The sequence below is a fragment of the Bradyrhizobium sp. CER78 genome (assembly GCF_029846235.1).
In the GTDB taxonomy this organism is placed as follows: Bacteria; Pseudomonadota; Alphaproteobacteria; order Rhizobiales; family Xanthobacteraceae; genus Bradyrhizobium.
In genome coordinates this window covers 1-230686 of the sequence record NZ_JARVWP010000011.1, presented here as the reverse complement: position 1 = coordinate 230686, position 230686 = coordinate 1, and the positions used below count along the sequence as shown (strand labels likewise).

Below are 230686 nucleotides of genomic sequence, written 5' to 3'. Positions count from 1 at the left end.
TTAGACGAGCTACAACCCTTTGATATCCCCTGAAAATTCCATCCTGCGCCCGGCTGCGCCGGCCGGGCTGGCGCGAATTTAATGTTACGGCCACGTGACGCCAGCCGTGCTTGCTGATTGATCGCAGCTCCAATTGCGGCGATCATTCACCTGGGTTAACCGGCGGGGCCCATGCCCAATTCGACACAAGCGACGATGGCGCTGCGAAAGCTAGGCATTGCCTTCAGGCTTCACACCTATGTCTACGATTCCAATGCCGAGAGCATCGGGCTGCAGGCGGCGGAGGCGCTCGGGGTCGACCCGAACCGCATGCTCAAGACGCTGATGGCGGAGGTCGACGGCAAGCCGGTCTGCGCCGTGGTGCCGTCCGACTGCGAGGTCAGCATGAAGAAGCTCGCCGCGGCACTCGGCGGCAAGTCGGCCAAGATGATGCGCCCGGCCGATGCCGAGCGGCTGACCGGCTATCATGTCGGCGGCATCAGCCCGTTCGGCCAGAAAAAGAAAGTGCCGACCGCAATCGACGAGACTGCGCTCACCCATGTCACGGTGTTCGTCAATGGCGGCCAGCGCGGCCTGCAGATCGAGATCGATCCGAACGACGCCGCGCTTGCCGCCGGCGCCTCGATGAAGGCGCTGGTGGCGACGCAGGACTGATCCCAAGGCTGATCCCGAGACTGATTCCTCGGACCGACTGCCGCAATCAATGCGAGGATTTGTCCCTGGCAAACTCCGCGCCAACGAAGTCGGATAGGCCGGTCAATTCCTCTGCCGAAATATCGTTGACGTTGAGCCTGAGCTGCATGATCGCGAGGTCGAGCAGATGCGCGGCAAAGCTCGCATTGGCCGCCCGCACGATGTTGCGCTGCTCGATCAACACCGCGATGACGTCGCGCAAACTGCGCACTTGCACTTGATCCATGGCCCTTTGCCCGATGCTGGCCGTTGTTATCTGAGTTGTCATTGGGATACCGATTGCAGTGTGCTGATGGACGCCGCGCTGGCGGCTGGGATGTAGGGCAGTTGCTCGGCTTCCTCGCCGAGATGCGGGATGCGCGAGCGGATCTCACGGACTTCGATGTCGATGGTCATGGGGGGCGGCACGAGCGTCACCGATGCTTTCGGCCACGGCGCCGGATTCGGACTGACCCCGGTGAAGCGATAGGCCGCCGCGATCTCGAGCGCGAGCAGTTGCAGCTCGAGCATCGCAACCCCCATCCCGGCGCAGGCGCGCGGACCGGCGCCGAACGGGATGTAGGCGTCGGTGTTGTAGCGCCGCGTCATCAGGAAGCGGTCGGGCTCATCGAAGTGCCTCGGATCGCGCTGCAATTGCCAGGGGCACAGCAACAGCGAGGTGCCGACCTTGAGGTCGCGCCCGCCGATCGTCACCGGCTGCATCACCTCGCGCGAGAACCACCAGGCGCTGGGATAGAGCCGGCAGACCTCCTTGACCAGGGTCGCGCTGACATCCGCACGCCTGACGGCATCGACGCGCAATTCGCCGTCGTCACCGATGCAGTCGGCGGCCTCGTCCGCGATCTCGTCCATCAGCGCGGGATCGGCCGCCATGTGATAGAGCACCCAGGCGGCGGTCGATCCAGTGGTGTGGTGGCCGGCCAGCAGCAGCGTGAGAATTTCGTCGTGCAGGTCGCGATCGCTGAGGCCGAGCGCTTCGAGATCGCGCAGCGCACTGGTCGAGCCGGCGCTGCTGCGCAGCCGCTGCACCACGGTCGACATCGCAAGCTTGGCGCAAATCCGGTTCTGCCGCCTGCGATACCAGGACACCGGTCCAAGCGGCAGCACGCGGAACATCTCGTCGGCCAGATCATCCTCGATGGTGCCGACCGCCTGCACCAGGGCCTCCTCGTCGCCGGACGAGATGACCTGGGCGCCGAACACGGCGATGCAGATCGTGCGCAGCGCCAGCGTCGCGGTGAAGCGATGCGGATCGAACGCACCGAGCCGCGCCAGCCGCGCACCGACCGCGCGGATCTCGGCGCACATCTGCGGCAGGTATTTTTCGACGCTGCCCTTGGCCATGTGCTTGTGCAGCACCGCACGGCGCCGCTTGTGCTCGTCGCCATGTAGCATCAGCGAGCTCTGGCCGAGCACCGGCGAAAGCTTCTTGATCAGCCGGCCCTTGCCGACGTCGGTTTCCGGCGCCTTCAGGATCGGGCGGATCAGATCAGGATCATTCACCAGCAAGACCGGCGCGGGCCCGAGATGGAGCGGCACCAGCCCGAGCGGCGACGCGTTGCCGCGCTCAAGCAGGAATTTGAGCGGGTCGCTCCGAAACGCTCGAACGTCCGAGAACATGTGTGGCATCGTGGATCTCCAATTGCCGTCCAAGGTCGAGGAATTTGGTCAGGCCGGGATTGCCGGCGATATCGAGCGGGATCTCGCCGGCGAGCGCCGTCAGCGGGCGGCCGTAGCGGTCGTTGCCGATCACCTGCGGCGGACCGTAACGGTGGGTGCGGATGCCCATCCGCGCGAGGAAGCGCTCATAGGTGAGGTCGGCCATCGCCACCAGCGCCGCCGCGCCGCGCAGCTCGGCGAAGCGAAACATCAGCGCATAGTTGGCGCGCGCGGCCGAAGCGGTTGCCGCCCCCGGCAGCACCCCGAACCGGCTGATCTCCCAGGCGTCACGGCGGCTCGGAAAGCGGCGCTGCGCGAGCTGCGGGAAGACCGACCTGGTGAGATAGGGATAGTCGGTGCGGATGGCGCGGAAGCCGCCGATCAGCTCCGAACCGAGAAACAGCAGGCAGTGTTCGGTATACCAGACGTCGAACTGGTCGCGCTCGACGTCGCCGGTCGTGGTCAGAAGCCAGCCGCAATGATCGACGAACAGCCGCTTGCGCAGCCTCAGCATCGCCTGAACATGTGCCGGATAGCGCTCTTCGGTCGTGACGAGCGCGTGGTATTCCCCCCAATGCTGCGACATTCCCTCCGCCTCCAGATGTCGTCGGCATCTGGGACAAAAAGGCTTAATTGTGGTACCCCCGAAAACCGGGGGTTTTAGTAATGGTCCTGGAAGAAGCGATTTCGAGCATCGAGGCGTCGGGCACGATCGACGAGCTTCGACTGTCGCTGCACCGGGTCATCCAGAACTACGGCTTCTCCGGCTTCGCCTTCATCGATGCGGGGCGGCCCGAGCTCGACCTGCCCTACCATACCGGCACCTATCCTCCAGCCTGGGAGCGCGCCTACATCCAGAACGACTTCGTTCATTGTGATCCGGCATTGACGCGGGTGCGGCGAACCAACACGCCGTTTCACTGGGGCGAGCTGAAGTTGCCGGAGCGGCAAGGGCGCAAGCGTCCGCCCGAGCTGAAGATGATGGAGGCCGCGCGGGATCACGGATTCCGCCAGGGCTTCGTCGTGCCCTTCCACTATCGCGACCGGCTCGGCGCCGTGCATTCGAGCTCGACGGTGTTCTTCTGGGAGGACGAGCCGCGCGACTTCGACAAGCTGTTCATCTGCCATCGGCATGAACTGCATCTCTTGATGATCTACTGGGTGCAGCGGGCGATGGACATCGTCAACCGCGACCAGCGCAACGCGCCGACCATCCTGAAGCCCGCCGACGCCGCCGAAACCATCAAGCTCACGGGGCGGGAGAAGGAAGTGATCGCCTGGGCGGCGCGCGGCAAGACCGTGGCCGACACCGCGCAGATCCTCGGTATTTCTCCGGAGACGGTGGAAGGCTTCATCAAGCAGGCGCTGCGCAAGCTCGAGGCATCCAACAAGACGCACGGGGTGGCGAAGAGCATCGCGCTCGGGATCATCGACTTGTGAGCCGTGCCGCGCGCGATCGCGGCGCGCTTGGGGCCGCTGCCGTGCCCATGGCGCCGCGTTCGGAGGAAGCGCCGCGATATGTGGCGAGGTCACACATCCGGGTTGGATTTATCGCAGCCGTCGCCCCTAGATTGCATTTGCGCACGGTCTTGATAAGAAGATCAGAGCCGGATGACGCCAATGCGGGCATCTCGGACCACGGGTGCGCATCGCAGAGCCTGCCCGGTGCAGCGGGACCATTGGTCGATCCGGCTGATCCGTAAAAGTCCCGTCGCGACGAACCACGGTTCCATTTGCTACCAATCATTGTCGCGGACATGCTGTCGACGGACGTAGCTGGAGATCGCCGAAGCGCACCATGAGCACATCGCAGGACGACCAGATCAATCAACTGGTGCAGGCGCGCTGGCGCGCAATCGGACTGTCCCAGGCAGATCTCGCCGAGATCCTGTGCTCGGGCGCCTCCTTACAAAAGAACAGCGTGGACGGCACGGTGAAGGTCGATAGCGGCCGCCTGGCGACCGTCGCCGAGATGCTCGGGATCGCCGCCGACATGCTCAATCGCCGGCCTGCCACGACAGCGCCGACACAGACCGGCCAGGCGGCAGAATCGCTACAATCTCTGCTCGAACTGCGCATGCTGCGGGTGTTCCGCGACGTGCAGGACCCCGACACCAAGCGGATCCTGATCGAGCTTGCCGAGCAGATCGTCAAGCGCCAGACCACTCCGCCGGAGGGCGGCTAGACACGATCCGGAAAGTGCGGGGGGTCTTCCGGAAGGGGGCCTTCGCGCATGGTCGCGATGCGTCCATCCCCATTGATGGAATGGCGGAATCCGTGTCTGTGAAAAGGGCCGGGGAAATCCATACCGGCCCGGCGACAGCAGCCGGGCGGGCCACGGCGTTGTGAACCCGGGCCTCATCGCATGTCTGCCTCCGACTCCACCGCAACGCCCGCGTCCAGCTCCTGGATCGCCAACCAGCCATATCTGCTGCTGTGCATCACCGCGATGTGCTGGGCCGGCAATGCGATCGTCGGCCGGCTCGCCGCCGGCCACATTCCGCCGGTGACGCTGTCGTTCCTGCGCTGGTCGGCGGCATTCCTGATCATCCTGCCGTTTGCCTGGAAGCACCTGGTCCGCGACTGGCCCGCGATCCGCACCAATCTCGGCATCATGGTGCTGATGTCGGTCACCGGCATCGGCGCCTTCAACACGCTGCAATACTGGGCGCTCGAGTACACCCAAGCGCTCAACACGCTGCTGTTGCAATCGGCAGCGCCGCTGATCGTTGCGTTGTGGTCGCTGATCCTGCTCGGCACACGGCTGACGCTGGCGCAGCTCTGCGGCGTCCTGCTGTCGCTGTGCGGAGTGCTGGTCATCCTGCTGCATGGCGACCTCACGACACTGTCGAAGATCGACTTCAACAAGGGCGACCTGATCTTCATCGTCGCACTGGTGATCTTCGCGCTGTATTCGGTGCTGACGCTGAAGCGGCCGAAGATCCACGGCCTCTCGGTCGCGGCCTTCACCTTCGGCTGCGGCGCGCTGTTGCTGGTCCCGCTCTTGATCTGGGAACTCGGCGCGCGTCCGGTGATGCAGCTCACGGCCAACAACTTGCTGTCGCTGTTCTATGTCGCCGTGTTCCCCTCGACGGTGGCTTATCTGTGCTTCAACCGCGGTGTGCAGCTGATCGGCGCCAACCGCGCCGCGCCGTTCTTCCACATGGTTCCGGTGTTCGGCACCATCATGTCGATCGTGTTCATCGGCGAGCATCCGCAGGCCTTCCATTTCATCGGCTTTGCCCTGGTGCTGGCCGGCGTGTTCGCGGCTTCGCGGAAGCAGTCGGCGGCCTGATCCCGCTGCCCGAGGCGCGGTGACTATCGGCGGCAAATCCGTTATCTGTTGCAATCTGCTTCGCGGACAGGTCCCAAACGCATGGCGCGCGCCAGCAATCTCGTGATCGGCACCCTGACGCTGGCCCTGATCGCCGGCTCGCTCGGCGGCTGGCTCGGCTATCAGCGCTATGCCGGCATCAAGCGGATGGTACCGTTCCGCGTCGTGTTCGAGGGCTCGGCATCGGGGCTGCGCCGCGGCGCCAGTGTCAATTTCGCGGGCGTGCGGATCGGCGAGGTGGTCTCGATCCGGCTCGACCGGCACCGCGTGGTGGCGATGACGCGGATCGAGGGCAACGCCCCGATCAAGAAGGACACCCAGGCCGGCCTCGAATTCCAGGGCCTGACCGGGATCGCCTCGATCTCCTTCACCGGCGGCACCGACGATGCGCCGCCGCCTGCGGTCGGCGCCGACGGCATTCCCGAGCTGACGGCCGACGCCGAAGGCACGATGGGCATCCAGGAGAAGCTGCGCGTCGCGCTGCGCAATGTCGACCGCGTCATCACCGAGAACGAGGCCGACATCAAGGACTCGCTGCTCGGGCTCGAGAACTTCACCAACTCGCTGTCCGGCAATGGCGAGCTGATCGCCGGCTTCATCGACGCCGCCGACGACGGCATCAGCACGGTCGACGCCAAGCTCGCCTCGGCCGACAAGTTCCTGAAGAGTTTCGGCAGCGACAAATATGGCGGCGAGCTGCTGCCGACCGTGATCTCGCTGCGCGAGCTGATCCAGAGCTTCGACAAGAAGTCCGGCACGATGATCGCCGAAACCCGCAAGACGCTCGTCGACGTCAGCCAGTCCGTCAACGCGTTCAACGAGAAAATTGCCGGGCGCGGCGGCAGGCGCTAACGTCGGGCCCCAACCAAGAACCAAGAACAACGGAAACGCCCAACGTGCACGACCGGACCGCAGCGCCCTCCCCGCCTCCCGCAACCGTCAACCGCGCGACGAGCGCCGTGCCCCGGCATTTGCGCCGCTATCTCACGCTCGACGATTTCGAGCCGCGGGCGCGGCAGCTGTTGCCGAAATTTCTCTACGGCTACATCTCCGGCGGCGCCGAGACCGACACGGCACGGTCAGACAATCGCCGGGCCTTCGACGAATACGGCTTCGTGCCGCGGGTGCTGCAGGACGTCTCCGGCCGCGACCAGACCACGACGCTGTTCGGCAAGACCTACGCCTCGCCGTTCGGGATCCCGCCGATGGGCTCGTCCGCGCTGTGCGCCTATCGCGGCGACATCGTGCTGGCGCGCGCCGCGGCCGCCGCCAACGTCCCGATGATCCTCTCGGCCTCCTCGCTGATTACGCTGGAGGACGTCCGCGCCGCCAATCAGCAGGTCTGGTATCAGGCCTATCTCGCCGGCCTCCCCGAGCGCATCGAGCCGCTGGTCGATCGCGTCGCGGCGGCCGGCTACGACACCTTCGTCGTCACCGCCGACGTGCCGGTGCCGCCCAACCGCGAGAACAACATCCGCAACGGCTTCCAGGTGCCGCTCGAGATCACGCCGCGGGTGTTCTGGGACACCATCACCCATCCGGACTGGCTGCTGAACACCTGGGCGCGCACCGTGTTCAATCACGGCATGCCGCATTTCGAGAACATGGACGCCAAGCAGGGCCCGCCGGTGCTGTCGAAGAACTTGATGCGCAACATCGGCAGCCGCGACCAGCTCGCCTGGAAGCATGTCGAGCTGATCCGCAAGCGCTGGCCCGGCAAGCTCGTGGTCAAGGGGCTGATCGCACCGGAGGACGCGCGGCTGGCGCGCGAGCACGGCTGCGACGGCGTGATGGTTTCCAACCATGGCGGCCGCCAGCTCGACTACACCGTCTCCGCGCTGCGCACGCTGCCGGAGATCGCCGCGCAGAAGGGCAACATGACGGTGATGATGGACGGCGGCATCCGCCGCGGCACCGACGTCATCAAGGCGCTGGCGCTCGGTGCGGACTTCGTCTGGATCGGCCGTCCGTTCCTCTATGGCGCCGTGGTCGCGGGCGAGGCCGGCGTGTCGCGCGCGATCTCGCTGCTGCACGCCGAGATCGACCGCGACCTCGCGCTGCTCGGCATCCGCAGCCTGAAGGAGATCACGCCGGACCTGGTGCGGAAGTTCTAGAGAAGTTGCATCCGCAACGGGACTGCCCCCTCTCCCGCTTGCGGGGGAGGGTTGGGGTGGGGGTGTCTCCGCTTGCGAGCGAATCGTTGGGTGGCGAGAGCCCCCACCCGCTGCGCCCTTCGGGCACAGCGACCTCCCCCGCAAGCGGGAGAGGTAGGAAAAAGTCACGCGTAGCGCGCCGCGCCCATGCAGAGCGCGGTGATCGCGAGCAGCCCGGCGGCGATGCGCTGGGCGACGGCGAGCCGCGAACGTGCGGCAGACGGATCGGTCACACCATTGCGGAGCTGCCTGACAGCGCCGCCGCCGACGATGATCTGCACGGCGATCGCGGCCAATGCGGCGATCGCGCCACCGGCTAAAATCTGCTCCGACAGCGCGAACGAGCCTTCATGGACCAGGCGCCACAGCGTGGCGCCGGTCGCGATCGCAACCGTCGCCGCGCCGATTTGCGGGCCCAGCAGCCTTTCGCCACCAAGGCCGCCGGTGCGTGCCAAAGTGAAGCTGGAGCCGGCCCAAAACACCGATGACAGGACGTGAAGGGACAAGGCTATGATGAGGGCAGTCTGCATGACGTTGCTCCAAATGGGCATTGGAAATTAGATATACATAATGTATAATCAATCCGACGAAAGCAAGGCAAACCGATGCCGCCGCGCAGCTATGTGAGCCCGGCGCGCAGCGCCGCCGCCGCCGAGACCCGCGAGCGCGTGATCGAGGCCGCCTCGCGCACGCTGCGCGAAGGCGAGAGCATCGCGCGCTTCTCGCTGGATACGGTGGCGAAGGCGGCCGGCGTGACGCGGCTGACGGTCTACAACCAGTTCGGCTCGCGGCGCGGACTGCTCGAGGCCGTGTTCGACGAGATCGCGCGCCACGGCGGCCTGCATCAGCTCGCCGACGCCATGGCGATGGCCGATGCACACGCCGCGCTCGACCGCATGGTCGAGATCTTCTGCGGATTCTGGAACCGCGATTCCGCGGTCGGGCGCCTGCACGACGCGATGGCGACCGATCCCGAATTCGCCGAAGCGGTGCGCGAGCGCAATGAGCGCCGCCGCCGCGGCGTCACCGCATTGATCGACCGCATCGCGGCCAAGCAGGCATCGCCGCAGGCCCGCAAGGATGCCGTCGACCTGATCTTCGCGCTGACCAGCTATCCGACCTTCGCATCGCTGAGCGCCGCCGGGCGGTCGCGGGATGAGGTCTGCCGGCTGGTGCAGACGGCCTGCCACGCGGCGCTGCAGCCGCTTAAGCTCTCAAACCCGTCATCCTGACGAGCGCGCTTTGGCGCGCGTCTCGAAGGATGAATCGGCCACAGTCGGGCCGTCGACCCTTCGAGACGCGCTTCGCGCTCCTCAGGGTGACGGATAACGTCTTAGGCAAGCGGCTCAGTCACCCCAGCTTGAACTTGCTGTAGGCCTCGCGCGTCGCGATGATGACGTGCTCCTCGCAGCCGTTGCGGCGGTGCGGGTCGCAGCGGTTTTCGTAGTCGGCCGAGGTCATCATGTCGAGGAAGGCCGCAACGCTCGGGTAATAGACCAGCGCGAGGTAGTCCCAGCGCTGGCCGGCCGGCTCGCCGAGCGCGACCGCCTCGGCGCTGCCGGTCCAGAGCAGCGTGCCGCCGCGCGCCTTGATCATGGGGACGGTGAGCGCGCTGTAGCGCAGATACGCATCCCAGCCCGAGCCGTCGCCGTCGAGCGAGCGCTGCCGAAATCGCATCAGATTGACCATCACGACGGGAGCCGCTTGATCCAGTTCGCTCAGGCCTTTGACGTTCAGGAGATCGACACCCATCCACCAGCTCCCACACAAGGTCGCATCAGTCCGGGCCGGGTCGGTCCGGCCGCAACGATTATGTCACATCGTCGGACTACCCTGAAATGCTGGCAGGCCGTAAGCTCGCCACCCGATCTCGGAGGTCAATGCCGTGATGACCCTTCCCGAACTTGCGGCCGACGCGCTCGGCAAATTCCTCGGCGAATACATGCAGCGCCGGTTCGGCTCCTCGCAGACCCAGCTGGTGGAGATGGTGCCCTCGATCGCGCGGATCGCGATCGAATGCATCGGCAACAGCGACGCGCTCTACCACAATGTCGAGCACACCATGCTGGTGACGCTCGCCGGTCACGACATCCTGCGCGGCCGCGCGCTGCACTCGCACATGAGCGCCGAGGACTATGCTCACGTCATCATCGCCTGCCTGACCCATGATATCGGCTATGTGCGCGGGCTGTTCGATGCCGACGACCAGAACGGCTATCTGGTCGCTGCCGATGGTCGCAAGGTGATCCTGCCGCGCGGCTCGTCGGATGCGGCGCTGATGTCCTATCACGTCGACCGCTCCAAGATCTTCGTGATGGAGCGGCTCAAGGGCGTCGCGCTGCTCGACAAGGAGCGCATCGCGCGCGCCATCGAGGGCACACGCTTTCCGCAGAGCGCGCCGGACGGGAATGAGGAGTTCGGAGAGGAGGCCATCCTGCTGCGGGCCGCCGATTTGATCGGCCAGCTCGGCGACCCCCATTACATCCGCAAGGCCAACGCGCTTTACATCGAATTCGAGGAGGCCGGACTGAACCGTCAGCTCGGCTACGATTCGCCGGCCGATCTCGTCGACCTCTATCCGCGCTTCTACTGGGACAGCGTCGCCCCGCATGTGCAGAAGGCGATCCGCCACCTCAACATCACCTCCAGCGGGCGGCAATGGATCGCCAATCTCTACAGCAACGTGTTTCGCGCCGAGCGCGACATCTCGCTGTCCGGACCACAGAAATAGGCAGGGCCGCGCGCGCGAACGATCACCGTCACCCTGAGGAGGCCGCACCGCGGCCGTCTCGAAGGATCGACGGCCACCAGCCGGGCCGTGCATCCTTCGAGACGCCGCTCCGCGGCTCCTCAGGATGACGGGGACAGTCTTGTTATTCGGCGTTGCGCCGTCCGCATGATGACATCTCGGGCGGTTCGTCTGAACAATCGATTGCGGCCACGCGCGCATGGCTCCAATCCACTCTTTCGTCTTGTCGCGGCGGCGGATTCGGGCACAACATCCACCAGATAATGACCGCTTTGCCCGCACCTGCCGCAACCCCGCGCCGCACCCCGCTGCACTGGCTCAACAACCAGCCCTATCTGCTGCTCAGCCTGACGTCGCTGTTCTGGGCTGCCAATATCGTGCTGGCGCGGCATGTCGGCAGCCATGTGCCGCCAGTCACCCTGACCACGATCCGCTGGTTCGGCGTGTTCCTGATCCTGTTGCCATTCGCCTGGCCGCATCTGAAAGAGGACTGGCAGAAGCTGCGCAAGGCGCTGCCGCTGATGCTGCTGCTCTCCGCGGTCGGCTTCGCGTTCAACAACGCGATTTCCTACTGGGCGATGCAGTACACCGAGGCGCTGAACGCGCTGCTGATCCAGTCAGCCGGGCCGCTGTTCGTGGCGCTGTGGTCGCTGGTCCTGTTCGGCGTCCGGCTGACGCCGGCGCAGCTTGCCGGCATCGCGATCTCGCTGGCCGGCGTGCTGACCATCATCCTGCGCGGCGACTTCTCGGCGCTCGCCAGCATCAGCTTCAATCGCGGTGACATCATGTTCGGCGCCTCGCTGGTGTCGTTCGGGCTCTATTCGGCGCTGATCCCGCGGCGGCCGAAAATCCATCAGCTCTCGCTGATCTCGTTCACCACCTGCTGTGGTGCGCTGATGCTGTTGCCGGTGGCTATCTGGGAATTCGCCAATGGCGTGACGCTGAAGCTCGACCTGCTGACGTTCGCAACGCTGGGCTACACGCTGATCTTCCCGTCCACGCTCGCCTACCTGTTCTTCAACCGCGGCGTCGCATTGGTCGGCCCGAACCGCGCGGCGCCGTTCTTCCATCTGGTGCCGGTGTTCGGCTCGGCGATGGCGATCCTGCTGCTCGGCGAGACGCTCGCGCCGTTTCACCTGATCGGCTACGCACTGGTGCTCGCCGGCGTCATCATCGCTTCGCGGCAAGGATCAGCCAAGGATCAGCTAAGGGATCGGCGAAGCCCTAGCTGACGCCGCGGATTTGGCTAGCCCACCTTGCGCAACCCGGCGGATTTGCGTGGCGAATGTGGCTTTGCCGCCAGCGTGTCCGTGATGAAGTCGATGAACCGCCTCACCTTGGCCGGCACGTGGTTGCGCGAGGCGTAGTAGACGTAGAGCGGAAACCGCTCGTCGGGCCAGTCCGGAAACAGCTCGATCAGCGCGCCGCTCTTGAGGTGATCGTCGAGCCCGATATCGATCACCTGCGCGATGCCGAAGCCGGCGAGGCAGGCGCCGAGCTTGGTTCCTGAGTCGGTCACGGTGAGCCGCCCGTTGACCGCGACCGGCACGACCTCGCCGCCGCGCCGAAACTCCCACTCGAAGGGACGCCCGGTCGCCGCGTCGATTGCATGGATGCACTGATGGTCGCGGCTCGTCAGCTCGCGTGGATCAAGCGGCCGGCCGTGTCGTGCGAGATAGATCGGCGAGGCCACGGTGAGCACGCGCGCATCGAGCACGCGGCGCGCAATCAGTGCCGATGGCGCCGGCTCGCCGAAACGCACCGCCAGGTCGAAACCGTCGCTGACCAGGTCGGCGATCCGGTCGCGGGTCTCGATACGCAGCTCCATGCCCGGATTCTGCAGCAGGAACTCACTCAGCTTCGGCGATAGCACCATGCGGGAGAACAGCGGATCGACATTGACCCGCAGCCTGCCGCGGACCGCTTCGCGCGATTTCGAGGTTTCCGCCGCCGCCTCGCCGATCCCGGCCAGATGCGCGGCAACCCGCTCGACCAGCGCGCGTCCTTCCTCGGTGAGCTCGACGGCGCGGCTCGTGCGGTGAACCAGCCGCGTGTCGAGGCGCGCCTCGAGCTTTGCGATCGCCTTGCTGACCCCGGATTGCGTCATGCCGAGCCGTTCGGCGGCGCGGCCAAAACTGCGCGCATCCGCCAGCGCCGCGAGGACCACCAGGCCGCCAACCAGCCGACCGTCAACTTCGTCCATGCCGATGCCTCTCAGTCATCCAAGAGATGACCGTCCAGTCGTAGCACTCCGCCACCATATCGGCCACTGTCGACGCAGATCACCGGTTCGATCCGGTGCGGCCACCGCCACGTCATCGCCCAAGGAGAATTTGCAATGAGCGACATCCAGGCCATCGCATCCGCGATCGATGGATATTTCGACCTGATGTATGACGTCAACGACAGCCGGTTCTACGACGTCTTTGCCGATGCCTCCATCGTGCACGGCATCCGGGACGGCAAGCACACGGTGCGGTCGGCCGCGGAATTCCTCGACTTCATCCGCAGCCGTCCGTCGCCGGCATCGATGAAATCGCCGCGCGAGGAGGCCATCATCAGCATCGACCAGACCGCGCCCGATCTGGCCATCGCCAAGGTGCGCATCAGGAACGGCCAGACCGGCTTCATCGACCATCTGGTGTTTCATCGGATCGACGGCCGCTGGCTCATCACCACCAAGGCTTTTCACGTCGCGCAGGTCTTCCCGGAGGGATCGTAGCGCATCCCTCCGCGACCCAGGCATTTGTATATCCGTCATCCTGAGGAGCCGCGAAGCGGCGTCTCGAAGGATCGACGGCCACCGGCCGGGCCGTGCATCCTTCGAGACGCGCGCAAGAGCGCGCTCCTCAGGATGACGGGAAAGGGAGTCCGTCCTCGCTCGTTGAGCTGCGGCGGACGTAGTCGACTACCCCACCCTACGCCTCGGCCTTACGCCGCACGGACCTTCTGCAGGAACTCGTCGACCGCGTTGCGCAGCATGCCGGACTGGGTGTCGAGTTCGCGTGCATTCGACAGCACGTCACCCGCTGCGGTGCCGGTGGCTGCGGCCGCGGTGGTGACGCCGCCGATATGGGCGGAGATCTCGCTCGAGCCGGCCGCGACCTGCTGGATGTTGCGCGCGATTTCGCGCGTCGCATCGCCCTGCTGGTCGATCGCGGTCGAGATCGACGCCGTGATCTCGCTCATCTGCGCGATGGTCGCGGTGATGCCGCCGATCGAGGTCACCGCCTCGCCGGTGGATGCCTGCATCGCGGCGACCTGCGCCGATATCTCCTCGGTCGCCTTCGCGGTCTGGTTGGCCAGCGCTTTCACCTCGGAGGCGACCACCGCGAAGCCGCGGCCGGATTCGCCGGCGCGCGCCGCCTCGATGGTGGCGTTGAGCGCAAGCAGATTGGTCTGCGCCGCGATCGAGTGGATCAGCTTGACCACCTCGCCGATCTTCTCGGCACCGGTGGACAGCGCCTGCACGGTCGCGTTGGTGCGCTCCGCATCGGCGACCGCCTGGCTTGCAACTTCGCTGGAGCGCGCGACCTGGCGGGAGATTTCCGCAACCGAGCTGGAGAGCTCCTCGGCGGCAGCGGCGACGGTGCCGACATTGTTGGACGCGCTGTCGGACGCAGCGCCGACGGTCGCGGCACGCGCGCTGGCGTCGCTGGCGGTTGCGGTCATCGACTGTGCGGTGGTCTGCATGCCGGCGGCGGCGGAAGCCACCGTGCGGACGATGCCGTTCACGCTGCGCTCGAAATCGCTCGCAATATTCTCCATCGCGTTGCGGCGATCGGATGCGGCGCGCGCCTGCGTCTCGGCTTCGGCCTGCTCGAGGCCGCGGATGCGGATCGCATTGTCCTTGAATATCTGAACGGTCGCCGCCATCCCGCCGACCTCATCGCCGCGGCCGACGCCCGGGATGTCGCCGTCGAGCTTGCCGTCGGCAATGTCGCGCATGCGGCTGCCGAGCAGATTGAGCGGCCGCGAGATGCTGCGGCCGATCAGCCAGGCGACCGAGCTCGAGATGATGCCGATGCCGAGGATCGCGAGGCCAAGCAGCCAGGCGATGGGGCGCATCTTGGCGTCGATGTCGTCGAGATAGGCGCCGGTGCCGAGATACATGTCGAAGCCGGGGACCGCGACGGCGTAGCCGAGCTTGCGGATCGGCGTCTCCTGGCCGGGCTTCACGTACTCGTAGAACAGCAGGATGTCACCCTTCGACTTCACGCCGTCCATCAGTTCCTGCGAGAGCTTGCGGCCATTGGTCACGACGTCCATGCGGTTGGTTCCGACCTGCTTCGGATCGGGCGCCAGCACCGTGATGCCGTTGTAGTCGGTGCCGAACAGATAGCCCGAGCCGTTGTCATAAGTCATGGCGTTGGCGCGCTTGCCGAACTCGGCCAGCGCAGCCTCCTTGGTCATCTTGCCGGCGTCGACGTCCTTCTTCAGGTTCGCCGCCATGTTCTTCGCCATCTCGACGATGGCCTTGGCCTGGTCGATGCGAGCATTTGTCATCTCACGCTGCATCAGCTGACCGGCGAGGATGCCGGCCGTGCACAGACCAAGGAGGGTCACCGCCACCAGAATGCCGAGCTTGGGGGTGATCTTCAGATTTGACAGCTTCACGGGGATCTCCAGAAGAGGCGGGGAACGCGGCGCGATTGGCGGATTGATTCCGCTCACCGTAATGTGAGACCCTTTACCTGATGGTTACGGTGGTTCCCCGTAGTAGCCCGGAGAATCGGGCCGCGGACCTACCGGCAATTGTGGAGAGGACCACCCAGCTCGCGTACAAGTAGGCGAAAGCGACGAAGCGAGCCGCGCTCGGAGAAGCAAGAAGATCAAGAAGCGAACCCAGCAAGAAGCAACAATCAAGAACAGAAGACCTCACATCGGGAGCAGACAATGTCGAAATTCAGGGTGGTGACGCCGAAGGGCGCAAGCTTCACGGTCGCCGGCGGCGGCTACGATTATGAGCGCGAGGCGCTCGATCCGATCGGCGCCGAGATCGTCGAGGCGCCGGCCAACGAGGCCGAGTTCATCGCCGCTGCAAAGACCGCGGACGCGATCTACGCCAAGGGCATGCCGATCACCAAGGCGGTGATCGACGCGCTCGAGAACTGCAAGGTGATCACGCTCGGCAGCGTCGGCGTCGACTCTGTCGACGTCAAGGCCGCGACCGCGCGCGGCATCCCGGTCACCAACATCCCCGACACCTTCATCGAGGAGGTTGCCGACCACGCCATGATGCTGCTGCTCGCAGGCTTCCGCCGCCTGATCGAGCAGGACAAGATGGTGCGCAGCGGCCGCTGGGCCGAGGGCCGCCCGGCCCTGTTGAAGATTCCGCGGCTGATGGGCCAGACCCTCGGCTTCATCTCGTTCGGCCGCGTCGCCCGCGCGGTGGCGAAGCGCGCCGCGCCGTTCGGCCTCAGAATGATGGCCTACGATCCCTTCATCCAGGAAACGCTGATGTACGACCACGGCGTGATCCCCTCGACATTGTCGGAGGTGCTGTCGCAATCGGACTTCGTCTCGATGCACGCCCCGGCGCGGCCCGAAGTGCACCACATGCTGACCGAGAAGCATTTTCGCCAGATGAAGAAATCGGCGATCTTCATCAACACCGGCCGTGGCGCCACCGTCGACGAGGACTCGCTGATCAAGGCGCTGCAGGAGGGCTGGATCGCCCACGCCGCGCTCGACGTGCTGGAAAAGGAGCCGCCGTCGCACAACAACCCGATGCTCGGGATGGACAATGTTACCTTGACCGCCCACGTCGCCTCGGCATCGGCACGTTTTGACGAGGCGCGCAAGCGCCGGGTGGGCTACGAATTGTCACTAGTGCTGCAAGGCATGTGGCCGGTAAGCTGCGTCAACCCGTCGGTGCTGCAAAACACCGCGCTGCGCCGCTGGCAGCCCGTCAGCATGGATCGCGGTCCGAACAGCTGAGGCGGGATGACGCTTGTCGTGCGGAGGTCCGCCTGATGCGGGCCTTTCGCGCGGCGGCGTGCCGAGACCACAAGACCCTTCACCGGCGGCCAAACCCCGGGAAGAAATGACAACAACGAAACAATAAAAACGGGAGTGCGAACGACATGAAGTACGAGATCACGCGTCGCGACGCGCTGGCGCTGGGGGCATCAGCGGCGGCACTGGCCGTCACCGGCGCATCGGCGCAGGAGGCGTCGAAGGTCAAGGCGGCCGACGTGGCGGCGCCGTCGCTTCCGATCGAGAAGGGCGCGACCCTGCGCATGCTGCGGCCGGTGCGCTTCGTGCAGGCCGACGAGGACGTGTTCCGCGCCAATGCCAAGCGCTTCACCGACAAGACCGGCGTCGAGGTCAAGGTCGACTTCGTCGGCTGGGAGGACATCAATCAGCAGACCGCGGTGACCTCGAACTCCGGCGCCGGCCCCGACATCATCATCGGCTTTGGCGACGCACCGCATATCTATATCGACAAGCTGATCGAACTGACCGACGTCGCCGATTATCTCGACAAGCGCTACGGCGGATGGCTCACGCTGGCAAAGCGCTACGGCATGCGCTCGAAGTCGAAGAGCTGGGTCGGCCTGCCGTTCGGCGCCTCCGGCGGCCCGCTGGTCTACCGCAAGTCGCTGGTCAATGCGGCCGGCTTCGACAAGGTGCCGGAGGACCACGCCGGCATTCTCGAGCTCTGCAAGAAATTGAAGGCGGCCGGCAAGCCGGCGGGCTTCGCGCTCGGCAACGCGGTCGGCGACGGCAACGGCTTCGCCAACTGGCTGTTGTGGTCGCACAACGCCGCGCTGCTGGATGAGGAAGGCAACATCATCATCAACAGCAAGGAGACGATCGCGGCGCTGAAATACCTGAAGGAGCTCTATCCGACCTTCATCGCCGGCACGCCGTCCTGGAACGACGTCTCCAACAATCGCGCCTACTCGTCGCAGGAAATCGGCCTGACCGCCAACGGCGTCTCGCTGTACTTCTCGCTGAAGAACGATCCCGCCACCAAAGCCGTTGCCGACGACACCGAGCATCAGTTCCTGCCCAAGGGACTGGCGTCGAGCTCGCCGATGTCGGGCCTGACCCTGAACGCGATGGCGTTCAAGCACAGCCCGTATCCGAATGCGGCGAAGGCGTTCCTGCAGTTCATGCTGGAGAAGGAGCAGTACGAGCCGTGGCTCAATGCCAACTCCGGCTATTGGTCGCAGCCGCTCGCGGCTTACGCCGACGCTGCGGTGTGGTCGGGCGATCCCAAGGTCTCGATCTTCAAGGAGACGATGAAGAGCGCCTATTACAACGGCTACAAGGGACCGATCTCGACCGCGACCGGTGCCGTCACCGCCGACTACGTGCTGGTGCAGATGTGCGCCTCGGTCGCGACCGATGCGGCAACGCCCGAGGCCGCCGCCGCGGAAGCCGAGCAGCGCGCCAAGCGCTACTTCCGCCGGCAGAACCGGTGACGACGGTCATTGAACTGCGAAACCTAAATCAAGCGTCATTGCGAGCGAAGCGAAGCAATCCATCGCGCCACAAAGGAGAAATGGATTGCTTCGTCGCTTCGCTCCTCGCAATGACGACAAGACGAGCATTCAATGTCCGTAACCACCCTCCCTTCACGCGGCGCGACGCTTCGCCAGCCCGGCTGGCTCGCGCGCCTGTTCGACTACAAGCCGTTCCTGATCGTGATGTGCCTGGCGCCCGCGATCGGCCTGCTGCTGGTGTTCCTCACCTACCCGCTCGGCCTCGGCATCTGGCTCGCCTTCACCGACACCACGATCGGCCAGCGCGGCATCTATATCGGGCTTGAGAACTTCCAGTACCTGCTCAAGGATCCCCTGTGGTGGAACGCGGTGTTCTACTCGATCTTCTACACCGCGGTCGCAACTTTCGGAAAATTCGCGCTCGGCTTCTGGCTGGCGCTGCTGCTCAACAACCATTTCCCGTTCAAGAGCCTGATCCGCGCCATCGTGCTGCTGCCGTGGATCGTGCCGACCGTGCTCTCCGCACTGGCGTTCTGGTGGATCTACGATCCGCAGTTCTCGATCATCTCCTATCTGCTGGTCGACGTGCTGCATTTGCGCGACAGCAATGTCGACTTCCTCGGCTCGCCCTGGCCGGCGCGATTCTCGCTGATCGCGGCCAATATCTGGCGCGGCATCCCGTTCGTCGCGATCTCGCTGCTGGCCGGGCTGCAGACCATCTCGCCCTCGCTCTATGAGGCGGCAATGCTCGACGGCGCCACCTCCTGGCAGCGCTTCCGCTACATCACCTTCCCGATGATGATGCCGATCCTGGCGATCGTGATGACGTTCTCGATCATCTTCACTTTCACCGACTTCCAGCTGGTCTACGCCATCACCCGGGGCGGCCCGGTCAACTCGACCCATCTGCTTGCGACCTTGGCGTTCCAGCGCGGAATCGCCGGCGGCGAGCTCGGCGAGGGCGCAGCGATCGCGGTCTCGATGATCCCGTTCCTGGTGTTCGCAACGTTGTTCAGCTACTTCGGCCTCGCCCGCCGCAAATGGCAGCAGGGAGAAGCCAATGACTGACGTTGCAGCCCAATCCAACGTCGCCAGCGCCACGCCCGACACGATGGCGTGGGATAGCCGCGCCCGGCGCGTGGTGATGATCTATCTGCCGCTCGCCTGCTTCATCCTGATCCTGCTCTTCCCGTTCTACTGGATGGCGATCACCTCGTTCAAACCGAACGCGGAGCTCTTGAACTACAAGGAGCACAATCCGTTCTGGATCACCTCGCCGACGCTCGCGCATGTCAAGCATCTCTTGTTCGACACCGCGTATCCGCGCTGGCTGAAGACCACGATGCTGGTCGCGATCGGCTCGACCTTCCTGTCGCTGTTCGCCTCGACGCTCGCCGCCTACGCGATCGAGCGGCTGCGTTTCCGCGGCAGCCCCTATGTCGGCCTCGGTATCTACCTCGCTTATCTGGTGCCGCCGTCGATCCTGTTCATTCCGCTCGCCACCGTGATCGTGCAGTTCGGTCTGTTCGATTCACCGCTCGCGCTGATCCTGGTCTATCCGACCTTCCTGGTGCCGTTCTGCACCTGGCTCCTGATCGGCTATTTCAAGTCGATCCCCTACGAGCTCGAGGAATGCGCGCTGGTCGACGGCGCGGCGCGGCTGCAGATCCTGTGGCGGATCACGCTGCCGCTCGCGGTGCCCGGCCTGATCTCGGCCGGCATCTTCTCCTTCACGCTGTCCTGGAACGAGTTCATCTACGCGCTCGCCTTCATCCAGAGCGGCGCCAACAAGACGGTGCCGGTCGCGATCCTGACCGAGCTCGTCACCGGCGACGTCTACCAGTGGGGCGCGCTGATGGCGGGCTCCCTGCTCGGCTCGCTGCCGGTCGCGCTGTTCTACTCGCTGTTCGTCGACTACTACGTGTCGTCGCTGACCGGCGCGGTAAAGGAGTAGCTGAGCTTGCGGTGAAGGCCTCCGTCACGCGGCGGTCTTCGCCCGCTCGGTGATCAGCACAGCAAAACCCTCGAACTTCGGGTGGCCGAGATAGAGGCTGCCGCCGGTCTCGTTGCCGGCGCGCGAATGGGCGCGGCGGAACGCATCCGACCTGGTCCAGTCCTCGAACGCGGTCTTGCTGGCCCACACCGTATGGGTCGCATACAGCGTGTGGTCCTCGGCCTCGGGACCCCTGACCAGATGAAATTCGATGAAGCCCGGAACCTCGCCGAGATAGGAATCGCGCGTGTTCCAGACCGTCTCGAACGCCTGCTCCTTGCCCCTGATCACCTGGAACCGATTCATTGCGATGAACATGAAAACATCTCCTGTTTGGCGGCGGATGCCCGCCGGCGCCCCGGTTGATCTCGTTGATATCATAAACGACGGGCCGCGCCGGGGGCAGCAGCTTCAGTGAAGGCGGTGACAGGGCCGGGCACGACGGACCGAGGCGACGTAAGGCCGCAAGCCTTATCCCGTCGCAACATCGGCGATTCACAAAACTGTCAGCCGGCTGTAACAGGCGCCTCGGAGAACACCGCATCGTTTATCTCGTCGTATCTTTCCTTTGGGAGATCAACCATGCGCCTGTCCCTGCTCTGCTCCGTCGCCTCGATCCTGCTCGCCACGTCGGCGTTCGCGCAGAGCGAGGGCGAATTTCCGGCGACGCTGGCAGGACACGCCGTGATGCCGGCGGAGAGCTTCATCGATGCTCCAGCCGATGCGCCGCCAGACCTGAAGACCTCCGGCAAGTACACCACCGGCAAGCGCGTCGACGCCATCGGCACCGTGATGGGCAAATCCTACGAGCGGCCGACCGGCGTGTCGCTGCCGTTCAAGGGCCAGCCGCTGCAGGGCCATTCCGGCATCAAGGCGATGCCCGACGGCACGTTCTGGGTGATCACCGACAACGGCATGGGCTCGCGCTACAACTCGGCGGACTCGATGCTGTATCTGAACCGCTACAAGATGGACTGGGCGGGTGGCAAGATCGAGCGCCAGGAGACCGTGTTCCTGCACGATCCCGACAAGAAGGTGCCGTTCCGCATCGTGCATGAGGACACCGCCAAGCGTTATCTCACCGGCGCCGACTTCGACACCGAAGGCTTCCAGATCATCAACGACATTTTCTGGATCGGCGACGAGTTCGGGCCCTACATCCTGAAGGCCGACAAGACCGGCAAGATCCTCGCGGTGTTCGAAACCGTTGCCGACGGCAAGCCGGTGCGCTCGCCGGATCACTGGGCGGTACAGTCGCCCGGCGCGCCGGGCGCTTCCTACACCAATGTCAATCTGCGCCGCTCCAAGGGCTATGAGGGCTTCGCCGCCTCCAAGGACGGCAAATTCCTCTACGGCCTGCTCGAAGGACCGCTGTGGGATGCCGACAAGAAGGATTGGGAGAAGGTCGACGGCAAGGAAGCCTCGCGCATCCTCGAATTCGACGTCGCCGCGGAGAAGTTCACCGGCCGCTACTGGCAGTATGTGTTCGAGCAGAACGGCAATGCGATCGGCGACTTCAACATGATCGATCCGACGCAGGGCCTCGTGATCGAGCGCGACAATGGCGAAGGCACCGCCGACAAGGCCTGCCCGCAAGGCCAGCGCGGCGAGAACTGCTTCCCCGATCTCGCCAAGTTCAAGCGCGTCTACAAGATCGAGCTCTCCGACGCCAATGTCGGCAAGCCGGTGCGCAAGATCGGCTATATCGACCTCTTGAAGATCCGCGATCCGAACAAGAAGGCCCGCAAGCCGCTGAATGACGGCGTCTACACCTTCCCGTTCTTCACCATCGAGAATGTCGACCGGGTCGACGAAACCCACATCATCGTCGGCAACGACAACAACCTGCCGTTCTCCTCGAGCCGCGACCCGAACAAGGCCGATGACGACGAGTTCGTGCTGCTCGAAGTCGGAGACTTCCTGAAGGCGAAGTGAGTCTGCTGCGCTCGCCGCACACAACGGTGTCGTCGCCCGGCTCGACCGGGCGACCCAGTATTCCAGAGGCGGTCGACTTCAACGGATAGGCCGCGGCGTACTGGATGCCCCGCTCAAGGCGGGGCATGACAGCGAATATGTGGAAGCTCGTCCCGTTCTCCTCGCACCTGATAGCGCGTGGCCATCAGATCAGGCTCAACCCAAAGGTTGTCCGACAAATGCACTTCTAGCAACGCGCTAGATGATGCTAGCCTCCGCCGATACTTGAGTCGCTTTGGGGCAAATCATGCAAGAGAAATCCAGCCTGACCACCATCGAAGCGCTGATAGCTGCGGGCTTCGTTGTGTACCTGACCTGGGATCAAAGCTGGGGCCTTCCGCCGGCATGCATCGCCCTGATACTCGGCGTGATCGTCTACTTTGCCTATCTGTACTTGATGCGCCGATTGGTGAGGCTTCATCAGAACAGCTACGGTGTTGTGGCCACGATATTGGCCCTTGCATGGGCTGTATTGGCTTACTTCGCAATGAGCGCGCTGCAGGCGGGGTTTGCCAGCCAGATACCCGACACATTGCTGATGCATCTATGGCCCTGGATCGCAGCGATCGCCGCTTTCATCGGCGCGCTCGCCAGCAAGGTGCGCTTCATGGACGATGTTCGCGACTATGTCCTCGGCCGTCGCGCGCACTGGGACAACCAGCACTGGCTGGAGGAGAACGCCGGCTTCTAACGCGTTTTCAAGCGAAGTGGACACCGGTTCGCGTGAAGAAAACGCGTCAATATAGCGAGCGTTCACTGAGCAAACGTCACTCCTTCCTGGTCCGGTAATCTCCGAACGTGGTGTCGCGCTGGTCGAGCTGGGCCTTCACGCTGCCGCCGTCGCGGCGGAAGCCGGCCATGTAGGCCTTGCTCGCCTCGGTGGTGAAGGCCAGCGCCTGGATCTCGGTGCCGGCGCGCATCGCGGCGCGGGCGCCCATGATCTCCATCGCGCGATGCACGCTGCGCTTGTTGAGCTGCTGCAGCTCGATCGGCACCTTCGCCGCACGTTCGGCGAAATCCAGTGTCTTCGCTTCCAGCTCTGCGAGCGGAAATGACCGGGTCGCGTAGCCCCACTCGGCGGCCTCACGGCCGGACATCGCGTCTCCGGTCAGCATCAACTCCATGGCGCGGCGCATGCCGACAAGCCAGGGGTGATACTGCATGTCGGGCGGGCTCATCAGCCGCACCGGCGGATAGCCGATCTGGGCATCGTCGGCGACATAGACCACGTCGCAAGCGGTCGCGAGCTCGGTGCCGCCGGCGAGGCAATAGCCGTGCACCTGTGCGATCACGGGCTTTGCGAGATCCCAAATCGAGAACCAGCCCTCGACGACATGGCGCGACCATTGGCCGGGGCCGGATGCCGAATGATAAGGCTGGTCGACGCGGTTGTCGGCGGAGAGATCATAGCCCGCCGAGAAGCACGGCCCCGCGCCACGCAGAATCGCGATCGAAATATCGGGATCGCGGTCGGCCTGCTCCAGCACCGCGAAGATCTCGCCGCGCAGGCGGTTGTTGAGCGCATTGCGCTTCTCGGGGCGGTTTAGCGTGATACGGCGGACGCGCGGACGCGGATCATCGACGATGATGTGCTGGTAGCTCATGGATCCTCCCGATCTCAGGCATTTTTGCCGTTAGCAAAGTGATGCCCGAGATCGGGAGCTGTGTCATCGGCTGCCAGCGCAGATCACCCCGCCGGCACCATCACGACGCCCTTGTCCTTCGGCCAGCGCATCCGCCAGGCGAAATTGACGTCACGAACTTCGCCGGCCTTGGCCTCGAACGCCCATTCCAGCACGCCGCGCTTGTCGCGCAAATTGGTGGTGGTCGCCGGCGTCGACGACGGCAGCATCTCGACCACGATGTCGTCGTTCTCGCTGACCGGGAGCTGATCCTGGATCGCGACCTTGATCGGGAAGTCGTGACCGTTGCGTACCGTGGTCTTGAACGCGCGCTCGTCGGTCTTCGACGTCGTCACGATCAGGCCGGCGGAGCCCTCGTTGCGCTTCACCACCGTGCGCTCGATCTTGACCTTGTCGTCGGCGCCAAAGCCGAGCCGCACGGTCTCGTCCTTGGCGGCGGTGGCCATCCGGCTGCGGCCGACAAATATGCCATCGCGGTAGATCGAGACCTGCCCCGGCAACAGCGGCGCGTCATCGGCCTGCACGAAGCTCGCCTCCAGGAATGCGGTCGGATCGATCACCGGGACGGCGCGGACCGCGAGATCGGGGGTGATCGTCGCCGTCGAGATGCGCAGGCTCTTGGCGCCCTCATTGGCGGCAACGCTGACGCGGCCGGGAACCTTGAAGGAAGCCTGGAAGGCGCCGACCTCGGCTGTGGCATCCCGCTCCTCGGCCTGCTTGGACAGATGCTGCTCCATCGGCGGCGCAGCCGGTGCGGGCATCAGCGCCGAGGGCTGTTGCACGCTGTCGAACGCTCGGCCCGCAGCCAGCGGCCGCGGCGGCAGCGGATATCTCACGACCAGCGAATTGAGATCGGGCGCGTTGCCGCCGCGGGCGACGCGCACGGTGGAGACGACGAGCGCCACGTTCGACCAATCCTCGCCGGTCGACTGGGTGATCTCGGCACGGCGCACCAGTTCGATCGCCGGCTTGCGATCCTTGGCGCCGGTGTCGAGACGAGCGTCGTAAATCGGCATCCAGCGGGCATTGCGCACCGCATAGGTCACCCGCAATGTCGCGCGGGTCGCGGCGGCGGAGGCCAGCTCGATCCGCACCTCGAGCTTGCTGGGTGGCTTGGCGGCACGATCGGCCTCAAGACGCGCGATCTCGCGATCGATGTCGCGCTGCTTGCGCGTGGCGTCGCGGATCGCGTTGTCGGCGGTTGCCACTTCGTCTCCGACCGCCGAGAACGCGGCGCGCCACTCGCTGACCGGACGCGCCTCGCCCTTCTCGCCGATCCCGACCGGCGAGGCCTCGGCAAAATGTTCGGCGAATTTGCGCCGCGCTTCGGCCGCGGTGATGATCCCCTGCAGATCCTCGCGCTGATCCCTAAGCGCCTCGATCCGCTTGTCGATGTCGGGCAGGTTCGCCGGCGGCACCGGGCGCGGTGGCCGCGCGTCGATGGCTCCGATCGTCAGCCGGTCGCCGGCCTCGCCCTCGACCCGCAACGAGGTCGGATCGAGCCCCATCGGGAAATCCTTCGCGACGAGCGTGTTGTCGCCGGCGGGCAGATCCAGCGTGATGACGCGGGTGACATTCGCGCCATCGGGATAGACGGTCACGGCGTCGACCTGCGACGCCGCGTCGAGATTGGCCGCATGCAGCGGCCCGGCAACCAGCGCTCCCGCCAGCACCAGGCTGGTGGTCACAAGACAATTCGCAATCCTTCGCATCACACATCCCTCCGGGAAACATCGCTTCGCGCGCGAGACGAACCGCGCGCCCGACTCAAGGCGCGCCGTTTCTGGTGGTGAGACGCAGCGAGGAAGGGACTGGTTCGATTGAGGTTTCCCTGCGGCACGAGCATGGCGTCGTCGCGGCTGCTGTATGGCGCGGCGATGTCGGATGGTCCCTTCTGCCGTCAATGCACGAAAGGCGGCACAAAAAAGCACGGCGCCCTGAGGCGCCGTGCTGCAAATCTTGAACGATCGGGCCGAGCCGAAGGCTCAGCTGTAGATCTCGAACAGACCGGCGCCGCCCTGACCGCCGCCGATGCACATGGTCACGACGCCCCACTTGGCCTTGCGGCGACGGCCTTCCTGCAGGAGGTGGCCGGTGAGCCGGGCGCCGGTCATGCCGAACGGATGACCGATCGCGATCGAGCCGCCGTTGACATTGTACTTCTCGGGATCGATGCCGAGCTGGTCGCGCGAATAGAGGCACTGGCTGGCGAAGGCCTCGTTGAGCTCCCAGAGGTCGATGTCGTCGACCTTCAGGCCGTGGCGCTTGAGCAGCTTCGGCACGGCAAACACCGGACCGATGCCCATCTCGTCGGGCTCGCAGCCGGCCGAGGCCCAGGCCACGAAGCGGCCGAGCGGGTTGAGGCCGCGCTTCTCGGCGTCCTTGGCTTCCATCAGCACCACGGCGGCGGCGCCGTCCGACAGCTGGCTGGCATTGCCGGCGGTGACGAACTTGCCCGGGCCCTTGACCGGCTCGAGCTTGGCAAGGCCTTCCAGCGTGGTTTCGGGGCGGTTGCACTCGTCGCGATCGACCACGTAGTCGACGATCGACTCGGCCTTGGTCGCCTTGTCGACCACCTTCATCTTGGTCTTCATGGGGACGATTTCGTCCTTGAACTTGTTGGCCTGCTGCGCGGCCGCCATGCGGCGCTGCGACTCCAGCGAATACTCGTCCTGGTATTCGCGGCTGAGCTTGTAGCGCTCGGCGACGATGTCGGCGGTGTCGATCATCGCCATGAAGATGTCGGGCGCGGTCTTGAGCAGATCCGGATCGATCGATTCCTTCGGCGAACCGCCGCCGGGAATCGAGATGCTCTCGACGCCGCCGGCGACGATGCAATCGGAGCCATCCGAACGAATGGAGTTGGCGGCCATCGCGATGGTCTGCAGACCCGACGAGCAGAAGCGGTTCACGGAGACGCCCGCGGTCGACTTCGGCAGGCCGGCGAGCAGCGCGGCCTGGCGGCCGATGTTCGGCGCGCCATGCGCGCAATTGCCGAGATAGCAATCCTCGACATATTCCTTGTCGACGCCGGCGCGGTCGACCGCGTGCTTGATGGCGTGCGCGGCGAGCGACATCGGCGGGGTGATGTTGAATCCGCCACGGCCGGACTTCGCCAGGCCGGTGCGCGCGTAGGAAACGATTACGGCTTCACGCATTGTTTTCTCCCTCTGAGATGACGGTCATTGTGGCGCGTCGTGGCCCGTTCGTACACATTTTTCGTGCGGCGCAACAGCAATACCGGAGACCCTGGAACGACAAACGCCGTCTCCGGGGCCGGAGACGGCGTCATGTTCCGCAGATCGGAATTTGGGTGTGTTTGAACGAGATCAGGTGATGACCACGAGCGCGCTTTGGCTCCCTCTCCCGCTTGCGGGGGAGGGTTGGGGTGGGGGTATTTCCGCAATCGAAAATCTTTGTGAGGAGAGAGCCCCCACCCGGATCGCATCTATCGATGCGATCCGACCTCCCCCGCAAGCGGGAGAGGTGAAGCGCGGCAGCGGATCAGCCGTCGGATTGCAAACTAAAACGTAAGGGCCTTGGCCTGCTTCACCTGCGGCAGCGATTGCACCTTGGCGAGCAGCTCCGCCGGCACCGCGCCGTCGACCTCGACCAGCGCAATGGCGTCGCCGCCCTGCTTGACGCGGCCGAGATGGAAGGTCGCGATATTGATCTTGGCGTCGCCGAGCAAGCTCGCGAACGCGCCGATGAAGCCCGGCTTGTCCTCGTTGGTCACGTAGATCATCGACTTGCCGAATTCGGCATCGACGCGGATCCCCTTGATGTCGACGAGGCGCGGCTTGCCGTCAGCATAGACGGTGCCGGACACCGAACGCTCCTGGCGCTCGGTCGCGACGGTGACCGTGATCAGGCTTTCGTAGTCGCTCTGCGCAGCGCGGACCACCTCGTCCACCACCATGCCGCGCTCCTTGGCGACGACCGGCGCGGATACCACGTTGACCTCGCCCAGCATAGGACGCAGCAGGCCGGACAGCACCGCCGAGGTGATCGCCTTGATCTTCATCTCGGCGACGTGGCCCTCATAGGTGATCGTGGTCTTGAGGATGCCGCTCTCGGTGAGCTGGCCGGCGAACGAGCCGAGCTTCTCGGCGAGCTCGATGAACGGCTTCAACTTCGGCGCCTCTTCCGCCGTGATCGAGGGGAAGTTGACCGCGTTCGAGATCGCGCCCGACAGCAGATAGTCCGACATCTGCTCGGCGACCTGCAGCGCGACGTTCTCCTGCGCCTCGGTGGTGGAGGCGCCGAGATGCGGGGTGCAGATCACGTTGGGATGACCGAACAGCACGTTCGTGGTCGCCGGCTCCTCGACGAACACATCGAAGGCGGCGCCCGCGACATGCTTGGAATTCAGCGCATCGACCAGCGCCTGCTCGTCGACCAGGCCGCCGCGGGCGCAATTGATGATGCGCACGCCCTTCTTCATCTTGGCGATCGCCGCCGCGTCGATGACGTTGCGGGTCTTCTCGGTCAGCGGCGTGTGCAGCGTGATGAAATCGGCGCGCTTGAGCAGGTCATCCAGCTCGACCTTCTCGACGCCGATATCCTTGGCGCGCTCCGGCGACAGGAACGGATCGAACGCGATCACCTTCATGCGCAGGCCGAGCGCGCGGTCGGCGACGATCGAGCCGATATTTCCGCAGCCGATCACGCCCAGCGTCTTGGCGGTGATCTCGACGCCCATGAAGCGGTTCTTCTCCCACTTGCCGGCCTGGGTCGAGGCGTCGGCCTGCGGGATCTCGCGCGCCAGCGCCAGCATCAAAGTGATAGCATGCTCGGCGGTCGTGATCGAATTGCCGAACGGGGTGTTCATCACGATGATGCCCTTGGCGGTCGCAGCCGGAATCTCGACATTGTCGACGCCGATGCCGGCGCGGCCGATCACCTTCAGCTTCGTCGCCTTCTCGATGATCTTGGCGGTCGCCTTGGTGGCCGAGCGGATCGCGAGGCCATCATAATTGCCGATGATCTCAGCGAGCTTGTCCTTGTCCTTGCCGAGGTTGGGCTGGAAGTCGACCTCGACGCCGCGATCCTTGAAGATCTGCACGGCGGCGGGAGACAGCGCGTCGGAAATCAGAACCTTGGGTTTTGTCATGTGACTGTTCCTCTGCCCTGCAACGGGCGGGTCTCTTGGACCAATGGGGTGAAGTCTCTGATCACTTCTCCCTCTCCCCGTTCTTACGGGGAGAGGGTTGGGGTGAGGGGCGGCCACGGGCGAGGAACAAGCCGAGAGGGCCCCTCACCCGGATTGCTGCGCAATCCGACCTCTCCCCGTAAGGACGGGGAGAGGTGACAAGAGAAAGCTCAAGCAGCCTTGGGCAGCGCCGCCTTGGTCTCGGCGAAGGCCCAGTCGATCCACTGCGTCAGCAGCTCGACGTCCTTTGCCTCGACGGTGGCGCCGCACCAGATCCGCAGGCCCGCCGGCGCATCGCGGTAATACGCGAAGTCGAAGCCGGCGTTCTCCTTCTCCACCAGCGCGACCAGCTTCTTGCAGAAGTCGGCCTGCGCATCAGCGGGAAGCGAGGTGATCGCGGGATCGGTGAACTTCAGGCACACCGAGGTGTTGGACCGGATCGCGGGATCCTTGGCCAGGAAGTCGATCCAGGGCGTCCGCGCCTTCCAGTCGGCGAGCGCCTTGGTGTTGGCGTCGGCGCGCGCAATCAGGGCCTTCAGGCCGCCGATCGACTTGGCCCAGTTCAGCGCGTCGAGATAGTCCTCGACGCAGAGCATCGACGGCGTGTTGATGGTCTCGCCTTCGAAGATGCCCTGGTTGAGCTTGCCGCCCTTGGTGAGGCGGAAGATCTTCGGCAGCGGCCAGGCCGGCTTGTAGGTCTCGAGCCGTTCGACCGCACGCGGGGACAGGATCAGCATGCCGTGCGCCGCTTCACCGCCGAGCGCCTTCTGCCAGGAGAAGGTGACGACGTCGAGCTTGGCGAAATCGAGCGGCTGCGCGAAGGCGGCCGAGGTCGCGTCGCAAATCGTCAGGCCTTCGCGGGTTGCGCTGATCCAGTCGGCGTTCGGCACGCGCACGCCCGAGGTGGTGCCGTTCCAGGTGAAGACGACGTCAGAAGCAGGATCGACCTTGGAGAGATCGGGGATTTCACCGTAAGCCGCGTTCAGCTTGGTGACGTCCTTCAGCTTCAATTCCTTGACAATGTCGCTGACCCAACCCTCGCCGAAGGATTCCCAGGCGAGCGTGGTGACGGGGCGCACACCGAGCAGCGACCAAAGCGCCATCTCGACCGCGCCGGTATCCGACGCCGGCACGATGCCGATCTTGTAGTCCGCAGGCACCTCAAGCACTTCGCGCGTCAGTTCGATCGCGAGCTTGAGCTTGGCCTTGCCGACCTTCGCACGGTGCGAACGGCCGAGGGCGGCATCCTTAAGATTGTTGGGGTTCCAGCCGGGGCGCTTGGCGCAGGGGCCGGAGGAGAAATGCGGCACGTTGGGCCGCGAAGCGGGCTTCGCTGCAGTCATAATCTACCCTTCCAGATAGCTGCCTCTCGGTGGGGAGAGGTTTCCCGCGGTCGGAGATAGTGGAAGGGTACCCAAACGTCAAGGAAGTTCAGACTTTTCCGGAACGATCGGGAGATCACGGCTGATTGATGGGGCGTTCTCGACCTGCTGCATCGTCTCCTGGTCGAGCAAGTCTGCCGCCAGAGTCATGATCTTAACTGCCTTGCGCCGGCTCGATATTTTCAAAATGCTCTTATCGCCGGCCAGCACGATGTACTCGTTGCCGACCCGCACGATCGAATATTCCGACATTCCAATCCCCAGTTGCCCGCCGCCCCGTGGGAGACGTCCGACATACCGGACTCGTTCCGCCCCGTAAAATCACGGAGGCCGGCTTAGTTTATTGGCTGTTAACCGGAACGCGCAGCAGCGGCTACCGCAGACGTTGCCTTGTGAGCGGCACAGCTTAGTGCGCGCAGCTCAAAAGCGCAGCGTCATGCCGACATGGCTGCGCGCAAATCCCAGCCGCTCATAGAAGCGCTGCGCGTCGACGCGGGTGTGATGCGTCAGCAACTCGACGAGCATGCAGCCTTGCGCACGCGCCTCGGTCACCGCCCACTGCACGAGCTGCTCGCCGATGCCGCGGCTGCGGCAGTGCTTTGCAACGCGGACGTCCTCGAGCAGGCCACGCGAAGAGCCTTGCGAACTGAGGCCGGGCAGGACCGCGAGTTGCAGGCAGCCGACGATGGCGCCCTCCCCGTCGACGGCGACGACGAGCTGCAGGTTTGCATCACGCGCGACCCGTGCGAAGGCATCGTAGTAGCTTTGCGGCAGCGGGTCCACGATCCGCTCGCGTGCGCTGCCGAGCGGATCGTCCGCCAGCATGCCGACGATGGCGGCGACATCCTCGCGCCGTGCGCGGCGGATCGTGATCGATGAGGCTTCAGTCATATCGATGTTCACCAAAAGTCAGCGCACCGCCGGCAGGCCGAGCACATGCTCGGCATCGGCGATCCAGCGGCGGATCATGGGATAGCGCGCGAGTTCGAGGCCGCCGTCCTCCGCCATGCGCGTATAGGCGAGCAACGACACGTCGGCGAGCGAGAACGCATCGCCGACCAGGAACTGCGTGCCGGCAAGGTGCCGCTCCAGGTGATCGAGCGCGACATAGCCGCGCTTGATCAGGTTCGGATCGATCTCGGAGACGGCCTTGCCGAGATACACGATCTGAAAACGGCAGACGGCGACATAAGGCTCGTGGCTGTTCTGCTCCCAGAACATCCAGGCATCCATCCGCGCCGCGCGATAGGGATCGGCGGGGATCAGATCGCTGCCGCGCGCGAGGTAGCGGATGATGGCATTGGATTGCGCGAGCGTGCGTCCGTCATCGAGCTCGACCGTCGGCACCTGACCCCAGCCGTTCAGCTTGAGGAATTCCGCCGTCCGGCTGCCGCCCTTCATGGTGTCGATCTCGACCCATGTGTATGGCAGCGCCAACTTGTCGCACACCCATTTCACCTTCAGGCAATTGCCTGAATTGGCGTCGCCATGGATTTTCATGTGAGGTCGCTCCGCTTGCGGAGCAACATCGGATCAGCCGCACATTGCGGTGTCAAGCGACGCGGCGTTCGTCAGAACTTGTAGCCGATCGCCGCACGTACGCTGTTCTGTGTGACCGACGTGTTCTTGACCGGCATGAACTTGACGTATTCCCACTCGCCGCGCAGGAAAACACAGTTCCACAGCATGTATTCCAGGCCGAGACCAGCGGTCCAGCCTGCAACGTAAGCGTCCGTCTTCGCGTCCGTTGCGGTTTGGGAAAACTGCGGGAGTACAAAGGTGGTCGAACTTCCGTCAGCAAAGTTGATCGTTCTGTTCACCGAGCTCGTGACCGTGCGCGAGACATCCATTCGGCCGACCGCAAGGCCGCCGAACATGTAGGGCAGAAAGTCACCGGTTGCCCAACCCGCCCGGCCGCGGAATGTCACCTCGTCCTTGAGCTTCATTGAAGCGCTTCCATTCAACGTCACGCCGTCGGCGGCAGAGGCACCGGCCGGCAGGACCAAGGTGGGTTGCGCGACTTGAATCGGACCCAGGCTTCCGAAGGTCGATGCCGTAAGGCCGGACCAATGGGTATAGTTTGCTTCGACACCCACCACGGCGTCGTCATACTGCCAGTTGCGTCCGACAAATGCTCCGAAGCCCGAGCTTTGCGAATTGACCCGGCCAAGCAGATTGAATTGGGACGTCGGTCCCTGCAGCGTCGTGTTGCGAAATATGGAATTGGTCAGGGGCGCAACCGAGCCGCCAAAGTCGGTGTTGATCCATGTCTGGCTGACCTGACCGCCGACATACCAGCCGTCCCAGTTTCTGGTGGGTGCGCTGGACGCGGGCAGACTGCCGCGAAGGAACTCCGGCATGTCGGCCGCCTGCGCGCCGGTCACCGCCCCGAACATCATCGCCGCCAGCAAGAACCTACGCATCGCAACGCTCCATCCCACTCATCTAATGCGCGTTGATCATCGCCTGTTAACCTTAACCAATCGTTGTCGCTGGCCGTCTTCGACCACGCAAGTTGCACAAAGCTCGCGACATGGCGCGGCAACGGAAAACGGCGCGGGATGATCCCGCGCCGTTTCAATCGTTAACCGTGAAGGGACGAAATTAGCCCTTATTAGCCCTTGCGGATCAGGGGGGGCGGCGGGGGCGGAGGCAGCACGTCGCAGCAAGGCAAGGCGAAGCGCACACCGAGCTTCACGTCTTGCGAGGTGATGTCGCGGAACTGGAAGCTCGAGGGACCAGTCCGTGTGCCGTCGAAGAAGTGCCCCTGGCCTTGACCGGCGGTGCCCATGTCGAGGTAGCGATAGGCCAGTTCAACCGTGAAGTTGTTGGTGACCTTGTAGGCGACACCGGCATGCACCGCCCAGGCGAAGTTGGTCTTGGTGGCGCCGTCGGCGATGAAGGAGCTGGTCAGGCCCGACCCGCTCGGGAACGTGGCGATGTCGGAGAACGCCGAGGTCTTGAGCACTGCGGCACCGACACCGGCGCCGACGAACGGGGTCAAGCAGCCCCAGGTGCCGAGATCGGCGTAGACGTTGACGAGGCCGACCCAGCTCTGGACGCCGCCATGGTAGGTGTCGCCCAAGGAGCTCGGCCCAGGGAACGTGAAGAAGTCGGTGCCGTTGAAGCTCACCTTCGAGCGATACTCACCGGTGATGTCGGCGCGGAACCAGCTGTTGAACTGATAGCCGACGCCGATGCCGTAGAGCATGCCGCCGTCGAAACCGTGGCCGAATTGATTGAAGGCAGTGCCGGCCGGCAGCGTATCGTAGGCGTTGACGTGCAGCCTCGCCTTGGTGTTGGTCATGCCGATATCGCCGCGCAGATACCAGCCGCCGAAATCCTGGACCGGAGGAGGCGCATACGCCATCGGGGGCGGCGGCATGATCGGCATGTCGGCAGCGAACGCCGCCGAGGACAACAGAGATGCCACTCCCGCGGCAATCAGGGTCTTTACGCTACGCATTGGCTTCGTCCTTTTGGGCCAAGTGAGGCGACACGAAAGGCCCCACGTCTGAAACTCACGGGCGGACGATGGCAGCAAATGTTTAAGCGGCACTTAACCCTAATTTTTAAGGTTGATTTTCTCTCACCGATTTCTGCGGCTGTTGCTTATGGGCCCATAAATGCGCGCACGCAGCGGCGAAAGATGGCGATCTCGCCACAGATGCTAATGAAGCGTTGACGCGGGGCGCGCGTTTGCAGCCCACGCGAGCCGCGGTGTTAGCGAATGCTTAATGCGGGAACCGCTGCTGCCCGCCTCACTGCCGGGAGTTCAGCGAACGGCCTTCGGCATCTTCGGCAGGAACACCGCGAGCAGGCCAATCGCCGGCAGGAATGCGCACAGCTGATAGACGAAGGCAGCGATGCGCGGTGTGGCAGCTGCCGTGGGCGAGAACACCATCACCGTCACCCTGAGGTGCGAGCGGAGCGAGCCTCGAAGGGCGACGGCCACCGGCCCGGCCGTACATCCTTCGAGGCTCGCAAGAGCTCGCACCTCCAGCGCAAGGCTAGGCCTTTGCGCGGGGATGACGGATCCGGCAGGCTCTCTTTGTAAATCAAGCCGCGGCGGCGTGGCCGAGTGCGCTGACGATGTTGTCGACGATCTCTTCCACCAGGATGCGGTCGTCGCCCTCGCCCATGACGCGGATCACCGGTTCGGTGCCGGACGGGCGGATCAACAGACGGCCATGGCCGTTGAGGCGCTTCTCGCCGTCGGTGATCGCGGACTTGACCTCGGCGGCATCGAGCGGCTTGCCGCTGCGATAGCGTACGTTCTTCAGGATTTGCGGCAATGGTTCAAAACGCCGGCAGATCTCCGACACTGGGCGGCGCAGCTTCTGCACCACCGCCAGCACCTGCAGCGCCGCGACGAAGCCGTCGCCGGTAGTCGAATAGTCCGACATGATGATATGGCCGGACGGCTCGCCGCCGAGATTGTAGCCGCCGCTCAACATCTGCTCGAGCACATAGCGGTCGCCGACCGGGGTACGGACCATCGAAAGCCCGTGGCCCTGCAGGAAGCGCTCCAGCCCGAGATTGGACATCACGGTCGTGACGATGCCGGGCTTGGCGAGGCGTCCCTCTTCCTTCCAGCTCTGCGCGATCACCGCGAGCAGCTGGTCGCCGTCGACGATGTGGCCGCGCTCGTCGACCAGGATGACGCGATCGGCATCGCCGTCGAGCGCGATGCCGATGTCGGCGCGCATCTCGCGCACCTTGCGCGACAGCGCTTCCGGCGAGGTGGAGCCGCATTCCTTGTTGATGTTGAAGCCGTCGGGTTCGACCCCGATCGGCACCACGTCGGCGCCGAGCTCCCACAGCGCTTCCGGCACCACCTTGTAGGCGGCGCCGTTGGCGCAATCGACCACGACGCGCAGGCCGTCGAGCGAGAGGTCACGCGGCAGGGTGCGCTTGGCGAATTCGATGTAGCGGTCATGGACGCCGTCGATGCGGCGGGCGCGGCCGAGGCTCGCGCTCTGCGCCAGGCGGCGATCGAGCGATTCGTCGAGCAGCTGCTCGATCTGCTTCTCGACATCATCGGAGAGCTTGAATCCCTGCGGGCCGAACAGCTTGATGCCGTTGTCCTCGAAAAGATTATGCGACGCCGAGATCATGACGCCGAGATCGGCGCGCATCGACTTGGTCAGCATCGCGATCGCCGGCGTCGGCATCGGGCCGACCAGCAGCACGTCCATGCCGACCGAGGTGAAGCCCGCCACCATGGCGTATTCGATCATGTAGCCGGACAGCCGCGTGTCCTTGCCGATCACGACGCGATGGCGATGGTCGCCACGCTGAAATACCAACCCTGCGGCCTGCCCCACCTTGAGCGCGAGCTCCGGCGTGATCAGTCCATTGGCGCGGCCCCGAATTCCATCGGTCCCGAAATATTTGCGGCTCATATAACCCCCAACACGGACCTCTCGAACCACACGGCGAGAGAGTCCCGAACGCCTACCAGTGTAGCGTGCATCGGCCTTATAGACTGCCAGGCGCTAAGATGACTTCAAAAAATATGATGAATCATTACCACGGCCGAACCGCCTTTTTCGGCCTTAAGGCGCTGAAAAATATAACATTCCGGTCGTTCAGACAATCCCCGGGGGAGGCGCGCTATCCCCTACCCTTTGCCGTTGCGCTTGACGTGCTGGTCGCCCTTGGTGGGGGCCGGCTGGGTCACATTGACGGGGTCGGAACCGGGGAACGTCTCCTCAAGGCCCTCTTCCAGGGCCTCGTCGAGCCGGCGCTTTTCGGCGCTGTCGTCGGCCTTCGGCTTGGTGCCTGATTGCATCATCATGCTCTCCCATCCGTCTTCGATTTGGCGGGCCATCCAACCATGCTAGATGACGGCGAGACCGAACAGCTGCAAGGCTTACCAACAGGGCTTGCTCGAATAGACTTGCGACAAGAAGAAGGGCCGGGAACGTCCATGAAGCACATTACCTGCATCGAAGATTTGCGCCAGCTGCACAAGCGCCGCGTGCCGAAGGCGTTTTTCGATTATGCGGACCGCGGCTCCTACACCGAGGACACGCTGCGCGCCAATTCCGAGGACCTGCAGCAGATCAAGTTCCGCCAGCGCATCCTGGTCGATGTGTCCAAGCGTACCCTGGCGACCACGATCCTTGGTGAGCCCGCGGCGATGCCACTGATCCTGGCCCCGGTCGGCCTGCTCGGCATGCAGCATGGCGACGGCGAAATCCACGCCTGCCGCGCCGCACAAGCGGCCGGCATTCCCTTCACCCAGAGCACGATGTCGATCTGCTCGATCGAGGACATCGCGGCCGCCGTCGACAAGCCGTTCTGGTTCCAGCTCTACGTCATGAAGGACCGCGGTTTCATCAAGTCGCTGATCGAGCGCGCGATCGCGGCGAAATGCTCGGCGCTGGTGTTGACCGTCGACCTGCAGGTGATCGGCCAGCGCCACCAGGACATCAAGAACGGCATGACGGTGCCGCCCGAATGGTCGCTGTCGAAGCTGATCGACTTCGCGACCAAGCCCGCCTGGGTGTCGGGCGTGCTGCAGGGCAAGCGCCGCACCTTCGGCAACATCGCCGGTCACGTCAAAGGCATGGACGACATCGTCAAGCTGTCGGAATGGACGGCGTCGCAGTTCGACACCACGCTGAACTGGAAGGACATCGACTGGATCCGCAGCATCTGGCCGGGCAAGCTGATCCTCAAAGGGATCCTCGATGTCGAGGACGCCGAGCTCGCCGCCAAGACCGGCGCGCAGGCGATCGTGGTCTCCAACCATGGCGGCCGCCAGCTCGACGGCGCACCATCCTCGATCGAGGTGCTGCCCGAGATCGTCGACGAGGTCGGCTCGAAGCTCGAGATCATGTTCGACGGCGGCATCCGCACCGGCATGGACGTCATGCGCGCGCTCGCGCTCGGTGCGAAGTCCTGCATGATCGGTCGCGCCTATGCCTACGGCCTCGGCGCCGGCGGCCAGGAGGGCGTCGCCAAGGCGCTCGACATCCTGGGCAAGGAGCTCACCACCACCATGGGCCTGTGCGGCGTCAACACCATCGCCGAGATCGACGACAAGGTGCTGGCGGTATGAGGCAATAGCCATCCCGCCTATAGGCGTCGTCCCGGCGAAAGCCGGGACGACAGCGGAGCCTGCGGATCGAGATCCCCCGATGCGCAATTGCGCATCTGAGGTTCGATGCTACGCATCGCCCTGGATGACACTTCGTGTCACATCGGCGGTGCGATGCCGTCGCGGCCGACATTGACGCGGTTGGCTTCCAGCGTGCCGTCGTCCTTCTTCACCGCGCCGAAGATGATGATCTTGGCACCGGGCTTCAGTTCCGACTTGTCGCCGGAAACGAACGTCACGACCGGAGTGCCCGGCGGCACCACGACCTTCTTCTCGCCGTCCTTGTATTTCACCGTGATGTTCTGGCCGTCGGTACCCTGCACCGTCTCGGCGACGGTGGCGTTGGTCATCGTCGAATTGGCGCGCAGGTCCCAGGGACGAAAACCTTCAGCGGCGCCGCGCTGGTTTTCCGGGAAGATGTGAACCGCGATCGCCTTCTGCGTCCCGTCAGGCTCGGGCATCGCGGTGACGCCGATATAGGAACCGGACTTGATCTCGGACAGATCGGTCTTGGCGACGCCGAACACAGCAACGTTATCGGTGGTGCGCACCTTCATGTCGGCGCCGTCGCGCGACTTGATCGAGAGCATCGCGCCGTCGACGGCCTCGATGGTGCCGCGAATGCGTACGGCCGGCGGCTGCTGCGCGGAGGCAGCCGAGGCAAAGGCAACGAGAAGCAATGCAGCGAGTGGCAGCGATTTCGGCATGGTGTTCCTCATGGGTTTGGCTGGCGATTCAGGGAACACCGGGAAGTTGAAGGTATTCCGTGCGGCTACCTCCCCTTCGCGGTAGAGATAGCTCGCACGACGACTACGCACCGAATGAGGATGCCGTTACTGCGATAACGAAACTGTCATCCTGTAGCCCGGATGGAGCGCAGCGCAATCCGGGACGATCGTACCGCGGAGACAGAACCCGGATTTCGCTTCGCTCCATCCGGGCTACCAACGTGTTCACATCGGCGGCGTGAGACCGTCGCGGCCTACGCTGACGCGATCGGTCTCAAACGAGCCGTCGGGCAGCTTCTTCATGAAGGCGATGACCTTGGCGCCGGCCTTGAGGTCCGCCTTGTCACCGGGAACAAAGGTCACGACAGGGGTGTCGGGCGTGATCTGCACCTTCTTCTCGCCGTCCTTGTACTTGACCAGCAATGTATGGCCGTCATTGCTGACGACGGATTCCGCGACGGTGGCGTTGGTCATGCTGCTGTTCGGTTTCAGATCGTAGGGCCGCGAGCCCTCGCCGGTGCCGCGCATGTTCTCGGGGAACACATGTACCTCGACCGCCTTCGGCACGCCGTCGGACCCGGGCACCGTGGTCGTGCCGATGAAGGAACCGACCTTGATGTCGGCCAGGGCGATCTTGGTCAGCCCGAGCACCACCATATTGCCGGCCATATGCAGCCTGACGTCTTCACCACTGCGCGACTTCACGGCCAGCGTATCGCCGTCGACGCTTTCGACGGTTCCACGCACCCGCGTCGGCGTCGGCGGCTGCTGGGCAAGCGCATAAAGCGTGGACGCCGTCACCATCGCAAGCGCGACGAACGGACGAATGAGATGGGAACGGCTGGCAGGCATCAGTGATCTCCGGGAGGGAACGCGGGGGGACTAACACCAGACCCCGTTCCGGAGACGCTATTCCAGCCCTCAAGTCTTTGTGAGATCGGCTTCCACGATCGCACGTAGCTCCGCCGTTATCTGCGGGCGCTGCCCGAACCAAAGCTCGAAACCGCGTACCGCCTGATGCAGCAGCATGCCGAGCCCGTCGGCGGTCTTCAGCCCCCGCGCCGTTGCCGCCGCAAGCAACGGCGTCACCAGCGGCACGTAGACAATGTCGGAAACAACCGCGCCCTCCGGCAACAGGCCGACATCGATCACCAACGGAGGCTGGCCGTGCTGGCCGAGCGACGTCGTGTTCACCAGCAGCCCCGCGCGCGGCAACAACTCGCCGACCGTGTCCCAGGTCGCCGGATGAACGCGCGCGCCGTACAGGTCGGCAAGCGCGCGGGCGCGGTCGATGGTGCGGTTGACGAGGTGCACGCGCGCAATCCCGCGCTCGATCAGACCGAACACCACCGCGCGCGATGCGCCGCCGGCGCCGAGCACCAGCGCGTCCTCGGTCTTGTCCCAGCCGGGCGCGCAGGCATCGAGATTGTTGATGAAGCCCTCGACATCGGTGTTGGTCGAGCGCAACTCGCCATCGGCGAACCACAGCGTGTTGGCGGCACCGACGGCGCGGGCGCGCGCATCCGGTACCGACAGCGCCAGCGCCTGCTCCTTGTGCGGGAGGGTGACGTTGGCGCCGACGAAGCCGCGCAGCGACAAGCGGAACAGGAAGTCCTTGAAATCCTCCGGCGGCACCGCCTCGATCACATAGCCGCCCTCGATGCCGAGCGTGCGCAGCCAGTAATGGTGGATCAGCGGCGAGCGGGAATGCGCCGCCGGCCAGCCGATCAGGCACGCGGCGCGGGTTTTGCCTTGGGATGGCATGCTTGAGGATGTCATGACCGTGACATCGGCCAAGGCACGTGCGCTGTCAATCCATCCGCTTCGCGTTCGCGAAAACCAGCGCACTGAGGATGAAGGCGGTGCCCGCGGCGAACCAGATCGCGGCGAGGTTGATCCAGTGGTAGGCAGCGGCCCCCGCCAGCGCGCCTGCCACCAGCGCCGCCCACAGCAACAAATTGGGCAGCCAGGCCCAGCCTGCGCCGCCGGTCAGTGCGGCGGCGATCAACTGGCCGACCTTGACCAGCGCCCCGGTGACATAGGTGAGGCCCAGCCCGGCCCCGCCTTCAAGCTGGAACACGGCGTTCTCGAGCCCCATCGCCAGCACGATGGCCGCGACGGCGGCGTTCGGCAGGTCATAGTTATAGGCCAACGCCGCGGCCGCCAGCAGCAGCGCCTCGACGAGCAGGATGAGGGACTGGCGATGCGCGATGCGGCTGAGCACGACCAGGCTGCCGGCTGCGGCACCCGCCACGAACAGCACGATCAGCGCCAGCGCCTCCAGCGCATGCTGCCAATGCCCCGCGGCCAGCGTCACACCGAGCCGCGTCGAGTTGCCGCTCATGAAGGAGACGAACAGTCCGCCGAGCTGCAGATAGCCGATGGCATCGACATAGCCGGCCAGCGCGCTGAGCGCGCAGGCCAGCGCCAGGTTACGGCGGGATTCCAGCATGATGTCCTTGCGCCCCCATAGGGACGCAAGCTAGCTGGCCCGGACCATCCTGCCAACGATCACGCCCGCGGGGGCGTGATCACAGCCAGCATCACGCCGCGTCGCGATGCGCGGCGATGATCTGTTCGGCAGCGCGGCCCGTCACTTCGGCCATGCGGTCGAACTGGCGGGTGAAGGTGCCGGCGCCGGCGGTGGCCGAACGCAGCTCGACGATGAGGTCGCCGATCTCGGATTCCGGCATCGTGGCGCGGACGCAGTCCCAGCCGCTCCAGCCCTCGCGGGTGTCGAAGCCGAGGATCTGGCCGCGGCGCGCCGACAGGATCGCATTGACCTTGGCGGTGGCGTCGGTCGGACAGACGATCTCGACCATATGGATCGGCTCGAGCAGCACGGGCTGGCACTGCGGCAACCCTTCGCTGACCCCGATCCGCGCCGCGGTGCGGAACGCGAGATCGGAGGAATCGACGCTGTGATAGGAGCCGTCGGTCAGCGTGACGTCGACGTCGATCACCGGGAAACCGAGCGGGCCGCGCGCCAGCGCGTCGACGACGCCCTCTTCCACCGCACCGATATAGTTGCGCGGCACCGCGCCGCCGACCACCTTCTCGTGGAATTCGAAGCCCGAGCCGCGTGGCTTCGGCTTGATGTCGAGCACCACATCGCCGAACTGGCCGTGGCCGCCGGACTGCTTCTTGTGCCGGCCGCGCTGGGTAATGGCTTTACGGATGGTCTCCTGGTAGCCGATCGCCGGCGGATGCGATTTGACGTTGACGCCGTAGCGGTCCTTCAGCCGTTCCTGGGCGACGCGCAGATGCATCTCGCCCTGCCCCCACAGCACGGTGTCATGGGTGCGCGGGTTCTGGATCATCGTCAGCGAGGGGTCCTCCTCGTTCAGCCGCAGCAGCGCCTGGCCGAGCTTGACGTCGTCCTTGCGGTCGGTCGCTGATATCGAGATCGACAGCACGGCCGCGGCCGGCTCGACCTTCGCCAGCGAGGTTGGGGCCGTCTTGCCGCTCGAGACCGTATCGCCGGTCTTGATTGCATCGAGCTTGCCCAGCGCGACGGTGTCGCCGGCCTCCGCCGACGGCCGCTTGCTGTCATGGGTGCCCGAGACCGCGAGGATGCCGGAGACGCGTCCGCTGTCGCCGCTTGAGGATTGCAGCGTCGCGCCGTCGTCGAGGTGGCCCATGAGCACGCGCGCCAGCGACAGCTTGCCGCCGTGCTGCAGGTGCACGGTCTTGAACACATAGGCCAGCGCATCCTTCTGGTCCTTGATGCCGAGCCGGCTGGCCGTCTCAGTGACACCGGGCGCCTCGTGGCGCAGCGCCTTCATCAGGCGAAGCACGCCGTTCCCGCGGCTCGCGGCACCAAGCAGCACTGGACAGATTTGCCCTTCACGCAATTCGCGGGCGAGGTCGTCGAACACGGCATCGCGCGGCGGCTGGATGTCCTCCAGCAATTGCTCCATCAGCGCGTCGTCGTGATCGGCGAGCTTTTCCAGCATCGAGAAGCGCGCTTCCTTCTCGCGGTCGAGATTGCCGCCCTCCAGCGCCATCACTTCCGAAGGCTTGTGCTCGCGATAGACGAAGGCGCGCTCCAGCGCGAGGTCGACGAAGCCTTCGATCAGATCGCCGTTCCAGATCGGAATCTGGCGCAGCACCAGCGGCACGCGCGACGCCGGCTGCAGCGTCGAGAGCGTCTCGCGGACGCGCTTGTTGGCGCGGTCGATCTTGTTCAAGAACAGGAAACGGGGAATCCCGAGCTCCTCGAGCTCGCGCAGGATGATTTGCAGCTGCGGCAGCTTCTTCTCGTCAGCTTCGCAGACCACGACCGCGGCATCGACCGCCGGTAACGCGGCACGCATGTCGTGCGCGAATTCGATCGAGCCGGGACAATCGATAAAGGTGTAGCTGTCCCCCATAAAGGTGGTGGTGGCGGCGGTCAGGCCTACGCCCATCTTGTGTTGACGCGCCTCGGGGCTGGCATCGCCGACGGAGGTTCCGGCATCGACGCTGCCGGCAGTCTTGATGGCGCCAGTGCGCGCCAGGATCGCTTCCAGAAGTGTGGTTTTACCGCTTTGGAAAGGGCCCACCAATGCGATGCACCGTGGACCTCGGGGACTTCTGACGTCTTGTCCCATTGCCGCCTCCTCGTGCTGGAGCTCGGCCCATGATTGGGTCGGCGACCGTTCATGCTCTGCCTGCGTTTGACATTTGGCAAGCGGGAAAACGTCGCTGCGGTGCGGCGTCGCGGACGTTTACGATCGCGGAGCCGTGCGCCGCCGCTCTCCGGAAAAATTGCGTCCGATGCGCCAGTTCCCTAGCGCGCGACCCCTGGAGCGATCTCGTGCCAGCGCGCGGCGATGTCGACCAGGCGCTGCACGGCAGGCGATGCATCTTCCTCACGCCACGCAATCGTGAGCGGGGCCGTCACCACCGGTGCGGAAAGGCTAACGTAAGCGACGCCGCGACCGGTCTGCGCGCGCGCCGCGGCCTCCGGAACGAGCGACACACCGACACCGGCAGCGATCAGACCGATCGCGGTTTGCAGATGCAGAACCTCCTGCGCCAGCCGCGGCGTGAAGCCTGCCGCCTGGCATGCGTTCACGATCAGGCCCGTGACCGAAGGCTCCGGCCGTGCCGGATACAGCACGAAGGCATCGTCGGACAATTCGGAAAGCGCAATGTCGCGCCGCGCCGCGAGAGGATGCGCGCGCGGCAGCGCTGCAACATAGGGCTCCTCCAGGAGGAGGCGTTGGGCAAACCCCGTCTCGGCGAGCAGTGCCGGACGTGCGAAGCCGACATCGATCCGGCGGCGGCGCAGCGCCTCGGCGATCTCCGCCGCCAGCATCTCGTCGAGCACGAGCTCGACATCGGGACAGGCGTCACGATAGGCGCCGACGATGTCGGGAAGGCCGGCAAACATGGCAGAGCCGACGAATCCGATTCCGAGTCTGCCGGCCTGGCCGCGCCCGACGCGCCGCGTGTCGGCAACCGCATTCTCGAAACTTGCGAGCACCGTGCGTGCGCGCGCAAGAAACAGCTCGCCGGCCTCGGTGAGCCTGATAGGGCGGCTATTCCGCTGCAGCAGCGTGACGCCGAGCTCATCCTCGAGCTGACGGATCTGCTGGCTGAGCGGAGGCTGCGCGATGTGCAGGCGTTCGGCCGCGCGGGTGAAATTCAATTCCTCGCCGAGCGCCACGAAGTATCTGAGGTGTCGCAATTCCATGCCACCGCTATAGCACGGCGGCCGGCGACGGCAGCCATACGCAATAGCTCTGCAACCGTATCGAACGAGTATTGGACCGGACGCGCCAACGCGGACAGCCTGCGGCAAACCACAGGAGGTCGCAATGACGGCGCTGGAAAAAGCCTTCGCGGACGCAGCCGCGGCAGGCATCACGCAACAGAAGATCGATATCGGCGGCCTGCGCGTCAACGTCGCGCGCTTCGGCAAGGGCCCGCCGCTGCTGCTGCTGCACGGCTGGCCGGAGTTCTGGCTGGTGTGGCGCCCGCTGATGCTGCGCCTCGGCGATAGTTTCGAGCTGATCGCCCCCGACCTGCGCGGCTGCGGCGACACCGGCAAGCCGGCGCCACGACCCGATGCCTCCGCGACCGCGGAGCGCCACGCGCAGGATATGTTCGCGGTCATGGACGCGCTCGGTCATGACCGCTTCGGCGTGATCGGCGGCGATCTCGGCGCCTATGTCATGCAGGCGATGTCGCATCGTCAGCCGCAGCGGCTGACGGGTACGCTCTATCTGTGCACGCCGTATCCAGGCCTCGGCCACCGCTACGGCGAGCCCGCTCACCTGATCGAGGTCTGGTATCAATACTTCCAGCAGCTGCCATGGGCGGCGCAACTGGTCGGCAACTCGCGCGAGTCATGCCGGCTCTATTTCCGCCACTTCCTCGACCATTGGTCGGGCGACGATCCCGCCGTGTTCGGCGACCTGCTGGAAGCCTATGTCGATAACTTCATGAAGCCGGGCAACATCCAGGGCGGCTTCGACTGGTATCTCTCGTCCGCGCCCAATCGCCGGCTCTGGCTGGAAGGCAAGCTTCCGGCGCAGCCGCGCATCGAGGTGCCCTCGCGCTTTCTCTGGGGCCGCCGCGATCCGCTGATCTCGCCCGAATGGTCGGACAGGCTGGGGGACTATTGGAGAGAACCTTCGATCAGGTTCGTCGACACCGGACACTATGTTCACGCCGAGGCGCCCGGCATCGTTGCCGAAGAAGCCCGCGGCTTCTTCGGCAGATTGGAGAACGGTCCGCGCGGGCGTTAGCGCCCCGGACGCAGTTCCAGGCTCTCGAGGCCGGCGGCGATGTTGACGCCAACCTGGCCCTGCACGCTGAGCGGCTGCAACGCGATCGTGTTGTCGGAGCCGCCGACCAGCACGTTGCCGCCGACGCCGACGCCAAGCGTCGCGCTGCCCTGCGCACCGGCATAGTTGCCGGAAAGCGCACCCGGCCCGAGCCGCTCCACCGGCGCGTAGACGCCCCAGGCCAATGCCGATTCCTGGGTGATACCGAGATCGATGCCGACCTTCTGGATGGTCGCGATGTACCGATCCTCGGGCAAACCGTTGGCGCGCAGCACGCAGCCGAGATGGGTCACGGACCCGACGATGAAGCCGACGCTCGCGCCACCGCGGCATTCCAGGACGCCGACCTGTACGCGCTGGCTCGGCTGTTGGGCGTCGGCGCCAACGATTGCGGTCAGCGTAGCGATGGCGGCAGCGGCGAGGAGAGTGAAGCGACGCATGTTGGGGAGTCTCCGGCTGAGAGGCATGACGCGAGCAGAGAACAGAACGGCGCCGTGTCTGCGGCGCCGTTCGCATCCTATGCCATAACATCGGATGGTCGGCCAGAATTTGCGGTGCTCAGCCACCGATTGTTGGGGGATGTGGCGCTATTGCTATGTTCCTTCGGGGCTGAAGTTTGGTCAGCAATGGACAGCAAACAACAGGCCGCAAAAAAAGAGGCCCGCTTTCGCGGGCCCCTTTGATCGAACACCAACCAGCCTAGAGCGTTTTCGAGCGAAGTGGATACCGGTTCGCGTGAAGAAAACGCGTCAAGACATAATCTAGTGGTGGTGATGATGACGGTGGTGGCGATGATGCCGGCGCGGACCGTTGGTGCGGACCGGCTCGAGATCGATCCCGGCGATGCCGGCCGCGACGTTGAGGCCGGTCTGGCCCTGCACGCTGATCGGCTGCAGCGCATAGGCGTTGTTCGGGCCACCGAACAGGAAGTTACCGCCGGCGCCGAGGCCGACCGAAGCGTTGACGCCGACGCCGCCGTAGCTGCCGGCAAGCGCACCGCGCGGCACCACCGTGGTCGGCGCACTGACGGCCCAGGCGAGCTGGGTCTGCCCGGTGAAGCCGAGGTCGACGCCGATCCGCTTCACGGTCGCGAGATACGGCTCGGGCCGGCGGCCGCCGCTCTGGAACACGCATTCGAGGCGGGCGACAGAGCCGACGACGAAGCCGACATTCTCGCCGCCCTGGCACTGCAGGACCCCGGCTTGAACCTGTTGAGGCGCCGCGTTGGCGGTGGCGAACGGCGCCAGCAACGCAAGCGCTGCAAAGGTGAGGGTCGAAAGTCGCATTGGTCTGTCTCCGCAAGGTGAACTGAATTGCAAATTTGCGCGGCGGACAGAAAGCAAGGGTCGTGTCCAAAACAAGGCAGTTCGCAAAGAGGCCGTAAAAACTTCCCGCGTGTGGCATCGATGTTCGTACACACGCGCGTGAGATGAGCGTGATGTGATTTGACCCTGCGATTTTACCGGCAGGCGATCTCAGCGCATCAACGAAAACGCTCCCGCACCTGGTGCGGGAGCGTTTTTTGGTCTCTCGGTTCGGAATCGACTATCGCAGATTACCGCAGAAGCGCTGGATGCGCTTGCAGGCATCCTCGAGATCCGAGGTCCTGGTGGCGTAGGAGATGCGGAACGCCGGGCCGAGCCCGAACGCCGAGCCCTGCACGACAGCGACGCCTTCGCTTTCGAGCAGCTCGGTGACGAAGGCCTCGTCGTTGTCGATCACCTTGCCCGACGGCGCGGTCTTGCCGATCGTGCCGGCGCAGGACGGATAGACGTAGAACGCGCCTTCCGGGCGCGGGCACTCGATGCCGCTCGCCTGATTGAGCATCGACACCACGAGGTCGCGGCGTTCCTTGAACACCTTGTTGTTCGCGGCAATGAAGTCCTGCGGACCGTTGAGCGCCTCGACCGATGCCCACTGCGCGATCGACGACGGGTTCGAGGTCGACTGCGACTGGATCGTCGCCATCGCCTTGATCAGCTGCGCCGGGCCGCCGGCATAGCCGATGCGCCAGCCGGTCATGCAGTAGGCCTTCGACACGCCGTTCACGGTCAATGTGCGATCGTAGAGGCTCGGCTCGACCTGTGCCGCGGTGGTGAAGACGAAGTCGTCATAGACGAGGTGCTCGTACATGTCGTCGGTCATCACCCACACATGCGGATGCTTGACCAGCACGTCGGTGATCGCCTTGAGCTCGCTCCTGGTATAGGCCGAGCCGGTCGGGTTCGACGGCGAGCACAGGATCACCCATTTGGTCTTCGGCGTGATCGCCTTCTCGAGATCTTCCGGGCGCAGCTTGAAGCCGGTCGATGCCGGGCACACCACCGGGACCGACTCGCCGCCGGCGAGCGCGACCATCTCGGGATAGCTGACCCAATACGGCGCCGGGATGATCACCTCGTCACCGGGATTGATGGTCGCCATCAGCGCGTTGTAGAGCACCTGCTTGCCGCCGGTGCCGACGATGATCTGGTTCGGCTTGTAGGTCAGTCCGTTCTCGCGCGAGAACTTGTTGATGATGGCTTCCTTGAGCTCCGGAATGCCGCCGACATCGGTGTACTTGGTCTTGCCGGCCTCGATCGCGTGGATCGCAGCCAGCTTGATGTTGGCGGGCGTGTCGAAGTCAGGCTCGCCGGCGCCGAGGCCGATGACGTTGCGGCCCGCGGCTTTCAGCGCGCGTGCTTTGTCCGTGACCGCGATCGTCGCGGACGGCTTCACACGGTCGAGCGCAGCGGACAGGAAGGCCATTATCATCTCCTGGCAAACGTCGTGAGCCGTTCGGCCACGACTTGATTTGAATGGGATCGCGGCACCCTAGGCCTGTCGCCGCTGCATCGCAAGAAGCTTGGCGGCAAAGCACGAAAACTTTCCCGCATGGCGCGCGACATGCGCAATATTCCGCAAGTTCCGCCGCCAAATGACTCATATCCGGCAAGCCCTGTCACGGCCGCTTCAGCCTAGCCGGCAAGGCTTCCGGCCTCGTGCTCCAGCGCGGATTGCTCCGAGGACAATGTGCCGCGCGGCGATCCGGATGCCGCGTTAACGTTTCTGAATTGCAGCAGGTCGGCCACGGCCACAGGTGGCATCGACCGGCACCGTGCACAACGTCGCAGAGGCGTGATCCGAGTTGTTCTGCCGTGTTGATGGAATCGTTCTGCACGCGTGCAGTGCGGTAGACGTTTCGACTTTTTCCACATTGCAGGGCTTGCGACGCACCCCTGTCGGCATCATTGTTTAGCGGCGTTGCGGTGTGACAGGCCGCGCAGATTTCAAGCGTACCGTCTCATGCAGTCCGTCTTCCTGATCGAGTGAACCCCGACGCAATGTACAAGCTCTATTCGATGCAGCGCTCCGGCAACAGCTACAAGGTCCGGCTGGCGCTTGCCGTGCTGAACACGCCGTACGAGGCGATCGAGATCGACATCCTGCGCGGCGAGAGCCGGACCCCGGAATTCCTGGCCAAGAATCCGAGCGGCCAAGTGCCGTTGCTCGAGGTCGCCGAAGGCCGCCATCTCGCCGAGTCGAACGCCATCCTCTGGTATGTTGCGATCGGCACGCCGCTGGCGCCGGAGTCGCGGATCGAGCGCGCCGAGGCGCTGCAGTGGATGTTCTTCGAACAGCACGCGCTGGAGCCGAATATCGGCGCCGCCTATTTCTGGCTGTCGCTGGTCAAGGGCGGGCGCGACCTGCAAACGCACGCGCTGGAGGACTGGATGGAGCGCGGTTATGCGGCGCTGCAGGTGATGGAAAATCACCTCAAGAACCACACGTTTTTTGCCGCCGAGCAGTTCACCGTCGCCGACATCGCCCTCTACGGCTACACCCACGTCGCCGATCGCTGCGACTTCGACCTGACGACCTTTCCGTCGATCCGGGCCTGGCTGAAACGGGTCGAGCAGACCCCCGGATTTGTCTCGATGGATTGGCAGCCGGGTCCCGAAGCCGAGCCTCGGGCCCGCCTCGTGGCAGGCGTTTGAACAACGGGTCTGAATTCCGGGAATAGCGGGGAAATTGCCCAAATTGCGGGCAAAACACCCGCATAGGCCGCATTTTCGCCGCTTTCAGAGGGCGCCGCCGCCGCAATGTTGCCGGTGACGGTCGGCAGATTCACTCGGATGTCGCGAGTGATTCGCTCGCGGCCTGAGGGATTTAGACCATGAAACGGTGGTCCGGCACGGCAGGCTTCCATGGCCGCCCTGCCCCGGTGGCATCATCCCGGCTGACCAACGCGATCGCAGCGTCGCTCGCGCTCGGCGCGCTGACGCTGTGCCTGGTCGTCGCCGTGACGGTGCTGTCGAGCAACATCAGCATGGCAACACCGATCCCGGCGTAATCAAGCAATTTCGATTTGGCACCTTATCCGCGGCAAGGCGCGGGAGAGACAGCGGCGCGACATGATGAAGACCCCCGTCGGACTGGTGACCGTGACGCTGTCGGCGGCGATCCTGCTGGCGGCATCGCTCCTGATCGTGACCGGCACGCAGGGCGAAGACCGCGCGCACCCCGCGCACGTCACGACGCCTGCAGCCAAGCAGGCGCCGCGCCACTAAGATCTTTTTTGAACATCATCTTTTCGGAAAACCGCTTCGCACTTTTCCGGATCATGCTCTAGCTCCATTTGTGGAAGATGAAGAACGCACCGGCGGCGATGAAGGCGAAACCGAGCACGTGATTCCAGCCCAGCGGCTCCTTCAGGTACAGCACCGAGAAGGCTGCGAACACGACCAGCGTGATCACCTCCTGCATGGTCTTGAGCTGCGCCGCGCTGTAGACCTCGCTGCCCCAGCGATTGGCCGGCACCGCCAGCCAGTATTCGAAGAACGCGATGCCCCAGCTCACCATGATGACGATGGGGAGCGAATGATCCTTGAACTTGAGGTGGCCGTACCAGGCGAAGGTCATGAAGACGTTCGAGGCGAACAGCATCAGGATCGGCAGCAGCGAAGGTGAAATGGCGGGCATCGATGTCCTCTTGCAAGCAAAGCACCCGGTAACCCGCAGGCACGGAACCGGGTTCCATGCCGATCTCCATATCATTTGATTTGAAAGCAGCGAAAGCTGGTTCGGACCACGCAAGGGCCGCTTAACGGTCGGGGCGGAAATCCCGGCGCCGTTGCGGCTCTGTCGTCAAACTGCGGCTTTATCGTTTGTTCGACACATAGCGAGAACGCGCATGCGGTTCGACTGGCGTGCAATTTCAGGTCCTGCGCTGACGGCGATCATTGCGCTCGCCGCCTTCTTGATCGATCGCCTCGTGGTCACCGTCCCCAATCCGGCGCCGCTGTTCGTCTGCATCGTGGCGCTGGCCAGCTCGATCAGCGGCATCACCTCCGGGCTGATCTCCGCCGCGATCGCGGTGGCCGGCTCGGCGCTGTTCTTCCTCGACCATCGCGCGCTGCCCGGTTACGACGCAGCCGACGTCGCGCGGATGCTGCTGCTGGCGGCAACCACAGCCGGCACCGCCCTGATCACCGGAATGCTGCGGCAGAAATGGATCGACGCCTTTGCCGCGGACCAGCAGCACCACGCCACCTCGGAGCGGCTCGCCGCTGCGCTCGACCAGGTCGACATCGGCATCGTGCTGCTCGACGCCGACACCCGCGCCGAATTCATCAACCGTGCCTTCCGCGACTATTTCGCGCTGTCCGATGCCCAGGCCGACAGCAAGCCGCCCTTCGTCGCGCTGATGTATCACGGCCGCGACACCGGCGCCTATCGATTGCCGGAAGACGAGATGAGCGCGTTCGTCACCAAGCGCATCGAGATGATGCGCGCAGGCGATTCCACGCCGATCAATCTCGATCTCGCCGACGGCCAGGTGCTGCGCTTCAGTTGCACGGCGCTGCCCGACGGCGGCCGCATGCTGAGCTATACGCCGGTCACCGACCTCGTGCGGCACACCGACGATCCCGCCCGCGCCGACGAATACCGGGCGCAGCGCGCCGGCCGCGAGCGCCATCTCGCAAGGCTGATGCGCGCCGCCGAGTGAGCCGCGACCGCGCCGCAATTGATCCCGCGAGATAGCGACGCCACTTTTGGGCATGATCTCTTCGGAAAACCGCTTCACACTTTTCCGGATCATGCTCTAGAACGTTGCGAGGCGATGCGCAGACATCGCATCACGCGGGATCATCCAGGGATCGCTCATGTCCAACGACGTCACCATCCGCTTCGTCACGCGCGACGATTACGCCCAGTGGCTTCCGCTGTGGGACGGCTACAACGCCTTCTACGAACGGTCCGGACCGACCGCGCTCGCGCCCGAGATCACCGCGATGCGTGGGAGCGCTTCTTTGATGCCTATGAACCGATGCATGCGCTGGTCGCCGAGGCCGGCGGCAGGCTGGTCGGGCTGACGCATTATCTGTTTCACCGCTCGACCACCGCGATCGCGCCGACCTGCTATTTGCAGGATCTCTTCACCAGCAATGCGGCGCGCGGCAAGGGCGTCGGTCGTGCCTTGATCAACGGCGTCTACACGCAGGCCAGGCTCGCGGGATCGCCGCGCGTCTACTGGCAGACGCATGAGACCAACCACACCGCAATGCAGCTTTATGACAAGGTCGCGGACAAGCCCGGCTTCGTCATCTATCGCAAGATTCTCTGAGCGCACATTCGCACCCTGTGGATTGCACAGAGGTGTCACCGGCACGTTACAAAGCCCGGCTACGCTTCCGCTCGCGTAAGATCAGGCCCCCCGTCTCAGATCTTCGCCCCGAGCGGTCCCCGTCAGTCGCCGCGTCTGACCGGGACCGCTTTTTTTGTGACACCGCGTCCTTTGCGACGCCGCATGTTTTGTGACACTGCATTTGTCGCGACATTGCCATGCGTGACCGGCGGTAGGGCGGCACCTTGCCGGCCTGCGTCGTGCGCGTCACAATCCGCGCACTCCCTCGCCTATCCCACAGGATTGTCTCATGGAAATTCGTAATCTCGGCGGCTCCGGCCTGCGCGTATCCGCAGTCGGCATCGGCTGCAACAATTTCGGCCAGCGCACCGATCTGGAAACCTCGCGCAAGGTGATCCACAAGGCGATCGATCTCGGCATCACCCTGTTCGACACCGCCGACATCTATGCGGGCATGGGCGGCTCGGAAACCGTCCTCGGCACCGTGCTGGGCGATCGCCGCAAGGACATCGTGCTCGCCACCAAATTCTCAAAACCGATGGCGACCGACGGCACCAGGCAAGGCGCCTCGCGGCGCTACATCATGTCCGCGGTTGAGGCGAGCCTCACCCGCCTGAAGACCGACTACATCGATCTCTACCAGCAGCACGATTACGATCCGCTGACGCCGATCGACGAGACGCTGCGCGCGCTCGACGATCTCGTGCGCCAGGGCAAGGTGCGTTATATCGGCAACTCCAACTTCCCGGCGTGGCGGATCGCCGAGGCGGAGTATGTCGCGCGCGAGATGAACGTGAACCGCTTCGTGTCCTGCCAGGACGAATACAGCCTCGTGGTGCGCGGCATCGAGAAGGACCTGCTGCCGGCGGCGCAGCAGTACAATCTCGGCCTGCTGCCGTTCTTCCCGCTCGCCAGCGGCCTCTTGACCGGCAAGTACCAGCGCGGCGCCGCTGCGCCCGCCGACACCCGCTTCGCCAAGGCGCCGGCCCTGAAGGATCGCTACGTCACGCCGCGCAACGAGGACATCGTCGAGAAGCTGCAGGCCTTCGCGAGCGAGCGCGGCCACACCATGCTCGAGCTCGCCTTCTCCTGGCTCGCCGCCCGCCCGCAAGTCGCAAGCGTCATCGCCGGCGCCACGCGCCCCGAGCAGATCGAGCAGAACGTCAAGGCGATCGGCTGGAAGCTGAGCGCGGAGGAGATGGCGGAGATCGATCGGATTACGAAGTAGCAGGCCGACTAAAGCAACCAAAACAACTGTCGTCCCTGCGAAAGCAGGGACCCATAACCACAAATGAGCGTGGTTGCGCTGTGCTGGGGCCCCAGCGTGCTCCAACACGAAGAACGGTGGTTATGGGTCCCGGCTCGCGCTTCGCTTGGCCGGGACGACGCAGTGATTGGGGTTGGCCCTTACACCACCAACCCCTTCATCGGCTTCGCCGGCGCGCTGTCCGGAAACACCGTCTCCGCCAGCACGCGCTCGCCGAGGCCGAACTGATCGTGCAGCACGCCCTTGATCACGGCGCGGAGGTCAGTGGTCGGGGCGAGGTCGCGGGCCTGGTAGAGATTAGCTACCTTCAGGCCCGGCCAATCGGTGATCATGCGGCCGCCATTGACGGCGCCGCCGGCGAGCAGCGCGATGGTGCCGGTGCCGTGGTCGGTGCCCTCGGTGCCGTTGATGCGCGCGGTGCGGCCGAACTCGGTGGCGACCACGATCACGGTGTCGCGCCAGCGCGCGCCGAGACCGCTCTGGAATTCGGCCAGCGCGCCGTCGAGACCGCCGAGCAGTTGCGCAAGCCGGCCGACCGGACCGCCCTCATTGGCATGGGTATCCCAGCCGTCGAAGGCGAGCGCGCCGATCCGCGGGCCGTCATCGGCCGCCATCAGCTTGGCGGCGCCGCGCGCCACCAGCCGCATCGCCGCCACGCCGCCGCCGCCGGGCTTCGGCTTCATCTCGTCGCCCTGCGCCTGCTTCTCCAGCTGCAAGCCCTGCGTCAGTGCGCTCGCGAGCGTCGGATCGCGATGCTGATAGAGATCGAGCAGCCGCATCGCGGTGTCGTCGGCGGCCTGCGGCAGCGCGGTCGGCGCCCAGCCGACGGTTGGCGCTGTGCCACGCAACACCAGCGGCGTGGTCGGGCCGACCGCGAGCGCACTCGTCACCCGTTCGCCCTTCGGCAATGCTTCGAGCGCGCGGTTGAGCCAGCCGGATTGCACGCGGCCGGGACCGGGGAAGCCGCTCTCCAGCACATCCTGGCCATCGAAATGCGAGCGGTCGCGATAGGAGGTCGCCACCGCATGCACCACCGCGGCCTGCTTGGCGCGATACATCCGCGCGAATTCCGGCATCGCCGGATGCAGCCCGAAGAACGGATCGAGCATCACCGCCGCGTTCGGGCCATCGGCCTTCAGCGCAATCGCGCCATGCAGGCCGGCATAATCGGGGTCGCCGATCGGCGCAACGGTGGCCAGGCCATCGAGCGCGCCGCGCAGGATGATGGTGACGAAGCGCGGATCGCGGCCATCGGCGGCGCGCGCGAATTTCGGCAAGTAGGCCCAGGCCGCGAACGAGGCGCCGCCGAGCAGCAGCGCGCGCCGCGACGTCGCCTGCATCGTCAGGCTCTCGGAGCAATCCATCGTCATCTCCTCTGGAATTCCGGCGACATCAACAGCAGCGCCAGCGCCTGCTGCCGCGATTCAGCGCGCTCGATGGTGCGCCGCGTCTCCGGCGCGGCGGCATCCGCGGCAACCAGTTCGAGCAGGTCGCGCGGGTCGAACCGGTCGGCGAGCTGGGAGGCGAGCTGCGCCGAAATGTCGAGCCTGAGCTTGATGCCTTCAGGCGCCGCCCATGCCGCCGCAGTGTCCGGGAAACCGTTCGGCCCGGCCGGCGACCACAGCGGCTGGCCGAGCAAATTGAGGCCGTTCAGATAACGGCCCGGGTCCTCGGGATTGCGCGCCAGCAGCCGGCCGGAGGCGAGCAGGAATTCGTAAGGCGAGCGCATCTTCGTCAGCGGCGCCTGCCACGCCTCGTTCGACTGAACGAGCGCGGTGGTGAGGGCCCTGAGATCGCCGTCCGTCCTCGTGAAGCTGTCCTGCAGCCTAGCCACCAGCGCCGGCGGCGGATCGTCGGCGACGAAGTGACGGACGAACTTGGTTGCGATGAACTTCGCGGTCGAGGGATGGCGCGCGATGTCGGACAGCACCGCCTCGCCCTGCGCGATGCCGGCCTGCGCATAGGTCTTGCCCAGCACCTGCTGCGGCCCCGGCTGGTGTGCATTGGCGTTGAACACGAAGCTGCCGGGCGTGCCGAGCTGGCCACGGCGGCCGGCGAAGGTCCAGCCGGTGATGACGCGCGCCAGCGCCGTCACGTCGTTCTGGGTGTAGCCGCCGCCGACGCCGAGCGTATGCAGCTCCATGATCTCGCGCGCGAGGTTCTCGTTCAGGCCGCGATTGCGGTTGATGCCGGCGCGCGACTCCGGTCCGAGCGATTGCTGGTTGTCGAGGAAGAACAGCATCGCCGGATGCTGCTCGACGGCTTTCAGCATGTCTGAGAAACGGCCGAGCACGTGGGGGCGGATCGCCTCGCGCTCGAACGAGCCGGCCCACATCCGCGCCAGCGCGCCCTTGTTGGCTGAGATGCAGAAATGGTTGGACCAGAACACCACCAGCCGCTCGACGAAGCCGCAATCGGCGACCACGCCGCGCTGCAGCCGCGCCAGCGCCTCGGCGCGAAAGGTCTTCTGGATGATGTTGAGCGGCTGCGCCGGCGGCTTCGGCGGACCAGCCACTGGCTGCATCGTCGAAGGCTGCATCGTCGCGGACGGCGTCATCGCCGCATTGGCACCATCGGCGGCCTGCGGCTGCATCGCCGGATCCTTCCCAGCGATCTCCTTGGCGGCTGTCGACAGCGACAGATTGTGCCGCGGCTGCGGCTTCGCGTCCTGCGGCGGCGTCTCGCTCGCACCTTGCTGCGCAGCCTTCGCGGCGTTGCGCGCCTGCTGGATCTCGAACTGATAGTCGAACACCTGCTTGCCGAGCTCCGGCGTCGAGAGCAGGCCCGGCACTTCGAGCAGCGCGCCGTTCGGGCGCGCCAGTTCCGCCAGCACGAAACCGCGCGGATCGGAGGCTGCGTTGATGAAGTCGCCGGACGCCCCGCCGCGGGCGCCGAATCCAAACCGGTTGAGCGCAATCAGCGCGGCTTGCGAATCACGGGCCATCAGAATTCCCTTAACGGCCTATCCCGGCTATATCAGTTGCCGGCATCATAGCGCGGTCCGGGATGAACCCGAGATTAATTCGCGCATTAAATCGCGGTTAGAAATGGACCTCTCGTCAAGCGATCGTTCCGAACAAGCATCACCGCGCCGGCTTGCCTGCACGGCCTGCGGCAGCGAATTCTCCTGCTCGCTCACGGAATCGTGCTGGTGTTCCGACGAGAGCTTTCGTCTGCCGATGCCAACCGACAGCGCCGACTGCCTGTGCCCGACCTGCTTGCGGAAACTGGCGGAACAACAAGCCGCAGCGAGCGGCAAGTGAACATACAATTGAACGCACCCTGGACCGTCGACGCTGTCCTGCTCGACATGGACGGCACGCTGCTCGACACCGAGAAGGTTTACTTCAAGAGTCTGGTCGCGGCGCTCAATGCATGCGGCTACACCGACGACGTCGTTGCGCTGTGCCATTCGATGGTCGGCCTCCCCGGCCCGGCCTGCGAGGCGATGCTGCGCGATCATTACGGCACAGCGTTTCCGCTTGCCGAGGTCAATCGCGCCTTCATCGTTACCCGCGATCGCATGTTCAACGCCGGCCTGCCGCTCAAGCCCGGTACGATCGAGCTGCTCGACGGCCTTGCCGCCGACGACTGCCGGACCGCGATCGTGACCTCGTCATCGCGCCGCACGGCCGAGCGCCATCTCACCCTCGCCGGGATCCGCGATCGTTTCGACACGCTGTTGACACTTGACGACGTGACGCATGGCAAGCCGGATCCGGCGCTCTATCTCAAGGCCGCCGCGCGGCTTGGTGTGACGCCGGCAGCCTGCATCGCGGTGGAAGACTCCAACCACGGCGTCGCCGCCGCGCATGCCGCCGGCGCGATCACATTGATGGTCCCCGATATGGCGCCGCCGACAGAAGAGACCCGCGCGAAATGCGCAGCCGTGCTGCCCGACCTCAACGCGGTGCTGGCGCTGTTGCAGGAGCGCGGCGCGCTTTAAGCGCAGTTCGGGTACCACGCTGGCGGATTACGCCGGAGCCGCCATCGGACCGTGCTTTTTGCGGAGATCCGGTGGGCTAACCCACCATACGCACCATCGCGAGCCCGCTCAGGTCGTTCGCACCTTCGATGACTTCGCGGTCTTTGCGCGTTTCACCGCGGCGCGATTGTCGTGCGCCGCGTGGCGGCCGCGCGTCTTCGCGTCCAGCGCCGCCTGCCGCGTCTTGCCGCCACCGCGGTGATCGGCATATTCCTTGCCATCGATCGGCGCCAGATGGGGCGGGTCAAAATCGAGATAGGGGCGCGCGACGCCAAACTCCTTGCCGTGCGCGTCGACCCATTTCCAGAGCTTTTCCGACGATCTCCAACGCTCGTCGCGTGTCGCGCCGTCGACGCTGACGATGTCGGCCGCGAGCCCATGGCCGTAGCCGCCACGGAAGCTGCCGCCGTGATACGACTTGTTGCTGGCCGCCTTCAGCCCGCTTGCAATCGACTGGCGGTAGTCATCGCGGAAGGCGCTGGTGATGCCGGGCGACAGGCCGGCCTGTTCCGCCGCGAGAAGCGCATGAAAGAGCTTCAGCTTGAAGCTCCGATCGACGCCTCCCAGGACGTAGTCCATCATCGGCATGCCAGCTCTTTCGGCCGCCTTGGTGTCCTTCCACGCGAAATCCTCATCGACGAGCCTGGTGAAGGTTCTGGTGACCGTTACCATTTTCTTCTTTCTCTTGACTGTCACCTGCCTCTGCTCAGGCACCTTGATGGTGTCTTCCTTGGGCGTCCTTTGATAGAGCGCCCACAGAAAGCGATCGACGCAGGCGTTGACGTCCCAGCACTCGTCGAGGATTTCGACGGAGTCCACCGCCGGCTTGACCGCGCGAGGCTCCGGATCCGGTGTGTTCGCTGCCGGCGCCTGCGGCGGTTGAATGTCCGGCGGCAGCGCCGGATCGGTCAACGCGGCCTCGACGACAGGTTCCGTCTCGTGCACGGTCGGCGCAGCATGGGCGGTCGCCACCGCTTCCTGTTCGCTCATGGCCGGTGCATGAGGGTCGTCGACGGCAGCGTTCGACGCGGCAGTTGCCGGTGATGTCGCCGATATGGCATCGGCGACGACAGCAGGTGCGCCGGACTCATCAACTGACGCACCGGTGACTGACGCATCGGTGACTGACGCACCGATCTTCTCGATGCCAGCCGGACCGAACGCCGCAAACCACGAGACAATACAGCCCGACAGAACGACTGTCCCGCCCAACGCCGCCGCCCGCACCCGCCGCGAGTTCATCATCCCAGCCTCCACGGGCTCCTCGGGAGCCAGATTGCAAGCATGTGACGATGCGATCATCTGCTCAGGGCGTGGTCGCGCAATGGCGAATGAAGGTTAACGCCCCATCTTTCCGGACGATGTTGCCCGAATGCAACTCACGCCCTACCCCCGTTTTCGCCCCGGCTTCGCCAGCGCCGTCTCGATCAGCGTGCGCGCGGCCTCGCTGGCGGTCTCCATGTAACTGGCATCGCGATGCAGCAGCACGACGGCGAACGAGCCGTCCAGCAGCAGCAGGATCTGCCGCGCCAGCTTGAGCGGATCGGCGACCCCGTGCTCCGCGAAGGTCGCGCGCAGCCAGTCCTCGAACTTCTTCTTGTGCGCGGCGCCGATCCTGATCGCGGGATGGCCGGGCATGTTGGCAAGCTCCGCGGAAGTGCGCAGGAACCCGCAGCCCTTCCATTTCGGATGCCGCGCCGAGCGCGCAAGGTTCTTGAAGATCGCCTCGACCTTCGCCGACAAGCCGCCCTCGGCCTCCGCGAACCAGGTCCGGAACAGCGCGAGGTTCGGCTGATCGCGCGCGGCGAGATAGGCGGCGACGAGGTCGTCCTTGCTCTTGAAGTGATAATACAGGGTGCGCTTGGTCAGGCCGGCCTTGGCGGCGACCTCGTCGACGCTGACGCGGCGGATGCCTTCATTGTAGAACAGCGCGCTCGCAGCCTGGACGATGCGCGCGCGGGTCGGCTCGGAGGGTCTGGGCATCCAGCGTATGTATACTAACCAGTGAATATACACAAATTGCAGCTCACCCTACATTCCACTCCGACACGCACGAATGCCGGAGACTGCACCATGCCCGAACCCATCCTGCTCGAAATCAAAGACGGGATCGCCCTGATCACCCTGAACCGTCCTGAGCAGCTCAACGCGCTGAGCTACGCGCTGATCGATCAGCTGATGGCGGCGCTCGACCGCATCGAGGGCGACGCCGGCGTACGCGCCGTGATCCTGACCGGCGCCGGCGAGCGCGCGTTCTCGGCAGGCGCCGACATCAAGGAATTCTCTGACAGCGCCAAACAGGGCGCGGCTGTCGCGGTGCGCGACTTCGTCCGCCGCGGACAAGCCATGACCGCACGGCTCGAGGCGTTCAAGAAGCCGGTCATCGCGGCGGTCAACGGGCTCGCCTTCGGCGGCGGCTGCGAGATCACGGAAGCCGTGCATCTCGCCATCGCCAGCGATCGCGCGCTGTTTGCAAAGCCCGAGATCAAGCTCGGCATGCCCCCGACCTTCGGCGGCACGCAGCGGCTGCCGCGGCTGGCGGGCCGCAAGCGCGGACTGGAGCTGCTGCTGGCGGGCGATCCGTTCCCGCCCGAGCATGCGCGCGAGATCGGGCTGATCAACCAGATCGTGCCGCACGATCAGTTGTTGTCGGCTGCGCGCGAGCTCGCCGGCCGCATCACCAGGCATTCGCCCGGCGCCGTCGCCAGCACCATCACCGCGGTGACGCGCGGGCTCAACATGCCGATTGCCGAGGGGCTATTGGTCGAGAGCGAGCAGTTCGCCGCGCTGGTGCGGAGCCGCGATCTCGCCGAGGGGCTCGCGGCGTGGAAAGAGCGGCGGCCTGCGAAGTATGTCGGGGCGTAGCCCGCGCTAGTCCTACATCCGTCATTCCGGGGCGATGCGCAGCATCGAACCACAGGTGCGCAATTGCGCACCGGGGAATCTCGAGATTCCGGGTCTGGTGCTTACGCACCATCCCGGAATGACGAATTGGCTGAGACCTTCGCCCTACCGCACCACGGCCGCGGTCTGTCCGAACAGCAGCTTGCGCTCTTCCTCGGTGCGGATCGCGGGCTGGCCGAAATTCGGATTGACCTCCTTCGCCTTGGCATAGGCGCGCTCGGTCGCCGGGCGCTTGCCGATGGTCTCCAGCCAGCGCTTCAAATGCGGGAAGTCGTCGATCTCCTGGCCCTGGTTCTTGTAGGGCACGACCCAGGGATAGCTCGCCATGTCGGCGATCGAATAGTCGCCGGCGACGAATTCGCGGTCGGCAAGGCGCTTGTTGAGCACGCCGTAGAGCCGGTTGGTCTCGTTGACGTAACGATCGATCGCGTAAGGCAGCTTCTCGACAGCGTAGTTGCGAAAGTGATGGTTCTGCCCGGCCATCGGCCCGAGCCCGCCCATCTGCCAGAACGTCCACTGGATCGCGTCATAGCGGCCGTAGAGATCTTCAGGCAGGAATTTTCCGGTCTTCTCGGCGAGATAGAGCAGGATCGCGCCGGATTCAAACAAGGAGATCGGCTTGCCGCCGCCCTTCGGGGCGTGATCGACGATGGCCGGAATGCGGTTGTTCGGCGCGACCCGCAGGAAGTCCGGCTTGAACTGATCGCCCTTGCCGATGTTCACCGGGAAAATCCTGTACTCCAGGCCGGTCTCTTCGAGGAACATCGTTATCTTGTGACCGTTCGGCGTGGACCAGTAATGGAGATCGATCATGGGCGTAATCCTGCATTTCCAAGGATAGCTGATGGATTGCTGACGCATCCGTGAAAAAGATGCGAATGCATGAAGTTGGGCGCAAAGCAGCAGACAAGTCAATGGCGGCGCGTTGCACAGCGCGCGAATGTGATCTGCAATCAACGCAAGCGACCGATTGAGCCGCGCCCAGATTGCTCCTAGGCTCCGCGTGCTTCGTATTGAAAAAATTTCAGAACAAGGGGGATTATGATGACACGTGATTTGGCACGACGCGAATTCCTGAAGGGCTCGGCGGCGATCACCGGCGCCGCGGCCGCCGGCGCATTCTCCTGCGTCGAGATCGCGAGCGCGGCACCGATCGAGGTGCCGACCGTCGACAAGCTGTCGATCCGCGTGCTGGTCGATTCCAGCTTCGACATCTTCTTCAAGCCGAAACAGGCCAACGGCGTCTCAATCGTTCCGGCGTCGCGCAACGCCGACTACCAGCGCTCGCTGCACAATGAATGGGGCCTGTCGCTGTGGCTGGAGTCGGAGGCCAAGGGCGCGCAGCGCACTCTGATGCTCGACTGCGGCTATACCCCGGACGTCCTGCTCAACAACATGGCGCTGGTCGGCGTCGATCCGTCGAAGCTCGACGCCCTGATCGTGAGCCACGGGCACTACGATCATTTCGGCGGCCTCAACGGCTTCCTCGACAAATTCCGCGACAACGCCGGCCGACGTGAAGCTCTATGCCGGCGGCGAGGATAATTTCTGCCACCGTGTCAGCCCGACCCCGACCAAGGGCCAGTTCGCCGATTTCGGCACGCTGGATCGCCGCCAACTCGCCGCGCAACGCGTTACCACCGTGCTGTGCGAGACGCCGACCGTGATCGCCGGCCATGCCTTTACGACCGGCAAGATCACTCGCCGCAGCATCGAGCGCGTGCTGCCGCAGACCTGGGTCGAGTTCGGCATCAAGGACGGGCTCGGCTGCAATGCCAGCCACTATCTGCCGGCCGAGATGGAAGGCAAGATCGTGCCCGACGAACACATCCACGAGCACGCGACCTGCTTCAATGTGAAGGATTTCGGCCTGGTCGTGATCTCGTCCTGCGGCCATGTCGGCATCGTCAATTCGGTGAAGCAGGCGCAGGAGGTCTCGGGCATCCAGAAGGTGCACGCGATCGTCGGCGGCTTCCATCTCGGACCGGCGCCGAAGGACTACCTCACCGAGGTCGTCGCCGAGATCAAGAAGTTGGATCCCGACGTCGTGGTCCCGATGCATTGCTCCGGGCTCAACTTCGTGCAGGAGGCGACCGCGCAGATGGGCGACAAGGTGATGGTCACCACCACCGGCAGCCGCCTCTCCTTCGGCATATGATCCGGCCGATCCTGCGCGCAATGACGTGCGCCGGCGCCGGCCTCTGGCTGACGCTGGCGCCGGCACTCGCCGGCGATGCGGCACAGCAATCAGCGCGCTCGGCCGCCGAGATCATGGACATCCTGATGTGGAACAGGGAGCCGGTCGGTGGCCCGTTCACGCTGACCGATCAAGCCGGCCATGCGCGCACCGACAAGGAATTCCGCGGCCGGCTAATGCTGGTCTATTTCGGCTTCACCTATTGCCCCGACGTCTGCCCGACCGATCTGCAGGCAATCGGGCTTGCGCTCGACAAGCTCGGCCCTGACGGCGATCAGGTGCAGCCGGTCTTCATCACGGTCGATCCCGAGCGCGACACCGCCAGCCATCTCGCCGAATACGTGCCGATGTTTCACCCGAGGCTGATCGGACTGACCGGCAGCGCTGACGCGATCCGCCAGGTCGCCGATGCCTACAAGGTCTACTACGCGAGGGTCCCGCTGAAGGACGGCGACTACACCGTCGATCACACCGCCTACATCTATCTGATGGACCGCGACGGCAATTATCTCGGCTTCTTTCCGCCGGGCACATCCGCCGACCGCATGGTCGAGATCATCCGGCCGAGGCTCGCCGAGCCGGCGCGTTGAGTTGGCATCACCGGCGCCGCATCGGGACTACTCCCCCTCTCCCGCTTGCGGGGGAGGGCCGGGGTGGGGGTTTCTCCACGAGTCATCTTGTGGAGAGAGCCCCCACCCGGATTGCATCTACGATGCAATCCGACCTCCCCCGCAAGCGGGAGAGGTGAAGAAGGCATCACCGGGATACGTCCTCAATGCATCCGCCCATGCGCGCGCAAAAAAGTCTCGCCGGTTTCCGTCACCATTACCCGCATGCCCTCGACGGAGGGACGGCGCGCGACATAGCCGCGATCGACCGCGTCCTCCCAGATCGTCAGCCGGGGGCATGAGGTGCGCCAGACCTCGAGCACCTCGGCATAGCGCCGCGGCTCGCGGGCGACCCATTCGACGAGATCGAGCACCAGGGCGTCCGTGGTCTCAGTCATTGGGTCCTCGCCGGGTCAGCAGGGATTGTCTGCATATTTCTGCGCTGCTTGGCCTCTGCCCGCAAACTGAGTTATCTTGCCCTTGCATCAGTTTTCCTGAGGGTTCATGCGGCGGCTGCTCTTTCTCAACGGCATCAAGGCATTCGAGGCCGCGGCGCGCACCGGCAGCTTTGCGGCGGCGGGCGGCGAGCTCAACGTCTCGGCCGCCGCGATCAGCCGCATGGTGCATCTCCTGGAAGAGCGGCTCGGCGTCGCGCTGTTCGAGCGCAAGGCGAACCGCCTTGTCACCACACCGGCCGGCCGCGCCTATCAAGGCGGGCTGACGCCGATCTTCGACGCGCTGGCGAGCCTCACCGCGCAGGTCACGGCGTCGGCCAGTTCGCGGGTGCTGACCGTCGGCGTCGGGCCGACCTTTGCGATGAAATGGATGATCCCGCACCTCGCCGAGTTCCGCAAAGCGGAGCCCGACATCGAAGTGCGGATCACGACCGGCGGCATGGCGGTGCCGTTCGCTGACGACTGGAGCTGCGGCATCCAGCTCGGCGACGGCCAATGGCCGGGCCTCGTCGCCGAGCCGCTGTTCGCCGCCGACCTGATGCCGGTGTGCACGGCGCGGCTCGCCAACGGCTTGAAGCGCCCCGCCGATCTCAAGGGACCTAGCCTGATCCGCGTCGCGCATTCGCCCGACGATTGGCCGTCCTGGCTGAAGGCCGCCGGCGTGCCGCGCCTGACCGCGCGCGGGCCGGAATTCCAGTTCTACGGCCAGGCGCTGCAGGCAGCGAGCGACGGGCTCGGGATCGCGATGGGGATCCGGCCGTATATCGATGACGATCTCGCCGCCGGCCGGCTGGTGGCGCCGTTTGCGCTCAGCGTGCCGAAGGGGATGCGCTGGTATCTGGTCTATCGCGGCTTCCACGCCGAGCAGCGCGATTTCGCTGCGTTCCGGCGCTGGATCATCCGCGCCGCGGCAGAACCGGCCGCGCGCCGCAAGGGAGCGCGCAATGCCTGACGAGACGGTCGACACGCTGGTGATCGGCGGCGGCCAGGCGGGGCTCACCATGAGCCATCGGCTGCAGCGGCGCGGCATCGGCCATCTGGTGCTGGAGCGGCGGCGGATCGCCGAGCGCTGGCGCAGCGAACGCTGGGACGGATTGATGTTCCAGTTTCCGAACTGGTCGGTGCGGCTGCCGGAGTTCGCGTTTCCGCACGGCGATCCCGACGGCTTCTCGGACACCGCCTCCATCATCGCCTTCATCGAGGCCTACGCCGCCTTCGTCGCGCCGCCGATCCGCTGCGGCGTCGAGGTCACCAGACTGCGCCGCGATGCCGGCGGCTTCCTTGCCGAATTCGCCGGCGGCAGCATCGCCGCCCGCAACGTCGTGATCGCCACCGGCCCCTATCAGCGGCCGCTGCGGCCCGACGTGCTGCGCGAGCATCCCGGCCTGTTTCAGGTTCATGCCAGCGGCTACAAAAATCCCGCGCAACTGCCTGACGGCGCGGTGCTGGTGATCGGCGCCGGTGCCTCGGGCGCGCAGATCACCGAAGAGTTGATGCGCGCCGGCCGCGATGTCTTCCTGTCGGTCGGACGTCACAACCGCCTGCCGCGCCGCTATCGCGGCCGCGACCTGTTCTGGTGGCTGGCCGAGATGCGCGTCGACGAGACGCCGGTCGAGCAGCGCGGCCCCTCGCGCCTGCTGCCGGTGATCACGGGCGCCCATGGCGGCCACACCATCGATTTCCGTCGTTTCGCCGCCGATGGCGTGACGCTGCTCGGCCGCGTGACGGCGGCGCGCGACGGCGTGCTCGCGATCGCGCCCGATCTTGCCACCAACATCGCCAATGGCGATGCCTACTACGCGACATTCCTCGGCATCGTCGACGACTTCATCGCCGCACGCGGCCTCGATCATCCACACGATCCCTTGGCGCGCCTCCGCCTGCCCGATCCGCCCTGCCTCACTGCGCCGCTCGCAGCGATCGACCTCAACGCCGAGCGGATCGGCAGCGTGATCTGGGCCACCGGCTATGGCCTCGATCTGGACTGGATCGACATACCGGTGCTGGACGCCAATGGGGTACCGCGGCACCGCCACGGCGTCTCCGAGGTGCCGGGGCTCTATTTCCTCGGCCTGCAATGGCTGTCGAAGATGAAATCCTCGTTCCTGTCCGGCGTCGGCGACGACGCAGCCGTGCTCGCCGATCATATCGCGGTCCGCGGCTAGAGCATGATCCGGAAAAGTGCGAAGCGGTTTTCCGAAAAGATCATGATCAAACAAAGAACTAAAGCGCGATGACGATTCAGCCTCAACTCGTCGCGCTTTAGCGCGTTTTCATCCGGTTCGCCCCTAGAAACCGCGGCAAGACAAAAAGCTGGAACTGCTTTGCACCGCGGAAATAAACCGCGCGACTTGTGATCTGGTTCACATAGGGCGCCGCGCGCCCGTGCTTCCTTTGAGAAGGGCATCGCGAGGTCGCCATGATCTACAGCGGTTTTGAGATCAAGTCGTTTGAAGTGGGGAAGGGGCAATGGCACGCCAGGATTCAACGGGTCGATCAAAGGCCGGTCGTCATCGATGGCATGCCGTTTCCGATGCTCGACATCGGCTTTGCGTGGTCCGATCCGGATGCGGCGATCGCCGACGCGAAGCAAACTATCGACCGGTTCCCACAGCGCTATGGCATGACGATTCCGGCAACCGAAGCGTCGGCGTGACGGGCAACGTGGTGCTCGCCGTGGTCCCGCAATGCGAGCCGGATCCGGTCTGGCCGGCGCAGGTCCGCACCAGCTGCCCGGAATGCGCCGCCCGGCTGTCGCTGCTGCGCGTGATTCCCGGCCGCGCCGCCGAATACTGGACGATGCGCTGCGACGGCTGCGGCGGGATTCATCTCGACATCGTCGACCTGCCGCGCGCGTAACTCTCGCCACGTTCTCCGTGTAACCTCTCCCGCTTGCGGGGGAGGTCGGTGCGCGCAGCGCGCCGGGTGGGCTCTCCACGATACGACTCGCGGCGAGAGCCCCCACCCCAACCCTCCCCCGCAAGCGGGAGAGGGAGCCGAGTTCCGATGCTGCCTCGTCACCGCCCGATCCAATCAGCGAGCCTGCTGACACCCTGCTGTCAGCAGCATCGCCTGCGCTCAGATCGGGGCGCCATTTGCCCTTTTCTCGCTGCCGGACTCGTCCCATATTCCGGCCATGGCGAAGACACCGAACACTCCGAAAAAGCCCGGCAAAACCCCAAAATCCAAGGCACACCGTCCCGAGGTCCAACCGATCGGCCCGGCGCTGGCTGAATTGCTCAATCCCGCGATCAATCGCGGCGATGCCGGCATGGGTTCGGGCACCGGCCTGCAGCCGCCGCCGGACAATTCCTGGGACCGCCGCGCCGGCGGCGAGGCCGCCGCGCATCGCGCGCGGGCGTCGACGCGCGAGACCAGCGAGGGTGTCGCCAAACGTGATGCGAAGCGCGACGCGTCCGGCCTCGAGGAGGCCCCGCAGGCCAATTACGGCACCTCGGCCACCATTCCGACGCTCGATCCGGAACTGGCGCGGCAGCTCGGGCTGCCGACCGCCGAGGACGATGACGAAGCCCTCGCCCGCCCGCCGCGCAGCAAGATGGAGGCACTCGGCGTCAAGGCGACCGCCGACGCGCTGGAAAACCTGATCCGCGACGGCCGCCCGGAGTTCCGCAAGGATGACGGCTCGATGCGGGTGTGGACCCCGCACCGGCCGCCGCGCCCGGAGAAATCCGAAGGCGGCGTGCGGTTCGAGATCAAATCGTCCTACGAGCCGAAGGGCGACCAGCCGACCGCGATTGCGGAGCTGGTCGAAGGCATCGGCCGCAACGACCGCACCCAGGTGCTGCTCGGCGTCACCGGCTCGGGCAAGACCTACACCATGGCCAAGGTGATCGAAGCGACGCAGCGCCCGGCGCTGATCCTGGCGCCGAACAAGACGCTGGCCGCGCAGCTCTATGGCGAGTTCAAGAACTTCTTCCCCGACAACGCGGTCGAGTATTTCGTCTCGTATTACGACTACTACCAGCCGGAGGCCTACGTCCCGCGCACCGACACCTATATCGAGAAGGATTCCTCGATCAACGAGCAGATCGACCGCATGCGCCACTCGGCGACGCGCGCGCTGCTCGAACGCGACGACGTCATCATCGTCGCTTCGGTGTCCTGCATCTACGGTATCGGCTCGGTCGAGACCTACACCGCGATGACCTTCGCGCTGAAGAAGGGCGAGCGCATCGACCAGCGGCAATTGATCGCCGACCTGGTCGCGCTGCAATACAAGCGCACCCAGGCCGAGTTCACCCGCGGCACCTTCCGCGTCCGCGGCGACGTCATCGACATCTTCCCGGCGCACTATGAGGACCGCGCCTGGCGCGTGAACCTGTTCGGCGACACCATCGAGACCATTGAGGAGTTCGATCCGCTCACCGGCCACAAGCAGGACGAGCTCGAATTCATCAAGATGTACGCCAATTCGCACTATGTGACGCCACGGCCGACGCTGGTGCAGGCGATCAAGTCGATCAAATCGGAGCTGAAGATCCGGCTCGACCAGCTCAACGACCAGGGCCGGCTGCTGGAAGCGCAGCGGCTCGAGCAGCGCACCACCTTCGACCTCGAGATGATGGAAGCAACCGGCAGCTGCGCCGGCATCGAGAACTATTCGCGCTATCTCACCGGCCGCCGCCCCGGCGAGCCGCCGCCGACGCTGTTCGAATACGTGCCCGACAACGCGCTGATCTTCGCCGACGAGAGCCACGTCACGGTGCCGCAGATCGGCGCCATGTTCCGCGGCGACTTCCGCCGAAAGGCGACACTCGCCGAATACGGCTTCCGCCTGCCCTCCTGCATGGACAACCGCCCGCTCCGCTTCGAGGAATGGGACATGATGCGGCCGCAGACGGTCGCGGTGTCGGCGACGCCGAGCGGCTGGGAGCTCAACGAGAGCGGCGGCGTGTTCGTCGAGCAGGTGATCCGCCCGACCGGGCTGATCGATCCTCCCGTCGATATTCGCCCGGCCCGCACCCAGGTCGACGATCTCGTCGGCGAGGTGCGCGCGACGGCGGCGGCCGGCTATCGATCGCTGGTTACGGTGCTCACCAAGCGCATGGCCGAGGATCTGACCGAATATCTGCATGAGCAGGGCATCCGCGTCCGCTACATGCACAGCGATATCGACACGATCGAGCGCATCGAGATCATCCGCGACCTGCGCCTCGGCGCGTTCGACGCGCTGGTCGGCATCAACCTGCTGCGCGAGGGTCTCGACATTCCCGAATGCGCGCTGGTCGCGATTTTGGATGCCGACAAGGAGGGCTTCCTGCGCAGCGAGACCTCGCTGATCCAGACCATCGGCCGTGCCGCACGCAACGTCGACGGCAAGGTGATCCTCTATGCCGACGGGATGACCGGCTCGATGGAGCGCGCGATCGCCGAGACCAATCGGCGCCGCGAGAAGCAGGTCGAGTACAACGAGGCCCACGGCATCACGCCGGAGAGCGTCAAGAAGTCGATCGGCGACATCCTCAACTCGGTCTACGAACGCGACCACGTGCTGGTCGAGATCGGCGACGGCGGCATGGCCGATGACGTCATCAGCATCGGCCACAATTTCGAGGCCGTGCTGAGCGACCTCGAAACAAGGATGCGCGAGGCCGCCGCCGATCTGAACTTCGAGGAAGCCGCCCGCCTGCGCGACGAGGTCAAGCGGCTGCGCGCCACCGAGATGGCGGTGGTCGACGATCCCACCGCGAAACAGCGCAATGTGCAGAAGCAGGCCGGCGCCTATGCCGGCACGAGAAAATACGGCGATGCCGCCAACCTTCCGGTCAGTGCATTGAAGAACAAGTCCGCGCAGACCTCGCTCAAGGCGAGCCGCGGTGGCGGCAAGTCCGACTCCCGCGTGCACAAGCCCGATCTCGACGAGATGCACGGCCCGGAATCGCTGCCGTTCCGCCCGAGCGGCGCGCTGCCGGCCAAGCCGTTCGGCACCACGAGCCGCATCATCCAGCCGACGGATTCAAGGCAGTCCGGGCCGGAGTTCGGGCCCTCGCCGCGGAGCAGCGGTGGGGCGCCGGGGAAGCGGGGTGGATGGAAGAAGCGGTAGAAATTCACAACTATTCACAACTAACACTTGTATAAGCACCGACCTTGCCACATCGTCCATTATCTCAACGATTCCATTCTGACATGCATAGGTGTCTCGCGCATGCCTTCACTGCCTTACGTCAGTTCGCCCGGAAACATTGTAAAGGCCCTCAACGGCATTAAGACCGCCGCAGTTCCTGATCGCGTTAGCCAGGATTTTGTAAAGACGATCCTCAAGATACCCGGCGGATCAGGCGACCAAATGACCACCTTCTTGAAAAAATTGGGATTGACGAATCCTGATGGCTCACCAAACGAGGTCTATAGAAAATTTCGGAATCCGGCGTCGAGTGGTTTAGCGATGGCCGCGGCCATTCGTTCGGCATATGCGCCCCTGTACGTCCGAAACGAATTCATGCATGAGCTAAATGACGCTGATTTACTAGGACTAGTCGTTGAAGAGACTGGCGAAGCGCACGATTCAAATCCTGTGAAGTTGACGGTAAGCTGCATCAAACATTTGAAGCAGTTTGCCAATTTCAATAGCAAATCGGAACAAGAGCTCACTCCAATACTGAAGTCCGATGAACCGGCGCGGGAAAAGTCCGAGCCCACGCAAGAACAACTTCCGAGCAGAGCTTTCGGCATCAATCTAGGCTACACGATCAATCTCAACCTGCCGGCGACAGCCGATCCAAACGTTTTCGATGCGATCTTTAAGAGCCTAAAAGAGCATTTATTGAGAGCTCAAGATGGCTAGTCGACCAGATGGTTTTATTCGAGCATTTGGCATGGCCGGCTTACAAATATCGTTGAGCATGTCGAAGATCGAACGTGAGTTCGGGATAGACCTAGGGCACGAGACGAAGACCGCAGCAAAGAATCGTAAAGCCGCCGAATATGAGCAGTTCGAAGCAATGCTTCGATCAGAGGCGGCACAGATGTCAGAGTTCTATGAGGTATTCTATTGCCTGGAGAATTCGATAAGAAAGCTTGTCGCTGACGTCATGGTCGAAGATGCCGGTGCTGATTGGTGGAATGGAACGCGCGTCGACGAGGACAAAATTCGTAAGCCAGCAGCATCTCGCCGAAAAAAGGAGATTGATAGCGGAATTACTCCGCGGTCTGATCGGCTAATAGATTACACGACGTTTGGGGAGCTATCTCAGCTAATTACGGATAATTGGGAACTGTTCGATCCGATATTCCAGTCAAAGACCGCAGTTAGCAATGTCTCAAATCAACTAAATCTTTTGCGCGGGCCAATCGCTCATTGCAATCCAACGGATGAGCTTGAGCAAGAACGTCTCAATCTCGCCGTGCGCACCTGGTTCAAGATTATGTCGTAGCACAGAGACTTACAAAATTCCCTTCTCTACCCGCCTGCAAGCTGAGGAATTTCTGGCCTCGACTGAGTTCGAGTAGCGACCGCAGCCGAAGCACCGCTGGGTACCTAAGAGCAGTCGCTCACCCCACACTCACCACAGCGACCGCCAGCAGCGACATCATGATCATCGTGGTCATGAGCTGCAGCGAGACCGTGGGCTGGCTCCGCCATCGCGCGATCTTCTCGGGGAACGTCAGGCCGGCATCGAAGAACACCGGCGCGTAGGCGTGCGCGAGACGGTTCGGGAATTTCGCGGCGAGCCATGGCGTGATCGCGGCATAGACCAGCGACGCCAGCACGACGTAGATCGCGGCGCCAAAGCGTTCGCCGACGATTTCCGGGGCGTCCATGATCTTCAGCACCAGCACGGCGGCGGCGAAGATCGGCAGGCCCTGCAGCATGGCGGTGAGCGCAAAGCCTTCGAGCCGGTTCTGCGCGGATGATTTCGGTGCGGCGATGGCGTTCATGGCGACGTTTCCTTGGCAGTCGGGTGATCCGATGCCGCCAATCTAGCCGCGCGTGCCCGCCTGCGACGTGATGCGCGTCACGCCGGCAGCGGGCCGCGGCGGACATATTCCGATTTTCGGAATTTAACTTGACGCGGGACCCAACTCAGATGTTCAATGTGCGCGTCTCACCCGACACGAGGGGCGGGTCGCGATCGTCACGAACGCGGTGTGAGATGCGGTGGACGCGGAATGCGCAGTCGACGAATGCGCGTGAAGCGGACGGTGAAGTCGTGTGGTCCTGACGCCCTCATGGTAGGTGTCTCTCGAATTGCGCGGTGCGCGTTGCGGAGACGGTGACAACAAAGCCCAGTCTCGCCGGGGAGAGCACGAAGTAAGCCGCACTACCATCGCGCAGGGAAGGCCGGGATGTTTCCGGTTACACCTGTGGTCCTACCCCCGTGCTTTCTACCCATTGCACGGGGCCCATGGGTGCGATCGGCACCCGGTCTTCCCTGCGCCCTCTGTTCAGACGGAGGGCAAACGAAATGCAAAGCTCGGGCGAAACGCGCCGCGAGAATGCGAAGCTGCGTCACCATTCCCAGCCGTCATCGCCCGGCTCGCCGCCTTCGCTAAAGCTCCGGCGCGCCAGGGACTCATGGCCTCGTCGAAGCCTTGGCGAAGACGGGACCGGGCGATCCAGTACGCCGCGGCCTCTCGATTCAAGCACCGCCGCCTCTGGAATACTGGATCACCCGCATGCGTGGGTGATGACGCTGAGCACGCTGTTTGACAGGTGAATCGGATTCCCACCGTCGTCCTGGCGAAGGCCAGGACCCATTACCCCAGATGTGCATTGTTGCGCGACGCTGGGGCCAGACTCCCTCAATAAGCTATAGCGGTGGTTATGGGTCCTGGCTTTCGCCAGGACGACAGTGAGGATGTGGCGCCGCCACGCCCTACCCCGACCGCCGGTTGCTGGTGTTCTGGGTCAGATTGCCGTGCGCGGCCTGCTCGCGGATGTTGTGCTTCTCGTCGTCGCGATGGCCCTTGGTGGTGTCGAGGGGAACGCCGGGGGTGCTGCCGGGACCCTTGTGGCTCTTGTTGTCGTCGGGAACGGGCTGGATGGTCTTGGTTTTTGGTTTCGTCATCATCGTCTCCGTTGCGCAACAAGACAACGCCGCCCCTGCGGGCGGCGTTCCGGAAACGCGACTTCACAATAGACCGGGCCTTACAGCTTCTCCTGCTGCGAAGGCTGCGCCGGTTGCGGCTGGCGCTGACGTTCCTGCTCCTTGGCGTGATGGCGGCCGTAGAGGCATCCGGCGGCGGCGCCGAGCATGCCGTGATGGCCGGCATAATGGCCGGCGACACCGCCGACGACCGCGCCCTTGATGCAGCCCTTGGCGTCGGCGGGCGAAGTTGCGGCAAGCGCACTGACGGCAATAATGGATGCGACAAGAATGGATTTCATGATGCGGCTCCAATGGAATTGTCAGGCATCAACGGCCAAGCCACCCTGCCGGTTCCCGCCCCGTCGCCGCAGAAATACGCTGCGCACAGGCCTCGATCATGCTCTAAATGCCGCCGCATTGCGGGCAGTGTTTTGAAGATCATGCGGACATCACATATCGGCTTCCTCGCGCCGGCACTTGGCGCGGCGATCCTGTTCGTCACCAGCCAGTTCATCTCCAGCCCAGCGCACGCAGAAGAGAGCGACCGCGCGCTGCTCGCGACGTTCTGCGCGAGCGCCAACATCAAGGGATCGACCTGCACGCGGGCGAAATCCTATCCCGGCGGCCGGGCGTGCGACGTCAAGCTGACCAAGGAGCATTACGCCGGACGCTTCCTCGCCGCGAGTAGCGCGCTGCTCGTCGTCAACTATGAAAGCGAGTGCGAGCCGCACGCGACCGATTTCGGCGGCGTCGCGCTGTTCGAGCAGGACGGCAAGACCACCCGCTTCATCCGTTTCCTGCCCGGCGCGCAAGGCCACGACTGCATCGTTGTGACCAAGGACACGCAGCAGGACGTGCTGGTCTGCACGGTCGGCCACATGGGCCAGGGCATCCTCGAAAGCGCGGTGGCGCGGATGGAGTTTTCCGGCAAGCCCGGCAAGCGGATCGAGATCACGCCGGACTTCCTGCTCCGGGCCGAGGACGCGGTCAGCGCCTATGGCGCCAATGTCGTGACGTGCAACGAGGGGCCGAAATATTTCGGTCTCTCCAACCTCGCCGCCGGCCCGCGCCGCAACACGGTTGCGGTCGACGTCGACTATGCCGACGACGAGATCATCCGCACCGCCTGCGGCGAGGGCTTTCCGAAGTCGAAGGAGCTCTATTACGACCTCCAGGCCGGCGAGGCCTTTGTGCCGGAGGGCTCGGAGCGGAAGAAGCGGTTCATCATCGACCTCGTGACCGGCAAGGCCGCGCCAGCGAATTAAAGGCCGCGCCAGCGAATTAAAGGCCGCGCCGGCCGATTAGCGCGCCGCGACAGCGAGCCGGCGCGATCTACCGGCCGGCCCCGGAGGAGCTCAAGGCCTCGACCGGCGCCAGCGCCGGCTCACCGTCGCGCGGCGCGCGCTCTTGATTGGCTATTTGGAGGCAACCGGCATGACGGCGACAGCAAGCGGCACGGTGTTTCTCATCAGGAACTCCTGGTCGCGGATGCGTCGCCCGTGCGAGTCCAACCGGGGGTCTGCGCGGAGGTTTCATTAATTCGAGGTCACCTGCCGCCGCGCGCTTCACGTCTTCGAGACGCGGTCAGCGCGGCGCCGCCCGGCTCTCCCAGCAATTTGTGCCACAATGCACGCACTGGTTGCTGAACCTAATCCGCTTTCGCACGTCAAACATGTGTTTGATAGTGGAACGCACGGGTTCAGAATGTGGAACCAGGGCGAGTCGGATGGAACCGGCGGAGTCGATCATGGGCGAGGATTTGAACCGGCAACGCGTCCTGAACTTCCTCGATGTCTATTATGCCGGCGGCATCGAGGGCGCGCTCGAGCGCTGCAGCGACGATGTCGCGTTCCTTGCCAACGCCCCGATCGACATTCTCCCGCATATGGGCCAGCACCGCGGCAAGGCCGCGCTGCGCCAGATGTGGACCACGATCCACGAGCGCTATTCCGCCATGCGCTATGAAGCGCCGATCGTGGTGGCCGAAGGCGACAAGGTCGCAGCGCAGCTCCGCGTGTTCTTGCGCAAGCGCACCAACGCCCGCGTGGTGCAGTTCGACGTCGCGGTTTTCTACACGCTGCACGACGGCAAGATCACCGAGATCCGCGAGATCATCGACACGTTCGACCTCGTCCAGCAGGTGCTGGAGCGTGACGTCGCGGCAGCGCTGACCGGACAGAAGGTGGACTAGCTTCCCTGAAACTGCGGCAATGCATTCCGCCACCCTGCCCGGCAAATTCGCAACGACTGCGTTGAACCCTCGAAGGCCCGCCGCTGACCTATCACTGGGCTTGTTGCGGTCGGGGCTGGAATCACCATGAAAGTCGCATTGCTCGCTGTGCTTGGTCTTGCACTGGGCGCCCTCGGCGGCGCCGCTCTCGGCATCGGAGCCGGGCTCACCTGGATCGGAATGGCCAGAACCTCAGGCCTCGACAGCGGAACACTGGTGTTCTTCACTTTCATGCCGCTCGGCGCCGCGATCGGCGGCGTCGGCGGTGCGCTGCTGTTCGCCGTGGTGGCGATCCGCGACGCCGAGATCGTGATCGAACGGCAGCCGGTGCGGCAGCGCGACCGCTGAATTTGCGGCGACCGGAGCGCTTTCGAGCGAAGTGGCTGCCAGTTCGCGTCAAGAAAGCGCGTCAAACCAGAGTCTAGAAGCCCAGTTTTGATTCCACCGGCACGGGGTTCTGCGTGCGGGCGGTCACATTCCGGCCGGATCGGGCGCAATTTCCGGCCAGATCGGGCGCAATTGTGCATTGCAAAAAAGTCATTTGCGTTTTGGCCGTTCCGCACTATTTCAGCCGGCAATAGCGATGTGCAGCAACCTGGCAAGGCGTCGGCGCTGACCGCCTGCCATCCGTTTGCTTTGAAAATCCAGTTTCAGGACGAGACCAAAATGACAGAGCATAGCCTCTGGCGTTTTTCGCGCGCATTGCATCGCGCGATCAACGAACGCCAGCTTGCAGACATCGAGCTCATGCTCGATGACGAGGTCGAATGGGCCATCTACGGGCCGATCGACCTGTTTTCCTTTTTCGGCTCGCGCCGCGGCAAGGCCGCCGTGCTTGAGGTCATCAGGCAGATCGGCGAGAATCTGCGGGTGCACCGCTTCGACCGGGAGTCGATCATGCTTGGCGTGGATTCCGCGGCGTCGATGCTGCGCTATTCGCTGACGGCGCTCGACTCCAACAAGCCGATCTCGCTCAGGATCGCGCATTTCGCGCGGTTCAAGGCCGGCAAGCTCACGAGCTTCCGCGTGCTGGTCGACAGCTTCGACCTGGTCGAGCAGACCGTCGGCTACCCGATCCATCTGCCGCGCATCGCGGTCTGACGGCTGCCTGATTTCACGCCTTCGTTATGTCCGGGGCCGCACCTTCGTCGAGGCGCCCCGGCAGCGCGGCCTGTTGTGCCAGCCCCGAACGGCCGCGCCCGGACGGCGTGATGCGCGAACGCGCGCGCTGGCCCCGAACAGGGCGATCACGCGTCTATCACTTGCTTTCGCGGTGCCGTTGCCGCAATTTTGCGCCACGGCAAATGCATGCTGCCGCTTTGGAATTTGCGGGCTGGGAATGACTTCCACATTGCGATTTGGCTGGGCGAGGCTGCCGGTGCTGGCGGCCGGCTTCAGCGTGGCGATCACGTTTTCGGCCGCCGCCCAGAGCTCACCATGGCAGATCGCTCCCGCTGTCCAGGAGACTGCGAAAGACGCCGCAAAAGACACTCCGGCCGACAGCGCCGAAGCCGGCGAGGCGCCGCCGGCGGCCGATGCCAATGACGCCGACATCCTGAAGGACATCGACCAGAGCAAGCTCGACTGGAGTCAGCTCGACACCGATTCCACCAGCCTGCCCACGCTGGCGCCGAAGAGCGCGGCCAAGCGCGGCAGCGTCGCCGGCAACGATCCGTCCTGGACCACCAACAACAACGCCAACGGCTCGTCGGCGGTGTCGGTCAAGCAGTCGATCTCGCCGTTCCTCGACACCCGCGTCGGCGCCGACATGACGGTCGCCAAACAGGGCGCGACGACGGCGTCGGAGCAATTGTCGGAGCGGCTCGCCAATGGCGGCAGCCTGCCGCAATCCGGCGGCTCGGCCTGGGCCTCGATGTCCGCGCCCGGCGTGGCGTCGATCTGGGACAAGACCTCGGTCGAGGCGCGGGTCGATCCCGGCGCCGACCAGAGCAAGGTCGGCACCTCCCTGAGCAAGTCGGTCCCGCTGTCGGAGCAATATTCGCTGACGCTGCAGGGCGGCTATAATTTGATCCAGCAGGGCGTGGTCCCGGTGCCCGGCATCATCGGCACCCCCTCGCGCAGTTACGACACCGATCAGTCAGCACGGCTGTCCGTTACCGACACCGGCACCAGCATCACCGCAGGCCAGACGCTGTCGTCGACCTCCGACGACCGCTGGCTGCGCCGGATCGGCGCCGAGCAGAAGCTGTTCGACGGCGTCACCGTCTCGGGGTCGGTCGGCGAGACCGCCCAGGGCACGATCAACAAGAGCATCGGCGCCGGCTACAAGCACTCATGGTGAACGATCTGTTAGCCCTGTCGCGCTAATGATCAGGCATTGCCCCAACTTGGCCCAGATGCGGTCAAATTCGGCGGCACTGATAGGTCCGTAACTTCATCAATTCGTCGTGCGGGGGACAAGCCGCGCTTCGCTATTGCGAACCAGGGGAAAGCCGATGAACGCCACCAACCGTACCGAGGAAGCCACAGAGGCGACTTCCGAGGTCGACACCAACCTCGCTGCGGTCTCGGAAGTCGAAGCCGGCATCCGCGATTTCGTGCGCAACGATATTGCCTATCTGCGCCGGCCGGTGGCGAGCCCGGAAACCGCGCCGACCGACACCAATACCGATGCCACCGTTAGCAACGTCAACTCGCTGATCCAGCGCGTCGCCGGCACCTCGCTGGCCGAGATCGAGAAGCTGATCGGCGAGCTCGAGAGCCTGCGCGACCTGCTGCATGCCGAGGGCCAGCGCGTCCAGCGCGAGATCTCCGGCTATGCCCAGCTCAGCCAGGCCGCGATGAAGTCGACGCGGATGATCGCCGACAACGTCTCGCAGTGGAAGCGCGCCGCCGACGGCCTGCGCAACAGCTGATCCTGATCCATTCAAGAAGCCGGCGCCGCCGCCTCCCGACCGGGAGGCGGTGGCTTCGTTCTGCGTGGCGGATTCAACGCGGAACGTTTCGTTATTCAGCGCAGTGCAAACTCCGCGGCGTCAATTCTTGCAGAAGCCGATTTGAACTTTCGGTGCCGAGTCCGCGTCCAATCCGGAATTCCTGTCCGGACCGCGCCTGGCGCGGCATCCATTTGGAGAGAATTCATGCAGAGCGTCCGGCCGGATAACGCCGATCCGATACCGCTGCGCCAGCCTCAGCAGGGCATCGGCACGATCATGATCCGGTTCATCGGTATCCTGGTCGCAGCGACCGTGGTGATGGTGCTGATCTGGAATCGCTAAGGCATGCTCCGGGCCCCAAGGGCCTCGTTGGAGCCGAGTGCAAAGCGGCCTTCCTAAGGATGATGCCCAATCAGGAAGCTTCTGGAAGAAGTGTGACGCAGCCTGCCGAGGGGTCACATTGATAAGCGCAAATGCGCGCATTAGGCGCTGCCGGCAGCGCCCGGAGTTACAGACGGTCGATCAGCGATCGATGCTCGCCGTGGTCTCGAAGGAATAGTTGCCGTCGGCAAAACCCTTCACGACCATTCCGGTCGCCAGCATCACGACAACCGTTACCGTCGCGAAGATAATTCCGACGAGTTTCAGCGCGCTGCGATCTGCCATGGTATCCCCAGTGGTGCTTGCCCAGATGTCCGTGCCCTCGAACATAAGGCAGGGACAAAGGTTCAAAATGCGTTAGCAAAAAATGAGTTCCACGCAACGCACAACTGCGTCGGCGGCAGACTTAGTCTGCCACCATGGCGTCCGTGCAACATCAGAGGCGCGGGGGCAACATCAGGAACCGGGATTCCGGCGCGGCACGAAGGCGGTCGCGAGGAACGAGAACACCACTTCATTGCGCTGATTGACGCCGGTGTTGCGCGCCTGAAGGATGCCCCATTCGGGGCGCTTCTCGGACGTGCGCTTGGTTTCGACCTGGTTGGCGAAGCTGATCGTATCGCCTGCCAGCACCGGGCGGATCCAGCGCAGTTCGCGGAAGCCCGGCGAGGGCCCCCAGACCGCGACCTCCTCACCGCGCGCGGCGGCTTCGGCGGCGAGCCGCTTGCCGTCGGCGACCAGGAGCTTCATGCAGACGCTGGCGACATGCCAGCCTGACGCGGCAAGCCCGCCGAACAACGAGTTGCGCCCCTCCTCCTCGTCGAGATGGAAGCGCTGCGGATCGAACTGCGCGGCAAAGCGCTTGATGTCCTCGGCGGTGAAGGTGAAGGAGCCGAACTCGCGCCGCGCCCCGATCTCGATATCTTCAAAGAAACGCATACGGTCTATGTCCTGAGCATGATCTTTGCGGAAAACCGCTTCGCACTTTTCCGGATCATGCTCGCTTACCCGCGCCGTCCCGGCGGCTGACGATGATCGGCGACTCCATCTCGCACAGCATCTCGCCGCGCGCGTTGCGGATCGTGCCTTTGAACGTGACGATGCCGGTCTCCGGCCGGCTCTTGGAGACGCGCGCCTCGACCACGTCGACGTCCAGCGTCAAATCGTCGCCCGGACGCAGCGGCGCCACCCAGCGCATCTCGTTGACCCCGGGCGAGCCGAGCGAGGCGGTGCGGCCGATGAAGCCATCGAACAGCATCCGCATCATCAGCGAGCCGAGATGCCAGCCGGAGCCCGACAGGCCGCGGAGCATGGAGTTCTTCGCCGCCTCCTCGTCGAGATGCATCGGCTGCGGGTCGAATTCGGCGGCAAAGGCGAGGATTTCCTCGCGTGAAACATGGCGAGGGCCGAACGTGCCGAAACGGCCGGGCTTGAAGTCTTCGAAGGTCAGCGTGGTCATTGGGTGAGGATATGCTGGAAGGAAGCCCGATTGTGGCCGTTATTTGCAGCAATCACAACCGGCCCACTCGCATAGCTCGCCCCTGGACTGCCGGCGCCCGGTCCGGGGCGCGCCCTTGGCGGGACCGATTGGGCTCCTGCGGTATCGATCCCACAGGTCGCGAAGGCGCTTTGGCGCCGTCCCGTACCGTGGCCCGGCGAAACGCCTCGTCCCGATGGACGCCTCCCCGCAGGCTGCCGGGACGAAGTGATCACGCCGGGGGTGACGCAGTAGGATGAACGAGACGCGAATCATATGTCGGCTGGCCGGGAGAACCATGATGTTCGATTTCCAGGATCTGTTTCAGTGGGACCGCTTCATCACGCCCACGATCATCAAGACGTTCTACTGGCTGGTGATCGCGGTCATCGTGCTGTTCGGGATCTCCGGCATCCTGTGGAGCCTCACCGCGATGGCGATCAGCCCGTTCGTCGGCTTCATCCAGCTGCTTGCGTCGATCGCCAGCGTCTTCGTCGGCATCGTGTTCTCGCGCATCATCGCCGAGTTCATCCTGATCGTGTTCCGGATCAACGAGCATCTCGGGGCGATCCGCGACCGCGACGCGGGAATGCATTGAGGCTCAGCCTCCGGCCGGAGGCCCGCCGCCCATGCCGTGGTTAATCCGAAGTAGTTCCCGCGCACAAATGCCAGCGAAATTCCAGCCGGGATCTTAAATCCGCTCGCGTATCACCCCTGCATTGCCAAGACCAACGCGGGGGCGTCGTGACTTCCAGGAATGGTTTTATTGCCGTGAGGCCGGGCACTGCGCCGGGCTTCACGACCGAGGATATTCTATGGGCTGTCGGCATCTGGTCGGTGATCCTGACCCTGGCGCCGGTGATCGTGTTCTATCTGCTGATGGTGGCGTAACGCTTAGTCATTCCGGGGCGATGCGCAGCATCGAACCTCAGATGCGCAATTGCGCATCGGGGAATCTCGAGATTCCGGGTTCTCGCTTCGCGAGCCCCGGAATGACTCCAGCATTCACGCCGATAAAAAACGCGCGGGTACCGCGCGTTCTTTCCAGTTCGAACCAAGGCGGCGTTGTTACGCCGCCTGCTTGTGCATCGCGCCGGACGCCGACGCCGTGCCGCGGATCGCCTTGATCGAACGTTCGATCGCGGCCCACAGCCGATTGATCTCGGCCGCGGCGCGGCCTTCCGCGTAATATTCGCGAGCGCCTTCACCCTGGCCGAGCGCCATCAGAAGATCGGCGCGGTTGGTGATCTGGCCGCTCCACACTGGTGCGCGGAATTTCGCCAGCGCCTCGCGCGCGATCGCGACGATGCGGCTTTCGGCGCCGTCACGCTGCGCGGGCGCGCCGTTGATCACGACGGCATAGGGCTTGCGCATCGAACGGCAGGTCTGAATGGTTTCCTGCACCGCGTTGACGTCGAACACGCCGGGTCGCGCCGGAATGATCACCATCGTCGCGTTCTTGATGGAGTCGTCGACCACGGCCGACAGATTCGGCGGCGTGTCGATGAACACCCACTCGATGCCGTCGCGCTTGGCTTGTGCAATGATGCCGCTGACCGAGTTCACCGCGGTCTTGATCGCCGGCTCGTTGGTGCCGCGCAGCTTGTGCCAGAGCGTAAGCGAGCCCTGCGGATCGGCATCGATCAGCAGACAGGGCTTCGTCGCCTTGTGCACTTGCGCAGCGAGGTGAGCAGCCAGGGTACTTTTTCCCGAGCCCCCCTTACGCGAAGCGAAAACAATCACGTTCATACGTTGGCCTCCAGATTGACCCCAGGAGGCGAAAATGAATCAGCACGCTGATTCGCGAAAGAAAAAATTTCTTGCAATCCGCAAAGTGGCCAAGATTACCGGTGCATTTTGCTTTTTGAGTCACACCATACTTATGACGCAACCGCAAATGGAAGCGCTAAGCGTTTGATATGACTCACGCCTAACGCTTTTCGGCAGTTTTGGCGCGCTCACGCGCGATCCATTTGCGCTCGATCCAGCCGAGCAATTGCGCCGTCGGCTTCTGCAAGAACGGCACATCCTGCGCGAACAAAAGGAGTCCGAGCGGCAGCATCCAGAGTCCGAGCACCGGCAGGAAGCTGAAGATGCCGCCGATGATCAGGAGGATCGCGAGCGGAATCCGCACACAGCGCGACGACGGCCTGCGCAGCCACGCGACGAAGCGCGCCGGCTTCTCCGGAAGCTTGGCCTCGAACCAGGCGAAGTGCCGATCGATCTCTTGCTGGTAGTATTCGCTCACGCGCCTCACTCCATCCGTTACACAGGCGGAACGGATTTGGCAAACAACACAAGCCTCAGAGATGATGCTGCGTGACAGCGTCACAAGGCGTCAGTCTGTCGCGCATCGCAATCTTGAAATCGCGGTCAGGCGATCCAAGCGCGTTTGCGCGAGAAGTGACGTCGGTTCGCGTGAGGCCAACGCAGCAAGCGAGCGATGCTTGCGTGCGCGCAATGGGAACCAGGTCAGTGCGTGGACTTCTTCGCCTTGTGCGATTTGTGGACCTTCCGCTTGACTGCGACCGGCCGCTGCTCCTCGCGCTCGCTCGCCTCACGCGGCTCAGGGCCGCCGCGGAAGAACACCCGGCACGCCGGCGATAGCTGCGCCTTATTCCTGATCATGCAGGCCGTGATGCGATCGACGTCGGGAATCTCGGGGCCACAGAGCCGGAACGCATCCGGCGTACAGGCCTGCTGCTGGTCCGGCGTATAGGCCTCGCCTCGGCTTGGCAATAACAGCGCTGCAAATCCGAGCATCAACGCAAACGAAAAACTCCGTGAACCGGCGGTCCCCATGCGTCCCCCAAGATGGCACTCAGGCATCGTTAAGGCGTCGTTTCGCGGAGTGTGGGTGATGCGGCGAAGAAGTGCAAGCGGACGAGGTGACACGCTGGCGGCGATCAAGGAAGCGGCGAGCGATCTCGCAATAGCCTCAGCTGGCGATGTCCCACTGGGTGATGATTGTGGATGGTACAGTTGGGTGGGCTCGAACCACCGACCTCCTGTTCCACAGAGACGGCAAGGGCTCCGCCGATGCCACGCCATTGCCGCCTTCCGTACGAAAATTGTAGCATTATCAACAAATAAGCCCGCCGTTCCCCGCCTTGCCTGCGCTGCAATTGGCGCTATGGTGGTAGCTACAGAGGCGACAGATGGCAGTTTCGAGTATTACGATCCGAGCAGTGCAAGCACTCAAGCCCGGCGAGACTATTTGGGATGGGGACCATCGCGAAGCGGTACGGGGCTTTGGCGTTCGGCGCCAACGCGATCAGGCGACCTACGTCCTCAAGTACCGCGTATTTGGTCGGCAGCGCTTCGTCACGATCGGTCCTCACGGCGCGCCGTGGACACCCGAGCTGGCACGCAAGGAAGCCAAGCGGCTCTTGGGCCTGGTTGCCAACGGCAAAGACCCCGCGGACGAGAAGGCCAAGGCGCTCCTGCAGGCGGCCGACACGCTTTCGGTAATCGCGGATCAATATCTCCGGAACGCCAAAGAAAGGCTGAAGCCCCGGACCTATTCGGAAGTCGAACGCTACTTGTTGGTCAGCTGGAAACCCCTGCATCCGATCTCGGTGTTCCAGCTCACCCGTCGTCACATCTCGGCTCGCGTTGCTGACATGGTCTCAGCTCATGGAGCGGTCTCAGCGGCCCGCGCCCGGACAGCGCTGTCCTCAATGTTCAACTGGGCAATACGCGAGGGCCTCGACATTGCCGCGAACCCGGTTCTCGGCACAAACCGGCCCGCGCAGCCGGGAAGTCGGGAGCGGGTCCTCACCGAAACGGAGCTCTCAGCCATTTGGCAGTCCTGTGGCGACGACGATTACGGACGCATCGTGCGTCTGTTGCTACTCACAGCCCAGCGCCGTGATGAAGTAGGTAGTATGCAATGGCCCGAACTTGATACCAGTTCGGGACTGTGGACGCTGCCAGCCACCCGGACCAAGAACCATCGCGAGCACGTGCTGCCATTGGTTCCCGCCGCCTTGGCCCTACTCCCGCCTCGCCGAGATGGCCGAGACTTCCTCTTTGGGGACGGCCCCCGTCGCAGCGGTGACCGGCAGCGCGGGTTCTCCGGCTGGTCAAAGTCGAAGTCGGCGCTTGATGCGCGCATTGCGGAAGCCCTGGGCGAACCCCTACCCCATTGGACCGCTCACGATCTTCGCAGATCAGCGTCCACGGTGATGGCCGACCAGCTAGGCGTCTTGCCACACATCGTGGAAGTGATCCTAAACCATGTCAGCGGTCACCGGGCCGGCGTTGCCGGGGTATATAACCGCGCTCGGTATGCGAGCGAGATGCGCGAGGCGCTTCAACGCTGGGCAGGGCACGTTGAGGCCCTGTCAGTCCGAAGGCTGGGAAAGGTTGCCGCGTGATCGCGGGCGTCGACCTTTCTCTTTCATTTCAATACGGGAACTGGACGAGGAGTTTGCAGTTTTTTGGGTCGTCTCTAACGGCTCAAGGACCACGCCATGGGAGAGCGGCGCTGCAGGGTTAAACAAACCCGTTTCTTTGAAGAACGATTGACCGAACAGGCCGCTAAGCGCAAACAACGAGCTGCCTACCTCCCGGCTAGCACGGAGCGCGAGGGTCTTCTTCGAAAGACCCGTTTAGCCGAGGCTGGTCCGCACTTGACCGATTGGATCACCTCCCCGGACTTCAACGGCCGAGGTAAGATGCTGGGCGCGGTTACGATGGTTCGCGACCTAGAAGGCGTTGAGCGAGAACAGGTCCGTGCGTGCGGGGCGCGCCCGCCACCATCCGAACAACCCGCTCTGATATGATGCTCGCGCCTACAACTGGAGCTAGTCGCAAACCAGAATGCGCCGATAACGCCCGTAGACATGCTGGCAGTCACTGCCGGAATCGTAGCCGTAGCGGGAGCTACCATAGGCATAGCCAGCGTAAGCGCCGGCTGCGTATGCACCTGCAGCATGAGCTGCGCGATAGTCGTATCGCGCTCCACCAACATGATAGCCATAGGCTCCGGAGCGGCTGATGTTGACCAACGCGGCCCGCGCCGAGTTTGCGACCGCCGGCGCACCGCCGATGCCTCGGGTCGCGGCGAGGTCAGCGCGCAGACCAGCCGCTGGACCACCGAGGCCGGCACGAGGGCCAAGCTGAGGAGGGCCTGCGAAGGCCGGCGGACCTGCGGCGGGCATCGGGAGAGCCCCGGCGGGCGGCATAAGAGGGGGCGGAGGAAATTGCGCCATGGCCGCAGTGGGCACGAGCGAAGTCACTGCAAGCGCCACACCGACGGCAAACGTCAATTGTCTCTTCGAGGGCATCGTCGTCTCCGTTCTAGATTTGCGTCTCGAGCACCGGCTCTGGCGCATCGTGAGCGGCTACCTGTTCGGCCGGCGTTTCATGCGCAAACGCTTCGGGTTCATGGGGCGATCCATCGCCTTGTTCAGGCTGGATTCGGAACCAGGCCACATAGAGTGCCGGCAGGAACAACAGCGTCAGCAGTGTGCCGACGATGATGCCGCCCATCATCGCGTAAGCCATCGGTCCCCAGAAGATCTCGCGCGCGATCGGAATCAGCGCGAGACTTGCGGCCGCCGCGGTCAATAGGATCGGCCGCATGCGATGCTCGGTCGCCTCCACGACGGCCTCCCAGGCTGGGCGCCCCTCCTTCTTCAGATCCTCAATTTGCACGATCAGGATCACCGAGTTTCGGACCAGAATTCCGATCAGGGCGAGCACACCGAGGATGGCAACGAATCCGAGCGGCGCTCCGCTCGGCAGCAGGGCCATGACGACCCCGATCACGGCGAGCGGCGCGACCGCGAAGACCAGGAATAAGCGATGGAAGCTCTGCAGCTGGATCATGAGCACCGTCGCCATGACGAACAGCATGAGCGGAACGACGGCGACGATCGGCGCCTGGCTCTTGGCGCTCTCCTCGACGGAGCCGCCGATCTTCACCGAGTAGCCCGCCGGCAGTTCCTTGGTGAACTCCGCGACCTTCGGCGCGAGCTGATCCACGATTGTCTTCGGCTGCACGTTGCCAGCGATGCCGGCCTTCAACGTGATGGTGGGAATCCGCGCGCGCCGCCAGATTGTCGGCTGCTCGAGCTCGTAACGCAGATTGGCCACCGCCCCGAGCGGCACGGATCGACCGCCGAGCCCCGTCAATTGCAGATCGCGCAGGGTGTCGATGGAAGCACGTTCCGGCGCGGTCGCCCGTCCCGTGACGTTGACGAGATAGATGCTGTCGCGCACCTGGGTAATCGGCGAGCCTTCGAGTACCGAGTTCAAGGTCGTGGCGATGTCCTCCGAAGTCACGCCGAGCTGGCGCGCCTTGTCCTGGAGAACGTCCACCTTGACGACGCGCGCCGGCTCCATCCAGTCGAACACGACGTTGCCCAAGTCGGGGCTGCTGCGGACAATCCCGGCGAGCTTCTGCGAGAGATCCCGCACCTTCGCGATATCAGGTCCACTCAAGCGGTACTGCACAGGGCGTCCCACCGGCGGACCGACCTCCAGCAGCTTGACGTAGGTGTCGGTGCCGGGGAACGTCTTCTTGAGGTAATCCTCGAATTGTGCCTTGACTTGGTCGCGCGCTTTGATGCCTCCCTTGGTCACGACGACCATTTGACCGAACCAGGTGTTGGCGGTCTGCACGTCGAAGGACAGGACGAAGCGCGGCGAGCCGGTACCGACATAGGTCGACCAATGATCGACCGAATTATTGTCCTGAAGCTGCTCGCGCTCGAAGCGCGCCATCTGTGAATTAGTATCGGCAATGGAGGCGTTCTGCGGCAAATTCCAGTCGATCACGAGCTCAGCGCGATCCGAGGACGGGAAGAACTGTTGCTGGACGAAATTCATGCCGAACAGTGCCAGCAGAAAGGCTGCAACCGTAACGCCGATCGTCATCCAACGATGATGCATACAGAACAGCAAGAGGCGCCCGAACAACTGCGCTACGCGCCCCTTCTCCTCATGATGCCCCTTCGTTTTGGCGGGCAGGATGGTGACGCCAAGCAATGGCGTGAACAGCACTGCCACGATCCAGGAGACGATCAGGGAGACGGCGATGACCACGAACAGCGTGAAGGTGAACTCGCCCGCATTACTGCTATTGAGCCCGATCGGAATGAAGCCGGCAACGGTTACCAGGGTTCCGGTCAGCATGGGAAAGGCGGTCGAGGTATAGACATGCGTCGCCGCTTTTTCGAGGGGATCGCCGATCTCAAGCCGCGCCACCATCATCTCGACCGCAATCATGGCGTCGTCGACCAGCAGGCCGAGCGCGATGATCAAGGCGCCGAGCGAAATTCGCTGAAGCGAAATTCCGGCATAGGCCATCACTACGAAGGTGATGGCGAGAACCAGCGGAATCGCAATCGCGACGACTAGGCCAGCGCGCATCCCCAGGCTGAGAAAGCTGATGCCGAGAACAATGATCACAGCCTCGAACAACGCCTCCGTGAAGCCGGACACGGCGTGCTCGACCACCACTGGCTGATCGGCGACGAGATGCACGCCGACCCCGATCGGCAGGTCGGCAATGATCTTCGTCATTTCCTCTTTCAGCGCCTCGCCGAAACGCAGGAGGTTGGCACCGGACTTCATGCCGATCGCGAGCGCGATCGCGGGCTGTCCGTTGTATCTGAGCAGGGTTTTGGCTGGATCGACATAACCGCGCGTGATGTTTGCAACGTCGGTCAACGGAAAGAAACGGTCGTTGATGCGGAGGTTGATCGCCTTCAGGCTTGCCTCTGACGTGAACTGGCCGTTCACCCGCACGCTGATCCGCTCGGGCCCTTCCTGGAACACGCCGGACGGCGCGACCGCGTTCTGTCCCTGCAGAGAAGCCATGATGGCGTGGACGTCGAGGCCAAGGGCCGCGATCTTGCGGGTGGAGAATTCGAGATAAATGACCTCGTCCTGCGCGCCCAGAATATCGACCTTGCCCACATCCGGCACGGTCAAGACCCTGGCGCGGATGTCCTCGACCCGGTCACGGAGCTGACGCTGGCTCAAGCCGTCGCTGGTGAAGGCGTAGATGTTGCCGAACACGTCGCCGAAGCGATCGTTGAAGCCCGGTCCGATCACTCCTTGGGGAAACTCGCCCTTGATGTCCGCAATCATATTGCGGACGCGAATCCAGGTCGACTTCACATCGGCTGCCTTCGTGGTGTCACGCAGATAGACGAAGACGGTGGTCTCGCCGGCAACAGTGACGCTCTTGGTGTAATCGAGCGATTCCAGCTCCTCGAGCTTCTTCTCGATCCGGTCGGTGACCTGGCGCGTCATCTCTTCAGGCGAGGCGCCCGGCCACTGCGCCTGAATCACCATGGTCTTGATGGTGAAGTCGGGGTCTTCCTGCCGCCCCAGCTGGAGATAGGCAAAAAGGCCCGCCGCCATGAAGGCAATCATGAAGTACCAGACGAGCGAACGATGGCCGAGCGCCCAGTCGGAAAGATTGAACGACTTCATGGCTTTTCATCCTGTTCGATACGGACTTGCTGTCCCTGCTTGAGGCTGTGGATCCCGGCGGTTACTACGCGCGCACCGGGGCCAACTCCGCCGACGACGCGCGCGCCGGTTTGATCGACGACGACATCGACCTTTTGCAACGACACCGTGCTGGTGGGCTGATCGACGATCCAGACGAAGTTTGCGCCGTCCTTGGCGAGCAGAGCCGACGCGGGCAGGCGCAATATCCGGGCTTGCCCCTTGTCAAGTTTCGCGGTGATGGTCGTGCCGAGGCGGAAGCCTTCAGGCGGGTTGTTGAGCGCAATACGGACTCGCCGCAATCGCGTCACCGGATCGGCTTGCGGCGCGATCTCGCGAATGCCGCCGTGCACCTGGACGGCGGGCAAGAGCTGCAGGCTGACCGTGAATGGCAGGCCAATCTCCAGCGGCAGCGGAAAGTCCGGTCCGATATCGACGACGGCTTCGCGAACATCGGGTCTCGCAACCGTCACCACGCTTTGGCCGGGAGATACCACCTGGCCGACTTCCGCCCCGACCGCGGTGACCACACCGGCGAAGTCGGCCCTGATCTGCGAATAGCCGAGCTGCTCGATCGCCTTGGTCAGGTTTGCCTGAGCCTGCGCCACCGTCGCTTCCGCGCCGGCGCGCGCCTGCTCGGCGTTATCCAGCGTCTGCTTTGTGGTCGCGTCGGTGGTGATGAGCGTTCGCTGCCGTTCCTCCGTCGCTCTGACGGTCGCGAACTGCGCCTCGGCCTTGGCAAGCTCCCCTTTGGCCGCGCGGACCACGAGCTCGAGGGCCGTTGAGTCGATGTTGCCGACCGTCTGTCCTTCATGCACGAGGTCACCGACATAGACTGGACGCGCTGTCAGCCGTCCCAGCACGCGGAAACCGAGATTAGTTTGGTAGCGCGGCTCGATAACGCCCACCGCGACCGCATCGTCTGCGTGGTCCACTTCGAGAAGCACCGATTGGACCGGGCGCACGGGCTCCGGCGCCTTTGTTTCCTGCTGACATCCAGCAAGTACAAGCGCGCATGCAAGCGGGCCCGCCACAATTATTGCGCGGCTCATCATGAGGGATCTCCTGCATAAGTGACGGGCTGGCCCACGCTCAAAAGCTTGCCGCCGTCGACGACGACGCGCTCGCCGGGCTCGAGACCCGCCTTGATCAATACTTCTCCAGCCTCGTAGCCATCGACTGCTACCGGCTTCAGCGAGGCTGTCCGCGTTGCCGGATCGACAATCCAGACCGCGGGCCTGGTGCCCGCGGCCATCAATGCACTCCAAGGCAACGCGATCTGCCGCTGGGGATGCACTTTCACAGTTCCTGCGACGGGGCTTCCAAGCGTCATTGCGGCAGGCGGGTCCTTGATCGCCACCTTCACCCGAATGGTCGAGCTCTTGGCGTCAACGGCCGGGGAAACCTCCCGAACGTGGCCGCTTGCAGTCACGCCCGGATCGGAGACGAGCGCCAACGAAACGCTGCGGTCGTCGGCATTGCCGAGGAAAATGGACTCGTAGACCTCAAATACAGCGTCCCGCTCTCCATCCTGCGCTAGCGAAAATGCCGGTTGCGCAGCCTGCACGACCTGACCGGCTTCCAGGTTGCGTGCGGTAACAACACCGTCCGCCTCGGCTCGCAGCGCGGTGTAGCCAAGGGCCTCCTTTGACGTCCCGAGCTGCGCTCTTGCCGCTTCGAGCGCGCCTTCCGCGGTTCGCAATCCTTCCTGCGCCTGGTCATAGGTCGTGCGCGTGGTGAAGCCGCTTGCGATCAGAGTCTTTTGCCGCTCAAAGGTCGCCTTCGCCACACGCAGTTGGGATTCTGCGGCGAGAACGGCAGCGGTCGCGGCATCGACATCGGCCTGTTCTTCGGCGGGGTCGAGAAGGGCCAGCACCTCGCCGGCCTTGACGTGGGTCCCGACGTCGACATAGCGCGCGATCACACGTCCGCTGACACGGAACGACAAGTCGGCGCGGAAGCGGGGCTGCACCTCGCCGGTCAGGGTGATCGAGGCTTGCCGGGCCTTCAGCTGGACGACCTCCGTGCGCACGAACGCGGCGCGCGCGGGCGGAGCATCGCCGCGATCATTGCAGCCGCTCAGCCCGGCTGCGGCAAGCGCGAGCGCCAAGCCCGCCAGAGGCTTAAGCAAGCGCTCCGCTCGACCGATTACGGTGTGGTTTGAACAGCCTGGTTTCATAGCGCGTCCATGCGGTGAGAGGGGGACAGCAGATCGCCCAAGACGTCTGAGCCCTTGCTGGGCGGGGCCGGTTCATTCGGATACGCTCGCAGCATCTTTGGATCCGCTCCGATCGCGCGCGGGCGCTCGACCTGATCCGAGAGGCCGAAGCCCGAGCCGGGCGTGCCGGACGACTTCGCCTTCCGCGGGCGCTGCGACCTCATGCGGCGCGCCGCCATCGACCAGTTCGCCTGCCGCTCCCGCTCGCTCAAGAGAAACGAGAAAACGACTGATGTGAACTCGGCGGCAAAGCCGTGCTCAATTCGTCCGCCCAGCCCCCTGGCAAGGTCACTACTGATCTGGAGCTCACGAGCCAGGGCTGCCCGCGCCAACCGGGAGCCGTTATCCAGCACCACGCAGTTCACCACCGCGCCGATGCGCGTCAGCTTGACTTTGATCTCGCCGGCGCGCGCATCGAAATACGCATGCTTCGCTGCGCTTACGATCAGGTCGTGGACGATCAGGCCAAGCCGCCAGCACCGCTCTGATTGGACGGGAAGAGATTCAGTGGCGAACGTCAGCCGGATCTCCATTCGATCCAACAGGGACTGGCGCAGGGCGCAGCCAAGTTTGCGAATGTAAGTCGCGGCGTCATGAAGCGCTTCGCCCTGGGGCATTGCGAGCGCCCGATGCAGCGCGGCATGTCCGTGCAGCAGCTCGACCACATCGCTCAGGGCGGTCTTTGCTTCCGCACCGTCGGCCCGGATAACCGCGGCGGAGACCAGATCGATCGCCGAGGCGATCCCTCGATCGACCCTGTGATGCAATTCGCGCAGCAGGACGCCGTCTTGTGGGCGGTGCGGGTCCGGGCTCAACACAGTCACTTTACTCTCCTGAGGTGGATCGGGTGATCGGGGGCCAGCGCATACAGACCGTCCGGAACGCCGTCGCAGGTCTTGGCAGCCCACGCCGTAAATAAACTATACCGTATATTTTCTTTTTATTGCCTTTTTCCACGGAGCGTGTCAAGTGCGGTCTGCGCGCGCACAGAGTCGTGATTGGGAGATCGACGGATGACGAAGAAGACCACCCCGAAACGGGGCAGACCGCCCAAGGACCGCGCCGGTGACGTCCAGGCCCGGATCCTTGATGCAGCGCAGCAACTCTTTCTCGAGAAGGGCTACCGTAGCGCCAGCATCGATGACATCTCCGAGCTGGCGCCGGCGAGCAAACCAACCATCTACGCCCATTTTCCCGGCAAGGAGGCACTGTTCGCGGCGGTGGTGGCCCGCACCATTACCGGGCTGACGGATTTCGAAGGCTTCGAGCCCGAGGGCCGCACCCTTCAGGACAAGCTGTCGAGCCTCGGCACCGCCGTCGTGGAGAAGGTGATCGAAGAATCGTTGGGCATGGTCCGCGCCACGATTGCAGAGGCGCAGCGTTTCCCGGAGTTGAGCCGCAACGTCCACGATGCTGCACGCGATCGCTCCGTCAACGCCATTTCCCAACTCCTGAATGAAGCGACGCAGAAGCTGGCGCGCTCTTCAAAAGGTCCCTTCAGTGGCAAGCGAAGCCTTGCCACCGCTCAGATCTTCCTGGATCTGATCCTGTTACCGATGCTGTTTCGTTCGTTGGTGGGGGAAACACCCAAGGACCTGAGACGCGAGCTGCCGTCTTTCGTGCGCGAACGGGTTGGCTTTTTCCTTGCGGCCTGCGAGGCAGACTGGACGCCGTGAGCCGGCGATCGCCAAACGCTAGGCGCGACAGGGAAGCTTGTAAGCTAAACCGGCCCGAATGCTGGTCACTTGCGAGGGCGCCGCGTCAACGAACGCTGCGTTGCTAAGCGCCCCCGCGCAAAAGTTCATCAACTCGTCGAAGGCCGGCCGAAGAGCGGCCGCCTTGATACGGGACGGATTGAGGTAAGCGTCCATCGCGTCCAGCAGGCAGCAGGCCAGCGCCATCGGACTCCCTGCTCGAAATTCGCCACCGGCCTGCCCGCCCGCGATGACCGACTGCACAACACCGCGAAGGCGATCCGCATGGGATAGGCTGGCCGGCCAGTTTTCCTGTGCTGCGGCGACCACCAGTTCGTGCAATCGAACATTGTTTGCCAACCGATCTTCATGCATCCGGGAGACCACCCTAAAGGCAGCATTTAACCGTTCCAGGCCCGAGCGACCGCTTCGCGCTGCACTTGCAGCTGCCGCGGATACTTCCTCAAGCAGTTCCGCCACAACGACCTCTTCGAGCGCTCGACGGCAGGGATAGAACCGATAGAGATTTGCGGGGGACATTGATGCGTCGCGAGCGACGTCGGCAACGGTGGTCTTCCGGTACCCGATCTCCCGGTACAAGCGGATCGCAGCCTGCACAATTCGTTCGCGAGTGCATGACGAACCAACCTGACGGGTAGTCTGCGCCATTGGCATGCCCGGCCTCAGCGCGACGGAATCGCGTGCATTTCACGCCGGCATGCCTCGCCGAATTCACGCAACGGATCCATCTCTTCCATGAAGCCTGGCAGGTCGACGAACGACGTGTTCGGTGCAAGGTAGGTCTCGATGATCAGCCGGCCTGCCCGCTCCGCGGCCTGGACCACTTCGTCGTCGGACAGAATCCGCATACGCCCGATAAGCGCATACAAATTCACCAGCGCCGGGATCTCTGACTTGTCGCTGGTCAGCGCGTCCGCATAAAGCCGGGACGCCTCCTCAACGAAGCTTCGATACAGCTTTTCACGCTTGGTTACCGCGTGGGCATGATGGCGTTCGCGGACCCTGCGGCGACGGGTCACCCACCCGGTCACGATCGTGGAGATCGCTCCGAAGGACGAGCCGCCGAACGCGGCGAAAGCGGGAATATATATCGTGTTCATATGATCAATCCTCATCATTTGCGCCGCGATACCACTGCGATCCTATGGTCCTGACCGAAGCAGTTGGCGCTGCGTGCTCGAAGACGGCTCTGCAAGCATCGCTGAGGTCCGACTTCTTTTGCCTGAGACAGGCTTCCACATTCGCGGCGTCAGGGATGTAGCCGGCGCACAGACGAAACGCATCGGGAGCGCATGCCGCCCTCTGCTCAGGTGTGCCGCGGTCCTCCTGCGCGCGGGTGGCCGCCGCGCCCATGGAAATGCAAACCAAGACCGCGAATACCAGCCGGTTCTTGAACATATCGGATCCTTTCTCAAAGTGAGGCATCTGCTTTCCGATCGAACCAGGTCTCGCGACCCAGGTCCTCTCCATCCAACCAGGACGTACACGGGCTTTTGAATCTCTGCTCTTGACACATCCCGCTATCCGCGCTGTATATGAAATATACGGTATAGTTTATTTAGGAGATGACAGATGTCAAGCCTGTTCTTGGCGCCCGTGCGGGAAAATCCCTGGCCCGGAATCGCCGTCGCATCGCTCAATTTGATCGTGGCCGTGTCGCTCGTGGGCGTGAGCCTACTGCTGGGTATCACGATTTCGATAGTCGCCTGGGTGCATGCGCTCGCCGATCGCGAGCCGGCGCCGGTGCAAAACCGCGTCGCGCGGAGAAGCCTTGCATGACACCGATGCTGCTGCTGTCGCGTGACTGCATCATCTGTTGGGTGAGTATCTGGATCGCGCCCGTCGAATGCGTGTTCGACCTGATCGAATCGGAGCTGGTGCGCAGAGGAATTGCGCTCGAAGCAGCCGACCAGATCGCGCCGCGCACGGCCCGATTATCATGACCGAGGTCCTGACATGCTGGATTTCGTCGAGGTCTTCGACGTCATGGACGCCCTGCCGCTACGCGCTCATGTCCTCGCACGCGGACTAAACGACCTGCCGTTTTGAACCCTGGGATCTAACCGAATGTCGAAGAAGCACCTGTTCGCCCTGATCGTATGGTCTGCCACATTTGCCGCAACGGGCGCGCTCGCCGATGCCGCCCAAAGGCCGGGGGATGGCGATCCCGTCGGCGTGGCGGAACAAAGCGGCTCCGAGGAGGTAGCGATCCGCCGCGCACTCGAGCAATTCCGCACCACGCACGTCCCGCTCAGCCAGGTCCTGACGATCGCAGAGCATTTGCACGACGGCTCCAGAACCGCGGATATCAGCTTCGAATCATCCGGTACGCCCGTCTACCGCGTGCGCACGATCAAGAACGAGCATGTGTGGGAGAACGTCATTGATGCAAACACCGGCAGCATCACGGGCAAGGAGATCGCATCTTCTCTCAAGGAGCTCGATCGCGAAGACCTCGCCAACGTCGTTGCCCTGAAATGGATCAAGCAGGAGATGGCGGATGCGGTTCAGGTCGCCGAAAGAGCTGCAGCGGGCAGCGCCCTGGCTGGAGGGCTGATCAGGCAGGACGGCAAGCTCAATTTCGTGATCGTCGTCGCCAGTGGCGACCATCTGAAGGAGGTCACGCTCGAGCCGCCCAAGGTCGGAAGGTAAGGGTCGTCCCGCCATTAGCCGCAATAGGCAATCGCGTTCGGCAAACTTAGGAACGTTCGCCACTCCACAAGCAAGAGCACATCAAATCATGAACTTTCAACCGCGAGCACAGTTCACAACCGCGCAGCGACGGCTGCCCTTCGACTGCATCGCCCTGCTCCTGCAAGGCGGCGGCGCGCTCGGAGCGTATCAGGCAGGCGTTTACGACGCGCTGTCCGAAGCCGGTATCCATCCGGACTGGGTCGCCGGCATCTCGATCGGCGCCATCAACGCCGCCATCATCGCCGGCAACCCACCCGAAACCCGTGTCGACCGGCTCCGGGATTTCTGGACTCAGGTGACCTCGACCGGTCCCTGGGATTGGTCCGGCAATTCCCTTTTTGATTGGGCCCGGAGCGACGCCACGCGCAATCTCGCCAACCAGATAAGCGCGGGTCTCGCCGCGGCCTGCGGCGCGAGTGGCTTTTTCTCCGCGCGCCCGATGCTGCCCTGGCTGCAGGCTGCCGGGAGCAGCGATGCCACCAGCTTCTACGACACCGGCGCGCTCAAGAGCACGCTCGAGCGTCTGGTCGATTTCGATCGTCTCAACGCCGGAATGACGCGCTTCAGCGCAGGGGCGGTCAATGTCCGGACGGGCAATTTCGTCTATTTCGACAACACGACGCATGCGATCCGGCCGGAGCACATCATGGCGAGCGGCGCGCTGCCGCCGGGCTTTCCGGCCGTCGAGATCGAAGGCGAGCATTACTGGGACGGCGGTCTCGTCTCCAACACACCGTTGCAGTGGGTGATCGAGTGGGGTGCCCCGCAGGATATGCTTGCCTTTCAAGTCGATCTCTGGAGCGCGGGGGGCCAGGTTCCGCGCAACATGGGCGAAGTCGCGACGCGGCAGAAGGAGGTTCAGTATTCGAGCCGTACGCGCGCAAGTACGGACCAGTTCAAGCGCGTTCATCGTCTGCAGCGTGCCCTCGCCGCTCTGTTGCGACGCCTGCCAGAGGATCTTCGCGAGCACGAGGACGTGAAACTCCTCAGCTCGGCCTCGTCCGATCATGTCTACAACATCGTCCACCTGATCTATCGCGCGCGCAATCACGAAGGGCACTCCAAAGATTACGAGTTTTCCCGTCTGTCGATGCAGGACCATTGGCGCGCCGGCTATCACGATGCGCTGCGCACGCTGCGCCATCCCGAGGTGCTCGCTCGTCCCACCAGCCCGGACGGCGTCTTCACGTTCGATCTCGAGCACGATGGCCGCGAGTAGACCGATCGCTACTGTCTTACGGAGAACCCAAAATGCGCGAGAATGACGTCCTCAAGCGGGCTTTTGCAATGCCGCTGACCAGCCCGGCCTATTCGCCGGGACCCTATCGTTTTGTCGACCGCGAGTACCTGATCATCACCTATCGTACCGATCCGGCAAAGCTGCGCGCAATCGTGCCCGAACCGTTGGAATTCGACGAGTGCGAAGCTCTGGTCAAATATGAGTTCATTCGGATGCCGGACTCCAACGGGTTTGGCGACTACACGGAAAGCGGCCAGGTCATCCCCGTCTCTTTCCGCGGGCGCAAGGGCGGCTATACGCATTGCATGTTTCTCAATGACGAGGGGCCCATTGCCGGTGGACGCGAGCTCTGGGGCTTTCCGAAGAAGCTCGCGCAGCCGACCTTGCGAACCGAGATCGATACCCTGATCGGTACGCTGGACTACGGCCCGCTGCGGGTCGCAACGGGAACGATGGGCTACAAGCATCGCGAGGTCGAGCTGGCGCATGTCAACGCCGCTCTCAAAGAACCGAATTTCCTGCTCAAGATCATTCCTCACGTCGACGGCAGTCCTCGGATCTGCGAGCTGGTCGAATACCACCTCGAGGACATCGTGCTGAAAGGCGCCTGGACCGGGCCCGCAGCTCTCGCCTTGACGCCCCACGCTCTGGCACCCGTTGCCGAGCTCCCGGTTCTGGAGATCGTTTCCGCCGTTCACATCCGTGCAGACCTCACGCTCGGTCTCGGCAAAGTGGTCCACGACTATCTGCGACAGCCGGCTCGACGCTCGCTCCGGGCCGACGAGAGAGCGCTGGTCTTCTGAGTGCAACGTCGCGCCAAGCCGGGATAAGTCGCGGCTTAGAAAGTTTCGGTTCTTTCCTTACGAGACACAGACGAAGGTAATCAAGATGGGAATTCTGAAGGGTAAAACGGCCGTTGTGACCGGCTCGACCAGCGGCATAGGCCTTGCGTGTGCCCGTGCGTTCGCCGGTGCCGGCGCCAATATCGTGCTCAACGGGATGGGTGCGCCGGCCGATGTCGAGAGGGAGCGCTCCGCGATCGAGCGCGACTTCGCCGTCAAGGCGATCTATTCCCCCGCGGATATGGCGAAGCCGAGCGAAATCGCTGGGCTCATCGCACTCGGAGAGAAGACCTTCGGCAGTGTCGATATCCTGGTCAACAACGCCGGCATCCAGCACGTCTCTCCTGTCGATGAGTTTCCGATCGAGAAGTGGGACGCGGTCATCGCGATCAACCTGTCGGCCGCATTTCACGCCATCCGTGCAGCCGTGCCGGGCATGAAGAGGCGCGGTTGGGGCCGCATCATCACCACAGCCTCGGCGCATTCGCTGGTCGCTTCGCCCTTCAAGTCGGCCTACGTCGCCGCCAAGCACGGCATCGCGGGTCTCACCAAGACGGTGGCGTTGGAACTCGCCAGATCGAAGATCACCTGCAACTGCATCAGCCCCGGCTACGTCTGGACGCCGCTTGTGGAGAAGCAGATCCCGAACACGATGGAGGCACGTCGGATGAGGAGAGATGAGGTGATTCATGATGTCTTGCTCGCTGCGCAGCCCACCAAAGAATTCGTTACGGTCGAGCAAGTTGCCTCGCTTGCGCTGTTCCTGTGCAGCGACGATGCCGCGCAGGTCACCGGCACCAACCTACCCGTCGATGGAGGCTGGACGGCCGCGTAAGGCGATGCGGGCATTCTTGCGGACTTCGAAAAGCACGGCACCAAGGGGGTTGATTTGCTTGCCCTCGCCCCCTCGCAAAAACACGAGAACGACTAATTGGCTGAGTCGGTTGATAATCAAGAACAAGAGCCCTCTACCTGGCAATGATCTCCTGCATCGCAGGTGCCTGCGAGAAACGGGACTGCGGCACATGTTTGCATTGCGCACCGACGGAGTTGCAAACGAACCATCGCCCCTGCGAGAGGACAGCCACGGACTCGTCATTTTGACAGCTCGGCTCGTCGTCGAGTGGACGCCACGGTGCTGGTCGGCGCCGATACGGCAAGTCGGAATTATTCCGTTAAGCGTTTAGGGCTGGCTCTCGTCGAATGCCTTTCTATATTCGACTATCATTTCCCGAACGGTCGGGACCCAATGACGCCAGAACATTCAACCTATCCCGTGTGCCAGGCATGCTACTGCGATCGCCTCGACGATGCGCTGGTCGGGACTGGCGTAACCACTCCGATCGCCCTTTGCATGCGCCAATTGGATGATCGCAAGGCTCGACGACGCCGCCACGACGGTCGTTTGCCGCCCGGTCCCAGTTCCTGCTGTTCGCCCGGAACAGTTAGAGTTGGCCTTTCGCTCGGAAGCTCGTGTCCGACAAGGTGACGGCATAGCGCGGTGACTACGATTGAAAGTATCCATTGATTCATCCGAGCGGCTTAAAAGTCCGGACCGAACACATCGTTATTGAACTCGGCCGAGGCCTCGTCGTCGTCCATGCTGTTGATCAGGTTCTGCTCGGGATCCGTAAAGCCACCTGCTGAAAGCGTATCTGCCGGCAATACGCCAAAGCTGGCGCGATATTTGTTCATCGCGGCCACGCTGCCGACATACGCACAGGTGCATCCGGTGGGATCGGCGTAGACATAGTAGGGTCGCCCGCCCTTTTGCCGCAGCTGGAATTGATTGGGCGGAAACGACATCAGTCGTTTCAGCATCTCCGGCGTGGCGGCGGCGATGGGATTGAAACCTGACGATATCAGCAATTGGCCCGTCGATTGCTGAGCGTAGACGCGGGCGCCCGAATATACCTCGGTGAGAAGAACGACCGAGACGATGGTGGCAGCGGTGCATGCAGATCGAAGACTCATTTTCTCCTCCGGGATGCCTAAGTGGACCACCGATTCGAGCCGGGAGTGAAACGGAAGGCGTCTATAGATATGCCGTGTACGAACCGATCCATACCAAGATCGACATGAGCAAGCCGATGACGCCGGCGTTGTCCGCGAACACGGTGGCGGTGCCGGGCATGCCGAGCCTGAGCTGACTGCGGTCGATGGTTTTCGGTACGGAAATGGCGGCCGGATAGACCTTGGCGCCGCCGATCGAGCCGACGCGCGCCAGCGTACCCGAGACCGCGATCTGGCCCTGCCCCACGCCCTGCGGGATAGCCGTTACCGTCGCTTCGTGGATGCGGCCGGGATCGTCATCGAACACGAGCTTGACCCGCGCACCAGGCTTGATGGTCTTGAAGCCATTGGGCGAGAACGTGCCAGCGATGAGGATATCGTCCGTGACGATGAACGACATCGCCGAGCGCGCCGGGTTGGTACGGTCGCCGACGGCCAGGGCCATGATCGTAACGACGCCGTCGCCGACAGCATGGATCGTCGTTTGCTCGAGCTCCCATTTGGCCTGGTCAAGCTGTGCCTGGATCTGCGCGACCGTCGTGTTGACCCCGCCGATTTCCGACTCCATCCCCAATTGCGCACTCAGTTGCGCCGCCTTGGCCGCCTGAAGCTGAAACTCGACCGTGTCGTATTGCACCTGGACGTCTTGCAGACGAAACTCGGTCTGCGCCTGCTCGCTGGTGAGCTTTCGGTAATCGGAAAGCCGCTGGGCGTGAAAGGCAAGTTGCTTGGTCAGCCCGTCGACATTTGCAGTCGCCTGCTGGTAACTGGCCGTCAATTGCTTGACCTGCTGGCGCGCCTGGGCGAGCGAGGCTTCAAGTTGGTTGACCTTGTACTGGAACGGCGCTGGATCGATGCGGAACAGCACGGCGCCGGCTTTCACCGGTTCGTTAGGCTTGACCGGAATGTCGATCACCTCGCCGGAGACATTCGGCGTAACCTCCATGACGCGGGAAATCACGACAAAGCTTCCCGACGGGGTGAGGTAATTGAACATCGCGAGGAACGTCGCGAGGATGAAGGCGCCGAACAGTCCTGCGACGGTGCCGGACGCCCAGCCCCATCGCACCAACTTGATCCTGAAGAAGACGAGCCACACCAGGATCAAGTACAGCGTCAGGATGATGAGCACGATCGAATTCCTCTAACTGGCGAGTACCGGATTGCGCACCAACAAGCCCGGTAGCACGGCAGTATCGGCCAAATGCTTGCATCCACGACTGTCGCCTCGCATCTAGCCGACCCAGATGCGATCTCTATGAGAGTCGCTTGAAGCCGGGAGAACTTCGACGTCCCCTCACGAGCCTTCAGAATCGATGGCGGCGTGGTTACTCCCTTTCCGTGGTGGACGGGCCTGACACGCTAAGCGCCATCTCGTCCGCTAGCCAAGCTACCGAAAATGCGGCGACCCGCTATGCAGATTCGGCAAGCCGCGACTTCCGGCCGCGGCGTCCGATCTGTTGCCCGGGCTCGGCCTTCAAACCCGTAGTGCGCGCGCCGGATAGATCCAGCGCGGGCGTCAGACCGAAACTGGCCCGGCCTGGCGCAAGAACGCCGGGCCAGGTTACGCGCAGTTCCGTTAATAGCATGGAGGATAAGGATAGTACCCGCAAACGGGTGGCCGATAATACGGGCCGTACGCGTAAGCTGCTGCGGCACCGGCCGCGGCGGCGGCTCCAGCGTAATACGCACCCCGATAGGCCGTGCGTCGCGCAACACCCGCGAATGAAAGCGGCGTAAAGGGAAGGCCGATGATGTCGATGAAGACGGAGGCAGGGCCATCGGCGCCCTTGATGTCACCTTCGAGAAGGTCGACATCGAAGGCAAGGTTGTCGCCTTCGAGCTTGGGATTTTTCAAGGTAACAACAACATCGCGCACGGTGTTGCCGTCCTTCTGGAATACGGACACTGTGGCGTTAGGCGGATTCTTTGCAAAATTGTCGCTGCCGGCTCCCCAATCTTCAACGATATGACTGGTCAGGTCATGGCCAGCCGAGCGAACCGGCCGATCCGCAAATATGATCGCATTTGGCGCAATGCCAGTAAGAACCAGTTTGCCCGGCTGCAGGTTTGCTCCCCTGGAGTTGAAGACGATCAGCGATGGAACGATCTCGGGCTTGCTGGCCCCGATCGTCTTTAGCGGTGCATGGGGCGCAGTATCCTGCGCTAGGGCCATGTTTGCGACCGTCAGAGCACCGAGAAAAGCAACTGCACGCATCGTATTCGACAACATGATTCAACTCCAAAATCAGGGATAGTCCTGCCGAGGCATGATGGGAGAGAATGGAGGCCGGCCGAGCCGGCCGGCCACCTTTCTTCATTAGTAACCACCGAACTTGTAGTTGAGGCGAACTGCGAGAAGATTCGCATCCGTCTTCGTGTTGGTGGTGATCGACGCGATGGGCGCCAATGACGGCGTCGAGAAAGTGTTGCTCTCGTTCACCCGCCACAGATAGTCGTACTCGATGCCGGCCGTCCAATTCGGAGAGAAGCCGTACTCGAAGCCGACGCCCACGACGCCGCCCCAGCGGGTCCGCTTCGCGAAAGCGAGGCCCGTGCCGGTCACGCTGTCGAGGACGGCAAAGTCCTGGCTACCAACCGCGCCGCCACCCTTGACGTAGAACAAGGCCTCGTTGACCGCGTAGCCAATTTGAGCCGTGAAGAGGCCCAAGCCGGCGAGGGTCGACTTGTACGCGCGGGCCGGATCCTGAGCACTGATGCGCGTGTTGCGGATGTTGGCCCAGTCGCCCTGCGCTTCCAGACCGTACACCAATTGTCCGGCCTGCCAACGATAGCCAAGCTGGCCACCGACGATGCCGCCGCCTTTGCTATTGCAACCTTCCGCGAAGACACCGCCAATTCCGTTGATGGCGGTGAGATCGACACACTGGTTGCTCCAGCCATATCCGGCGTTCGCGCCGAGATAGAAGCCGGACCAGTTATACATCATCGGCGCCGGGATCGGAGCCGCCTTGTAGACCGGCCGCTGCGGAAGGTCCGCGGCCTTTGCAATACCGGTGAACGCAACGGACATCACCGCCGCCGTGGCAAGCAAACCAACTTTTTTCATAACCTGACAACCTCATCGAAGGTGGAGAACACATGAGCCATGTGCCATCGACCTTCACTCAGTTGGTATGCAGAAACTGTCATAGCCGGCCAATTCACTGTGGTGTTGCACCAAAACACCACTCCAAACTCACAGCGATTTGTCAGGCCTCAATGCGCTAGACCGGCGATGTGCCTCGGATGGCAACTCGCCGAACAGCCACCGGTAGCGGCCGGCAAACCTGCCGAACTCGGTAACGCCATGGGCTACCAGGATATCGACGAGCCTGCCGGCCGAACCCATGTGACGGATCTCATGGTAAACCAGATTTAACTGCCGCAGCTTCAGATAGTGCTTGGGCGAGAAGCCTAGATAGCGCTCGAAAGCGCGCAGCAAGGTTCGGTACTCCACCTTGGTAGCTTTTACGATATCCTTGATATGGATGATGCTTTCCGGATTTTTCCTCACGAACTCGAGGGCCTCCAGAACGATACGCTCGGACCCGATCGTGTATTTGTTGGGCAGCAGGGCTTCGCTTGCGCGATTGTCCCAGACGTAAGCAAGTTCATCCATCAAGGCGAGCTCCGTCTCCCAGGCGATCACCGGCCGGTCGGCGGGAGCAGAATCGGAGATAGAACGCAGAGCCTGCCTCGATGCTTCGATCAGACGCAATGCGATTCGTTCTGGCAACCGGACGAGATGTTTGGCCGTCCTCGGCGAAGCCTGGCTCGTGACCGCGGGAAGGATCTTCGTTGCAATACTCTCTTCCCGCGGCAACGACCACGCTACCCATTCGACGTGACCGGAACGAACAAAGGTGAAGTGACAACCCGGAGGCAAAATGACCAGGTCCGACGCTTGGCACCGCGTGCCATCGAGCAGGACGCGATCGTCGAAGTTGGACGACTGGATAATCAGGGTCGTAAAATTCAGGTCGGTGACGCCATGGACGATTCCCGGGCCGCCGTCTGCGCCGAATTGAAGAATCGCGCGACGCAATGCGAGATACCTCACGCCCCACCGGTGCGAGGACGGAGCGGACTTTAGAAATGTCACCCTCGCGCCCCGAATGGCGTCGGTGTATTCCCCGAAATCATTCAATTCTAAAGCACTCCGCCCGTCAGAGCGGCAATTCAAGCGAAGAAGATAGGATGAAAGTGTGCTGCTTCGACAAAACTGCACGAGCGGATCGGGTCCGCAGATGACCGATCCGCTCGCGGACGATCTACTTCATCTGAATGCCCATCAGCTCCCGCTCGGCTTTGAACACCACAGCAATGGCATCGATGATGCGTTTTTCGGGATTGGCCTTGCAGTAGACGATGACCTCGTGCTCCGCGATCTTGCCCTTACGCAGGTCGAGGAAATGCTTCTTGGCAAGGCCGTTGTACCACCCGCTGTACCAGGCCGTTAGCGCATCAGCGTCTTCCTGATAGGTCCCTGCGAGTTGCGCGCAGGTCAGCGTCTGGACGTCGATGAATCCATTCGCATCAACATAAGACGATAGCGGCACCTGGGCCCTGGCTGACGTCATGGCGACAACGAGCAGCGTAGCAGAAAGCAGCAATCTCGAACGCATTGGGACTCCATTCGTAAGTCGATCAGAGGTGGAGAGATTCCGGCGATCGAATTGTGAAACGCCGTCGGCTCGACCGGCATCCGAACTGAAACCGTCGGCTCGGATGCGCGATCAGGATCAAGGCAACACTACGAGATGGTCTGCACCGCGCAGACTGGCACGCAGCTTGTCGGGGCGACTGAGAATGCGGCTCCGCTCAGAATCGATAGTTGACGCCGGCGCGCACGATATTCAGGTCATCCGTGCTCACTCCGGTGCCGACGACTTTCGTGTAGAGATACTCGGCTTTCAGAGACCAGTTCGGCGTGAAGCCATATTCGAAGCCCAGGCCAGCCGAGATCCCCGGACGCCAGGACGAGCCCGAACACGGCAGGACGCCAAGCGTGCCGCAGGGCACGCCGGCAATGGTCGATGCATTGGCGCTCGACTTGACGAAGGCTCCGCCGCCGGTGACGTAGAGCAAGACGTTGTTCATGGCGACGCCGACCCGCGCCCTCGCCGTTGCAAGCGCGCTAATGCTCGACGAGGTGTTCAACGTGACGCCCTGTCCGAGACCGAAAATCCTGGGTGTTACTACGGACGAGCCGCTGATGTTGGCCCAGTCAATGTCACCTTCCAGACCGAGCACAACATATCCCTGCTGAATCTGCGCGCCCAGTGTACCGCCGATCATACCGCCGTTGATATCGAAACCGGCGCGATCGAACCTATTTGAGAACAGCACCAGCGGGTCCTGGTTACCCCAGCCATACCCAGCGTTGCCACCGACATAGAACCCCGTCCAGTTATAGACGGCGACAGCCGGAGCCGGCGCTTTGTAGGCGGGCGACGCCGGCAAATCCGCCGCAATCGCATAGCCGCCCATCATCCCCGAAGCCGCGATCGCAACTGCAAACTTACTAATCCTATTCATGGCCCCACCTGAGTGATTGAAGAATTTCGTGCTGCATCAAATCGCATCTGGCGCGCGCAACCCGCTATGCAGAATCTGACGCCTGCTTTCAAATTTTCCACCTGTGGCGCAGTTGCCGCAGCCGAAGCACCGCGCCACCGACGTTGACCACAGGCCTACCTTCGCGAATTGCCTCTTGGTGCAACGCGCGCGGGTTGACGAATATGCAAATTCTGACAGTCCGGTGACCTGTAGCGGCAGTCGGGTGCTCTGGCTTGGTTGAACTTTGCCGAACGCCATCATGGTCAGCAGCGTGCGAAATGCAGCGGCGTCTTCGGCGGATCATCGTCGCCAGCACGGGCAATTCCGCTGGAGCAGAAATCAAAACGGAGGACACAGCGAATGCAATTGCCGCGCGTTTGGCGCCCAACTTTTCAGTCGCGCGCAAGACGTATTCCTCGATCTTCGTGGAACGATATCGACAACACGCCTAAACGGCCTATGCAAAATGTGCCAATGCATAGGCCGCGGCATTGCAGTCGGCTCCTACGGCAGATCTGCCTCCTTGGCGTCCTCGAATGAGGCCGGCTCGACAAATGGCGGCTCGGACATTTCCGCAAGCCAATGGTGAATAAGCGTCGAGGGAATCGCCCGTCGCGGCGTGCAGGGATTGATGGTGCCCGCGGTCACGATGTATCCTTGCTCGAATTTCTCGCGCGCAAACCTCTGGGCATCGAGCTTGGTCGGAAAGCTCTCACTTTGTCTCGGACGTCGTTGCGCCGATGCTTTGCGCACCTTCTTCGGCACCTCAAACGAAACATACCATGTTTTCGACAGGTCAGTTGGCACCGGGTCTTCCGATTTGTTTTCCTGTTGGCTCGCCTATCTCCGCGCGCTCGCTCCCGCCAAGCGCTTTCTGCACCACGAACTGGAGCCGCGTCCCATCCCGTCACGCCAAAAAAGGTGTGGAGCTTCAATAGACCGGACGCAGCTGCAGGCCGGAAAGGCCGACGGTGACATCAATGGCAATTGATCCCTCTACGGAAACGGGCTGCAATGCAAATGACCGCCCCGAGCCACCGACAAGGACATTGACGCCGGCGCCTAGGCCGAGGCCGATATCGCCTGATGCCCCGACATATTCGCCGGCGAGAGCTCCGACCGGGGGGCCCGCCGTCGGAGCAAGAACCGCCCAAGCGAATGCGCCTCCGGCCGAAACGCCGATATCGATTCCGACGGTGTTGAGCGCGCCTTCATAGAGTTGAATCGGGAACGGCGGGTTTTGAGTAAAGCGACATGACATCGATTGATGGCCAAATATAATAAACCCGACACTAGGGTCGACCTTGCACGCCAGCATGCCGATCTGGGTCCAAGATGCCTGTTGGGCGCCCGCGGAAGACACAGAGCCAGACCATGCCCCAAAGGCGCAGAGGACAGCCAGAACCTGTGCGCGCATTCGCTTCCCGATCATCTCGCAAAACCTCGTTGATCGCGGGCAGGCGCTAGTCCCGAACCGCCTTCTGCTTTTCGTAGACGAGCATGCGCGGGGCCGACGAGACTATGCAAAATCGGCAGGCCGAACCCGCCGTGAGCGAAAAATCGCACCTCGGCGGCTGAACAACGGGGCGGCCCATAGCCGAGCCGCTTTACCCTTGCGCGCGTCCGCCCGGCGTAGGCGGGAACGACGAGGCTGGACAAACCAGTGGTTGCTCTGCCAAAAATTGCATAGTCGATCGTTGAAAGCGCGCGCTAGCCGATTTTCCAATCCGGGCATTTCACCCCGACTGCGCCTGAGATTCGGGACGCGCGTACCTGGTTAACGGAGAAAAGGATGCAGATGCTGATCGACACACCGACCGCCGCGCACCTGTCGCAGGTCATTTCGCAGGTGACGGCACCAGCATTTCTCCTTGGCGCAGTTGCAGCTTTCGTTTCGGTTTTGATCGGGCGGATGAACCGCATTGTCGACAGGCTACAGGCACTGCACGCTACAATCGACGTCGACATTTCCCCAACGCACCCCGACATGCCGCACCTCAGGCGCCGAGCGGTGCTTTTGAACAAGGCGATCGTTCTTTCGACGATCAGCGCGATTGTCACGTCGCTCCTGGTGATCCTGGCGTTCGTCTCCGCCTTCTTCCAGTTTCAGCATGAGTACGGGGTTGCCCTGCTCTTTGTCATTGCACTGAGCTTCTTCACCCTTTCGCTGGTGGATCTGGTCCGCGAGGCCCGCCTGTCGCTGCATGATCTCAGTCATCACAAACCAAGCCGAAGCCCGCGGCAAAATGACCCGTTTCAAAATTCAAACGTCTGAGCGCTCTATTTGTCCATCATTCCTCGTGATGGCCCAGACCAAGTCGGGAGCTGGATGCGCCAACATGAGACACGACTGCCCTTTTTCAAAAAATGACTTCATTGAACGGACGTTGTATGCGATAGGATTTCAACCTACATTTTAGAAGACGATGTTTCGTTCGAGCGATCTCTCTCAGGCATCCAAATGTTGCGGAGGTATCCGAAGTGTTTTGGGTTAGAAGGATGAGGATCGAGGATCCGCTGCTTTGCCCGAGTGCCGTTCAAGGAATGGAGACCAACGTATTTCCGACGAAGCGTGGCCAGCTCGATCTGAAGATTGAGCAGATTGGTTTGGATCGGCTTTGGATGAGCCGGTACGAGGTGAATCTGCCTCAAATCGCTAGATTTGCCGTTCGGCCCGGTCGCAGATCCATCAGCTTTCTGCCGCAGTTGGAAGGCCCCTCGATTCAGCACTGCGGCATGGACGTCGCGCCGGGCGATATCGTCATCGACAAGCTCGACGTGTTGCAGCACCAGCGCACCGGCGCCAACCATCGCTATTGTGGAATGTCGCTCCCCGAGGATGAACTGAGTGCAGCGCTGGCGACCGTCGTTGGAGCTGACTTTCTGGAAAAGCAGCTGGCAACGCGCGTGGTTCGGCCCCGCCCGGAGTTGATGTCGCGCCTATTGAAGATGCACCAAACCGTTGGCGAGTTAGCCCGTACGACGCCGGACGCTCTAGAATCGCCGGAGCTACGTCGAGGGTTCGAACAACAAATGTCTTATCTGATGGTTCGATGCCTTGCCGAAGGCGCCGGCGTCGAGACCACCGCTGGCAGGCGGCGCCACGATGCGATCATCGCGCGGCTCGAGCATTATCTAGCTGAAAACTCGGACCGTGCCATCTATCTGACCGAACTCTGCGCTGCGACCGACGTTTCCGAGCGAACGCTGCGATCGGCTTGCGAGGAACATCTCGGCATGGCTCCGATCCGCTATCTCACGATGCGAAGAATGTATCTGGTCCGGCGCGCGCTGCTGCGCGCTGACGCATCCAAGGCGACCGTCACCCATATCGTGACCAATTACGGGTTCTGGGAACTCGGGCGCTTCTCGGTCGCCTACCGCACGCTGTTTGGAGAGCTACCCTCGGAAACACTGCGACGGCCCGCGCAGGATCCCGATGTCCGCCTCATTCGGCCCACGACACTGCCAACCGAAGTCTTCGTGGGACGGCTTCACTAGTCGCAGCATTTGCTTTACCCGAGCGCGCAAATCGACCGGCCGATTGCACCAGCGCAGCTTCCGATCGAAATATCCTTCCGCTCTTTGAAGCGCCCTTTTGTCTCATGGCGCAGGAATTGCATAGTCGACCCCTGTCGATTGCCTGATGGTGCCTCATCGACGGGCCCCATGGGCATCAATGGTCGCAAGAGCCATCCGCCCGTCCGATGGGACGAGGGGATATGGCTGAACGCTCCATTTCAAGATTTGACGATCCCGGAGCCTGCGAAGCCGGCTTTGGCGATATCGGTGTCAATCTCACCATAACCGGTCCTGGGGATTTCGAAGCGGAGTTGCTGCGGCTGAAACTGGACCATCTCGTCGTCATGCGGCTACGCGAATTGCTGCCGCGCATTGCCTGCATTTCGCTTGCAGCCGACAAGGTCTTTTTGTCCTTTCCAGTTGGCCGGGTGAGCCTGGAATGCGACGGGCTGGCCTTCCAAAGCGACCAGATCGCCCTTCACGGCCCCGGCCAGCGGATGCATCAGCGATCGAACGGCAAATGCCAATGGGGCCTGATATCTTTACCCATGGAGCAGCTTGCAAAGAGTGGTGCGGCATTGACCGGCGAGCCAATCTTGCCCCCGCGCTCCACCAGACTACTTCGCCCTTCCCGTGCGGACTTGTCCCGTTTTCAGCAGCTGTTCCAACACGCCTGTCACCTGGCGGCTCCTGCAAACAAACTGATTGAGCAGCCCGAAGTGGCAAGGGCGCTCGAACAGGACACGATTCATGCCGTGATCCATTGCCTCACCGGCGACCGGACGGAAGACAGGTCCAGGCCCCGCTCCGACCACACAGCCTTGATGACCCGTTTCGAAGCAGCGCTGCGCAAATCCGTCAACCGGAAGATCACGTTGCCCGATCTTTGTGCCGAAATCGGCGTGGCCGAACGCACATTGCGGATGTGCTGTCACGAGATTCTCGGCGTAAGTCCGATGCGATACCTCCTGTTGCGCAGGCTGAATAAGGCTCGCGCCGCGCTACGGCACGCCGATGCCTCCAGCGCGAGCGTCGCCAGCATCGCGCGGGAGCATCAATTCTTCGAGCTCGGACGCTTTGCTGCGACGTACCGTGCTGCTTTCGGAGAAGCGCCGCTGACGACGCTTCAGCGCAAGGCTTAGCTGTGTTCCGGAGAGCTGCTCGAGGACAACAGGCGGAGCGCGAGGACGAATTGTCCGAGATGGACAACTGGGGTGATCACGGAAACAACGATTGGCGGGTTGGGCCAGAAGTCAGATCTTCGACCGGCTTTGGCCCACCCCGACGCAGCTAGTCGCGACGACGAGAGCGGGTGACGAGTTGGTCCAGCGATCCTCGCTATTGGCTGATCGCGTTGCGGACGCCATGCCAGATTTGGTCCTTCAGCGCGATCAGCGCCGGCGGCGACAGCGTGGGCGCCGGCTGGGCTTGCCTGATGCCCTCGACCACGAGGGTGGCAACATCGATCTCGCCGTCCGTATAGTAGGGATCGCCTTCGCCATTTCGGCCAAAGAGTGTCGGACCCGTTCCAGAAATCTGGAAGAAGTATTGAACCATGCCGGCGTCACGCAGATCGCGCATCAACCCGTCACGCTCGGCATCGACATCGGGAGCAATGTGATGCGTCACCTGCCCGGTGTCATGGCTCAAGCCGACCCCGCGGTCGAAGGTTACTGAACCGAGCCAAACCGGACGGCCTTCCGTTCCCTTGTCGAGGACTTGCCAAAAGCGGACGTGGTGCCGTCGGTCGGCACTATTGCCCTCGGGCTTCTCGAAGGCGAGTTGTTCCTTCTTTCCTTCGTAGTAGAGCGGACTGACGGGCGCGTCGTGATATGGCCGATCAAGCACCACGCTGCCAACGATCTCGATGCTTGTCCGTAACGTGATCGGATCGGCCGGATACCAGCCGGCAGAGTGCATCGCGCGAAGGACGTCGTTCCTGCTGCCAACAAGTCCGACATTGAGCGCATCGCCTGGAATACCGTCACCGGTACGCGTGACCATGGGCAGGCCGGCAACGCCCGGCTCGCGCTCGTGATGGCTCCATAACGCAGGCAGCACGATATAGGCCAGCAGGAGGTAGGCGATCAGCGCGCCGCCCACAAGAATGATCCACCGTCGTCGCCTGCCTGCAATCTGCGTCATGTATCGCCACCACCGCCCAGTCGGTTGCGATAGCTCGTTCTGCAGCCTCCGGCCGGGGGACGCTCGTGCCTCAACTGGCGGACGACCCCTTGTTGCTGGTGGATGCGATCAGCAGGGATCCTTACAGGTCCGCAAACCCTGCCGGCATCTTGCCGGCAAGGTCGTTCCTGCTGCCAGTCCTCGCCGAATCGGCGCTCTGCCAAGCTTACCAGTAAGCCCTTCGATAGGAGCGTCGACCGACGCCGGCGAATGACATCGGTGTCAATGGCCGCCCGATGATGTCGATGAACACCGATACGTCGTTGGCTTTCACTGGAACCTCACCCTTGAGAACCTTGATCGTGTAGCTAAGATCGTCACCGTTCAGCGCCGGCTCTTGCAGTTCGGCTATGATTTGCGTGAGTGCTCCGTTTTCGAGCAACGAAATATCTGCGTTGGGCGGATCTGATTTGAAGCTATCCTTTCCTTCGCTCCAGAAGGGAATGAATGCCGCAGTCTTCATATTGCCCGCAATCCGTTCAGGACGATCGGTAAAGTAAACCGTTATCGGACTTATGCCGGTCAGCGTCAGCTTGCTCGAACCCTTGTCGAAAGTCATGCCTTTCGAGGTCTGAACAAACAGAAACTCACCCATCTTGGGCGCTTCTCCCGCGGCCCTGGCGCGATTCCATTTTGTCGAGGCCAGCGCCGACGTGGCCACCGCCGCGCCGGCGAGAAATTTACGTCTCGTGGCCATGATATCCTCCTTGCGATCTGAAAAACGACTGATAGCTCACGACCTGACCGAATTTGGTCGGACGACGCCCATGAGGTCGATGCTCGGTTGATGCGCTACAAACCATGCAAAGGATAAACGTGGTTCGCAGTGATGACTATGCAGTTTCAGACCTGCGCTCGGCGGCGTGGACGAACTCTCTCAGTGCTTCCTATGTACGGTCAGACAATAACCGTCCTCGACGAGCCTGCACGACGACGGCCAGGCGCGGATTGATCCACCACGTTAGCCTTCGACATCTTTCAACGTAACCGTAGTCCAAAGTGTCAGATTTTGCATAGGCCAGCGCTCTGCCAGCTGGTATTGCTGAAGGGGACATCCTCCTGACCAGCCCAGCGCAAGGATTGAGCGTCGATGCCGGCACCATCACCGATCTGACGCAGTCACTGGTCGACATGCACCAGCCTCCTGCCGGCGCTCGGCCTCGCGTAAGGTTTGGGCTTGATGGGATTCTCGCGGTGGACGAAAGCCGCGCCGGCGCCGCCAGGTCATCGCCACCTCGCAGAGTTATTGGACCATGTTGCGCTCTCTGATCCTGACGGCACTAGCATTGACCTGCGGCGCGTGCGCCAGCCCCCCCGACAAGATGATGACGCCGGTCGACGTCACCGCGGACGGCGCGACGCAAGTGCCGATTCTTGTGGCGACGACCAGGCAGGCTGTCCCCGACAACCCGGGAATGATGTTCAGCGGTGAACGCGCGAGCAAGGTTTCCTACGCCACCGTCACAATCTCGATTCCGCCGGATGCGGCGCGGACGGTCGGGCAGGTCCAATGGCCGGCATCAGCGCCGGGAAATCCCCAGCGCGAATTCGTGACGACGGCCGCGAGTTACATCGACAAGGTAGAGTTCAGCTCAGCAATCGCCCGGGCGACGCAGGCCGGCCCAAGAAGGGTTCTCGTCTTCGTCCACGGATTCAACAACCGGTTCGACGAAGCCGTGTTCCGGTTTGCGCAGATCGTCCACGACTCGAAGTCGCAGGCTGTCCCAGTTCTCTTTACATGGCCATCCCGTGGCGAAGTGGCATTGTCTGCCTACACCTATGACCGCGAGAGCGCCAACTATTCGCGCGATGCGTTGGAACAATTGCTGGCGACGCTCTCACGGGATCCCAACGTGGCTGAGATCAACATCGTCGCGCACTCCATGGGCAACTGGGTCACGCTGGAGGCATTGAGGGCCCGCTCCATTGAAATGGCAGCGGTGACGAACCGCGATCGCTCCAACAAGTTGAAAAACGCGCTCCTCGTTGCCCCGGACATCGACGTCGATGTCTTTCGCAGCGAAATCCAGCGGATGGGTCCATATCGGCCACGCATCGAGTTGTTCGTATCACGCGATGACACGGCACTCGACGTCTCGAAAATCATCTGGGGCGGCATTCCGCGGATGGGCGACGTGAACGTCCACGAAGAGCCGTACCGCAGCGCGCTCGCGCGCGACAATATCGCCGTGTTCGATCTCACCAAGCTGAGGACATCCGGCGACAATGCGCATAGCCGGGCCTTTGACGACATCACCGATGTTATGACGATGATCGAGCAAAGACTGCCGGACGAGCAACGATCAGCTTCGGCTCAGGTAAAGCACAGATAGCACCAGGTCTGGCAAGACAACTCAATAGATCTCGTCGCGAACGCGTAGTCGGGATTGATGAGCACGAGATCCGCCTGCGCGTTCAAACGGAGATTCAGATCGGCCTTCACCCGTGGGCAGGGAATCTGCCAACCTGGATCTCGCTGGCGGCCGCTTTAGTGCAGAAAGCGTTCCCGCTGGTGTGATAACAAACTTCCGCCATCGACCGGCCGGGGACCTGAGGGGTCGCTGCGGGGCTGCTGAAACGGCCGGAAAGTCAATAAGAAACGCTACCTTCGTCGCGTGGACGGTCGCGGATGATAGTGACGTCATGACAATCGCCATGGCCATGACGGAGGCTCTAAATGGAAGCCGGGTCCGCGCCTTGTTGTCCCCCCGCCTATAGGCGGCTGCTCTTGCCAGGGATCAACAAGGCACATCACACCCAATTTTGCGCGCATCGAAGCAATTTGTGCCGCCCGCATGATCGAGCAGCGGCGCAACGCAAGCCGGAAGGCTTGGCCCGTGCCGGCCCACTCGAGGGCCGGCACGAGTTCAAGTTCTTTTTCAACTGACCTTCTTGGCGGGGGGAACCGTCCATGTGCCGTTGATGATCGACGGATCGGCTTCTTGCGGCCAGTACATGCGCAGCATGAGGATGAAATCTCCTTCAGGCGCGGGAAGCCAGTTCGACTCCTTGTCCTTACCAGGGGAGTCCTTCTGGAGGTAGAGGTCGGTTGAGCCATCCGGATTTTGCTTCAGGTCTTGCCGCGCACTGATCGAGTAGCGATTGAGCGGATTGTTCACAAAAAAGTAGCCGCTGTTGTACATCGTGAGCGACCAGAAGCCTTCCGCCGGGGGCAGATGCCCCTTGGGAAATCGCATGACGTACTTGTTTGCGCCATTGTACTTGCGGCCATCCGCGTCCTTTTGCGAGGTCGGATAGACCGCATCCTGCGGACGATTGGCGCCGAGCCCGATCGCGGTGATAAGGGCCCGCATCAGATAGTCGGTGCCGTAGATGCCGGTTCTGGTCGTGAAGTCAAAGCCGTTCTCGTTCTTGACGGCCTTGTTGACCTTGAACTGGATCATGATCCTGTCGAACGACACCTCCGGTACACGCTTAATGAAGTCCGCCTTGAGCTTGCTCTCGTCAAAATCCTGTCCGGGGACGATGCCGATGCGGGCAAATTTGGCAAGCTGTGGGGCGTCCGCTTCATTTGGCGGATTGGTTTTCATGAGCTCGCAGAGCAGCTTGAAATACGACACCGTGTCCATGCGATTGACCTGTTCGCGGACAGCCGTCTTCATGTCGATCGAGGGATCGACCTTGCCCGCAGGTGGTGTGTACGGCTTGCCATATTCGCTGAGCGGAACGAGCTTGCACTCGTCCTGCAGCTTGTGGACGGCGGCGTAGTCCTCCGGCGTGCCGGTGCAATAGATGCGGCCAAGCAACCACACGATGTTGGTCTGCGACCTGTACTCCTTCACGCCATCTGGCAGTGTGCCTTTCCAGCCAGGACCGGTGATCGCGTAGGTCTGTGCTCCGGTGCCGGTGGTACGCTTGCCCGGCACTTGGAACACCGTAGTCCAGCCGTCCAGCATCGGCATCAGGAAATAACGCCCCTTCATGTCCGGGATGCTGAGGACCCACGGTTCTTTCCCGACATCAAAAAAGGAAGTCGTGTAGAGCGTGTCCGCGTTCGGTGCCGTGACGTCCTTGAATGAGGCATCCGGATATTGGCGCATCTTGATGATCTGCCCCATCGGCGCCTTCGTTTCCGCGGGCTCGGCGACGTTGGTGAGAACCCGGCGGGTCATCTCCATCGTCACCAACGGATAGCCGAAAACGTAGGCGTCGCTCGCGAGCCAAAAATCCTCGAGGCCCTCCCTCACGCCAAAGAAGGAATCCTGCGCAAGGGCTGATCGTGTTGCAGCCGCACCTGCCAGCAGGCCCATGCCTCCCAACGCAAGATTACGACGAGTGATCTCCATTTTGTTCTCCTGATACCTGATGAAACAACTTCAAACGATTGGCGAGTGGCGACGATACAACTTCCAGTATCCTACCGCAAAAGCTCGTGCTTCATCGGCGCCCACGAGCTCTGGGTCGATCGCCTTTGCATCAAATGCCTCCCCTGCCATGTTGAGCGAGCTGGCATACGAGCCACTCCTCGTCGCCTTACCAACTTACGGAGAACTTGGCGGCCCGCTATGCAAATTCGGCAAGCGCGAGCTATGGTCGCGGACCAATGGACGCAGGATCGGTTTCGGTGCGACCGCGAGGGGCTTTTCACGGCACGCGGCCAACGGCCCCTCACCCTTTTGCCGAAACTGCATAGCCGATCGGGAGAAAATTGGCGCTTATAACTTCTTCCATTGCGCGTTCGCCCCGACGCTTGGGGGAGCGAAGGCGCGCTTGGCCGGTTCGCGAGGACACCACTCAATGAAGGCATTCAATGCAGATTTATACCCCGTCGGCCGCCCACCTGTCGCAGGTCACTTCGCGGGTGACCGTGCGCGGGGCGCGCCTCTCGCTGCATGGGTTCACACATCATGAGCAAAGCCAGAGTCGGTTCGCGGCGTTGAATGGGGCTTGATATCCCTCTCACCTCGAGCAACTCGCAGACAGCGATATGGTATTGACCGGACAGCAGATCGTCCCGGCCTGCGGCAGGTTGCTCCGCCCCTTGGGCATCGACCTTCCCGCATCAAACGTCTCTTCAAGCAAGTCTGCCGTCTGGCGGACCCTGGAAACAAGCACATCGAGCAACTGAGGCGGCAGCGCTCGAACGGCTTCATGCCGTGATCCATTGGCTGACCCGCGCGACAGAACGGAATACAACTCAGAGACAAGACACGACTGCGCCAGAGAAGCGCCGTTGATGACGCTTCAGCGCAAGGCTTAGCTTTAGTCGGGGGATTGATCGATGACCGCCATCAAACTACCAGCCTGGCTTCGTATTGTGATGGTGGGCGGCGCATTGCTGCTGACCATTGGCGCGGGGCTGTTCGCCTATTTCTGGTACGTTCGGCCGGTCACGTTTACCGTCGCGGTTGGATCGCTTGACGGTGAGGCCGATACGGTCTTGTCCGCCATCGCCAGTCGCCTGACCGCCACGTCGGCACCAGTGAGACTGCGGATCGTCAATCAGTCGAGCGCCCTCGAGGCCGCCAACGCCTTTTCTTCGAGCAAGGTCGACCTCGCCGTCGTCCGTGGCGATGTCGGTGACCTGTCGCAGGCCCAGGCAATCCTCGTGCTTGCGCACGCGGTCGCTCTGATAGTGGCCCCTCCCGGCTCGCCGCTGAGCGACGTGGCGAGCTTGAAAGGCCGTCGCGTTGGCGTGGTCGGCGGACAGATCAACAGGGCCGTCGTTGACGCACTGCGTCAGCAATATGACCTCGACCGCGCAAACGTGAAGTTCAAGGATGTCTCGTTGCCTGAGGCGCGCCGGGCAGTCGAATCCAAGAGCGTGGACGCCCTTCTGCTCGTCATTCCCCTGACTCCAAAATACCTGTCGCTGGCACGCAGCCTCTTCCCGCAGAACTCGAAATCCCTGCCGGTGCTCATTCCCATTGAAGCCGCCGGCGCGGTTGCGGAAAGTCATCGAGCCTACGAAAGCTTCGACGTGCCGAAAGGTACGCTCAGAGGTTCGCCGGCAGTCCCCGATGACGACCTGACGACACTGCGGGTGTCTTTCTACCTGGTCGCGCAGAAAAAGCTCAATCGCGACACCATATCCGATCTGACACGATCGCTTCTCGCCGCGCGCCGTGACCTCATCGGCGAACTGCCGATCCTGGCGCAGGTCACCGCCCCTGATACGGATCCGGACGCCTTCCTGCCAGTCCACGCTGGTGCAGCGGAATATTTCAACGGCACCCAAGAGAGCTTCTTGGACGAATGGAGCAATGCGATCTACCTGACTCCGATGATCCTTGGCGGACTGGCTTCCGTCCTCGCCGCGGCCTGGAGGTTTATCGGCTTGCGGACGTCGAAGCCGGATGCATCGGCGCTCGACGCGCTCTATGCCCTGGCTCGCCGGGTTCGCAAGGCTCAGCGCGAGGATGAACTATCCGACATCGAGGACCGGATTGATGACATCTTGAGCGACCAGCGTCTCAAGATCGCGAACGGGGACGACGATGCGGCCGACATGGCCACGTTGAACGTTGCAGCGAACAGGGTCGAAGGTCTGATTCATGCCCGCCGAGCCACGCTGAAACCGTCTTAATCGGACGGTGGCTGAGACTGCTGGCTCGGGAATAGCCGCGGCGATATGCGGTACTTCAGATGCTCTGATCGGATTCAGTGAGCAAATGGCCGGCCGCATCCAAGCGAACTTCCGCAACCCCTATAGCTCGCGTACCTGGCCAAATTCTTCAAACCGTCTAGCGAACATTTGGTGACGGACGAAAACATGTGCTCGCACTGAGTTCTTCTCGGCTTGACCCGAATGTATGGTCCGGACGTGCGCTGCAAGAGTGCTGTGCTAGTGAGGCCGTCCCACGATGACTTCGGCCGGCAGCGTTGCGGGACGAATGAGATGAAGATCGGGATCCTACCGGCGAAACCGTGAACACGTTGGGCGGGCGCACACGATGCACAAAGCGGCTCGGCTGTGGGCCCTTAGCCGTGATTCAGCCGTCGAGAGGGCGATTTGTTCGCTCACGGCTCGGGGCGGCGTGCGGATTTTGCATAGTCTCATCGGCTCGCGCATGCTCCTGTACCAAGCATAGAAGGCGATCCAGGGGGCTACCTCCAGACGGCGGGGTTCGAGTAGGTAGACCGCTCGGCCCGAAACGCTACATTGCTAAACCCACAATTTTCCTACCGGAGGGCTGGCCAGCTCTCGCGGCGCACGCGGTTGGCAATCTGTCAAAGCCACCACCCGTACGCGGTTCATCGCCGGCTTTGCAAGCGCGAAACGAGCGCCGGGAATAGCAGCGTTCCTGGCGCAATAGCCCCACTGCGGAACGAAACGGTGTAAGGCTCGCGCAGCAGTCACAAGAATATCTGCAAGCGGATCGGCCGCAAGGCAATACCTCCTATATCCGGGCATTACTACTGACAGTAAGCAATCATAGAAATCGTAGTTCGCGCAGAAAATTGAGCGGCCCGAAGATAGGTGACATTTCGTACCGGACACTTGGGTACACTTTCCGCTTTTGTTCCTGCGGGAAGTGTGGATGCCGTGGCGTTGGATCGCTGCATTCAGGCGGTTGACTGGCGAGACCCCTACTGATCGGCGACGGCGAGCGCGTTAACAGCAATTGCTCTTCAGCCACGTCAATCGCTCTTGGGCCGTTCCCTACCCGCTCCGCTAATTGATGCTGTGCCCACGCCAGCCAAACGGAGAGGAACATATGACCTGGCAACATTCCATGAGCCAACTTCCCGGCACTTCGCGCCGGAGGATTCTCACCACCGCGCTCGCGTGCGCGTGCTCGCTGACCCTGCGCTCCACATCGGCCGCTGGCACAGAACGCTCGGCCAACCCAACCGACAAGCCCAGTCTCTCTTCAGTTACTACACGAGACGGCGTTCAGATCTTCTACAAGGATTGGGGACCGAAATCGGCTCAGCCGATCGTCTTTCACCATGGTTGGCCGCTTTGCTCCGACGACTGGGAAAATCAGATGCTCTTCTTCCTGGGCAACGGTTACCGGGTCATCGCTCACGATCGCCGAGGTCACGGCAGGTCGAGCCAAACGAGCGACGGCCATGACATGGATCACTACGCGGCTGACGCCGCGGCCGTTGTCGAGCATCTCGACCTTCGCAATGCGATTCACGTTGGCCATTCGACGGGTGGCGGCGAGGCCGCGCGCTATGTCGCGCGCCACGGTAAGGATCGTGTAGCGAAGCTGGTCCTGATCGGTGCAGTACCGCCCCTCATGCTGAAGACCGAAGCCAATCCGAATGGCTTGCCGATCGACGTGCTCGATGGCCTGCGCAAGCAACTTGCTGCGAACCGCTCACAATTCTATTTCGATTTCGCAAGCGGCCCCTTCTATGGCTACAACCGCCCGGGCGCGGAGGCCTCACAAGCTGTCATCTGGAACTGGTGGCGCCAAGGCATGACCGGTAGCGCCAAGGCGCACTATGACGGCATCAAGGCCTTCTCGGAAACGGACTTCACCGAAGATCTGAAGAACATCACCGTTCCCACGCTAATCCAACACGGTGGCGACGATCAAATCGTCCCCGTCGCCGACTCCGCGCTTCTGTCGGCGAAGCTGCTCCGCCACAGCACTCTGAAGATATACGACCTTCTGCCGCACGGCATGTGCACGACACACGCCGACATCATCAACGCGGACCTGCTTGCATTCATCTCCGCCTAGTCATTTCAAACGCCTTCTTCCACTAATCAACTGGAGCAGATCACATGCGTCTCGTCATCATTGGCGCCGGCTTCGCCGGCATGTACGCCGCACTTTCCGCCGCTCGCCTTCGCGATATTCAGGGCGTTTCACCCGAAGAGCTTGAAATTGCGCTGGTTGCGCCTGAGCCGACGCTGGTGGTCCGGCCGCGGCTCTACGAACCGAAGCCCGAGACCCTGACGGCGCCACTTCAGGACGTTCTGAAAGCGATCGATGTCGTCTACGTGCAAGGCAGTGTCGAAACTGTCGATACGAAGTCCCGCTCGGTGCAGATTGTTACCGCTAAAGGTGCGAAGAAGAGCCTCTCCTACGATCGACTGATTGTTGCCACCGGTAGTCGCCTGTTCCGGCCCAATATCCCCGGCCTCGCCGACCATGCCTTCAGTGTCGACGGGCTGAACGACGCGATCGCGCTCGACCGGCATTTGCACCAACTGGCGAGTTTGCCGATATCGGAGATGCGCGACACGGTCGTCGTTGCCGGCGGCGGTTTCACCGGCATCGAGGCGGCGACCGAGATGCCGTCGCGTCTCCGAGCGATCCTCGGGAAGGACGCCAAGCCGCGTGTCATCATTGTCGATCGTAGTGAGGCAATCGCCCCCGACATGGGCGCCGGTCCCCGCCCCCTCATCGAGGCCGCGCTCCGCGACGTCGGCGTGGAGACACGGCTAGGCGCGAGCGTCGCGTCGCTGGACAAATCTGGCGTCACGCTTTCCAACGGCGAGCATATCGAAAGTGCGACCGTGATTTGGGCAGCCGGCATGCGCGCTGCCCCGCTGACGGCGCAGATCCCTGCCGAGCGCGACAGTTTCGGCCGGCTTCTTGTCGATCGCGACCTGCGCGTGCTGTCGGTGGACGGTGTGTTCGCCACCGGCGATGCCGCTAGAGCCGCATGCGATGATGTCGGCAACTATTCGCTGATGTCCTGCCAGCACGCGACGCGGATGGGTGCGTTTGCGGGCAACAATGCTGCCGCCGAACTCTTGGGCATCGCGACCAGACGATATCATCAGAAGGCATATGTCACTTGCCTCGACCTGGGAGAAGCCGGCGCGCTGTTCACGCGCGGTTGGGAGCGCAAAGTCGAGATGGTCGGCGAGCAGGCCAAGAAGACCAAGCGGGAGATCAACACCGTCTGGATCTACCCTCCGCGGGCAGAACGCGCCGCTGCGCTCGCATCGGCCGATCCGGAGCATGTCTCGGAAGTCTAGACGTCTCGTCCTGTCAAGCCGCGCTCCACGCAGGAGCGCGGCCGCACATGATCGACAAACCTGGAGCTTACCACCGTGAAATATGAGACCGTGCGCGCGTCGTCGTTTGCGATGCCACTGACCAGTCCGGCCTTTCCTCCCGGCCCCTACCACTTCGTCAATCGCGAATACTTCATCATTCAATACCGGACTGATCCCGAGGCGCTGCGCCGTGTGGTCCCGGAGCCTCTGGAACTGACCGAACCGGTCGTAAATTACGAGTTCATCCGCATGCCTGACTCAACGGGCTTCGGCGACTACACCGAGAGCGGCCAAGTCATTCCCGTATCCTACAAGGGCCAACTCGGTGGCTTTACCCATCAGATGTTCCTCAACGATCATCCGCCGATCGCGGGTGGGCGCGAGCTTTGGGGGTTTCCCAAGAAGCTGGCACAGCCAAAGCTCGAGGTCGAGATCGACACGCTGGTCGGCACCTTGAACTATGGCTCGGTCCGGATCGCCACTGGCACCATGGGCTACAAGCACCGAGCCCTCGACACCGCGGTCGAAGCCAGCAAGCTTGCTGCACCCAATTTCCTGCTCAAGATCATTCCGCATGTCGACGGCACGCCGCGCATCTGCGAGCTGGTGCGCTTCCATCTCGAAGACATCACCGTGAAGGGCGCATGGACCGGGCCGTCCGCCCTCGACCTGTACTCACATGCCTTGGCACCCGTTGCCGAACTGCCGGTGCTTCAGGTTCTGTCGGCAAAGCACCTCGTTGCAGACCTGACGCTCGGGCTGGGCAGCGTGGTCCACGACTATCTTGCGACCGGCCAGACAGAGCCGCCCGAGGGTCGATCGCAAAAGCCTTAACGGAAACAAGTGCTGGCTAGCCGGGATTAGCCCGCTGCATCTGGAGTCATGGAAATGCTGAATGTGATGCGTGAGCAAAACGATCCTGCGCCGCAGGCCAGATCGTTGTCGTATGATGTCGTCGCCCTGGTGTTGCAGGGCGGCGGCGCGCTTGGTGCTTATCAAGCGGGCGTCTACGAGGGCCTGCACGAGGCCGGGATCCGGCCGAACTGGCTGGCCGGCATCTCGATCGGTGCGCTGAACGCCGCCATCATCGCCGGTTCGCCCGAGGCCGAGCGGGTCGGACAGCTGCGCAAGTTCTGGGAGAGCATTTGCTCGGCGCCGGTGGAGTGGCCGACCGGCGAGGGGCTCGCCGATGCAATGCCGTTCGCCTTCGATCTGCGCTCGGCGCACAATGCTCTGGCGGCGATGAGGGCCCTGTTCCAGGGTCAGCCCGGCTTCTTCAAGCCGCGCTTCCCGCCGCCGTTCCTGTCGCCCTTTTCGGGCGATGCCGCGACGAGCTTCTACGACACCTCGCCATTGCAACAGACGCTGGAGCGGCTGGTCGACTTCGATCGGCTGAACGCCGGCGAAGTGCGCGTCAGTGTCGGCGCGGTCAATGTCCGCACCGGCAACCTCACCTATTTCGACACGGCCGAACGGCGGCTCGGCCCGAAGCATTTCGCAGCCTCCGGCGCGTTGCCGCCCGGCTTCCCTGCCGTCGAAGTCGACGGCGAGCACTACTGGGACGGCGGCGTTGTCTCGAACACGCCTCTGTCCCGTGTGTTGTCGAGCGAGCCGCGCGACACCCTGACCTTCCAAGTCGATCTCTGGTCGGCGCGGGGACGCGTACCGAATGACATGATGGAGGTCTCGAGCCGGCAGAAGGACATTCAGTATTCCAGCCGCACACGCGCCATTACGGATCAGGCACTACGGATGCAGACGATGCGTCAGGCGCTGCAGCGAACGCTCGAAATGCTGCCGGACAGCGCGAAACAGCACCCGGAAATCCGCCGTATCGCGGAGCTGGCCCGGCATCGCTCCTGCAACATCATCCATTTGATCTACCAGTCCAAGATCTACGAACGCCATTCCAAGGACTACGAGTTCGGACTGAACGCGATGCGTGCGCATTGGCAGAGCGGGCTGGAAGACATCCGCCGCACGCTGGCTGATCCACGACGTCTCGATCCGCCGGCCCCCGAGCTCGGCATCATCACCCACGACATCCATCGTCGCGACTGACTTCGCGATAATCTCACTCACCAAGTATCGAAAGGAAATCCCATGTTGAAGGGCAGAGTAGCCATCGTGACCGGATCGACAAGCGGCATTGGACTCGGTATCGCCAAGGAACTGGCCAGTCTTCGCGCTGATATCGTGTTGAACGGCTTTGGCGATGCCGGCGAAATCGAGGCGATCCGCGGCGGAATTGAACGTGAGCATGGCGTGCGCACCATCTACGACGGGGCCGACATGTCGAAAGAGGACGCGGTACGCGGTTTGATCGCTGCAACAGTTGAGAAATTCGGCCGCCTCGACATCCTCGTGAACAATGCCGGCATCCAGTTCACTGCGCCGGTCGAAGAGTTCCCGGCAGCCAGGTGGAATGCGATCCTGGCGATCAATCTATCGGCTGCGTTCCACAGTATTGCAGCTGCAGTACCCCAGATGAAGAAGCAGTGCTGGGGACGGATCGTCAACATTGCCTCCGCGCATGGCCTGGTTGCTTCAACACACAAGGCTGCCTATGTCGCGGCCAAGCACGGACTGATCGGACTGACCAAAGTGGTCGGCCTGGAGACCGCCGGGAGCGGCGTCACATGCAATGCGATCTGTCCCGGCTGGGTGCGCACGCCCCTGGTCGACAAGCAGATCGACGACATCGCCGCGCAGAGAGGCATCAGCCAGACGGAAGCCGCCAGGACACTCCTGGCTGAGAAGCAGCCCTCGCTCGAATTCGTCTCTCCGGCGCAGCTTGGCGGCACCGTCGCCTTCCTGTGTTCGTCTGCCGCAGATCAGGTCACAGGAACGGCGATTTCGGTCGATGGCGGCTGGACCGCCCAGTAACAGCCGCGGAGCGTGCTCGATATCTTGGGCCAGAGTGCGACGGCTGAACCAGTATCACACTCGTCGCTCTCGGCCTGATGAAAAGCATTGTCGGTGAGCCCTATCATGTTTGGCGAACATCCTTCCCTGCCAGTCGTTCTGATCAACATTCTAGGGCTTGCCGGCATTCTCATCTGGCACCTCCAGGGACGGCGGCGTCCAACCGCGCGCCTGATCGTGCAGATCTTGTTCTTTGGCGGCATGAGCCTTGTGCTTTGGGTCGCTGGAATTTCGCCTTCTCATGTTGACGCTGAGCTGCAGGGCACGGGATTCCTGTTGGCCAGGTCTGCGAGGGTTCTCTGGTGGCTTCACCTGGCATGGACGATGATCGGCTTCGTCCAGATCTACATCACCCTCAATCGGCGACCGCATGAAGCGCATCTTCTTCAAGATCTGATCGTCGGCGTCGTCTATCTCGGCGTGGCCCTGTCGGTCATCGGCTTCGTCTTCGGCGCGCCGGTCGGCCCACTCATTACCACCTCGGGTGTCGTCGTTGTCATTATCGGTCTCGCGCTGCAGAATACGCTTGCCGATGTTTTTTCCGGGATCGCGCTTGCGCTGGGCCGGGCTTACGAGATTGGCGACTGGATCCAGCTTGCCGACGGCACCGAAGGGCGCGTTGCAGAAACCAACTGGCGCTCCACCAATCTGCTGACGAGTGACCATAACGTCGTCGTCCTCCCGAACAGCGTTCTGGCAAAGCAGGGGGTGACCAACCGCAGCCGTCCGGATGAGTCGCATCAGATTGCGCTCACCATGCGCATTGCCGCGAATCACAAGCCGCGCCTGGTCGAGGAGACGATGTTGAGCGTTCTGCAAGGTTGCGAACGGATCCTCGGAGACCCGCCGCCGGCCGTTGCACTCAAATCGATCGATGCGATAGCCATCGAAGTCCAACTGCTGTTCCGCGTGGCGAGTGCGCCTAGCCGCATAGCGGCGCAAAACGAGATTATCGATCTGGTCTACGAGCATTGCAAAGCGAATGGGCTCGCATTGGCAATGCCGGCCCAAAGCGTTGCCTGCGCGCCGCCGACCGCAGCCAACGAACGGGGGTCATCGTCGAGCCGGTCTCATCTGGCGCGCTGAGCAGGTCGCGCCGTTCGGAACAGGACGGCAAGAATGACATAGCAGTGCAGCCGTCCATTCAGCTGGGCTTTCCAGGATCCATCATTGAGCCCAAATCAAGTCTGTTTAGGTCCATTCAAACTCTACCTCACCTCGATGCGGATGCCATTCGCGCCGTTGAGCAACCGTCTCAGGTGATAGCTCGCGAGCGGATCGTCGGCGTGCACACCGACCAAGGCGGCAAATGCCGGCATGGCGCTAGCGCAGTGCGTCTTTAGCTTGCTGAATGCTTCCACATACCGAGCGGTGGCTGGCGCGCTGAACGCCGCCGCTGACAGAGGCTCGTGGGCGCGGAGGGGCTCGCTACGTCCGCGCAGCACGAGATCGCCGACTGGCCGCCCCCTGAAGTCGCCTGCCCCGCTCGCGACCGCGTCGCTGACGCAGATGCGCGTTCCGAATGTCTTGTTCGCGGCCTCCAGCCTAGCGGCAGTGTTAACCGTATCGCCGTAGGCAGTGAAATCGAAGAAGCGATCGCCGCCGAAATTGCCCACCAGCGCGGGACCCGCATGCACGCCGATTCGCGTTGCGCCAAACTCGACGCCCTTCCGCTTCCAACGTATGCGAAATTCCTCTGCCCACTTATCGAGTTCCTGAGCGCAAACGATCGCCCGCATCGCGTAATCGTCCTGATCGCCCGGCGCGTTGAACAAGACCTGAATGGCATCACCGATCACCTTCGCAACCGTACCGTCATGGGCAAAGACGACATCAGTCAGGCCGCCGACATATTCATTCAGCAACTCGGCCAGAACCTCCGGAGCAGCTGTCTCCACGAGCGAGGTAAAGCCCGTGATGTCGGTGAAGATCACGGCAATGTCACGCCACCGCACCTGCATATCATCGTCGTCGCCATCCGCCGCGAGACGCTTGGCGAGCTCAGGTGAAAAATACCGTGACAGCGACGCATGAGCACGCTCGGCTTCCGCCTGACGTTGGCGCGCCTCGCGCAATACCGCGATGTGATGCAGCGTCTTTCGGATCGTGGCTTCCAGGTCTGCGAAATCGATCGGCTTGGTTAAGAAGTCGAAGGCCCCGCGGTTCATCGCAGTCCGGATATTGCTCATATCACTGTAGGCCGAAACTATGATGACTGACTTCTTGTCTTCCCGCTCCTGCAATCTCGCGAGCAGTGAAAGGCCGTCCATGCGCGGCATATTGATGTCCATAATTACGAGATCGACTTGGGGATGCCGCTCGATCGAGTGCAGCGCTTCAAGGCCGTCTCGAGCGAACACGAAGTTGATGCTCCCTTCGCGAATCTGCTTGCGAAATCGCTGCAGAACGAGCACCTCCAGATCGGGCTCGTCATCGACCACGAGTATCGATGCTGTCATGCTGCCTGGCCTAGCCGTGACTCAATCACCTGGCGTAGCTGCCCGAAATCGATCGGCTTGGTCAGCAGGCCCTTTGCTCCCCTGGCCAGTGCCGTCCTGCGCGTCTCTGCATCGCCATAGGCAGTGATCATGATGACAGGCACATCCGGTCGCCGGGCGCGCACCTCCGGAAGCATGTCGAGACCGTTCATCCCTGGCATGTTGATGTCGGAGAGAATCAGGATCAACGTCTGCTCGCCGGTGTCCGCAATACGCGTCAGCGCCTGCGCCGCGGAACCGGCAAAATCCATCGCGAAACGCTGAGCGCGAAGATCGCGACGGAATTGCTGACGGAACAACACCTCGACATCTTCTTCGTCATCCACCACCAGAACCAGGACAGTCATGGCTCACTTCCCCTGTTGCTCGAACTATTGCTCCCACGCGGCAACAGGATGGTGAACTCGGTAAACTCACCGGGCTCGGTCTCTACATCGATCCTGCCGCCGTGCTGCTTCACGATTATGTCGTGACTCATGGACAGTCCTAACCCCGTACCTTCACCGGGCGGCTTGGTCGTGAAGAACGGATTGAACATCTTCTCCTTGACCTCAGGTGAAATTCCGACGCCGTTGTCGCGGATGCGAATCTCAACATCATCGCCGCAGTTGCGCGTGCTGGCGCTCAGCGTGGGCTCAAATTCGACCTGACTTTCGCTGCTACGCTTGGCCACCGCATAGAAGCCGTTGGATATCAGGTTCAGCAGCACGCGCGTGATTTCCTGGGGAAATACCACGGCAACACCGGCTTCGGGATCGAAATTGCGTACGAGAGTGGCGTTAAACTGCGGCTTCTCGGCGCGAGCTCCGTGATACGCGAGATTGAGACTCTCCTCGACCAATCCGTTGATGTCTGTTGGCCGATGCTCGCCGCCGACTCCACGCGAGTGCAGCAGCATATTTTTGACGATCGAATCCGCGCGTTTGCCGTGCTGAACTATCCTTTGGAGATTGTCCTTCAACAACCCCCGCAGTTCGTCGAATTCATCACGAACATCAACCGGCAACACGACCGGCGCGAACGCGTCGTTGACCTCGTCCATTAGCTCCACCGAGACAGCCGCAAAGTTGTTAACAAAGTTAAGCGGATTCTTGATCTCATGTGCGATGCCGGCGGTGAGCTGTCCGAGCGAAGTAAGCTTCTCGGTCTGCACCAAACGGTCCTGTGCAGCGCGTAGGTCATCCAGCGATCTGGCGAGCTGTGTAGTTCGCGCCTGAACCTCTTCGAACAGCCGCGCGTTCTCGATCGCGATGACAGCCTGATCTGCGAACGTGTTGAGGAGATTAATCTGGCTGTCACTGAACACGCCGGGCTCTGCGCGCGATACACCGATCGTACCGATTGCCAGACCCTCGCGCAGCATAGGCACCACGATGATGCTGCGATATCCCCGCGCGCGCGCCATGTCCTTGACAGGCTGCGGCACATCGGGTTCGGTTTCGACATTGGAACGGAACGCCATCTTCGACGTGAGCGCAACCCGGCTGTGGATTCCCGAAGACGTCAGCGGCGCGGGAAATGTCGCTCGAATCTCCGCGTGGCCAGCTTCGCTTCCGACGGTGCAGGCAGCCAGATGAAGCTTATCGTCGACAACGCGCGTCACCAGCGTCGTCTGGCCACCGAGCAACCGCCGGGAGCTCTCCGAGATGACATCAAAGACCGGTTGCACGTCGGTTCGCGACAAGGCAATGACGTTGAGGATTTTCGCCGTGACGGTCTGCCGCTCCAGTGCGATCGCAAGCTCGGTTTGCAGATTTGTATTGTCGGCGGCCGCGCGCTGCAGCTTCCGCTGGAGTTCCTCGATCTTGCGACTTCCCGCGATGTCCATGGGTCGATCGTCTGACGCTTCAGTTGGCGCTTCCGTGCGAACAAGCACGTCGGCGGGCTAGACGGTCGCTGATGGAGCGCTGTCGGGGCTCATCCTCGTCTCCGTTACCTAGCCACAATCGATAGTTAACTAACCGGTCAAGAACCTGCGCCAGAGCAATTGATGCGATTGAAGAGCGATTGCGACCAACGTGTTCACTGTCGTTGGTTGACCCACCTCATTCGGCTCAATCGCTGCCCGCAGTCAAATCCCGCTGAAGAATAGGCTGGCCAACATACGATTGGCCGGGCCGTCGACCCGACCTGGCTGCCTTTGATGCCCCGCTGGAGTCCCGCGGTTGCGCGGAAACAATGGTACGCGCCGCTCAGACGCCCTGGCTAAGCCGCACACGCCGCGCGCATCGGGACGGGGAGCGCCTCCCAGATTCGGACTAGCTCTCCGATCGAAGATGCTTGCATCTTGCGCATGACGTTGCTGCGATGAAGCTTAACCGTCACTTCGCTAATACCAAGGTCGAAGGCGATCTGCTTGTTGACCCGGCCACGCGCAACTTCGTGGAGCACTTGGCGCTCACGCGGTGTTAACGTCTCCAGTCGGTCGACATTCGATCTCATAACCTTGGCTTCAGCCCGCTGCGCAAGGTCTCGCTTGATACCGGCGGTCACGGCATCGAGCAGCGTCTGATCCCGAACTGGTTTGGTCAGGAAGTCGATCGCCCCTGCCTTCATGGCCTGCACGCTCATCGGAATGTCGCCATGTCCGGTCAGGAACACGATCGGCTTGGAATTGCCAGTTGCGGTGAGATGGAGCTGCAGGTCGAGGCCGCTCGATTCCGGCATGCGGACATCGAGAACCAGACAGCCCGGCCTGTCCAGCACGTCTGTATCGAGCAGTGCGCGTGTCGATGCAAAAGTGGTGCATTCCATGCCGGCCGAATGCATCAACTCCTGCAAGGCCTCACGTACTGCTGCATCGTCATCAACGACAATCACGAGCGGTTGGCTGGATTCGTTTCGCGTCTCCCTGCTTCCCAAAGCCGACTTTCGCAACGAGACCGGATCATTGATCATTATCGCCCTCCAGATTGGTGTCGCCCAGCGTGTGATCTATAGCGGCAACCAGGTCCTGCCCGCCGAACGGCTTCGTGAAGAAGCCGCTGATGTCCTTACCGGTCGCCCGGTGCTGATCCCCGATCTCATGGCGGCCGGTCAATAGAAACACCGGCAGCTTAGGCCGCGTCTTCTTCACGATGTCGAGAAGCTCAAAGCCGTCCATGCCTGGCATACCGATGTCGGTGATAAGGCAGTTGATGCACGACAGATCGCTCGTCAGCAGCGACCTGCCAGATGAGAATGTAGCAACGGTATAGCCAACCGACTCGAATAGGTTCTCCAGAGACTCAAGAACTCTTGGATCGTCGTCGACAACAGCTATGACAAGTTTTTGACTCACTTTTCGTCTTCTCCCGTCCGGCGAGAATGAGTCACCGGGATCTGTAGCTTTTCTGCAATCCGAACCAGATCGGCCAGTGATACCGCCGCCATTTTCTGCATCACGTTTCTGCGGTGGATCTGAAGCGTAACTTCACTGATGCCGAGCTCGGCCGCGGCCTGCTTGTTGAGAAGCCCGCTGGTGACAAGCGGCAGCACCTCACGTTCTCGCGGCGTCAGATCGAGATAGCGCTGCCTGAGGACGTCAAGGTTCGCGCGCTCCGCATGCGCTTTCCTGTCTTGCGCAACCGCGGTGCGGATAGCCTGCATGAGAGCCGCATCGCTGAACGGCTTGGTGAGAAAATCCACGGCACCATGCTTGATGGCGCGAACTGTCGACGGAATGTCGCCATGCCCCGTGATGAACACGATCGGCGGATGATCTCCGTCCGCGATCTGATTCTGCAGATCAAGGCCATTGATATCGGGCAGCTCGACATCCAGGACCAAGCAGGCAGGCCGCTTCGGCTTATCCGCCTTGACGTACTCTCCGGCGGACGCAAAGGCGTGCGCCACAATTCCATGCGACGCCAGCAATTCGCCAAGCGCTTCGCGAATGCGGACATCGTCATCGACAATGAAGACGATCGAATCGTCGTTCGTCATGCAGCGACTTTCGATTCGATCGGCAACGTAAAGATGAACGTCGCGCCGAGCGGCGCGCTCGTTTCCGCCCACAATTTTCCACCGTGAGATTCGATGATAGATCGGCAGATCGCAAGTCCCATACCCATCCCATGCTCCTTCGTCGTAAAGAACGGTTCGAATAACCTGTCCGGGTGCTCGAAGCCGGGGCCACGATCGCTGATCTCGGTCTGGATCGAATCCGCAACGCGGCGCACCCGCAAGCGAAGAACCTTACCGTTCGCAAGAGCGTCCATCGCCTCCATACCGTTTCGAATGATATTGATTAGAACCTGCTGGAGTTGAACGCGATCGACTGCGACGGGCGGCAAGCCTTTCTCGACCTCGAACTCCATGCGGACAGAGCGCCGCAATGCTTCTTCCGCCATGAGCTCTCGCGCCTCGGTAATGAGGCTGGCGAGCGTCATCGAGATGCGCGAATCCATCGACTGCTTGAACAACGCCCGGATGCGGCTGACCACATCGGCCGCCGCATTAGCATCACGGATGATCCGTTCCACTGTTCGGTGCGCGCGATCAATGTTTGGCGGGTCCATCGCCAGCCAACGTTGGCAGGCATGCGAATTGGCAATAACAGCGGCCAACGGCTGGTTGACTTCGTGCGCGATCGACGCAGAGAGCTCGGCAAGGCTCGCCGCCTGGCTTGCGCGCGCCAGCCGCTCTTGCGCGAGACGCAGCGCCTCTTGCGCTCGAACCTCGCCATCGATGTCGAGACAGATTACATTCCACTGCACGATGGCACCTTCGGCATTTCGCATCGCCTCGGCGCGCGTCTCAACCCAGCGATATTCACCGTCGAAGCGCCTGAGCCGGTGCCGGCGTGCATAGGGCTCACCAGTCGTCAGGCTATGGGCATATCTCTCCTTGACGCCCGCGAGGTCGTCGGGATGCACACCCGCATCGAGCGTCCCGTCGAGCCGGGACTTTCCCGTTCCATCCAACGTGTCAAGTTCATAGCCGAGGAATTCGCGCAGCTGCTGGCTGCGATAGATCGGCTCGCCATTAGGCGCTGCACAATCGATCATAGCCGGGAGCGTTTCGACAAGCTGACGGAGCGATCGTTCGCTCTGCCGCAGCGCCTCATGCGCGCGCACCTGATCATCGATGTCGATGGAAACCTGGTACCAGTGCATGATCGTTCCGTCTCGGTCGCGCAGAGGCTCGCAACGTCCCTCCATCCAGCGGTAATTGCCGTCTTTCCAACGTCGGCGATACCGCATCATGAAGGGGTCGCCAGTCCTGAGACAGCGGAGCGATGTACGCAGCACCTCCGGGGCATCTTCGGGATGAACCAGCTCTCGCGCCACCGTGGTGGTATCTTCGAAGGTCGCACTGGAGAGGCCGAGATCCTCCAAAGATCGCTTGTTGACGTAGGCCAGCTTGCCGGCGGGCGCCCAGCTCCAGATGTGGACTGGCAAGGCATCAACGAGCTGAGACAGCTCCTGTTCTCGTTTTCGCAACGCCTCATGCGCGCGAACCTCGTCTCCGATGTCGATTGAAACCATGTACCATTGCACGATCGCACCGTCGGCATCGCGCAACGGCTGCGCGCGCGCTTCTATCCAGGGATAGGCATCGTCCTTGTCGCGCCGGCGAAAACGATTGACGAAAGGCGTTCCGGTCGCAAAGCCATCGAGTGCCCTTCGCAGCATGACCGGAAGATCGTCAGGATGAGCCAGGTGCCGGGCCAGCCCCTCGAAATCCTCGACGTGCGCCGGCGGTGTACCGACGCGTTCCAGATATCGCTTGCTGGCAGAGGTGAGCCTGCCAGTGGGATCGAAGCTCAGGATATTGATGGGCACGGCATCTATCATTTGCTGCAGTTGTCGCGTGCTGTTCCGCAGCGCCTCTTCCGTCGCCAACTGATCGTGGATGTCGACGTTCGCGCCGTACCATTGAATGATTTCTCCGCGCTCATTGCGAAGCGGATCCGCGCGTCCCTCTTGCCAGCGATAGACGCCATCTGCCCGGCGGTTACGAAATCTCAAGGCGAACCTTTCGCCGGTGCGGAAGGAATGGCTTAAAGCGCCGTACAGAGCATCTCGATCATCCGGATGGACGAGGTCTCCGATTGCACTGCGTAAACCACCTTCGGCATCGAAGTCTTCCAACTTCATACCGATGTAGTCCATCATGGTTTTGTTTATGTACGACGGCTCGCCCTTCGGGGTCACACACCAGATCTGCGTCGGAACCGTGTCGACGAGCAGCTGAAGCTGCCGCTCGCTATGCTGCATCGCCTGCTGGGCGCACATCATGTCATGAATATCGACACTGACACCGTACCACTGGATGATGTGGCCAGCATCGTCGCGCAATGGTTCTGCGCGGGTCTCGGTCCAACGATAGATGCCACCGCGGCGAACTTGGCGATATCGCTGGAGATAGGGTGTGCCGGTCTCGCATGACCTCTTGAAGGCTGCAATCGCCTCCGGCCGATCCTCCGGATGGACGACGCTTAGCGACGGCCTGCCATCGGTCGAGGTGATATCCTCGAGCGTGGCGCCTGTGGCCTCTGTAAACCGCTTGCTGACATAGGTCGGCGTGCCGTCCGGCTCCGTACTCCAGACCAGGGCGGGAACCGCATCGGTCAATTGCTGAAGCTTCCGTTCGCTCCGCCGCAGCGCGTCTTCAGCGTGCATCTGGGCATCGATGTCGAGACATACGCCGTACCACTGCACGATATCGCCGTCGCGATTGCACATCGGCTCAGCACGTGCGTCCACCCAGCGATAAGTACCGTCTGACTGACGCAGGCGATGCCTCAACCCAAAGGGCTCACCGGTCTCGATCCCGCGTTGAACTGCGTTGCGGACAGCGATCGCATCATCGGGATGGATGATCACCTCAATCACCGCATCGACCGAATCCAATTGTGCAACTGGCACGCCAGTATATTCGACCAGCGGCTTGTTGAAGTAGACGGGGTTGCCCTGTGGCGACAAGCACCAGATCAGCACCGGAACCGTGTCGATCAATTGCTGCAACGAGCGTTCGTGCTCGCGCAGCGCGGCTTCAGCTGTCTTGAGTTCGTCTATGTCGATCGTCGTGCCGTACCAGCCGACGATGCGGCCATCGCCATCGCGCGTTGGCAAGCCGAAACTGCGGCACCAGCGATATCCGCCGTTCGCATGCCACATGCGATGCTCGCAGTTATAGTCGTGGCCCGTTCGCAGGCTGTGACGCCAGGTTTCAAGAAGGCGATCAAGGTCATCCGGATGAACGACGTTTCGAAAGCCGAATTCATCATCTTTCGTCGCAGCGAGATCCTCTTTGGGCAATCCCGTGAAAACCCTGGGACTTCGGCTTGTATAGAGAAATTTGCCCTCCACATCGGCAAACCACGCGAGCGCCGGCATGCTTTCGATGATCCGCAGCGCCTGTTCGGCTTTGCCGCTCACCCTTTTCACGCGCTTGCGATCGGCCAGCAGAGCCACGGCTGCTATCACGAGCCCAAGGGCCGCCATCACCGCGGCAATCGCAGCAACCTGACCGATCGGCAAGTCTGTCAGCCGCGCCAAGACGAGCCCGGCGCCACAGCCCGCCAATGCGACACCGAAGCGGTCAATATAAGGTGCTGTGATCATTATCGGCCGCTCCCGGCGTGAGATGGTCCGATGCCTCACATCGCCCTCTCAGCCTGGCATCCGTCCCAACTCAGGGATCTCGCCGGAATTCTATCATGGCCGGGCTTGGCGGCATCTCATGGAAACCCATGATAGGCAAACGCCAAGGATTATGGAAGCAGCCGCACGATACGCGGCGGCGCATCAGCTCACCGCAATCGCTCTTCAAACGTGGCAATCGTTCTGGCGCAGCTACGGATACGACGATGATATCCTTCTATTAGCTCCTTAGGCCGGCCATTCCTCGAGAGAACGGCCCAAAGCCAAGTCTTGCTTGCCCCACATCCAGGTCGACCTGACCAACAGCAGGGCGCAAGCTATCCCGATAGACAGTATCGGGCTCGCGAAGAATTCCCCAGTTTTCCCGCGTCACGCGCGGCGCCTGCCGGCTCGAAGATGCCGCAGAAGGCGTCCGCGACGCGAGGAGCGACTGTTATGCATCATTCTCCCGCCTGCACCTGTGTCATTGCCCAACGAAGTGGCTGGCACTTCGTCGGCGCCCTGTGCGGGCTCTCGATCGAGATGCTCAAAGTCGTCCAGAAGAATTATCTCGATCGACGCTGGCAGCTAGGCCGGTCACAAGCATCCCTCCCCGTTATGGCCGGTTGCTACGCGCCCAGGCGAGCTCTCGCGAGCAGATGCGCTCACGCGAGGAGACGTCCATGAGCAAACCTCGCATCCGTGATGTTGCGCAAGAATCTCCAATTGAGATGACTGACATATCCAGACCGCACGACAACACGCCGGTCACCGGCCTTCGTCGTCCAGTCAATGAGATGTCACGTGTTCTGAAGACGACGCCGGTGCACATCGCGTCAGATTTATCTGGCGGCGCCATCGCACAGTGGAGTCATGACGCGTTTCACGAGGTGGTCGAGCCGATGACCGATCACGTCATCATGACGTATGTCGGTACGGTCCAACGGCTAGAGCGCCGCAACGGAAAGTCGGTTGTCACTGGAACGGCACGCGACGGCACCGTCACCATCATTCCGGCTGGTTCGATGTCCCGCTGGGACATCTACCGTCCGATGGATATCATTCAGCTCTACCTGCCACAAGCAACGCTCACGCGCGTCGCGCTAGAAGCGAACATCATCGCGCCGCACGATCTTGTCGAGCGAACGACGTACCCGGACCTTGTGACGTCACGGCTGCTCGTGAGCGCGGCCGATACTGTCGAGGGTAATGAGGCACTCGACAATCTATTCAGGCAACAATTAAGCGATCTCCTAGCAACACGCATGCTCTCAGCCCACACCGGCCAGCCTGAGACCCATCACCTCGCACTTGGCGGCCTCTCACCGGCAGTATTGCGTCGGGCTATCGAGCGGTTACGGTCAGACAGCGATGCGGACGTTTCGCTCACCGCCCTCGCCTCCGATTCCGGGCTGTCGCGGTTTCATTTCTGTCGTGCGTTCAAGGAGAGTACGGGGCTTTCACCGCATAACTGGCTTCGTCGATATCGACTCGAACAGGCAACCATCATGCTGCGTGACCCAAACAATTCTGTGGCGCAGATCGCGGCAGCGCTTGGCTATAGCTCGCAAACAGCGTTTGCGGCCGCGTTCCGCAAATTGACTGGAGAGACACCGAGCGATTGGCGAAGGCGCGCACGTTGACCACAATAGCTCTTCAATGAAGTCAATCGCTCTGGCGCGGCCACAGGTCAATTTCGCTACGCCATCGCGACCATTCAAGTCGGACCCAAGATACGGGTTCGACCGAGCAATCCTAGCGGCCCCCTGACGCTAGGTGATGCGAGCGGCGCTTGCCCCCATGCGCTCGGCTCGTCGCGACGGCCGGCCTTTCCCCACATCGGGGCCGGCCGTCGTTCTCTTTTACGAAGCAGGTATTTGGCAGTAATGACGATCCCTTATATCTTTCACGCCAGCGAAATGCCGCCGTCAACGCGCAAGGTGGCACCGGTGACGAAGCTGCTGGCATCGGACGCCAGAAACAACGCGGCACGGCCGAGTTCTTCGGGCTGGCCGAGCCGGCCGAGCGGAATTGCCTTCGCCAGCGCGGTATCGAACAACGGCCTCTCGCTTTCAGAAACACCCATCTTGCTGATGATCGGCGTGTCGACAGGTCCAGGGCTCAGGACGTTGACGCGAATGCCGCGGTGCTTGAATTCCAAAGCCCAGCTTCTCGCGAACGCCTCAATCGCCGCTTTGCTGCCAGCATAGACCGCATGGCCGTCCAGCACCTTACTGCTGGCGATCGAACTGGTCAGAATGATCGATCCGCCGTGCCGGAGTAACGGCGCGACCTTCTGCACACCGAAAAACACACCGCGCACGTTGATCGCAAACTGCGCGTCGAACTCATCGATACCGACCTCGCTCGAAGGCCTGATGACAATGACGCCGGCGTTGGCAAAATAGATATCCAACCCGCCAAATCGCCGCCGGATGTCTTGAGCAACTTGTTCATGATGCGCCAGGTCCGAGACATCTCCCTGGATCGCAAGGGTCCGATCTCCAATCTCCGCAACCGCCGCATCCAAAGCGGGCTGCGTTCGCGCGGTGATAATCACCTGCGCACCGTTTGCGGCGAACAGCTTTGCAGCAGCCAGCCCGATGCCGCTCGCTCCACCTGTGACCAAAGCCGTTTTGCCACGAAGAACACTCATCATGTAACCTCTCTTGAATAGCTTGGAGGGAGATCGAATTTCGGCCAAGTCGCTTCCTTCATCGTTCTGTCGACTTCATGGAGAGGTCATTCCTCGAGATCGGCCATTTTCTCGTGCCATTCAACTGGTGCGAACGCTGTCGCCGACTGACCCGTCCATGGTTCTTCATCTGACCATGCGAGTGTCGGACCCATTTTTGAAACGGCCCCTCGCGTCAGCGCAAGATCTGGCTCCGAGGTACTCTCAACAGCTTCATGATTCGACGTCGTAGAACTCTACTAGCCTTCGAGCCCTCCTACGTGGAACCGCCGGAATGGCGATTCCACGGACTTTGCGCGGACGGGATTGGATGCCCGTTCTGAGCTGGCTAGTTGTGAGGACACGCCCTAGCTTGCTCGCAACTCAACAGGCGGTCAGTAATCCCAGAACACCGGCACCCAGCGGAAGGCGTCGCCGTCGACCGCCACGTGTCCGACCGACGGGAACGGCAGGTGGGTGGCGACCAGCATCTCGCCCGTCTGCGCCAGCTCGCGCAACAGACGAACGCGAGCGCGCGCCGCCTCCTCGGGGTCGTGTTCGAAACCGTTGTACCAGTCGGGGTGTTCGAACCCGACCGCGAACACTAGGTCGCCGGCAAATGTCAGCGCGTCACCGCCGGACGCCAGACGGACCACGCTGTGCCCGGGCGTGTGGCCGCCGGTACGACGAACGACGACGCCCGGCGCCACCTCATGCTCCTCGTCGAACGTCCGCAGATTGTCGCGGTACTCGCTCGCGAACCGCTTGGCGGTCGCACGCAGCGCGTCCGGAAATCCCGGCGGCATGGAGACGTGGGAGAAATCGGGCGCCTCCCAGAACTTGACCTCGGCTTCAGCGACGTGGATGCGCAGGTCCGGACGCAGCCTCTCCTTCACGCCGTCGACGAGCAGCCCGCCGACATGGTCCATGTGCATGTGGGTCAGCACCACGTCGGTGACGGACGAAAGATCGATGCCGGCGGCCTCGAGCCGCTTCACCGTCTGCCCGGCCCGCGGCAGGTGCAGGTCCGGGTCCGCCCCCAGGCCGGCGTCGATCAGGATGGTTTTCCCGCCGCTGCGGACCATGACCACGTTCAGCGCCCAGTCGAACGCGTCCGCCGGCAGGAACATGTCGTGCAGCCAAGCCGCCCGCACGGCAGGATCAGCGTTGTGTCCCAGCATCTGGGTCGGCAGCGGCAGCACGCCATCGCTGACGACAAGCACATCGATGTCGCCGACCCGCACCGCGTAGCGCGACGGAACCAGCTCTTCAGGCTTGGATCCAACGAGTTGTGAAGCGTTATGTACATTCATATTTGTCTCCTGCTGACATTGCGGACGATCTGTTTCATCTTTGAGAACACCTGAGTCCGGCTTCAAACGTTCGATCCTAGGCAGACCGTACTTCTGCGAGGAACGCGTACTTCAAGCTGACGAGGTGTGCAAAGTTCGGCGACACGCTTGTGGCTAGGTGTGTCACCGCGATCGACTATCGAACTTCGTTGGCGACCGCCCCAGAGCGATTGCCATTGCTATAGAGAGATTGCTGCCAATGAGTACGCCTCCACCTTGGATGCGATACCGCCAACGCTACGTTCGCGCATCCTTACGGTCGATTGGGGTCGGAGGATAGGATGAGCTATACGACGGTATAGGTTCTGTCGTTCAGGTTGCGAGCAGACGATTGATCGCCTTCTTCGTCTTAACCGTGGCGGGATCGATGAACGTCCGACACGGAGCCACCCCAAAAATGAAGCGGCCGGCTGATCGGAGATCGCAAGTGTCAATCAAGTAGAGTCAAGCAAAAAACGACGATCTTGGAAAAGACGTCGATATCCATGCGCCACTATAAGGCCTTCCGCACGAAACAGACCAGCCGTGCACGGAGTAACATGACACGGTGGTGCGCGACATGGGCATGCGTGATCGATATGGTCGGGCCAAGGTCTGCGACGTCGCCGGCACGGCACGGAGCTCGGCCGCGGCTACGCCAAGCAGGTTGGCGGCAAGGATAGCAGCAGCAACGAGAGTGGCGGCGAGAAGGGGCTTGGGCATCAACAGGCTCTCGGTAGGGGGCACGATACGTTCTCAATAGAGGAGATCGATTCGTGGGTTACCGAGTCATTCTCGATGCAGGTTGATCGCGACAGTTGGGACCGGCAACGTAGACTAACTTAACCCCAGCGCCTGCAGGTCTGGCCCGACGGGCACGATGCCGCTCGGGTTAACTGCCTTTAACGCGTAGTAGCTGCGCTTAATATGGTCGATACTGACCGTCTCTCGAATGCCTGGTATCCCGAGCAGCCGACGCAGGTACGTGCTGAGAGCAGGGTAGTCGACGATGCGCCGCAGGTTGCATTTGAACGCGCCGTAGTAAGCTGCATCGAACCGGATCAGCGTGACGAACAGTCTGACGTCGGCTTCGGTCAGCCGCTCTCCGACCAGCGATTTATGCGTGGCCAAATGATCTTCGAGTTGGCCTAGCATGTCAAAGACGCCTTTGATCGCCTCCTCGTATGCTTCCTGGCTAGACGCGAAGCCGGCACGATACACACCGTTGTTCAACTTCGGATAGATGCGGTCATTCCATGCGTCAATCTCGGACCTAAGCTCTTGGGGATAGAGGTCGATGCTTTCGTCCGCTAATGCACCGAAACCGGAGTTGAGAATGCGCAGGATGTCCGCGGACTCGTTGTTGACGATCGTCGTCAGCTTTTTGTCCCAGAGAACTGGCACGCTCACACGACCGGTGTAACCCGGCGCCGCGCGCGTATAAACCTCATGCAAATAGGTGGTGCCATTGATGACGTCCCGGTCCGCTCCTGGATAATCGCCGAAGCGCCAACCCTGATCGGTCTGCCTAGGCTCGACCACCGATACCGAGATTACATCGTCCAGCTTCTTTAACCTTCGCGCGATCAGGGTTCGCGACGCCCAAGGGCACGCCAGCGAGACGTAGAGGTGGTATCGCCCGGACGCCGCCTTGAACTCACCCCTCGGTCCAGGACTTCCGTCGGGGCTGACCCAATTCCGGAACGCCGATTCCGGTCGCACGAATGAACCTTTGGCATCATTACCGATCGGCCGGCCGGTTACCCATTTGCCTTCGACAAGCATGATGTCTCTCCACACGCGACTTCGAGATTTTCGCTGTCGGTGCTCCAGTGAGGTTGGTCCTCCCTCACCCAGCACGACGTCAAGCGCCAAACAAATAGCGACGCACAACAGCTCGCGCGATTTCGGTCCATATCAATGCACCCGTACGCTCGGACGCGCGTTCTACTTACCGCTACGCTGCCAGCGCTCTATGCGCTCACCTGGCGGATGACCTGGCCAATTGATTACGCCGTTCTGCATTGCCGGCGACGCAAAGAGCCGTTCAGCGTAACCAGCGACCCTTGCACTGTCCTTCCACATCCAATCGTATCCAAGGTAAAGAAATCGGAAGAGACTTACGCCCCAGAAGATATCAGCCAGGGTAAATCCCTCCGGGACCAACCATGCGCCCCTGCCCTCCGCTAACCTTTGATCCAGCTGCGTGATGGCGCTCTTCGTCGAATCGATGATGCCCCGCATGTTCGCCGGCCGCGATATGAACTCGCGCCCCGCTTCTTCCTTGATGATCTTGTGCCGATAAGCCGAGCGGAGCGCCGATTTCGCAGGCAGACCCTCCAAGCGCTTACTGACCAGTTCGATCTTCTTACTATGAGCCCCCTGCATTCCCGCACGGATCACGTCTGGTCGGTGGTCGCCGTCCGGATTGGCGCCGTAGAACAACCCGGCATGTGGTATTGCGTCCACGATCGCAATTTCACTCCAGATCCGATTTTGCCACTGCAGTGGAACCAACGCCCCTCCGCTCAAGATATCCAGGTAAGCCGCGATCAGACGTGAATCCGCAACAGCTTCCCCTCTATGATGATCGACAAGAGTTGGTACTGCTAAAGGATCAAACCCTTCGTTCTCGACACTAGAACTTCCAGTGTAGCCGCTCACGAATGGACGACTATGTGCGATGGCTGACGCCATACGAAGCTCGACGTACTCCGCTGAATAGTTTTCACTGAGCGGCGGCATAATAACCAGCTCGCTGCTGGCAAATGGGACGCCAATCTGGAAGAGCGCCCCACGAATCTTCTGCGAGCAGATCGACATTGCGAAGTGGAACAGCTCAAGTCGCGGAACCGATGATTCGCTGTCTCGGGGCACCGGCCGCGGGTTATCGGTCGAAACTATGCACCTTCGCCAAGGGTCCCCGACTGCGGAATTCCTCGCCTTCTCCGCCAACGCTCCGACAGATACTCCAGACTTGGTGCTCATCTCGCCCTCTGAATATTCGAGCTCTACTTACAGCTCCCTATTTATTTCAGAATAGACGCGCGCCGCATGAGCTGAAGTCGGTCATTTTCGAACCAAGCGTTCAGAATTTTGGACACGCTTCCGCGGCGAGACGCCTCACGGCGAAGGCCCTGCGGCTGTCGTTCAAACTATTGGAACGATGCGTCCAATATCACCCGACTTCCCGGCCCTCACGAGCTGCTCTTAGGTCCATGACGGTCGCTGTTGAGCGGCTGGCTTAACAGATCTGGAGCTAAAGAAATGGCCTGTCTCTTGGTGATTGAAGCTAGTCCACGCTTCGAAAACTCGACTTCCCGCATTTTGACCGCTCAGTTCGTCGAGAAGTGGACGCGCGCGCACCCGAATGCGTCCATTGTGGTGCGCGATCTTGTACGATCGAATCTAAAATTCGTTGACCTTCCTTGGATCAGAGCCTCATTTACGCCGCCTGACCAACTTTCGCCGGACCTTGCCGCTGCCTTGACGACTTCAAACACGCTGATCGACGAGATCGTGGCAGCCGACCACATCGTCATCGGTACGCCAATGTACAATTTCTCCATTCCCGCGGTGCTCAAGGCATATATCGATCAGATCGTACGCCTCGGCGTTACCGTCTCGATGGCCTACGAGGGCATGCTGAAGAACAAGAAGGCGACCGTTATCCTCTCGACCGGCGGCGACTTCTCTCCTGGAGCTCCGTTTGAGGCAGCCAACGTCGCAACTGCCTATCTCAAGCAGATCCTCGGATTTATCGGCATTACCGACGTCAACGTGGTTCTTGCCGGCAAGACCCTCACTGTTGATCAAGGCCAGACAACCCTCGTCGATTTCGTCAAGCAGTTTGATGGCGCGATATCCGCGGCAGCAGCATAGCTGCAAGGGTCCGCCAAATCGATGCGATACCGAAGGATGCCGATCATATTCGGTCATCGGCATCCTTCAAACCAAGACCAGCGTCAAAGCGGCACTCTACGGTTCCTCTCGACCCAGTCCTCTCGAGCGACGGACCGTGGAGGTGATTGATGAATATCCCTAGGATCCGCGCCCTGCCCAACACCATCGCCAATCAACTACTGAACGATGTTAGACAGATGACGTCTCCGACTGTGACAGCCTAGCATTGTCCCAAGAACGGCAGACTTTCCGGCGCTGAGTTTAGTTCCCTTCGTGGTTTCTGGAGCACTCGCGCTCGGTCGGCAATTTCGTCGCATGCTCGGCTTAAGGCAGGCTTGCACCTCTCCCACGGCAGCCGGTGCCGAGGCAGTTGCCGCCACGTCGAGCGCCTCGTTATTCCGCGCGAACCACTTGCTCCCCCACTGCCGCAGCGAGACCTGGTCGATTGAAGGGAAGCGGCCGCGATGGCCGCTCCCAACTAGCGCTGTCCCGAACGTTATTCCTTGGCCTTACCCGCGGGGCAACCAGTAGGAGGGTCACCGATAAACGTCCTCGCAGAAAAGAGCTCGGGGAACGGAATCTCTTCAAGAGTCGGCGTTAGCCAAGAAATTCCGGAGACGCCGAAGTAGGCATTGCGGGATCCCAGGGTACGCCGGGTCAGCATCAAGTGGCGATACTTCCAAGTCGTGAATTCCTCGGCGATATCAGCGAGCGTTTCGCCCAAGACCTTGATCTCCGGCCGGTCATCGTACGCGATCTGCCAAGCTCGCTCGACCTCCGGGCTCGGCCGGTACGGTTCAGCGAAGTCGCGCTCGAACTGCCCCCGAGGGATCGGTAGCTTTTGACGGTGCAGGAATGCCAATACATCGTCGTAGACGCTCGGTGCGCTCAAGGCCTCGTTAAGCTGCTGCCATCGCCGCGGCTGCGGCTTAAAGTGCTCCAAATGCTCCCTCTGCTTGATTCCAAACAGGTAGACCATGTGCCTATAAGTCCAGCCTTGGAGAGCGGTGTCGCGTCCCAAAGTCGTTCCGACCACGCCGAGCATTGGAAGCAAGTCTGATGGGGTCATCCATGACAGGGAACGCCATGTGGCATTGAGAGGCTCATGCGCATCGACCACCCGCCGCAGTGCTTGCTGGGCCTTGGGGAGATCGTTCTGTCTCAGGTGGCCTTGGGCGGCTTGAAGTTCTCGGACAATTAGCGACCAGTAGAGCTCCATTACCTGGCAGTTGACAATGAATGAGTACTCCCCAGGATGGTCAGTCAGCGTCCTCTGAATCGAATGCAAAGCATCTGTCTGCAGCCACATGCTGTATGGCGTCTGTTCGAACCTGTCTTTCTCGGTGATCGTAACGGTCATTGCATTGGTGCTCCCATTTTCCAAGAGTTTCTGCCCTAAAATGGGTCGAGCGCCGCCCTGCAAATGCGGATCTGACGCGTTTCGCTCACAGCACGCGCCCTGCAGGTGGCCCAGGCCCATTGGATGAGCGTTACCGACACATCGTCGAAATGCCCGATCCTCCAATGCATGTTCGGGGTGTTTTGGACTCCTTGGAAAGACGCCTCCTGCTGAACACATCGTCTAAAAAATTGAACGGCGGGAGGGCCCCACCAGCGGCCGCCTGAACAGATCAGCGATCTTCCTCAGCCCGCAGCAATTCTTTTGCCCCAACGCACGTATTCGATATGGAAGCGTTGAACCGTTTAACGACCTTGAGAAGCGCCCAAGATGAGCGCAGTCGGCCCCGATCACCGCGGTGCGCCACCTCACAAGTAAGCTCAGCGCCCGGTCGCGCCCGGATCGCCCGCGACGGTTGTCGCCACAAAGGGAGCAGAGCATCGCCGATTGAGGCCTGTTCATGTCGCTCGGATGCCGGTCACAGAGGCAACGGGCGAGCGGGTCAGGCAATCGCACAAGTAGACGAAATAATCCCCGTTGCCGGACGAGCAACGGGGCATCGCATGTCAACGCGATATGTTTGGGAGAGCCATATTCCCCTCCCCAGGGAACTAGTTCGATCCATAGCTCCGAGGACTGGGTTTACTTGTGAAACTTCGGCAGCGCATTAGATGCAGGTGTGTCCGGCGCCCATAGGCGGAAACTCAAGTTGGCGAACACGCTGAAGCCCTTCGTGACAGTCGCCGAGTCGACGCCAGCAATTGGGGTGCCGCCCGATGCTCGCGCCGATACCTCGTCAAACGCCCAGACGTTCAAAGCCGCGGGTCCAAAGTTGTAGCCCACCAGCCCACCGACAGCCCACACGTTGTAGCGATTCACGTTGATTGCGTTTCCATAGAAGGCGCTCGACGTATCATTTCCGACCTGGCCGACATAGTACGCGACCGGGCCTATGGTCCAGTCTCCGATTGTCTTTGCGGCTGTAAACTCCGCATGCAGAACGTCGCCGCTCCGATAGCCGGTGATCGTGTTCTTGGTATTGATTTCGTCAAAAATGTTTGCGGTGAGATTCCAGCCGTCCTTGAGATAAGAGACAATGAACTCTGGCTGAAAGGTCCACCACGGATTTCCCACATTGCCGAGACCGTTCAGACCCGTTTTCGTTCCGTCCGGCACGTACATGCCCAGGCCGGCCTTGGCAAAGAAGCCGCTATCCCCAAGCTTCCAACTCAACTCAGCCGGAACGATGTAAGTGTTGTGCATGCCGGACATCTGCAAATCGACCGGGTGACCGACGCTTGACATAATGAACGGTTGCACCACGACGGCCGAATACGTGCCGCCAAGAAAATTCCAACCCGGTACAAACAACAACCCGTTTGCTTCGACAGCCGCTTGCACGCCTGTCTTTCCGCCGCCGGGATTCAGCAATGCCTGCCCCGGTCCGGCGAGATTGGACTGGTACGTGAAAACCTGATTGAAACTGTAGATTCCAGGCGGCGGAAGTCCTGCACTGCCGCCAATAGTCAACCCCGGCTTCTGCGCGGCTCCCGGCGATCCAAATTCAAATGCATTAGCTGCTTGCATTGTCGCGACGACACCCAACGCAACAACGCCTAAGTTAAAAGCTGTCTTCAAAGTCATCTGCCCCTCCGGCTGAGCGCCACAGCGATCCCGTTGTCTCCTCACGCGGTCAAAAAGCCGCACGCGGAAAGATAACAAGTCAAAGTCGGACAGATGACAACGCATGAACGCAACCTTCGTCACGTATTTCACGAACGGTGATCCTGCAGATACAAGAGTATCACCGACGATATCTGAGCAATCAGTATTTCCACTACGCCACAACGTCCGCGCCTTGCGCATTCGCGTAGGACTCCTGTGACTTCTCCAGTCGAACACAAACACCAGGCTTTGGCTCTCCGATGAACTCAATCCCGGCGCTTTCGAGTGCCCGTCGAATCTTATCTATCGTCTCGAACTTGGCGTTGATTGGCCCGGTCATTCGCTCTAGCCGGCGAATTGTCGCGATACCAACGCCAGCAGCAACGGCGAGTTGGAATTGCTCCCAACCAATGAGGCTGCGCGCTGCCTTAACTTGTCGTGCCCAAACCAGCATTAATGCCCTCACATGCTGCTGTTGCGCGCCTCAAGCAGCCAAGGGACACATTGCCCTCGCACACCGCCGACGACTTCCACCGCCCCGCCCCTTGGACACAGACTTCGCCGGCGGCTTTGTCTCCCTCGCTGCTTAACGAATGCGATCAGTCTCCCTGCACAGATCGACAAATCTCGGCTCTTTGAGCGAACCAGGTCACCACGTTTCACCCCGTGATCTAGGAGTCGCGCTCAGCCAAATGCAGCCCTACACGCGGGTCACTCAGCTCAGGCTCTGCAACTGCGCGGCAGCACCGATGACTTCATGATCGCGCCCGGGTCGTCCGATAAGCTGCAATCCCGCTGGCGGAGCATCCTTCATCCTCGGCATCGGGATTGTTACCGCCGGATATCCAACAAGATTGACGGGCGCCGTGTGCGCCATGAGCGCCTTGCGAACGTCTCCGGTCCATCCATCGATATCCACGCGCTCCGTTCCGACCAGCGGCGCGGAACACGGACATGTCGGAAGAATGAGGAGTTCAACTTGTTCGAACAGCGAAGCCATTCTCAGGGAAAACATTCGTCGCGCGTCTTGGGCTTTCGCGTAATCGTCTATGCTGACCGATCGCGATCGCTCAAGTCTGGCGGCTGTCTCCTTCCCATAGCGCTCGCTTATCAAGCTTGATGAATTTCTCGAGAAGTGAACCATGCCGGCTTCCACCAGGACCAGGGTGGCAAGGATCGCATACGCCTCGTCGAGCCGCTCAGTTAAATCAACAACGCTATGCTCCCGGCGAAGCCTCTCGACGGCCCTTTCAAAGTCGGCGGCGATGTCGTGCTCAACAGGAACATCAGTTGGGGTAGCGAGAACGCCAATCTTCCGCTTCGGTTTGTCGTCGCTCCGTGAGATGTCCATTCCCAGAGCTCTTGTCAGCGGGACCAAATCTTCCGCGTTCCCGCAGATCAGACCGACATGATCGAGCGCCGGCGCCAGTGGAAAGACACCATCCGTCGGAAGAATGCCAAACGTAGGCTTGAACCCTACCACTCCGCACAGCGCCGCCGGGATTCGAACGGACCCGCCGGTGTCCGTTCCGATACCAGCTGGCACAACGCCGCATGCAACCGCAACCGCCGATCCGCCACTTGACCCTCCTGGTATCCTTCTCGGATCGGCCGGATTAAGAGTTGGACCAAACTTGTCACTCGATGTGGTGACGCCCCAGCCAAACTCGTGGGTTGTCGTCTTACCTAAGACGATCGCGCCGGCATCCCGCAAACGGCGCACTACGGTAGCGTCAGTTATCGGTACATTGCCTATGTAAGCGGCCGACCCATAACGAGTTTCGATATCAGCAGTTTCGATATTGTCTTTTACGACGATCGGGATCCCCTCGAGGCGCCTCACCAATCCCCTTGCATATCGCCGATCACTTTCGGCCGCGCGATCTACCGCGCGATCTTCGATGGCTGCAAAGGCATTCAACTCGGCTGAGCAGTTTCTCGCCTTCTCAAGAGCCTCCTGCACGAGTTGCCGCGATGTTGTCACGCCCGCCTTTAGCCTAACGAGCATCTCTGCGATGGATGGGGATCGCATCCTCGTTCACCAGAGGCTTCTGAGCAGAGCGTCGAGCTTTCGATCCGCATCTTCCCCAAGATCGGCTACCTCCGCCTTGTAGTTTGCTCGCAGGAGATCCGCGATCTCCGGAAGCGCCGAGAGCCCGATCTCAAATGATCTAAGATGGCTTGGTAAGCCAAGGTACGAAACGAGATTTTCTATCCGGGCGGCGAGCGCCGGCCCCGGGTTAGATTCTCCGGGGGAATTGAACACTTGGAGCTTGTTGCCATACCGCGCTTCACAAGCCCGAATCACGGGCGCGAGCGTTATGCAAGAAGTGGCACTGTGGGGGAATCCAAACGTCCCGCCCAAGATGTGCCCGATCCGATGGCTGAGGCCGTAGATGACGGATGCTGGATAGAAGTAACATTGCCATGCCGCCAATTGGAGTTGGAGCAGATCACTCAGATCGACCGTTCCTTTCTGGATCGCTTCTTCGGTTTCCAGATCGGCCGGCCAACGTTCCAGCACGCTAAAGAATTTGTTTGCACCCGCTGCAGCCATGACTGCGTGTGGGTGGTCGACGTCGACTTGGCGCATGCCTTCGATTGCGTGATCAAGCCCCTTAATCGCTGATGATAGGAGCAACGCACGAGGAGTATTCAGGAGGAGGCCGGGATCCATCAACACAATTTTAGGAACGGTCGCTCGCTCAGCGTAACTTCTCTTGAACGGACGCGGGCCAGACGTTTCAGTAATTCCAAAGTAGTGGGAGAACTCAGATCCAGAGAGAGTTGTCGGCAGAGCTACTAATGGGAGATATCGCCCTTGCCGAAGGTAATGAAAATGAGAAACCGCCTTTGCGGCGTCCAGAACCGAGCCACCGCCAAAAGCGACTATTGAACGGGCACCTGCCTGAATACATCGGTCAAGCGCGTCCTCGATTGCGCTGTCTGGAGCATGAGGCGGGAAGTCCGAGAGCATTCCCGCGGCATCGTGAAGGTGCGGTAGAATGGCACGCTTGGTTGAGAGCAGTAACGGCTCAACCGTAAAAATCATCGGCCGTTCGAAGCCCTCGTCTGCCAGATCTCGAATGGCTGCGTCGACGATTCCCACCCCCCACCGCAGGGTGTCCTGCGGCAGGCATCGGAGGATGCCTCCGTCGCTTACATGGTTCGAACGATGGGGGGTTAGCTTCTGCACGTTGTCGCGCCCCTTTAATTCTGGGGAAGCGGCACAGGAGCCGGGCGCAGCGCGATACCACGCTCGATCTCGATGCGCCGATCTTCGAACTCCGGCGCCAAGCAGAGCCTGGTTCCGAGCTCCTCGGCGGATTCATCGACCGTCAGTTGAGTGGGTGTCGAAAGGGCGCAGATATGCCCATCGGGATCCCGGAAGTAGAAGAGCTTGCTGTAGAGGCAGTCGTAAACGTCCGAGACCTTTACATCGGCCCGCCTGAGACGCTCTCGCTCGTGCGTAAGGGCGGATTCGTTTTCCACTTCCAGAGAGAAGTGATGCGACAGCCCGGTGCCGAGACGTCCCGTGGTGTATCCCGGCAGGCCGAAGAAGGTCAGGACTGAGCCAGGTGAGATATCATCGTCACAGCCGTAGTAGTAGTGCGTGCCTCCCCGCTCATCCAGATAGTCCGTCTTCTTGATCAATCGAAGCCCGACCGTTTCGACGAAGAAGTTCTCGGTCCGCTCGGCGTTCGAAGAGATCGATGTGATGTGGTGGAAACCACGCAGGGCGAAGTCATCCGTAACGGTCGGCATCGGCCTCGGCCAAGTTTCGGCGGCGGTAAGGATCTCATCGCGACCGCCGATCAGATTTTCCTTCGGTTGAGCCCGGAAACCCGACCCCAGCACGGCTTCATCGTGCCCAAAACCGGGTTCGGTAGTCGCGATTTCGATAATCGCCCCGTCAGGATCACGCAGGTAGATCGCGTGGAAGTAATTTCGATTATAGGGCCCGGTAACATGGATCCCAGCGTCCGTGAGTCTTCGTTTCCACTTCAAGAGGCCATTTCTTGTCGGGACGTGAAGAGCCAAATGATGGTTTGTACCGGCACCCCAACGCCCCTTCGGATCTCCGACGCGGGGCGATGTGACCCCAGCGACAGCCGCCTTTTGATCCACGAACCCGACGTCCGGCATCATGTAGAAGATCGGGTTCCACTCGATGTAGCTGATGGTGTGGCCACGCTTCTCTTCGCCCTTGAATGCATGAAATCCAAAGGTGATGACCGGCAATCGCGGGTCCAAATGGTGGACGGTCCGTTTCACGACCGGTAGACCCAAGAGCGTCGAGTAGAAGTGTTCGATCCTGCCGAGATTTGCGGCGACGAACACTTGGTTGTTGACGCCGCGAATAATCATTTCGTTCATTTTGGACCTCGCGATTTCGGGCGCTGAAGCGCCATCTCTACCGATCACGAATGATGGCAGCGTTGCCGCGAGACATGAAGGTGGCTAACGGAAGACGCAGCGTTCAATAAGTTGAACGGCGACCGAGGCCTCAAGCCGAACGCTTGCTCGAGCTTTTGGGCTGCAGGTCTTCCGTCGCTGCAGGCTCGAACGCGGTGACGCGCGGTATTTCCAATGCAAGAAAATCAACCAGAGACCTGACCGCGGGGAGCAAGCCCCGCTTGTATGGGATGAGCGCTGAGAGGCGTGCGTCAGCCGCAATCCAGCGCGGCAATACCTGCTTCAGCCTTCCCGCAGCAATCTCCTCTCGGCAAATGTAACCGGGCAATGCCGCAATACCCAGGTTGGCACATGCCGACTCCTTGAGCGCGACCAGATTGTTGCTCTGAAAGCGAGGTACCGTTTGAACGATGCACCTTCGGCCGTTCGGTCCGGTTAACACCAGATTTGATGAACCGGTCCTCGCAATCGCGATTGTATCGTGTTGGGCGACCTCCTCAGGGGTCGTCGGTGTGCCCCTCGCCTCCAAGTATCCCGGCCCCGCGAACAAGTACCACGGGGCACGAGCGATGGCTCGCTGGACGAGTGAAGAGTTCTGCAAGGGTGCGGTATGGCCGCGAAGCGCCAAGTCGAAGCCATCAGCTACAATGTCGACCAGAGCGTCTGTGGTAATCTCTACGATTTGAACTTTCGGATGCTTGTTGAGGAAGATCGGTATCAGGTCCTTCAAAGCGAACTGAGCAATCTCGACGGCCGTCGTCATTCTGATGACGCCGCTTGGCTCAGTTGCCCTTTGGCGTACAGCCTCCTCCGCCACCTCTGCTGCTTGCAACAAAGTCTGAGCGTAGTGATAGAACTGCGTTCCTACCTCGGTCATGCCGAAACAGCGCGACGTTCTGTTGAGTAAGGTTACGCCCAGAATCCCCTCGAGCTCCCTTACCCGATTGCTCAAGGTGGACTTCGGTAAGCCCAATGTTCTACTCGCAGAGGTGAAGCCCCCTCTGTCGACAACCTGGACAAAATAGAAGACGTCTTTGAGATCAAGCATGACTTAGAACGATTTACCCTAGGTCGATAGAGCCACCACTCGCACCTTTAGATCACAGACATATCGGTTTAAGCCACTCTAAACACTTGCCATTCTTACCTCAAAAGGTAGCGGCGCGGAAGGAAACCTACTTGTCTCACGACACACGTGGCTCGTATTCTGCCTCGAACTGGAAGATTGCTGGAGTGGGCCATGCTTCGTCTCTACGATAGCCTGCTGTCTGGAAATTGCTGGAAGGCTCGAATCCTGCTCTCCCAGTTGGGCGTCAAATACGAAAGGATCACATTGGACCTGGTCCGAGGTGATCACCTTCAGCCGGATTTCGTAAAACTCAGCCGGTTCTCACGGGTCCCGACATTGGTCATGGACGATGGTCGTCCCATTGTGGAGTCCGGCGCCATACTGATGCATCTGGCGGACGGAACGCACCTTCTTCCTGACGACAAGTATGCCCGGACAGAGGTGTTCAGCTGGTTGTTCTTCGAACAGGCCGATCTTCAAAAGGCCATTGCGGTCCCTCGTGTTTACAATATTCGTGGGCTAGCGTCCCAGATGGCGGATGAAATTGCCCTTCGGCAAAAGGACGGTTACGGCGCGCTCGATAAACTCGAGAGCTGGATTAAAACTCGAGATTGGCTAGTGGGCAGTAGCTACACTATCGCCGACCTTGGAGTTTTCGCCTACGTGTCCGTAGCAGCGGAGGGCGGCTACCAAATGGAACGATATCCCGCAATTCTCAGGTGGCTAGACAGCGTACGATCGACCAAAGGATGGGTACCGCTTATCGTAGAGAATTCGCTCTCTAGATAGTCGATACCCATCTCCCCCAAGGCGAAGTTCTAGGCGTCGAGAAACGTTGCGAATTTTTCCGGCCCGAACTTATCAAGCGCCATGTCGTTCTCGGGCAGGCCGTTGTCGGCATAGCCAATGCACATTCCGCATACGACCATGTCGCTTTCCGGAATGCCAAGCTCTTTCCGCAGCAATGGATATTGCAGAGACCAGATCTGCTGCGCAAGCGTATCCAGTCCTCGGCCCTTTGCGGCGAGCATTACCGTTTGCAGGAAGCCGCCGTAGCAGATGAAGCTCGCGGGGACCAGTCGTCTATCCATCGTAAAAATGAGACCGACTGGAGCCCCAAAAAACTTGAACTGCCTGGCGACATCGCGGCGGCGACCTTCTTTGTCGCTTCGCTCGACGCCCTGCGCATCGCCCAACTGGCCGCGAAACTTGGTGAACCACGACGCATGCGGCTCGGGAATGGGGTCTGGAAAAAATGGATACTCCGGAACTAGCTTGTCATGATTGTCATTGAAGTTTTTCACCGCGGCCTCGACAAGCCGCTCGCGAGCCTTGCCTGTCAACACGTAGCACTTCCACGGTTGAGTATTGCTCGAACTGGGAGTGAACCTGGCAATCGAGAGAATATCTTTGACGACTTCGATCGGAACAGGTTTGTCAGTAAAGCCACGTTTCGCCCGACGACCTCTGATTATTTCGTCGATGTAAAAGGGATTCTCAGAATCCTTCGGCGCTTGCCGCTGAAGTTCTAATGTCATAGCTTCCCCCGAATTCGTTGCACCAAGACCGCCGAAGTAGCGGCATGCCGCATAATCGGAGTTCAGAAGCCGTCTAGGGAAGTAGCCCAACTTCGAACTTATCGTTCAATAAACTCGAACGATGCGGCTCAAGCCAGGGTATTTCAAGTCAGAGCCGAAGGAGAAGCGAACGGCTCCCTGCCGGGTTATGCCGTAAGGTCTCTAGATTGAAACGGCTTCAGGCCACGGTACGATGACTACCGCAAATGTAGCGATAGCCACCCTGACCATCATCCAGAGGTTGCGGCCGTCCGAAGACCTGGCGAAACGCGTTCTCGCCGCCGGGGCTCATGCAGCCAGCTTCAAGAGCGCCCGCGCCTCATGCACGGTCGCCGGATGCCGCCCGTAACGTCTGCAAAGCTGAACAACGCGATTGACAAGAGCAGCGTTTGAAGACGCAAGATGCTCACGATCGAGCCGCACAGTGTCCTCAAGTCCCGTGCGGCAATGTCCGCCGAGCTCAAGAGACCACTCGTTGAGCGTGATCTGGTACGGTTTCCCGTCGCCTTCGGCGCGGCCGCCGCACCAGATACGTGCTGTCTTCGTTCGCGGGCGGTTCGCGCTCCGCCCAGGATTCGCCTGATTGAGAGCAGCTGAACGAGCTGATCGCTGGTGCCCATTTTGGCGGGCATCGACTGATCGAAAATCGGGCCTCAAGATAAGTGCAAGCCGAAGTCGTAGTGCAGATGGAAAAAGGGCGAGTTTTGGATAAGGCCGTCCGGCGCCTGCCCCGCCGGCATCTCGACAAATTCGCGCACCAAGCTATCCTTGACACCGAAGACGACGTCTGTCTCAAGATACGCGTCACCTTCCGCGAATATGTGCGTCACCAGTTTCTGATAGCCGGGCGCCGAAATCATGAAGTGGATGTGCGCCGGTCGCCACGGATGCCGTCCCTGCTTCTCTAACATGGCCCCGACAGGACCATCGTGAGGAATGGGATATGCCGCCGGCCTAATACTCCAGAAACTGAACTTGCCAGCTCCGTCCGTCGAGAACCGGGCCCTCATGGCTAAGCCACCAGTCTCCTCGAATTGCTGGACGTCGTAGTAGCCATCGCCGTCCGAATGCCAGACATCGACGACGGCGCCTTTGATCGGCGTGCCGTCCGGAGCATTCACTGTCCCCGTGACGATGAGCGGCTCGCCTACGAGACCGCCAGAGATATTTTCCCCATGCCCTTTCTCGGGTGGCCCCTCTACGTAAAAGGGCCCAAGCACCGTCGACTCGGTGACGCCCTGGGCTGCTCCGTGATTAATGGCATCCACGAGCATCGAGACGCCGAGCGTGTCCGACAGGAGCACGAACTCTTGGCGAGTGTTAGTGCACATTTTTCCTGTATCAGTCAGGAACCCGATCCCCTTCTCCCATTCCTCGATGGTCGGCCGAACCTCCCTTACGAATGCATGGAGATGCCGGACCAACGCCGCGCTGACCTCAGCCGCTCGCCTGTCGCTTGCACCTGAAAGACTGTCGATGACCGCATCAGTGATCGTGATCTCGTCAAAGTTTCGCATAGTTCCCTGTCCATTTCATTTTCGGCGAAGTCACGTCAAATCCTGTAATCGTCCACCCGGACTGTCTTCGGCGGACGACCGCCACACGCTGCACGCAGTATCTCGCGGATCGACGAGTGGTCAAAGGGGCGGGGATTCCAGTACGAGTTCTTCATTGTGAGGGTCGTGGCGCGATCGATATTGTCCTCTCCGAAGCCGAGCTCGCCCAGCGACACTGGTAAATCCAAAGCTCGCGAAAGGTCGTAGATCTTTCTGGCTGGATCGTTCGAACCGGTGGCCGTTCGTAGCGCCTCCAGGGCCGTCGGCGTCGCCTCCAGATTGTACGCAAGCGCATAGGGAAGCAGGATCGCGTGTGTCTCCGCGTGCGGCAAATCGAAGGAGCCGGCCACAACGTGACAAAGTTTGTGGTGAAGAGCCATCCCGACGGACCCCAAACAGACACCACAAAGCCATGCGCCATACAAAGCATCGGACCGACTTTGATCGGCTATCGGATCCGACACTATCTGCGGCAGCGAACGGATTAGCGCTGCGATGCCTTCCTGAGCAAGCAGACCAATGATGGGATTGCCGTTCTGCGCGTAGAGAGCTTCCGCTGCATGTGCGATCGCGTTGAGACCGGACGCCGCGGCAAGCCTTTTCGGCAATGACTTCGTAAGTTCGACGTCGTAGATGACCGTCTTCGGGAGGATTGCCGGGTCGGCCAGCGTAGTCTTCTCAGCATCCTCTGTCTGACCGAGGATCGGCGTCATCTCCGAGCCTGCATAAGTTGTAGGCACGCAGATCTGCGGAATCCCGGTGCGCAGTGCGAGAGCCTTGCCAAGGCCGATAGCCGAGCCTCCTCCGATCGATACAATGCAGTCGGAAACGGCGCCCACCATGGCGTGCATGGCATCCTTCGTCACGCTGGTCGGAGTGTGCAGGACGGCTCCCGCATAGACGTCGCTGCAAGATCGACCGAGAAGGTCGCAGACCATTTCGCCTTCACGCTGCTGGGCCGCACTGCAAACCACGAACGCCCGCCTTCGATCCAGCCGTTCAACCTCGCTGCCAATCGACCCGATGGTCCGCGAACCAAACACCACGCGCGTCGGCAGACCAGAAAACGTAAAGCGTGGCATCATTCACCTTCGAAAGCACTGAAAGAACCGCGAAAGCCATGGGGGCTTCCGCGATCTTGGGTGAACGCTTCGCCTACTCGGCCGCGTCGTTCATGTAGGACTTCTTAACGTCCTGGGCTTTCGCGTAGTCAGGCTGGAAGCGGACGCTGGCATAGTGGGACTTCTGCTCCGCTTCCTGCGCACGCTTCCCTAGTTCCGCTGTGTCGCCGAAGCCGAGTACCTGCCGCGCCAGCTCGGTCAGCGGTCCATCGACCTGATACTCCGTGCGCTGCATCGTCAGCAAGTTGATGAGGTAGAGAGGAGTGCCGTTGAACTTCTCGAACATCTCGTGACGGTTGCCCCACTCGCTCAGGAATCGCTCGCTGATCTGGCGGAAGATCTTAATGCGGTCGTAGGCGCTGATCTCCGCACCGCGGAGAGCCTCGGCGAGCTTCGGACCGATGTATGGATCTTCCATCTCGCGCTTCGACGGCTGGATAACGACGCCGCGACCGCAGAAGTCGATCAGGGTGTTCACCATCTTGGCCTGATTCTCAAGATAGTAGGCGCGACCGAAGTCGATGTAGATATTGTTCGGCTTGAACAGCCCTCCGGGCGTCGCGAATCCCGTCTCTTCAGCGGCGATCATGAAGGCTCGGCAGGTCTCGCGGAAGCGAATGAGCTCGGCGAGTTGCGCGGCGACGACCGGGTTGGTGCTGGTACCCAGCGACTGAGTCAAGAGTAGAGCGAGGCCGACCATCAGTTCGGCGTGGACGCAATGACGAATCTGGGTCTCGAGATGCACCCAATCGAATTGACGTTGCGGATACCATTTCGCGTGGTCTGGATTGCCAATATGCTGTACCCGGTCCCACGGAATGAGAACGTCATCGAAGTAGACCATCGCGTCGAGTTCGTCACCGATCGTGGCCAACGGACGATCGTACGGATCTGCGTCCGGCTGCGCGTTCGACTTGCGGGCCACGACCGAAATGCCCTTGGTAGCGATCGGCACCAGCGCGTAGACAGTCTGCTCCGCGGTCTGGCCGGGGCGCCACAAGTTTCCAATAAGAAGGTGATTGACGAAGGGAACGGATGTGCCGATCGCCTTCCAGCCGCGGACAAGGATGCCGTCGTCACGTTCTTCGATGATCTTCAGCATTGGCGTCTCGGCCATCGCATTGTCACGGCCGCGATCGAACTGGACGTCGAGGAACATCGGCGAAATAGCCAGATCCTGAGACGTGACCTCCTCCCACTGACGCTGAATATTGCCGGAGAGATCGCGCTTCTTGCCGCTGAAGCGCGAATTGTCCGACCAAGGCTTCTGGTCATCCACCTGGGTGAACATGACCACGTTCATGCCGGCTGGCGGCCGTGTGAAGATGCCGCCCTTGAAGTGACGGCAGAGGAAGTCGCAGTACTGGCGGCGCTTGACCACATCTTCCTTTGACCGCGGCAGAAACCAGTGCATCGACTGACGATTACCGCTCTCGTCGACAAAGGTCGCAATGTCTTGATTCTTCGGGTCAAGGTGAAGATCGTAATATTCGGCGATGGCATTCGCGTACCCCTTCGTCATGGGATGCGTGGTCACGTCCTCGATCAGCTCACCACCGACGTAGACGCGACGACCGTCTCGTAGAGATTGAAGGTACTCGGCACCGGTTCTCATAGCTCACTCCTTGTCATGTTCTCAGGAAACTTGCCGTTGGAACGTCGCTGCGTCCCAGTAGTCTTCGCTGTGGCGTATCCGGCCGTCTGCGACTTCGAGCAGTTGGACGCCGCGCAACGAAATGGTCTTGGCGTCAGTCGCGCCGCTCTTCCGCGGAGCGGTCGCGCGCATGACGTAGGCGACAGCAACCGCTCCATCGCCTCCTTCAATCATGGATTTTACCTCCCAGCGAACATCCGGAAGCCAGCTGAACAGCTTCTGCATGCCCACTGCGATCTCGGCGGAGCCCCGCTTTGTCTTGAGTTGCGAGACTTCGTCGTGCGTCGCATCGTCACAATAGAGCGCGAGGATCGCGCGGTGATCGTGCCTCCCGTAGGCATCGTAAAGCGCGGTGACGACTTCTTTTGGAGTCGATGCAGACGTCATGCGCGCGCCTCCAGATCGACGCCATACATGTAGCGTCCCTGTCCGTAGAGTAACGGCGGACCAGCGGCCGGCGCATGAATGCTCTCGATCACGGCGATGGCGATGCGATGGCTTCCGACCAAGAGCTGCTCGACTGTCCGACATTCGAACACAACCGATGCCTCGCGTAACCGCGGAACTCTTCTTCCGTCGGACAACTCGGTCGATAGCAGGACGTGTTCGTCAATAAATTTGTCGACGCTAGGACGCGAGCAGAGCTCTGAAAGGTGAAGCTGGTCCTGCGTGAGGAGGTTCACGGCGAACCGCTCGCCTTCCCGTACATGCGCGGCGGTCACTGTCTTGCTGTTCAAGCAGATCAGTATCGTCGGCGGCTCGGTGCAGACTGAAGTAAACGAGCTGATCGTCATCCCCCAGGGTCTATCGCCATGCCAGGTCGTCACGACGCTCACGCTTCCAACGAAGTGCCGCATCGCCGCCCGGAATGCCGCGGCATCAGCGATCGTCTGCGAGGGCCAAACTCCGCGATCGATTCCAATTCCCGAGCTGTTCATGGTAAGCCTCGTAGCGACTTATTCGTGTCACAGAGGCTAAGTGGCGCGCCCGGCCGACGTCTAATCGATAATAAATATTCCAACTATCCGCCGGATCGATCTATCCGCCTTATGCGCCGCAGGGGACGCCGAGAAGCCGAGAGCCCAGCACATCGCAGGCAACATCTCGCAACCGCAACATGAGAGACTCCGCCGATCGAAATACGAAGGCCGAGCTCATTCCGATAGTGCATGGCACTGCAAATTGTTAGGGTTCGAGATCGCATTTATCGGGAGACTGGGGTGAACCTACGAAGCATTGACCTCAACCTGCTCGTGATACTCGACGCGCTCCTTACCGAGCGCAACGTAAGCCGGGCTGGCGAGCGCATCGGTCTCAGCCAATCGGCGATGAGCGCGGCTCTCGCGCGACTCCGCGAAGTCTTCCACGACCCACTACTCGTGCGCGTTGGGCGCGATCTGGCTCTAACCCGAAATGCGGAGGACCTCATCGTCCCGCTGAAGGAATCGCTTAGCAAGATCGAACATCTTCTGCTGCGTCGTCCTGGATTCGACCCCACGACCGATGCGCGGACGTTCTCGATCAGTGCGTCCGACTATGCGGGGTTGGTCCTGCTCACGCCGCTCGTGAGGATTATCTCCAACGAGGCTCCAAACGTGACGATTCATCTACTGCCTCGTGCTCGGGACGCCGTGCGCGTGCTGCAGACGAACCAGGCGGACATTGTCATCGAGCCGATCGAACTCTTCGGACCGAACGACTATCCGACGGCCTTGCTGCTAAGGGATCGCTGGCTCTGCGCCGTCGATGTAAATCACCCCGACGTCACAGGCGATACATTGACCGAGACGCAGTTTCTCGATCTTCCGCATCTCGTCTACGGCATCGGAGACGATCGACAGCTGAACCTCGCCGACCAACATCTTGCTGATGCCGGCGTTCAACGCCGTATCGAGGTGACGGTCGAAAGCTTCCTGCTGAACCCATTTCTCATCAAGGGGACGCGGCTCGTCAGCCTCGTGCTGGAACGGGCGGCCAGGAAACTGATTGGCACGGTCGATATCAAGCTGCTGGAGTCCCCGATATCTGTTCCGGACATCCACGAAGCTATGTACTGGCATCCCCGCCATACGACCGATCCGGGACACAAGTGGTTAAGAGAGAAACTGCTTAGCGTCGCGCAGCAACTCGATTGAGGTTCATACGCTCTCACGCCCTGCGTCGCGGCTGCCTTTGCCGACCATCGGCTTAGCGCGGCTCGACCCGAAACGCATGGTCGCGGGGGTCTGCTACATTGCTAATCCCACAATTTCCGAAGTTGTGTTTTCCTACCGGAGGGCGGCCTAACTCTCGCGGCGTACGCGGTTGGCAATCCAACAGCCACCGCTCGTACGCAATCTGTCGCCGGTTTGATCCCGGAATAGGTTCAAATCCTGGACCTGCACCATCCTCAACTTGAGTTATAATTCAGCATGTTGCCCTCTACTAGATCGGCTAGCTACTGCGGCGAATAGCGGACTATTTCGCAGCGTCGCGTAGTAGCTGTTGCCGTCCAAAAACTGCCGTCAACAGATCGAGAGAAACACCTTATCTCTGCAGGTGACGATTGCGGACATGGTCGATATCGAGACCATGGGCGCCGCCCGATGGCAGCGGCCAGTGGATGACGTCGCGGAGGTCGGGGAGCCCTGCTGGCTGCTCCAGCTACTCGCTCGTCCGGCCGAGGTCGCTGAACCCGTGCGGGTTAGCGGCAAGGTCGCGCAACGCGGCGAACCCGCACAGCTTTGCGCGACGACGTCTGCGTGGGCTTGCGTGTGGAGAATCGGTCGCGATCACAGTATGGCGAGGTTGGTAGTTGGGTCGTTGACAGGATGATTCATGTCCTACTTAGTTGCGGGCATGGGGAAGCGATCTCCCCACGAGGCGGCAGCCGAAGAATCGCGTCCGTTTTGCTGTGAAGGACGCGTTATGCCCGACAGATTGCATCCCTCGTCCTTCATCCTTTATCGCTCTGATGGTTCTGAAGCATGGCCAAATGCGGTCACGGCAGACACCGCTCGATTTGACGTGAAGGACCAGAATGATCGCGCGCAATGACCATCGCTGGAGCGGGCGTGCGCTTCTCATCGTGGCCGCCATTTCTTGCGTTATGGGGTCAAATGCCATGGCAGACAGTGCAGCTAACTTCGAAGCAGACGCGGTCGGAGGCCCGCCCGCGGGCTGGACAGCCACCAAGACCGGAACGGGAACTCCGCAGTGGACCGTCGAGCAGGATACGACTGCCCCGTCCCATTCCCGGGTGATCAAGCAATCCGGCAACGCGACTTATCCGGTCCTGCTGAAGGACGATACGAACATTAGGGACGGCTTCATCGAGGTGAAGTTCAAGCCCATTGCTGGAGCGGAGGACCGCGCTGCCGGTCTCGTGTGGCGGGCGAGAGATGCCGACAATTATTATGTGCTTCGCGCCAATGCGCTCGAGGATAACGTGGTGCTATACAAGATGGTGAAGGGTGTTCGGCGAGCTCTGGACATTGTTGGCCGAGCCGGCGGGTATGGAGTCAAGATTGCCGTGCCCGCGAATCGGTGGGGCAGTCTGCGCGTTGAATTCGCAGGCAGTCGCTTCAAGGCGATCTACAACGGTCAAACGGTGTTCGAGGTTGAGGACGAGACTTTCGCGGAAGCCGGCATGGTAGGCTTGTGGACCAAGGCAGATAGCGTAACACTGTTCAATTCAATCACTTACGGCTCGTCGAAATGACTAGAACGACCGACACCATGCTCTTGGTGCACCGATCCGGGCTACGACTGGGCCCAAGGTGGCAAGAATGCCAGTCGGGCTGCACACGAGATTCATTAGTCAGTCGGCCGCGGCTGGCGTGCGTACCCAGCGTCTTCGGATCGTCAATAGCCTAGCGAGGCAGCGTTGGAGAAGACTGGCGCGCGGCGTGACTTTCGAAGAAGGATAGCGGAAATCCGATGGTTAGGCCCGCACGAATCTCGTTCACTGGATGTCCGCCTGTAAGCGCGTGACAGACTGCGACGTCGAAGCTGAGATCATCCCGCACGCGATATATCAACCCGACCAGGCCCGAGAACGTCTCCTCCTTTCCAAATTCGTTTTCGTAGAAGACCTCCGCAACGGGACGCACCGTCCACGAGGATGGCCCTTCGACGATCGCGCCTAGGAAAACGTCACCATGATGGTCGCGGGTCACAGCCGTCTCGGCGTTCAGGTGGATGGTGCCCCAATCCCAGCGTTGGGAGACGATGGCGGCGAAGCTCGCACCGACACCCGAGTTGCCGATGCTGTCCGGCAGAAGGACACCAAACTCGGTTGCAACGCTTGGACCAGTTTTATCCTGCAGGCTGCCGGGCAGGACTACATGTTTGAGAAATGCTCCAGCGGCCGTCAGGCTTGTCGGCCCCGGCGGCGAAAGGGACGTTTGCCCCTGGCCCTCAAAGACGGCTTCCCAGTCCTCAGTTAGGCCGTAGTTGATGACCCAGGACGGCGCGATCAGGCTCGTTCCGCTCTCATCGCGCAAACGTCCCGCCGGTTGCAGTTCAATCTCCATTTCTCCCTTTTTGGCTACGGCGGCATCGGTGCGTCGAACGGGCGATAGGCCGCTGCTGGCGAGGACAAGGCGAGCAGAGCAAACGGAAGCGCGGCGCCAAGCGCAAGATATCTCGACGGGCCGCGAAGGCCTCCGCTATATCTACACATGCGCCGACTCCCTACACGCTCCATCTCATGGAATTGGCTTGAACACCCAGATCGCGGCCGCCCCGGCGGGGCCCGCGCGGACCGCCACCAGCAGACGATCCAATTCCGGCACGAAGAGAGACGTGCGCGCGCCCGTTGCCGTCGGCAGGCGCGCGATCCGCCGATAGGCCGATCCATCGATTTCGAAGACATCGACGCATCCGGCGCCGCAGCTCACATAGACACGCTCCCGAAGAGTGAATGATGCTCTCGCCTCTCGAACCAGGTGGCAGATTAGAGAGCAAGGTCAAGACCGCCGCGTCATCGACTTCCTACAGCAGATCTGTCAATCCCGCTTGTGGGCGACGTTCGTGTCGGTCGAATGCCTGTGTCATCGGATTGTCAAGCTGCCCGCGGTCGTACATGATTGGAACGACTCACCACCGGGACTGGACACCGGCAGGAAGGTCCGGAGGCGACAGCGGTTCTGACCGGACTGCGAAGACAAGGTAGCGAGCAAGGAGGGTCGAATGACAATCCGTTGCTTTCTTGTCTGCATTCTTTTGCTGTGCGGCGCGACTGCCGCGGCCAACGCGACTTCGTTGAACAAGGGCGATCCCTGGGACCCTCACCACATCGAAAACCTACCTGTCGAGGTCCGGCAATACATTCGGGCCATCTGCAAGGGAGCGCCTCGGGCGCAACATGACTTCGCCACCTACAATCCGGAGCAACACCGTTGGCGGATCAACCTTGAGTATCTCGACTGTGACGGGTTGAGCCGCGACTACCGACGAGGCAACCAATGTCTCGACGTAGACTTCATTGGCTTCGGATCGCACTATCGACTGGCCCGAAAGGGCTACGCGGACTGCGGTTTTTGAGATCTCGTCCGCGCGGACCAGCCGTCAAGGAACGCTGCCTGTGGCTGCCGGATTGACGTGCCTGACTTCAATGGTCAGATGCGAGAGCGACCGGAACCGCGCCACCTTGGCCCGGTAGTATTGTTCGCTCCGCTCGGTTGCCGTCACCACGGAGAGGATGGCCCCAAGGTGACCGGGACCCAGTCGCCAGAGGTGCATATCCGCAAGCCGATCGCCATCGTTCTCGATTGAACGTTTGAGATTGTCAGCCATGCGGCGGTCGGGATTCATGTCGAGGAGGATAGCACCGGTATCGCGGATAAGGCCGAACGACCAGCTTGCGATCACGAACGCGCCGACGAGCCCTGCCAGCGGGTCCATCCAGAGCCAGCCGAAAGCGCGAGCAAGCAAAAGGCCAGCGATGACCAGCACCGATACCGCGGCATCCGCCAGAACATGGATGACAGCAGCGCGCATGTTGTGATCTCGCGCCGCCGAGCCATGCGCGTGCTCATGCTCTTCATACTGTACGGGATATGTCTGCTCGCCCAGCCTGACGTTGGCCGTGAACGCGTGCGGCTCGGGGATTTCGTCAATCGATTCGAGGTAGTCGCCGCAATCCTCGAGTACGAAGACTTGCCGGGCACCGTCCGGTCGCACCGTCTCGATCGACGAAGTCGCGGCCAGAAGTCCCGGGCCAGCTTCGGCGCGGAGCCGGAAACGCGGCGGAACGTCATCCTCGAACACTTCCAGGACCACGTCACCTTCAGCGGTCGAGATTCGGTGGGTTTCGTCATCGTCATGATGGGCGTCGTGGCTATGGCCGTGCCCGTGGGTATGACCATGTCCATGGTCATGATGATGGCCACCCCCGCTGAGCAGCCACGCACTGGCGACGTTTACTGCAAGGCCTAGGAGCGCAACGGGTATCGCTTCGGCGAAATGGATCGGAACCGGGGAAACGAAGCGACTGATGGCTTCATAGCCGATCAGCAGCGCGATCATTGCCAGGATGATGGCGCTGGTGAATCCAGCCAGATCTCCGAGCTTGCCAGTCCCGAAAGTAAACCGCGGATCATCGGCATAACGCCGGGCGTAGGTATAGGCGAGCGCCGCGAGCAACAGGGCACCCGCGTGGGTGCTCATGTGAAGTCCGTCGGCGATCAGCGCAATAGATCCAAACAGCCAACCACCGACAATTTCGGTGATCATCATCGCGCTGCAAAGCCAGATCACCGCCCAGGTTTTTCGTTCGCTCTTCTGGTGGTCATCGGAAAGGAAAACATGGCTATGAAGGCCCGGAAAGGCCGCGCCGCTGGCATCGCTCATGGCAGTCCTCGTTCGCTACTTCAGGTACGTCCGTACGATGTCGATGAGGTCGGCGGCACCTCTGGCCTTCTCCGCGTCTTTCTCATGCGCAGGATCGACGACGTGATGACGGATGTGATCTTCGAGAAGCTCGGCCGTCAGCCCGTTCACGGCGCCTCTCACCGATGCGACCAGCATCAGCACGTCTGCGCAACCAATCTCGGACTCGAGGGCGCGCTCGACCGCTTCGATCTGCCCTTTGATGCGCCGGACGCGTCCGACGAGTTTCGACTTGTTCTTGATCGTGTGCGACATGTTGTCTAATATAGGGAGGTACCCTATATGGATCAAGCAACAAAATGCTGGCGGGCGCATGTTCGTGAAGGCGACCCTGCTTCGGAGCGGAGCGTTCCTGCTCTTGCAGATGCTTTGGACACAGTCCGTGCAGGCGCACGGCATCGCAGGCAATCGATACTTCGACGGCACCATGACCTTCGACGATCCCGCCGTCGCCGACGAGCTCATCCTGCCGAACTTCAACTACCTCGGCTATCCCGCTCAGGGCAGCGATGTTGTCGAGAACCGTATCAACGCCTCCTTTGCGCGGCTTCTCACGCCGACGCTCGCCTTCACGATCGACAGCACGTGGGTCCATCAGACCTGGCCGACCGGTCGCACCTCCGGCTTCGACAAGACCAGCATCGGCCTCAAATACGAGGCCTATCGTGACAACCGCCATGAAACGCTGGTCTCGATCGGCCTCGCCTGGGGCATCGGTCATTCCGGCTCGGTCGCGATCGGCGCCGACGCTCCTAACACGATCCAGCCAGGCATCTTCTTCGGCAAGGGGTTCGGCGATCTCCCCGACTCTTTTTCGTGGCTACGGCCATTCGCCATCACGGGCGCGGTCGTCGATGAAGTCCCGATCGGTTCGGGCGGCATGGCGCTCGCACCGAATCTCGTGACTGGTGGCTTCAACACCGTGCCCTCGCCGGCCGTTGAAACGCTGCACTGGGGTTTCTCGGTCCAATACAGCACGCTCTACCTGACGAGCCGCTTCAACGGCGGACCGCCAAAGGAGGAGCCCCTGAACCAATGGGTTCCGCTTGTCGAGTTCAGGTTCGACAGTCCACGCGGGCAAGTAACCGCAGCCACGGCAAATCCTGGTGTCGCCTACGTAGCGGTCGCCTGGCAGGCGTCGGCGGAAGCGATCATCCCGCTCAATCGCGCTGGCGGGACTGGCCCAGGCTTCCGCGCACAGCTGCTGCTTTTCCTGGACGACCTCGTGCCCTCGCTGTTCGGCAAGCCGCTCTTACGCGAACAGCCCGCGAACAACCAGATAACGTGGTGACAGGGGCATCCGCCACCCACCGCGGCGGTCAGGTTCGCCTTCGCCGAAGCGCCCTCGGAAAGCCGCCAGAGCCGCGAAGCTGTACGCCGACCCCTTCGGCACCGCTCGAATGTACGATGATTGCATGTTGGTTGCGGGTGATTGGATCTGCGAAGCTATCATGAGCGCGAAATGCGCGATGCCTGAAGACCAATGCCGGGTGAGCGCACTCCAGTTGAGCGCAATCGAAATACGCACTTCATCTAGCTGACAGCGCATCCGCATAAGGAAAGCGCAGCGCTCCAGAGGTAAAGCCCGGAGGCGATACCACGATCTGTCGCGATCCATTGCGGAATTGGTCGACCTCGCCACCTGCAATTCCTTGGAACTGGACCTGCAGCACACGGGGGTCCTGCCATTCACCATTTGTCCCGAAGCGGACGGCTCCCATGACGGTCTCGAAGATTGCGCCTCTTGCATAGGCCGATAGGTTGGCATCGTCGAGGCCGCCGGTCGCTTCGACCGCCTGAGCGACGACCTGCATCTGGGCATAGGCCAGCGGCGCCATGTAGTGCCCCAAAAGGTCGACACCGGCATCTCGGGCGCGGGCCTGATAGGTAGATAGAAATTCCTGTACGCCGGGAAACATCATCTTGGGGACCGGCGCCCAATATTCGTAGTTGATGAAGCCATTCAGTAACGGGCCGAGCGCCGCCTTCACCGCGGTATTCTGGGGGCCGATCATGCTGGCGCCAACCATTTTCGGACGGAACGGATGCGCGTGGATCGCGCGCACGAGGCCAATCGAGTCGTTGAGATAGGAGCACAGAAACAGCAGATCGCTGCCGCTTCCGGCGACGGCGTCGATGACAGGCACAAAATTCTCGGTCGTCAGCGGATAGGTAGCTTCATGGACGATCCTGAAGCCATATTTCTCAGCATTGGCTTTGGCACCGAGGATAGGGTACTTGGAGAATTCAGCGTCCGCCGAAAGGAGCGCCACCGTTGTCGGCCGCGGCGTTTGCTCGGCCGCGAGCATGAAGAAGCCCTCGGTCAGCGCGGCGTTCGGATCCGGCCCGGTTGGAATCATGGCGAAGTAGTTGGGATAGGCGAGCGCGTTGTTGACGCCCAGCCCCATCAATCCGACAAAGAAACGTTGCCGCTCGATGATCACAGGCATGGCCGGCAGAATGGTGTTGGTGCCATAGCCGCCGATAACCAGATCGACCTTGTCCTCGTCAATCAACCGTGTGTAGAGGCCCGGGACGCGTGACGCTTGCGCCTGATCGTCGTAGCAGACCAACTCGACGGGGCGGCCGAGCAGGCCGCCCCTGTTGTTGATGTCTTCCCGCCAGATGTCATGGGCGAGGCGGGCCGATCGGCTGTTGCCCGCGAGTGGGCCTGTCAGCGACAGGCAGTAGCCGATGCGGACAGGCGAGAGCGGGTCTTGCATGGTCAGGTGCCGGCCTTGGCGCCGGTGGCGAGAAGCTGCATTTCCCAGGCGAGCGCGACGCCGCTGGCGCCGCCATGTTCGAGAATGACGCCGCCGACACCGGCTGCCGTCTCCTCACGCGCCCAGTCGCGTTGCCATTCACCCAGCACGGCGAGCCAGGTGATCGGCACGGCGCCGGCCTGAACCATGCGCCGCACGGCCATGTCATGCGCTTCCACCGACACGCCGCCCGATGCGTCCGTGACGATGAAGACGTCATAGTCTTCGCCGAGCGCCTGGATCGCCGGCATGGCCAGGCAGATTTCAGTCCACAGCGCTGCCAGCACGACCTGCCTGCGCCCGGTCTTCTTGACGGCGCCGGCGACGTTCGCGTCCTGCCAGGTGTTGATGAAGCTGCGGTCGATCGGCCTCTGGTCCGGGAACACGTCCTGCAGCCCCTTGATCAGATGGCCGCCGCGCTCGGCGAGCACCGTGGTCAGGATCGTCGGCACGTTGAAGACCTTCGCCGTCTTGGCAAGGCCAATGACATTGTTGACGATCATCGACGGTCGTGACTGTTCAGGTTGGCGAACTGATACGGCTGGTGGTCGATCAGCACGAGAATGCTGTCCTCAGGGCGCAACAGAGCGCCGAGACCGGTCTTAGGCATAGATACTCCTTGTGAAGGCTGAGCGCGGCTCAGGCGGCAGGTTCGAGAAACACGTAGAGGGAATGGATGCGCCCGTTCTCGAAGTGGGCGACATCCATGCCGGTGACAGCGACCGGTCCGTTGGGCGGTCCCGCCTGCCAGCGCAGCCGGCCGACGCCGTGGTGACCAATCGCAGGTCCGATCGCCTTGAAAGCGAAATCCGGCGGCAGACTCGACAGGACCGCTGCCGCAGCAGCATCGATCGCCGCATGACCCTTCGCCGCAGCGTCCTGCTCATAGAGCACGGCGTCTTTGGCGTAGAGTTCACTGATTGCGGCGATGCGCCGCTTAGGGTCGCGCTCGCTGAACACGCGGCCAAGATTGGCCTGCATCAGCCGGTCATAGTCGCTGGAAGTTTCCGGCTGAATGGACATTGCCGCGGCCTCGTCTCGATGGTTTGGAGGCAAAGAGCTTAGCCGCGTGATCTGATAATATTAGTCACTGACGGATGGAACTAACTTCAACGATTGGTTTAAGATCGCCGTATGGAAACATTGGCCAACCTGGAATCCTTCATCCGCAGCGCCGAGTGCGGCAGCTTTTCCGCCGCGGCGCGGCGGCTGGGGGTCACGCCCGCTGCCATCAGCCGCAACGTGGCCATGCTGGAACGCAACCTGGGGATCCGGTTGTTTCAGCGCAGCAGCCGTAGCCTGAGCCTGACCGAGGACGGCGATCGGTTCCTTGCGTCGGTCACGGACGGAGTGGAGTCCATCCAGGCGGCCATCGCCGATGTGACGGCGCACTCAGGCGTGCCCGCCGGCGTGCTGAAGTTGAGCGTGAACCTGACTTTTGGCCTGGACTACGTGTTGCCGCTGATGCCGGCCTTCATGACGCACTATCCCGGGGTTCATCTGGATTGGAGTTTCGAGAACCGTCAGGTCGATTTGATTGGCGAGGGCTTTGACGCTGCGATCGGCGGCGGCATGGAATTGGCGCCGGGCGTGGTGGCCCAGCGGTTGGCGCCCCTGCATGTCGTCGCAGTAGCCTCGCCGGACTATCTGAAGGTCCACCTGAAGGGCCGCCGGCCGCCACGGCACCCCGATGAGTTGGCGATGTTCGACGGAATCTCCATGCGCTCGCCGCAAACCGCTCGCTTACGCGTCTGGAGAATGCGCAATCGCAAAGGCGACGAAGCGACCCTGGAACACAAAGCCCGCATAGTGGCCAACGATCCCGAGGCGATATGCCGTGCGGCCCTGATGGGCTTAGGTGTGGCGATGATCGCCATGCCTTTTGTGGAGCGGCATCTCAAAAGCGGCGCGCTGCGACGTCTGTTGCCGGATTGGCACTCTGATCTCGGTGCGATATCGCTCTACCATACCAGCCGGAAATTGCTGCCAGCCAAAACCCGCGCATTCATCGACCACATCACCGCAGAATTCCGCGAACAAGATCTGGCGCAGCGATTTTCAGCGGAAAGATGAGCGCTGCCGCGGAATGCATGCGGAACGCTTCCTAGCGCGTTCCGCAAAAATCACAGTTTCAGGAGGGAATTTCTCAATATCATCCGTCCCGGCGAAGAGGGGCCGGCCAGCTTTGCCTCACCTTACAGCGCGATACCGGTTTCGCAGATCGGAAACGTCGCGACATCTCATTCGGGCGAGTAAGCAACAGAGCATCGTCGCCTCAGACCGCTTGAGCGGCATCATGGCGAAGCTCGAGAGAAGCGTTGGCGCTGTCGAGGAACTCCACCGTGGTGAACCACAGGTCGGTATCCCCGACGTTCTTGAGATCGTGAATCTTGTACTCATCCTTTCCGTACATGAAGTGCCGGGTCTCGCCAGCTGAATACACGGCTTCGGCGATCGTCCCGTCCTCTGCGTGCGATTGCGCCCGCCCCGGCGTCACTGCGGTCCAGAAGTAATCCAGCACGTGTCGGTGAAATCCGATGCGCTCGCCGGGAGCCAGCCGGATCTCCCAGACCCGGACGCGATCCGTTTCGGACAGGAGCCGAGTGCCAACTCGCCCGTTGAACTGATTGGCATCGAATTCCCTGCGGATGACCTCGGGCCAGGCGGCCCTACCCTTATCCGTTACATCAGCGTTCATGGTCGTTTCTCCTTATCTCCAAAAGCCGTCATTCGGCAGCGAGGCCGGTCTGCGCGCGAACATGCTGGGCGCCAAAGGATGCACGAACCGAGGCAGCCGCGGCGCTCCGGTCAAATACCGACACCGCCCATGTCACGGCGAAGGCCAGCGGAACCGAGACCAGCGCTGGATTGTCGTAAGGGAACGGCGCTGCTCCGAGCTTGAACGTGGCAGTCCACACACCCGGGCTGAGGGCTACCAGTCCGACCGAAGCCAGCAGACCGACAACCGATCCACTCACCGCTCCTCGCGTGGTGAGATCGGGCCACGTGATCGAGAGAAGTATGACCGGGAAATTCGCGCTCGCCGCAATCGCGAAAACCAACCCGACCATGAATGCGATGTTCTGGTTCTCGAACAGGACACCCAGCCCCATCGACAGCAAGCTGATCGCAACAGCGGCGGCTTTCGAGACAAGCACCTCCTCCCGTTCGCCCGCACGCCCCTTGCGGATCACGCGAGCATAGAGATCGTGGCTCGCCGCCGAAGCGCCTGCGAGCGTCAGCCCGGACACCACCGCGAGGATGGTCGCGAACGCCACCGCGGAAATGAACCCGAGCAGCAGCGAGCCGCCGACAGCATCCGCCAGGTGCAGGGCAACCATGTTCACGCCTCCAAGCAGCCCGCCCGACGCATCCCTAAACTGGGGATTCGCCGAGACGATCGCTACGGCGCCAAAGCCGAGGACGAACAGCAGGCTGTAGAAGACCGAGATGAAACCTGTCGCGACCAGCACGGACGTGCGCGCCTCGCGCGCATCGCTCACGGTGAAGAAACGCATCAGGATGTGCGGCAGCCCGGCGGTGCCGAAGATCAGAGCCAATCCGAGAGAAATCGCCGACACCGGATCCTTGACGAGACCACCGGGCGCCATGATCGCGTCAGCCTTCGGGTGCAGAGCAACGGCTTCCCGGAAGAGCGCCTCGAGACTGAAGCCGAAATGGCCGAGAATCAGAATCGACATCAGCACCGAACCCGACATCAAGAGCACGGCCTTGATGATCTGCACCCAGGTGGTCGCGAGCATGCCTCCGACGGTCACATAGACCATCATCAATCCACCGACGATGCCGACGGCGTAGATGTAGGGAAGCCCGAACAGGAGCTGGATGAGCTTTCCCGCCCCGACCAGTTGCGCGATCAGATAGAACACCACGATGACGAGGGTGTTGACGCCGGCAACCGCCCTCACCGGCACTTCCGACAGCCGATACGCCGCGACGTCGGCGAAGGTATAGCGGCCGAGGTTGCGGAGCGGCTCCGCGATCAGGAACAGGATCATCGGGAAGCCGACGAGAAAGCCGATCGCATAGATCATGCCGTCATAACCCGACGTGTAGACAAGCGCCGTGACGCCGAGGAACGTCGCGGCCGAGGTGTAGTCGCCCGCGATCGCAAGCCCATTCTGGACGCCCTTGAGGCCGGCGCCGGCGGCATAGAAGTCCTTTGCCGTGTTCGTGCCGCGTCGCGCCGCCCACCATGTGATGGCGAGGCTGACGGCGACAAAAGCGAGGAACATGGCGATCGCCGTCACATTCAGCGACTGCCGCGTCCCGACCGCGCCTGTCAGCGCATCGGCTGCAGCGGGATAGGAAGCCAAGGCGAATGCGGTTGCCAGGAAAGCGACGCAGGCCGAACGCGAGATCATCGAAAATCCTCCAGCAGCAGCTGATTGAGCCGATCGAAACGGGAATTGGCTCGGCGGACATAGAGCGCCGTGAGCAGGAATCCGAGCGCGATCAGACCAACGCCGATCAGCACGCCCCACGTGATCACGGTGCCGCCCCAGAGTGGATGCCCGAGCAAGCGGGGCCAGAATGCGATGGTCAGGATGTAGGCAAAGTATGCGGTCGCCATGACGATCGACATGCCGACACCAAGACGCGCGCGCTCGCTCGCAAGCTGTCTGAACGCTGGATTATCTTGAATGGCTTGCAGGTCCATCGGTTGGTCGTCCTCCCTTCTTGAGCTTTTGCATCCGTTCATGCGGCGATCCCCGTCGTGACGGCGGTCTCCGCCATCACCGCTTCGGGGCTGCGGTGCAGCTCCGCCATCGCGCGTTGTTCGGCGGTGGCGATCTGCGCCTGCATGTAGGCGCCGAGATCGCGCGCACGTCGAACGACCGCCGCTCCGAAGCGCAGCCGGGTGGATTCGAATTTGGCGAGCGCGGCGGCGAGATCCTCCGGATGGGCCCGTAGCGCATCGGCAAGCGCGGCCGCGTCGCCGGCAGCCTTCGTCACCCCCATGCCGACATGCGGTCTGGCCACAAAGGCGGCATCGCCCAGGATCACGGTTCGAGATCCAAGCGCCATGCGCGGCGTCTCGAGATCGAGGATGGCTTGAATGAAGGGCTGCTGCGTGAGGCGGACCACCTCCGCGAACTGCGGAGCGAGAAGTCGCTCTGCGTCCCGGCGCATGGAAGCGATCACGTCCGGACGAATCCGCGTCGGCGGAATGGATAGTTCGTGCCTGACACCGTCGACATCGGTCAGGAGATCGCCCAACCCATGGTCGGCGTCGGCCGGGCGGTACCAAACGAAATTGAAGCGCCGTTCTCCGACATTCATCTCCTCGTTGGCGCCGGCGACGGGGTAACCGAGCATCTGCTCCCCTGGAGGAAGACTGAAGGCAAACCAGTCGCACAATTCCGCGCGCGTCCGGCGCGACAGATCCCGTTCGTCGACGAGGCCCCGCCAAGCGACATATCCAGCGTATCTGGGCCGGACATCCGCCGCGAGCCGGGCGCGAACGGACGAAAACAGGCCGTCTGCGCCGATCAGAAGATCGCCTGAAGCTTCAGAGCCGTCGGAGAAGCGCGCCACCACCCGGTCGGCGGCCTCCGTAACTTCCACAAGGTTGCTGCCGTGGTGGTAGTTTTCGGCCGGGAGAGCGGCCCTCAGAAGCCCATAAAGATGTCCCCACGACGTCAGCACCTGACTCAACTCGCGCTCGCCTTCAATGCGGCCGGAGCGATCGAGCACGCGTCGCCCCGGAACGGCGACTCCGACAGCGGCCGCGTCGGTGTCGATGCCCGCCCTAGCCAACACCTCGAACAGCTCGCCGTGCGTGACGATCCCGGCGCCTCGGCCAGCCAGTTCGGCGCCGATGCGTTCGTATATGTCAACGTCCCAGCCTTGCCGGCGCAGCAGCAACGCCGCGAATAGCCCGGCCATGGATCCGCCGATCACGAGTGCTCTCGGCTGTGCTTCCTGCGTCCGGCGACCTTTGGTCATCAAGCAGCCTCCCTTCGGCGCGGTTGGACCGGTCAACGTCATCGTTATTTATCATTTGATCAATTATGTGCCCGGCATTGATCCACGTCAATACTTATTTATCATTTGATAAACAAAAAGTGACAGGGGCTCCGGGATCGGCTCCGGCAGCAAATCAGTGTATGAAGCTACAGATTTGCCCCTCAAACCCACGAATCCGGTGTGAAGAAGCCCAACAGAGCGCGTTCTAGGACGCCTATCCGAGAGCAGCAAAGGCTGGACCCGTCCGAGCGGGAAGGCATCATCGCGCGAGAGGCGGTCTCATTCTTCGCCGAGTATGGATTCGAGGGGCAAACCCGCGAGCTCGCGAGACGGCTGCGGATCACCCAGCCCCTGCTCTATCGCTACTTCCCGAGCAAGGAAGCCCTCATCGAGCGGGTCTATCAGGAGGTGTTCGTCGAACGATGGAAGCCTTCATGGGAGGCAATCATCACCGATCGCTCGGTCCCGCTCAAAACCAGGCTGATCCAGTTCTATCGCGAGTACGCTGGGGTCATTCTCACTTATGAGTGGATCCGCCTGTTTATGTTTGCGGGCCTCAAGGACCTCGGATTGAACGCACGCTATCTCAAGATGCTGCGCGAACGCGCATTCGAGAGGCTGATTGAGGAAATCAGGTTCGAGTACGGGCGCCCGTCGACCCGCGACCTTCCGATCACCGTTCTCGAAATCGAGATGGTTTGGGGCCTCCACGCAGCAATCTTCTATCTCGGGGTGCGCAAGTTCATCTATTCGATGCCGCTCGAAACGGACGTCAACTCGATCATCGACGCGAAGGTGACAACATTTCTCGGCGGCATTCGCTCTGTCCTGCCGGCAAAGGAAACCGTGTAGGCGTGCGTCTCCGCTCCGAAGGACAAGGCCTCCATTGATCAGGAGATGCCTGTCACCTCGCGATCGCTTTCCTGATGCGTGCCGGCGTCAAAGGAAGCTGGTGTAACCGAACGCCCGTTGCGTCCCTGATTGCGTTGGCAAGCGCGGCTCCGGTCGGTCCTTGCGCAGCCTCGGCGACGCCATAGAAGGCGTCGCCCGGCCGATCCACCAGATGGACCTCGACTGACTCGGGAACGCTATCGAAGCGCATGATCGGATAGGCCGACCAATCCACCGACGTCACGCGGGTTCGGTCGAACGTCACCCGCTCGAACAGCGTCCAACTCGCGGCTTGCAGGATGCCGCCTTCGATCTGGTTGCGGACCCCATCCGGGTTCACAATCTGCCCGGTGTCCACCGCCGCCACGACGCGACGGATGCCAACCACGCCGCTCAATCGGGGGATTTCGATCTCGACCGCCACGGCGCACCAGGCTTCGAGATTCTTGTAGCGTCCGAAACCGAACCCGAAACCGGTGCTTTCCGAAGACTTGACGCGCGCGGTCCATCCGAAACGCGACGCCGCCGCCTCGATGACGTCGCGCGCGCGTGGATCTTCGATGTGTCGAAGCCGGAACGCCACGGGATCCTGGCCCGAACGGACTGCCAGTTCATCAAGGACGCTCTCGATCGAGAGGACGTTGAGATAGCCGCCCAGCGAGCGCATGGACGAGCCGCGCAAGGGCATGTCGGGCAGGAAGTGGCTGATCACCTTGCAGTTTGCGATCGCGTAGAGCGGAACCGCATTCCGATCGCCGCCACCTTCGGGCTGTGCAAGGGCGACGGGCGGCGCCGGGGGAGCGGCGTCCGACTTCAGTCTGGCGGCGATCAGCGTCCCCGGCGGTCCGGGCCGCATCATGTGCGACTGGCTCCAGACTTCATGGTGCCAATCGGAAATGGCTCCGTCGGCTCCGACAGTCGCCTTCAGCTTGACCACCATGCCGGGCCCGAATGGGTCCCAAGCGTGTTCCTGCTCGCGCATCAGTTGGACCCTGACCGGCCGCCCGGGCACTGCGAGGGCGAGCATCGCCGCATCGGCTGCGGCATCATCGGCGCCATTGTGGCCGTAACACCCGGCGCCTTCCGCGTGGACGCAGCGGACGTTCTCGGCAGGCATCCGCAGCATGCCCGCGATCGCGTCGCGCAGGAAGAACACGCCTTGAGTATGAGTCCACACCGTGAGCTTTTGATCCGCGAATTGCGCAAGCGCGCATGCCGGTCCGATCGATCCGTGCGTCAGATAGGGTCTGCTGAAGGTGCCCTCGACCAAAATTCCCGGGTTACCCGGACTTCCAGTGTCATGAATGGTCGTGTCGCGTGAAGGTAGATTCATCAGCGCGGCCGGCAAATCCACCTCATCCGGCAGCTCCTGCCGTTCGATCCAGGTCGTGGTGGCCGCGAGCGTTCGCATTGCCTGCACCGCGGTCCACTCGCGTTCCGCAATGACGCCGAGGAAATTGCCGTCGCGTATGACCTTGACGACTCCCCGCATCTTCTCAACTGGAGAAGTATCGCAGTCCCGCAACGTGGCGCCGTAACTCGGCGGCCGGACGACTCGAGCGTGCAGCATCCCGTCAGGGCGCATATCCTGGACGTAAGCCACCCCACCCGTCACCTTGGCGGGAATATCCACCCGCGGCACTGGCTGGCTCATCACGGTAAAGTCTGCAGGCGAGGTCAGGCGCGAGGTCGGGGTGGCGTCGACCGACAGCAGTTGATCGCGAACCAACTCGCCGTAGGAGATGCGCTTGCCGTCAACGCCGAACACCTGGCCGTTGCGGACCTGAAGTGCGTTGGCGGGCACACCGAACCTGCGAGCCGCCTCGTCCTTGAGTAGCTCTCGCGCTTGCGCTGCGGCATGCCTGATCGCGGTACCGGAGTCCTGGATCGAGTGACTGGCAGCTGTGTAGCCTTCGTTGGGCGTCCGCGCCGTGTCAGCCGTAACCAGCGATAGCCGGCCGAGCGGCAATTTCAGCTCCTCCGCGGCGACCTGAAGAAGCGCCGTCTTGAGACCCTGACCAAGCTCGGCCTTTCCGGTGAGGATCGAAGCGGCGCCCGACGCATCGATGCGAATCCAGGCGTCGATCCGCGGCGTGTCGTCGAGGCTTCCCGGCAAACCATGCTTCGACGGACCGCTGCCGGTACCAGTTTCGGTCTGTGCATGCGTTCCGGACAGCCGGAGGGCGACGATGAGCGCGCCGGCGCCGGCGAGTGCGCTGCGCCGAGAGATAGTTTGAGTCATCGGCCTGTCCCCGCTTCTTCTGCCTTCGGCCTCATCTCGTCCGCCGCGCGCCGGATCGCACGCAAGATCCGCATATGCGTGCCGCAGCGGCAGAGATGAGGCTGCAATTCCGCTCTGATTGCTTCATCGGTGGCGTGGGGATCGCGATTTAGCAACGCCTGAGCACGCATCATCATGCCGGGAATGCAATAGCCGCATTGTGCGGCCTGCTCGGCGATGAACGCCAGCTGCATCGGGCCAGGCGCATCATGGCTTCCGAGTCCTTCCAGCGTGGTGACTGCACGCCCCTCCAGCACCGTTACCGGCGTTACGCAGGAGAAGACCGCCTTGCCATCGACGATGACGGTGCAAGCTCCGCATTGGCCTAGCCCGCAACCGTATTTCGCGGCGTTCAGGCCAAGCTCGTCCCTGAGAACGTAGAGCAGCGGCGTGTCAGGGCTCGCTTCGACGGATCGGCTCTCACCGTTGATGATCAACGTCGTCATGATGCTTCACTAAGCCTCTCGAGTTCTTGAGGGACGCGCGCTCACCGGCCGCCTCTTGCTTCAACAACCGCTTTGGCCAGCCCGCCCCACGGGATCCTCCCCGCGAACCTGCTACGCAGATAGTTGGCGAGATCCGAAATCTGACGGTCGCCGAGGACGTCGCCAAAACCCGGCATGATCGGACGCGCGGAAGCGCCAGCCGCCGGTATGCCCTTCATCACCAGGTTGATCAGGTTGGCGGGTGTGTCGTCCGTGAGCGCAGTGGAGAGATCGAGTCTCGCGCCGCCCAGCGGTAGAGGTCTGTCGCCCTCGTGGCACGACGCGCAGACGGTGGCGTAGATCGCGCCGCCTCCGTCGGATGGAATAGAAGGCGTCGCCGCCTGCGTCCCGGCGGCCTGCGGCAGATGTCCCGGCCCCGAAGGAGCTCGCTCCGATTTGTTCTGCCCCTCACCTTTGCCGAGCGAGGCGAGATAGTAGGCCATCGCGCTCACGTCCGCAGGATCGACCTGGGCCAGATTGTCGACCACGTTCGCCATGGGCCCCTGCGCAGTCCCATGCAGAGGATGCGAGCCGTGCGCGAGGTAATCCGTGAGGGCGGCTTCGTCCCATGCGACGGGCGATTGCGAGTATCGGCCGAGCGCATAGGCTCGCCAGCCTTCGGCCTCGCCACCTTCAAATTCGGCTGACGCCTTTTCTGCGCCGAGCAGATTTCGCGGAGAATGGCAGGCACCGCAGTGGCCCAGTCCATCGACTAGATACTTTCCCCTGTTCCACCTTTCATCCCTCGACGGGTCGGCGACGAAACGCGCCTGGCGCAAGAAGAGGAGCTTCCAGCCAGCCAATGTCAGACGCACGTTGAGCGGAAACGGAAGCGCGTTGGATGGTGCGGACGAATTGACTGGATCGATCGACATGAAGAAGGCGTAGAGCGCCCTCGCGTCATCGTCCGACACGCGCGTGAAATGATCGTACGGGAAAGCCGGGTACAGATGGCGGCCTTCCCGATCAACCCCGGACCGCAGGGCACGAATGAACGCCTGCATCGACCATCGCCCGATGCCTGTTTCCGGATCGGGGGTGATGTTGGTGGAGTAGATCGTCCCGAAGGGCGTCGGCATCGCGAGCCCTCCCGCATAGGGGACTCCGCCGGGTGCCGTATGACATGTGGCGCAGTCCCCAATGAGCGCAAGGCTGGCTCCGCGACGTACCAGCGCCCGATCCGGCGCGCCGAACGACCGCGGATCAATGGGAGGAATTGGCGATTCCCACGCATAGAGAAGCGCCGCGGTGCCGCCGAGCGCACCGATCGCAATCAGCACAAGAAGAACAAACCTGAGCCTCATCGCCCTTTCCTCCCGGATGCGATCGCCATATCAGGAGGATCGAAGCAGCTTCTTTTCAATTTCGCGCGCGGCTTGCACGATCTCCCGATCACAGCGCGGCGAGCCAATCCAAAGCATGCGCACGACGTCCAATACACCCGCTTGCTCGAGGCGTAGGTAAGCAACGGATTCGCGCGCGAAGAGCCGGCGCACGGGCCGCGTTCGCGCACCGATAAACACAGGCCGCAATCAGTTCGTGACGACGCCTTGTTATTTATCAATTGATAATTAACTTCGGACCTGCTTGAAGTCAAGAGCCGGCGACGTGGACACTGAACGGCGCACCGGCGAACGAGGATTGCAGCGATGCAGACGTCAACGATTACGACGGCCCAAAAGGCGCCCGAGCTCACACGGGCGCGTACATTCGCGATGGCGGTTTGCGCAGGGATCGCGGTCGCAAACATCTACTACAACCAGCCTTTGCTCGGCCTGATCGAGGCAAACTTCCCGAACTCTTCGATAATCGGTCTGATCCCGACGGCCACACAATTCGGCTACGCCGTCGGCTTGCTCTTGCTGGTGCCGTTGGGTGACCTTGTCGAGCGCCGGCGCCTCATTGCTGCGCAATTCATCGTTCTCGCGGCGGCTCTCGCACTCGCCGCGGCCGCTCCCTCCGCGGCCACGTTGATCGCGGCCTCGCTCGCGCTGGGCGTGGCGGCCACGGTGGCCCAGCAGATCGTCCCATTCGCTGCGACGCTTGCCGACGATCGGACCAGAGGAGCTGCCGTCGGAACGGTCGTCAGTGGAATATTGGGCGGCATTCTCCTCAGTCGCACCATCGCCGGCTTCGTCGGATCGCATTTCGGATGGCGTGAGATGTTTTGGCTGGGCGCGCCCTTGGCACTCGGTGCCGCCGCGCTGGTCCGTTCGATCCTGCCGCGGCACCATGCGACGCAAAAGATCGGATACGTTGCCGCGCTGCGTTCGCTCGTGCACCTCCTCGTCGAGGAGCCTGCGCTGCGCCTCGCCGCGGCGACGCAAGCGATGCTGTTCGCCTCGTTCATCGCTTTCTGGACCGTGCTATCTCTGCACCTTCAGGAACCCGCATTCGGACTCGGACCGGAAATCGCCGGCCTGTTCGGTGTCATCGGAGCGTCGGGCATTCTTGCTGCGCCCCTCGCAGGTCGCGTCGCCGATAGGCGGGGTTCTCACCTCGTGGTCGCGATCGCCGCTGCCATATCGCTTTTCTCATGGGTGGTTTTCGCCGGCTGGAACGCCGTCGCGGGACTGGTCGTCGGAGTAGTGTTGCTGGATGTCGGTGTCAATGCCGCGCTGGTTTCAAATCAGCATTTGATCTTCGCGCTCCGCCCGGAGGCGCGCAGCCGGCTGAATACCGTGTTCATGACCGCGATGTTCCTCGGCGGCTCGCTCGGATCCCTCGGCGCGAGTTGGGCCTATGCGCATCTGTCCTGGCTCGGTGTCTGCGGCTACGGGGCTGTGCTTGCGGCCGCGGGCCTGCTGCTGCAGCTACCGACGCTCGCATCCCGGACCGGCAACGCGTCGCTTCACTGAAGCATCGGCGACCCGGAGATTATCAGGCATGCGCATCGCGGTCGTCGGGGGTTCTCTCGCAGGACTATTCACCTCAACGCTGCTTCGACAGCATGGACACGATGTCATGGTCTACGAACGCTCGGTCCATGGGCTTGAGGGACGCGGCGCGGGCCTCCTGGGCAAGCGGGAGACCTTCGCAATCCTGCGGGCCTCCGGATGCGAACACGTGGCACGGGTCGGCGTCGTCGCACGAGAACGCATCGTATTCGACGGCGCGGAATCTGCGGTCGTCACGCAGATGCCACCTCAGATGCAGCTATCGTGGGATTCCATCCATCGTGTCTTCCGGGAGCACATGAAGGAAGGGGCATATCTACTGGACAGGAAGGTCGAGCACCTACGCGAGGAGGCCGACCGGGTCAACATTCGCTTCGCTGACGGAAGCGAGGCGATCGCGGAACTGGTCGTCGGCGCTGATGGGATAGCGTCCGTCGCGCGTCGCGTAGTCGACCGCCCTTCCGCCACGAATTCGTATGCCGGCTACGTCGGATGGCGCGGTCTACTTCCGGAAGCTGCTCTGCCGAGCCATGCGGCAGAGCAGCTCCTCGACCGCTTCGCATATTTTCGAATGCCCCAGTCCCACATCATCGGCTTTCTGGTGCCCGGTCCCAACGGAGAAACCGAGACCGGACGCAGGAGATACAATTGGGTCTGGTATCGGCCTGCGGCCGGACCCAGCGCACGCGATGAGGTCCTCACGGACCGCGAGGGCCGGATTCATCCATACTCACTGCCGCCGGCCGCCCTGTCCGATCGCGCACGCGAACGACTGGTCGACGATGCGAGACGGCTGCTCCCGCGCTCCTTCGCTGCCGCGATCGAAGCGACCGCCCAACCCTTCGTGCAGGGCATCTTCGACTATGAATCCGAACGGATGGTATCACGACGGATCGCCCTGGTGGGAGACGCGGCGTTTGTGGTGCGACCGCACACCGGGATGGGAATCGCGAAGGCTGCAGCGGACGCCATGGCGCTGCAAAAGCATCTGTCATTGGCTCCGCTCGAGAGCGCGCTACGCAACTTTGTCGAGGAACGCGCTCAAGCAGGCAGGGCTATCGCCGCGTCCGGTCGCGAACTTGGCATCCATCTGATGTGAGCACCGGCGTGGTCTTCGAGGGTACGGATTGGGAGAAGAAGATGAGTTGGCATTCCGAGCACGGCTTCACAGTAGCGATCAGCGGCGGGTCGGTCGCCGGGCTTTGCAATGCGATCGTCCTTCGAAAGCTTGGTGCGACAGTCAGCGTGCACGAACGTACCCCCGGCCCGATGATGGCCCGAGGGGCCGGGATCGTGGTTCAGAACGAATTGATACGGCTGCTCGAAGACAACGGCGCGGGGCCCCTTCCCTTCACATCCTGCCGCGGACGACGGTATCTCGACCACGACGGCGGGGACGGCATCCTTCAAGACATGCCGCAGGAGTTCACGTCCTGGGAAGCCATCCACGCAGCGTTGCGGGCGGCCGTTCCGGACGAATGCTATCGCGCAGGCTCCGAGGTGAAGGCGGTAACCCAGATCGGCTCCAGGGTCTCGGCGACCCTGAGCGACGGCACCGTGATCGAAAGCGATCTATTCATAGCAGCTGATGGTTCGGGGTCTGCGATGCGGCGAAGGCTGCTTCCCGATGTCGAGGCGCGATACGCCGGCTATGTGGCCTGGAGGGGTACGCTCGATGAGCGCGACGTGCCGCACGATCTTCTGCCCTTTTTCGACGATCTCTTCACTTTCTCCGAGGCCCGCAGCGGCGGGCATATGCTGGCGTATTTCATTCCTGGACGCGACGGCGCTGTTTCACCAGGTTCGCGCCGTCTGAATTGGGTCTGGTATGTACACGTCGCTCCGGACGACCTGACCCACGTGCTTACTGACAAGAACGGCGTCCAACATCGATCCTCGCTTCCGCGGGGTACGACGCCAGATGGAACCATTGCTGCGCTGAGCGCGTATGCCTCACGCGAGCTCCATCCCAAGATGGCCGCACTGGTCTCGGAAACCCGGGACCCCTTCCTCCAGACCATACGCGACGTGACGGTCCCGGAGACGCTGTTCGGTCGCATCCTGCTGACCGGCGACGCCGCGTTCGTCGTGCGGCCCCACACCGCGGGAGGAACGGCCAAGGCTGCTTATGAGGCTTCCGTCCTCGCACGGGCTCTGAAGTCGGCACGCGCGAACGTCGATATTGCGCTCCAGTCCACCGAGCGGCTGCAGCTCGAGTACGGGAACGCTCTCTATCAATACGGCCTCGCGCTGGGGAATCGCTGGTCGCGCGAAAGAAGCACCGACTAGCTCGTTGGATCTCGACGCAAGAATCGAATCTCGAAGGAGTAAGAAACATGACCGATCTTTTCCATCCGACGAACCTGGGCGCGCTCGATCTGGCGAACAGAATCGTTATGGCCCCGATGACGCGGTCGCGCGCCAACGAGGCCGGCGTCATCAATCCGACCGCATCTGAATACTACGCAACGCGTGCGGGCGCCGGTCTCATTGTGAGCGAAGGCATCAACGTAGGACCGCGGTCCCGGGCATTTGACCGAACGCCAGGTCTCTGGACGGACGAACAGACCGAGGGATGGAAAGCGGTTGTCGATCGGGTCCACGAAAAGGGCGGACGCATCGTCGCGCAGCTCTGGCACGCCGGGCGCGCAAGCGCGCGCGGTCTATTGTCCGAAGAGCAACCGCTGTCGCCCTCGGGGGTCAACGACGATCTGGACGCATTGCAGGTGTGGGCGCTCCTCGCCAACGGAGCATATGTGCGGATCGCGGCGACATCGTCACGCGCGATGACGCTTGGTGAGATCCAGGATGTCGTAGACGAGTTCAGAGTTGCGGCCGCCAACGCTGTTCGTGCGGGTTTCGACGGCGTGGAGATCCACGGCGCCAACGGCTATTTGATCCATCAGTTTCTTTCTCCGACCATCAATCTTCGCACCGACGGCTATGGCGGCAACTCCGAAGGCCGCTCCAGGCTGCTACAAGAAATCGTCGCGGCAATCTCCGAGGTCATGCCGCCTTCGCGGATAGGACTGCGGCTTTCGCCTTTCGCGGATTACAACAGCACGCGCGACCCGAAACCTGAAGACACTTATGGGCCACTGGCGCGTTGGCTGCAGACCGCCTGCCTTGCCTATCTGCACCTTGCCGACACTAACGCCTGGACAGGAGCGCCTGACTACGAGCGGATGCATTCCATGATCCGCGGCCATTATAGCGGGCCGCTCATTGTCAATGCGGGTATTACTCCGGAGCGCGCCGCAGGAATCATCAGCTCCGGCGAGGCGGACGCCGTCGCTTTTGGGCGCCTCTTCCTGGCCAATCCCGATCTCCCGGCACGGATTCGAGCCGGCGGCCCGTACAACGCGCCGCAACGGATCGGCATCTATGGTGGCTCAGATACAGGATATCTCGACTATCCAAGCCTCGAAACGACCGTCGGCCGAGGCTAGGGCGGACAGAGCCGCGCGCGACGTTTGGAGGTGTCATCCGGCAATCCATACACGGCCATCCGGGCGGAGACGCCCCGTAACTGGTGCTCGCCGAGATGCTCCACATCGTGCGGGAGGTGCCTGGCCACGGCTTCGGTCATGAGAAGATCCCGGCCGATCGTCTTGGTCAGTGCTTCGACGCGGCAGGCCTCGTTGACGGCTGCACCGATGACCGTGAAGTCCAGACGGTCCGGAGCGCCGATGTTGCCGAAGAACACCTCCCCTTCATGAAGGACGATGCCCGCCCGGAGCAAGGGTTGGCCTTTGGCGGCGGATGCGACGCGGATTTTCCGACTGTAGGCCTCGAGCCTGGCGATCGCCTCTCTTGCCGCCGACGCGGCCGCGCGTGCAGCTTCGGCGACACCCTCCGTCACTGGAAACACGGCGAGCATACCGTCGCCGATGAACTTGAGGGTTTCGCCGCCGTGGGCGGAAACGGCGCTGGCCATCGCCTCGAAATATGCATTGAGCAACACGAGCATATCCGCCGGCGCTAAGGCGTCCGACATCTTCGTGAAGTTTCTGAGGTCCGAGACCCAAATCACCGCGCGAATCGAGTCTCCAGCACCTCGTTTGATCGCACCTTCGAGCACCTTGGCAGCAGCGCCCGATCCGAGATAGGCACCCAACGCATTCTCGGAGATTCTCAGTTCGCTGTGCCTCTGCACATGCAGAGCAAACAACTTGAAAAGATCCATCAGACAGTCGAACTCGGCCTCGCGAAAGCCACCTGGCGACTTCGTCGCGATGGTAATGACATTTCTCGAATCCAGGCCGCACAGCGGAATCGCCGCGTAGTCAGTCATGCCGGCGGCCGCCAGTTCGGCCATGATAGGAAATTCGGCCTGCGCGGAAAGATCGTTCGGCTCGCGCCTGATTGTCTCCCCTGTTTCGACAATACGTTGTAGCGGATTGAGCTTGTACGCATCGGAAGCTACCGTTGCGTCGGCCACGCGGACCTCGTCGCAGAAGCCGTCATCGCTATTCCACACCCATGCGAACCCGACCAACTGGGGGTGGAGCGTTCCGATATGCAGGGTCAGGCGGTCGACCAAAGAGCCGGCAGCCTTCATTCGCGTGATCAGCTTGACTAGAAGGTGAAGCATTTCACGCTCAGTGGCAGCTTCCTCCAGAAGCCAGTTCTGGATGTCGGCGAACGTGTCGGTCTCGCCGACGGCGCGTAAAATGGGGCCGGCCCTGCGCACGAACGAAACCGATGGGGGGTAGGATCGAGGCGACGGATCGACGAGCCTGGAAGCCATTGCAACTCCCTCACGCATCGGCTTCGTGGCCAAAGCGTTCGACGAGGAAATCGATGAAGAGCCTGACCTTCACCGACAAATGTCGCGTCGGCGGATAGATCGCATACAGTGTAAGCGGCGGCGACCGGAAGTCTTTCAGTATCTCCTTCAACTCTCCGTTCTTGACTGCCTCTCCGGCGATAAACTTGGGTATCAACGCCACTCCTCTGCCTTTGACGGCGACATCACGCAACACTTCCGCGTTGTTCACGCACAGCGACCAGGCGGGCTGGATCCAGTGCTCCCCGTCCGCGCCTGTCAGTTTCCACTGGTTGCCTGTAAGCAGGAAGCCGTAGGTCAGCGAGGCGTGATCGCGCAGGTCCCGCGGGTGCGATGGGGTACCATGCTTATCGAGATACTCGGGCGACGCGCAGATCGCCCTCGGCATGGGCGTGATCTTTCGTGCAATCAGGCTCGATGATTCGAGCTCCGCGATTCGTAGGGTCACGTCGAAACCGTCCTGGACGGGATCGACGAGATCGTCGCTCAGCACAAGCTGGAGCTGCATTTCCGGATACTTGACCATGAAGTCGGCGAGCGCCGGTCCAAGCCTGATCGTGCCGAAGGACATCGGCGCATTGATTCGCAGAAGACCGCGGGGAGCTGACTGCAAGTGCGTGACGGCCTGGTCGGCCGCATCAATCTCCGAAAGAATGACTAGCGCGCGCTCGAAATAGAGTTGGCCATTCTCATTCGGGCTGGCGTGCCGCGTCGTGCGATTGAGGAGTTGGACGCCGAGGCTCTCCTCCAGGTCGCCGATGTATTTGCTGACGGCGGACCTAGACAGGCGCAACTGGCGGGCCGCTTCGGAGAAACTGCCGGTTTCGACCACCTTCACGAAAGCCTGCAGACTGGTGACTTTATCCATCCCTCGATCCATATTGTCGCTATTTCGTAGACAGTCATGTCATATGATCATGGATTGTCCTTAAATCAAAGCCATCCGATATCTCGTCTCAAGAGCCAAGCGGCTCGTACGGACCCGGAGGGCAAAAAGTGTCAGGCATCCATCACGTCACCGCCATCGCAGGCGACCCCCAAAAGAACTTCGGCTTCTACACGCGCGATCTCGGACTGCGCTTCGTCAAGAAGACCGTCAATTTCGATGATCCGGCCACCTACCATTTCTATTATGGCGACGAGGCCGGCCGGCCGGGCTCGATCCTCACCTTCTTCCCGTGGGACGGAGCCCCCGCAGGTCGTCGCGGCGTTGGCGAAACCCATCAGACCACGTTCCGCGTGCCACAGCGTTCGCTGGGCTTTTGGACCCAGCGCTTCCTCGAGAAGGGCATCAAGTTCGAGGCGCTCGAAAAGCGTTTCGGCGAGTCCGTGCTCGCCTTCTCCGACCCGGACGGAATGGCGCTCGCGCTCGTCGGCGTCGCCGGCGCCGAGGATGAACCGGCCTGGAGCAACGGCGACGTACCGGCGGAACACGCGATCCGCGGTTTCCAGGGCGTCACGCTGCTGCTCGACGACGCGACCAAGACTGCAAAGGTCCTGACCGACGTGTTCGGCTTCCGCGAGACCGCGCGGGAGGGATCGGTCACGCGCTTCACGGTACCCGGCGATGCGCAGGGGAACATCGTCGACATCTATGAGGCGAAGGGCTTTCTGCGCGGCAGCCAGGGCCGCGGCTCCGTGCACCACATCGCGTTCCGGGCGAAGGATGATGCCGAGCAGGCAATCATGGCGCAGAACCTCGTCAGCAATCATGGGCTGCATCCCACCGAGCAGAAGGACCGCAACTACTTCCGCTCGATCTACTTCCGGGAGCCGGGCGGCGTCCTCTTCGAGATCGCGACTGACATTCCGGGATTCGCGGTCGACGAGCCGCTGGAAACGCTTGGCCGCGACCTGAAGCTGCCGAGCTTCCTCGAGCCGCACCGCAAGGAGATCGAGGGCGTGCTGCCCAAGCTTCAAGGAGCCGCGTCATGACCGCGAAGTCTCCGTTCATTTATCGCTTCGAAGCCGGCAACAGGGCGGATGCTCCGCCCTTGCTGCTCCTTCACGGCACCGGCGGTGACGAAAACGATCTGCTGCAGCTCGGCGCCATGATCTCGCCGGGATCCCCGCTGCTGGCGCCACGCGGGCGAGTGCTCGAAAGCGGAATGCCGCGCTTCTTCCGTCGTTTGGCGGAAGGGGTTTTCGACGAGGAGGACGTTCGCCATCGTGCACTTGAACTCGGCGAGTTCGTCCAGGGCGCGCGTAGCCGATACGGCATCGACGCGCCGCTGGCCGTCGGCTACTCGAACGGCGCCAATATCGCCGCCGCTCTCATGCTGATGGATCCGCACGTGCTGTCGGGAGCGATCCTGTTTCGCGCCATGGTGCCGCTGACGGATCCCCCGGACGCGCAGCTCGACGGAAAGCCGGTCCTGGTGCTGTCCGGACAGCAAGACCCCATCGTGCCGGCCGACAATGCCGCCGCACTGGCCGCCATGCTGTCGGCGGCGGGAGCCAAGGTCGACCATCGCATACTGCCGGTCGGCCATCAGCTCTCGCAGGCGGACATTGCGCTCGGCCGCACGTGGATTGCCGAGACGAGGAACCAGGCGACGGTGTCCTGACAATCTGACCTCGGTCGGTGTGCCGTTGGGAAAGGCGGTCCGCCGACCGGTGGGTCTGTCGATCAACCCAGAGGGGGACGTCATCGTCTCGTCAATCCGTCACTTCGGTTCAGCCGACGCCAGGAACACGGCCGGTAACGCGATCAGCGGAGGAATGACGAAACACAACGTCCCGAGCTTCGCGTAGAGGACTGCGCCGGCGGCGCACCCGAGCGCGAACGCCGTCACGCTCGCGGCCATCTTGCTGAGACGCGGCTTGGCAACCGTCAAGACCGTAGCCGGAGCGCCTCGCAGCACATCAGCGACGTCGATCATGATCTGGGTGGTGGTGCCCGTCATGAGCGTGGTTGGAGGCTCCGTCCCCATGTGAATGCGATGTGCGGCGTTCTGAATTGCCATGGCTGCAACCAGAATCATGCCGGTGCAGATCGCCTGCCAGTTATCGCCCTCTACGAATGGTCCAAAGTGGACGGCACACGCGGCCCCTGCCGCCAGAAGCAGCACCTTGAGGGCGAGCATCGAGCGGAAAATCGGTAATCCGATCGCGGGCAGAAGGAAGCTGAATACGCGCGTGCCGATCACGACCAGGCAGAATACCGGGAGCGCCAGCAGCTTCGCCAGCGCGCCGGAGGTTCCGAGTACCATGGACGCTCCGAACGTCACGAAGTTGCCGGTGACATGCGCGGTAAACAATCCCTGGAGCGCCAAAAATCCAGCGGTATCGACGAAACCCGCGTTCAGGCTCATCAGAAGCGGCAGCAGGAGGATTTGCCGGGGCATCTTACCACCCGTATTGGAGCTGCACGCCCAGATAGTTGCTCGTGTGTCCACCAGCGCGAATGATGGTGTCCCCGACGTCGAAATGCACCGCTTCGATGGCGCCCGTCAAATGGTCGTTGAACGCGTAGTCGACGCGCAACTGGCCGTAGGCGCCGGTCCAATTGCTGCCCTTTCCGGCGGTACCGGCCACCGGCACATTGGGCTGGACGTAGATGGCGTCGGCCGTGGTTTCGCGCCACTGCAGCCCAATGGCTCCCATCACCTTCAGCCCTTTCGCCGGATTGACGGTAATCGAAGGCTTGAGATGCATCAGGTTCACGTATCCCGTGTAACCGGCCAGCGTGAAATAGTAGCCGTTTGGAAACAGCGGATTGAACGTCCCCACGACCCCGTCCCCGGGGTGATGGTCTCCGGAGGCCGCATCGAACTGGATCCCGAGCCGAGGTTGCCACAGCACGTCTGCAAGCGTGTATCCCGCACGTGCACCTACCGCCCAGGCACGAATATCGGCCGTGCCCACCTGACCCACCTGCCCCATGGCTTCGAGGTCCCAATCAATATGCTGGGCGTTGCCCGCGAAGCGGACATCGAAGACGTGCCGGTGCTCGGCGCCGAAAGCGTCGAGATATTTGGCGTTGCTCCGTTCGTACAGCGAGTAGTAGCCGGACAGCTCCTTGTCGCCGAGCACCTTGCGCTCGATCCGCAGCGTGCTGAAGCGGAAGCTGTCGTTCGAGGTGTCGTCGAAGGGACGATTATCGAAATATTGGACCGGACGGCTGACGAAGCCGATGAAACGCCACGGCCCGGTCTCCCAGTCAGCCCAGAGCGCATCGAACGACTGCCTGACGTTCGGGCCATCTCGCGATGACACGAAGCGCTGCAGGTCGAAGGCGAAATCCTGCCGCCCTGCTCGCGCCTTCAAGGTCCCACCCGAAAAGGTGTTGACGTACTCGATGAAGGCGAGGCGCAGGTCGAGCCGATCCTGGTCCACCGGAGAGATGGTTTGCTTGCCGAAAGCGCGGTCGTCCTCCAGTTCAACGAACGCCCGCCAGTTTGCATTGAAATGAATGTCCGCGTGAACCTGCAGCCGCTGCAGAAGGTAGCTATCCGACGGCGTTCCCGCGACACCAAAGCCCGCCGCGTTGTTGCTCTCGAAGCGCTCGCGCAACGTGGCGCCCAGGGAGATGTAGCTCTTCGGGTCGGTGGCCCAGAGCGGGATATATTTGAGGCCGTCGAACGGTTCGGTGCGCAGTCTCGGATCGGCGAGAACCGACCAATCCTCCGCCCAGCGGTTCGCCTGGATCTCCGGCCGCATCGCGACTGCCGTGGCTTCATCAGCCCGCACCGGAGCGGCGCCTGCGGCAAAGGCCACAAGCGCCAAGATTATCCCAAAGCTCCGCTGATCTCGCATTGCCGCCATCGGCCGACGTCACCCCCGCTTTTTCTCAGCGCGCTGCGCTCTTCGGCCCGAGCGAGTGGAGCTCGGCGATGTACCCGCCCGGGAACATGACGAACGCCGTGGAGCGGCCTTCCGAGGCATAGGGCTCGACGAGCACCGCAGCCCCGGCGCCCTTCGCCTTCTCGATCGTCGCAGCAAGGTCGGCCACTTCATAGCCTGTCGTCTCCCGTCCGTACGGATAGGGCAAGTGCCCGTCCGTGACCATAACGATCATCTTGCCGAAGGCGGACTCGATCCGCATTCGTCTGTAGGTCGTGTCCGGCCTGCCGATCTCTACGCCCGGCGCCTTCGCATCGTCGGCAACGATCTTGCCGCGGGAGAATGCGAGAAAGCTTCGGGAGAATGCACCGACGCGATCGGGCGAGACGTAGACCCTGTTCTCCGGAATGCGTTCGAAGGCGGCATAGTCCGGCTTCGTCGTGTGCCAATAGATTTGCAGGTTGACGCCGCCGGGCCATTGGATCACAGCATCGAGCCCGATCGGGTCCGGGAAAGTCGACACAATCACGTCGGCACCAGCGGCTCGTGCGGCCTTGACCGCTTGGTCCATGTCGGTGACGAGATAGCCGTTGCGCTCCGTACCGAAAGGATACGGGATCGGCGTCTTGAAGCCGAACAGCGAGACGGTGCCGACTGGTGTCTGAAGCAGTTGCGACGTGGTGCTGCTCGGCGTCGGCGTCACCGTCGCCACCACCTGCTTAGTGCTCTTGCCGCCGAAAGTCGCGAGGAAGCTCGTCACGAACTTGTCCACGTCCTCCGGCGCCACGTAGACATGGGTCGTGTCGTATTGGGGAGCCACGGCGACCCCGGCCTCCCTTGACTTTGTTGCGTCCTTTGCGACGACCGGCGTAGTCGCCGTGACAGCCGCCGCGAGCGCAAGCAGAACGAATATCCTGGTCGACTTCATCGAGAGACTCCTTAGGTAGCTTGAGTTCGCGCAGCGGGCTTGGGGCGGAACGGAGCCCCGTCGGAAGCAATCGATGCGACGACGAGGCCCGCAATCAACCCGAGATGTTCGAAGAAAGCATTCGTGGCCATGAATCTCTCATGGCCACCCATCGTCCAGAATGCGTTGGCGGCGAGCATCGCGACGAAGGTCAGAATGCCGAGCCCGCCGGCTCCTAGCCACACGAAACGATTGACAACGACGAGCAGAGAACCACCGAGTTCGATCGCGATGGCGGCAGCCGCCCACAACCAGCCCGGGTGGAGGCCGAAATGCTCCTGCTCGGCCACGGCGCCCGCGAAGTCGAGCAGTTTGGCAGAGCCGCCGAGGATATAGGCGGACACCAGCGCCATCCTGGCCGCGTGCCACAGCAGCGGCCAGCGCAGGATCGCCGAGACCCAGGTGGGTGATGCTACGGACGACATGTCAGACCGCCCAGCACGCGCAGCCGAGGGCGCCCCAGAAGCTCCGCAAGTCGGAAACCGGCAGACGGCTTGACCAGGCCGCCGCATGGTCGTGCCCATGCACCCCGCACGAATTGGCGCAGCCACACGCCTGCATCGCTCGCATGGCCAAGGTATTTTCCTTCGCCTTGGCGCCTTCGTCGGCCCAGGCCGCGTAGCCACCAAAGCGACGCACCGGCGACCAATCCGGCATGGCCGGCGGCGGTGCGCCGGTCTCCAGCTTCGCGAAGTCGCCAGCGCCAAACACGATCTTCCCGCCGACCATGGTCAGCAACGACGTCGTGTCGGCAATTTCGGCCTCGCTGCAGGAAAAGTAGTCGCGGTCGGGCACGATGAGGTCGGCAAGCTGACCGACCTGGATGCGGCCCTTGTTGCCCTCCTCGTTCGAGAACCAGGTCACATTCTCGGTCCACATCCGCAACGCCGTCTCGCGATCCAGGCAATTGCGCTGCGGCGTGATCCGCAGCCCGCCGACGGTGCGGCCGGTTACCAACCAGGACAACGATACCCAGGGATTATAGGACGCCACGCGTGTCGCGTCGGTGCCGGCCGACACCTTGACGCCCTTGTCGAGCATCTTCTTGACCGGTGGCGTGGCCTCGGCGGCGCCCACACCATACCGCTCTACGAAATATTCGCCCTGGTAGGCCATCCGGTGCTGCACGGCGATGCCGCCGCCGAGCGCCGCGATCCGGTCGATCGACTGGTCGGATATCGTCTCGGCGTGATCGAAGAACCAGTGCAGTCCCTCCAGGGGCATGTCCTGGTTCACCTTCTCGAACACGTCGAGGGCTCGCGAGATTGTCTCGTCGTAGGTCGCGTGCAGCCGCCACGGCCACTTGTTCTGGACGAGGACCCGAACGACTTCCTCGAGCTCACCCTCCATCTCGGAAGGCATGTCGGGACGCGCGACGCGGAAATCCTCGAAATCAGCCGCCGAGAACACCAGCATTTCGCCGGCCCCGTTATGCCGGAAATAGTCGTCGCCCTGCTTGTACTTCGAGGTCTTCGTCCAGTTCAGGAAGTCGTCTTTCTCGCCCTTGGGCTTCTGAGTGAAGAGGTTGTAGGCTAGCCGGATGGTCAGGTGCCCTTCGTCGCTCAGCTTCTGGATAACCGCGTAGTCCTCAGGATAGTTCTGGAATCCACCGCCGGCATCGATCGTGCCGGTCACGCCGAGCCGGTTCAATTCCCGCATGAAGTGACGCGTCGAGTTGACCTGATACTCGAACGGCAGCTTCGGCCCCTTGGCAAGCGTCGCGTAGAGAATGTTAGCGTTCGGTTTGGCGAGCAGCAGCCCCGTCGGGTTACCTTTCGGGTCGCGCGTGATCTCGCCACCCGGCGGCTCCGGCGTATCCTTGGTGTAGCCCACGGCCCGCAGCGCGGCGCCGTTCAGGATAGCCCGATCGTAGAGGTGCAGCAGGAATACCGGCGTATCCGGAGCGACCGCATTGAGCTCCTCGATCGTCGGAAGCCGCTTCTCCGCAAACTGATGTTCGGTAAATCCGCCGACCACCCTCACCCATTGCGGTGGCGGCGTAATCGCTACCTGTCGCTTCAGCATGTCCATGGCGTCGGCAAGCGAACGCACGCCGTCCCATCGCAGTTCCATGTTGAAGTTCAAACCGCCACGGATGATGTGCAGATGGTTGTCGATCAGGCCCGGCAAGACCCGACGTCCCTTCAGGTCGACAATCTTGGTAGTCGGACCTGCGAGCTTCATCACGTCCTGATCGTGTCCGACGGCGACGAACCGTCCGTTGGCAATTGCAACGGCCGAAGCCGTCGGATTCGACCGATCGAGAGTCGTGAACAAGCCACGATGCAGGATGACGTCGGGTGCCGAGCTCATGAGTGTTTCTCCAGACCTTCGAGCGAAGAGGCGCTTTTCGACGGCGCGCTTTGGCGTCCGGGCAACATCCCGAACATGTGCGGCGCGCATTTCGCCTGTTGCCAAGCGGATGCGAGCCCGTGCCCGGACATCAGTTGCCGGGCGACAGGAACGATCTGCTCGCCGGCCAAGATGCCGAGAAGACCCACCAGGGCCACCAGCGGCGGGGCCGGCGAACGCACGTTCAACAGGCTGTAGATGACGCCGACCAGAAGGCCGGCGCCGAGTGACAGGAGGTAGATCTTCATCGCATCACTCCCGATAAGACCAATGACGGTCAGGCCGCCTTCGTGCCGCCCTCGGACGCATGCTCCCCGAGCGCCCATTTGGAGAAGCGGATTTGAATTCCGTACGGCGAATGTGCGCGCTGGATGTCCATCATTCCTTCGTAAGTCTCGCTGCGCGCCCAGTCCTGCTGGAGTTCGTAGGCGTACTGGGAAGACGTGATCGGAACGGCGCCCGCTTGGATTGCACGTTCCATGGCGCGATTGTGTGCCTCGAGCGAGAGATCGCCGCAGGCATCGGCGGCAATGTAGATTTCGTAACCTTCCCGGAGCATGTCCAACGTCGGGAAGATTACGCACGCTTCGGTCCAAAGACCCGCCAACACGAATTTATTGCGGCCGGTGGCGGCCACGGCCTTTCGGAAATTGGCATCGAGCCACGAATTCATGGACGTACGATCGATGACGTCGTGTTCCGGGAATAGCGATGTCACCTCCGGCATGAACGGCCCGGAGAAAGAGTCTCTGGCTACCGTCGTAAGGACGGTCGGAATCTTGAAGAGCTTGGCCGCCTTCGCGAGAATCTGGACGTTGTTGACGGTGACCAAACGATCGTGCGACTGAACGCCTTGAAACATCGCCGGCTGGTAGTCGATCAGTGCGATGGCGGAATTGTCCGGGGTGAGCATATCGAGTTTCGACATCTGATGGTCTCCTGGCAATCGGCGTGGGCCGACTGTGCGAATGGGGATGGTGCAAGCGGAGCCATCGTGAACCCTGAGTGCCGGCCAACGCTTGGACGATTTCGTCGCGGCTTGGACTTCGGCCCGATGACCCATCTCGTGCGACGAATTGCCGAGTGTCCCCCTTTGGTGCGCCGGTCTGCGATCGCCAGCATGTCCAAAGCGCGCGCAGATAGTGCAAGCCAGCACGCGCTCCAACCGCAAGTTTGTCCGCAAGAACCGGATGACCTGTAGGATGGCGTCCTGGTCCCGACAACCTCGTCACAGGAGCGAATGATGGCCTTGCTTAAATTGCGGGACGGCACCGAGCTTTATTACAAGGACTGGGGAAGCGGAAAGCCGATCCTGTTCAGCCATGGCTGGCCGCTCAGCGCGGACATGTGGGACGCGCAGATGCTGTTTTTCGCGGAGCACGGCTACCGAACCGTCGCATTTGACCGCAGAGGTTTTGGCCGGTCGAGCCAACCCTGGACTGGCTACGATTACGACACATTCGCTGATGACATCGCCGATCTCGTCAAGCATCTCGACCTGAAGGATGTGACGCTCGTCGGATTCTCCATGGGCGGCGGCGACATCGCGCGATACGTGGCGCGCCACGGAACGTCGCGGGTCGCCAAGTTCATTCTGCTCAGTGCCGTGACACCTCTCTTCGTCAAGACCGCGGATCACGACGGCGTCGACAAGTCGGTGTTCGACGGCATCAAGGCCGGACTGGTCAAGGATCGTCCACAATTCCTCGACGACTTCAGCCCCCTCTTCTACGGCACCAACCACGGCATGAAGGTATCGCAGGGTGTGTTCAAGCAGACCTTGCAGATTGCACTTCAGGCGTCGATCAAGGCGACCATCGATTGTGTCACCGCCTTTTCGGAAACCGACTTTCGGCCCGACATGGCCAAGATCGACGTGCCGACCTTGGTGATCCATGGAGAGGACGATCAGGTCGTACCGCTTTCCCATACGGGCAAGCTGGCTGCCGAGATGATCAAGGGCGCCAAGTTGAAGACGTATCCGGGCGCGCCGCACGCGACGGCGACGACGCATGCCGACCAGGTCAATGCCGACCTGCTCGCGTTCCTGAAGGGCTAGCCGGAGAATATCGATGGCCCCGAACCCACTTCATCTGCTCGAGCCGAAGGACTGCGCCCTGCTTCTGGTCGACCAACAGGCCGGCCTGGCATTCGGTGTGGGTTCGATCGACCGGCAGGTTCTCATGAACAACGTCGTCGCGCTCGCCAAGACCGCGACGGTGTTCGGCCTGCCGGTCGTCGCCTCGACCTCAGCGACGAAGGTTTACAGCGGTCCGCTGATGCCGGCGGTCAAGTCGGCGCTTCCGGGCGTCGAGCCGATCGACCGGCGCAGCATGAACGTGTGGGAGGACGACAAGGCGCGTGAGGCCGTCCTCGGCACCGGTCGAAGCCGCTTGATCGTTTCGGGCCTCCTCACCGAGGCCTGCGTGACGTTTGCGGTGATTTCGGCGCTCTCGGCCGGATTGGAAGTCTACGTCGTCGGCGACGCCTGTGGAGGGCTCACGACCGCAAGCCACGAATTGGCCCTCGGCCGGATGCAGGCCGCCGGTGCCCACCTCACATCCTGGATCCAGGTCCTGCTCGAGATGCAGCGCGACTGGACGAGGCATGAAACATACGATGGCGCACGCGCCATCGTCGAATCTCATGCTGGAGGATACGGAATCGGCTTGGCCTACGCCCGCGACATGATCCGTCCCGCCTAAGAGGGGTCGCGTTCCAGTCAGCCCTCGGAGCGGGCCCTTCGCCAGGCCCCAGGGCTGGCGCCGACGCTGCGGGAGAACACTCTGGTAAAGTAGCTCTGGTCGCCGAAACCGCAGATGAGCGCGATGTCGGCGAGCGGAAGCTTCGTGGTCAGCATCAGGCGCTTGGCCTCGTCGATGCGAAGCTGGGACAGGAATTCGTGCGGAGCGACGCCCGTGCTGCGCCGGAACGACCTCGCGAAGTGGCTCGGCGTCAACTTGCATTCCGCGGCGACGTCAGCAATCGCCAGATTGCTGGCAAGGCGCGTCCGCATGATCTCCTTGGCCCGTCGCTCTTGCCACGGTGCGAGCCCTCCGCCTGAGACCCCGTCGCTCGGCCGCATGCCGCCGTAGGTTTGTGCGAAGTGGGCCAGCAGACTCAGCCCGATCTGGTCGATAAAGAGCTGATTGGTTGTCGGATCCTGCTCCACTGCGCTGAGCAGAACGCTCGACAGCGTCGACAGGAAGGGGTCACGCTGATCCCTGCTCCATTTGAGCGTTGAAATCGGCCTGGCTCCATGCTCCCGAGCGAACTCGTCCAGAGCCCTCCGTGGAACATAATATTGAAGAGCGTCGAACGGTCCCTTGAACTCGCATTGCGGGTTGTCGCGAAGATCGATCACACTGACCGTCCCCGCGCCGAAAGTGCCCGAATAGCTCGGTCGTCCGGCGAGCCAGCAGGAGTGCCTCTCGAGATCGCCGAGCTGGTGCAGGATGCTGAAAGCCGGTTCGGAAGGAATCGCCGCGGTCCGTTCACGAACGAAGCGGGAGCAGGTCAGGCGGGTCACTGCGAGCGCCAACTGTCCTTCGCGATTGATCCGCAACAGACAATCGCCCTCCATTCCGAGGTGCTGACTGAGGCGACGCCCATAGAAGCCGTCAGACGCGATACCAGACTCTTCCATCATTGGCGTCCAATCGATCCGTCGTTCGATATGCTGCCGATCACGGGCCCTCGAAGAATGCCGCGTCTATCGAACGGGCGTAGATAGTCCAGTTCCTCGCCGTCGTTCAAGTTGCCGATCCGCAAAGCTACCGGCAAGCCGCACACGTGAGAAGTCAGCAAAAAGAAACGTTAAGGCAGGATACGTGACGGAAACCGGACTTGATAATCCTCCCAAGTTCCACATTATCTGTGAAACGACTTCACAGGTGGGCGACCAATGGATAATCGAATCGGAGAAATGCAGGTCTTCCTCCGGGTGGTAGATGCTGGAAGCTATTCGGAAGCCGCCCGACGGCTCTTGATGACGCCGTCCACCGTCAGCAAGCTAATCGCAAGAATGGAGGCAAGGCTCGGCGTCAGACTGTTCGAGCGTTCGACGCGCCGGCTGGTGCTAACGTCAGAGGGTCATATATATTATGATAAAAGCCTCGCACTACTGGCCGAGCTCGACGGCATCGAACGGGATATTTCTCAGGGTGCAGGGCTGGCAGGCGGGACGATCCGTGTCAATTGCACGGTTTCCTTCGGTATCCTCGGCCTCGAACCCCTGCTTCCCGCTTTCTGGGAAGCCCATCCCGACATAGTGGTCGACCTCTCGCTCTCGGACGAGATCATCGATCTGTACCTCGACCGAACCGATGTCGCCATCCGCGTCGGCCCCTTACAGGACTCCGCGATGATCGCCCGACGCATCGGGATCGTCAAAAGAAGGATCGTCGCGTCTCCCGGCTACCTCGACCGCTTGGGCGAACCAAAAAGGATCCAGGATCTTTCCCGTCACCGCTGCTTGGGTTTCAATTTCCGACGCTCCGCACCGGTTTGGCCTCTGAAGGAAAGCGGCCGAATCGTCGATCGGGCGGTCGACGGTCCGCTGGTCGCGAACAATGCACAAACCTTGCGGCGAATGGCAATTGCAGGTGTCGGCCTTGCCCGGCTCGCCGACTATCACGTCCGAGACGATATCGCGGCTGGCCGTCTGGTCGAAGTCCTCGAGGGCACGGTAGGCGACGATGAGCAGATTCACGCGCTCTATCACGGAGGGCCTCGCCTGCCCTTTCGCGTAAGAGCATTTCTCGACTTCGTCTGCCCTCGCCTCACCGATTTTATCGAAGGAAAGGCAACTTAGGCCGGCGCCGAGCCCGCCTTCCTTGGGCAAACAATGGTCGTGGCATCCATCAATCGAGCGGGGGCAGAATTGCCTGCAACTCGACACGACGTTCTTCCAGAAATGCCGGCAGTTGCAATTTTTCGCCCAGCTGCTCCCGCCTCTCGTCGACGGTAAATCCCGGACCATCGGTCGCAATCTCGAAAAGGACGCCACAGGGCGCTCGAAAGCCGACCGCGTTCAGGTAGGTTCGCTCGATGGGATCGCTCACTACAATGCCGTACGTCGACCGAAGTTTCTCGACCATTTGCGACCGGTCATCGAGATCCCTCGATCGGAAGGCGACGTGCCGGATGGTGCCACCGCCGAGGCGCCCCCGCGAAGACTTGCCGATCATGCGCAGCATGATCGTGCCGCCCGGGCCGTCATGAGCCAGGAAGCGCATGGTCCCATCCTTCTGAGAGACCAGTTGGAAATCGAATACCTTCTGGAGGATGTCGATGGTCGCATCCTCCTCGCGGACGTTCAGCGTAACACCATGAAGGCCGCGCAACGAGCGATCGGCCATTGAGTTTTGGCCCGCTTGCCCCGACTTTGCATCCCACGTCTCGATCAAAGATAGCGCCGTACCGTCGGGATCCGCGAAACAGAGCATGCGCTCCCTGAAGGGCGACACTTCCAATCGACTGGATACACCGGAGGATTCGAGCCGATCCGCCCACCAATCGAGCGAATTCGGTGCGATGCGGAATGCGGCCTGCACAACCTCGCCGGCACCGGTCATCCCTGGTGTCACGCAATTCCAGGCGAGCGTGCTTATCACGGCGCCCGGATTTCCGAGGTCGTCGCCGTAGTACACGTGATAACTGCCGGGGTCGTCGTAGCAGACAGTTTTCTTGACCCGCTTGAGCCCGAGCACACCCACATAGAAGTCGGCGGAGCGACGTACGTCGCTGATGATCGTCGTAACGTGATGGAGTCCCCGTGCGTTCACGTAATGGCTGTCCAATGCGGAGGCCTGAGGCGGTCCGTTCGGCCTGTGATATTCACGTAACGGGTCCTCCCTTTGGCTCCAGTTACCGGTCGTTTCGGCTACGTAATCCCGAACATCACCACTGAGTCTTGGACTTTCTCCCGGTAACGGAACCGCCATCAGGGCAAAATTCGGTACGAGGCTGGCGATTTCGCTGCTTCTGCGACGCAATTGTACAAAGCGTCGTCAAAGCCTGCAATCAGTCCCGATCGACTTCACGAAGGATGGCGCCTCGAAACCTTGCAAGCCGGGGCATGAGATCGGTGACCAGCATTCGTCGAGCCACGTGCCGGGCAAACGGCATTCGCCAATTCTATCTGGAGGCCGGGGCTGGCCCCCCGGTAGTCCTGTTACATGGCTTCCCCGAGACTAGCTTCGCCTGGCGTTTCCAGATACCGGCTCTTTCCTCTTACTATAGGGTGATAGCGCCGGATCTGCGCGGATACGGCGAGACCGACAAGCCCTCGAACGGCTACGACAAGAGGACGATGGCCAACGACATCGTCGAGCTCTTGAAGACGCTTGGCATCGGGCGTGTCGCTCTGATCGGACACGATCGCGGCGCACGGGTCGCGACCCGTTTCGTCAAGGATCACCCCGAACTGGTCGACCGCCTCGTCGTCATGGACAACGTTCCGACCCGCATTGTCGGGCGCGAAATGAACGCGAAGATCGCCCGCGAATACTGGTTCTTCATGTTTCACCAAATCCCCGACTTGCCGGAGGCATTGATCGCGGGACGAGAGAGCATCTGGCTTCGCCACTTCTTCTCCGAATGGTGTCACGACCCGATGACGATCTCCGGCGAAGCGTTTGAGACCTACGTCAAAGCCTACAGCGCGCCTGGCGCGGTGCGAGGCGCGATGTCGGACTATCGCGCCAGCGCGGAAGACGTTGCTCAGGACATCGAGGACGCCGAGCAGAAGATCCGGTGCCCTGTACTTTCGCTTTGGGGAGAGGATTTCGGTGCCGTCGGACGCCTGTTCGACATGAAGGCGATCTGGAGCGAGATGGCGGAGAATCTCACCGTGGCTCCGATCGAACGCTGCGGCCATCTTCCGCAAGAAGAACAGCCGGAAGCGGTCAACAGGCTTCTTCTCGATTTCCTGAACGGCTGGAACGGCTAAGACGCCGATGACTGGCCCCCGAAGATGAGGAGACGAAAATGAAGCTGATCCGCACCGTCGCGCTGTTGGGGTTCGTATCCCTGTTGTCTCATGAGCAGGCGCATGCCGGTGCGCCGCAGGTCCGCACCCAGGCACCGGGCTTCTACCGAATGATGCTTGGTCAGGTGGAAATAACAGCTTTGCTCGACGGCACCCATCCTTTCCCGGTTCACGAAGTGATGACGAGGAACGAGACCATGCCCGGCGGAGACCGGAAGGCTATGAAGCTCGCGGAGAGTCATCCCGGCAAAGCAGAGGCCCTGCTTGCAGCGTCCGATCTCTCCGCTCCCGTGGAGGGCTCGATCAACGCCTTCCTGGTGAACACGGGAGAGAAGCTCATCCTGATCGACAGCGGCGCCGGCAGTCTCTACGGCGCATGCTGCGGACACCTGCTGGAGAACCTTCAAGCAGCCGGATACAAGCCGGAGCAAATCGACGAAATCTATCTGACGCACCTTCATGCAGACCACGTCGGTGGCATCGCTCCTCAAGGAAAGCCCGCGTTTCCCAATGCGATCGTCAGGGTCAACCAGAAGGACCTCGACTACTGGCTCAATGTCAAGAACGAAGGCGAAGCTCCCAAATTCCTTAAGCCGATGTTCGAAGGCGATCGCGCTTCGTTGAAGCCCTATATGGAATCGGGTCGGCTGAAGCCCTTCTCGGAAGGCCAGGACCTCTCACCGGGGATCCGTGCGGTTCCTACGCCCGGGCACACGCCAGGCCACACGTCGTACGAAATCTCGAGTGAGGGAAAGACACTTCTGGTGTGGGGCGATCTCGTTCACGTCGCCCCGATCCAGTTTCCTGACCCCGCCGTCACGGTGACTTACGATAGCGACCCGTTCACCGCAGAGGCCGAACGCACTGCGATGTTCGCTCGAGCCGCCGGGACTTCGACCTGGATCGCGGCGGCTCATATTGCGTTTCCAGGAATCGGGCACATCCGCTCAATAGATGGCCGGTTCGAATGGTTGCCTGCGAACTACACCACGGTGCTCAAGCGACCGAGTGACTGACGCGCAGCTCGGGTCTCCTCTTGAGCCTCGGGGGCCGGCGCCGTCGACCTTGCTGGCAGATTTCAAAACAGTTGAGGCATTGCGATGCGCCTATCCAACGGAAAGGCAGATATATCGTCCACAGCACGCAACGCCTCCCCCTGGATCGCGTTTCGGCATACGACGTTCACAGTCGTGTGGATCGCGACCGTGGTCGCCAACGTCGGCACCTGGATGTACAACGCGGCGTCCGGATGGCTGATGACCAGCCTCGACGCCGATCCGCTCACCGTCTCCTTGGTCCAGGTTGCGAGCAGCCTGCCGATGTTCCTGTTCGCGCTACCGGCTGGCGCGCTGGCGGACACCGTCGACAAGCGTCGGTTCCTGATCGGCTGCGAGATCGCGCTTACGATCGTCGCCGCAGCAAGCGCGGTGCTCGTCGGACTTAACCTCGTCACTCCGCCCATCCTGTTGCTGTTCACGTTCCTGCTCGGCGCCGGCGCGGCATTCACGGCCCCAGCATGGCAGTCGGTCGTCCCTCAGTTGGTCCCGAAGGAGGACCTGGCGGCGGCAGTCGCCAGCAACGGCGTAGGCGTCAACATCAGCAGGGCTATCGGACCGGCGCTGGGCGGCGTGGTCATCGGCGGATTGGGCATCGCGGCACCATTCTGGATCAACGCGCTAAGCAACTTCGCCGTGATTGGCGCCCTGCTCTGGTGGCGCCCCGTGTCCTCTCAGGGAAGTCGGCTCCCGCCAGAACGTCTCGTCGGCGCCATGGTGATCGGCTTCCGCCACGCGCGGTTCAACTCGAACTTGCGTGCCACGCTCGTCAGGGCGGTGGCGTTCTTCTTCTTCGCGAGCGCCTATTGGGCGCTGCTCCCGCTCGTCGCGCGCAATCAGATCGCCGGTGGTCCGGAGCTCTACGGCATGCTGCTCGGAGCCATCGGCGTCGGTGCCGTCGCTGGTGCCTTCGCGCTGCCATGGATGAAGACCCTCGGACCGGACCGGCTGGTCGCAGCCGGCACCGCCGGCACGGCGCTCAGTCTAGTCCTTCTCGGCACAGTTCATCTCGCGGCGAGCGGACTTGCGGCTTGCCTGATTGCGGGCATCTCATGGATCGCCGTCCTCGCGACAATCAACGTCTCGGTTCAGGTCTCGCTGCCCGATTGGGTCCGCGGCCGCGGCTTGGCCATGTTCGTCACCGTGTTCTTCGGCGCGATGACCGCGGGCAGCGCGCTATGGGGGCAGTTCGCCTCGGGACTTGGCTTGCCGGCAGCGCACTTCCTCGCCGCCGCAGGCGCCATCGCAGGAGTCGCGCTCACCTGGCGTTGGAAGCTTCAAACAGGTGCAGGAGTCGATCTTGCGCCCTCGATGCATTGGCCGGCACCCGTCCTGGCGATCGAGGCAGACGCCGACCGCGGGCCCGTCCTGGTTACGATCGAGTACCGCATCGTTCCAGAGCGCCGTGACGCCTTCCCCGGCTATATCAGAGCTTTGGAACAACAACGAAGACGCGACGGCGCATATTCCTGGGACGTCTTCGAGGATGCCGCCGAGAGCGGGCGCTTTCTGGAGACATTCATGGTCGCGTCATGGCTCGAGCACCTCCGCCAACACCAGCGCGTGACCAATGCCGATAGGGCCGTTCAGGACGCCGTCCGCGAATTCGGTGCCGTAGCCGAGCCCAAGGTCACCCACTTCATTGCCGCCGATTTTCGGTAAGCCGGCTGTGGAAAATCGTGACCCGTGGTAGCGGGGGCCCCGCTACATCGCGAAACCCACTATCTCGGAAGCCCTGTTCTCTGATCGGCGAGCAGCGTAATTGGCCTAACGACTCTTTGATAGCCAGCCAAAACCCGCCTTCTGTGCGCTATCTCCATCGAGCCGCCTTTCCCAGAGCGGGCTCTTTCTCGACGCGCTGCTCAAGGTACCCATGAACCATCAGGGGACCAATCTGGTCGGCTATCCGTTCGCGGCGTGGTCGACACCATCAGCGACGACGGCCGGATCGTTATCGAATATTTTAAGCGTCCGATGAGCAATGCGGAGGGCGATCTGAGAAAGGCGCTGATGCGCCATTGGTTCATTCGATCGCAAACAATGTCGGCGCTGCGCCTGCAGAGGGGAGGGACTCACCCCCCCTGAAGACGTTTTTGCCGTCGAACTTTTCTCTATAGGCTGATCCAGGGTGCTACTCATGACCGGCAAAAAATCGCTCCATCGCACAAAATCGTAGCGTAGTGCACAAAAGCGTAGTTTTGGTGCCCAGGGAGGGAATCATGCGCAATCACCGACACGGCGAACCGCTGTTTGTGCTTAGTATAATGGCATGAGCGCGGCCCAGGTTCGCGGCATCGCAAAACCCACTACCTCAGAAGCCCTGTTTTCCTTTCGGCGGCGACCCAATTCACTTGGCGGCATTTCGATAGTCTGCCATTCCCGCGCGACCGCCGGATGTATCGGACAATGCACTGTTACCATTGATAGCTAACGGTGCCCTTGCCGGCGAGGCTGGTGCTGGGACCGGAGAACTCGCCCTCAAAGGTTGCGGCGACCGACCAGCCATTGATCCACTTCAACTCGGCGGAGGCCGCCGTGCGTGCGGCGTCGGATGCTAGGGTCGCGCCGCGGACCACGAAGCCGGCCTGCGGCAATAACTGGAACGACGCGGCGGCGTTGCGGTCGATATCGAAATTGTGCATCCATGCGGCGCGCCCGCGCAGCGTCAGCATCGCATTGTCGAGTGCGAACGACCTGTCGGCGCGCAGGCCAAGTTCGGACAGACTAGCCGTTTCGTTCCGGGACGCATAGTTCAAGGCGAAGATGTTGTCTCCGGCGAGCACGCCTTCGGCATAGGCCGGCAGATGGAGCGTCACGAACTGTCCGGCAGCATAGGGCGTGAGCCCGGCCCAAGGCGTCGCAAACCGGTAGCCGCCTTCGAGGCGGCCGGAGAACGCGTTGGCCAGAAGGCCGCCACGCAGGCGATCGATGCCGGCGAGCGCCAGCGTGCGATCGGTGGTGACGTCCTGCCAGCCATAGGCGAGCGCGGCCGACAGATAGGCCGCGCCGATGCGGTGATAGGCGTACACGCCGGCCTGGAACAGATCGGAGCGCCCGCTGCCGAGACCATTGGCGAGGCCGAAGCTGGTGCCGCCGCCGGCCATCGCGAAACCGAGCAGCGTGTCCGCGGACAGCCGGTAGTCGGCGCCAACGGCCGTGCCGTAGACCCGGTCGGTCAGCGTGTTCGATCCGACGATATCATTGCCCATGGTGCTGCGCGCGCCGCCGAAGGCCGCCGCCCAGACGCCCCAGCGCTGATCAAATGACGTCGCGCTGGCGGTGCCGGGCATCGCCGCGAGTGCATGGAGCGGATTATCGGTTTTGGTCCGCGTCGCCGACGCGTAAGCCTGCGCCGCGAGGCCGTCGGGCGACGGCCATCCGACACGGCTGGCCACGAACGGATCGGTCATCGCCGACATGAACATTCCCATGGCATCGATCGTGGTCTGCTGCACGCCGGTGGAAAGTTCACCTGAAGCCAGCGTGAGGCCCGCCGGCGTCAACCCGCCAGCCGCAAGCGGAACGGCGCCGACGGCGTTGAAGCCGTTCGACAATCCGTTAGCCACGCTCTGCTGATTGATGTTCAGGCCGCTCGGATAGGTAAGCTTGAAGTCGAGATAGACGTTGTTTGGATCATAGCTCAACGACGGATCGAAATTCGCCGGCAGATTGGTGTTAACCAGTCGGCCGAAGGTGCCGTTGACGCCGGCGGCGGCATTGAGAAGCGTGTAACGGGCCTTCACATAATCGGTGCCCGGATAGGCCGCGATGACAACGGTGCCCCCCAGCTTCGCCGTGCCGCTGACATTGGCGCGATCGGAGGTCGTCGAATTGATCTCGGCGAAATAGGCCGCGGTCGCGGTGAACGTCAAATTGCCTTGCACCGTCAGCGTGCCGACGGAATTACCCGGCGACAGCGTGCCGCCGTCGATCAGGGTCGGGCCGACGACGCCATTGCCGCCGAGCGTGCCGCCGCGATGCGCTGTCGTGAGCGAGGACGAGGCGATCGAGCCGTTTACCGACAGGCGCCCGGCATAGATGTCGGTCGGGCCGGTATAGCTGGAGGTGCCGATGAGTCTGGTGGTGCCCGAACCGATCTGCTGCACGGAACCGGTGCCGGAGATCGCGCCCGTGAACTCGGAAGTATCGGCCCGGTAGAAGGCGAGGATGCCACTGTTGGCAACGTTGCCGGCGAGCGTTCCGGAGGCAAAACCGTTACCGACGATGAGTTCACCGGCCGAGATCGTGGTGCCGCCGGTGAAGCTGTTGTTGCCGGCCAGCACGGTGGTGCCTGCCCCGATCTGTGCGAGCGCGCCTGCGCCGCTGATGCAGCCTGTGAAGATAAGGGTGTTGGAGCGATCGAACGCCAGCGTGCCTTGATCCTGGACATTGCCGAGGATCGATCCGGAGGTACCGCCATTGCCGAGTTGCAGCGTGCCGGCGGCGATCGTCGTGCCGCCGCCGAAGGTGTTGGCGCCGGTCAGCACCGTGGTGCCCGCGCCGAGCTGCTGCACGGAACCTGAGCCGGAAATCGCGCCGGCAAACACCGAATTGTCGGAGCGGTTGAATGCGAGTACGCCGTTATTGGTGACGCTGCCGGTGATCGAACCCGTGGTGCCGCCATCGCCGAGCTGCAGTGTGCCGGCGGCGATCAGCGTCCCGGCGCCATAACTGCTGGTCCCGGTCAGCACCGTGGCTCCCACGCCGAGTTGCAGCAGCAAACCGGTGCCGGTGACGTTGCCTGCGAACACCGAAGTGTCGGAGCGGTTGAAGGCGAGGACGCCATTGTTAGTGACGTTGCCGGTGATGGCGCCCCAGGTGCCGCCATTGCCGAGCATCAGCACGCCTCCGGCGACGGTGGTGCCGCCGAGATAGCTATTGTTGTTGGTGAGAACTGTCGTGCCAGGACCGAGTTGAACCAGCTTGCCGACACCCGTGATCCTACCGTCAAAGATCATTGCGTCCGACCGATTGAAGGCCAGCGTACCATTGTCGGTCACACTGCCGTTGATCCAGCCCGACATGCCGCCATTGCCGAGCTGCAGCGTGCCCGCGGTGATCGTCGTACCGCCGCTGTAGCTGTTATTTGCGGTAAGAATCGTCGTGCCGGAACCGAGTTGGTTCAGCGCGCCCGCACCGGTGATCGCGCCATCAAAAGTCACCGCGTCCGAGCGGTTGAACGCCAGCGTACCATTGTTGGTCACATTGCCGGTGATCGAGCCCGACGTGCCGCCATTGCCGAGCTGCAGCGTGCCCATGGCAATGGTGGTGCCGCCGGAATAGCTGTTGTTGCCGGTCAGTATTGTGGTGCCCGCGCCGGCCTGCTGCACCGAGCCGGAGCCGGAGATCGCACCGGCAAACACGGAAGCATCGACACGGTAGAAGGCGAGGATGCCGTGGTTGAGGACGTCGCCGGTGATCGAGCCGGAAGCGCCGCCATTGCCGAGTTGCAGCGTGCCCGCGTTGATGGTGGTGCCCCCGCTGTAATTGTTGGCTCCGGTCAGCATCAGTTTGCCACCGCCGTCCTTGACGAGCGTGCCGCCGCCGGAAATCTGGCCCCCAACGCCCAGCGTCGTGCCGGCAAGGGTGTACAGAGTGGAGGTGCCGGTGATGCCGATATTGCGTGTCGTCGCGACGTCGTTCAGGGTTGCCAGCGTGGTGCCGTCCCACATCGTGACCGCGCCGGTGGCGGCGCCCAGATTGCTGTCGGATACGATCCCGATCGTACCGCCCATGATGTTGGTGCCACCGCTATAGCTGCTGCTGCCGGTCAAGATCAGAAGGCCGGAGCCGCTTTTCGTCAGTCCGCCGGTGCCGGAGATAGCGCCGCCGAAATAGCTGTCGATGGTTTGATTGATACCCAATGTGGCGGTGCCAAGCGCCACCTGGCCGCCGGTGCCGGACAGCGAACGAACGGTCAGGTTGTTGTTGTTGAGATCGAGCGTGCCGCCGGTGAGCACGTAATCGGTGAAGGCCGGCAACGCACCCGGCGTATCCGCGCGCAGGGTGCCGGCGGTGACTAGGGTGCCGCCGGTCCAGCTATTGTTGCCCTGGAGCTCGAGCGTGCCGTCGCCGAGCTTGGTGAGGCTGCCCGCACCGGTCACGGCGCCGCCGAAAACAGAGATGGTGCCAGATGCGACGTCGAACGCGCCGCCGCCCCGGAGATTGACCGCGCGCCCGGAGACGACGCTCGCCGTGGTCTGCAAGGTCGCGCTGTCGAAGGTGAGGCCGCCGCCCGCGGCGCCTAGATTGGTGTCGGAGGATATCTGCAGCACGCCGCCGCTGATGATGGTGCCACCGGTATAGGTGTTGGCGCCGCTCAAGATCAGCGTGCCATCGCTGGTCTTCTGCAGTCCGTCGGTGCCGGTGATCGTCACGCCGACGGTCGCGGTCTCGCCGGCGAGGACGTCGATGCCGGGAACGGCAATCCCGACTGCCGTGCTGTTGACCAGGTTCAGCGATCCGGCCGTGCCCGGCGCCAGCGTATACGCTCCGCCCGCGAATTGCAGCCCGATCGACGTTTGCGCGCCATCGACCGTGACCGTGCCGCCGGGGCCGCGGAAGATGCCATAGCCGCTGCCCCAGTTGGACGGCACGATGCCGCCGATCGGATTGAGCCAGTTGGCGTTGCCTGCATTCCAGGTGCCGCTACCCATGCCGACACCATTGGTGCCGCCGCCCCATAGCTGCAGGACATTGAGGCCATCGGGCGTCACCAGCAAATCGACGTTGTGGTAGGTCGTGGTGTCGACCGTATAGGAGTAGGCGATCGGGCTGCTCGGGGGAGAGCTTCTGACCTTCAGCCCGCAATTCGTTGGGCAATTCGTTTCCGACAATGAACCTGTGTATGAGATCAGGCGGTGATAGCCGATGCTCGGGGCCGCGCCGTTGCCGAGAACGTCGAGGTTGGCGCCGTTCAGCGCGAGATTCCCGATGACGTTGATGACCGACGTGTCCGACACCGGCGTCGCGGACAGCGACGATGACGGATCGGCGAGATGATATTCGAACGTCGATCCCAATTGCAGCGCCAGATTGCCGTTGATGTTGATGGCGCCGCCGCTGGTCGGCGCGATGGTGCCGCCGCTGTTGATCGTGGTCGAGCCGACCGCGCCCAGTCCTTCGAGACGGCCTCCGGAATTGACCGCAAGTGCGCCACCGAGATTGCCGGTGCTGGCCATGCGCAGCGTGCTGCCCGAGACTGTCGTATTGCCGGTGAACTGGCTGTCGTCTCCGGAGAAGATGGTGGTGCCGGCCAGAAGGTTGATGGCGCCGTTCCCCGTGACCTTGTTGGCGAAGGCGTAGTTGCTGCTGGTGTGGTTGAAGACCAACGTTCCGTGGCTGTTGATCGCGAGGGTATCGGTCCCGTACAGCGTGCCGGGTGCAACCGCTGCCGCGCCGGCGGCCGCGCCGATATTCAACGAAGCATAGCCTCCCGCCTGCGAGACAACGATCGGATTCCTGCCGCCGAAGACCTCACCGCCATTGGACAGGGTCAGCGCCCCGTTTCCAATCGATATCTGCCCCGATTTCAGCGTTGACCCCGCGCCCGTCACCGTCACGGTGCTTGTCGTGCTGAGGTCGGTGATATTGCCGATGTTGACATTGGCAGCCTCGACCCTGGCGCCGCTGTCGATCATGACGTTGCCTGAGCCCAAGGCCCCAATATTCAAATTGCCCTGCAGGGACGATCCGACACCGCTGACGTGAAGGGCCGCCGAACTGCCGGCGGCGCCGGCAAGCACAAAATCCGAGTTGATCCTGGCGCTACCGCCATTGGCGATGCTCACCGTACCGGCCTCGACATCGAGCCTGCCGGCGACAAACACCGCGTTCACACCGTTCACATCGATCATGGCAGATTGATTGCCGGTACCTGGGTCGATGGTTGCTTGACGGTCGACCATGAAGCGCCCGCCACTCGTGACATGAATCGCGCCGGTCCCGGACATGTCTAGAGATTGGCTCTCGAGAAATGCAGCGGCGCCCAACGTCAGGCCGCCCTGGTCCACCGCGACACTCCCGGCAACCGTACTCCACCCGGACAGCGTCCAGATGCTCGCTCCCTCCTTCGCGAAGTTCGTGAAGCCCTGATACTGATGGCCGAGCCCCGACAAATCGAAGCTGGCATTCTGGTTTCCACCAAGCGCGAATGTGTTGGGATTGTTCGGATCCGGCCTCGCGACGACGTTGCCGATGATGTTCGAGCCGGCCTGGAGCTCCAGCCAGTTGTTGCCGCCGCCGAAGGTGATCGCATTGGCTCGCGAGCCGTCGGGATTCAGGCCGCCTTCGATCGTGCCGGCATTGATGATCGTACCGCCGGAGGCGCTGAAGACCCCGACGCCAGCCTGCCCGTTGAGGCCCGTCGCTCCAGGCACGGCGGAGGAATCGTTCATATTGTAGAGGCTGATTCCCCCCTTGCCGCCGTCGCCGCCGCGCACGCTCGCCCCGGCGCCAACTTGAAGGATGGCACTTGTGCCGAGATGCACGCCATCGCCGCCGTTGCCGCCGTTGCCGCCGTTACCGCCTGGTATCCCGTCAGCGAGACCAGTCTCGCCGTTAGCGCCGGTGTAGCCGCCAAGGCCCCCGTCGCCTCCCTTCCCGCCACTGACCTTGACGTTGTTGCCGATCGTCACGGACGAAAACGAACCGGCAAAAATGCCGACGCCACCGCCGCCGCCGCCGCCGCCATCGCCGCCGTCGCCCTGAATGCCTCCGGGAAGAGCGTGAAGATAACACCCGAAACTACCGCAAACCTGCACTACATTGCCGGGACCGCCGTCCGCACCGCTTCCGCCATCGCCGCCTTTGCCACCCTTGCCGCCGGTGACCACCGCGTTCGTGCCAACGTTGAGGGTACCGCTCTCGAGCAGGATACCGGCTGCGCCACCGCCGCCGCCACCACCGCCGCCACCCATACCTCCGCTTGAGCCCACCGCGTCCGAGTATGAACCGTTGCCGGGAACACCGCCCGCGCCGCCGTCCCCTCCCTGAATTGTGACGCCATTTCCTGTTGTGGCGACGACGTTACCGAGGAGCGCGCCAGCACCACCGCCGCCGCCACCACCGCCACTACTGCCGTCCGTACCAGAGGCAAACGGATTGGTCTGATCGGTCGGCGCGGTCTGTCCGGGAGTACCAGGCGAACCAGCCCCGCCGATCCAGTTGCCTCCCAGGATCGTCCCCCCTCCCGACCCATCAAACCCGATCAACCCGCCTCCCCCTCCAGGGGTTGTGCCAAAATCGTTAGTGGTCCCGCCGGTACCGCCAGTGGATTGAACCGCGCCTGAGGCGCCGTTGCCGCCACCACCGCCGCCACCGCCACCAAAGGTGGGGCTCAGGCTGTCCGCGCCGGCACCGGCTGAGTACATGTTGCCGTGAATATCGAAGCGGCCTCCGCCGCTTCCGCCGCTGCCGGATGCTTGCGCAAAAGCGGGCCGGCTTGGCATTGCCGCCAGAGCGAACGTCGCCGGCGTTGCCAGCGCGAGCAAAACGCGCGCCATCGCCGTCGAACATCCGAGAACCCTGAGTCGGCGGAAACAGGAGAGGCTCCACGCTCCATCCGCACGGTACTGAAAATCCGCCGGGATCGTCATGGCAGGCCTCACTTCAGGGCCCAGCCGGCGCGAGCTCGGCGGCGAGATCGCGCACGGCCGTACGCAATCCCTCGAACATCGCGAAATTGACCCGGCTTGCGGCGACAAAAATTCCGAGCCTGCGGTTCGGCGACAGCACCACGTAGCTCATGAAGCCGCCGAGGCCGCCGCTCTTGCCGAGCAGGAGCGGCACGCCGTCATGCGCGGGACTTACGATCCACCCGAGCCCCATGCCTTCGGCGCCCGTAACTTCGACGCCGACCAGGCGCGCAAGACCGTCATGCGGCCGCCACATCGCATGCGCGAGCGACAACGCCGCGGCGGACTTGTCGTCGCGCGCAAGATGCCAACGCATCCAGCGCACCATGTCGTCCGCGGTCGAATAGACGCCGGCGCTGGCGTACATGATGTTCGGCACCTCCCAGTTCGGATCCGGCTTCCCGAACGGATCAAGTCCCACCATCAGGCGCGGTCGCTGCGCGTCCGACAGGCGCAACGTGGTATCCGCGAGCTGAAGCGGCGCGATGACCTTGTCCCGCAGCAAATCCGCGTAGGGCTTGCCGCCGGCCTTCGCCAACGCTTCGCCCAACAGGCCATAGCCGAAATTGGAATACATCGCGGTCGTGCCCGGCGCGTAGGCCGGCGCGTTCGTGCCGGTCCACTTCCAATAAACGTCGCGCGTGAACGCGAGGAATGGATTGCCGTCGCCGTCCTTTACCGCGGGATCGGGGACCTCGCGCGGCAAGCCCGCGGAATGGGTGGCGAGGTCGAGCAGGCTAAACGGCTGGTCGCCATACGAGCGGACCGTCACGCCGGCCGGGGCATATCGCGACAGCGGATCGGTGAGGCCGACGCGTCCTTCCGCGGCCAGCGTCGCCAGGAGGTCGGAGGCGAAGACTTTGGAAATCGATCCGAGCCGGATGATCGATCGCCCGTCGGGCTCGAGCTTGTCGCCGGGAGCGGTTTCGCCGTAGCCTTGTACGATGCTGTCGTCTCCGCGGACGACGGCGAGAACGAGCCCAGGTGCGCCGGAATTGAGGAACATGGCGGTGCCCGTCATCGTCACCGCATCCCGCAGGGCAAGGTCCTCCGCCGCCGCTTGTCCCGAACAAAGGACCACCATCGCGAGCATGGCAATGCCGATGCTCACACGTCCGCGCAACCGCATCACCGCCCCCCTTGCCCGACATCGGAGCACCGCCGGCGATGTCGGCACGAACTCTCCATTGGTTAGTCGCGCACCGGCACAATACGCGATCGCAGAACCCCAAACCCACATCGCCCTAGCACGAAGCAATCGCAGGGAACCGTTAACTTTCGGGAAATTCGGCAACTACACGGGCTGCCACGCGCCGTTCCCTTTCGGGGACGCGAGGATGGCTTCGAGATCAACTTGCGGCTGCAAAGTCTCGGTGCTGGACATTCGCGTTATTCCGGCGAGCCTGCGACATCCGTACGAGAATCATCAAATCGCGCGTATACTTGTATGAGACTGATCCAAGAGACGCCGCGATCGTCCGATCGGCTTCGAACCGTGGGCATCACGATCGAAAATCCCGCTGGCGGTCGTATCACCAGAAGCGCACCCGAAAAAAATCCCTGCCATGTTCATTCTCTTTCATCAACTGCCGCTGCCGCAGATGTTCGTCGCTGTCCTCCTTGTCAGCCTTACGGTCTGCTGGCTGATTATCGGCGCAGTCCGCACGGCCGTCCGCCTCGCCGGTTTCAGCCCAACCGAGATGCTGCCGATCCGCGATTCGATCATCGGGGCCTGCACCACGATCTTTGCCCTCATCGTGGCATTCTCCGCCGCCGGAATTTGGAACGATGCACTCAACGCCCGCAACACTGTGCAACGAGAAGCGGACGCATTGGAGAACGCATCGGTGCTCGCCGCTGGCCTTCCTGCCGAGGTTCGGACCGCGATTCGTGCCGACATCTGCGCCTATGTGACAAGCGTGGTGACGATTGATTGGCCCGAAATGGCGAAAGGCGGCACACTTGAGGATTCGGTATTCAACCAATCAGAGAAAATTCTGGTCAGCATGATCGAGTTCCTGTCGCACCAGCCGACCTCGCTCGATCAGCAGCCAATATTCTCGGCGCTCCTGAACCAAATTCTGGCGGCCCGTAATGCACGCATCGCACGCCTCGCCGCATCGAATGCCGGCATCACCTGGGCGCAATGGATCGCGATGGTCATCATATCGACGTCAGCGCTGACGGCGATCGCTCTCTGCAATACGCATTCGCTGCGCATGCAGGTGACAGCCACGCATCTATATGTGCTGGTGGCGTCCGCCGCCTACTTCGTGATCCTGGCACACGACCGGCCGTTTATCGGCTCGATCTCCATCAAGCCGCTTGCCTTTCAGAGTCTCATCGCGAACTAGGCACGAGAGGCGAGCCTGGCCAAAACTGAAGCGCTGCCGGATCTGGATTTGAACGCAAGTGAACTTAGCGAGGTCTGGGACGAGAATTCCGCGAACGCCCTTCGCGCCGATCATCTAGCGAACGCAATCGTACAAGATCGTGCTGCAGCGTGGAAAAGCGTGTGGTGCCCAGGGAGGGAAACATACGCAACCACCGACACGACGAACCCCTGTTTGTCCTCGGTATGGTGGCGTGAGTGTGGCGCAGCATTGCTGCATCGCAAAATCTACATCGCCCCCGTTTATTGACGGGAACTGGTACCAGCGACCATGAATGCTCCTCACCTGCTCACCCAGCGCCCTTTCCGGAGATGCGCGGTTTTGCTGGCATGTTACGAGTCCCGACCGGGCCGTACTCTCGCGCCAATGACCAGCGCGTACGGCTGGGGGAGGCGATGTTTTTTTCATACCGAGAGACCGTCCAAATTTCCGACACTGCGCTAGGCTTTCTCGTACAAGGGACTCTTCAGCGACGCCGAAACCAAACCGTTTGCGATTATTCGCATCATAATCACGCCCCATCGCTTCAATCAGGTCGATGCCGAGTTGGGACGCTCAGCTTCAGCCGAGCGGCTTTCTGGCCCATTCCCGGTGGCGAGGCGCGTATCCTTTATTGGATGCCCAGATCGACCGACACCGCGAAGTCTGCGCGCGGCGGTTACCAAGCAAGCGGCGGTCCCGATCGTCGTCATCGCGGCTTGTGCGCGCGACAATACTAGCCCCCGTTTCGGGCGCCGGCTCTCTTTTTGCTCTCCTACGGAAACCCAAAGTCTATCATCACCCCGCATCCGGACGCCTCGAATCTGCATAGCGGCGTTGGCTGGGCTAACCGTATATCCACGGCGCGCAACGGCATATTGTCACGCGGCGATCGAGAGGTCGACTAAGGCCGGCTCATCCAGGCGGATCACCTTTCATGCTCGCAACGAAAATCCGTAGGTCGCAGGACCAAGGACCAACAACGGACCCAATCCGGGGTCCATCAAACCGGCAGCAGCTCACAACCATTGAGTGCAACCAAGATATGATGTAAGGACGCCGCCATCGATTGGCACTTCATCGCGCCCGGCAAGCCGATGCAGAACGGCTTCATCGAGAGTTTCAATGGCCGGATGCGCGATGAGCTGCTCAACGAGACCCTGTTCTTCGATCTCGACGACGCCCGCGCCAAGATCGCCAACTGGGTCGCCGACTACAATCTCCGGCGGCCTCACTCATCGTTGAAATACCTGACCCCCGCGGCCTATGCCGCCCACCTCACCGCAACGGACGATCGGCTACTCCTGTGAAGGTCCTTGATGCGCTTGTCGCTGAAGCCGCCAAGTTCCTTGAACAGCCGTCCTTTGAGGGTGAGTTCATCCAAGACCGTTTTTGTCCATCGTAGGCAGCGACCTCTTCATTTGCGATGACCGGGAGCACGCGGCCCGCGATGCGAAGAAGCAGCTCTTCCCGTGGTATTGCACGGTTCTCCTGAGGGTCGTCTCCGGCGACGTGGTCCATGTCGAGCTCGGCAAGGCGATGCCGAGGAGCGACGCCGTCGACGCCTGGTGGAAGGCGCACACCGTCGAAGGACGTTATGGGCTACAGGTCATTGAAATCAGCAAGGGCGAGGAAAGCAAGCTCGGCGAGCTTGCCAAACCGGTCGCTTCGCATGCATCGTCAATCGTGCAGGTGAGCCGCTGCGCGAATGGCATCGAGCTCAGTTCCGCGGCTTTCGGAGCGAATAGACTGGCTTGTGGCTGCTGTCCGCCGGTCTTCTCTCGTCGATTGTAACTCACGTGGCCCTCTATTCGCGCAAAGCTCGACGGGACAAGGGTCGATTGTGCGACGAGCAACGTCAATGCGAACACCCGAGGGCGCTCGCGTACGAGAGCGCGCGTTACCGGCGGTTTGAAGATTTCCGGCCGCCCATGGCGAAGAGGAAATTGTTTGCGAATGCGCCAGCCACAGTGAGGCAGCGCGCAGAGGCTGGTCTGCCAATATCGGGGACAAATTCCGCAGGCGTTCGCCGCTGTTCACCAGCGTCTTATTCAACCATTATTCAACGAACGCGGCTGGTGGCCACCTAAGTACCTGAGTTTGCTGGCGCGCCACTCAGAATAAAACTACGAACTCGTATGTGATTGAGATTTCGATATAATCGAGCAAATAGCGGTTGGCCAAGTCCTGGCACCACCCGACATGCGGGCTCGTATGGGTTAACCAAGCCTGCCGCGGCCACCCAATGCGGTGAGGAGTGGCCCAAGCTGGTCCTCGTAGACCCGCCAACGTCCGACTGCACTCCGATAAATGGGCTTGCGGACCTGCGTCGCGCTCGCGGTGCGGACCGGACGCTCGGTTCTGTGAAACGACAGGCAGCGGTCATCCCAAGGCAAGCCGCAATGGGCGATGATGCGCTGCGCCTGGCTCTCCAGATCACCCACCACGTCTTCATAACGGACGTCCAGGACGCTTCCGGCCGGCAGGACGCGGCACCAATGCGCCATCAGCCGCTCGTAGCGCCGGTAATAGCGGCCGAGTTCGCCGAGATCGTAGGTATGGTTTTGCTCGGCGGAAAACAGCTTGGAAAAGCACGACACACAGGTGTCGACCGGATCGCGCACGGCGTGAATGATCTTCGCCTGCGGCAGCGCCAAATGAATAAGTCCGATGAAATAATAGTTCGACGGCATCTTGTCGGTGACGCGCTGCACGGTTGTGCTTGCCTCTCGCCGCGCAATCTCGCCGAGCCGCGCGACATAATCTCTTCCGATTTGCCGCAAGGCGGCCTCATCCAGCGCAGGCACGAATTCCGGATATGGGATCGTACAGCCGTCCGTCCCGCGGACGGTACGAACGACGTCATGGAAGGTCTGCAGCTCGCCGGCGCCGTGCACCATGGGATGGCTGGCCATGATCTGTTCGATCAACGTCGTGCCCGAACGCGGCATGCCGACGACAAAGATCGGCACCTGTGAAGGATCGCCGCCGCCGGACTTCGCTTCGATCATGTCCGAAGCGAAAATACGCTCGATGTGATCAAACAGCGCGAAGGCCGCCGTCTCGTCATAGCCAATCGTCGCGCGCTTGGCCGCATTGCCGGCGTGCAAATGCCGGAACGAACGCGGGTAGTCTTGAAGGTCCGCATAGGCTTTGCCGAGCGCGAAGTCGATCTGCATGCGATCGGTCTTCGATAGGCGCTCGCTGTTCGCTGCAAGCGCTTCCAGGGCGACAAGATGCGGGTCGCCGGCGACGAATTTCCTGGAGTCGGCAAGATTGACATAGACGCTCGCGACGGCCGGATCGAGCCGCAGCGCCTCGAGATAGGCCTCCTCCGCTTCGCCCAACCGGCCCAGCTCCTTCAGCACGTTGCCCATGTTGTTATAGGCATCCGCCAGATCCGGCTTGAGCGCGAGCGCGCGCTGATGAGAGGCGAGCGCGCCATCGAGGTCGCCGCGCTCGAACGCGATCCGTCCCATCAGATTGACGGCGTCGTGATTGTTCATATTGAGCGAGAGCGCCCGGCTGGCCGCCACTTCCGCCTCATCCACTTTCTTCTGGTCGAGCAGCACAGTGCCGTAGTGCAGATGAATCTTGTCACTGTTCTGCTCGATGACGAGCGCGCGGCGCAACAGCTCGGCGGCTTCGTCGAGCCGCTCGAGATCCTTCACCGCAAGCGCCAGATTATCGAGCGTATCGGGATTGTTCGGCGCAATCTCGAGCGCCTTGCGGTAAACCGTCTCGGCCTCTTCGGCGCGCTTGAGTTCACGCAGGCAGGTACCGAGATTGTTCCAGCCGTCGGCGAAGTCCGGCTGCAATTCGACGGCACGGCGATAGGACGGCTCAGCCTCGGCAAAGCGTTTCAATCGCTGCAGAGCGTTACCGCGATTGCTGTGAGCTTGCACGAAATGGGCCTGCAGCGCGATGGCGCGTTCGTGCAACGAGAGCGCCTCCTCGAACTTGCCCTGATCGAACAGCGCGATGCCGAGATTGCTGTGGGCGCCGGCATTGCCCGGATCAAGCGCGATGGCGCGACGGCTCGCCGCAATGGCATCGTCGACGCGGCCGGCAAGTCGGTACATTTCACCGAGATTGGCGTGATAGAGCGCAACATTCGGATTGATCGCTATCGCTTGCTCTACGTGTGCGATGGCATCGGACGATTTGCCTGACTGGTGCGCAACGATGCCGAGCATGTGGGCAGCCTCGGCATTGTCGGGCTCGGCTTCAATCGCGCGGCGCGTCAACTCGTCTGCATCGGCCAGAAATCCGTTGCGGCGCTTCTGTTCGGCGACAATGAGCGCCTGGCCGGGCGGCATTGCCGTCACCGGCGCAGGGATTGGCTCCGCAACCTGCGCAGCTTCCGCCGCCATGATCGCCGCGGCATGCGCGGCGCGGCGCACGCCTTCGGCCTTGAACGGCGTGAGCCGCGCGAGGTCGCCCTGCACGACAGCCGCAAGATCCTCGACGATGCGCGGCACGATATCGGCCCAGCTCTCGCCGCGCTTTTGCCGAAACAGGCGCATGGTCGGATACCAGGGGTTGTCCTCGCGATTGAGCATCCAGCGCCAATCACTCACCCAGGGCAGCAACACCCAGACAGGCTTGCCGAGCGCGCCGGCAAGGTGCGCAACGGATGTGTCGACCGTGATGACGAGATCGAGCGCATCGACCGCGCCAGCCGTATCGGCAAAATCCTGAAATCGCGCGCCGAGATCCTCGATCGCGGGCTGGCCCTTTCGCTTCTTCAGATCAGCCGTACGCGGCCCAAACTGCAGGCTTGCGAATGAAGCGCCCTGCACTTCGAACAGCGCCGCCAGGACTTTCAGATCAAGGGAGCGGCGGCTGTCGTTGACGTGTTCGGGATTGCCGGCCCACACCAGGCCGACCTTGAGGCCTCGCATCTTGGCAAGGTACTTGCCCCAGCGTTGCGCGGCATCGGCAGGCGCGCGCAGATAACGCACGTCGCCAGGAATGGATTCAAGCCGGGTCCTGAACAGCCGCGGCAGGCTGAGCAGCACGGCATCGCATTGATACGGCGCCGGATCGCCGCGATCGCCGAGCACGGTGATGCCTGGCAGGCTCTCGCGGAAAAGCGTCACCAGTTGCTGATGCACGCGCAAGGTGACGCGGTTCGCGCGCCGGGCAAGCGGCGGGATGTAACGCGCGAATTGCAGCGTATCGCCGAAACCCTGTTCGGCCTGAACATAGATGTGCTTGCCGGAAAGGCTGCCGCCTGCCCAGGGAATTTCCGGAAAACGCGGCCCCTTGCGTTCGGTCGAGCGAAGCCGCCATTCATATTCGTCAAGCCCCTCGCCGAATTCGCCGCGCATGAGCAGGAGAATGCCGAGCCCGGAACGGGCATTGGCGTGATGCGGCGCCAGCGCGATCGCGCGGCGCAGCACGGCAATGCCTTCGTCGAAGCTGCCGCTGTGATGCAGCGTCGTGCCGTAGTTGGCCCAGCCGTCGGCATAATCCGGCTTGAGCTCGATGGCGCGGCGAAAAGCGGCGATCGCCTCGTCGAATTTCCGCAGAGCGTGGAGCGCATTGCCGAGATTGCCGTGCGCTTCGGCGAAGTCCGGCGCGGCAGCGATTGCCTTGCGTTGTGCGCGCGCCGCCTCTTCGTAGTCTTTCAGCTCGTAGAGCGCGACGCCGAGATTGCTCAGCGCCGCCGGCAGATCCGGCTCGATGGCAAGCGCACGCCGTGCCTCTTCAACGGCGAGCTTGGGCCGCCCGGCAAGGCGAAGCATCTCGCCGAGATTGGCGTGAAACACCGCGATCTGTGGCGCGAGCTTGGTCGCGCGCTGCACATGCTGGATAGCCTCGGCAAGCTTGCCGTTTTGATGTGCGATGACGCCGAGGAGGTGTTCGACTTCCGGCGTATTCGGCTGCACCTGGAGGATCTGACGGCACACCGCCTCGGCTTCCATCAGCCGGCCGTCGTTGCGGCAGCGCTCGGCGTATTGCAATGCCTCACCGAGCGGCATGAACGCCGGTGGTGTCTGCCCGCCCCTATTGTTCATTGCCTGGATGCACCGCTGTCTTAAGCCGCCTCACCACGAATAGCGCAGCGTCCCCGTCCCGCCATAGGTTTGCGCGCCGGCGCCGAAATCGCCGTCCAATTTGACGATCGCGGTCCAGCTCTGTGTGATGTGCAATTCGGCGGCGGCGGTCGTCAGCGCGGAGTCCTTCGGCGGCGCCGCGCCGTTCACCGTGAAATTCGAGCCGGGCAAGGCTTGGAAAGCGGCGTTCAACGCCGTCGCATTCGTGTACCAATCGTGCGCCCAGGCGAAGCGACCGCGCAGCACCAGCGGCATGCCGTTGACGACTTGCAGATTGTCGAAGCGCATGCCGAGTTCACTGCGCGTGTCGGTCGCATTTGCCGACGCATAAGACAATCCGAAGCCACCGCCGGTGAGATCGGTTTCGGTGTAGCCCGGCGTGTGGAAGCCTTGCGCCTGCAGTGCGACGTAAGGTGTCACGCCAATGATGGCGCCGGTGACCGGCACGGCATAGCGATAGCCGGCTTCGCCGCGCGCCGCGTAGCTCTGGCCCGTGAACGTCGCGCGCAATTGATCGCCGAGCGCGATGCGATCCGTGGTGAACCAGTGATTGGCGAAGGCCAGCGCGCCGGACAGATAGAGCGGCCCCCAATGCGTCTTGGTGTAGAGGCCGGCCTGGAAGGCGTCGCTGCGTCCAGAGCCGAGCGCCTGCGCGAGCGTCCAATTGGTGCCGCCGCCGGCAAGGCCGAAGCCGTAGACCGTGTCCGGCGTGAGGTGCCGCTCCATGCCGGCCGCGAAGCCGTAATCGCTCGCCGTGACATTATTGGAGCCGATCGCCGCATTGCCATCGGTATGGCTCGCGCCACCGAAAGCCGCGCCCCACACCGTCCAGCGCTCATCGAAGCTTTGCGGCGCATTGGATTGCGGCGCCTTCAGCGCCTTGGCGTAAGCGAGCGCCACATCTGCCGGCAAGGTCGTGTCCTGCTCCGGCGCAAATCTTGCGGCGCCGCCACCGCCGCTGATGCCGCCGCCGCCCGCCGTCGGATCGAGCATCAGCTCCAGGAAATGCGTCATCAGCTGATCGGCACCCTTGCCCGCTGCGGTCGCCGCTTCGCCGGAGAGCTGGGTCAGCCCATACTGCAATTGCGCCGGAGAAAGATTGAACAGATTGGCAAAGCCCGCCGGCGGCGTAACGCCGCTCTGGATCGCGGTGTCGATCGCGGTGGCGACATTGACGACATTGACGGGCGGATTGGGTGGCAACAGCGGCAGCAGCGAGTTGTATCTGACCGTCAGATCGACGTCGTCGCCGGTATAGCTGAGCACGCCTCTGTAGATGCCGAAGACGACGTCCTGGTTGGTGAACGTCCCGGTCACGCCGCCGTTGGCGGCAAGCACCGTATAGGTGGAGTTGACAATGGGCGTGCTGCCGCCGGCGACGGCGAAGCGCGCGCCGCTCGCGATCGTCGCCGTCCCGGACACGTTGGCGCGGCCCGCCGCCGCGCCGTTGAGCGTCACCATGTAGACCGCCGCCGATTGCAGCGTGAGGCTGCCATTGATCGTCATCGACGTGCCGGGCGCCAGCGTGCCGCCGCTATTGACGTTGACCGACTTGAACGTGCCGGTGCCGGTGAGCGTGCCGCCGTCGATGTTCCAGACCTGGGACTGGCCGAAGACGCCGGTCGCCGTCCACACGCCGCCCACCACGTTGAAGGCGGTGAAGCCGGTATATTGCGTGCCGATATTCGACAGGTTGAAAGCGCCGCTGCCGGCGCCGCCGAGCTGAAACGTGTCGCTGCCCTGGCCCTTGACGAGGCCGGCGATGCTGTAGCCCGGCCCCAGCGTAAAACTGTTGCCGGCGGCATTGCCTGACAGATCCACCGCCGTGCCGCTCGTCCCGACGATGACGCCGGAATCGAAAACGCCGACCGGGCTTGCGCTGCTGACCGAGATGCCGGTGGCGGCCGAGATCGTGCCGCTATTGGTGATCCCGTCAGCGAAGGCCACGACATGGTCGACCTTGATGCCGGTGCCGCCGGCCAAGATCGTGCCGGAATTGCTGATGCCACCGCTGAAGGTCGAGATCGTCACCGACGCGCCAAAGAAGGCGTCGCCGCCGACCCAAATGCCGTTGCCGCCCAACCCGGCCGAGATCGTGCCGGAATTGCTGATGCCGCCGCTGAAGCTGGAGATTGTCACCGACCCGCCGTCCAAGGCGATGCCGCCGACCCAAATGCCGCTGCCGCCCAACCCGGCCGAGATCGAGCCGGAATTGTTGATGCCGCCGTTGAAGGCCGAGATGGTCACTGACGGCGCATTGATGAAGACGTTGCCGCCGACCCTGATGCCGGCGAAGCCGGCCGAGATCGTGCCGGAATTGCTGATGCCGCCGCTGAAGCTGGAGATCGTCACCGATGAGCCGTTGGTGAGGTCGCCGCCGATCCAAATGCCGCTGCCGGCGGCCGAGATCGTGCCGGAATTGGCGATGCCGTCGCTGAAGGCCGAGATCGTCACCGACAACGGAAGTTGAACGAAGCCGTTGCTGCCGCCGACCAAAATGCCGTTGCCAAGGACGGGGCCGAGGGCGGCCGAGATCGTGCCGGAATTGCTGATGCCGCCGCTGAAGGTCGAGATCGTCACCGACGAGCCCTCGCCGGCGCCGACCCAAATGCCGTTGCCGCCGGGGTTGCGGATGCCGTGGGGGCCGCCGCTGTTGCCGGCCGAGATCGTGCCGGAATTGCTGATGCCGCCGCTGAAGCCGGAGATCACCGATACGCCGTTGGAGTAGTCGTCGCTGCCGACCACAATGCCGTAGGCGCCGGCCGAGATCATGCCGGAATTGCTGATGCCGCCGCTGAAGCTGGAGACCGTCACGGTGCCGCCGCCGACCAAAATGCCCTCGACGCCGGCCGAGATCGTGCCCGAATTGTTGATGCCGCCGTTGAAGGCCGAGATGGTCACTGACCCGCCATTGCGGGCGTCGCCGCCGACCAAAATGCCCGTGTAGCCGGCGATCGTGCCGGAATTGCTGATGCCGTCGCTGAAGCTGGAGATCGTCAGCGCGGTCCCGAAGGCGACGCCGCCGACCAAAATGCCGGCGCCGCCGGCCGAGATCGTGCCGGAATTGCTGATGCCGCCGCTGACAGTCGCATTGTTGACGACGATGCAGTCGATGCTGCCGGTGTTGGTATAGGGGAACGGCCCGGTATAGCATGCATGGGCCGCCGGCGCGCCGCCGCCGACCAGCAGCGCGGCAAGCGAACACGATGCGAGAAGCGGGCGCAGACGCGCACCGTCAATGCTGGTTGCTCCAGAGGCGGCGCGCTGCGTGCAATGGCTGCCGAGCTGCAAATGATTTGTCACTTATTGCCCCGAACCGGGCCGCCGCGGAGGAATCCCCGGCAAAATATCCCCGGCCATGTCCTTTCGAATCCGTCGGAGAGCAATCGGAAATCCCCCCGACGACGTCTACCTACGCTGACCGCCGTCAATCCCTGCGTCAGTCAAGCGTGACAACAGCGTGACTCTTGCTTGTGCGGCATCCAAAATATGCCAAAGCATGTAAGATGTGCTTCCGGGGACACGGTCTCCGAGCGCCAAGGTCACGTTTGGAATGAGAGACAGCGTGCAACTTCCGAGATTTGGTCTGTCGCTGTTCGGGCGCTTTGAGCTGACCACAAGCAATGGCGTGATCCCGTTGCCTGGCCGGAAGCTCGCCGGACTGCTGGCTTATCTGGCCTGCACGGCGCCTCGCCCACAATCCCGCGAAAAGCTCGCGAACCTGCTCTGGGGGTCGCATTTCGAAACCCAGGCCCGGCAGAATCTGCGCCAGAGCCTGGTCAGGTTACGCCGAATTCTCGGCCAGGATGCCATTTTCAGCGACGACCATGACGTCTGGCTCGCACCCGGCGTGTTCGATTGCGACGCAGCCCGTTTCGAGGCGTTGATCCTCGAAGGCAGCCGCGCGTCGCTGGCTGCGGCCGCCGATCTGTATCGCAACCCGCTGCTGACGAATTTGAATATCGAAGAAGATGCCTGGTCGGAATGGCTCGATAAAAAACGAGAGCGACTGGAAGACCTGGCGGTCGATTCCATGGTCCGGCACGGCCAGCACGCGTTGCAATCGGGAAACCCGGAATCCGCGCTCAAGAATGCCAACCGGGCCATCGCGGTGAATGGCTTGCGCGAAGACGCGCATCGGCTGATCATCCAGGCGCTCACGGCCACCGGACGCAAGGCTGAAGCGCTCAAGCGCTATCAAAACCTGGTCGTGCTGCTCAAGCGCGAACTGAATACCGCCCCCGACGCGGTCACCCAGTCGCTCGTCGCCGGGCTCCGCAGCGCCGGGCCATCCGACTCAGCGCATGCGAGTGAGCCCTCGGGCAGCGCTGATGAGCCGGGTCCTGCAGCCGTAGCTGTCGCAGCGCGGGACAGCGATGCGCCCCTGCAATTGCTTCATCGCTGCAGCCGCCAGCAGCGTCAATTGACGATCATGGCGTGCGACCTGATTGGCGCGACGCCCCTTTCGGCAGACCGCGACCCGGAGGACGTCCACGATCAGATCATCGCCTTCCATCAGCTGGCGGCCAATATTGCAGCGCAATTCCATGGCTTCGTCGCCCAGTACCAGGGCAACGGCCTCCTGATCTATTTCGGTTACCCCGCAGCCAACGAGCACGACGCCGAGCACGCCGTGCGCGCAGGCCTTGCCGTCGTCGACGCCGTCCGGATCCTGAGTGCGCCGGCCGGCAGCCCGCTTCGGGCAAGCGTGGGGATCGCTACAGGACTGGTTGTGATCGGCGAAAAGCCCGCATCCGGCGACATGCGGCAACAACTTGCGATCGGCGAGACGCCAGACCTCGCGATTCGGTTGCGGACCGCGGCGGCGCCGGGCGAGGTCGCGATCGCAGCCGACACACGGCGGCTACTCGGGCAATTGTTCGAGTATCGCGCGCTGCCGGACATAGAGGTCAAGGGGCTGTCACAAGCGGTGACCGCGTGGCATGTGCTCGGCGAGGCTGTCGGCGTCAGCCGCTTCGATGCCAGACGCGCCGGATCATTGTCCGCCCTCGTCGGCCGCCAGGAAGAAATCGAGCTGCTTCTGCGCCGCTGGGATCAGGCAAGGTCCGGCGCGGGCCGCGTGATGGTGCTTTCGGGCGAGCCCGGCATCGGCAAGTCGCGCATCGTCGAGAGCGTGCTGGAAAGGCTGGAGGACGGGCGGCATCGCCACTTGCGCTATTCTTGCTCTCCGCACCATACGCACAGCGCGCTCTACCCGGTCATCACCCAACTGGAACTGGCTGCGGACTTCGAACCTGGCAGTGGCGCCAGCGCGCGGATCGACAGGCTGGAAGCCCTGCTCGAGCCGACGACGACAAATCTGCCGCTCGATGTCGCGCTCATCGCCGAGCTCGTGGGTGTGCCTATGGACGGACGCTATCCGGCATTGGCGATCAGCCCGCAACAGAGACGGGAGATGACTCTCAACGCACTTCTCAATCAGCTTTCAGGCCTGGCGGCACAGAAGCCCCTGCTGATCGTAGTCGAGGATGCGCACTGGATCGATCCGACATCCCTCGATCTGCTCGACGCAATGGTGGCCCGCGCGGCAAATCTGCCGTTGCTGTTGCTCGTCACGGTCCGGCCGGAATTCCAGCCGTCCTGGGTCGGCCAGCCACATGTCACGATGCTGTCCCTCAGTCGCCTGGGCCGCAGCGAAAGCGCCGGCATCATTGGCGACATCGCTCGCGACAAGGTCCTCCCCGAGGCCGTCGTCGAGCAGATCCTGTCGCGTACCGACGGCGTACCGCTGTTCATCGAGGAGCTGACCCGTACGCTGCTCGAGGATGGGCCGTTGCGCGAGGCAGCCGACGGCAGGGTCCTCGACGGAGCGCTGCCGTCGCTCGCCATACCGACGACGTTGCAGGCCTCGTTGGCGGCTCGCCTCGATCTGCTCGGTGGCGCGGCGAAAGACGTGGCTTCGATCGGTGCCGCCATCGGCCGGGAATTCTCCTACGAGTTGATCGCCGCGATATCGCCGCTGGCCCCCTTGGATATCGACGCCGCGCTTGGCCGGCTGACGGCCTCCGGCCTCGTCACCCGCCGCGGCACGCCGCCGCTGGCGAGCTACGCATTCAAGCACGCGTTGGTGCAGGATGCCGCCTATGTCACGATGCTTAGAAGCCAACGACGGCAGTTGCACGCAGATATCGCGAGCGCGCTGATCAAACACTGCTCCGCGCAGACCGAAAGCCAACCCGAGATCATCGCCCATCATTTCGCGGAAGCCGGACTGGCCCGCGAAGCGACCGACCATTGGATCAAGGCCGGGCGGCTTGCACACGCACGCTGGGCCAACCGCGAGGCCGCCAGTTTCTTCGAGCGGGCGTTGCGCAGCCTCGAGACGCTGCCGGAAACCACGGCGACGATGGAACAGGCGATCGATCTTCGGTTTGATCTGAAAACATCGCTCCTCCCACTCGGCCAGTTCGGGCGCATCCTCGGCTATCTTCGCGAAGCCGAAGCGTTGGCCGAACGCCTGGGCGATGCTCCGCGGCTTTGTCTGGCCTCTATTCACATGTGCCAAACTCTCGGCTTCACCGGCAATCCACTCGACGCCGTCAAATTCGGACGGCACGCGCATCTTCTTGCTGATTCTCTCGGCGAACTTTCGCTCCGGGTCGCGGCATCGCTTTTTCTCGGCACCGCTTGCTTCTTGACGCTGCACTATGCCGAGGCAGAATCTCTTTTTCTCAAGGTCCTGGAGCTACTCGAAGGCGAACCGAGCTTCCAGCAATTTTCCCTTGCCGGATTTCCGGCGGTCAGCGCCCGCAGTTTTCTCACGCGCATCTGTACCGACCAGGGCAAATTCGAACGAGGCATCGTTCACGGCGAGGAGGGCATCCGCCTCGCTGAAGCGGTCGATCACCCCTATAGCCTGGCCACCGTCTGCTGGTGTCTTGCTGACCTGCTGGCAACCCGGGGAGAACTGAGTCGCGCGGTCGCCCTGCTGGAGCGCGGCCTGACGGTGGCTCGCGAGTGGAACCTGCCGTTCCTTGCCGCAGGTAATTCGGGCAGCCTGGGCTATGCGTATGCGCAGCTGGGCCGAGCTGCCGAAGGCCTGCCGCTGATGGAACAGGCGTTGAACGTTTTCGAGAATATGGGACATCGATTTGCCCAGGCACTGTTCCTGACGCCGATGGGCGAAGTATGCATGCTTGCAGGCCGCCACACGGACGCTCTCAAATTTGCCGGGCAGGCGCTGGCGCTGGCCCGCGAAAACGGTCAACGCGGCGGCGAGGCGGCCGCCCTCCGTCTTCTTGGCGAGGCTTCCGGCCGCGACGGCTCTCCTGAGCAGGCCGAAGGCTACTATCGCGAGGCGCTCGCGCTGGCCAAGGAGCTCGACCTGCGTCCGCTGGTCGCGCGTTGCCATCACGGCCTCGGAAAACTCTATCTGCACGCCGGCCGACCGGATCAAGCTGGCGAGCAACTCGCGGCCGCGACGACGATGTATATGGATATGGACATGCGGTATTGGCTGGAGCAGGCCGATGCGGAATTGAGCCGGCTGCCTCACCTCGCCGCTGATGCGTGAGCCGGCGACATCGCCGCTCGAACGGCATACCTGGCGAGCGCGGTGGATGTGATCATCGTTTTCAAGGACAAGATCCGGATCGTCGTCTCATACGACAACATCCGATCCACATTCAGCCCCGAGGGCCAACCCGAGCCGCTAACCCAAGCCGTCAACGTAAGCCTCGGGTTCGTAGATCTGTTCAGGAATGGCGCTCCCTAGGGGAATCGAACCCCTGTTTCAGCCTTGAGAGGGTAATGGTATCGCCGGGTGCGCAGACTTAATGAGTAAGACCAGACCAAAACGCGGCCGACCATTAGCAGAAAACGACTCGCGCACCCGTACTGTGCCGACCAAGTGTCCACCACCTAAGGCGACGCAAAAAGCCCAGAAGATAGTTGGCAGATCCCTCTAATTGAAAGCTTGCTTCAAGACCTTCGAGATGGCGTCAAGAATCGATTTTATTCACCACGCTGGCCCGCGCGCCAGCCCATCTCCCAGAAGTCTGCCTCGAGTCGGGTGGCTTCCTTGAAGACCGCGATCAGCTCTGTCTCGCGGGCCGGCGTGGCGTAGCGATCGGCGAGATGCTCGAGGTGCGCTCGCGCTTTCGCCGCGACCTCCTGGTACGGCACGCCGGCGTACTCGGCGATCCAAACGCGATAGGAGTTCGTCGCAGCATCCGCATCGGGTCGCGAGGCGAGCCGCGTTGCGATCTCCGCGTATCCGATCACGCAGGGGGCAAGCGCGACCTTGAGTGCCAGCAGATCGCCGCGCATTCCTGCGTCGAGCACGTAGCGTGTATAGGCCAGCGTCTCGACCGCCGGACGGGTTTGTTCAAGATCGCTCAGGGACAGACCCCAACCCGCACAGAGCTTCACATGCAGGTTCATCTCGACATCAAGGATGGCCGAAAGGCCGGCCGCTGCTTCTCGCATGTCGGCAAGTTTGGGCGACTTGTAGACCGCGAGCGCGTAGGCGCGAGCAAACTCGATAAGGAACAGGTAGTCCTGAACGAGGTAGTGACGAAACGCCGCTTCGGGGAGCGAGCCGTCTGCCAATCCGTTCGTGAAGGGATGCTCGGTGTAGGCCCGCCACTCAGCGGATGCTTCTGTCTTTAAACGCTCGAAGAAACTCACGATCTTTTTCGTCTGGCTTGCTTTTCCATGAACGTCTTTGGCTCGCTACCGATAGCGCATTGCGAACCAGGTGGACGCCGACCTTGAGAGGCGGCCGCGATCAGGCGGCTCGACGGCGTACGAAAATTCGCTTGCCGTCGGTCGCCGGGACTGACTTGCGTTCCCACGTTATCACACCGCGAATCGCGCAAGGGCTCGAGAGCAATTTCATCAGGTTGAGCATGTCGCAAACAGTACTCGAACCTGTGACCCTGCCAATACGAGTGACGGCTTTTAGAACCAGAAAGCGTTTCCGCCGCCGCGGTAGCTATATGGTAGCTAGCGGTCGTTAAGGCCGCGCGAAGACTGCAGTAAGCTATTGATTTCGCTGGTACAGTTGGGTGGGCTCGAACCACCGACCTCCTGTTCCACAGACAGGCGCTCTAACCAACTGAGCTACAACTGCATCCTGACGCACGGCCCCGCGTAAAGGGGGCGGCGATTTCGGGCGGAAACTAGGTGCAACGCCCGCCTTTGGCAAGCGCTTAACGCGCCGATTTCCGGTCTTATCTCGGGCCGCTTAACGGTCCGCGGCAGCAAAAAGGCCCGGACCGACAAGGCCCGGGCCTTTCGCTATCTCAAGCAGATCGCGATCAGGCGGCCGGCTGCTGATAGAACTTCGAGGCGCTGGCCTTGATCGGCTCGGCGGTCTCGCTGGCGACCTTCTGGCCGAGCTCGGCCAGTTCCTTGGCCTGCGCGGTGTAGGTCTCGAACTGCTTGCGGGCGTGCGCGGTCCAGAGCTCGACCGCTTCGGTCGGCGACTTCACGCTGAACAGCTCCTGGGCGAAGTCGAGCGACGAGGTGGTGTTGGCCTTGAAGAACTCGATCAGCTTGGCCGAATAGGCGGTGGCGCCCTTGTTCATCGAGGTGAACACGGCCTCGACGGTCGAGTTGTGGGTCTCGGCAGCGTCCTTAAACTTGGCGTAGCTGTCGCGGGCCTGCAGCACGCCCTTCTCGGCGAATGCGCGGACCTGCTCGGGAACTTCGAACGGGATGATCGAGGCGGAAAACGGATCGGACGGGTTGGTCATACGTGTAATCCTTCGCAACGGGTGAGTAGATGTGACCATTGCGGACGTCCCGGAGCCAGCAGGCCGGGAGCGCTGAAATGGATCACGCTGCCTTGATTCACGGGAGTGCCCTTCGTCGGGCGCGCCTAATAAACACCCATATCATGTCAATTTTGTGCAACGCAACGTAAGATCGCGTGCGACGCCATATTTTTTATGTGGCGGAATATGGCGTTACCGCGTCCGGGCCGGCCGCAGCCGGCCCGGACCGGCGGTCCGGTCAGTGCTCATCAGCTCTTCGGCTTGACCGCATCCATCGCGGCGCGGCTGACGGCCTGGCCCATCTCGCTGGCCTGCTCGGCGAGCGCGCGCATCTGGCCCTGCACATATTCGCTGTGCAGCCGCATCACCTCGGTGAGGTCCTTTGCCTTGAGCAGCGACTGCGCGTAGTCGAGCGACGACTGCACGTTCTGTTCGGCATAGGACAGCGCCTTGGTGGACAGGTCCTTGGCGCCGGCGCGCATCGTGGCGTTGCGCTCCTCGATCTTGCCGGCGGTGTCGCGCGCGTTGGTCACGAACTGCTCGAATGCCTTGCGGGCCTGATCGAAGCTCGCCTCCGCCATCGACCGCATATCCTTGGGGATCTCGAACTTGGGGATCTCGAAATGGTCACGCCCGTTGTCGCTCATGGTCGCTCTCCCTCGCTTGGTGATCGGCCCGCCGGTTGGCCCTGCGGGCCCAGGGTGGAATACAGGGTAGACTACAAGGTAGAATAGGCGGCCCAATATATCGCGGCACTGCAATCACAGGTGTGACGCGGCGCCGCCCTGGTTCCGCAACACGCTGCCGCAGCCGCCTCTTCCGAACAACGCCAATCGGCTGTGGATCGTTCAGCCGAGTTAACGTTATCCCGCCTTTGGCGGGGGCAGTTTCGCTGCGGACATGGACCTGCCGTCCCCCGCTTGCGATACTAACCTTCTGTTAAGGCTGTCGTCCTGCGGCTGCCAGCGCTTCGGCAATGCGAGGAAAAAGCCAAACCTATGCGGTCAAATCTTGCGTGATGAGTGACGCGGAATTCCAGATCCAGGCGCTCGGCGATGTGAGGCTGGCGGACCATGCGACGGGCGCCCTGCCGGCATGGCTGTGGTCGGCCGACGGCGCACGGATTCTCTGGGCCAATCCGGTCGGCGCGCAGGTATTCGGTGCCGCCAATGGCGCCGAGCTGGCGAAGCGCGCCTTCGGCCCGGCCGATCCGCATCGCCGCCAGGTCGCGCGGCTCGGTTACAACCTCGCCGCCAACGGCGCGGTGCGGCTGGAGCGGCTGCGCGGCTTCGGCGCGGCGCCCGGCATGCTCGCGACCTGCGGCTGCACGCGCATCGAGCTATCAGACGGCAGCCACGGCATCCTGATGACCTCGCTCAATGCCAGTGGCCACTGCATGCCGCTCGCCGAGCGCTTGCAGCGGCTGGTGCAGGGCTTGCCGCGTCCGGCCGCCGCCTTCAACGGTGACGGACTTCTGATCGCGGCCAATGAGGCGGCGCGTTCGCTGCCCGGCCTGCACGATCTCACCGAGGCCGGCCTCGATGCCGCGCGCGGCGAAGCGCTGGCGCAGGGCCGCGCGGCGGCGAGCGTTGCAATCGGCCGCGTCGTGCTGCAGCGGATCGGCCGCGGCGCCGATCGCGCGCTGATCGCATTGATCAAGCCCGCCCTGCGTTTAGCCGCCAAAGCTGCGGCGCCGATCGTGCTGGAGCCGATTGCGCCGAAGACGGCTGTCCCGGAAGCACCGGCAGCGCCGCAAGAGGCCACCGCCGTGGCGCCGCCGCCGGCGCCTGCCGCCGAGCAACCAACGGTGCATGAAGAAGCCCCCGCGCCGGTCAGCGACGTGGCGGCGACCTTCACGCTGTTCGATGCGTTGGATCCGCAGCCAGAAGAGCAGGTCGCGGTCGGGCCGGTCGTCAGCACGACTGCATCCGAGCCTGCGGACGTTGCGCCATCTCCGGCATCGGAAGAGACGCACGCAGAGACGGCGCCCATTGAGACGGCCGTATTCGACACCACGCCTGACGAAACTGCCGCGGTCGAGGAACCGATATCGGAAGCGCTGATCGACGTGCCTGCTGAGGCAGAGCTCGAAGCGCCTCCGCACCTTACTCCGCCTCTCGCGTCAGCAGAACGCGCGCACGAAGCGCCAGCACCGGTCGAGACCACGCCTCCCGACACTACGCCTGACGAAACCGCCGCGGTCGAGGAGCCGATATCGGAAGCGCTGATCGACGTGCCCGCTGAGGCAGAGCTCGAAGCGCCTGCACCTGAGCCCACGCCCGGTCTCGAAGAGGCCGCACACGCGCCCACTTCGGAAACATCGGCGCCGCCAGCCGATCCCGTGCCCTCGCCCTATGCGATTGCGGATGCGCCCGCTCCGCCGCCCGCCGCCGAGCCGGAGCCCGCTTCGCTGGCGCCGGCGCCGCCGCCATCCTGGCTCGACGAGCCGTTGCCGGTGCGGCGGCATCCGCTGCGCTTCATGTGGCAGATGGACCATGAGGCCCGCTTCTCGCTCGGCTCCGATGAATTCACCCGCCTGATCGGCCTGCACACCGCGGCGGGGTTCGGCCGGCTGTGGAGCGACATCGCCCAGAGCTTTGGCCTCGATCCCGAGGGCCGCGTCCTGCAGGCGTTCGCCAGCCACGACACCTGGAGCGGCATCACGCTGAACTGGCCGGTCGACGGCGGCGGCCGTCTGCCGGTCGAATTGTCCGGCCTGCCGGTATTCGATCGCAACCGGAATTTCGCCGGCTATCGCGGCTTTGGTGTGTGTCGCGACCTCGACGGCCTTGCGCGACTCGCCGCTTTGCGCCGCTATGAGTTCTTCAGCGGCTCGATCGCGCCGCGATCGCTGTCGGCCGGCGTTGCGCCTGCGCCGCGCATCGATGCGCCGCCCGCCCCCGCCGCGCCGCCGCATGAAAATCCTCCGCCGCATGCGGAGCCGCCGCCCGACACGACCGCGAGTGCACCACCTGAGGAATTGACCGAGCCGATAGCAGCAGAGACTTCACACCAAGCCGATCCGGATCACGCCGTGGAAACGAACGAGGAAGCGCACGCAGTGCGCCAGGACCCGCCACCGAATGTGGTGCCGTTCCGCCCCGCCGGCGACACAAGACCGCCGTCGCTGACGCCGGTCGAGAACAACGCCTTCAACGAGCTTGCGCGCCAATTGTCGGCGCGGCTCGAGAGCGAGGCCGGCCTCACCGCGACGACGAATGAGAGCGCCAGCATCGCGCCGGTTGCCGAAGCGCCGCCCGCGAACGAACCGCCGCAGGCGGAGGCGCCATCGCAGCCAGAGACGGTCGCGCAACCGGAGACGCCGGCCGAGGCGCCAAAGCCCAGTTGGCTCGCCGCCGCCGAGCCCGCGCCGCGCGCGGATTCCCGGCGCGACCGCGCGCTGCTCGATCTCCTGCCGGTCGGCATCCTGATCTACCGGCTCGACCGCCTGCTCTATGCCAACCACGCCTTCCTCGCGCGGATGGGCTATGACAGCCTGCACGCGCTGGAAGCCGCCGGCGGGCTCGACGCGCTCTATGTCGAACCCGGTGTCTCGCAGGCGAGCAGCAGCTCCGGCACCGGCACGCCGGTGACGATCTCCGCCAACCAGAACGGCCAGGCAGAGCAGGTGTCCGCCGAGGCACGGCTGCACACCATCAGCTGGGACGACGATTCCGCGCTGGCGCTGATCTTCTCGCGCACGCTCGACGAGGACGCCGCGATCGCCGCCGCCCTGTCTGAGCCCGAGCCAGAGGCGGCCGCCGAGCCCGTGCTTGCGCCACCGCCGCCGCAGGCCGGCCACGCCGACGCCGAGGAGCTCGGCGCCATCCTCGACACCGCGGCCGAAGGCATCATCATGTTCGATGCCGAAGGCAACATCCATTCCTGCAATCGCAGCGCCGAGGCGCTGTTCGGCTATGACGGCGACGAGTTCATCACGCGCAATCTCGCCGATTTGTTTGCGCCAGAGAGCCAGCACGGCATCTTCGACTATCTCACGAGCGTGAAATCGGCCGGCGTCGCCAGCCTGCTCGACCATGGCCGCGAGACGCTCGGCCGCGTGCGCCAGGGTGGCCTCATCCCGCTGTCGGTGACGATGGGTCGCACCCGCGCGGACGGACCGAACTTCTTCGCCGTGTTCCGCGATCTCTCGCAGACCAGGAAGAGCGAGCGCGAAGTGCGCGAGGCGCGGCGGCTCGCCGAACGCGCCGCCAACGCCAAGACCGACATGCTGGCGCGGATCAGCCACGAGCTGCGCACGCCGCTCAACGCCATCATCGGCTTTGCCGAGGTGATGATATCGGAGCGCTTCGGCACGCTCGGCAACGAGCGCTATGTCGAATACATGAAGGACATCCGCGCCTCCGGCGAGCGGGTGATCGCGATCGTCAACGACCTGCTCGATCTGTCGCGGATCGAGACCGGCAAGCTCGACCTCGCCTTCACCAGCCAGAACCTCAACGAGATGGTGGAGAGCTGCGTCGCGGTGATGCAGCCGCAGGCCAACCGCGAGCGCATCATCATCCGCACCTCGCTCGCGCATACGCTGCCGCTTGTCGTCGCCGATGCCCGCGCGCTGCGCCAGATCACGCTGAACCTGATCGGCAACTCGATCCATCTCGCCAATGCCGGCGGCCAGGTGATCGTCTCGACCGCGCTGTCGGATTTCGGCGAGGTGATGCTGCGCGTGCGCGACACCGGCCAGAGCCTCAACGACAACGAGGTCGCCGCCGCCCTCGAGCCATTCCGCGCCCCGACGCCGACCGATCAGGCCGGCTCCGGCGGCGTCAGCCTGTCGCTGACCAAGGCGCTGGTCGAAGCCAACCGCGCCAAATTCCAGATCAGGACCGGCGGCCGCACCGGCACGCTGATCGAGGTGACCTTCGCCCACGCCGCGGCAAGGGCGTGATGGGCGTTAGCGCCTAACGCGTTCAGCATTCTCGCGTGGCGTTTGTCTTCAATGTTGGTAAGGGACGCACCGGCGGACGGGCTCCCTCCCCCTTGCGGGGGAGGGTTGGGGAGAGGGGTGCCACACGGCACGCTCTCTCCGTTCGACAATGCTTCAACGCCCGCGGCGCATGATTGGGAAAGCGATGCTCTCGTCAATCATCTCGCCCGGGGCTTACCCCTCTCCC

General features: G+C 62.5%; 207 protein-coding genes, 1 tRNA gene and 4 pseudogenes. 90 read left to right on the top strand and 122 right to left on the bottom strand.

The features are described 5' to 3' along the window. The first annotated feature begins 171 nt into the window (after positions 1-171). Complete coding sequence (ybaK, locus tag QDT69_RS24180) at positions 172-654, top strand: Cys-tRNA(Pro) deacylase (protein ID WP_279708971.1); 483 nt, start codon at positions 172-174, stop codon at positions 652-654. A gap of 46 nt (positions 655-700) precedes the next feature. Here the strand turns inward: ybaK and QDT69_RS24175 are convergent, their stop codons facing one another. The 3 genes from QDT69_RS24175 to QDT69_RS24165 are packed head-to-tail and all read right to left on the bottom strand — an operon-like array spanning position 701 to position 2938. After that, positions 701-919, bottom strand: coding sequence for a hypothetical protein (locus tag QDT69_RS24175; RefSeq protein WP_279708970.1), 219 nt, complete (start codon positions 917-919; stop codon positions 701-703). 38 nt (positions 920-957) lie between these two features. Further along, positions 958-2322, bottom strand: a complete 1365-nt coding sequence (locus tag QDT69_RS24170) for a cytochrome P450 (protein WP_279708969.1) — start codon at positions 2320-2322, stop codon at positions 958-960. Next, positions 2261-2938 carry an acyl-homoserine-lactone synthase gene (locus QDT69_RS24165; protein WP_279708968.1) on the bottom strand — a complete coding sequence of 226 codons (678 nt, stop codon included), beginning with the start codon at positions 2936-2938 and terminating at the stop codon, positions 2261-2263. The genes QDT69_RS24170 and QDT69_RS24165 overlap by 62 nt, the downstream gene beginning before the upstream one ends. 80 nt (positions 2939-3018) lie before the next feature. Between QDT69_RS24165 and QDT69_RS24160 the strand changes: the two genes are divergently transcribed. From QDT69_RS24160 to QDT69_RS24140, 5 genes are all read left to right on the top strand, one after another. After that, complete coding sequence (locus QDT69_RS24160; protein WP_279708966.1) at positions 3019-3792, top strand: LuxR family transcriptional regulator; 774 nt, start codon at positions 3019-3021, stop codon at positions 3790-3792. Positions 3793-4150: 358 nt separating this feature from the next. After that, positions 4151-4537 (top strand): hypothetical protein, encoded by a 387-nt coding sequence (locus QDT69_RS24155; RefSeq protein ID WP_279708965.1) that lies wholly within the window; start codon positions 4151-4153, stop codon positions 4535-4537. 180 nt (positions 4538-4717) lie between these two features. After that, positions 4718-5647, top strand: coding sequence for a DMT family transporter (locus QDT69_RS24150; RefSeq protein ID WP_279708964.1), 930 nt, complete (start codon positions 4718-4720; stop codon positions 5645-5647). 81 nt (positions 5648-5728) lie between these two features. Further along, positions 5729-6538, top strand: coding sequence for an MlaD family protein (locus QDT69_RS24145; protein WP_279708963.1), 810 nt, complete (start codon positions 5729-5731; stop codon positions 6536-6538). Between the two features lie 107 nt (positions 6539-6645). Then, a complete protein-coding gene (locus QDT69_RS24140; protein WP_279708962.1) occupies positions 6646-7800 on the top strand; it encodes an alpha-hydroxy acid oxidase in 1155 nt (384 codons plus the stop codon). Between the two features lie 164 nt (positions 7801-7964). Here QDT69_RS24140 and QDT69_RS24135 read toward each other — a convergent pair whose 3' ends face one another. Then, on the bottom strand, positions 7965-8369 hold the full coding sequence (locus tag QDT69_RS24135) for a hypothetical protein (RefSeq protein ID WP_279708961.1): 405 nt from the start codon (positions 8367-8369) through the stop codon (positions 7965-7967). A 75-nt stretch (positions 8370-8444) separates the two neighbouring features. Here QDT69_RS24135 and QDT69_RS24130 point away from each other — a divergent pair, with 75 nt between their 5' ends. Beyond that, a complete protein-coding gene (locus QDT69_RS24130; RefSeq protein ID WP_279708960.1) occupies positions 8445-9071 on the top strand; it encodes a TetR/AcrR family transcriptional regulator in 627 nt (208 codons plus the stop codon). Positions 9072-9189: 118 nt separating this feature from the next. On the opposite strand, the gene QDT69_RS24125 is transcribed toward QDT69_RS24130, so the two are convergent. Next, on the bottom strand, positions 9190-9591 hold the full coding sequence (locus QDT69_RS24125; RefSeq protein ID WP_279708959.1) for a DUF1330 domain-containing protein: 402 nt from the start codon (positions 9589-9591) through the stop codon (positions 9190-9192). Positions 9592-9724: 133 nt separating this feature from the next. Between QDT69_RS24125 and QDT69_RS24120 the strand changes: the two genes are divergently transcribed. Together QDT69_RS24120 and QDT69_RS24115 are read left to right on the top strand one after the other, a co-directional pair. Next, positions 9725-10570, top strand: a complete 846-nt coding sequence (locus QDT69_RS24120; RefSeq protein WP_074128511.1) for a metal-dependent phosphohydrolase — start codon at positions 9725-9727, stop codon at positions 10568-10570. A gap of 281 nt (positions 10571-10851) precedes the next feature. After that, positions 10852-11820, top strand: a complete 969-nt coding sequence (locus tag QDT69_RS24115) for a DMT family transporter (RefSeq protein ID WP_279708958.1) — start codon at positions 10852-10854, stop codon at positions 11818-11820. A gap of 14 nt (positions 11821-11834) precedes the next feature. On the opposite strand, the gene QDT69_RS24110 is transcribed toward QDT69_RS24115, so the two are convergent. Then, positions 11835-12791: a LysR family transcriptional regulator gene (locus QDT69_RS24110; RefSeq protein ID WP_279708957.1), complete on the bottom strand. Its 957-nt coding sequence runs from the start codon at positions 12789-12791 to the stop codon at positions 11835-11837. A gap of 135 nt (positions 12792-12926) precedes the next feature. On the opposite strand from QDT69_RS24110, the gene QDT69_RS24105 reads away from it, so the two are divergent. Further along, positions 12927-13310: a nuclear transport factor 2 family protein gene (locus QDT69_RS24105; protein ID WP_279708955.1), complete on the top strand. Its 384-nt coding sequence runs from the start codon at positions 12927-12929 to the stop codon at positions 13308-13310. A gap of 209 nt (positions 13311-13519) precedes the next feature. Here QDT69_RS24105 and QDT69_RS24100 read toward each other — a convergent pair whose 3' ends face one another. Continuing rightward, positions 13520-15205: a methyl-accepting chemotaxis protein gene (locus QDT69_RS24100; protein ID WP_279708954.1), complete on the bottom strand. Its 1686-nt coding sequence runs from the start codon at positions 15203-15205 to the stop codon at positions 13520-13522. Between the two features lie 279 nt (positions 15206-15484). Here QDT69_RS24100 and QDT69_RS24095 point away from each other — a divergent pair, with 279 nt between their 5' ends. The 4 genes from QDT69_RS24095 to QDT69_RS24080 all read left to right on the top strand — a co-directional run bounded on the left by QDT69_RS24095 (position 15485) and on the right by QDT69_RS24080 (position 19996). After that, the gene (locus QDT69_RS24095) at positions 15485-16528 is read left to right on the top strand and encodes a C-terminal binding protein (protein WP_279708953.1); all 1044 of its coding nucleotides are present in this window, start codon (positions 15485-15487) and stop codon (positions 16526-16528) included. Between the two features lie 146 nt (positions 16529-16674). After that, the gene (locus QDT69_RS24090) at positions 16675-18021 is read left to right on the top strand and encodes an extracellular solute-binding protein (RefSeq protein WP_279708952.1); all 1347 of its coding nucleotides are present in this window, start codon (positions 16675-16677) and stop codon (positions 18019-18021) included. A 132-nt stretch (positions 18022-18153) separates the two neighbouring features. Beyond that, entirely contained in the window at positions 18154-19110 is a 957-nt protein-coding gene (locus QDT69_RS24085; RefSeq protein ID WP_146993032.1) for a sugar ABC transporter permease, read from the top strand. Further along, a complete protein-coding gene (locus QDT69_RS24080) occupies positions 19103-19996 on the top strand; it encodes a carbohydrate ABC transporter permease (protein ID WP_279708951.1) in 894 nt (297 codons plus the stop codon). The genes QDT69_RS24085 and QDT69_RS24080 overlap by 8 nt, the downstream gene beginning before the upstream one ends. Positions 19997-20020: 24 nt before the next feature. On the opposite strand, the gene QDT69_RS24075 is transcribed toward QDT69_RS24080, so the two are convergent. Then, positions 20021-20353 carry an antibiotic biosynthesis monooxygenase gene (locus tag QDT69_RS24075; RefSeq protein WP_074128519.1) on the bottom strand — a complete coding sequence of 111 codons (333 nt, stop codon included), beginning with the start codon at positions 20351-20353 and terminating at the stop codon, positions 20021-20023. 264 nt (positions 20354-20617) lie between these two features. On the opposite strand from QDT69_RS24075, the gene QDT69_RS24070 reads away from it, so the two are divergent. Both QDT69_RS24070 and QDT69_RS24065 read left to right on the top strand, forming a co-directional pair. Next, positions 20618-21970: an esterase-like activity of phytase family protein gene (locus QDT69_RS24070; RefSeq protein ID WP_279708950.1), complete on the top strand. Its 1353-nt coding sequence runs from the start codon at positions 20618-20620 to the stop codon at positions 21968-21970. Between the two features lie 286 nt (positions 21971-22256). Next, positions 22257-22700: a hypothetical protein gene (locus tag QDT69_RS24065; protein ID WP_279708949.1), complete on the top strand. Its 444-nt coding sequence runs from the start codon at positions 22257-22259 to the stop codon at positions 22698-22700. 76 nt (positions 22701-22776) lie between these two features. Here the strand turns inward: QDT69_RS24065 and QDT69_RS24060 are convergent, their stop codons facing one another. The 13 genes from QDT69_RS24060 to QDT69_RS24000 all read right to left on the bottom strand — a co-directional run bounded on the left by QDT69_RS24060 (position 22777) and on the right by QDT69_RS24000 (position 35986). Further along, positions 22777-23613, bottom strand: coding sequence for an enoyl-CoA hydratase-related protein (locus tag QDT69_RS24060; RefSeq protein WP_279708948.1), 837 nt, complete (start codon positions 23611-23613; stop codon positions 22777-22779). Positions 23614-23696: 83 nt separating this feature from the next. Continuing rightward, on the bottom strand, positions 23697-25364 hold the full coding sequence (locus QDT69_RS24055) for a mucoidy inhibitor MuiA family protein (protein WP_279708947.1): 1668 nt from the start codon (positions 25362-25364) through the stop codon (positions 23697-23699). Positions 25365-25637: 273 nt separating this feature from the next. Beyond that, positions 25638-26810 carry an acetyl-CoA C-acyltransferase gene (locus QDT69_RS24050; protein ID WP_050423239.1) on the bottom strand — a complete coding sequence of 391 codons (1173 nt, stop codon included), beginning with the start codon at positions 26808-26810 and terminating at the stop codon, positions 25638-25640. Between the two features lie 365 nt (positions 26811-27175). Next, complete coding sequence (serA, locus tag QDT69_RS24045; RefSeq protein ID WP_279708946.1) at positions 27176-28765, bottom strand: phosphoglycerate dehydrogenase; 1590 nt, start codon at positions 28763-28765, stop codon at positions 27176-27178. Between the two features lie 209 nt (positions 28766-28974). Then, positions 28975-30147, bottom strand: a complete 1173-nt coding sequence (locus tag QDT69_RS24040) for a phosphoserine transaminase (RefSeq protein ID WP_279708945.1) — start codon at positions 30145-30147, stop codon at positions 28975-28977. 78 nt (positions 30148-30225) lie between these two features. Then, entirely contained in the window at positions 30226-30438 is a 213-nt protein-coding gene (locus tag QDT69_RS24035) for a hypothetical protein (protein WP_074128527.1), read from the bottom strand. Between the two features lie 168 nt (positions 30439-30606). Beyond that, positions 30607-31077, bottom strand: coding sequence for a GNAT family N-acetyltransferase (locus tag QDT69_RS24030; protein ID WP_279708944.1), 471 nt, complete (start codon positions 31075-31077; stop codon positions 30607-30609). 18 nt (positions 31078-31095) lie between these two features. Further along, entirely contained in the window at positions 31096-31686 is a 591-nt protein-coding gene (locus QDT69_RS24025) for a glutathione S-transferase family protein (protein WP_279708943.1), read from the bottom strand. A 71-nt stretch (positions 31687-31757) separates the two neighbouring features. After that, the gene (locus QDT69_RS24020; RefSeq protein WP_279708942.1) at positions 31758-32609 is read right to left on the bottom strand and encodes an outer membrane beta-barrel protein; all 852 of its coding nucleotides are present in this window, start codon (positions 32607-32609) and stop codon (positions 31758-31760) included. Positions 32610-32800: 191 nt separating this feature from the next. Then, on the bottom strand, positions 32801-33652 hold the full coding sequence (locus QDT69_RS24015) for an outer membrane beta-barrel protein (RefSeq protein WP_279708941.1): 852 nt from the start codon (positions 33650-33652) through the stop codon (positions 32801-32803). Between the two features lie 309 nt (positions 33653-33961). Beyond that, positions 33962-34090: a hypothetical protein gene (locus QDT69_RS24010; protein ID WP_279708993.1), complete on the bottom strand. Its 129-nt coding sequence runs from the start codon at positions 34088-34090 to the stop codon at positions 33962-33964. A gap of 154 nt (positions 34091-34244) precedes the next feature. Next, positions 34245-35591, bottom strand: coding sequence for a phosphoglucosamine mutase (gene glmM / locus QDT69_RS24005; protein ID WP_074128533.1), 1347 nt, complete (start codon positions 35589-35591; stop codon positions 34245-34247). 218 nt (positions 35592-35809) lie between these two features. Next, a complete protein-coding gene (locus QDT69_RS24000; protein ID WP_279708992.1) occupies positions 35810-35986 on the bottom strand; it encodes a hypothetical protein in 177 nt (58 codons plus the stop codon). Between the two features lie 132 nt (positions 35987-36118). Between QDT69_RS24000 and QDT69_RS23995 the strand changes: the two genes are divergently transcribed. After that, positions 36119-37255, top strand: coding sequence for an alpha-hydroxy acid oxidase (locus QDT69_RS23995; protein ID WP_279708940.1), 1137 nt, complete (start codon positions 36119-36121; stop codon positions 37253-37255). Between the two features lie 137 nt (positions 37256-37392). On the opposite strand, the gene QDT69_RS23990 is transcribed toward QDT69_RS23995, so the two are convergent. From QDT69_RS23990 to QDT69_RS23965, 6 genes are all read right to left on the bottom strand, one after another. Beyond that, on the bottom strand, positions 37393-38001 hold the full coding sequence (locus tag QDT69_RS23990) for a hypothetical protein (protein ID WP_279708939.1): 609 nt from the start codon (positions 37999-38001) through the stop codon (positions 37393-37395). Between the two features lie 246 nt (positions 38002-38247). Continuing rightward, a complete protein-coding gene (locus tag QDT69_RS23985; RefSeq protein WP_279708991.1) occupies positions 38248-38826 on the bottom strand; it encodes a hypothetical protein in 579 nt (192 codons plus the stop codon). 117 nt (positions 38827-38943) lie between these two features. Then, positions 38944-39786, bottom strand: a complete 843-nt coding sequence (locus QDT69_RS23980; RefSeq protein WP_279708938.1) for a shikimate dehydrogenase — start codon at positions 39784-39786, stop codon at positions 38944-38946. Between the two features lie 46 nt (positions 39787-39832). Then, positions 39833-40474 carry a DUF1275 family protein gene (locus QDT69_RS23975; RefSeq protein ID WP_279708937.1) on the bottom strand — a complete coding sequence of 214 codons (642 nt, stop codon included), beginning with the start codon at positions 40472-40474 and terminating at the stop codon, positions 39833-39835. Between the two features lie 91 nt (positions 40475-40565). Beyond that, complete coding sequence (locus tag QDT69_RS23970) at positions 40566-42614, bottom strand: elongation factor G (protein WP_279708936.1); 2049 nt, start codon at positions 42612-42614, stop codon at positions 40566-40568. Between the two features lie 179 nt (positions 42615-42793). Next, positions 42794-43702, bottom strand: coding sequence for a LysR substrate-binding domain-containing protein (locus tag QDT69_RS23965; RefSeq protein ID WP_279708935.1), 909 nt, complete (start codon positions 43700-43702; stop codon positions 42794-42796). A gap of 124 nt (positions 43703-43826) precedes the next feature. Here QDT69_RS23965 and QDT69_RS23960 point away from each other — a divergent pair, with 124 nt between their 5' ends. After that, a complete protein-coding gene (locus QDT69_RS23960) occupies positions 43827-44759 on the top strand; it encodes an alpha/beta hydrolase (RefSeq protein ID WP_279708934.1) in 933 nt (310 codons plus the stop codon). Here QDT69_RS23960 and QDT69_RS23955 read toward each other — a convergent pair. The 3 genes from QDT69_RS23955 to QDT69_RS23945 all read right to left on the bottom strand — a co-directional run bounded on the left by QDT69_RS23955 (position 44756) and on the right by QDT69_RS23945 (position 47546). Further along, positions 44756-45238, bottom strand: a complete 483-nt coding sequence (locus tag QDT69_RS23955) for a DUF992 domain-containing protein (protein ID WP_279708933.1) — start codon at positions 45236-45238, stop codon at positions 44756-44758. The two genes, QDT69_RS23960 and QDT69_RS23955, sit on opposite strands and share 4 nt — an antisense overlap. 321 nt (positions 45239-45559) lie before the next feature. Next, positions 45560-46084 (bottom strand): DUF992 domain-containing protein, encoded by a 525-nt coding sequence (locus QDT69_RS23950; RefSeq protein WP_050423222.1) that lies wholly within the window; start codon positions 46082-46084, stop codon positions 45560-45562. Positions 46085-46343: 259 nt separating this feature from the next. Then, complete coding sequence (locus QDT69_RS23945) at positions 46344-47546, bottom strand: pyridoxal phosphate-dependent aminotransferase (RefSeq protein ID WP_279708932.1); 1203 nt, start codon at positions 47544-47546, stop codon at positions 46344-46346. 575 nt (positions 47547-48121) lie between these two features. On the opposite strand from QDT69_RS23945, the gene QDT69_RS23940 reads away from it, so the two are divergent. The 3 genes from QDT69_RS23940 (at position 48122) to QDT69_RS23930 (ending at position 49348) form a co-directional block, all read left to right on the top strand. After that, positions 48122-48775 carry a glutathione S-transferase family protein gene (locus QDT69_RS23940; RefSeq protein ID WP_279708930.1) on the top strand — a complete coding sequence of 218 codons (654 nt, stop codon included), beginning with the start codon at positions 48122-48124 and terminating at the stop codon, positions 48773-48775. Between the two features lie 179 nt (positions 48776-48954). Beyond that, positions 48955-49131, top strand: a complete 177-nt coding sequence (locus tag QDT69_RS23935; RefSeq protein WP_279708929.1) for a hypothetical protein — start codon at positions 48955-48957, stop codon at positions 49129-49131. Between the two features lie 61 nt (positions 49132-49192). Continuing rightward, positions 49193-49348 carry a hypothetical protein gene (locus QDT69_RS23930; RefSeq protein ID WP_167529441.1) on the top strand — a complete coding sequence of 52 codons (156 nt, stop codon included), beginning with the start codon at positions 49193-49195 and terminating at the stop codon, positions 49346-49348. Positions 49349-49406: 58 nt separating this feature from the next. Here QDT69_RS23930 and QDT69_RS23925 read toward each other — a convergent pair whose 3' ends face one another. After that, the gene (locus QDT69_RS23925; RefSeq protein WP_279708928.1) at positions 49407-49760 is read right to left on the bottom strand and encodes a DMT family protein; all 354 of its coding nucleotides are present in this window, start codon (positions 49758-49760) and stop codon (positions 49407-49409) included. Between the two features lie 211 nt (positions 49761-49971). On the opposite strand from QDT69_RS23925, the gene QDT69_RS23920 reads away from it, so the two are divergent. From QDT69_RS23920 to QDT69_RS23910, 3 genes and pseudogenes are all read left to right on the top strand, one after another. Then, positions 49972-50787, top strand: a complete 816-nt coding sequence (locus QDT69_RS23920; RefSeq protein ID WP_279708927.1) for a PAS-domain containing protein — start codon at positions 49972-49974, stop codon at positions 50785-50787. A gap of 157 nt (positions 50788-50944) precedes the next feature. Beyond that, positions 50945-51405 (top strand): annotated as a pseudogene (locus tag QDT69_RS23915) (GNAT family N-acetyltransferase). Between the two features lie 310 nt (positions 51406-51715). Then, positions 51716-52654 (top strand): aldo/keto reductase, encoded by a 939-nt coding sequence (locus QDT69_RS23910; RefSeq protein ID WP_279708926.1) that lies wholly within the window; start codon positions 51716-51718, stop codon positions 52652-52654. 179 nt (positions 52655-52833) lie between these two features. On the opposite strand, the gene QDT69_RS23905 is transcribed toward QDT69_RS23910, so the two are convergent. Further along, positions 52834-54063, bottom strand: coding sequence for a DUF1501 domain-containing protein (locus QDT69_RS23905; protein ID WP_279708925.1), 1230 nt, complete (start codon positions 54061-54063; stop codon positions 52834-52836). Continuing rightward, positions 54060-55637, bottom strand: a complete 1578-nt coding sequence (locus QDT69_RS23900; protein WP_279708924.1) for a DUF1800 family protein — start codon at positions 55635-55637, stop codon at positions 54060-54062. The genes QDT69_RS23905 and QDT69_RS23900 overlap by 4 nt, the downstream gene beginning before the upstream one ends. Before the next feature lie 327 nt (positions 55638-55964). Between QDT69_RS23900 and QDT69_RS23890 the strand changes: the two genes are divergently transcribed. Then, positions 55965-56639, top strand: coding sequence for an HAD family phosphatase (locus QDT69_RS23890; RefSeq protein ID WP_279708989.1), 675 nt, complete (start codon positions 55965-55967; stop codon positions 56637-56639). A gap of 108 nt (positions 56640-56747) precedes the next feature. On the opposite strand, the gene QDT69_RS23885 is transcribed toward QDT69_RS23890, so the two are convergent. Both QDT69_RS23885 and QDT69_RS23880 read right to left on the bottom strand, forming a co-directional pair. Further along, positions 56748-57905 carry a peptidase M15 gene (locus tag QDT69_RS23885; RefSeq protein ID WP_279708923.1) on the bottom strand — a complete coding sequence of 386 codons (1158 nt, stop codon included), beginning with the start codon at positions 57903-57905 and terminating at the stop codon, positions 56748-56750. Positions 57906-58064: 159 nt separating this feature from the next. After that, entirely contained in the window at positions 58065-58661 is a 597-nt protein-coding gene (locus QDT69_RS23880) for a TetR/AcrR family transcriptional regulator (protein WP_279708922.1), read from the bottom strand. 90 nt (positions 58662-58751) lie between these two features. Here QDT69_RS23880 and QDT69_RS23875 point away from each other — a divergent pair, with 90 nt between their 5' ends. Continuing rightward, positions 58752-59543: a crotonase/enoyl-CoA hydratase family protein gene (locus tag QDT69_RS23875; protein WP_279708921.1), complete on the top strand. Its 792-nt coding sequence runs from the start codon at positions 58752-58754 to the stop codon at positions 59541-59543. 144 nt (positions 59544-59687) lie between these two features. On the opposite strand, the gene QDT69_RS23870 is transcribed toward QDT69_RS23875, so the two are convergent. Then, positions 59688-60395, bottom strand: coding sequence for a glutathione binding-like protein (locus tag QDT69_RS23870; RefSeq protein WP_279708920.1), 708 nt, complete (start codon positions 60393-60395; stop codon positions 59688-59690). A 231-nt stretch (positions 60396-60626) separates the two neighbouring features. On the opposite strand from QDT69_RS23870, the pseudogene QDT69_RS23865 reads away from it, so the two are divergent. Both QDT69_RS23865 and QDT69_RS23860 read left to right on the top strand, forming a co-directional pair. Next, positions 60627-61740: pseudogene (locus QDT69_RS23865) on the top strand (MBL fold metallo-hydrolase). 20 nt (positions 61741-61760) lie between these two features. Further along, complete coding sequence (locus QDT69_RS23860) at positions 61761-62369, top strand: SCO family protein (protein ID WP_279708919.1); 609 nt, start codon at positions 61761-61763, stop codon at positions 62367-62369. A 182-nt stretch (positions 62370-62551) separates the two neighbouring features. On the opposite strand, the gene QDT69_RS23855 is transcribed toward QDT69_RS23860, so the two are convergent. Then, positions 62552-62785 (bottom strand): hypothetical protein, encoded by a 234-nt coding sequence (locus QDT69_RS23855; RefSeq protein ID WP_074130215.1) that lies wholly within the window; start codon positions 62783-62785, stop codon positions 62552-62554. A 106-nt stretch (positions 62786-62891) separates the two neighbouring features. Here QDT69_RS23855 and QDT69_RS23850 point away from each other — a divergent pair, with 106 nt between their 5' ends. From QDT69_RS23850 to QDT69_RS23820, 7 genes are all read left to right on the top strand, one after another. Beyond that, a complete protein-coding gene (locus QDT69_RS23850) occupies positions 62892-63794 on the top strand; it encodes a LysR substrate-binding domain-containing protein (RefSeq protein WP_074130214.1) in 903 nt (300 codons plus the stop codon). After that, a complete protein-coding gene (locus QDT69_RS23845; protein WP_279708918.1) occupies positions 63787-65007 on the top strand; it encodes an NAD(P)-binding domain-containing protein in 1221 nt (406 codons plus the stop codon). Before QDT69_RS23850 ends, QDT69_RS23845 begins: the two co-directional genes overlap by 8 nt. 254 nt (positions 65008-65261) lie before the next feature. Further along, positions 65262-65498, top strand: a complete 237-nt coding sequence (locus QDT69_RS23840) for a hypothetical protein (protein ID WP_279708917.1) — start codon at positions 65262-65264, stop codon at positions 65496-65498. A gap of 11 nt (positions 65499-65509) precedes the next feature. Beyond that, positions 65510-65701, top strand: a complete 192-nt coding sequence (locus tag QDT69_RS23835; RefSeq protein WP_167351863.1) for a hypothetical protein — start codon at positions 65510-65512, stop codon at positions 65699-65701. Positions 65702-65978: 277 nt separating this feature from the next. Beyond that, the gene (gene uvrB / locus QDT69_RS23830) at positions 65979-68906 is read left to right on the top strand and encodes an excinuclease ABC subunit UvrB (protein ID WP_279708916.1); all 2928 of its coding nucleotides are present in this window, start codon (positions 65979-65981) and stop codon (positions 68904-68906) included. Between the two features lie 102 nt (positions 68907-69008). Further along, a complete protein-coding gene (locus tag QDT69_RS23825; RefSeq protein WP_279708915.1) occupies positions 69009-69647 on the top strand; it encodes a DUF5343 domain-containing protein in 639 nt (212 codons plus the stop codon). After that, positions 69640-70236, top strand: coding sequence for a Swt1 family HEPN domain-containing protein (locus tag QDT69_RS23820; RefSeq protein ID WP_279708914.1), 597 nt, complete (start codon positions 69640-69642; stop codon positions 70234-70236). The genes QDT69_RS23825 and QDT69_RS23820 overlap by 8 nt, the downstream gene beginning before the upstream one ends. 118 nt (positions 70237-70354) lie before the next feature. Here the strand turns inward: QDT69_RS23820 and QDT69_RS23815 are convergent, their stop codons facing one another. From QDT69_RS23815 to QDT69_RS23805, 3 genes are all read right to left on the bottom strand, one after another. Continuing rightward, positions 70355-70741: a hypothetical protein gene (locus tag QDT69_RS23815; protein ID WP_279708913.1), complete on the bottom strand. Its 387-nt coding sequence runs from the start codon at positions 70739-70741 to the stop codon at positions 70355-70357. A 938-nt stretch (positions 70742-71679) separates the two neighbouring features. Beyond that, entirely contained in the window at positions 71680-71871 is a 192-nt protein-coding gene (locus QDT69_RS23810) for a hypothetical protein (RefSeq protein ID WP_244485328.1), read from the bottom strand. Positions 71872-71951: 80 nt separating this feature from the next. After that, positions 71952-72191 carry a hypothetical protein gene (locus QDT69_RS23805; RefSeq protein WP_279708912.1) on the bottom strand — a complete coding sequence of 80 codons (240 nt, stop codon included), beginning with the start codon at positions 72189-72191 and terminating at the stop codon, positions 71952-71954. A gap of 141 nt (positions 72192-72332) precedes the next feature. On the opposite strand from QDT69_RS23805, the gene QDT69_RS23800 reads away from it, so the two are divergent. The 7 genes from QDT69_RS23800 (at position 72333) to QDT69_RS23770 (ending at position 77361) form a co-directional block, all read left to right on the top strand. Further along, positions 72333-73157 carry a hypothetical protein gene (locus QDT69_RS23800; protein ID WP_279708911.1) on the top strand — a complete coding sequence of 275 codons (825 nt, stop codon included), beginning with the start codon at positions 72333-72335 and terminating at the stop codon, positions 73155-73157. Between the two features lie 482 nt (positions 73158-73639). Further along, on the top strand, positions 73640-74083 hold the full coding sequence (locus QDT69_RS23795; protein ID WP_279708910.1) for a nuclear transport factor 2 family protein: 444 nt from the start codon (positions 73640-73642) through the stop codon (positions 74081-74083). Between the two features lie 126 nt (positions 74084-74209). After that, positions 74210-74470: a hypothetical protein gene (locus tag QDT69_RS23790; RefSeq protein WP_279708909.1), complete on the top strand. Its 261-nt coding sequence runs from the start codon at positions 74210-74212 to the stop codon at positions 74468-74470. 318 nt (positions 74471-74788) lie between these two features. Then, positions 74789-75223, top strand: a complete 435-nt coding sequence (locus QDT69_RS23785) for a nuclear transport factor 2 family protein (RefSeq protein ID WP_050422463.1) — start codon at positions 74789-74791, stop codon at positions 75221-75223. A gap of 238 nt (positions 75224-75461) precedes the next feature. Then, positions 75462-76424: a hypothetical protein gene (locus QDT69_RS23780; protein WP_279708908.1), complete on the top strand. Its 963-nt coding sequence runs from the start codon at positions 75462-75464 to the stop codon at positions 76422-76424. 154 nt (positions 76425-76578) lie between these two features. Next, positions 76579-76998, top strand: coding sequence for a hypothetical protein (locus QDT69_RS23775; RefSeq protein ID WP_021081820.1), 420 nt, complete (start codon positions 76579-76581; stop codon positions 76996-76998). A 225-nt stretch (positions 76999-77223) separates the two neighbouring features. Next, positions 77224-77361 carry a hypothetical protein gene (locus tag QDT69_RS23770; protein ID WP_279708907.1) on the top strand — a complete coding sequence of 46 codons (138 nt, stop codon included), beginning with the start codon at positions 77224-77226 and terminating at the stop codon, positions 77359-77361. Between the two features lie 180 nt (positions 77362-77541). Here QDT69_RS23770 and QDT69_RS23765 read toward each other — a convergent pair whose 3' ends face one another. From QDT69_RS23765 to QDT69_RS23755, 3 genes are all read right to left on the bottom strand, one after another. Continuing rightward, positions 77542-77685: a hypothetical protein gene (locus QDT69_RS23765; protein ID WP_016841369.1), complete on the bottom strand. Its 144-nt coding sequence runs from the start codon at positions 77683-77685 to the stop codon at positions 77542-77544. A gap of 171 nt (positions 77686-77856) precedes the next feature. Beyond that, positions 77857-78339 (bottom strand): MaoC family dehydratase, encoded by a 483-nt coding sequence (locus QDT69_RS23760; protein WP_279708906.1) that lies wholly within the window; start codon positions 78337-78339, stop codon positions 77857-77859. Positions 78340-78394: 55 nt separating this feature from the next. Further along, positions 78395-78859 carry a MaoC family dehydratase gene (locus tag QDT69_RS23755; protein ID WP_279708905.1) on the bottom strand — a complete coding sequence of 155 codons (465 nt, stop codon included), beginning with the start codon at positions 78857-78859 and terminating at the stop codon, positions 78395-78397. Between the two features lie 319 nt (positions 78860-79178). Here QDT69_RS23755 and QDT69_RS23750 point away from each other — a divergent pair, with 319 nt between their 5' ends. Next, complete coding sequence (locus QDT69_RS23750; RefSeq protein WP_050422462.1) at positions 79179-79475, top strand: DUF4282 domain-containing protein; 297 nt, start codon at positions 79179-79181, stop codon at positions 79473-79475. Positions 79476-79945: 470 nt separating this feature from the next. On the opposite strand, the gene QDT69_RS23745 is transcribed toward QDT69_RS23750, so the two are convergent. The 3 genes from QDT69_RS23745 to QDT69_RS23735 form a co-directional block, all read right to left on the bottom strand. Further along, entirely contained in the window at positions 79946-80626 is a 681-nt protein-coding gene (locus QDT69_RS23745; RefSeq protein WP_021081815.1) for a ParA family protein, read from the bottom strand. A gap of 181 nt (positions 80627-80807) precedes the next feature. Continuing rightward, positions 80808-81125, bottom strand: coding sequence for a hypothetical protein (locus QDT69_RS23740; protein ID WP_279708904.1), 318 nt, complete (start codon positions 81123-81125; stop codon positions 80808-80810). A gap of 224 nt (positions 81126-81349) precedes the next feature. Beyond that, positions 81350-81616: a hypothetical protein gene (locus QDT69_RS23735; protein ID WP_347952056.1), complete on the bottom strand. Its 267-nt coding sequence runs from the start codon at positions 81614-81616 to the stop codon at positions 81350-81352. A gap of 449 nt (positions 81617-82065) precedes the next feature. Here QDT69_RS23735 and QDT69_RS23730 point away from each other — a divergent pair, with 449 nt between their 5' ends. Further along, positions 82066-83256, top strand: coding sequence for a site-specific integrase (locus QDT69_RS23730; protein WP_279708902.1), 1191 nt, complete (start codon positions 82066-82068; stop codon positions 83254-83256). 925 nt (positions 83257-84181) lie between these two features. Here QDT69_RS23730 and QDT69_RS23725 read toward each other — a convergent pair. From QDT69_RS23725 to QDT69_RS23710, 4 genes are read right to left on the bottom strand one after another with little or no spacing between them, the layout of a single operon-like run. After that, positions 84182-87328 carry an efflux RND transporter permease subunit gene (locus QDT69_RS23725; RefSeq protein WP_279708901.1) on the bottom strand — a complete coding sequence of 1049 codons (3147 nt, stop codon included), beginning with the start codon at positions 87326-87328 and terminating at the stop codon, positions 84182-84184. Further along, positions 87325-88401: an efflux RND transporter periplasmic adaptor subunit gene (locus QDT69_RS23720; protein ID WP_279708900.1), complete on the bottom strand. Its 1077-nt coding sequence runs from the start codon at positions 88399-88401 to the stop codon at positions 87325-87327. Before QDT69_RS23720 ends, QDT69_RS23725 begins: the two co-directional genes overlap by 4 nt. Then, positions 88398-89525, bottom strand: coding sequence for an efflux RND transporter periplasmic adaptor subunit (locus QDT69_RS23715; RefSeq protein WP_279708899.1), 1128 nt, complete (start codon positions 89523-89525; stop codon positions 88398-88400). The genes QDT69_RS23720 and QDT69_RS23715 overlap by 4 nt, the downstream gene beginning before the upstream one ends. Beyond that, positions 89522-90388, bottom strand: coding sequence for a sensor histidine kinase (locus QDT69_RS23710; RefSeq protein ID WP_279708898.1), 867 nt, complete (start codon positions 90386-90388; stop codon positions 89522-89524). Before QDT69_RS23710 ends, QDT69_RS23715 begins: the two co-directional genes overlap by 4 nt. Before the next feature lie 189 nt (positions 90389-90577). Here QDT69_RS23710 and QDT69_RS23705 point away from each other — a divergent pair, with 189 nt between their 5' ends. Then, entirely contained in the window at positions 90578-91240 is a 663-nt protein-coding gene (locus QDT69_RS23705) for a TetR/AcrR family transcriptional regulator (protein WP_279708897.1), read from the top strand. Between the two features lie 18 nt (positions 91241-91258). Here QDT69_RS23705 and QDT69_RS23700 read toward each other — a convergent pair whose 3' ends face one another. Genes QDT69_RS23700 through QDT69_RS23690 form a run of 3 tightly spaced genes read right to left on the bottom strand, consistent with a single transcriptional unit; the run spans position 91259 to position 92632 of the window. After that, the gene (locus QDT69_RS23700) at positions 91259-91927 is read right to left on the bottom strand and encodes a TetR/AcrR family transcriptional regulator (RefSeq protein WP_279708896.1); all 669 of its coding nucleotides are present in this window, start codon (positions 91925-91927) and stop codon (positions 91259-91261) included. Between the two features lie 14 nt (positions 91928-91941). Continuing rightward, positions 91942-92379: a hypothetical protein gene (locus QDT69_RS23695; protein WP_279708895.1), complete on the bottom strand. Its 438-nt coding sequence runs from the start codon at positions 92377-92379 to the stop codon at positions 91942-91944. A 4-nt stretch (positions 92380-92383) separates the two neighbouring features. Then, a complete protein-coding gene (locus QDT69_RS23690) occupies positions 92384-92632 on the bottom strand; it encodes a hypothetical protein (protein WP_279708988.1) in 249 nt (82 codons plus the stop codon). Between the two features lie 219 nt (positions 92633-92851). Between QDT69_RS23690 and QDT69_RS23685 the strand changes: the two genes are divergently transcribed. The 6 genes from QDT69_RS23685 to QDT69_RS23660 all read left to right on the top strand — a co-directional run bounded on the left by QDT69_RS23685 (position 92852) and on the right by QDT69_RS23660 (position 96890). Further along, complete coding sequence (locus QDT69_RS23685) at positions 92852-93058, top strand: hypothetical protein (protein ID WP_279708894.1); 207 nt, start codon at positions 92852-92854, stop codon at positions 93056-93058. Beyond that, complete coding sequence (locus QDT69_RS23680) at positions 93055-93222, top strand: hypothetical protein (protein WP_279708893.1); 168 nt, start codon at positions 93055-93057, stop codon at positions 93220-93222. The genes QDT69_RS23685 and QDT69_RS23680 overlap by 4 nt, the downstream gene beginning before the upstream one ends. A 124-nt stretch (positions 93223-93346) precedes the next feature. Beyond that, positions 93347-93931, top strand: a complete 585-nt coding sequence (locus tag QDT69_RS23675; RefSeq protein WP_279708892.1) for a PepSY domain-containing protein — start codon at positions 93347-93349, stop codon at positions 93929-93931. Between the two features lie 88 nt (positions 93932-94019). Next, the gene (locus QDT69_RS23670; protein ID WP_279708891.1) at positions 94020-95192 is read left to right on the top strand and encodes a DUF3734 domain-containing protein; all 1173 of its coding nucleotides are present in this window, start codon (positions 94020-94022) and stop codon (positions 95190-95192) included. A 32-nt stretch (positions 95193-95224) separates the two neighbouring features. Next, positions 95225-96016 carry an acetoacetate decarboxylase gene (locus tag QDT69_RS23665; protein WP_279708890.1) on the top strand — a complete coding sequence of 264 codons (792 nt, stop codon included), beginning with the start codon at positions 95225-95227 and terminating at the stop codon, positions 96014-96016. An 85-nt stretch (positions 96017-96101) separates the two neighbouring features. Then, entirely contained in the window at positions 96102-96890 is a 789-nt protein-coding gene (locus QDT69_RS23660; RefSeq protein WP_279708987.1) for a 3-hydroxybutyrate dehydrogenase, read from the top strand. Between the two features lie 707 nt (positions 96891-97597). Here QDT69_RS23660 and QDT69_RS23655 read toward each other — a convergent pair. Beyond that, on the bottom strand, positions 97598-98029 hold the full coding sequence (locus QDT69_RS23655) for a hypothetical protein (protein ID WP_279708889.1): 432 nt from the start codon (positions 98027-98029) through the stop codon (positions 97598-97600). Positions 98030-98090: 61 nt separating this feature from the next. Next, entirely contained in the window at positions 98091-99029 is a 939-nt protein-coding gene (locus QDT69_RS23650; RefSeq protein WP_279708888.1) for a biotin/lipoyl-binding protein, read from the bottom strand. Positions 99030-99057: 28 nt separating this feature from the next. On the opposite strand from QDT69_RS23650, the gene QDT69_RS23645 reads away from it, so the two are divergent. Further along, a complete protein-coding gene (locus tag QDT69_RS23645) occupies positions 99058-99216 on the top strand; it encodes a hypothetical protein (RefSeq protein WP_279708887.1) in 159 nt (52 codons plus the stop codon). A 431-nt stretch (positions 99217-99647) separates the two neighbouring features. Here the strand turns inward: QDT69_RS23645 and QDT69_RS23640 are convergent, their stop codons facing one another. The 7 genes from QDT69_RS23640 to QDT69_RS23610 form a co-directional block, all read right to left on the bottom strand. Then, entirely contained in the window at positions 99648-100244 is a 597-nt protein-coding gene (locus QDT69_RS23640) for a hypothetical protein (RefSeq protein WP_279708986.1), read from the bottom strand. Between the two features lie 144 nt (positions 100245-100388). Continuing rightward, a complete protein-coding gene (locus tag QDT69_RS23635) occupies positions 100389-101138 on the bottom strand; it encodes an outer membrane beta-barrel protein (protein WP_279708886.1) in 750 nt (249 codons plus the stop codon). A 129-nt stretch (positions 101139-101267) separates the two neighbouring features. Next, entirely contained in the window at positions 101268-102131 is an 864-nt protein-coding gene (locus QDT69_RS23630; protein WP_279708885.1) for a helix-turn-helix domain-containing protein, read from the bottom strand. Between the two features lie 211 nt (positions 102132-102342). Further along, complete coding sequence (locus QDT69_RS23625; protein ID WP_279708884.1) at positions 102343-102696, bottom strand: HdeA/HdeB family chaperone; 354 nt, start codon at positions 102694-102696, stop codon at positions 102343-102345. Positions 102697-102892: 196 nt separating this feature from the next. Continuing rightward, positions 102893-103564 (bottom strand): outer membrane beta-barrel protein, encoded by a 672-nt coding sequence (locus tag QDT69_RS23620; protein WP_050423712.1) that lies wholly within the window; start codon positions 103562-103564, stop codon positions 102893-102895. 570 nt (positions 103565-104134) lie between these two features. Next, positions 104135-104437 (bottom strand): hypothetical protein, encoded by a 303-nt coding sequence (locus QDT69_RS23615; protein ID WP_279708883.1) that lies wholly within the window; start codon positions 104435-104437, stop codon positions 104135-104137. Between the two features lie 124 nt (positions 104438-104561). Beyond that, entirely contained in the window at positions 104562-105047 is a 486-nt protein-coding gene (locus QDT69_RS23610; protein ID WP_279708882.1) for a DUF992 domain-containing protein, read from the bottom strand. A 375-nt stretch (positions 105048-105422) separates the two neighbouring features. Between QDT69_RS23610 and QDT69_RS23605 the strand changes: the two genes are divergently transcribed. The 3 genes from QDT69_RS23605 to QDT69_RS23595 all read left to right on the top strand — a co-directional run bounded on the left by QDT69_RS23605 (position 105423) and on the right by QDT69_RS23595 (position 108294). Then, entirely contained in the window at positions 105423-105905 is a 483-nt protein-coding gene (locus tag QDT69_RS23605) for a DUF2721 domain-containing protein (RefSeq protein ID WP_279708881.1), read from the top strand. A 224-nt stretch (positions 105906-106129) separates the two neighbouring features. Further along, complete coding sequence (locus tag QDT69_RS23600) at positions 106130-107131, top strand: helix-turn-helix domain-containing protein (RefSeq protein ID WP_279708880.1); 1002 nt, start codon at positions 106130-106132, stop codon at positions 107129-107131. Between the two features lie 221 nt (positions 107132-107352). After that, entirely contained in the window at positions 107353-108294 is a 942-nt protein-coding gene (locus QDT69_RS23595; protein ID WP_279708879.1) for a helix-turn-helix domain-containing protein, read from the top strand. A 196-nt stretch (positions 108295-108490) separates the two neighbouring features. Here QDT69_RS23595 and QDT69_RS23590 read toward each other — a convergent pair whose 3' ends face one another. Next, the gene (locus QDT69_RS23590; RefSeq protein ID WP_279708878.1) at positions 108491-109297 is read right to left on the bottom strand and encodes an LssY C-terminal domain-containing protein; all 807 of its coding nucleotides are present in this window, start codon (positions 109295-109297) and stop codon (positions 108491-108493) included. Between the two features lie 205 nt (positions 109298-109502). Beyond that, complete coding sequence (locus tag QDT69_RS23585; RefSeq protein ID WP_279708877.1) at positions 109503-110033, bottom strand: hypothetical protein; 531 nt, start codon at positions 110031-110033, stop codon at positions 109503-109505. A gap of 556 nt (positions 110034-110589) precedes the next feature. Between QDT69_RS23585 and QDT69_RS23580 the strand changes: the two genes are divergently transcribed. Continuing rightward, the gene (locus QDT69_RS23580) at positions 110590-111669 is read left to right on the top strand and encodes an alpha/beta hydrolase (RefSeq protein ID WP_279708876.1); all 1080 of its coding nucleotides are present in this window, start codon (positions 110590-110592) and stop codon (positions 111667-111669) included. Between the two features lie 546 nt (positions 111670-112215). Here QDT69_RS23580 and QDT69_RS23575 read toward each other — a convergent pair. Next, positions 112216-113643 carry a DUF1254 domain-containing protein gene (locus tag QDT69_RS23575; protein ID WP_279708875.1) on the bottom strand — a complete coding sequence of 476 codons (1428 nt, stop codon included), beginning with the start codon at positions 113641-113643 and terminating at the stop codon, positions 112216-112218. A gap of 935 nt (positions 113644-114578) precedes the next feature. Here QDT69_RS23575 and QDT69_RS23570 point away from each other — a divergent pair. From QDT69_RS23570 to QDT69_RS23540, 7 genes are all read left to right on the top strand, one after another. Then, positions 114579-115883 (top strand): TAXI family TRAP transporter solute-binding subunit, encoded by a 1305-nt coding sequence (locus QDT69_RS23570; protein ID WP_279708874.1) that lies wholly within the window; start codon positions 114579-114581, stop codon positions 115881-115883. 1132 nt (positions 115884-117015) lie between these two features. Continuing rightward, entirely contained in the window at positions 117016-117996 is a 981-nt protein-coding gene (locus tag QDT69_RS23565) for an alpha/beta hydrolase (RefSeq protein WP_279708873.1), read from the top strand. Between the two features lie 44 nt (positions 117997-118040). Continuing rightward, positions 118041-119246 carry an NAD(P)/FAD-dependent oxidoreductase gene (locus tag QDT69_RS23560; protein WP_279708872.1) on the top strand — a complete coding sequence of 402 codons (1206 nt, stop codon included), beginning with the start codon at positions 118041-118043 and terminating at the stop codon, positions 119244-119246. Between the two features lie 75 nt (positions 119247-119321). Beyond that, a complete protein-coding gene (locus tag QDT69_RS23555; protein ID WP_279708871.1) occupies positions 119322-120101 on the top strand; it encodes an acetoacetate decarboxylase in 780 nt (259 codons plus the stop codon). A gap of 66 nt (positions 120102-120167) precedes the next feature. Further along, a complete protein-coding gene (locus QDT69_RS23550; RefSeq protein ID WP_279708870.1) occupies positions 120168-121328 on the top strand; it encodes a patatin-like phospholipase family protein in 1161 nt (386 codons plus the stop codon). Between the two features lie 42 nt (positions 121329-121370). Continuing rightward, positions 121371-122153: a 3-hydroxybutyrate dehydrogenase gene (locus QDT69_RS23545; RefSeq protein ID WP_279708869.1), complete on the top strand. Its 783-nt coding sequence runs from the start codon at positions 121371-121373 to the stop codon at positions 122151-122153. A gap of 105 nt (positions 122154-122258) precedes the next feature. Continuing rightward, a complete protein-coding gene (locus QDT69_RS23540; protein WP_279708868.1) occupies positions 122259-123278 on the top strand; it encodes a mechanosensitive ion channel family protein in 1020 nt (339 codons plus the stop codon). Positions 123279-123400: 122 nt separating this feature from the next. On the opposite strand, the gene QDT69_RS23535 is transcribed toward QDT69_RS23540, so the two are convergent. The 7 genes from QDT69_RS23535 to QDT69_RS23505 all read right to left on the bottom strand — a co-directional run bounded on the left by QDT69_RS23535 (position 123401) and on the right by QDT69_RS23505 (position 132240). Next, positions 123401-124651, bottom strand: coding sequence for a response regulator (locus tag QDT69_RS23535; RefSeq protein ID WP_279708867.1), 1251 nt, complete (start codon positions 124649-124651; stop codon positions 123401-123403). Beyond that, on the bottom strand, positions 124648-125037 hold the full coding sequence (locus QDT69_RS23530; RefSeq protein WP_279708866.1) for a response regulator: 390 nt from the start codon (positions 125035-125037) through the stop codon (positions 124648-124650). The genes QDT69_RS23535 and QDT69_RS23530 overlap by 4 nt, the downstream gene beginning before the upstream one ends. Beyond that, positions 125034-126518, bottom strand: a complete 1485-nt coding sequence (locus QDT69_RS23525) for a sensor histidine kinase (protein ID WP_279708865.1) — start codon at positions 126516-126518, stop codon at positions 125034-125036. The genes QDT69_RS23530 and QDT69_RS23525 overlap by 4 nt, the downstream gene beginning before the upstream one ends. A 377-nt stretch (positions 126519-126895) precedes the next feature. After that, positions 126896-127591, bottom strand: a complete 696-nt coding sequence (locus QDT69_RS23520) for a response regulator transcription factor (protein ID WP_279708985.1) — start codon at positions 127589-127591, stop codon at positions 126896-126898. Beyond that, positions 127578-127970, bottom strand: coding sequence for a response regulator (locus QDT69_RS23515; RefSeq protein ID WP_279708864.1), 393 nt, complete (start codon positions 127968-127970; stop codon positions 127578-127580). Before QDT69_RS23515 ends, QDT69_RS23520 begins: the two co-directional genes overlap by 14 nt. Continuing rightward, a complete protein-coding gene (locus tag QDT69_RS23510; protein ID WP_279708863.1) occupies positions 127967-128614 on the bottom strand; it encodes a response regulator in 648 nt (215 codons plus the stop codon). The genes QDT69_RS23515 and QDT69_RS23510 overlap by 4 nt, the downstream gene beginning before the upstream one ends. After that, complete coding sequence (locus tag QDT69_RS23505) at positions 128611-132240, bottom strand: PAS domain-containing protein (RefSeq protein ID WP_279708862.1); 3630 nt, start codon at positions 132238-132240, stop codon at positions 128611-128613. Before QDT69_RS23505 ends, QDT69_RS23510 begins: the two co-directional genes overlap by 4 nt. A gap of 749 nt (positions 132241-132989) precedes the next feature. Between QDT69_RS23505 and QDT69_RS23500 the strand changes: the two genes are divergently transcribed. Next, positions 132990-133901, top strand: a complete 912-nt coding sequence (locus QDT69_RS23500; protein WP_279708984.1) for an AraC family transcriptional regulator — start codon at positions 132990-132992, stop codon at positions 133899-133901. A 263-nt stretch (positions 133902-134164) separates the two neighbouring features. Here QDT69_RS23500 and QDT69_RS23495 read toward each other — a convergent pair whose 3' ends face one another. The 4 genes from QDT69_RS23495 to QDT69_RS23480 form a co-directional block, all read right to left on the bottom strand. Further along, positions 134165-134914, bottom strand: coding sequence for a glucose 1-dehydrogenase (locus QDT69_RS23495; RefSeq protein ID WP_279708983.1), 750 nt, complete (start codon positions 134912-134914; stop codon positions 134165-134167). 413 nt (positions 134915-135327) lie between these two features. Continuing rightward, entirely contained in the window at positions 135328-136245 is a 918-nt protein-coding gene (locus tag QDT69_RS23490; RefSeq protein WP_279708982.1) for an MBL fold metallo-hydrolase, read from the bottom strand. An 855-nt stretch (positions 136246-137100) separates the two neighbouring features. Continuing rightward, entirely contained in the window at positions 137101-138048 is a 948-nt protein-coding gene (locus QDT69_RS23485; RefSeq protein WP_279708861.1) for a glutathione S-transferase family protein, read from the bottom strand. Positions 138049-138210: 162 nt separating this feature from the next. Beyond that, positions 138211-139086, bottom strand: a complete 876-nt coding sequence (locus tag QDT69_RS23480) for a glutathione S-transferase C-terminal domain-containing protein (RefSeq protein WP_279708860.1) — start codon at positions 139084-139086, stop codon at positions 138211-138213. A 444-nt stretch (positions 139087-139530) separates the two neighbouring features. Here QDT69_RS23480 and QDT69_RS23475 point away from each other — a divergent pair, with 444 nt between their 5' ends. Then, the gene (locus QDT69_RS23475; RefSeq protein ID WP_279708859.1) at positions 139531-140145 is read left to right on the top strand and encodes an NAD(P)H-dependent oxidoreductase; all 615 of its coding nucleotides are present in this window, start codon (positions 139531-139533) and stop codon (positions 140143-140145) included. Between the two features lie 517 nt (positions 140146-140662). On the opposite strand, the gene QDT69_RS23470 is transcribed toward QDT69_RS23475, so the two are convergent. The 6 genes from QDT69_RS23470 to QDT69_RS23445 all read right to left on the bottom strand — a co-directional run bounded on the left by QDT69_RS23470 (position 140663) and on the right by QDT69_RS23445 (position 148694). Then, on the bottom strand, positions 140663-141526 hold the full coding sequence (locus QDT69_RS23470) for a tryptophan 2,3-dioxygenase family protein (RefSeq protein WP_279708858.1): 864 nt from the start codon (positions 141524-141526) through the stop codon (positions 140663-140665). A 681-nt stretch (positions 141527-142207) separates the two neighbouring features. Beyond that, on the bottom strand, positions 142208-143341 hold the full coding sequence (locus tag QDT69_RS23465; protein ID WP_279708857.1) for a transporter: 1134 nt from the start codon (positions 143339-143341) through the stop codon (positions 142208-142210). Positions 143342-143945: 604 nt separating this feature from the next. Beyond that, complete coding sequence (locus QDT69_RS23460) at positions 143946-145214, bottom strand: amidase (protein WP_279708856.1); 1269 nt, start codon at positions 145212-145214, stop codon at positions 143946-143948. Between the two features lie 54 nt (positions 145215-145268). Then, a complete protein-coding gene (locus QDT69_RS23455) occupies positions 145269-146339 on the bottom strand; it encodes an iron-containing alcohol dehydrogenase (protein WP_279708855.1) in 1071 nt (356 codons plus the stop codon). A gap of 101 nt (positions 146340-146440) precedes the next feature. Next, complete coding sequence (locus tag QDT69_RS23450) at positions 146441-147607, bottom strand: VOC family protein (RefSeq protein ID WP_279708854.1); 1167 nt, start codon at positions 147605-147607, stop codon at positions 146441-146443. A 130-nt stretch (positions 147608-147737) separates the two neighbouring features. Continuing rightward, positions 147738-148694, bottom strand: a complete 957-nt coding sequence (locus tag QDT69_RS23445) for a LysR substrate-binding domain-containing protein (protein WP_279708853.1) — start codon at positions 148692-148694, stop codon at positions 147738-147740. Positions 148695-148886: 192 nt separating this feature from the next. On the opposite strand from QDT69_RS23445, the gene QDT69_RS23440 reads away from it, so the two are divergent. After that, the gene (locus QDT69_RS23440) at positions 148887-149504 is read left to right on the top strand and encodes a glutathione S-transferase family protein (protein ID WP_279708852.1); all 618 of its coding nucleotides are present in this window, start codon (positions 148887-148889) and stop codon (positions 149502-149504) included. A gap of 29 nt (positions 149505-149533) precedes the next feature. Here the strand turns inward: QDT69_RS23440 and QDT69_RS23435 are convergent, their stop codons facing one another. The 7 genes from QDT69_RS23435 to QDT69_RS23405 form a co-directional block, all read right to left on the bottom strand. Beyond that, a complete protein-coding gene (locus tag QDT69_RS23435; protein WP_279708851.1) occupies positions 149534-150253 on the bottom strand; it encodes a nitroreductase in 720 nt (239 codons plus the stop codon). A 327-nt stretch (positions 150254-150580) separates the two neighbouring features. Continuing rightward, positions 150581-150949 (bottom strand): 3-keto-5-aminohexanoate cleavage protein, encoded by a 369-nt coding sequence (locus tag QDT69_RS23430; RefSeq protein ID WP_279708850.1) that lies wholly within the window; start codon positions 150947-150949, stop codon positions 150581-150583. After that, positions 150946-151809: an intradiol ring-cleavage dioxygenase gene (locus QDT69_RS23425; RefSeq protein ID WP_279708849.1), complete on the bottom strand. Its 864-nt coding sequence runs from the start codon at positions 151807-151809 to the stop codon at positions 150946-150948. Before QDT69_RS23425 ends, QDT69_RS23430 begins: the two co-directional genes overlap by 4 nt. Positions 151810-151844: 35 nt before the next feature. Further along, a complete protein-coding gene (locus QDT69_RS23420; protein ID WP_279708848.1) occupies positions 151845-152933 on the bottom strand; it encodes a maleylacetate reductase in 1089 nt (362 codons plus the stop codon). A 70-nt stretch (positions 152934-153003) separates the two neighbouring features. Next, positions 153004-154584 carry a 4-hydroxyphenylacetate 3-hydroxylase N-terminal domain-containing protein gene (locus QDT69_RS23415; RefSeq protein WP_279708847.1) on the bottom strand — a complete coding sequence of 527 codons (1581 nt, stop codon included), beginning with the start codon at positions 154582-154584 and terminating at the stop codon, positions 153004-153006. 21 nt (positions 154585-154605) lie between these two features. Further along, on the bottom strand, positions 154606-155010 hold the full coding sequence (locus QDT69_RS23410) for a nuclear transport factor 2 family protein (protein ID WP_279708846.1): 405 nt from the start codon (positions 155008-155010) through the stop codon (positions 154606-154608). After that, entirely contained in the window at positions 155007-155561 is a 555-nt protein-coding gene (locus QDT69_RS23405) for a flavin reductase family protein (protein WP_279708845.1), read from the bottom strand. The genes QDT69_RS23410 and QDT69_RS23405 overlap by 4 nt, the downstream gene beginning before the upstream one ends. Before the next feature lie 282 nt (positions 155562-155843). Between QDT69_RS23405 and QDT69_RS23400 the strand changes: the two genes are divergently transcribed. Together QDT69_RS23400 and QDT69_RS23395 are read left to right on the top strand one after the other, a co-directional pair. Continuing rightward, the gene (locus QDT69_RS23400; RefSeq protein WP_279708844.1) at positions 155844-156758 is read left to right on the top strand and encodes a LysR family transcriptional regulator; all 915 of its coding nucleotides are present in this window, start codon (positions 155844-155846) and stop codon (positions 156756-156758) included. Between the two features lie 884 nt (positions 156759-157642). Next, positions 157643-158323: a hypothetical protein gene (locus QDT69_RS23395; RefSeq protein WP_279708843.1), complete on the top strand. Its 681-nt coding sequence runs from the start codon at positions 157643-157645 to the stop codon at positions 158321-158323. 151 nt (positions 158324-158474) lie between these two features. Here the strand turns inward: QDT69_RS23395 and QDT69_RS23390 are convergent, their stop codons facing one another. Both QDT69_RS23390 and QDT69_RS23385 read right to left on the bottom strand, forming a co-directional pair. After that, positions 158475-159137: a hypothetical protein gene (locus QDT69_RS23390; protein WP_279708842.1), complete on the bottom strand. Its 663-nt coding sequence runs from the start codon at positions 159135-159137 to the stop codon at positions 158475-158477. Positions 159138-159311: 174 nt separating this feature from the next. Beyond that, complete coding sequence (locus tag QDT69_RS23385; protein ID WP_279708841.1) at positions 159312-159503, bottom strand: hypothetical protein; 192 nt, start codon at positions 159501-159503, stop codon at positions 159312-159314. A gap of 292 nt (positions 159504-159795) precedes the next feature. Here QDT69_RS23385 and QDT69_RS23380 point away from each other — a divergent pair, with 292 nt between their 5' ends. After that, complete coding sequence (locus QDT69_RS23380; RefSeq protein WP_279708840.1) at positions 159796-160149, top strand: hypothetical protein; 354 nt, start codon at positions 159796-159798, stop codon at positions 160147-160149. 24 nt (positions 160150-160173) lie between these two features. Here the strand turns inward: QDT69_RS23380 and dmeF are convergent, their stop codons facing one another. Then, positions 160174-161457: a CDF family Co(II)/Ni(II) efflux transporter DmeF gene (gene dmeF / locus QDT69_RS23375; RefSeq protein ID WP_279708839.1), complete on the bottom strand. Its 1284-nt coding sequence runs from the start codon at positions 161455-161457 to the stop codon at positions 160174-160176. Between the two features lie 15 nt (positions 161458-161472). Beyond that, a complete protein-coding gene (locus QDT69_RS23370) occupies positions 161473-161751 on the bottom strand; it encodes a metal/formaldehyde-sensitive transcriptional repressor (RefSeq protein WP_279708838.1) in 279 nt (92 codons plus the stop codon). A gap of 127 nt (positions 161752-161878) precedes the next feature. Here QDT69_RS23370 and QDT69_RS23365 point away from each other — a divergent pair, with 127 nt between their 5' ends. Next, positions 161879-162787 (top strand): hypothetical protein, encoded by a 909-nt coding sequence (locus tag QDT69_RS23365; protein ID WP_279708837.1) that lies wholly within the window; start codon positions 161879-161881, stop codon positions 162785-162787. Positions 162788-163025: 238 nt separating this feature from the next. On the opposite strand, the gene QDT69_RS23360 is transcribed toward QDT69_RS23365, so the two are convergent. The 3 genes and pseudogenes from QDT69_RS23360 to QDT69_RS23350 all read right to left on the bottom strand — a co-directional run bounded on the left by QDT69_RS23360 (position 163026) and on the right by QDT69_RS23350 (position 165281). Further along, positions 163026-164219, bottom strand: a complete 1194-nt coding sequence (locus QDT69_RS23360) for an amino acid ABC transporter substrate-binding protein (protein WP_279708836.1) — start codon at positions 164217-164219, stop codon at positions 163026-163028. Positions 164220-164221: 2 nt separating this feature from the next. Further along, a pseudogene (locus QDT69_RS23355) lies at positions 164222-164868 on the bottom strand (hydrolase). A 29-nt stretch (positions 164869-164897) separates the two neighbouring features. Beyond that, entirely contained in the window at positions 164898-165281 is a 384-nt protein-coding gene (locus QDT69_RS23350; protein WP_279708835.1) for a nuclear transport factor 2 family protein, read from the bottom strand. A 111-nt stretch (positions 165282-165392) separates the two neighbouring features. Here QDT69_RS23350 and QDT69_RS23345 point away from each other — a divergent pair, with 111 nt between their 5' ends. Beyond that, positions 165393-166331, top strand: a complete 939-nt coding sequence (locus QDT69_RS23345; RefSeq protein ID WP_279708834.1) for a LysR family transcriptional regulator — start codon at positions 165393-165395, stop codon at positions 166329-166331. A gap of 202 nt (positions 166332-166533) precedes the next feature. Here the strand turns inward: QDT69_RS23345 and QDT69_RS23340 are convergent, their stop codons facing one another. The 4 genes from QDT69_RS23340 to QDT69_RS23325 are packed head-to-tail and all read right to left on the bottom strand — an operon-like array spanning position 166534 to position 170228. Beyond that, positions 166534-166956, bottom strand: coding sequence for a hypothetical protein (locus QDT69_RS23340; protein ID WP_279708833.1), 423 nt, complete (start codon positions 166954-166956; stop codon positions 166534-166536). A 28-nt stretch (positions 166957-166984) separates the two neighbouring features. Further along, on the bottom strand, positions 166985-168643 hold the full coding sequence (gene actP / locus QDT69_RS23335; RefSeq protein WP_279708832.1) for a cation/acetate symporter ActP: 1659 nt from the start codon (positions 168641-168643) through the stop codon (positions 166985-166987). After that, a complete protein-coding gene (locus tag QDT69_RS23330; protein ID WP_279708831.1) occupies positions 168640-168939 on the bottom strand; it encodes a DUF485 domain-containing protein in 300 nt (99 codons plus the stop codon). Before QDT69_RS23330 ends, actP begins: the two co-directional genes overlap by 4 nt. A gap of 38 nt (positions 168940-168977) precedes the next feature. Next, a complete protein-coding gene (locus tag QDT69_RS23325; protein WP_279708830.1) occupies positions 168978-170228 on the bottom strand; it encodes an FAD binding domain-containing protein in 1251 nt (416 codons plus the stop codon). A gap of 201 nt (positions 170229-170429) precedes the next feature. Here QDT69_RS23325 and QDT69_RS23320 point away from each other — a divergent pair, with 201 nt between their 5' ends. Further along, positions 170430-171101, top strand: a complete 672-nt coding sequence (locus QDT69_RS23320) for a TetR/AcrR family transcriptional regulator (protein WP_279708829.1) — start codon at positions 170430-170432, stop codon at positions 171099-171101. A gap of 52 nt (positions 171102-171153) precedes the next feature. Here QDT69_RS23320 and QDT69_RS23315 read toward each other — a convergent pair whose 3' ends face one another. From QDT69_RS23315 to QDT69_RS23305, 3 genes are read right to left on the bottom strand one after another with little or no spacing between them, the layout of a single operon-like run. Next, a complete protein-coding gene (locus tag QDT69_RS23315) occupies positions 171154-173382 on the bottom strand; it encodes a molybdopterin cofactor-binding domain-containing protein (RefSeq protein ID WP_279708828.1) in 2229 nt (742 codons plus the stop codon). Continuing rightward, complete coding sequence (locus QDT69_RS23310; RefSeq protein ID WP_279708827.1) at positions 173379-173867, bottom strand: 2Fe-2S iron-sulfur cluster-binding protein; 489 nt, start codon at positions 173865-173867, stop codon at positions 173379-173381. Before QDT69_RS23310 ends, QDT69_RS23315 begins: the two co-directional genes overlap by 4 nt. Before the next feature lie 41 nt (positions 173868-173908). Further along, positions 173909-175210 (bottom strand): cytochrome c, encoded by a 1302-nt coding sequence (locus QDT69_RS23305; protein WP_279708826.1) that lies wholly within the window; start codon positions 175208-175210, stop codon positions 173909-173911. A 345-nt stretch (positions 175211-175555) separates the two neighbouring features. Here QDT69_RS23305 and QDT69_RS23300 point away from each other — a divergent pair, with 345 nt between their 5' ends. From QDT69_RS23300 to QDT69_RS23285, 4 genes are read left to right on the top strand one after another with little or no spacing between them, the layout of a single operon-like run. Further along, the gene (locus QDT69_RS23300) at positions 175556-176764 is read left to right on the top strand and encodes an MFS transporter (protein WP_279708825.1); all 1209 of its coding nucleotides are present in this window, start codon (positions 175556-175558) and stop codon (positions 176762-176764) included. 28 nt (positions 176765-176792) lie between these two features. Beyond that, positions 176793-177902: an FAD-dependent monooxygenase gene (locus QDT69_RS23295; RefSeq protein WP_279708824.1), complete on the top strand. Its 1110-nt coding sequence runs from the start codon at positions 176793-176795 to the stop codon at positions 177900-177902. 41 nt (positions 177903-177943) lie between these two features. Then, entirely contained in the window at positions 177944-179092 is a 1149-nt protein-coding gene (locus tag QDT69_RS23290) for an FAD-dependent monooxygenase (RefSeq protein WP_279708823.1), read from the top strand. A gap of 47 nt (positions 179093-179139) precedes the next feature. Then, on the top strand, positions 179140-180252 hold the full coding sequence (locus tag QDT69_RS23285; RefSeq protein WP_279708822.1) for an alkene reductase: 1113 nt from the start codon (positions 179140-179142) through the stop codon (positions 180250-180252). On the opposite strand, the gene QDT69_RS23280 is transcribed toward QDT69_RS23285, so the two are convergent. Both QDT69_RS23280 and QDT69_RS23275 read right to left on the bottom strand, forming a co-directional pair. Beyond that, complete coding sequence (locus QDT69_RS23280; RefSeq protein WP_279708821.1) at positions 180249-181553, bottom strand: adenylate/guanylate cyclase domain-containing protein; 1305 nt, start codon at positions 181551-181553, stop codon at positions 180249-180251. The genes QDT69_RS23285 and QDT69_RS23280 overlap by 4 nt on opposite strands. Before the next feature lie 10 nt (positions 181554-181563). Further along, entirely contained in the window at positions 181564-182460 is an 897-nt protein-coding gene (locus QDT69_RS23275) for a LysR family transcriptional regulator (protein WP_279708819.1), read from the bottom strand. Between the two features lie 128 nt (positions 182461-182588). Between QDT69_RS23275 and QDT69_RS23270 the strand changes: the two genes are divergently transcribed. Continuing rightward, the gene (locus tag QDT69_RS23270) at positions 182589-183527 is read left to right on the top strand and encodes a ring-cleaving dioxygenase (RefSeq protein ID WP_279708817.1); all 939 of its coding nucleotides are present in this window, start codon (positions 182589-182591) and stop codon (positions 183525-183527) included. Continuing rightward, the gene (locus QDT69_RS23265; RefSeq protein ID WP_279708815.1) at positions 183524-184159 is read left to right on the top strand and encodes an alpha/beta hydrolase; all 636 of its coding nucleotides are present in this window, start codon (positions 183524-183526) and stop codon (positions 184157-184159) included. The genes QDT69_RS23270 and QDT69_RS23265 overlap by 4 nt, the downstream gene beginning before the upstream one ends. A gap of 99 nt (positions 184160-184258) precedes the next feature. Here QDT69_RS23265 and QDT69_RS23260 read toward each other — a convergent pair whose 3' ends face one another. From QDT69_RS23260 to QDT69_RS23230, 7 genes are read right to left on the bottom strand one after another with little or no spacing between them, the layout of a single operon-like run. Further along, positions 184259-184939 carry a DUF1275 family protein gene (locus tag QDT69_RS23260; protein WP_279708813.1) on the bottom strand — a complete coding sequence of 227 codons (681 nt, stop codon included), beginning with the start codon at positions 184937-184939 and terminating at the stop codon, positions 184259-184261. A 1-nt stretch (position 184940) separates the two neighbouring features. Next, positions 184941-186359 (bottom strand): alginate export family protein, encoded by a 1419-nt coding sequence (locus tag QDT69_RS23255; protein WP_279708812.1) that lies wholly within the window; start codon positions 186357-186359, stop codon positions 184941-184943. A gap of 25 nt (positions 186360-186384) precedes the next feature. Further along, the gene (locus QDT69_RS23250; protein ID WP_279708811.1) at positions 186385-187305 is read right to left on the bottom strand and encodes a glyoxalase; all 921 of its coding nucleotides are present in this window, start codon (positions 187303-187305) and stop codon (positions 186385-186387) included. An 11-nt stretch (positions 187306-187316) separates the two neighbouring features. Further along, on the bottom strand, positions 187317-187769 hold the full coding sequence (locus QDT69_RS23245; protein WP_279708810.1) for a DoxX family protein: 453 nt from the start codon (positions 187767-187769) through the stop codon (positions 187317-187319). A gap of 1 nt (position 187770) precedes the next feature. Beyond that, the gene (locus QDT69_RS23240; protein ID WP_279708981.1) at positions 187771-189657 is read right to left on the bottom strand and encodes an amidohydrolase; all 1887 of its coding nucleotides are present in this window, start codon (positions 189655-189657) and stop codon (positions 187771-187773) included. Further along, entirely contained in the window at positions 189654-189944 is a 291-nt protein-coding gene (locus tag QDT69_RS23235) for a XapX domain-containing protein (protein WP_279708809.1), read from the bottom strand. The genes QDT69_RS23240 and QDT69_RS23235 overlap by 4 nt, the downstream gene beginning before the upstream one ends. Positions 189945-189973: 29 nt before the next feature. Beyond that, positions 189974-190624, bottom strand: coding sequence for a hydrolase (locus tag QDT69_RS23230; RefSeq protein ID WP_279708808.1), 651 nt, complete (start codon positions 190622-190624; stop codon positions 189974-189976). 315 nt (positions 190625-190939) lie between these two features. Between QDT69_RS23230 and QDT69_RS23225 the strand changes: the two genes are divergently transcribed. Continuing rightward, positions 190940-191755, top strand: a complete 816-nt coding sequence (locus QDT69_RS23225) for an alpha/beta hydrolase (protein ID WP_279708807.1) — start codon at positions 190940-190942, stop codon at positions 191753-191755. Positions 191756-191768: 13 nt separating this feature from the next. Further along, positions 191769-192401, top strand: a complete 633-nt coding sequence (locus QDT69_RS23220) for a hydrolase (protein ID WP_279708806.1) — start codon at positions 191769-191771, stop codon at positions 192399-192401. A gap of 17 nt (positions 192402-192418) precedes the next feature. Here QDT69_RS23220 and QDT69_RS23215 read toward each other — a convergent pair whose 3' ends face one another. Further along, complete coding sequence (locus QDT69_RS23215; protein ID WP_279708805.1) at positions 192419-193342, bottom strand: AraC family transcriptional regulator; 924 nt, start codon at positions 193340-193342, stop codon at positions 192419-192421. Positions 193343-193600: 258 nt separating this feature from the next. Between QDT69_RS23215 and QDT69_RS23210 the strand changes: the two genes are divergently transcribed. Beyond that, the gene (locus tag QDT69_RS23210) at positions 193601-194509 is read left to right on the top strand and encodes a LysR family transcriptional regulator (RefSeq protein WP_279708804.1); all 909 of its coding nucleotides are present in this window, start codon (positions 193601-193603) and stop codon (positions 194507-194509) included. A 49-nt stretch (positions 194510-194558) separates the two neighbouring features. Here QDT69_RS23210 and QDT69_RS23205 read toward each other — a convergent pair whose 3' ends face one another. Next, positions 194559-195497: a ring-cleaving dioxygenase gene (locus tag QDT69_RS23205; protein ID WP_279708803.1), complete on the bottom strand. Its 939-nt coding sequence runs from the start codon at positions 195495-195497 to the stop codon at positions 194559-194561. Positions 195498-195775: 278 nt separating this feature from the next. On the opposite strand from QDT69_RS23205, the gene QDT69_RS23200 reads away from it, so the two are divergent. The 3 genes from QDT69_RS23200 (at position 195776) to QDT69_RS23190 (ending at position 199404) form a co-directional block, all read left to right on the top strand. Then, positions 195776-196648, top strand: coding sequence for an alpha/beta hydrolase (locus QDT69_RS23200; RefSeq protein ID WP_279708802.1), 873 nt, complete (start codon positions 195776-195778; stop codon positions 196646-196648). A gap of 38 nt (positions 196649-196686) precedes the next feature. Then, positions 196687-197703: an MBL fold metallo-hydrolase gene (locus tag QDT69_RS23195; RefSeq protein WP_279708801.1), complete on the top strand. Its 1017-nt coding sequence runs from the start codon at positions 196687-196689 to the stop codon at positions 197701-197703. Between the two features lie 84 nt (positions 197704-197787). After that, complete coding sequence (locus QDT69_RS23190; RefSeq protein WP_279708800.1) at positions 197788-199404, top strand: MFS transporter; 1617 nt, start codon at positions 197788-197790, stop codon at positions 199402-199404. Between the two features lie 752 nt (positions 199405-200156). Here QDT69_RS23190 and QDT69_RS23185 read toward each other — a convergent pair. After that, positions 200157-206120 (bottom strand): autotransporter-associated beta strand repeat-containing protein, encoded by a 5964-nt coding sequence (locus tag QDT69_RS23185; protein WP_279708799.1) that lies wholly within the window; start codon positions 206118-206120, stop codon positions 200157-200159. 105 nt (positions 206121-206225) lie between these two features. Between QDT69_RS23185 and QDT69_RS23180 the strand changes: the two genes are divergently transcribed. Beyond that, positions 206226-206672, top strand: coding sequence for a hypothetical protein (locus QDT69_RS23180; protein ID WP_279708798.1), 447 nt, complete (start codon positions 206226-206228; stop codon positions 206670-206672). Positions 206673-207351: 679 nt separating this feature from the next. Here QDT69_RS23180 and ampH read toward each other — a convergent pair. Beyond that, positions 207352-208506, bottom strand: coding sequence for a D-alanyl-D-alanine-carboxypeptidase/endopeptidase AmpH (ampH, locus tag QDT69_RS23175; protein ID WP_279708797.1), 1155 nt, complete (start codon positions 208504-208506; stop codon positions 207352-207354). Between the two features lie 436 nt (positions 208507-208942). Between ampH and QDT69_RS23170 the strand changes: the two genes are divergently transcribed. From QDT69_RS23170 to QDT69_RS23160, 3 genes and pseudogenes are all read left to right on the top strand, one after another. Then, positions 208943-209731: a DUF4239 domain-containing protein gene (locus QDT69_RS23170; RefSeq protein ID WP_279708795.1), complete on the top strand. Its 789-nt coding sequence runs from the start codon at positions 208943-208945 to the stop codon at positions 209729-209731. A 1073-nt stretch (positions 209732-210804) separates the two neighbouring features. Further along, positions 210805-211059, top strand: a pseudogene (locus QDT69_RS23165) (transposase); the annotation flags it as partial. Positions 211060-211141: 82 nt separating this feature from the next. Continuing rightward, positions 211142-211543, top strand: a complete 402-nt coding sequence (locus tag QDT69_RS23160; RefSeq protein WP_279708794.1) for a hypothetical protein — start codon at positions 211142-211144, stop codon at positions 211541-211543. A gap of 425 nt (positions 211544-211968) precedes the next feature. On the opposite strand, the gene QDT69_RS23155 is transcribed toward QDT69_RS23160, so the two are convergent. Next, a complete protein-coding gene (locus QDT69_RS23155; protein ID WP_279708793.1) occupies positions 211969-215772 on the bottom strand; it encodes a tetratricopeptide repeat protein in 3804 nt (1267 codons plus the stop codon). Between the two features lie 30 nt (positions 215773-215802). Continuing rightward, a complete protein-coding gene (locus QDT69_RS23150; RefSeq protein WP_279708792.1) occupies positions 215803-219114 on the bottom strand; it encodes an autotransporter domain-containing protein in 3312 nt (1103 codons plus the stop codon). 250 nt (positions 219115-219364) lie between these two features. On the opposite strand from QDT69_RS23150, the gene QDT69_RS23145 reads away from it, so the two are divergent. Beyond that, positions 219365-223345, top strand: a complete 3981-nt coding sequence (locus tag QDT69_RS23145; RefSeq protein ID WP_279708791.1) for an AAA family ATPase — start codon at positions 219365-219367, stop codon at positions 223343-223345. A gap of 440 nt (positions 223346-223785) precedes the next feature. Here the strand turns inward: QDT69_RS23145 and tenA are convergent, their stop codons facing one another. From tenA to QDT69_RS23125, 4 genes are all read right to left on the bottom strand, one after another. After that, positions 223786-224460: a thiaminase II gene (gene tenA / locus QDT69_RS23140; RefSeq protein ID WP_279708790.1), complete on the bottom strand. Its 675-nt coding sequence runs from the start codon at positions 224458-224460 to the stop codon at positions 223786-223788. 368 nt (positions 224461-224828) lie between these two features. After that, positions 224829-224905 (bottom strand) — tRNA-His (locus tag QDT69_RS23135). A 187-nt stretch (positions 224906-225092) separates the two neighbouring features. Continuing rightward, a complete protein-coding gene (locus tag QDT69_RS23130) occupies positions 225093-225530 on the bottom strand; it encodes a phasin (RefSeq protein WP_279708789.1) in 438 nt (145 codons plus the stop codon). A 269-nt stretch (positions 225531-225799) separates the two neighbouring features. Then, positions 225800-226198, bottom strand: a complete 399-nt coding sequence (locus QDT69_RS23125; protein ID WP_146991222.1) for a phasin family protein — start codon at positions 226196-226198, stop codon at positions 225800-225802. Between the two features lie 371 nt (positions 226199-226569). Between QDT69_RS23125 and QDT69_RS23120 the strand changes: the two genes are divergently transcribed. Next, positions 226570-230460: a PAS domain-containing protein gene (locus QDT69_RS23120; RefSeq protein ID WP_279708788.1), complete on the top strand. Its 3891-nt coding sequence runs from the start codon at positions 226570-226572 to the stop codon at positions 230458-230460. Positions 230461-230686: the final 226 nt, after the last annotated feature.

Bases quoted from the DNA above. Each gene is read 5' to 3' on its own strand.
- ybaK (WP_279708971.1), top strand. From the start codon at position 172: ATGCCCAATTCGACACAAGCGACGATGGCGCTGCGAAAGCTAGGCATT.
- QDT69_RS24175 (WP_279708970.1), bottom strand. From the start codon at position 919: ATGGATCAAGTGCAAGTGCGCAGTTTGCGCGACGTCATCGCGGTGTTG.
- QDT69_RS24170 (WP_279708969.1), bottom strand. From the start codon at position 2,322: ATGCCACACATGTTCTCGGACGTTCGAGCGTTTCGGAGCGACCCGCTC.
- QDT69_RS24165 (WP_279708968.1), bottom strand. From the start codon at position 2,938: ATGTCGCAGCATTGGGGGGAATACCACGCGCTCGTCACGACCGAAGAG.
- QDT69_RS24160 (WP_279708966.1), top strand. From the start codon at position 3,019: ATGGTCCTGGAAGAAGCGATTTCGAGCATCGAGGCGTCGGGCACGATC.
- QDT69_RS24155 (WP_279708965.1), top strand. From the start codon at position 4,151: ATGAGCACATCGCAGGACGACCAGATCAATCAACTGGTGCAGGCGCGC.
- QDT69_RS24150 (WP_279708964.1), top strand. From the start codon at position 4,718: ATGTCTGCCTCCGACTCCACCGCAACGCCCGCGTCCAGCTCCTGGATC.
- QDT69_RS24145 (WP_279708963.1), top strand. From the start codon at position 5,729: ATGGCGCGCGCCAGCAATCTCGTGATCGGCACCCTGACGCTGGCCCTG.
- QDT69_RS24135 (WP_279708961.1), bottom strand. From the start codon at position 8,369: ATGCAGACTGCCCTCATCATAGCCTTGTCCCTTCACGTCCTGTCATCG.
- QDT69_RS24130 (WP_279708960.1), top strand. From the start codon at position 8,445: ATGCCGCCGCGCAGCTATGTGAGCCCGGCGCGCAGCGCCGCCGCCGCC.
- QDT69_RS24125 (WP_279708959.1), bottom strand. From the start codon at position 9,591: ATGGGTGTCGATCTCCTGAACGTCAAAGGCCTGAGCGAACTGGATCAA.
- QDT69_RS24115 (WP_279708958.1), top strand. From the start codon at position 10,852: ATGACCGCTTTGCCCGCACCTGCCGCAACCCCGCGCCGCACCCCGCTG.
- QDT69_RS24110 (WP_279708957.1), bottom strand. From the start codon at position 12,791: ATGGACGAAGTTGACGGTCGGCTGGTTGGCGGCCTGGTGGTCCTCGCG.
- QDT69_RS24105 (WP_279708955.1), top strand. From the start codon at position 12,927: ATGAGCGACATCCAGGCCATCGCATCCGCGATCGATGGATATTTCGAC.
- QDT69_RS24095 (WP_279708953.1), top strand. From the start codon at position 15,485: ATGTCGAAATTCAGGGTGGTGACGCCGAAGGGCGCAAGCTTCACGGTC.
- QDT69_RS24090 (WP_279708952.1), top strand. From the start codon at position 16,675: ATGAAGTACGAGATCACGCGTCGCGACGCGCTGGCGCTGGGGGCATCA.
- QDT69_RS24085 (WP_146993032.1), top strand. From the start codon at position 18,154: ATGTCCGTAACCACCCTCCCTTCACGCGGCGCGACGCTTCGCCAGCCC.
- QDT69_RS24080 (WP_279708951.1), top strand. From the start codon at position 19,103: ATGACTGACGTTGCAGCCCAATCCAACGTCGCCAGCGCCACGCCCGAC.
- QDT69_RS24075 (WP_074128519.1), bottom strand. From the start codon at position 20,353: ATGTTCATCGCAATGAATCGGTTCCAGGTGATCAGGGGCAAGGAGCAG.
- QDT69_RS24070 (WP_279708950.1), top strand. From the start codon at position 20,618: ATGCGCCTGTCCCTGCTCTGCTCCGTCGCCTCGATCCTGCTCGCCACG.
- QDT69_RS24065 (WP_279708949.1), top strand. From the start codon at position 22,257: ATGCAAGAGAAATCCAGCCTGACCACCATCGAAGCGCTGATAGCTGCG.
- QDT69_RS24060 (WP_279708948.1), bottom strand. From the start codon at position 23,613: ATGAGCTACCAGCACATCATCGTCGATGATCCGCGTCCGCGCGTCCGC.
- QDT69_RS24055 (WP_279708947.1), bottom strand. From the start codon at position 25,364: ATGCGAAGGATTGCGAATTGTCTTGTGACCACCAGCCTGGTGCTGGCG.
- QDT69_RS24050 (WP_050423239.1), bottom strand. From the start codon at position 26,810: ATGCGTGAAGCCGTAATCGTTTCCTACGCGCGCACCGGCCTGGCGAAG.
- serA (WP_279708946.1), bottom strand. From the start codon at position 28,765: ATGACAAAACCCAAGGTTCTGATTTCCGACGCGCTGTCTCCCGCCGCC.
- QDT69_RS24040 (WP_279708945.1), bottom strand. From the start codon at position 30,147: ATGACTGCAGCGAAGCCCGCTTCGCGGCCCAACGTGCCGCATTTCTCC.
- QDT69_RS24035 (WP_074128527.1), bottom strand. From the start codon at position 30,438: ATGTCGGAATATTCGATCGTGCGGGTCGGCAACGAGTACATCGTGCTG.
- QDT69_RS24030 (WP_279708944.1), bottom strand. From the start codon at position 31,077: ATGACTGAAGCCTCATCGATCACGATCCGCCGCGCACGGCGCGAGGAT.
- QDT69_RS24025 (WP_279708943.1), bottom strand. From the start codon at position 31,686: ATGAAAATCCATGGCGACGCCAATTCAGGCAATTGCCTGAAGGTGAAA.
- QDT69_RS24020 (WP_279708942.1), bottom strand. From the start codon at position 32,609: ATGCGTAGGTTCTTGCTGGCGGCGATGATGTTCGGGGCGGTGACCGGC.
- QDT69_RS24015 (WP_279708941.1), bottom strand. From the start codon at position 33,652: ATGCGTAGCGTAAAGACCCTGATTGCCGCGGGAGTGGCATCTCTGTTG.
- QDT69_RS24010 (WP_279708993.1), bottom strand. From the start codon at position 34,090: ATGGTGTTCTCGCCCACGGCAGCTGCCACACCGCGCATCGCTGCCTTC.
- glmM (WP_074128533.1), bottom strand. From the start codon at position 35,591: ATGAGCCGCAAATATTTCGGGACCGATGGAATTCGGGGCCGCGCCAAT.
- QDT69_RS24000 (WP_279708992.1), bottom strand. From the start codon at position 35,986: ATGATGATGCAATCAGGCACCAAGCCGAAGGCCGACGACAGCGCCGAA.
- QDT69_RS23995 (WP_279708940.1), top strand. From the start codon at position 36,119: ATGAAGCACATTACCTGCATCGAAGATTTGCGCCAGCTGCACAAGCGC.
- QDT69_RS23990 (WP_279708939.1), bottom strand. From the start codon at position 38,001: ATGCCGAAATCGCTGCCACTCGCTGCATTGCTTCTCGTTGCCTTTGCC.
- QDT69_RS23985 (WP_279708991.1), bottom strand. From the start codon at position 38,826: ATGGTGACGGCGTCCACGCTTTATGCGCTTGCCCAGCAGCCGCCGACG.
- QDT69_RS23980 (WP_279708938.1), bottom strand. From the start codon at position 39,786: ATGCCATCCCAAGGCAAAACCCGCGCCGCGTGCCTGATCGGCTGGCCG.
- QDT69_RS23975 (WP_279708937.1), bottom strand. From the start codon at position 40,474: ATGCTGGAATCCCGCCGTAACCTGGCGCTGGCCTGCGCGCTCAGCGCG.
- QDT69_RS23970 (WP_279708936.1), bottom strand. From the start codon at position 42,614: ATGGGACAAGACGTCAGAAGTCCCCGAGGTCCACGGTGCATCGCATTG.
- QDT69_RS23965 (WP_279708935.1), bottom strand. From the start codon at position 43,702: ATGGAATTGCGACACCTCAGATACTTCGTGGCGCTCGGCGAGGAATTG.
- QDT69_RS23960 (WP_279708934.1), top strand. From the start codon at position 43,827: ATGACGGCGCTGGAAAAAGCCTTCGCGGACGCAGCCGCGGCAGGCATC.
- QDT69_RS23955 (WP_279708933.1), bottom strand. From the start codon at position 45,238: ATGCGTCGCTTCACTCTCCTCGCCGCTGCCGCCATCGCTACGCTGACC.
- QDT69_RS23950 (WP_050423222.1), bottom strand. From the start codon at position 46,084: ATGCGACTTTCGACCCTCACCTTTGCAGCGCTTGCGTTGCTGGCGCCG.
- QDT69_RS23945 (WP_279708932.1), bottom strand. From the start codon at position 47,546: ATGGCCTTCCTGTCCGCTGCGCTCGACCGTGTGAAGCCGTCCGCGACG.
- QDT69_RS23940 (WP_279708930.1), top strand. From the start codon at position 48,122: ATGTACAAGCTCTATTCGATGCAGCGCTCCGGCAACAGCTACAAGGTC.
- QDT69_RS23935 (WP_279708929.1), top strand. From the start codon at position 48,955: ATGAAACGGTGGTCCGGCACGGCAGGCTTCCATGGCCGCCCTGCCCCG.
- QDT69_RS23930 (WP_167529441.1), top strand. From the start codon at position 49,193: ATGATGAAGACCCCCGTCGGACTGGTGACCGTGACGCTGTCGGCGGCG.
- QDT69_RS23925 (WP_279708928.1), bottom strand. From the start codon at position 49,760: ATGCCCGCCATTTCACCTTCGCTGCTGCCGATCCTGATGCTGTTCGCC.
- QDT69_RS23920 (WP_279708927.1), top strand. From the start codon at position 49,972: ATGCGGTTCGACTGGCGTGCAATTTCAGGTCCTGCGCTGACGGCGATC.
- QDT69_RS23910 (WP_279708926.1), top strand. From the start codon at position 51,716: ATGGAAATTCGTAATCTCGGCGGCTCCGGCCTGCGCGTATCCGCAGTC.
- QDT69_RS23905 (WP_279708925.1), bottom strand. From the start codon at position 54,063: ATGACGATGGATTGCTCCGAGAGCCTGACGATGCAGGCGACGTCGCGG.
- QDT69_RS23900 (WP_279708924.1), bottom strand. From the start codon at position 55,637: ATGGCCCGTGATTCGCAAGCCGCGCTGATTGCGCTCAACCGGTTTGGA.
- QDT69_RS23880 (WP_279708922.1), bottom strand. From the start codon at position 58,661: ATGCCCAGACCCTCCGAGCCGACCCGCGCGCGCATCGTCCAGGCTGCG.
- QDT69_RS23875 (WP_279708921.1), top strand. From the start codon at position 58,752: ATGCCCGAACCCATCCTGCTCGAAATCAAAGACGGGATCGCCCTGATC.
- QDT69_RS23870 (WP_279708920.1), bottom strand. From the start codon at position 60,395: ATGATCGATCTCCATTACTGGTCCACGCCGAACGGTCACAAGATAACG.
- QDT69_RS23860 (WP_279708919.1), top strand. From the start codon at position 61,761: ATGACGTGCGCCGGCGCCGGCCTCTGGCTGACGCTGGCGCCGGCACTC.
- QDT69_RS23855 (WP_074130215.1), bottom strand. From the start codon at position 62,785: ATGACTGAGACCACGGACGCCCTGGTGCTCGATCTCGTCGAATGGGTC.
- QDT69_RS23850 (WP_074130214.1), top strand. From the start codon at position 62,892: ATGCGGCGGCTGCTCTTTCTCAACGGCATCAAGGCATTCGAGGCCGCG.
- QDT69_RS23845 (WP_279708918.1), top strand. From the start codon at position 63,787: ATGCCTGACGAGACGGTCGACACGCTGGTGATCGGCGGCGGCCAGGCG.
- QDT69_RS23840 (WP_279708917.1), top strand. From the start codon at position 65,262: ATGATCTACAGCGGTTTTGAGATCAAGTCGTTTGAAGTGGGGAAGGGG.
- uvrB (WP_279708916.1), top strand. From the start codon at position 65,979: ATGGCGAAGACACCGAACACTCCGAAAAAGCCCGGCAAAACCCCAAAA.
- QDT69_RS23825 (WP_279708915.1), top strand. From the start codon at position 69,009: ATGCCTTCACTGCCTTACGTCAGTTCGCCCGGAAACATTGTAAAGGCC.
- QDT69_RS23820 (WP_279708914.1), top strand. From the start codon at position 69,640: ATGGCTAGTCGACCAGATGGTTTTATTCGAGCATTTGGCATGGCCGGC.
- QDT69_RS23815 (WP_279708913.1), bottom strand. From the start codon at position 70,741: ATGAACGCCATCGCCGCACCGAAATCATCCGCGCAGAACCGGCTCGAA.
- QDT69_RS23810 (WP_244485328.1), bottom strand. From the start codon at position 71,871: ATGACGAAACCAAAAACCAAGACCATCCAGCCCGTTCCCGACGACAAC.
- QDT69_RS23805 (WP_279708912.1), bottom strand. From the start codon at position 72,191: ATGAAATCCATTCTTGTCGCATCCATTATTGCCGTCAGTGCGCTTGCC.
- QDT69_RS23800 (WP_279708911.1), top strand. From the start codon at position 72,333: ATGCGGACATCACATATCGGCTTCCTCGCGCCGGCACTTGGCGCGGCG.
- QDT69_RS23795 (WP_279708910.1), top strand. From the start codon at position 73,640: ATGGGCGAGGATTTGAACCGGCAACGCGTCCTGAACTTCCTCGATGTC.
- QDT69_RS23790 (WP_279708909.1), top strand. From the start codon at position 74,210: ATGAAAGTCGCATTGCTCGCTGTGCTTGGTCTTGCACTGGGCGCCCTC.
- QDT69_RS23785 (WP_050422463.1), top strand. From the start codon at position 74,789: ATGACAGAGCATAGCCTCTGGCGTTTTTCGCGCGCATTGCATCGCGCG.
- QDT69_RS23780 (WP_279708908.1), top strand. From the start codon at position 75,462: ATGACTTCCACATTGCGATTTGGCTGGGCGAGGCTGCCGGTGCTGGCG.
- QDT69_RS23775 (WP_021081820.1), top strand. From the start codon at position 76,579: ATGAACGCCACCAACCGTACCGAGGAAGCCACAGAGGCGACTTCCGAG.
- QDT69_RS23770 (WP_279708907.1), top strand. From the start codon at position 77,224: ATGCAGAGCGTCCGGCCGGATAACGCCGATCCGATACCGCTGCGCCAG.
- QDT69_RS23765 (WP_016841369.1), bottom strand. From the start codon at position 77,685: ATGGCAGATCGCAGCGCGCTGAAACTCGTCGGAATTATCTTCGCGACG.
- QDT69_RS23760 (WP_279708906.1), bottom strand. From the start codon at position 78,339: ATGCGTTTCTTTGAAGATATCGAGATCGGGGCGCGGCGCGAGTTCGGC.
- QDT69_RS23755 (WP_279708905.1), bottom strand. From the start codon at position 78,859: ATGACCACGCTGACCTTCGAAGACTTCAAGCCCGGCCGTTTCGGCACG.
- QDT69_RS23750 (WP_050422462.1), top strand. From the start codon at position 79,179: ATGTTCGATTTCCAGGATCTGTTTCAGTGGGACCGCTTCATCACGCCC.
- QDT69_RS23745 (WP_021081815.1), bottom strand. From the start codon at position 80,626: ATGAACGTGATTGTTTTCGCTTCGCGTAAGGGGGGCTCGGGAAAAAGT.
- QDT69_RS23725 (WP_279708901.1), bottom strand. From the start codon at position 87,328: ATGAAGTCGTTCAATCTTTCCGACTGGGCGCTCGGCCATCGTTCGCTC.
- QDT69_RS23720 (WP_279708900.1), bottom strand. From the start codon at position 88,401: ATGATGAGCCGCGCAATAATTGTGGCGGGCCCGCTTGCATGCGCGCTT.
- QDT69_RS23715 (WP_279708899.1), bottom strand. From the start codon at position 89,525: ATGAAACCAGGCTGTTCAAACCACACCGTAATCGGTCGAGCGGAGCGC.
- QDT69_RS23705 (WP_279708897.1), top strand. From the start codon at position 90,578: ATGACGAAGAAGACCACCCCGAAACGGGGCAGACCGCCCAAGGACCGC.
- QDT69_RS23700 (WP_279708896.1), bottom strand. From the start codon at position 91,927: ATGGCGCAGACTACCCGTCAGGTTGGTTCGTCATGCACTCGCGAACGA.
- QDT69_RS23695 (WP_279708895.1), bottom strand. From the start codon at position 92,379: ATGAACACGATATATATTCCCGCTTTCGCCGCGTTCGGCGGCTCGTCC.
- QDT69_RS23690 (WP_279708988.1), bottom strand. From the start codon at position 92,632: ATGGGCGCGGCGGCCACCCGCGCGCAGGAGGACCGCGGCACACCTGAG.
- QDT69_RS23685 (WP_279708894.1), top strand. From the start codon at position 92,852: ATGTCAAGCCTGTTCTTGGCGCCCGTGCGGGAAAATCCCTGGCCCGGA.
- QDT69_RS23680 (WP_279708893.1), top strand. From the start codon at position 93,055: ATGACACCGATGCTGCTGCTGTCGCGTGACTGCATCATCTGTTGGGTG.
- QDT69_RS23675 (WP_279708892.1), top strand. From the start codon at position 93,347: ATGTCGAAGAAGCACCTGTTCGCCCTGATCGTATGGTCTGCCACATTT.
- QDT69_RS23670 (WP_279708891.1), top strand. From the start codon at position 94,020: ATGAACTTTCAACCGCGAGCACAGTTCACAACCGCGCAGCGACGGCTG.
- QDT69_RS23665 (WP_279708890.1), top strand. From the start codon at position 95,225: ATGCGCGAGAATGACGTCCTCAAGCGGGCTTTTGCAATGCCGCTGACC.
- QDT69_RS23660 (WP_279708987.1), top strand. From the start codon at position 96,102: ATGGGAATTCTGAAGGGTAAAACGGCCGTTGTGACCGGCTCGACCAGC.
- QDT69_RS23655 (WP_279708889.1), bottom strand. From the start codon at position 98,029: ATGAGTCTTCGATCTGCATGCACCGCTGCCACCATCGTCTCGGTCGTT.
- QDT69_RS23640 (WP_279708986.1), bottom strand. From the start codon at position 100,244: ATGGCCCTAGCGCAGGATACTGCGCCCCATGCACCGCTAAAGACGATC.
- QDT69_RS23635 (WP_279708886.1), bottom strand. From the start codon at position 101,138: ATGAAAAAAGTTGGTTTGCTTGCCACGGCGGCGGTGATGTCCGTTGCG.
- QDT69_RS23625 (WP_279708884.1), bottom strand. From the start codon at position 102,696: ATGCGTTCGAGATTGCTGCTTTCTGCTACGCTGCTCGTTGTCGCCATG.
- QDT69_RS23620 (WP_050423712.1), bottom strand. From the start codon at position 103,564: ATGATGGGCGGCTATGCGATTGCGGCGGATTTGCCGGCGTCGCCCGCC.
- QDT69_RS23610 (WP_279708882.1), bottom strand. From the start codon at position 105,047: ATGCGCGCACAGGTTCTGGCTGTCCTCTGCGCCTTTGGGGCATGGTCT.
- QDT69_RS23605 (WP_279708881.1), top strand. From the start codon at position 105,423: ATGCAGATGCTGATCGACACACCGACCGCCGCGCACCTGTCGCAGGTC.
- QDT69_RS23600 (WP_279708880.1), top strand. From the start codon at position 106,130: ATGAGGATCGAGGATCCGCTGCTTTGCCCGAGTGCCGTTCAAGGAATG.
- QDT69_RS23595 (WP_279708879.1), top strand. From the start codon at position 107,353: ATGGCTGAACGCTCCATTTCAAGATTTGACGATCCCGGAGCCTGCGAA.
- QDT69_RS23590 (WP_279708878.1), bottom strand. From the start codon at position 109,297: ATGACGCAGATTGCAGGCAGGCGACGACGGTGGATCATTCTTGTGGGC.
- QDT69_RS23585 (WP_279708877.1), bottom strand. From the start codon at position 110,033: ATGGCCACGAGACGTAAATTTCTCGCCGGCGCGGCGGTGGCCACGTCG.
- QDT69_RS23580 (WP_279708876.1), top strand. From the start codon at position 110,590: ATGTTGCGCTCTCTGATCCTGACGGCACTAGCATTGACCTGCGGCGCG.
- QDT69_RS23575 (WP_279708875.1), bottom strand. From the start codon at position 113,643: ATGGAGATCACTCGTCGTAATCTTGCGTTGGGAGGCATGGGCCTGCTG.
- QDT69_RS23570 (WP_279708874.1), top strand. From the start codon at position 114,579: ATGACCGCCATCAAACTACCAGCCTGGCTTCGTATTGTGATGGTGGGC.
- QDT69_RS23565 (WP_279708873.1), top strand. From the start codon at position 117,016: ATGACCTGGCAACATTCCATGAGCCAACTTCCCGGCACTTCGCGCCGG.
- QDT69_RS23560 (WP_279708872.1), top strand. From the start codon at position 118,041: ATGCGTCTCGTCATCATTGGCGCCGGCTTCGCCGGCATGTACGCCGCA.
- QDT69_RS23550 (WP_279708870.1), top strand. From the start codon at position 120,168: ATGCGTGAGCAAAACGATCCTGCGCCGCAGGCCAGATCGTTGTCGTAT.
- QDT69_RS23545 (WP_279708869.1), top strand. From the start codon at position 121,371: ATGTTGAAGGGCAGAGTAGCCATCGTGACCGGATCGACAAGCGGCATT.
- QDT69_RS23540 (WP_279708868.1), top strand. From the start codon at position 122,259: ATGTTTGGCGAACATCCTTCCCTGCCAGTCGTTCTGATCAACATTCTA.
- QDT69_RS23535 (WP_279708867.1), bottom strand. From the start codon at position 124,651: ATGACAGCATCGATACTCGTGGTCGATGACGAGCCCGATCTGGAGGTG.
- QDT69_RS23530 (WP_279708866.1), bottom strand. From the start codon at position 125,037: ATGACTGTCCTGGTTCTGGTGGTGGATGACGAAGAAGATGTCGAGGTG.
- QDT69_RS23525 (WP_279708865.1), bottom strand. From the start codon at position 126,518: ATGGACATCGCGGGAAGTCGCAAGATCGAGGAACTCCAGCGGAAGCTG.
- QDT69_RS23510 (WP_279708863.1), bottom strand. From the start codon at position 128,614: ATGACGAACGACGATTCGATCGTCTTCATTGTCGATGACGATGTCCGC.
- QDT69_RS23505 (WP_279708862.1), bottom strand. From the start codon at position 132,240: ATGATCACAGCACCTTATATTGACCGCTTCGGTGTCGCATTGGCGGGC.
- QDT69_RS23500 (WP_279708984.1), top strand. From the start codon at position 132,990: ATGACTGACATATCCAGACCGCACGACAACACGCCGGTCACCGGCCTT.
- QDT69_RS23495 (WP_279708983.1), bottom strand. From the start codon at position 134,914: ATGAGTGTTCTTCGTGGCAAAACGGCTTTGGTCACAGGTGGAGCGAGC.
- QDT69_RS23490 (WP_279708982.1), bottom strand. From the start codon at position 136,245: ATGAATGTACATAACGCTTCACAACTCGTTGGATCCAAGCCTGAAGAG.
- QDT69_RS23485 (WP_279708861.1), bottom strand. From the start codon at position 138,048: ATGCTTGTCGAAGGCAAATGGGTAACCGGCCGGCCGATCGGTAATGAT.
- QDT69_RS23480 (WP_279708860.1), bottom strand. From the start codon at position 139,086: ATGTCGATCTGCTCGCAGAAGATTCGTGGGGCGCTCTTCCAGATTGGC.
- QDT69_RS23475 (WP_279708859.1), top strand. From the start codon at position 139,531: ATGGCCTGTCTCTTGGTGATTGAAGCTAGTCCACGCTTCGAAAACTCG.
- QDT69_RS23470 (WP_279708858.1), bottom strand. From the start codon at position 141,526: ATGACCGTTACGATCACCGAGAAAGACAGGTTCGAACAGACGCCATAC.
- QDT69_RS23450 (WP_279708854.1), bottom strand. From the start codon at position 147,607: ATGAACGAAATGATTATTCGCGGCGTCAACAACCAAGTGTTCGTCGCC.
- QDT69_RS23445 (WP_279708853.1), bottom strand. From the start codon at position 148,694: ATGCTTGATCTCAAAGACGTCTTCTATTTTGTCCAGGTTGTCGACAGA.
- QDT69_RS23440 (WP_279708852.1), top strand. From the start codon at position 148,887: ATGCTTCGTCTCTACGATAGCCTGCTGTCTGGAAATTGCTGGAAGGCT.
- QDT69_RS23435 (WP_279708851.1), bottom strand. From the start codon at position 150,253: ATGACATTAGAACTTCAGCGGCAAGCGCCGAAGGATTCTGAGAATCCC.
- QDT69_RS23425 (WP_279708849.1), bottom strand. From the start codon at position 151,809: ATGCGAAACTTTGACGAGATCACGATCACTGATGCGGTCATCGACAGT.
- QDT69_RS23420 (WP_279708848.1), bottom strand. From the start codon at position 152,933: ATGATGCCACGCTTTACGTTTTCTGGTCTGCCGACGCGCGTGGTGTTT.
- QDT69_RS23415 (WP_279708847.1), bottom strand. From the start codon at position 154,584: ATGAGAACCGGTGCCGAGTACCTTCAATCTCTACGAGACGGTCGTCGC.
- QDT69_RS23410 (WP_279708846.1), bottom strand. From the start codon at position 155,010: ATGACGTCTGCATCGACTCCAAAAGAAGTCGTCACCGCGCTTTACGAT.
- QDT69_RS23405 (WP_279708845.1), bottom strand. From the start codon at position 155,561: ATGAACAGCTCGGGAATTGGAATCGATCGCGGAGTTTGGCCCTCGCAG.
- QDT69_RS23395 (WP_279708843.1), top strand. From the start codon at position 157,643: ATGATCGCGCGCAATGACCATCGCTGGAGCGGGCGTGCGCTTCTCATC.
- QDT69_RS23390 (WP_279708842.1), bottom strand. From the start codon at position 159,137: ATGGAGATTGAACTGCAACCGGCGGGACGTTTGCGCGATGAGAGCGGA.
- QDT69_RS23380 (WP_279708840.1), top strand. From the start codon at position 159,796: ATGACAATCCGTTGCTTTCTTGTCTGCATTCTTTTGCTGTGCGGCGCG.
- dmeF (WP_279708839.1), bottom strand. From the start codon at position 161,457: ATGAGCGATGCCAGCGGCGCGGCCTTTCCGGGCCTTCATAGCCATGTT.
- QDT69_RS23370 (WP_279708838.1), bottom strand. From the start codon at position 161,751: ATGTCGCACACGATCAAGAACAAGTCGAAACTCGTCGGACGCGTCCGG.
- QDT69_RS23360 (WP_279708836.1), bottom strand. From the start codon at position 164,219: ATGCAAGACCCGCTCTCGCCTGTCCGCATCGGCTACTGCCTGTCGCTG.
- QDT69_RS23350 (WP_279708835.1), bottom strand. From the start codon at position 165,281: ATGTCCATTCAGCCGGAAACTTCCAGCGACTATGACCGGCTGATGCAG.
- QDT69_RS23345 (WP_279708834.1), top strand. From the start codon at position 165,393: ATGGAAACATTGGCCAACCTGGAATCCTTCATCCGCAGCGCCGAGTGC.
- QDT69_RS23340 (WP_279708833.1), bottom strand. From the start codon at position 166,956: ATGAACGCTGATGTAACGGATAAGGGTAGGGCCGCCTGGCCCGAGGTC.
- actP (WP_279708832.1), bottom strand. From the start codon at position 168,643: ATGATCTCGCGTTCGGCCTGCGTCGCTTTCCTGGCAACCGCATTCGCC.
- QDT69_RS23330 (WP_279708831.1), bottom strand. From the start codon at position 168,939: ATGGACCTGCAAGCCATTCAAGATAATCCAGCGTTCAGACAGCTTGCG.
- QDT69_RS23325 (WP_279708830.1), bottom strand. From the start codon at position 170,228: ATGACCAAAGGTCGCCGGACGCAGGAAGCACAGCCGAGAGCACTCGTG.
- QDT69_RS23315 (WP_279708828.1), bottom strand. From the start codon at position 173,382: ATGACTCAAACTATCTCTCGGCGCAGCGCACTCGCCGGCGCCGGCGCG.
- QDT69_RS23310 (WP_279708827.1), bottom strand. From the start codon at position 173,867: ATGACGACGTTGATCATCAACGGTGAGAGCCGATCCGTCGAAGCGAGC.
- QDT69_RS23305 (WP_279708826.1), bottom strand. From the start codon at position 175,210: ATGAGGCTCAGGTTTGTTCTTCTTGTGCTGATTGCGATCGGTGCGCTC.
- QDT69_RS23300 (WP_279708825.1), top strand. From the start codon at position 175,556: ATGCAGACGTCAACGATTACGACGGCCCAAAAGGCGCCCGAGCTCACA.
- QDT69_RS23295 (WP_279708824.1), top strand. From the start codon at position 176,793: ATGCGCATCGCGGTCGTCGGGGGTTCTCTCGCAGGACTATTCACCTCA.
- QDT69_RS23290 (WP_279708823.1), top strand. From the start codon at position 177,944: ATGAGTTGGCATTCCGAGCACGGCTTCACAGTAGCGATCAGCGGCGGG.
- QDT69_RS23285 (WP_279708822.1), top strand. From the start codon at position 179,140: ATGACCGATCTTTTCCATCCGACGAACCTGGGCGCGCTCGATCTGGCG.
- QDT69_RS23280 (WP_279708821.1), bottom strand. From the start codon at position 181,553: ATGGCTTCCAGGCTCGTCGATCCGTCGCCTCGATCCTACCCCCCATCG.
- QDT69_RS23275 (WP_279708819.1), bottom strand. From the start codon at position 182,460: ATGGATAAAGTCACCAGTCTGCAGGCTTTCGTGAAGGTGGTCGAAACC.
- QDT69_RS23265 (WP_279708815.1), top strand. From the start codon at position 183,524: ATGACCGCGAAGTCTCCGTTCATTTATCGCTTCGAAGCCGGCAACAGG.
- QDT69_RS23260 (WP_279708813.1), bottom strand. From the start codon at position 184,939: ATGCCCCGGCAAATCCTCCTGCTGCCGCTTCTGATGAGCCTGAACGCG.
- QDT69_RS23255 (WP_279708812.1), bottom strand. From the start codon at position 186,359: ATGGCGGCAATGCGAGATCAGCGGAGCTTTGGGATAATCTTGGCGCTT.
- QDT69_RS23250 (WP_279708811.1), bottom strand. From the start codon at position 187,305: ATGAAGTCGACCAGGATATTCGTTCTGCTTGCGCTCGCGGCGGCTGTC.
- QDT69_RS23245 (WP_279708810.1), bottom strand. From the start codon at position 187,769: ATGTCGTCCGTAGCATCACCCACCTGGGTCTCGGCGATCCTGCGCTGG.
- QDT69_RS23240 (WP_279708981.1), bottom strand. From the start codon at position 189,657: ATGAGCTCGGCACCCGACGTCATCCTGCATCGTGGCTTGTTCACGACT.
- QDT69_RS23235 (WP_279708809.1), bottom strand. From the start codon at position 189,944: ATGAAGATCTACCTCCTGTCACTCGGCGCCGGCCTTCTGGTCGGCGTC.
- QDT69_RS23230 (WP_279708808.1), bottom strand. From the start codon at position 190,624: ATGTCGAAACTCGATATGCTCACCCCGGACAATTCCGCCATCGCACTG.
- QDT69_RS23225 (WP_279708807.1), top strand. From the start codon at position 190,940: ATGGCCTTGCTTAAATTGCGGGACGGCACCGAGCTTTATTACAAGGAC.
- QDT69_RS23220 (WP_279708806.1), top strand. From the start codon at position 191,769: ATGGCCCCGAACCCACTTCATCTGCTCGAGCCGAAGGACTGCGCCCTG.
- QDT69_RS23215 (WP_279708805.1), bottom strand. From the start codon at position 193,342: ATGGAAGAGTCTGGTATCGCGTCTGACGGCTTCTATGGGCGTCGCCTC.
- QDT69_RS23210 (WP_279708804.1), top strand. From the start codon at position 193,601: ATGGATAATCGAATCGGAGAAATGCAGGTCTTCCTCCGGGTGGTAGAT.
- QDT69_RS23200 (WP_279708802.1), top strand. From the start codon at position 195,776: ATGAGATCGGTGACCAGCATTCGTCGAGCCACGTGCCGGGCAAACGGC.
- QDT69_RS23195 (WP_279708801.1), top strand. From the start codon at position 196,687: ATGAAGCTGATCCGCACCGTCGCGCTGTTGGGGTTCGTATCCCTGTTG.
- QDT69_RS23190 (WP_279708800.1), top strand. From the start codon at position 197,788: ATGCGCCTATCCAACGGAAAGGCAGATATATCGTCCACAGCACGCAAC.
- QDT69_RS23180 (WP_279708798.1), top strand. From the start codon at position 206,226: ATGCACGCCATCGCCGCCGTTGCCGCCGTTGCCGCCGTTACCGCCTGG.
- ampH (WP_279708797.1), bottom strand. From the start codon at position 208,506: ATGCGGTTGCGCGGACGTGTGAGCATCGGCATTGCCATGCTCGCGATG.
- QDT69_RS23170 (WP_279708795.1), top strand. From the start codon at position 208,943: ATGTTCATTCTCTTTCATCAACTGCCGCTGCCGCAGATGTTCGTCGCT.
- QDT69_RS23155 (WP_279708793.1), bottom strand. From the start codon at position 215,772: ATGAACAATAGGGGCGGGCAGACACCACCGGCGTTCATGCCGCTCGGT.
- QDT69_RS23145 (WP_279708791.1), top strand. From the start codon at position 219,365: ATGAGAGACAGCGTGCAACTTCCGAGATTTGGTCTGTCGCTGTTCGGG.
- QDT69_RS23130 (WP_279708789.1), bottom strand. From the start codon at position 225,530: ATGACCAACCCGTCCGATCCGTTTTCCGCCTCGATCATCCCGTTCGAA.
- QDT69_RS23125 (WP_146991222.1), bottom strand. From the start codon at position 226,198: ATGAGCGACAACGGGCGTGACCATTTCGAGATCCCCAAGTTCGAGATC.
- QDT69_RS23120 (WP_279708788.1), top strand. From the start codon at position 226,570: ATGAGTGACGCGGAATTCCAGATCCAGGCGCTCGGCGATGTGAGGCTG.